The sequence below is a fragment of the Arthrobacter ulcerisalmonis genome, assembly GCF_900609065.1.
GTDB classification, from domain to species: Bacteria; Actinomycetota; Actinomycetes; order Actinomycetales; family Micrococcaceae; genus Arthrobacter; species Arthrobacter ulcerisalmonis.
Map to the genome: position 1 here is coordinate 1 of NZ_UXAU01000009.1, position 225,179 is coordinate 225,179.

Genomic DNA, 225,179 nt, shown 5'->3' on the forward strand with positions numbered 1-225,179 from the left:
GCTGGCTAGACTTCTACAACCACCGCCGAAACCACGCAGCCCTCGGAGGACGACCACCCATCAGCAGATGTAACCAACCTGCTGGCTGAGTACAGCTAGGCGGGCCACTCGAAGAACCCCTTCCCGGTCTTCCGCCCCAGCTCGCCGCGGGCCACTTTGTCCTTGAGGATCTTCGGCGGCGCAAAGCGTTCCCCCAGCGTGGACTGCAGATATTCGGCGATGCCCAGGCGAACGTCCAAACCCACGATGTCGGTGGTTTTCAGCGGCCCGGTGGGGTGCTTGTAGCCCAGGACCATGGCGGCGTCGATGTCCTCGGCGGAGGCCACGCCCTCCTCGACCATGCGCATCGCCTCAAGCGCAATGGCCACCCCCAGCCGGGATGAAGCGAAGCCGGGCGCATCGTGAACCACGACGGCGGTCTTGCCGAGTGCCTCCACCCAGCCAGGTGCCGCTGCAGCAAGTTCTGGTGACGTTTTCCTGCCCACCACAACCTCGATGAGGGTGGATGCGGGGACGGGGTTGAAGAAATGCAGCCCCACAAAGTTCTGCGGGCGGGCGAGCTCATTCGCCAGGCCGTCGATGGACAGGGACGACGTATTGGACGCCAGGAAGGCATCCTCCGCCAGGCAGTTCTCGATGCCTTGCAGGGAGGTCACCTTGAGGTCCCAGTCTTCAGGGACAGCCTCCACCACCAAGTGCGAGTTTTGGAATTCGCTGATGTTGGTGCTGACGGTGAGCCGGGCGGCCAGCTCTTCATGGGTGGCGTCGCCGGCAGCCCCACGCTCGATGCTGCGGGCTACCGCGGCTTCAACGCGCTCGTGGGCGGCCTGGGCAGACTCGGCATCCCGCTCCACTACCAGGACGTTGGCCCCGTTGATCAAGAAGGCGTGCGCAATGCCCGCCCCCATGCGGCCGCCGCCCAAGACACCAACACGGCTGGGAAGGGGAGGGGTCATGGCTGCTTTTCCTCTGTCTGCGTGCTGGCGGGTGATTTTTTGGCGACCCGTTTGTCGAGGAACTGTTGCATCCGATCGAACTTGGCCTGGGACTCGAAGAGGATGCCCTGCGCCAACTGGTCAATGACGGGGTGCGCTTCGACGGGGGTGTGGAAAACGGACTTGGTGATGCGGACCGCCAGGGGGTCCTGGCGGCTGATCCGGTCGGCCAGGGCGTGGGCGGCAGGCATCAGCTCATCGGCCGCGTGCATCTCGGTGATGAGCCGCGCTGCCAGCGCTTCCTCTCCGTTCAGGACCAGCCCGGCCATCAGGATCTGCTTGGCCAGCGGCTCACCTACCAGTTCCTTCAGGCGCCACGTGGCGCCTGCGGCCGCCAGGATGCCGAGGCCTGTTTCCGGGTTGCCAATGCGAACAGCCGGGGTGCCAAGGCGGAAGTCTGCCGCGTAGGCCAACTCGGCCCCGCCACCCAGGCAGAAGCCGTCCAACGCAGCAATCACCGGCATGGGCAGCTTGGCGATCCGGACAAAGATGGTGGAGTTGATGCCCTGCAGCGCATCGTCACGGCGGCGCTCCCGGAGCTGGGCAATATCCGCGCCGGAGGCAAACACGCCATCCACCCCAGCGATGATGAGGATTCGGGGGTGCTGTTCGAGGGCGGCACAGACAATGTGCAGTTCGTCGACCATCTGCTGGTCGATCGCATTACGGACCTCAGGACGGTTAAGTTGGACGATCACGCGGTCGTCCCGCTCTTCGACCAGGAGGGTGCTGAACACCTGACCCGCCAGGGTTGACCCCGCCATCAGACGCGCTCCAACAACATGGCAGTTCCCTGGCCCACACCAATGCACATGGTGGCGAGGCCAAGTTTTGCGTCCTCGCGTTCCATCCTGCCCAGGAGAGTGATGGCAATCCGGGACCCGCTGGAACCCAGCGGATGTCCCAGACTGATGGCGCCGCCGTCGTTATTGACGATTCCTGGATCAATCCCCAGCCGGCGCATGCTGGCCAGTCCCTGCGTTGCGAAGGCTTCGTTCAGTTCCACGGCGCCGAGGTCAGCCACGCTGAACCCTGTCCGCTGCAAGACCTTGGTGGTGGCGGGGACTGGGCCGAGACCCATGACTTCCGGCTCGCATCCGGCCGAGGCGCCATCCACAATGCGGGCCCGCGGGGTGAGGCCCAGCCGCTTGATGGCTGCCTCCGAGGCCACGATGATGGCAGATGCGCCATCGTTCAAGGTTGATGAGTTACCTGCGGTGACCACTGAGCCGCCGTGAACCACGGGTTTGAGTCGGCCGAGCACATCCATGGTGGTGCCAACGCGGGGACCCTCATCGGTGTCCACCACCGTTTCACTCTTGCGCGTCTTGACCGTAACGGGCACAATTTCGGCGGCAAACCGGCCGGCCTCGATCGCTGCGAGGGCCAGTTCGTGGGACCGGACGGCAAACGCGTCTGCATCCTCGCGGGTGATGCCATCCACCCGGGCCACTTCCTCGGCGGTCTCCGGCATGGAGTAGGTCATTTTGCCGCCCCGGGACAGATCGCCCGTGCTGAACCGGGGGTTGGCGAACCGCCACCCAATCGACGTGTCGAAGATCTGGCCGGGCTTGGCGAACGCGGTGCTGGGTTTTTCCTGAACCCACGGCGCCCGGCTCATGGATTCCACGCCGCCAGCGATCACCACATCCGCTGCCCCCGACTTGATCATCTGGCTTGCCTGGATGATGGCGCTCAGTCCGGACGCGCAGAGCCGGTTGACGGTGATGCCAGGGATGTGGAGCGGGAGGCCGGCCAGGAGGGTGGCCATCCTGGCGACGTTTCGGTTCTCCTCACCAGCGCCATTGGCGTTGCCCAGGATGACTTCTTCGATGCTGTCCGGGTCCAGGCCTGCGCGGGAGACTGCCTCGCCTACCACTAGGGCGGCAAGGTCATCGGGGCGGACGCTGGACAGTGCGCCGCCGTACCTGCCCACCGGCGTGCGGACGCCGCCAACAAGAAAAGCCTCAGTCATGAGCAAATCCTTTACCAGTGCAGTTGATCGGCATCATTAGTTACCGACCGTTCGTTCTATAAAGATGACATGCCATGACGAGGAGGTCAACTGCTACGTACGTGCGTGCAACCCGTCAAAAGCAATGGTGATCAGGTCATCGGCCAGCTTCTCTGGCGACAGGGACCCGCCCGGTTTGTACCACTCAACAATCGAGTTGATGGTGCCAAAAAGCAGGCGGGTAGCGGTCCGGGGATCAATGTCCGTGCGCAACGAGCCCTCATCCCTGGCGGCCGCAATCAGCCCGGAAACGGCGTGGTCAAACGAGCGCCGACGCTCCAGGGCGTCCCGCTCGATCTCAGTATTACCGCGCAACCGCAGCAGGAGCGTGACGAAGGGAAGGCGTTCCACCAGGACCGCCACGGTCTGCCTGAGGACAAACTCCAATCGCTGGTCTGCCGGCCCGGAACTGGCCTGGGGCTGGGTGAGGATGGCTTCCAACCCGCCCAAGGCATGATCCAGGGCCAGCTTGAGCAGATCGCCCTTCGATGGGACGTGGTGGTAGATGGCCGATTTGGAGATGCCCAAGTTCTCGGCCAGGGTGCCCATGGATGTGGCGTCGTAGCCGTGCCGGTTGAAAACGTCGACGGCGATGCGCAGCACAGACTGCTGGTCGTATCCTGGGCGGCCACGCTTGGTAGCGGCTGTGCTGGCTGTTTCGGTGCTGCTGGGCATACTCCTTACCTTCTCACGCTGGGGACGTTGGGCTGCGTCTCACTGCTTGGGCCGAAGGTCGTAGATCCGCCGCAGCTTCCCGTTGGAGCGCGCCAGGACGTGCGGCTCCAGAACCTCCACGGAGCACGAAGAACCCACGTGGATCTTGATTTGCTCCTGCAGGGTGCGGGCCGCCGTCGTGCCCTGCTCAGCGGTGGTGAGTTCTCGGCGTTCGATCTTGACCTTCAGCTGATCCATCCGCTGCCCCTCCGGGCGGGTCAGTTCGAGCTGGAAATGCGGGCTCAGCTCCGGGATCCGCAGCGCGATTTCCTCGATTTGGGAGGGGAAGACGTTGACGCCGCGGAGGATGATCATGTCATCGCTGCGGCCGGTGATGCGGCCCATCCGGCGGTGCGCTGGCCGGGCGGTGCCGGGCAGGAGCCGGGTGAGGTCCTTGGTGCGGTACCGGATGATGGGCAGCGCCTCCTTGGTGAGGGAGGTGAAGACCAGTTCACCGGGCTCGCCGTCCTGCAGGACGTTCTGCCGGCCAACGTCCGGGTTGAACGCATCGATGATTTCGGGCCGGAAGTGGTCCTCCCAGATGTGTGAGCCGTCCTGGGTTTCCACGGCCTCGCCGGCAACGCCAGGTCCCATCACCTCTGACAATCCATAGATATCGCATGCCTTGATATCCATGGTGACCTCGAGCTCGTGCCGCATCTCGGCAGTCCAAGGCTCGGCGCCCAGGACCGCGAACTTCAGCGACGTGGAGGCGGGGTCGATCCCCATCTGCGCCATGGTGTCAGCGATGGTCAGCAGGTACGTGGGTGTGGCGAGGATGGCGTCCGGCTTGAAGTCCTGGATCAGTTGGATCTGCCGCTCGGTCTGACCGCCGGAGATGGGAATGACAGTGCAGCCCAATGCTTCGGCACCGGCGTGCGCGCCCAGCCCGCCCGTGAACAGGCCATAGCCATAAGCGTTATGGACCTTCATGCCTGGGCGGATGCCTGCGGCACGGAAGCTGCGGGCTACGAGTTTGGCCCAGTCGGCCAGGTCCTGCCGGGTGTACCCCACAACTGTGGGCCGGCCGGTGGTCCCGGAACTGGCGTGCACGCGGGCTACCTCTGACTGCGGGACCGCGAACATGCCGAACGGGTACTCGGACCGCAGGTCCTCTTTGGTGGTGAAGGGAAAATCGCCCAAGTCTGCCAGTTCGCGGAGGTCGGTGGGGTGGACGCCAGCGGCGTCAAACTTGCGGGTGTAGAGGGGGACGCGCTCGTAAGCGTAGGCCACGGTGTGCTGGAGGCGGCTCAGTTGCAGGGCCTCAAGCTCGTCGCGGGACATGGTCTCTTCGCGGTCCAGGACGGCGTCTGAGGTGGCCGTGGCGGGCGCGGTGATTTTCTGGTCTGTCATGGGGTTCCTATTTCTTTGCGATGGTGCGGCTGCGCCCACGAAACTCTGCAATGAGTTCGCCAAATTCGCTGCCGTCCGGCGGGGTGGCAGGGCTGCCGGCTGACTGTGGGTCAGCTGCGAAGACCTGGATGTCATAGAGTCCGCTGCGTCCCGCGGTCGAACGAAGTCCCGCTACGGCGGTGAGGCGTTGGCCCTGGAACGCGGGCTTGAGGAAGTTGATGTCTGCCCCGGCTGCCACGGTGATGAGCCCGGCCTCCTGAGGGCTGGGCTCGGCCGGGTTGCACGCGAGGGCGAAGGCGGTGTCGGCGAAGGCGAAGATCATTCCGCCGTGTGCCATCCCAAAACCGTTCAGCATTTCCCGCCGCAATGTCATGGAAATAGTGGCCTGACCTGTGCTGACCGTGTGGACTTCGATGCCCAGCCACTCAGAGGCGGGATCGTCCGCCAGGATGGAGTGCTTGACTCCGGAGAGGGTTGATTCAGTCACGGGTCATTGCCTCCAGTTGTATTTACCGAATGTTCATTAGGTAATCCCATGGAGCGGCAGCTGTCAAGGGTTGGCTGTACCGCTGGAGCGCGGTAGTGGTGAGGGCCCAAGGCCTTGAACTTTCCGTAGCCAGCGCGGATCATTCATGTACAGTAGTTTCATTACCGAACGTACGGTCAGTAAAATAGCGACCGAGCACCGTCGCTCCCGTGTTGGAAGGAACCGTCACCGATGACCACCGCAACCGCAGAGGCCGCCGTCAACACCGTCCAGATCGTCCCCAGCTTTGTGCAGGACTCCTGGTGGACGCCCGACGTCGAAGCGGCACCGGACGCGGTCCCCGTCCGGGATGCAAGCACGGGTGAGGTCCTGGTCACCGTCAGTGCCCACGGGCTAGACTTGGCGGCAGCCGTTGGCTACGGTCGCGACACCGGGCAGGCGGAACTGGGGAAACTCACCTTCCACCAGCGCGCCCTCAAGCTCAAAGAACTCGCCCAGTACCTGAACGCCCGGCGCGAGGGGTTCTACGCCTTCTCGGCCCAGACCGGCGCCACAAAGATCGACTCCATGGTGGATATCGATGGCGGCATCGGCGTGCTGTTCACCTTCGCCTCCAAGGGCCGGCGTGAGCTGCCCAACTCACAGGTGGTAGTGGACGGCCCCATGGAGATCCTGTCCAAAGACGGATCGTTTGCCGGCGAGCATATCTTCACCCGGATTCCCGGCGTTGCGGTGCAGATCAACGCATTCAACTTCCCCGTCTGGGGGATGCTGGAGAAGTTTGCGCCGGCCTTCATTGCCGGCGTCCCCACCATCGTTAAGCCCGCAACCCCCACTGGCTATGTGGCAGCTGCCGTAGTGCAGGCCATGATCGAGTCCAATATCCTTCCTGCCGGATCGTTGCAGCTGGTTTCCGGCTCCGCGCGCGGCCTCCTGGACGAACTCGACTACCGCGACCTGGTGGCCTTCACCGGGTCAGCCTCGACGGCGCAGGCGCTGAAGTCGCACCCGAACGTGGTGGCTGGCGGGGTCCGCTTCACCTCCGAGACGGACTCGTTGAACGCGGCAATCCTGGGCCCAGACGCCGTCCCCGGTACGCCTGAATTTGACGCCTTCGTCAAGTCGATGGTGACCGAGATGACGGTCAAGGCTGGCCAGAAGTGCACGTCGATCCGGCGCGCCATCGTCCCTGCATCATTGGTGGGGGCGGTCACCGAGGCCGTGGGCCAGAGGATCCAGCAGCGGGTGGTCATCGGTGACCCGCGCGCAGATGGCGTGACAATGGGCGCCTTGGCGTCCCTGGACCAGCTCAAGGATGTCCGGGAAGCAGTGCAGGCAATGCTTGACGCCGGTGGTGAACTTGCGTACGGAACCCTGGATTCGCCGCGGGTCACCGCCGCTGACGGCAGCATTGGCGAAGTGCCCGACGGCGCGTTCATGGCACCGCTGCTGCTCGGCTGGAACGACGTTGATGCCGAGGCCGTGCACTCGCGGGAGGCGTTCGGCCCGGTGGCATCGGTACTGGGCTACACGGACCTGGCCGATGCTGTCCGCCTCGCCGCCCGTGGCGGCGGTTCACTGGTGGCGACCGTCTGCACCAACGATTCCGCGGTGGCGCGGGAGTTGGTCACGGGAATCGCTGCCCACCATGGGCGGGTCCTGATGCTCAACCGCGAGGACGCGCGCACCTCCACCGGCCACGGCTCGCCCGTGCCGCACCTGGTCCACGGCGGCCCCGGCCGCGCTGGTGGCGGCGAGGAACTCGGTGGCATCCGCTCGGTCATGCACCACATGCAACGCACTGCCCTGCAGGGCTCACCCAACATGCTCACGGCCGTGACCGGCGTCTGGCATCAGGGCGCAGACCGCAACTTTACGGCGGAGACCGAGGGGACACACCCCTTCCGGAAGTCCCTGGCGGACCTGAAAATCGGCGACGCCGTCCGTTCCGACCTGCGCCAGATCACCTTGGCCGACATCACGGCGTTCGCCAACTCCACGGGCGATACGTTCTACGCGCACACCAATGCAGAGGCGGCGGCGGCCAACCCCTTCTTCCCGGGCATTGTGGCCCACGGCTACCTGTTGCTCAGCTGGGCTGCCGGGTTGTTTGTCGAGCCGCTGCCGGGTCCCGTACTGGCCAATTATGGGCTGGAAGGGCTCCGCTTCATCACCCCCGTTGCCGCTGGCGACTCCATCCGGGTCACGCTGACAGCCAAGAAAATCACTCCCCGGGAAACGGATGAGTATGGCGAAGTGGCCTGGGATGCGCTCCTCACCAACCAGAGCGATGAGATCGTCGCCACCTACGACGTCCTCACGCTGGTCGAAAAAAACTAAAGCCCTTGCCCTTTGGGACAGCCACCTCATATACTGAACGAACGGTCGGTATAGAAGAAGGCGCCTCAAGGGCGCCTCGTCAAAGGAGAAACCATGGCAGCGCAGAAACTGCAGCTCGTTCCTGCTGCACCGTCACCCGAAGAACTGGCAGCAGCCGCCGAGCGTGACGCCGAGGGGCAAGCCAACTTCGACCGCGTGATGGCGCAGGATTCCCGGATCGAACCGCGGGACTGGATGCCAGCGGCGTATCGCAAAACCCTGCTGCGCCAGATCTCCCAGCACGCGCACTCCGAAATCATCGGCATGCAGCCGGAGGCCAACTGGATCTCCCGCGCCCCCAGCCTGAAGCGCAAGGGCATTCTGATGGCCAAGGTCCAAGACGAGGCAGGCCACGGCCTCTACCTTTATTCGGCAGCGGAAACCCTGGGTCAATCCCGCGACGACATGATGGATGCCCTCATCGCCGGCAAAGCCCGGTACTCCTCCATCTTCAACTACCCCGCACGGACTTGGGCAGACATGGGCGCGATCGGCTGGCTGGTCGATGGTGCGGCCATCTGCAACCAGGTGCCGCTGTGCCGGGCGTCCTACGGGCCTTACGGCCGGGCCATGGTGCGGGTCTGCAAGGAAGAATCCTTCCACCAGCGCCAAGGCTTCGAGATCCTCCTGGAACTCTCCAACGGAACGGCAGCGCAGAAACAGATGGCACAAGACGCCGTGAACCGCTGGTACGCCCCCGCGCTGATGATGTTTGGCCCCCCGGACGACGATTCGCCCAACTCCCGCCAGTCGATGGCCTGGAACATCAAGCGCTTCAGTAACGACGAACTCCGCAGCCGCTTCGTGGGAATGATGGTTGAACAGGTCCGCGTCCTCGGCCTCACCCTCCCGGACGAGCAGGTCCGCTTCAACGACGAGACCAAAAAATGGGAGCACGGACCCCTGGACTGGAACGAATTCAAGGAAGTCCTGGCAGGCCGCGGCCCCTGCAACGCCCAACGCGTCGAACGGCGCAGGCAAGCGCACGACGACGGCGCCTGGGTCCGCGAAGCAGCTGCAGCGTACGCAGCAAAACAGTCAGCAAAGCAAAAGGAAGTAGTAGCGTGAGCCCCACCGACACCCCCACTTCGCAAGCTCAGCCGGGGACCCCTGTCGGCGTGGGCCCATCCACCGATCCTTCAGTGGTCCCGTCCACCGGCTCCTCTGCCGACGCCGTCACCGCGCCCGAACCCGCCCACGCTCCGTGGGGCTTGTGGGAGGTCTTTGTCAGGTCCAGCCGGGGGCTGTCGCACGTCCACGCCGGATCACTGCACGCTCCCGATGCCGCCATGGCGCTGCGGAACGCCCGCGACCTTTACACCCGCCGCAACGAAGGCGTCTCCATCTGGGTGGTCCCGGCCGATGCCATTGCGGCCAGCGACCCGGACTCCAAGGGCTCCTTCTTCGAGTCGCCGCAGGGTAAGGACTACCGGCACGCGACGTATTACACCAAGAGCGAAGGAGTGAAGCACCTGTGATCCCCACCGACTCCCACAGCTCGGAGACGGGCCACGGGGACATCTCCACCGGCGTAGCTGGCGGCGACGGCAATGCCAGCGCTACCCGCATCACCCCGGGGAACGCACTTCGGCCAGAGGACATCGCCCTGGAGGTCCGCACCGGCACGGCGAAGCCGTCAACGGATGTGGCCGAGTACGCCCTGCGACTGGGCGATGACGCCCTGATCCTGGCCCAACGGCTGGGCCACTGGATCTCCCGCGCCCCGGAGCTGGAAGAAGACGTGGCGTTGGGAAACATCGCGCTGGACCAGCTGGGTCACGCGCGCAGCTTCCTCACCTACGCTGGCGCCGGCCTGGGCCAGGACGGCGTGGCAAAGACCGAGGACGAGCTGGCGTACTTCCGCGGCGAGCACGAGTTTCGCTCCGCCCACCTTTTTGAACAGCCCAACGGCGACTTTGCAGCCACCATCGCCCGCCAGTTTGCGGTGAGCTACTACCAGTTTGAGCTGTACAGCCGCCTGGTGGAGTCAGCCGACCCCACGCTGGCAGCCATCTCGGCCAAAGCCGTCAAGGAAGTGGACTACCACCGGGACCACAGCGCCCAGTGGATCCTGCGACTCGCCGGTGGGACGGATGAGTCCCGGCGCCGGATGATCCACGGGCTCGCGCTCATGTGGCCCTACGTCGGCGAGCTGTTCGAGGATGACGCTTTGGTGACCGGACTCGCCGAGGTTGGTGCCGCCGTCGCGCCTTCCACGCTCCGGGACAACTTTGACCGCCTGACCGGGGAGGTCTTGGCCGCGGCCGAGCTTGAGGTCCCGGACGTCCCTGCTGCGCTGGGCGGCGGTCGGGCCGGCAGGCACTCCGAGCACCTGGGCTACGTCCTGGCCGAGATGCAGGTGCTGGCCCGCGAATTCCCCGGCGCGAGCTGGTGAGCGCGGTGGCTACCCGGCCGTGGAACATCGCCGCCACTGTTTGCGATCCGGAAATTCCCGTCCTCACCATCGAGGACCTCGGGATCCTCAGGGACGTTCGCGAGGAGGACGGCCGCGTGCGGGTAATAATCACGCCCACGTACTCCGGGTGCCCCGCCATGGACGCGATTCGGGACGACCTGGAAATCGCGTTTGCCCGGGAAGGCTACGCCAACGTGGTGGTTGACCTGGTGCTGGCCCCGGCCTGGACCACTGACTGGATGAGCGCGGCGGGGAAAGCCAAGCTCGAGGAGTATGGCATCGCGCCACCGTCTGGGTTGGCCGGGGCCGCCCGCCACGCAGGACCCATCCGGCTCAGCATGGCCGTGAAATGCCCGCAATGTTCGTCGCTGAACACCAAAGAGCTCACCCGCTTCGGTTCCACCTCCTGTAAGGCGCTCTACGCCTGCGGTGACTGCCAGGAACCGTTCGACTACTTCAAGGTCCTCTAAGGAATCCCCATGCCTGTTGTCCGCCAAACCGCCGCCGAATCGGCGCAGGCCACCGGCCGCCGTCGACCGTCCTTCCACACCCTTTCCGTAGCTCAGGTGCGGCGACTCACCGGCGACGCCATCGAAGTTGCCTTCCACGTCCCGGCGGAATTGGCCGGCCACTTCGACTATCTGCCCGGCCAATACGTGGCCCTCCGCACCATGCTGCCCAACGAGTCGGGCGAACAGCAGGAAGTCCGCCGGAGCTACTCGATCTGCGCTGAACCCCGTAGCTTCGAAGACGGCAGCAGCGAGATCCGGGTGGCCGTCAAAAAAGACCTGGGCGGGTTATTCTCCACCTGGGCCAACGCCGAACTGAAAGCCGGAGACACGCTCGACGTCATGAGCCCCATGGGCGCGTTCGTGTCCAAGCACGGTCGGGACGGCACCCCCGTCGACCGCAACGTGGTGAACTCCATGAACCACCCCGAGGACCTGGCGGGACAGGCCGGCAGCTTCGTGGCCGTCGCGGCAGGATCCGGGATCACCCCCATCATCGCCATCGCGCGGACGCTGCTGGCCGCTAACGCAGACACCCGGTTCGACCTGATCTACGCCAACAAGGCAGCCATGGACGTGATGTTCCTGGAAGAGCTGGCCGACCTCAAGGACAAATACCCGCAACGGATGGCCATCCACCACGTCCTGTCCCGCGAACAGCGGATCGCGCCGCTGCTCAGCGGCCGGATCGACGCGGAGAAGCTGCAACAGCTGTTGGGGACAGCCATCCGCGCCGACGACGTCGATGAATGGTTCCTCTGCGGCCCTTTTGAACTGGTGCAATTGTGCCGGGACACGCTGGCCGAACGCGGCGTGCGGCCGGACGCCATCCGCTTCGAACTGTTCTCCTCCGGCAAACCTGATCGGCCCGAGGGCCACAGCGGCAGGCCCGTGGTGGCCGACGAGTCAGCAGAAACCTTCAAAATCACCTTCAAACTCGATGGCCTGCAAGGCGAGGTGGCCAGCCCAACCCACGCCAGGGAATCCCTCCTCAACGCGGCACTCCGGGTCCGCCCGGACGTCCCCTTCGCCTGCGCCGGCGGTGTCTGTGGGACCTGCCGCGCCAAGGTGGTGACCGGCACCGTGACCATGGACGAAAACTACGCGCTGGAACAGGACGAACTGGACAAGGGCTACGTGCTGACCTGCCAGTCGCATCCCACCAGCAAGGAAGTCATGGTCGACTTCGACGTCTAGGCCCGCAGGTGGTTGACCCCGCCAACAGCAGCAAAGGAAGCACCATGATCTCCCTTTCCATCGCCAACAGCGTCGCCGAAGTGGTCCTTGACGCGCCCCACAAGTTGAACTCCCTGGACGAGCAGGCCCTGCAGGAGCTGTCACAGGCGTACGACGACGCTGCTGCCGCCGCCGCCCGTGGCGAGGTCCGGGCCCTGCTGCTGCGCGGGGTGGGCCGCGCCTTCTGCGCTGGCCGGGATATCCAAAACGTCACGCCGGAGAGTGACGACGCCGAAGCTTACTTGGCCGGCCTGGTGCAACCACTGCTGCAAAAGATGAGTGCGTTTCCGGCCCCCACTTTCGCGGCCGCCCAGGGCGCGTGCCTCGGCGTCGGACTGGGCCTGCTGCTGGCCACGGACGTGGTGTACGTGGCGGACAACGCTAAGTTCGGGTCGCCGTTTGCCAAGTTGGGCGCCACCTTGGACTCAGGCGGACACTGGTACTTCACCGAGCGGTTGGGCATGCACCGCACCCTTGACCTGATCTACACAGCCGAGCTGATGTCGGGACGGGACGCGGTGGCCCAAGGCCTCTTCAGTCGCGCGATGCCGGCCGAAGAGCTGCTCGCCAGTACCCGGGACATTGTTGCCACCGTCGCCACCGGCGCCACCGAGGCCTTTGCCGCCAGCAAGGACCTGGTGGCGCACATCCGCGACCAGCGGCTGGGTCTCTGGGAATCCATGGCACAGGAAAACACCGAACAGGCCCGGCTCTGCAAGAGCGACGACTATGCCGAAGGTTTCCACGCATTCCAGGAAAAGAGAACCCCGATGTTCAAAGGAAAGGTAGCGCGATTGCAATGACCGCAACTTCGCACGTTGACTCAGAGGCTGGCCCCAGTACCAAACACGAGGAGCGGAAAGTCCTCGCCGGTACCCTGGTGGGCACCACCATCGAGTGGTACGACTTCTTCATTTTTGCGCAGCTCACGGGCACACTGTTGTCCCCGTTGTTCCTCGCGCCGCTTAACGAATCCAACCCGGGGCTGGCTCAGATCCTGTCCTTCGCCCTGATTGGCATCAGCTTCCTGTTTCGCCCCTTGGGCGCGATTGTTGCTGGCCACCTGGGTGACCGATTGGGCCGCAAAGCCATGCTGGTGTTCACCCTGATCATGATGGGCGCTGCCACGGCCCTGATTGGGGTGCTGCCCACCTACGCGCAGATCGGGTTCTGGGCACCGGTGCTCCTGATCCTGCTCCGCGTCATCCAAGGGTTCTCCGCCGGCGGCGAGTGGGGCGGTGCCGCGCTGATGGCCGTGGAGCATGCGCCCAAGAGCAAGCGTGGCCTCTTTGGCGCGTACCCGCAAATTGGTGTTCCGGTGGGCATGATCCTGGCCACGGGCCTGCTGTTTGTCCTGAACTCGAACATGTCCAAGGACGACTTCGCCGCGTGGGGATGGCGGGTACCGTTCCTGCTGTCCATTGCCCTCATTGTGGTGGGCTACCTGATCCGCCGGGCCGTCGCCGAAAGCCCGGTCTTCAAGGAAATGGCCGCCCGCAAGGAAGCGAGCAAGGCCCCGCTGGGCGAACTGATCCGCAACCACAAACTTCCGGTGCTCTACTCAACCCTGATCTTCATCGGCAACAACGCCGCCGGCTACCTGCTCATTGCGTTCTTCATCTCCTACGCCACCCGAACCTTGAAAATGCCAGTCCCGGAGATCCTGCTTGCCACCACGCTGGCGTCCTTCGGTTGGTTGGTTTTCACCCTGGTGGGTGGCTGGCTCTCGGACCGGATTGGCCGGGTCAAGACTTTCCTGATCGGCTATGCGATCATCTTCGTCTGGATGATTCCCATGTTTGCCCTCATCGATACGGGCAACATCATGCTCTATGGCCTGGCGCTCTTCATCCTGACCATCGGGCTGGGTCTCTCCTATGGCCCCATGTCCGCTATGTACGCAGAAATGTTCCCGGCCAATGTGCGGTACTCCGGCATCTCCATTGGCTACGCCTTTGGTGCCATCTTGGGGGGTGCCTTTGCCGCAACCATTGCGGAGTCCTTGCTGCAGAGCACCAAGTGGACCGGGTCAATCGGGATCTACATCATGGTGCTGTGCGTCATCTCGGCCATCGGGGTCCTGCTCGCCAAGGAAACCAAGGGCCGTCCCCTCGGCGTCAGCGCGCACTGACGCCAGTACGCCCGTCTCACTCGGGACTTGGCGCGCGGTAGGCCACGCTCCGGTTGCGGCCCTGCCGTTTCGCTTCAAACAATGCGATGTCGGCGCAGTCAAGGAGATTGGCTGCGCCGGCGCTCGCGAGGTCGCAGACGCCTGAGGACACTGTCACCACCCAGGACGCGGCGAAGCGCTCGCTGGCCACGGAGAGGCCGGCCCGCTCCGCCGCTGCCTGGGCTTGTTCGGCCGCAACGCCTGGCAGCAGCCAGACGAACTCTTCGCCGCCCAGTCGGGCCAGCATTTCGCCATGCCGGGCGGCACGCCGGAGCCGCCGGGCAATCTCGGCCAAGACCAGATCCCCGGTTGAGTGGCCATGGGTGTCGTTGACCGATTTGAAGTGGTCCACGTCGAACACCACCAGGCTCAAGGGTTGGCCGGTGGCTGCAGCGCTGCTGAGTTCAAGGTCCAGGCGGGCCTGGAACGTACGCCGATTGGGCAGTCCGGTGAGGGTATCCGTCTTTGCTTGCTGCTCAAGCTCGGCACGGGCCTGGGTATTGCCGATGGCGATCTCCACCAGGTTGGCGAATTCGCTGAGCCTGCCCAGCACTTCCTCGCTGACCCTTTCCTTGGTCCGCGATGACAGCACCACAGCACCCCAGAGGTCACCCAGGACGTGGATGGGAGCTGCCGCGGATGCCCGGAACCCATTGCCGAACATCACCCCTGCACCGCCTTCGGACCTGGCGTCATAGTGCGCGATCGCGGCGTTGCCCGTATGCCAGATGATGTCAGTGGCCAGTCCACTACCGGACTGGTGCGACTGGACGTCATCGGCAATGTCACGGTCGTTGGGGGAGACAGCAACAATCTGGACGCTTCCGGATGGCGCGAAGCGAATAACGGAAGCGTTGTCGACGAGGAAGAGACGCCGCAGCACCTCCGACACTTTGGCTGTGACGGACGCAGTGTCTTCACTGCGAGCCACGGCCGTGGAGATCTCGTGCAGCGCTGCCCAACTTTGTTCGCGTTGTCTGGCTTTGGTGATGTCCATGGCCACCACCATGCCGGCGCTCACCACTCCGTCGGTTTCGACGGGGCCGGTCTTGAGGCTGAAGACGCGGTCGCCCACTTCCCTGGTCCAGGTGACTTCTGTTCCCGCCAGCGCTGAACGATACCGTGGTTCCAGTTCCACCGCCCGGTGATGGGGGAGCGATTCGAAGAGGGTTCGGCCCTCAATGTGGTGCTCGCGGAAACCGAAGGCGGTCAGGGCTTGGCCTTCTGCGACGACGTGGCGGAGGTCGGCGTCGTACAACAGGACGAATACGCTGGGGATGCTGCGGGCCAACGCACGGTAGCGCTCCAGGCTGTCCTTTGCCTGGCTCTCGCCGGCCAAGGTTTCGGTCAGATCTGTGAAGAGCGAGATAAAGCCGCGGACCTCGCCGTCGCGCGTGTGCGGGATGAGTGCCACCTGCGCGGTGCGGGTCTCGCCGCTTGAGTTGAGCATCTGCCGGGTCCAGTGCTGCTCCGCGCCCGCCAGCACGCCAGCCACTTGCGGCAAGCTATCCTGGTAGGCGGTTTCGCCAATAACGGCACTCAGGTGGGTGCCCTTGATGGCGTCAACGGTAAAGCCGAACCAGGTGGCAAGGGCGGTGTCCGCTACGGCGTTGTGGAGGTCGCGATCCCAGTACCCCATCATCACCGTAGGCCCCCGACCTCTGGCGGGCAGGACTTTACCGGCTGGTACCGGGCGTCGCGGACCATCCTCCGAATATGCGGTTTCCGCCATCCCCATCAACCTATGGTGGCAGACATCGCTGGCCGCTCCTAGCCTTGAGCTCCCACAGCCCCAAGGATGGCCTGCGCCAATTCATCCGGGCGAGTGAACTGTGGCCAGTGCCCAGTAAGAAGGTCGATATATTCCACATTACGCATACGTGCCAGTTCGGCGACAAACGGGTGCCCGGCCGCGATCCATTCCCGGAGCATTGCCGATGGAAACTCACAGGCAATGACCGTAGCTGGCACGTCGTAGCGACGGTCGTCATGGAGGTGCTGCTGGCCGTAGGCAACACCCTTGGGTTGGGGGATGGCCCTGGCGATGAAGTCCTGGCGGAGCTGATCGTCCAGGTCCACCAGGTCTGCTTCTTCGAAAGCTTCCCACGGCGGCAAGGGCACGTCAGGGCCCTCTGCCGGCAGGTCATCATTGATGACCCCACCCTCGCCGAGTGGTCCGCTGTCCACATAGATGGCGCGCGCAACCCGGTCAGGCCTGGCATCCAAGGCGCCGTGGATGATGGCACCTCCGCCCGAGTGCCCCACCAGCACCACCCGATCCGGCAGGGAATCGATCACCTCAACCACGTCGTCGACGTGGTGGTGCAGCTCGATCCCGTCCCGGTTGGCAGTCACTGATTCGAGGCCGGGCAGGGTCAGCGGCAAGGCCTTGTGCCCGGCTGCCACCAACGCTGGTGTCACCCGCTCCCACGAGGATGCGTCCAACCAGAACCCGGGTACCAAAATGATGTCCATACTGGCACCCTACCCCGCGTACCTGTCGGTAGGTTGCCCCGCGTTGCGGCGGGTTTCCTCGCATGGCGCAGGGTGTCCTTTCGCGTCCTGATTGCGCCCGGCGTCGCCGTATTGAGCGCCCGTGACCCTCGGTTTTCCCCCGTGAACACGGCACTTTTGCTGGTGTTTCTTCTCTGTTCTGATGGTGGGCACAGGCCAGCCGGCCAGGAACCGCCGCAGAGGTTCCGACCCTCAACACAGAAGGTCCCGCCATGAACAACCCGCAGATATCCCGAAGAAGTTTCTCCGTCCTGAGCGTGGCAGCAGCCATGGCCGCGACTCTGACGGTGTCCGGTTGCGGGGGCCCGGCTACGGCGCAGGAAGGCAATGCCGCGGCCGAGGTGACCGAACTCCGGTACGAAGGCTCGGCAAACAGCGTGAGCTTGGCAGAGCTGGCCGAGGATCTTGGCTACCTGGGAAACGTGAAGTTGAACTGGGTGGGAAACACCATCAGCGGCCCGGCCAGTATCCAGTCCGCCGCCACCGGTGCCACGGACTTTGGCGGCGCCTTTGCCGGTGCCGTGGTCAAACTCATCGAGGCCGGCGCGCCCGTCACCGCGGTCATCAACTACTACGGGGAAGACGAGTTGACCTTCAACGGCTTCTACGTCACCGCCGAGAGCTCCATCCGGGCACCACGTGACCTCATCGGGAAGAAAGTAGCCGTCAATACGCTGGGGGCGCACTCGGATGCGGTCCTGAACAGTTACCTGAAGAAGAACGGCCTGAGCCAGGACGACATCAAGCAGGTCCAACTGGTGGTAGTTCCGCCGAATGACACGGAGGAAGCCATCCGTCGCGGCCAGGTGGACGTTGGTGTCCTGGGCGGTGTGTTGCAGGACAACGCCATTGCCAAGGGCGGACTCCGTTCCCTGTTCAACGACTTTGAGCTGTTCGGCGCCTTTGCGGGCGGCCAGTACGTCCTCCGCAAAGACTTCATTCAGCAGAACCCTGAGATCACGAAGATCTTCACCACCGGCGTCGCCAAGGCCATCGAATGGGAGCGAACCACCCCGCGCGAGGGGTCATCGCCCGCTTCACCAGCATCATCGACAAGCGTCAGCGTAATGAAAGCACCGCTGCCTTGAAGTACTGGAAGAGCGTGGGGGTGCCGTCCAAGGGCGAGATCAAAGACCAGGACTTCAGCCGCTGGTCTGCGTGGCTCAAGGACACGGGCATCGTCACGGGAGACATCACGCCGGCAAAGTATTACACCAACGAGTACAACGGACTGCTCAAGGCAGCATCATGACACAGGCGCAGGTACCCAAAATCAGCCTGCAGAACGTGGGCAAGTCCTTCACCGTCAGACCCACCAAGGACGCCCCTCTCGGGTCCAGGCTGACGGCCTTGGAAGGCGTCACCCTCGACGTCGCCGCCGGAGAATTCATTACCCTCGTAGGCCCCAGCGGTTCGGGCAAGACCACGCTCTTGGACCTTTTGGCTGGGCTCACCCGGCCCGACACGGGAAAGGTCCTGGTCGATGGGAGGGAAGTGACCGGGCCAGGCAAGGACCGGGCCGTCGTCTTCCAGCAGTACGCGCTGTTCCCCTGGCGTACGGCCGCGGCCAACGTCTCCTTCGGCCTGGAAGGTCGCAGCCACGACGGCGAACGGCTCAACCGCAGGGAGCGGGCCGAGAAAGCACGCACGTACCTGGACCTGGTGGGTCTGGCCGGCTTTGAGGACCGCTATCCACACGAACTCTCCGGTGGCATGAAGCAGCGCGTGGCGATTGCCAGAAGCCTCGCCTATGAACCGGATGTCCTGCTGATGGACGAGCCGTTCGCGGCCTTGGACGCCCAGACACGCGAACAGTTACAGGAGGAACTGCTGCGGATCTGGCGCGCCACGGGGAAAACAATTGTCTTCATCACCCACGGGATCGACGAAGCGGTGTATCTCGGCCAGCGGGTCGCCGTCCTCAGCTCACGCCCGGGGCGGCTCAAGGAAATTGTCCCCATCGACCTGGGGGACCGCAGCGGAGAAGGAGATGTCCGGTCCAACGCCGCGTTCGTCGAACACCGGCACCGGGTCTGGGCGCTCCTGCACGATGAGGTCCGCAAAGCCCAGTACGCCGGGCACGCAAAGATTCTGCCCACCGGCATTGCCCGCGATGAAGCACCCCAACCCAGCTCCGGAAAGGCTGCCTGATGAGCGCGCCCACCCTGACCCAGACGAGTCATCCCACTGCACAGAATCCCGTCGGCGACACCGCTGGCGGCCCTGTTTCACCACAGCCCCAAGGCGTGCCGTCACCGCTCAGACGCGCGCTGACCGTCTCAGGACGTGGACTGTGGCGGGCAGGTGCGATCCTGCTGTTCCTCCTCGTGTGGGAATTCGGACCCCTCTACCTCGCTCCCGCCTCGACGCGGGTTTTCCTGCCGCCGCTTCATGAGGTCCTGGGCGCTTTGGGAACCCTGATCGCCAAGGGACAGCTGCAGAATCACCTCGCAGCCAGCCTGGGCCGCTCGGCCAGCGGATTCGGCATTGCCGTGCTGTCCGCCGTGCTGCTGGGCCTCCTGGTGGCCTGGTACGGAGCCCTTGACCGGTTCCTCAACCCCTTGCTGGAAGTCTTCCGCAACACCGCCGCACTTGCCCTGCTGCCAGTCTTTACCTTGCTGCTGGGAATCGGCGAAACCTCCAAAATCAGCATCGTGGCCTACGCCGCGTTCTTTCCGGTGCTGCTCAACACCATCGCCGGGGTGCGGACCGTGGACCCGCTGCTGATCCGGGCGGCACGCTCCTTGGGCCTGTCCAACGTCACGTTGTTCCAGAAAGTCATCCTGCCCTCAGCGGTACCCACCATCTTCACCGGTATCCGGATGGCAGGCACCTCATCAATCCTGGTGCTCATCGCGGCTGAGATGGTCGGGGCGAAGGCCGGCCTCGGCTACCTGATCGTCAACTCTCAATCGAGTTTCCTCATCCCTGACATGTACGCCGGCATCTTGACCGTCTCCCTGCTCGGCTTGCTGGTCAACTACCTGCTGGTCGGCGTCGAACGTCACTTCTCCCGCTGGCGGACCGCCGTCGGCACCGGGACCTAAGCCTCTTGCTTGGAAAACCTACGCACCTCACCCGAACTGTAAAGGAATCCACCATGTCCGTCATCACCGAAACAAAGCTGCAATTCACCAAGCTGGGCGCCCGCATCGGGGCAGAAATTCGCGGGTTGGACCTGAGCGCCGACCTTAGTGACGCAACGATCGCCCACATCCGCGAAGCGTTGAACGTCCATAAAGCCTTGGTTTTCCGCGAAGCAAACGTGCTCGACGACGACGCCCAGGTCCGCTTCGCCGGTCGCTTTGGCCTACTCACCAATGCCCACCCCACCGTGGCCTCCGTGGCCGGCAAGCCCTCGGTGCTGCCGGTGGACAGCGAAAACGGTAGCGCCAACAACTGGCATACCGACGTCACCTTCGTGGTGAACCCGCCCCAGGCTTCTACCCTGCGCAGCATCACCCTGCCCAGCTACGGAGGCGAAACACTCATCGCGTCATCAGCGGGCGCCTATCAGGACCTCCCGGCAGAGCTGCGCACCTTCGCAGACTCGCTCTGGGCTATTCATACCAACGACTATGACTACTCCGTGCCCAAAAACCTCGAGCACGCCAACGCGGAGGAGCGCCGCAAGGAATTCACCCGCATTCACTTTGAAACGGCTCACCCGGTGGTGCGCGTGCATCCACTCACGGGTGAGAGGGGACTGTTTATTGGTGGGTTCGCGCAGCGGCTGCGCATTGTGGGGTTGTCCAACACCGAGTCCAAGGACATCCTCCGGCTCCTCCAGGCCTACATCACCCGGCCTGAAAACGTGGTTCGGGTGAGCTGGGAACCGAATCAGCTGGTCTTGTTCGACAACCGCATCACCCAGCACTACGCCCCGGACAACTACGACGGCCAACCCCGCACGCTCAACCGGGTGACCATTGCCGGGGATATTCCTGTGGGGGTAGATGGTCGCAGCAGCTCGGCAATCCAGGGCGATTCGTCGGCCTACTCCGAAACCGTTGTCCTCGACGGGACCCCATTCGCAGGGACTCAGCGATGACTACGCGCCGGCAACTCCATCTCAATGCCTTCCTGATGAGCACCGGCCACCATGAGGCATCCTGGCGGCTTCCGGAGAGCGACAGCCACGCCGGCACCGATGTGGCTCATTTCCAGCGACTGGCACAGACCGCCGAGCGGGGAAAGCTGGATTCGATCTTCTTCGCCGATTCTCCGGTGCTGCACGGAGATGTGACCCAGCGGCCCTACGGGTCCCTGGAGCCCACCGTGTTGCTGGCCGCGATAGCGGCTGTCACGGAGCGGATCGGCTTGATCGCCACGGCGTCAACAACGTACAACGAGCCGTATAACCTGGCGCGGCGCTTCGCCTCGATTGACCAGATCAGCGGCGGACGGGCGGGGTGGAACGTCGTCACCACCGCAGGGGATGCCGCGGCAAAGAACTTCTCTCTCGCGGGTCAGCCTGCTCATGCACACCGTTACGAGCGGGCCGCTGAGTTCCTGGACGTTGCCACGAAGCTCTGGAACAGCTGGGAGGACGACGCCGTGGTGGCGGACAAGACCGCCGGTGTCTGGGGCGATGCTACCCGCGTGCACCAGGCCAATCATGCGGGCACGCACTTCCAGGTCCAAGGTGCCTTGGACATCCCCAGGTCGGCCCAAGGCCACCCGGTGATTGTGCAGGCCGGCTCGTCGGAGAACGGTAAGGACTTTGCGGCCCGGTATGCAGAAGCAGTATTCACTGCCCATCAAACGCTGGCGGACGCGCAGGATTTTTACGCAGATCTGAAGGCGCGCACGGCTGCCGCAGGCAGGGATCCCGAGACCATCAAGATCCTGCCAGGGATCGTTCCGGTGATCGCCGCAACGCCGGAGGAAGCGCGCCGACTCGAGCGCGAGCTGGACGAGCTGATCCTGCCCGAGTACGCCCGGAACCAGCTTGCGGGCGTGTTGCGCGTTCCAGCGGAATCACTGACGCTGGATGCCCCGTTGCCGGTTGATCTTCCTACGGAGGACCAGATCGAGGGCGCCAAGAGCAGGTACACCCTGATCGTGAACCTTGCCCGGCGGGAAAACCTCACCGTGCGGCAATTGATTGGACGGCTCGGTGGCGGGCGCGGGCACCGGACGTTCGCGGGCACCCCCGAGCAGGTGGCGGACAGCCTCCAGGAGTGGTTTGAGGCAGGTGCGGCTGATGGGTTCAACATCATGCCGCCGGTCTTGCCGTCAGGGTTGGATGTTTTTGTGGACCAGGTAGTGCCCATCCTTCAGGCGCGGGGACTCTTCCGGCGCGATTACTCCGGACGAACCCTTCGGGACCATTTCGGCCTGGCCAAACCGGCTAACTCGTTCAGGCCAGAACCGCTGCCGGTCTAGGAAACCAGCCACCCGCCGTCGGACGCCCCAACAGGCGGCCGACGGCGGCTTGCAGCTACGCGCTGGTGGCGTCCTGGACTTCGCCCACCAGTTCCTCGATGATGTCCTCAAGGAACAGTACGCCGGTGGTCCTGCCCTCAGCGTCGAAGACCTTGGCCACGTGGGAACCGGTCCGTCGCATGCCGGCCAGGGCATCCTCCAGCTCAGCGTCCGCAAAGGCCGAGGTCAGCCGCCTGACGCGTTTGGCCGGGACGGGGGCCGTGAAAGTCTCCGGGGCTACCAGGTCCATGACGTCCTTGAGGTGCAGGTAGCCGGTGGGCTCGGCATCGTGGTTGGTCAGGATGTAGCGCGAGAACCCGTGCTCGGAGACGGCGGCTTGGATGTCTGCCGGCGTTGCCGTGGCGGGCAGCACCACCATGCTGGCCAGCGGAACCTGGACGTCCGCCACCTTCTTGGTGGTGAATTCGAACGCTGCCGTGAGGGTGCCCGAGGTGTCCGTAAGCATGCCGTCCCGAGTGGACTGTTCAACGATGTTTGCCACCTCGTCCAGCGTGTAGGCGCTGGTGGCCTCGCCCTTGGGTTCCACCTTGAAGAGCCGCAGGATCCCGTTGGCGATCCCGTTCAGGGTCCAGATCACCGGTTTGAAAACGCGGGCCACGATGACCAGCGGCGGGGCCAGGATCAGGGCTGCGCGGGTGGGCACCGAGAACGAGATGTTTTTCGGCACCATCTCGCCCAACACCACGTGCAGGAACGTCACCAGCAGCAGGGCCGCGATGAAGGCAATGATTCCGATCGCCTCACCGGACAGGGACGTCAGGCCCAGGGGGATTTCCAGCAGGTGGTGGATGGCAGGCTCGGAGACGTTGAGGATGACCAGTGAACAGACGGTGATGCCCAACTGGCTGGTGGCCAACATGAGCGTGGCGTGCTCCATGGCCCACAGGGTGGTTTTGGCGGCTTTGCTGCCAGCCTCGGCCTTGGGTTCGATCTGTGACCGGCGGGCCGAGATGACGGCAAACTCTGCGCCAACAAAAAACCCGTTGACCACCAGCAGCACCACCAACCAGATGATGCCTGGAAGGTATTCACTCATTTGGTTTGCTCCTGCGTGAGGCTGTCGATGATCTGGTCATGGCTGCTTGCGGTGGGGTCCACCGGTTCTGCGGGGGTGAAGCGCAGTCGCTCCACGTGGGTGCCCACCACGCGCTCCACCCGGAGGACACCGCCGTCGAGATCCACCTCGTCGCCGAGTTCGGGGATCCTGTCGAGCTGGTCGGTGACGAAGCCGGCCACAGTGTCATACTCCTCGCCGTCCGGCACCGGGATGCCGGTCCGGTCGAGGAGTTCGTCAGGTCGCAGGGCGGCATCGAAGGTCACTGATCGACCGGTCCGGACTACGCCGGCGCGGGCCCTGTCGTGTTCGTCTTCGAGTTCGCCCACGATTTCTTCCACCAGGTCCTCGAGGGTGACGATCCCGGCGGTTCCACCGTGTTCGTCCGAGACGATGGCCACCTGGAGCCCTTGCCTGCGCAACAGGCCCAACAGGGTGTCCACGCCCATGGATTCGGGGACGCGGACAGGATCGATCATCAGGTCACCGGCAACAACAGTGTGGCGTTCCGGTAAGGCCACGGCGAACGCCTGCTTCACGTGGAGCACGCCCAGGACTTCGTCCCGGTCCCGGCCAATGACGGGGAAACGGGAAAAACCGGTGCTGGTGGCCAACGCCACGATCTCCTCGGCCGTATCGGTGCTGCCGACGGCGGTCATCCGCACCCGCGGGGTCATCACGTCCACCGCACTATGGTCTGAGAAGCGCAAGGTGCGGTGCAGCAAGGTGGCATGATCCAGGTCCAGGACGCCTTCGACGGCGGACCGGCGCACCAGGGAGCTCAGCTCCTCGGCGCTGCGGGCACCGGAGAGTTCTTCCTTGGGCTCGATGCCGAAACTTCGGATGATCTTGTTCGCCGTGTTGTTGAAGAGCAGGATGACGGGTTTGAAAACCGTAGTGAAGAGGGCCTGGAAGGGAACAACCACCTTGGCGGTGGCCAAGGGCAGTGCCAGGGCAAAGTTTTTGGGCACCAGTTCGCCGATCACCATCGAGAAGATGGTGGCCAGGAAGATGCCGGCGATGGAGCCCACCGCGGGCACCACTGCCTCCGGAACCCCTGCTGAGGTCAGCGGACCGCTGAGCATCCGACTGATGGCAGGTTCAAAGGTGTAACCCGTCAACAGTGTGGTCAGGGTAATGCCCAACTGTGCCCCGGACAGGTGGGTGGAGGTGATCTTAAGGGCCTTGATGGTGGGACCAAGGCGCTTCTCGCCGCGGGCTTGCCGGGATTCCAGGTCATGCCTGTCCAGGTTCACCAGGGCAAACTCGGAGGCTACGAAGAATCCGGTGCCCACGGTGAGGACGAGGCCAATGCCGAGCATGATCCACTCATACATTCTGGCGCCCCTCTCCCGTGGTGGCCGGTGATCCGGTCAGGTGGCAGAGGGGCTTGGGCATGTGTGAAGGAGGGTCATCCATACTTCGTTCAACTCCGAACACTCTGCGTGAGTTCCCGCGTCACGAAAAATTCGCGGTGGGAACTTGTCAGAGGCTGCTGACATACTGGGCCAAGAACTTCAGAAAGTGTTTGGGGCGGGGACTGGTGGAGCTGGACGAGACTACCCTCAGGGTGACTTTTGGGACGGTAATTTTGGGATTGGTGGCCCTGTTCTACTTTGCCGCCTATCGTCCTACCCGGTCACCGTATAGCGGTTGGTGGTGCTTGGCGCTGCTGTTCTTTCTGCTGGGCTCGTCGCTGTACCTGCTGGACGGGACACCGCACCAGGTCTGGGCCAATCCGGTGGGCAACGCCTTGCTGGTCCAGGGCGGTGTTGCCGTGTGGGCGGGCGCCCGCTCGCTGCGCACCGAGAAGTTTCCGGCGTGGGCGCTCCTGGGCTTACCGCTGCTGACGCTCATTGCCGCAGCGGTGGATGCCCCTGCCACCAACGCGTGGGCCGGCGGCGAGGCGCTTCTGGCGTCAATGGCGGTGGCCATCGGTATGAGTTCCTGGGAAGTCTGGCGGATAGATCCGGGCTATACCCGGCTCAAGGTGCCCCTGAGCATTTCGTCCGGGGCGCTGGCGATCTTCTACCTGCTGCGGCTGGTTGCCCTGGTTGTCGAAGGCCAGCACGGCCACTTCTTCACCACTGTCTTTGGCTCAGCCTTCACCACCATGATCACCTTGGCCTTGTTGGTGATGGTGTCCTTCACTATGGCCGCGCTTAGCAGTGAACAGCAAAACCGGGCCCTGTCTGCCGAGATCTCTCGCGACGACCTTACGGGCCTGCTGAATCGCAACGCATTCCTGGAGCTCGCTGCGGTTGAGCTGGGGCCACAGGCGTCACGGGCCAGGCATGGCGCCCTCATCATGGCCGACCTGGACCACTTCAAGGCCGTCAACGATACTTTTGGTCACGGTGCGGGGGATCTCGCCCTGAAGAACTTTGCCGATGCCTGCCTGGAGACAGTGCGCACCACCGATCTGGTCAGCCGCTTCGGCGGCGAGGAGTTTGTCCTCCTCATCCCCGGTGCCAGCCCAGAACGGGCAGAGGTGATAGCCCAACACATCAGCACGCGCCTCGCTGCCTCGCCCACGGCTGGTGACATGCCCATGCCCACGGCAAGTTACGGAATCACCACGTACGACGCCGGGACAACAGATATCGAGGCCGTCATCACGGCAGCAGACACAGCCATGTATCTGGCCAAGGCACAGGGGCGGAACCGGGTAGCGCACAGCGATTGACGGCCTGGTGTTCGCGGAGTGCAGCGCTTGTCCACTCGCGTCATGTATACAGGCAACGTGATTTTACTAGATTTTGGTGCAATCTGAGGCTCTCGTGTATACACTGGGGACATGCGAGCAAGTGAACGGGCCTACGCGGCCCTCCGCGCGGACATCCTCGAATGGCGCTTGGCGCCGGGGACCGTCCTCGCGGAAGTGGAGCAGGCAGAGCGGCTGGGGGTGTCCCGGACGCCGTTGCGCGAAGCCTTGGGCCGACTCAGCGCCGAGGGCCTGACCACCCCTGCTGGGCGCGGTGTGATTGTCACCGAGATTTCCCTTGAGGACATCGACGAGCTGTTCGAACTTCGCGAGACCCTGGAGGGACAGGCCGCGGCGCTCGCCGCCAAACGGGGTGACCCCGAAATTTTCCGGCAGCTGCACGCGGAACTCCAGGCGGCGCCGTCGTCGATTACCGGAGCGGAGCCCGCCGTCGCCGAGTACTACGAGCTGGTCGGCAGGCTGGATGCGGCCATCGACGCCGCAATTTCCAACGCCTACCTGGTCCAGGCGATGGCCAGCCTCCGGGTCCACCTGGTCCGGATTCGCCGGCTGGCAGCGGACGACGCCAGCCGGTTGGCTGCGTCCGCGGCCGAACACTCGGCCATCGCCGACGCCATCGCCAGCCGCAACCCCGGCCTGGCCCGTGCGGCCACCACGCTTCATTTGCACCGCAGCCTCACCCACATCAAAGCAACCCCCGCACCGTAGAAGGAGCACCATGGTTCAGGAACATCACGTCCGCGTCTACAAGAGCGAAGAAAACCTCGCCCGAGAAGACCAGTTGGCACATAAGATCGCCGTGGTGGCGGCTGACCCCGTCGCGGTGACCGAGGACGTCACCGAGATGGTGATCAACCGGATCATCGACAACGCCTCCGTAGCCATCGCCTCGCTGAATCGGCCTCCCATCGTCGCGGCCCGTGCGCAGGCCCTCACCCATGCCCCCAGCACGGGCGGCAAGGGCGCAAAAATCTTCGGCCTGGAAGAGCGGGTTTCGCCGGAGTGGGCGGCGTGGGCCAATGGAGTGGCGGTGCGTGAGTTGGACTATCACGACACGTTCCTGGCGGCGGACTACTCCCACCCGGGAGACAACATCCCGCCGATTTTGGCGGTGGCCCAGCACGTGGGCGCCAGCGGGGCGGATTTGATCCGTGGGATCGCTACGGGTTACGAGATCCAGGTGAACCTGGTCAAGGCGATCTGCCTGCACAAGCACAAGATTGACCATGTGGCGCACCTGGGCCCGTCGGCTGCTGCTGGTATTGGCACGTTGTTGGGCTTGGATGTGGAGACCATTTTCCAGTCTGTGGGTCAGGGATTGCATACCACCACCGCCACCCGGCAGTCGCGGAAGGGTGAGATTTCCACCTGGAAGGCGCATGCTCCGGCGTTCGCGGGCAAAATGTCCGTTGAGGCGGTGGACCGTTCCATGCGGGGACAGACCTCACCGGTCCCCATCTATGAGGGTGAGGATGGGGTGATTGCGTGGTTGCTGGATGGGCCGGACGCGTCCTACCAGGTGCCGTTGCCCGCAGCGGGTGAGGCGAAACGCGCCATCCTGGACACGTACACGAAGGAACACTCGGCCGAATACCAGGCCCAGGCGTGGATCGATCTGGCCCGCAAGTTGCACCGTGAGCATCCGGAAGCGACCAGCCCGGAGAACGTCGCGTCGGTGCTGATCAAGACCAGCCACCACACCCACTACGTCATCGGTTCGGGAGCCAATGACCCGCAGAAGTACAGCCCCACCGCCTCCCGCGAGACCCTTGACCATTCGATTCCGTACATCTTCACCGTGGCCCTGCAGGACGGGGCGTGGCACCACGTGGACTCGTACGCACCTGAGCGCGCAGCCCGACCGGACACCGTGGAACTGTGGCACAAGGTCAGCACCGTTGAGGATCCAGAGTGGACCCGCCGGTACCACTCGTTGGACATCGCCGAGAAGGCCTTTGGCGGGTCGGTGGAAATCACCCTGACCGACGGCACGCTCATTACCGACCAGATCGCGGTTGCCGATGCGCACCCGCTGGGTGCCCGGCCGTTCGCCCGCGAGCAGTATGTGCAGAAGTTCCGGACATTGGCCGCTGGCCTGGTCGAGGAAGCTGAGATCGAAAGGTTCCTGACCGCCGTCGAACGCCTCACCGACCTCGGCCCGGGTGAGTTGGATCAGCTGAACATTGCTGCCGCGCCCGGCGTGATTGACCTTGCCGCAGGTCCGAAGGGATTGTTCTGATGCTGTACTCCGGTGTCACCCCGGAGCAGAAACGCCGTCAGCTCCGGGAGATTCTGGGGTCCGGCACGATTCAGCAGTTCCCGGGCGCGTTCAACCCGCTCTCAGCCCGGCTGATCGAAGAAAAGGGGTTCGACGGCGTCTATATTTCCGGTGCCGTACTGGCCAACGACCTGGGGTTGCCGGATATTGGGCTCACCACCCTGACCGAGGTCGCTACCCGGGCAGGGCAGATCGCGCGAATGACGGACCTGCCGTCCATCGTGGACGCCGATACCGGCTTCGGTGAGCCGATGAACGTGGCCAGGACGGTGCAGGAAATCGAGAATGCCGGCTTGGCCGGCCTGCACATTGAGGACCAGTTCAACCCGAAACGGTGTGGGCACCTCGACGGTAAGAACGTGGTGGACCTGGCGACTGCGACCAAACGGATCCGGGCCGCTGCCGACGCCCGTCGGGACCCGAACTTCCTGATCATGGCCCGCACGGACATCCGCGCAGTGGACGGACTCGCGGCAGCGCAAGACCGGGCCCGGGCCCTCGTGGATGCCGGGGCCGACTCGATCTTCCCCGAAGCGATGGCCACGCTCGAGGAGTTCCAAGCCATCCGCGACGCCGTGGACGTCCCCATCCTCGCCAACATGACGGAGTTCGGCAAGAGCGAGCTTTTCACCGTTGATCAACTGGCCGGCGTGGGGGTCAACCTGGTGATTTATCCGGTGACGCTTCTCCGTAGTGCCATGGGTGCTGCCGAGAGTACGCTGGAAGCGATCAAGGCGGACGGAACCCAGCAGGCGCAGGTAGGGAACATGCTGACCCGCGCCCGGCTGTACGAACTCGTTGATTATGAGGGCTACAACCAGTTCGACTCGGGGGTCTTCAACTTCCAGGTCCCCGGCAAGCACTGACCAACCACCCATCGCCGGCCGCGGCCGGCGTTCGACAGGCGACAGGAACAAAGGAGTTTCAGCATGGCTGAACAGGACATCAAAAAGGGACTGGCCGGCGTCGTGGTGGATTACACCTCCGTCTCCAAGGTCAATCCGGAGACCAACTCGCTGCTGTACCGGGGTTATCCGGTGCAGGACCTGGCCGCTAAGTGCAGCTTCGAGGAAGTGGCCTACCTGCTGTGGAACGGCGAACTGCCGTCCGACGGGGAGTTGGCAGACTTCACTGCCCGCGAACGCGCCGGCCGGGCCCTTGATCCGGTGGTCAAACAGGTCATCGACGCGTTGCCCACCACCAGCCACCCCATGGATGTGTGCCGCACGGCCGCCTCCGTGCTGGGCGCCCGGCACCCGTTGGCGGAGGACTCGTCCCGCGAGGCCAACCTGGCCAAATCCATCGACCTGTTTGCTGCCATGCCGGCCGTGGTCGCCTACGATCAGCGCCGCCGTCGTGGCCAGGAAGCCGTGGAACCCCGGGATGACCTGGGCTACTCCGCGAACTTTCTGTGGATGACGTTCGGAGAGGAACCGGTCGCTGACGTTGAGGCGGCGTTCAACGTCTCCATGATCCTGTACGCCGAGCACTCCTTCAACGCCTCCACCTTCACGGCCCGCGTGATCACCTCCACGCTCTCGGACCTGCATTCAGCCGTGACCGGTGCCATCGGCGCCCTCAAAGGCGCACTGCATGGCGGCGCCAACGAGGCCGTCATGCACACCTTCGATGAGATCGGCATTCGGCCAGAGGAGACCCTGGAGGAAGCTGCCAGCCGCGCGAAGGCCTGGATGGAAGACGCGTTGGCGCAGAAGAAAAAGGTCATGGGCTTCGGTCACCGCGTCTACAAGCACGGCGATTCGCGGGTGCCCACCATGAAGGCTGCCTTGGACAAGATGATTGCCCATTACGGGCGGCCGGAACTGCTGGGCCTTTACAACGGGCTGGAGCAGGCCATGGACGAGGCAAAGGCCATCAAGCCCAACCTCGACTACCCCGCTGGGCCCACGTACCACCTGATGGGCTTCGACACACCAACTTTCACGCCGCTGTTCGTGGCCAGCCGCATCACGGGCTGGACGGCGCACATCATGGAACAGCTCGAATCGAACTCCCTGATCCGCCCCCTGAGTGAGTACAACGGACCCGAGGAGCGGTACCTGCCGTAGCGGCTCCGGCAGCAGAAGTCCGACGGCGGCGGGTCACCTTTTGGTGGCCCACCGCCGTCGTCGTATCGTCAGCTGTGGTCAGCCCCCCAGGTGGCTGTAGTCCGGCAGGTCGATCTTGTCTGCGGGAGGGGTGAAGAACCTGTCTCCGAGCCTGCCGATGAACGGCGTCGCGGCGACTTTGAGTGCCACACCGAAGGCGGCGATACCCAGCCGGCTTTGCGGGTTGGCGGCGCGCGGGGTGCCGGGCGGCAGTTGCTGCGCCTGGGCAACGTAAGGGCGCATGATCCGTTCGTAGCCGGCGAAAGCATCCCGGTGGTGGCGGTGGGCTGCAAGTTCACCCGCCAGGACGTAAGCGCCGGTGAGCGCCAGGCTCGTCCCCATCCCACTGACCGGGGAGGCACAGTAAGCGGCGTCGCCCAACAACGCCACCCGTCCGCTGGACCACCGTGGCGCATGCACCTGGCCGATGGATTCGAAGTAGAGGTCATCGGCGTCGTCGATGCCGGCGAGAATGCGTTGGGCCTCCCAGCCGGCATCTCCGAACTGGGCACGGAGCCTGGCCCTCTGCTGCGCCGGCGTGCGGCGGTCGGCGCCGACGTCCTGGCGGTTCTTGTCGGTGATGAGGTTGAGGGCGGCGCGGATGGTGCCCTGGGAGTCCGGGCGCAAGGTGATGGACCGGCCACCGGGGGCGTTGTACCAACGCCACCAATCGTCGTCGGCAGCGGTGCGGGGGATGGTGGCGTAGGTGATTTCGAGGCCAAGGGAACGGATGTCCGCCTCATTCCCGAACACGAGTTGCCGGGTGCTGGAGCCGATTCCATCGGCCGCCACCACCAGGTCGAACCGTTCGTCCGGGGCGTTGTCGAAGCCGACCGTGACGCCGTCGGCTTCCTCACGGATGCTCGCGATGCGATCGCCGAAGCGATACTCGGTGTTGGGCTGGCTGCGGGAGACGAGAATTTCGGCCAGGTCCCCGCGCAGGATCTCAAGTTCCGCCGTCGCGCCCCCCGAATCTGTGGTGCCGGCCGGGAATTCCGCCACTGTCTTGCCGCCGGGGCCCAGGAAACGGGTGCCCACTTCGCCGGTGGTTGCCGCCCGGATGCTGTCCTCGATGCCCATCCGCCGCGAGACCTCCCGGCCTGCCCCGCGAACATCAATGTTTTGCCCGCCCAGCCGCAATTCCGGAGCGCGCTCCACCACGGTTGGCTCGAAGCCGTACCGGTGCAGCCAAAACGCCAAAGCGGGTCCGGCGATGCTTGCTCCGGAAATGAGGACGCGGGGTTTGGGCATGATTCCTCGGGGTTTCGACTGGGGGCGCTGCACGGACTGCACCTGGCTTTTTACTGGTTCCTGCCAGCCTACGGCCGCGCAGCTGGTTACGCTGCGCGGCCGCTGTCGTCGTCTCCTCAGGGAGCGATGGAAAGGCTCAGGACCATTGCCTTCAGGTTGCTGTATTCCGCGGTGGCCATATACGCCTGGGCCTCGGCCATGGACGAGAAAATGGGCGCATTCGGTCCGTTGGAAGACGCATTCGCGAACGACAAGGTTCCTCGGGGGGCCTTGGCAACCACTGAATACATCAGGCAGCTGTCCTGGAGCTGACCGCTGCTCGCATCGACCAGGCCCGCCTGGTACGCGAAGCCGCCCCCACTTGATGTCTGGTCGAGGACGCGGTATGAAAACCGGACGTCGGGCTGGGCCCAGGCGGCGCTGTATTGTGCCGAGTCCAGTTCGGCCTGGGTGTACGGTCCGGGTCCACAGGAACCGCCCAGGCCACCGCCCGTACCGTAGTAGAGGCTGGCGACTTTCTTACCGACTTCATCCGCTACCTCCACACCTGTAGCTGGGAAATCCGGTGTACCGGCCGGTACTTCTGTTGCAGTCCACCCTGTTGGAAGGTCGAAGGACAGCCCGGCGTTGGCACTGTCGAACTTCGCCTGCGTAGGTATTGGCGGCGGCGGGGTGATTGCGGGCGGCATGGTTTCCGGCGCTGCCGTCGCCGTGGAGCTGGGGCTTTCTGAAGGAGCCGCTGCAACCGTATTGGCGGGCGCAGGGGCCGCCGTGAGTGGGCCGAGGTTGATGGAGACCAGCACACCGGCCGTCGCCGCAGCGGTTGCTAGGACTGAAAGACCGAGGACACGGTTACGGCGCTGGCGCCGTTCAGCAAGGGTGGGAATGTCCTTGGGTACCCGGTCCGCAAAGACTTCGGGCCGGGCAAACATGAGCTGCAGGGCCTTCTCACCGTCAGCCTCAGTGGGATTGGGGCTCACGGGATCTGCTCCCGCTACAAGGTTCTTGATGGCATCCATTGCTAGGCACCCACTTTCTGTTCGAACTGGCCGGAGAGTTCTGGCATGAGTTTGCGGAACGCCTCGCGTGCCCGGTGCAGCCTCACTTTGGCTGCAGCCTGGGAGCAGCGCAGAACTTGGGATATTTCCGCCATGCTCAGTTCGTCCCAGTAGGCGAGCTGGAGGATGTCGCGTTCCTTTTCCCGAAGCGCCATGAGGGCCTCATCGACAGGTGAACTGTCGTGCTGGTTCCAGGCATCCTGTGCCGAGGAGGCCACTACTTTGCTGTGCAACGCTGCCTGCCGATCCCGCCCCCGGTACGCGTTACCAATGAGGTTGCGTGCCACTGTGAAGAGCCAAGCGGTCTCTGGGCCGGTTCCGCTGTCCCACTTCTGCCACGCGATGCGGAAAACGTCAGCGGCCAGCTCCTGCGCCAGTTCGGCGTCGTTGACCCGCCGAAGGACAAACTTGTGAATCCTCGGATAGCTGTCCTTGTAGATGGCGATAAACGCCACCTCGCGCTCTGAAAGCACGATTCCCCCTGAGATGATGTTGTTCTGGTGATGCTTGCTTCTGTGTAGTTTCCGGTTAACCCGCAGTGGTTACGCCGGGATCAATTAAGCTTCCCGGCCAGCCGTTCGCGCATGCTGATGCTGGCCGCGTTCAGCCCAATGAGGTCAACGTCCAGGCCGTGCCGCCGGTACTTTTCGGTGACGGCATCAAGCACGGCAATGGTGGACGCATCCCACAGGTGTGAGGCGTGCAGGTCCACCACCACGCGGGTCACCTCCGCTTCCGCGTCCAAGGCGTATTCGAACTGCGTGTAGAGGTCGTTGGAGGACGCAAAAAACAGCTCGCCGTTGACGGTGTAGGTGGCTACGGTGTCACCGTTGAGGTCAAGGATTGTCCGCTCCACCGTGACAAAGTGGGCCACCCGCCGCGCGAACATGGCCATCGCTGCGAGCACGCCGGCACCGACGCCGATGGCGAGGTTGTGCGTGGCTACCACCACCGCCACCGTGATGACCATGACGGCGGTTTCAGACTTGGGCATCCGGCGAAGCGTCCGCGGGGCAACGGAATGCCAGTCAAAGGTGATGGCGGAAACGAACACCATCACGGCCACCAGCGCGGCCATGGGGATCAGCCCCACCACGTCACCCAAGACCACAACCAAGACCAGCAGGAAGACGCCGGCCAGGAACGTTGAGACCCGGCTCCGCGCCCCCGAGCCCTTGACGTTGATCATGGTCTGGCCAATCACCGCGCAGCCGCCCATGCCACCCAGGAAACCGGTGACGATGTTCGCCACTCCTTGGCCCCACGATTCGCGGGTTTTGTTGGAGCGGGTGTCCGTAATGTCATCCACGAGTTTGGCCGTCAGGAGTGATTCGAGCAGTCCCACGAGCGCCATGGAGAGCGCGAACGGCGCCACGATCTGGAAAGTTTCCCAGGTCAGCGGCACGTTGGGTAGGAAGAAGCCGGGCAGGCTCTCGGGCAGTTCCCCCTTGTCCTGTACGGCCGGCACTTGGATGCCCGCGAGCACCACGAAAAGGGTCAGCACCACGATCGCCACCAACGGCGAGGGCACCGCCGTCGTAATTTTCGGCAGGCCCACCACGATCACCAACCCAACCACCACCAGCGGATAGACCAGCCAGGGCACACCAATCAGCTCCGGGAGTTGGGCCATGAAGACCAGGATGGCCAAGGCGTTGACGAACCCCACCATCACGGACCGCGGAATGAAGCGCATCAGCTTAGTCACACCGGCGACGGCCAGCAGGATCTGGAAGACACCGGCCAGGACGACGGCGGCAATCAGGTAATCCAGCCCATGGCTTCGCATCAGTGGCGCAATGACAAGGGCCACCGCCCCGGTGGCTGCCGAAATCATCGCCGGTCGCCCACCCACAAAGGAGATGGTGACGGCCATGGTGAAGGACGCGAAAAGGCCAATGCGGGGGTCGACGCCGGCAATCACCGAGAAAGCGATGGCTTCCGGAATGAGGGCCAGGGCAACCACCAGCCCGGCCAGCGCCTCCGTCTTCAGCCGCCGGGGCGAGCGAAGGGTGGCGCGGACGGACTGCAACTGCAGCGGCGTGGCAGTGGTGGGTGGGGCAGAAGAGGCGGCCATTGCAGGGTCCGTTCTGAATCGGGTAGCTTGCGCTCGTCAGGGGAGGCGCATCGCCGCGCCGGAAGGCGACCGCACGGGCCGGGAATTAAACTCTCTCACGCGGTTGGTCACCGGGGTCGCCTCAGATCACGCTGATTGATCAGCGCCGGTATCTCGAGCCCACCTATCTTGCCTTCCATTTTTAGCGTGATGCCAAACCGTGCCCTCTCTGGCGCCGTCACGCCCGGCAGTCCGGGCACCCCTACTGGTAAAATAACCAGGTTGCAGGGCGTGGCTTTAAGCCTGCGCCCAGCGCCGTAACGAAGTAGGGGACCAACACACATGACGGCAGGCGGGTCACACCTCGGGACTTCGGAGGACACGGCGGGCGCTCCTGCCGGTCCCTCTGTTCCCGTGAAGCGACGTGCCTACATCGCCACCCTTGAAGGCTTCGTGGGCGCGCTCATGATGTTTATCGGCTCGATTGGCACGGGCTGGATCGCCAATGGCTCGCCCATGATCCGCCAACCAGTGGTCATTGCCCTGCGCACCGAGGGTTGGGGTGTAACGGTGTCCACGGTGCTGCTCACCGTGGGGGCCATGCTGCTCATCCGCTCCTGGCTCCGACTTGGCCAGCGGTTGGGAGACTGGGGGAAATCGTCCCTGCGCCCCGTGGTGATCGCCATTTCTGCGTGGTCCCTCCCGCTGCTTTTCTGCGTGCCCGTGTTTTCCCGGGACGTGTACGCCTACACGGGCCAGGGCCGCCTGGTGATGGAAGGCCAGAACCCCTACACCGTGGGCATCTCAACCCTCAGCAACTGGTTCGCCCTGGGGGCAGACCCCGCGTGGGCGGAAAATCGGACCCCCTACGGCCCCTACTTCCTCTGGCTGGCCCGCGGCGTCGTGGGACTGACTGACGCCCAACCAGACATTTCGGTCCTCCTCTTCCGGCTGCTGGCCGGCGTCGGCGTTGTCCTCTGTGTCATCTACGTCCCCAAACTGGCCGAACTGCACGGCATCAACGGTGCCCGGGCGCTCTGGATCACCGTCGCCAACCCGCTGTTCCTGATCAGCTTCATCGCCAGCGCCCACAACGATGCCCTGATGGTTGGCCTGGCCGTAGCCGGCGTCTACTTCGCCGCCACCCGCCGGTACATCCTCGGCATCCTGCTGGTCACGGCCTCAATCGGCATCAAGCCCGTCACCCTTCTCCTGCTGCCCTTCATCGGGGTCATGTGGGCCGGGCCAGCCGCCACCTGGCTCCGCAAATTCCTGATCTGGGGCGCCACCGCAGCCATCAGTTTCGGGACGCTGGCCCTGAGCGGCATCCCGTTCGGCCTGGGCATGGGCTGGACCTGGGCCATCCTCGACACCACCCCCGGCTACACCGGCTACTCACCCTCAGGATTCCTGGGCCAACAGGTGGAGTTCCTGGGTAACGTGCTGGGCCTGCCCGGCGGAACATTCGCGGACCTGCTCCGCACCGGCCTGAAGTACGCGGCGATCGGGCTGGTGATCCTGCTGATGTTCCGCGGCGACTACTCCCGCGCGGTGCGACGCATGGCCTTGGCGTTCACCGCCGTCGTCATGCTTTCCCCCATCATCCAGCCCTGGTACATCCTCTGGTTCCTGCCGTTCCTCGCGGTGACAGGCATCCGGAATGACTGGCAGATCAAATCGCTTTACGTGGCGGTGACCTTCTTTGTGGTCTTCGGCGCCCAAGACCAACTCTCCGTTTGGTCCTTCGTGGAACTTCCCATCGACGCCTCCTCCCTTGCCTTCGTTACAGCGCTCGCCTTCACGCTGTACCTCTTGTTCCTGGATGTGCACACCCGCACCCTGCTGATCGACGTCAAGCCGATCGATCTGGCCAAGCGGTCCTGGGTGTGGCTGCAGGGCCGGCGGGCCCAGCGCGGCTGACGGTCCGCCCGTTTCGCCCCGGCCGGTGAAGTCACTACAGTTTGGCTGAGGGGTATGTCCCTTTTTTGGCAGCAACAGCAGGACGCAGGAAGTTGGAACAATGAAGTTCGGCAAGCAACCAGCACCCGTCGCGGACATCAATGAAGCCGATGTCTCCGTCCACAAACCCAAGACCGAGGCCGCCGGGGTCAAAGCCGTGATGGTGGCCCTGGAACGTGCAGTAGCGCAGGCCGGCGTGGGTCGAACTGCCCAGTCGCTGCTGCGGATCAACCAGCGCGGCGGCTTCGATTGCCCTGGCTGCGCCTGGCCGGAGTCAGCCACCAAGCGCAAGGCCGCAGAATTTTGCGAGAACGGTGCCAAAGCCGTGGCGGAGGAAAACACGCTCCGTACAGTGGGAGCCGAGTTCTGGGCGCAACACTCCATCGCTGACCTCTCGGACAAGACCGAGTATTGGCTGGGTAATCAGGGCCGCCTCAGCGAACCCATGGTGATTCGCGACGGCGACACTCACTACTCGCCCATCTCCTGGGCGGCTGCATTCGACCTCATCGGTGAGCACCTCCGCGCGTCAACGCCGGACCGGTCCGTGTTCTACACCTCGGGCCGAACGGCCAACGAGACCGCGTTCATGTACCAGCTTTTCGCCCGCGCGGTAGGCACCAACAACCTGCCCGACTGTTCCAACATGTGCCATGAGTCCTCCGGTTCGGCACTGAACCCCACCATTGGCATCGGCAAGGGCACGGTGTCGTTGGAGGACATCCATGATGCCGAACTGATTTTCGTGGTGGGTCAGAACCCCGGCACCAACCACCCCCGAATGCTTTCGGCACTCAAAGAGTGCAAGGACAAGGGCGGGAAGATCGTGGCCGTCAATCCGTTGCCGGAAGCCGGGCTGTTCAACTTCAAGGACCCGCAGACGGTCTCCGGGGTTGTGGGTGGCGGCACGCCGCTCGCCGACGAATACCTGCAGATCAAGGTGGGCGGTGACCTCGCCCTGTTCCAGGCCCTCGGCCACCTGCTGCTGGTGGAGGAACAGCGCAACCCGGGGACCGTCGTCGACCGTTCCTTTGTTGACGCCCAGACCGACGGTTTTGACGCCTACCAAACCGCCCGCCGGGACGTGGACTGGGCCGAAACCGAAAAGGCCACCGGGCTGGCCCGGCAGCAGATCGAGGACGTGGCCAGCATGCTGGTGGCGTCCAAGGCGACCATTTTCTGCTGGGCGCTCGGCGTAACCCAGCAACCCCACTCGGTGGACACCATCAAGGAAATGGTCAACGTCCTGCTGCTCCAAGGCAACTTCGGCAAGCCCGGCGCTGGTGCCTGCCCCGTCCGCGGCCATTCGAACGTCCAAGGCGACCGGACCATGGGCATCTGGGAAAAGCCCAAAGAACCACTGCTGACAGCGCTGGACACGGAGTTCGGCATCGAATCCCCGCGGCGCCACGGCTACGACTCGGTAGAAGCCGTGGAAGCCTTCGCCCGCGATGAGGTGGATGTCTTCGTGTCCATGGGCGGCAACTTCTCGCTCGCCTGCTCAGACACGGCGGCCCTGGAAGCTGGCATGCAGCGGATCGGGCTGACCGTGCACATTTCCACGAAACCCAACCGTTCGCATGTGGTTCACGGCCGGACGTCCCTGATCCTGCCCACCCTTGGCCGGACGGACAAGGACGACAAGCACCCCAAAGGCGCCCAGTTCCTGTCTGTGGAAGACTCCATGTCCGTGGTGCACTCGACCCAGGGCCGGCTGCAGCCCGTCTCGGAGCACCTGCTGGCCGAACCGGTGATCGTGGCGCGGATGGCGGAAGCTACTTTTGGGCCTGAGCATCCGGTGGATTGGCGCGGCATGGCCGAGGACTACGACGTCATCCGGGACCACATCGCGCGGGTGCTGCCCGGGTTCGAGGACTTCAACGCCCGGGTCCGGACCAGGAACGGGTTCGTCCTGCCCAACCCGCCACGGGACACCCGATCGTTCGCCACGGACATCGGCCGCGGACGTTTCACCGTCAGCCCGTTGGAGTACCTCAGCCCGCCCGCCGGGCACCTGGTGCTGCAGACCATCCGCAGCCACGACCAGTACAACACCACGTTCTACGGCCTGGACGACAGGTACCGGGGCATCTCCGGTGGCCGCCGGGTCATCATGGTGCACCCGGAAGACCTGGCTGAACTGGGCTTCAAGGACAGGGATCTGGTGGACGTCATCAGCACGTTCCGCGGCCAGGATCGGCACGCAGACAAGTTCCTGCTGGTGGCCTACCCCACGGCGAAGGGCTGCGCCGCCGCATACTTCCCCGAAGCCAACGCCCTGGTCCACAAGGAAAACGTGGCCAGAGAATCCAACACTCCAGGCTTCAAAGCGATGTTTGTCCGCTTCGTCCCGCACGTGGAAGCCTAGCTGTGCACAGCTGGCCTGGTCAGAGCCTGCGGGCTGGTCAGCCGGTTGGCTAAGCGCCCGCTGGCACTTGGCTTGGTTTCCGGCCGAGCTCCGCTGTGCGCCGCACCGACCACCAGAGCAGCACCACCAGGAGCACGTTGCGGGTGGTGAGGATCGCTGCCATCACGGGATGCGCATGGATGAGCGGGGTGTAGAACAACGGGTAAATCACAAACGTGGTGATGGCGATGCCCATCAGCAGCGCTGCGGGCACCTTCCAACGATCCCAGTCGTGGGTAAGGCCGGCAATGATCACCGGAGCCAGCCAGATGATGAACTGCGGTGAACCCACCTTGTTGAACACGATGAAGGCGGTGACCATCATGAGCGCGCCCTCGAGGAAGAGTTCCTCACGCTCGGCGCCACGGTTCAGCGCTCGGACCAGGAGCACGGCGGCGGCCACAGCGGCGAGGATGAGGAGCGGCTGCATCAGGAAAGCGGCCACACTGGCGCCCGGACCATATACTTCGGTGGAGTTGATGGCGGTGTTGTCAGCCATCTTTGACCCAGCGATGTTGAAGACGCTGAGCCAGACCCAAGGCGTGGAAAACGTCGCCTCCAGTTGCATGCCCCGCTCGCCCTGATTGGTGAGAAAGTCCATGATGTGCGGCAGCCCGCCGGATAGCCACGTGCCCACAGCCACCACCGCAGTGACTGCCACGCCGGACAGCAGGACCTGGACGCGCTTGCGGCTGGCGATCACGATCGGCACTAATACAGCGGCCGGCCACACCTTGATCCAGGTGGCAACGCTGAGCAGGACGCCCGCCACAACCGGCCGTTGCGCCGCGTAGAGCAGCGCAATCAGGACGATCGGTGCTGTGATGCCCTCCACCCGCGCGAAGCTGAGGTACCCCATGAACACCGTAAAGAAAAGCCACCACCACGCCGGCGCAATGCCAGTGACGCGCCGCGATCCGCGCGTCAAGAACAGCAGCCCCACCGCATTCAGCGCCGTGATGATCAGCGTCCAGACCAGCAGGTACAGCCCTGGACCGGCAATGTTCGCAAGAAAGATGGGGATCTGCGCCAACACCGGGTACACCCACGGGCTGATCTTCCCGTCCAGATCGGCTGGGTTGTAGCCGTCCATGGCCCACTGCCGGTACTGCTCGGTATCGCTGAAGGTCCCACCGTTGAGGAAGAAGGACGCCATCCAACCCAAGAAGTAAAGATGGACGACGGCGAATCCCCACCACACGCTGGCGGGTGTGGCGAACCAGGCAATCGCCTTGGCCGGCAAGAATTTCGCGCGGGCGCTTACCAGGCGGTCAAAGAAGCGGGTAGGAATGTCAGCTCTCCTTGAACGCAGGAGTACCTGCCGGGGCTTTACGGCCCAGCAGGTACAGCCGCCGCACGCTCCACAGGAACAGGACCACCAGGAGGACGTTGCGGATGCTCAACACCAGGGCCATCCACGGGTTGTTGTGGCTGAGCGCATCGTAAAACAGCGGGTAGATGAAGAAGGTAGCAACGGCAATGGCGATTAGCATGGTGGCCGGCACCCGCCATTCCCGCCAGCTGTGTGCCAGGCCAACGGCCACGGCTGGTGCGAGCCACACCATGAACTGCGGGGATCCCACTTTGTTGAAGACAACAAAGGCGCTGGCAAGGCTGAGGGCACCGGCGAGAAGCAACTCTGTTCGGTCCACGCCGCCACTGATCTTGCCGTTGTGCAGGGCCCAGAACGTCAGGCCGGCCACTACCAGCGCAGCGACGATCAGCAGCGGCTGCATCAGCACAGACATTACTGCTGTCCCGGGACCGTCCACCTGCATGGAGTTGATATCGGTGTTCATGTACATCCGCGAGCCGTCCACGTTGAGGACGGACAGCCAAAGCCACGGCGTGGTGAAGGTGGCCTCAAGCTGCATGCCGCGGTCACCCTGCTGGGTGAGGAAGTTCAGCAACTTGGGGACGCTGCCCACTGAAGCCGCCAGCGCAACCACCACGGCCGACGTCGAAATTCCAGCAAGGACCACCAGGACCCGGTTCTTGACCACGGCAAATAGCGCCAGCATGACGGCGGCGGGCCAAACCTTAACCCAGGTTCCCACGGCGAGCAGGATCGAGGCGATGAACGGCCGGCCGACGCCATAGGAGAGCGCTACCAGGACCAGCGGAGCCGTGAGGCCGTCCACGCGGGCGAAGCCCAGCCAGCCGAGGAGCAGCGTGAAGACCAGCCACCACCACGCCGCAGGAATTGCCTGGGCATCGCGGCCCCGGTTCGTGAGCTTCAGCAACGCCCACCCGTTGAGGAGCGTGGTCATGAGCACCCACAAGAAGAAGAAAGGGCCAGGCCCCGCTACCCCTGCAATTGCCATGGGAATGAGCGCCAAGATGGGGTACACCCAGGGGCTGGGGCCGCCGGTGAGGTTGGCCTCGTCGAACCCGGCCAGCGCCCATTCGCGGTAGATGAAGGTGTCGCTGAACGCTTCACCGCGCGATGACAGGATGGCCGCAAAAATGAGGAAGCCGAGGTGGACCACAATGAAGCCGGTCAAGAGGCCACGCGGGGTGTTCAAGGCTGCGCGTGCGCCGGACGGTATCACCACGTTACGGATCCGGGTCAGAGTGCCGAAGAAGTCGGTAGAAATGGCGGAGTCCTTGTCGTCATGCACCATCGGCTGCGGCACAGGCGAGGAGCACTGGCGGTTGCGGGCGCGTTGAAGCTGCTCGGGAGCAGCATCCGTTCACTCCCAGTCTAATTGACGGGTCCCGGTGGGCCGCTATTTGGCTGGCTTCCGGTATAGCTGATGGTCCATCCCTCGAATTTAAGTTGCTCCCTGTGCGGAGATGGGCGATTATGTTGTGGGCGCCTCACAGGTGCCTACGCGCCGGCTTGGGGGAGCGGATTGGCGCAAACCCCAGTTGCCAAACAAAAGGTTTCCCATGACTGCCTTCCCCATCACGTTGAACGTCTCCGACCGCCAGAGCATGGACACGGAAATCGAGGCCGCGGTCAACGCCGCCAAAGTCCACGCGCTGACCGAGAAGACACACGGAATCCTGGTCACGCGGATTGGCGCCGACACGTTCACCGTTGCGCTGAGCGACACCGTCCCCTTCGGTCTGACCCGGGAACAGCAGGCCTGGTAGGTTCTTCTCGCTCTGTTCCCAATCTGGCCCAGTTTTGGGGCCTCGGCCCGCGTGGGAGCCCCTGATGTGCAGGGCTGCGTCGGTGATAACTGGGCCAGTTTGGCCGGACGGGGCTTCGGGGCGGCGGCTAAGGCAGCCGACTGGGCCTCAGCACGTGCGCTACCCCGGCCTGACGGGGTTCCAACGGCACGGGACTGACCAGAACGGCAGGTCCCCGATGCAGTGTGCCGTCCGAGCGCACGCGGCAGCGGATCCCACCCCTGCCCCGCATAGCAGCGTGTGCTCCGGGCGCCAGCATTCGGTCCATCCATGCGCATGGGTGCGCTGGCCTGCCGCCGTGGAACTCCACCACCGACCCGCCGGATTCCACAGCGAAGTCCTGGCCCAACAGGGGCGCAAGCTCAGCGCCCCGAAGCACCACGTTCCGCCGAGGGAGCAACGGATCGAAGGGAGCCACACCGAGCTCCGACGCCATCGCCTCCAACGCCTCGACCGACATTAGGGTCACAGCCGCATCCATGTGGGCGGCTTTGCCATAGAACCGATCGCCCACAATGCCCTTCCTAGTCACCACCTCTGCCATCGCGGCGTCGATAGTCACAACGTCCGCGGCGCCGTCACGTGCTCGGCCAAAATAGGCGTGCGCTGGGGAGACCAGAAGGTGCAGGATCTCGATGTCATAGCGATATTTGTCGGCCATGCCCCCCAGCGTAAGGCAGTGCGGACCGCGCCCCGGTGGTGAAAAGTATCTCCATGATGGAAAGATCTTTAGCATGAGCTCTCCACAGCGGCCACCCGCCAGCACCACGAACCGCCGCCCCCTCCTCTACTGGGCGTCGCTCATCTGCGTCGCAGCCCTCATCTTGATCCCGGCCTGGATGCTGGCCGGGAACCCTGCGGTGCTGGGCGGGCACCCGCTGTTGCCGGCGCTGTTGGTGGTGGCCGCCGTCGTCGGCCTGCTCTGGGGTGTGTTGTTGTGGCGACGACGACGGCGGCGCGCAGCACCGCAGCGGTCCACGCTTCGGTCTGTTGGGGCCTGGGTGGGCCGGGTGGCCGTCCTGGGGCTGGTGGCCGTGCTGGCGTGGCTCAACCCCTTCGCGTACCAACCGGGGAGCAGGGCCGAAGCCGGACCCAAATCCGACTATGTCGTCACCGAAACGCCCACCGCCATCACCATGGTCCCGGACGGTAAACCGGCCGCCAGGGGGCTCATTTTCTATCCCGGCGCCCGCGTGGATGCCAAGGCCTACCAGGACATCTTGGCGCCCGTGGTGGGAGCTGGTCTCCTGGTGGTAATCCTCAAGGAACCGCTGGGGCTGAGCTTGTTGGACGGAAACCAGGCCGAGTCCGCTATTGCCGACAACCCAGACATCACCACCTGGACGGTGGGCGGCCACTCCCTCGGTGGGGTGAGCGCATCCTCCTTCGCGCAGGATAACGCCGAGGTGAAGGGCCTCCTGCTCTACGGTTCCTACCCCCTCGACTCACTGCGCGGCCGGCCGAACCTGGCGGCACTGTCCGTCTCCGGTAGCGCAGACGGCCTCAGCACACCGGAAAAAATCGATGCCTCCCGTGAACTGCTGCCCGCCGATACCGACTACGTGACCATCGAGGGCGGCGTGCACGCCTTCTTCGGGAACTACGGTCCGCAACCGGGCGACGGCGAACCAGGCATCAGCATGGACGCCGCCCAGGAGCAGATCTCCGCAGCCACGGTGGAGTTCCTGCAAAAGGTCGGGTCGGCCGGCTGAGCGGACGCGGCCGCACGGAACCTAAGCTTGTTTGCAGCTCAGAGCCTTGAAGCTTAGGTTCAGCGGACAAGCTTAGGAGTGGAGCCAGTACGCTCGGTCAGGCGCCGACGTACGTCGCCAGGTGCCGGGCCGTCAGGGTGGACCTGGCTGCCACCAGCTCGGCTGGCGTACCCTCGAAAACCACCGTGCCGCCGTCGTGCCCTGCGCCCGGGCCAATATCGATGATCCAGTCCGCGTGCGCCATGACGGCCTGGTGGTGCTCGATCACGATCACTGACTTCCCCGATGCCACCAGCCGGTCCAGGAGCCCCAGGAGTTGCTGGACGTCTGCCAGGTGCAGGCCGGTGGTGGGCTCGTCGAGGATGTAGACATCGCCCTTGTCTGCCATCTGGGTGGCCAGTTTGAGGCGTTGCCGCTCGCCGCCGGACAGGGTGGTCAGCGGCTGGCCCAGGGTAATGTAGCCAAGCCCCACATCGGCGAGCCGCTCCAGGATCTTGTGTGCCGCAGGAGTTTTCGCCTCACCCTCGGCGAAGAAGGCCAGCGCGCGTTCCACGGACATGGCCAGCACCTCGGCAATGTTGCTGCCGCCGAGCTCGTATTCCAACACGGCTGCCTGGAACCGGCGGCCCTCGCAGTCCTCGCACGTTGACTCGACCGTGGCCATGACGCCGAGCTCGGTGAAGATCACGCCGGCGCCGTTGCAGGTGGGGCAGGCACCCTCGGAGTTGGAACTGAAGAGTGCCGGTTTGACGCCGTTGACCTTGGCAAACGCCTTGCGGATGGGCTCCAGCAGGCCCGTGTAGGTAGCAGGGTTGCTGCGCCGGGAGCCCTTGATGGCGCCCTGATCGATGGTGATCACGCCCTCGCGTTTGGCCAGCGAGCCGTGGATCAGGGAGCTCTTGCCGGACCCCGCCACGCCCGTGACCACGCACAACATACCCAGGGGGACGTCGACGTCGACATTGCGCAGGTTGTGGGTGGCGGCGCCGCGCACCTCCAAGGCCCCGGAACGCTCGCGGAACGAATCCTTCAGTGACGTCCGGTCATCCAGGTGTCGGCCGGTGACGGTGTCACTCTTGCGGAGCCCCTCGACGTCGCCCTCATAGACGATCTGGCCCCCGCCGGAGCCCGCCGCCGGCCCTAGATCCACCACGTGGTCGGCGATCGCGATGGTCTCCGGCTTATGCTCAACCACCAGCACCGTGTTGCCCTTGTCCCGCAATTGCAGCAGAAGATCGTTCATCCGCTCAATGTCGTGGGGGTGGAGGCCAATGGTGGGCTCGTCGAAAACGTAGGTGACGTCGGTAAGGGACGAGCCTAGGTGCCGGATCATCTTGGTCCGCTGGGCCTCACCACCGGACAGGGTGCCGGCGGGGCGGTCCAGGGAGAGGTAGCCCAGGCCAATCTCGGTGAACGAATCCAGCAGGTGCCGCAGTCCCACCAACAGCGGCTTGACCGAGGGTTCCTCCAATTCCCGGAGCCAGGCGCCCAGGTCGCTGATCTGCATGCTGCACAGCTCGGCAATGTTCTTGCCGTTGATCCTGCTGCTCAGGGCCTCGGGTGCCAACCGGGTACCGCCGCAGTCGGGGCAGGACGCGAACGTCACGGCCCGCTCAACGAAGCGCCGGACGTGCGGCTGCATGGCCTCGACGTCCTTGGACAGCATGGTTTTCTGCATCTTGGGGATAATCCCCTCGAAGGTCAGGTTGATCCCCTCGACCTTGATCTTGGTGGGCTCCACATACAGCATGGTGTCGAGCTGCTTCTTGGTGAAGGACGCGATGGGCTTGTCCATGGGCAGGCCCATCCCCTCGAACAAGCGGCCGTACCATCCGTCCATGGAGTAGCCGGGGACTGTCAGCGCGCCCTCGGCGAGGGTCTTGCTGTCGTCATAGAGGGCGGTGAGGTCGATGTCGCTGACGTTGCCCATGCCCTCGCAGCGGGGGCACATGCCGCCGAGGTAGGTGACTTCTCGAACCACGTTTTTCTCGATTCGGCCACCCTTCTCGGTGCTCATGACGCCGCTGGCCTTGCGGGTGGGAACGTTGAAGGAAAACGCCGTGGGCGGGCCGATGAAGGGTTTTCCGAGGCGGCTGAACAGGATCCGCAGCATGGCGTTTGCGTCCGTGGCCGTACCAACTGTGGACCGGGGGTTGGCGCCCATCCGTTCCTGGTCCACGATGATCGCGGTGGTGATGCCTTCGAGCCGGTCCACGTCGGGCCGGGCCAGGCTGGGCATAAAGCCCTGCACAAAGGAGCTGTACGTTTCGTTGATCATCCGTTGGGATTCGGCGGCGATGGTGGCGAAAACCAGGGAGCTTTTGCCGGATCCGGACACTCCGGTGAACACGGTGAGGCGCCGTTTCGGCAGGTCGACGCTGACGTCCTTGAGGTTGTTCTCGCGGGCGCCCTGCACACTGATGAGGTCGTGGCTATCCGCCACGTGCACGCCGTTGGCAGTGGTCGGTTCCGTGCTCATGGCGTCTCCATCTGTGAGGCGGCGAATGCGGTGGGCGGCTGCGCCGCGCAGCCGCCCACCGGCGTCGTTCGTTCCAATAGTGTCAGGTCAGGGTTGCTGGTTGATGCGGATGGTGTTGCCAGCGGGGTCGCGGAAAGCGCAGTCGCGGATTCCATAGGGCTGGTCCAGGGGTTCCTGTACGACGTCGGCCCCGCTCGCCTCGACGGCGGCGAACGCGGCGTCCACGTCGGGCGCGGACAGAACCAGGGCAGCGTAGGTGCCCTTGGCCATCATCTCGGCGATGGTGCGGCGCTCATCATCGGTGATGCCCGGGTCCGCCGCCGGCGGGTGCAGCACGATCGAGACGGACGGCTGGGCCACGGGGCCTACAGTGATCCAGCGCAGTCCTGCGTAGCCAACATCGTTGCGGACCTCGAACCCGAGGCAGTCGCGGTAGAACGCCAGGGAGGCATCCGGATCGGTGTGCGGAAGGAAGCTTGAATTGATGGTGATGTCCATGGTTGTCAGGCTATTTGCGGAACCGGGCTGGGCGCTTCTTGATTCCTGACCGGTCTGGTGACTTGTTTGGCCACGCACGCCGGAATCCCCGCCGTCGAACGCGCCGCCTCCTGCCGAAAGACGCTCGGCGGCACGCCCACCAACTCGCTGAAGCGGGTACTGAAGGTGCCCAGCGAGGAGCAGCCGACGGCGAAGCACACCTCCGTGACGCTGAGGTCACCGCGCCTGAGTAGCGCCATGGCCCGTTCGATCCGGCGGGTCATCAGGTAGCTGTAGGGCGATTCGCCGTAGGCGAGCTTGAATCGGCGGCTGAGGTGGCCGGCCGACATGTGGATTCCACGGGCCAGGGATTCGACGTCCAGCGGCTGGGCGAACTCCCTGTCAATCCTGTCCTTGACGCGGCGGAGGGACACCAGTTCGCGCAGGTGGGGGCTGGGTTCGGGGCTGCGGCTCACCCTTCCGATGGTGCTACGCGTAACGGGAGTTGTCCAGAGGGGACCAGATGCCTACTGGCGGGGTTTCCGGTGCTACTTTTAGGGCCGGAGCCGTCGGTGGATCCGGGACGGGACTGGCGGTGGAAACACGAACTGTGGTGGTGGTCGAAGACGACGCGGACATCCGCGAAGTTCTTGCGACGATCTTCCGGGAAGCCGGGTTCGAGGTGTACTCGTACCGGTCCGGGTTGGAGGGCGTTGCAGCCGTCAAGGAGCTGCACCCGCAGGTGGTCATCCTTGACCTCGGCCTGCCGGATATTGATGGTTTTGAGGTGGCCCGCCGTATCCGGCTGATCAGCAACGCTTACCTGCTGATCGTCACGGCGCGGACCCAGGAAGCGGACACGTTGCTGGGACTCGACGCCGGCGCCGATGACTACATCACCAAGCCTTTCCGGCCCCGAGAGTTACGGCACCGCGTGGAGGCGCTGCTGCGCCGGCCCAGGCTTCGCAGCGACTCCGTCAGCCTCACCGATTCTCCGCTGGCGAACTCGGCCCCGGTTGCGGTCACCGCACTGGAACCACTCGAGCCGCAGGTCTTTGAGCACAACGGACTCCGGTTGAGCCTGCTGACCAGGACGGTAGAGGTGGATGGCGCCGAACGGAACCTCACCGCCACTGAGTTCGCACTCCTGCACGCGCTGCTCAGCGGCGGGAGGGTGGTCCGGGCTAAGGATGAACTGGCCCAGATCCTGCACGGCGGCGTGGCCGTTGCGGAATCATTTGGCCGTGATGCGGATGAGCAGGCCATCCAGGTCCATGTGGCCAACCTGCGCAGGAAGCTGGGGGACTCTGCGGCCAATCCCCGCTGGGTGGAAACAGTTCATGGGTTCGGTTACCGGATGGCAGCGCAGCGAGAAGCGTTGGCCGGCGAAGTCTAGGCTTGGCTGCCCTGGATCAGCACGCTGATCTGGGCCTCGATGTCCTGGCGGATCTTCCCGATGTCCAGGCTGGCATTCGCGGTGGCGGCCATGCTGAGGAACATGATGGCAGAGATGATGTGCGCGGTGGTTGCGGCGTCGTCTGCCCCCATCCGTTGGTCCCGTCCCAGTACTTCGGCGACGGCGGCCTCCGTATGCGCCACGATGGTCAAGGCCTCGCCGTGGCGGGGTTCAGTGGGGTCGCCGAACACCATCTCCCTCAAGTACGTGCGGCCATTGTCCACCTGCTTGCGGTTGCACTCCACGACGGGACCCACAATGGCCATGACCGCGCCGAGGGGGTCGGGCATGGTTTTCGCGTCAGCCTGGCCCTGCTGCAGCGCCGCTGCATAGTGCGTGTTCTGCACCAGCAGTAGGAGCTCGCCTTTGGTCTTGGCATAGAGGAATAGTGTCCCGGTACCGATATCGGCTTTGTCAGCTATCTGCTGCGTGGTGACATCGTCCACCCCATGTTCAGCGAAGAGCTCGCTGGCTGCGGCAGTGATCCGGTCCAGTTTGTCCTGCTTGTTCCGTTCGCGCCGTCCGGGCTGCTGGGATGTGGCTGGCATGGCTTCCTCTGGACTCTAACTGACTGTACTCAATATTGAGTATATCGACGTGGGTCCTGTCTCAGGAACTGACGGACAGAACGGCCTTGCCCCTAAAACCGCCTGCAGCCAGGGATTGCAGCGCTTCAGGTGCTTGGTCAAAGGCGAAAACCTTTCCTACCACCGGGCGCAGCACGCCGGAGTCAACCAGGGCGCTGATCTGACGGAGCTGGTCGCCGCTGGCCTGCATAAACAGGAATTCGTAGCTGACGCCCAGCTTCTTCGCCTGCCGACGAATCCTGCTGCTCAGCCCAGTGATGGCCAGGCGGAGAAGGGGGTTAAAGCCTGATTGGCTGGCGAACTGCGGGTCTGGTGGGCCGGAGATCCCGATGGCTTTCCCTCCGGGTCTGAGGATGCGCAGTGATTTTTCCAGGTTCTCCCCGCCCAGGCTGTCGAGCACCACGTCGTATCCGTTCAAGATTTCCTCAAAGTCCTGGGTGCGGTAGTCCACCACCACGTCGGCACCGAGCCCGCGGACAAAATCGGCGTTGGAAGTGCTGGCGGTGGTTGCGACGGTAGCGCCGAGATGCTTGGCAAGCTGAATGGCGATGGACCCGACCCCGCCGGCACCAGCGTGGATGAGGACTTTCTGCCCTGGCTGGACCTTGCCCCGCTCAACGAGGGCCTGCCAGGCGGTGAGGGCCACCAAGGGCAGCGAGCCGGCCTCAACCATGCTGGCGGTCTTGGGTTTCAGGGCCAGGTCCTGCTCAGCGACTGCGATCCGTTCGGCAAACGTGCCGATCCGGTCCTTGTCGGGGCGGGCGTAGACCTCGTCGCCGGCCTTGAACCTTGTCACCGCGGCGCCAACGCGCAGCACGGTGCCCGCAACATCGTTGCCGAGGGTCAAGGGAAGTTTGTAGGGAAGGATTTGCTTGAACTCTCCCAGCCGGATTTTGTCATCCAACTGGTTCAGCCCGGCGGCCTGGACCTGCACCAGTACGTCGCGCTCGCCGACCGCCGGCTCGGCAACCTGGGCTTCGTGCAGGGGTTCCTTGTATTTGGTAATGACGAATGCGCGCATGGGGCGATGCTCCTTCGGTGGGGCTCTGGTGTGGAGGCGGACTGTGGCGTCAGCGACGCCCTGTTATGGCTGGAACGCGTCGCGGCAACGGTTGGATTTCCGTGCCGCGACGCAATCCTGGATCCTGCGTTGCGCCGGTCCTCAGCCCTTGACGAGCTGCGGGTAGAGAGCTTCGATCGGAGCGCTGAGTCCGGCTTTGAGCTGCACCGACGTTTCATCGGCAAGGACCTCGTAGTCGCCGGCCTCGACGGCATCCAGTACCTTGGCGACCAGGTCCGCTGGGTTCATCTTGGTGGTGGCGGCGTCCTTGGCCATGGCGGTGTCGACGTAGCCAACATGGACGCCTACTACGTGCACGCCTTGGGGATCGAGTTCCAAGCGCAGGGAGTTGGTGGCCGACCACAGGGCCGCCTTGGTGGCGCTGTAAATGCCGCCCACGGCGTACCAGCTCATCGCGGAATGGATATCGATGAGGATCGATTCCTTCTTCGCCGAGAGGATTGGGGCGAACGCTCGGGCGAGGAACAGCGGGCCCAGGAAGTTCGTCTCGACGTTGGTCCTGATTTCCGCGTCAGTATGGGTGAGGATGCCGGGGCTTGCTACCGAGGCGCCCGCGTTGTTGATCAACACCGTGACGTCTCCGGCCGCCTCAACTGCGGCGCGAATCGATACGGGGTCGGTGACATCCAGGGTCAGGGGCACGATCCGCTTGTCGTCCCAGCTGCGTGGCGTGCGGGCTGTGGCGTAGACCTTGCTGGCGCCGCGGGCCAAGGCTTCGTTGACGAAGTGGGTGCCGATGCCGCCGTTCGCGCCGGTGACCAGGACAACTGCTCCGGTAAGTGTCTGCATTTGAAGGGGCCTTTCGTGGGGTGTCTGAGGTTTTCACTAGATGCGGATACTGCTCTGCAATTAGTGAATGTACTCATAACTGATTGCACTCAGACAATATTCCCACGAAGGTTTTCGGGCCACTGTCAGCCGGCACCACCCCGGCTCAAGGGCCCGTTGTGTCGGTCTGGTGGGTGCCGCCGGCTCCGGTCCTAAGCTTGTTCGCGAAACCTGGCCTTGAAGGTTAGGAGCTGCGAACAAGCTTAGGATTCGTGCGAGGGAGCGGCCCCGCGGACCCAACCCGTTCCACCAATGGCCCCAACTGACCGCGGAGCCAACCAGCCCCAACAACGTCCCCTACGAAGCCGCCCGCAGCAGGTCCTGGGCGTGGCGTTGAAGTTCCCGCGGGTGGAACGGCTTGCCGAAGAAGCCGGTCGCGCCTGCGTCCTTGCTGGTTTCGGGGCAGTCTGGGTCCTCGCTGGCGCTGATCACCAATACTGGAGCTTCGCTGAACAACCTGATCTGGCGGATGACTTCCAGGCCGGAGAAGCCTGGCAGGTCCATGTCGGTGGTGATGAGCGCAGCCTGTAGCTCCTGCGCCGCAGCCACCCCGGCTGGTCCAGTGGCGGCGGTGTGGACGGTGAAGCCGCTACGTTGCAGGACGATGCCGATCAGGCGGCAAATGTCCGGATCGTCTTCGATGACCACTGCGGTGGGTGCGTTCATGGCAAGTCCTAGTTGGTGGTCTGGGGAGTTGTCTGCGGGGCCGGTTCAGCGTAGCCGATGGTGAGTGAGTCCATCACCGTTTGTCGGGTGAACACGCCAGTGCCGGCGGCCGTTTCGGTCAGCAGGTCGAAGGTGAAGACCACTCGGGTGCTGGTGGCACCGGGGTTGGCGGGGATCTGCAGTGCCGACCAATAGGCATGGGGCGCGTCGATGGCGAAGTCGCCGGTGTCGTTGGCCAGGACCGTGTTCAGCGAGTCCACCCGGGCGTTGAACCGGGTGATCTTGATGCTGCGGCCGCCGGTGGAGCCCACCACTTTGGCGCTGACCTGGACGATCGGGGTGCTTGCTGCAGTCCACGCGGTGGCCTTTTCGGCGGTCCAGTAGTCAACCACCAGCTGGTTCTCCGCGGCGCCCAGGGTGTGGCTGGCCGAGCCGGTGGCCAGGTCATTTGGGGTGACGGGGGTGGCCACGATGGGTGTCACGGCGGCGGCTTGCTCCGGCACCGCGGCGCTGGTGGTCTCTGCTGCCGGCGCCCCGGTGGGTCCGGGCAGGCCGGGGAGCGAGCAGCCGCTGAGGCCCAGAACCGAGGCCAGCGCCAGTGCCGGGAGCAGGGCGGTGAACGTACGACGGCGGGTGGTGCGGGCAGCAACGACGGTGGAGGCCATGGGGGTGGTTCCTTAGGACGGGAGGGCTGGGCGGATCGGGTGGTGGCTGGCGAAGCTCAGGAGTGGAAACCGCGGTGGCTGCGGAGGGTCTTGCGGAGCATGAAGACCGTCTGGACCATGGTGGTGATGTACAGGATGGGCCAGCCGATGGACAGGATGGCGGAGCGGAGGTCAACGGGCATCTCGAGCCAGGCGAATACCACTCCGGCTGCCACCACGGCCAGGACCACGGCGGGCATCAGGTGGGCAGAGCCGGATCCGCGTTCGGCGCGGGCTTGCGCGGCCCAGTTGTCTGTCTGGGTGCTGGCGAAGAACTTGGACCAGGCCCTGACGAAGTGGCCCATCCGGAGCCAGAGATACGCTTCGGCGGGGAAGGCCAGCAGGGCGAAGGCGATGTCCCGGCCGGACTTTCCCTTGATGGACAGGGCAATGCGGAGGTTCAGCAGGATCGCTACCACCGGCGGGATCAGCCATACGGGGTAGAACACGTAGGCATGGATGCTGAGGGACGCGGCCAGCAGCATCATGAACGAGATCCGGGTGAGGATGTTGATCACCATGGAGATGTTCTCGCTCCAGCGCAGCCGCAGGTTGGGGTGCAGCGGTTGGCCCGGCGTGTTGCTGCGCTGGCCCGGCCACATCAGGTCGATGGCGCCGTAGTTCCACTTGACCTGCTGGCCGTCCAGGGACCGGAGGGTGTTCATGCCGCCCACGGAGGCACGGGCCGAGGCGGAGATCTTGGTGGCGTAGCCAAGGTTCTTGATCTGCAGGGACAAGAGTGAGTCCTCCACCTCTGAATCCTTGACCCAGGGGGTGGATTGCCGGTTGTCCACCATGACGTTCTTCAGCGCGGTCATGGAGAGCAGGGAGCACTGTCCGCCCAGGACTGCCATGTTGCGGCCGCGGAGCAGGTTGTCCATGTTGAAGGCGGCGAACTGGGCGCGCTGGCCGGCGGTGAGGAAACGGGCGGTGAGGCCCTTCTTTGCCGTCTCTTCAACGGTGTAGATGGCAGAGATTCCGCCGATCCGTGGATCGCTGAGGATTTCCTGTTCCAGTGTTTCCACCGCGTACTGGTCCACCACGGTGTCGCCGTCCACGCCCAGGAAGTAGTCGAAGTCCTCGCTGACCTGGGCGAAGCCGTAATTGAGGGCGCCAACCTTCTTGGCCTTGTTCACGCCGATGTCGTGCACGAATACTTCGGTGAACTGGGTGGTGTCGCGGTAGGTCCGCTGGTGCGGGCCGGCGAATTCGCGGGCAATGTAGAAGGTTTCGTCGTCGGTGTTGTTGATGACCACGTGGATGACGTCGGGGAGTCGGGTCTGGGCCAGCAGGGCGGTCAGCACCTCGGCAATGCTTTCCTCCTCGTTATAGGCGGGGATGACGCACGCGATGGAGGCGCGGCGGGTGGCTGGCTGCGCGTCCCTACCTGCCGTGACGGTCAGGTAGGGGGACTCCACTGCGGTTTCTGACGTGATGGTCATTGGATCCTCCAACGCTCGACGAACTGTTGTCCCCAGTGTGTAAAACCTGCATCAAGGAGTGGTGCGAAAAGCTATTAATGAATTCAGAGCACTTGCTCAAGCCCCCTTGCGTGGTCCTTGCAGGAATTCCCACCGTCCTCCCAGCTTTTGTCGGTGGCGCCGCGTCGAGACGGACGACGGCGGCAGGGTGCGGTGAGAATGGGTGCCATGAACAGTTCACGAGGCGCCATGCGCCAGGAGCGGGGAGTGGCCCGGTGACGCTGTCGGCACGGGGCGGGGCGCTGTTGCTGGTAAATCCGGCCGCTGGCCGTGGTCGAGCCTCGAGGCTCTATCCTGCGGTTGCCGAGGCACTCCGGGTTGCCGGCTACGCGCCGAGAATCGTGGTGACAGACAGCCTCGCGGGGGCAACAGCCAGTGCACGGGAAGCGCCATCAGGAACCCTGGTGGCAGCCCTGGGCGGAGACGGATTCCTCGGCGCAGCAGCAACAGGTGCCAGTGCGTCGGGTGCCGTCCTGCTGCCCCTGGCCGGCGGGCGCGGGAACGACACCGTGCGCAGGTTCCGGCTTGGCTCGGACCCGGTCCGCACCGTGCAAAAAATCCCGCGGTTGGTGGTCCGTCCCACCGATCTGGGCCTGCTCAACGGCCACCCGTTCCTCGGCGTTGCCAACGTAGGCCTGGACGGCCTCGCCAACGAATACGGCAACAGCACCGCGCTGAATCTCGGTTCCCTGAGCTATCTCTATGGTGGGCTGAAGGCGTTCCGTGGCTGGCAGGACGTGACCTTCACCGTCACCACCGATGGCAGGCAGACATCGTCGCCGGGGTGGTTTGTGGCAGTGGGAAACGTGGGCCAATACGGCGGCGGACTCCGCATTTGCCCTGCGGCGAGGGCCGACGACGGCCTGCTGGATGTGGTCAGCCTGGGCCGGACGTCAATCCCGCGCGTTGTCACCACTTTCCTGCGTGCATTCACCGGCAGCCATCTGGGGCAGCCGGGCGTCACGTCCAGTCGCGGCACCGTCGTCACCATCAGCGCGGATAGGCCGTTGAACGTGTACGCCGACGGCGAATGGGTGGGCAGCCTGCCCGCAACGGTGGACATTCTGCCAGCGGCAGTCAGGGTCCTCGTGGCGCGGGACTCGCCAGCGTTCGCCAGCGACTAAGAGGCGGGAAAAACGTGGTGCAACGGCGCGGCCAGGGTGTGCCCGTCGAAGGGTCCTGGTGCCGCGAGGCCAACTGCGGCGCTGGTGACGACCACCAGGGGGTCAACGCCGTCAGTCACCAGGACGCTGGTGACCTGAGACATCGGCATCGGAACCGAGCCGAGAATGTCGCCGTCGGCGGAGTAGATATCGAGGCGGGACCCGCCCCACACCGCATTCCAGACGCGCCCTGCGGCGTCAACGTGCATGCCGTCCGGCGACCCGCCCGGCACCTCGGCAAACAGTTCAGTTGAGGCCGGGTCCGCGAGGGTGGTGCGCAGGATCCGGCCGGCAGCTGAGTCGGCCACTAAAACAGAACCGTCGGGGAGGAACGTTGGGCCGTTCGGGATGTCGATACCCGTCAGGACTTGCCGGAGGTCGCCGGAGACCGGATCCCAACGCCAGACCGAGCCCTCCGGCGCTGACTCGTCATGGACCATGGTGCCGAACCAGAACGTTCCATCTGGGGCGAAGCTGCCGTCGTTGACCCGGTGCCGCGCGCTATCGAGCCCGGTTGTTGCCAGCATCTGCGGGGCGTTGGGGTCCGTCAAATCCGCGATCCCGGTACCCAGTGCCCCGATCAGATGACCAGAAGCGTCCTGCTCCACGACGCCTAGGGGCACCGAGTGATGTTGCACCAAGGCTGCCTGAGGTTGGGACTCCGGCGACCACGCGTACAGCTCACCACGAAGCAGATCCACCCAGTGGACCGTGCCCCCAATGATCCGGAGGCCTTCGCCCAGTTGGTGGGCGTGGGAGCTGAGAATCTGCCATTCACTGCTGGCCATGTGCCCTACTTCTTCGTCAGTCGGTAGCGCTCGATCTGTTTCAGCCGCCGCTGGAGGCTGTCGCGCCTGGGGTGTGGGACGGCGTCGGGCGCTTCCGCGGTGAGATCGATATGGTCGGTGCCGTACTGCCAGAGCAGCAGGTCATCAAGGAGCCGGTCGGGGCCGGGGGAGTAGCGGTGGTCGAGGGCCTTGCGGACCTCGGTGATGCGGTTGGCGCTCAGCAGCCCGGCCAGCTGGACGGTCTGGTTGAGTCCGTGCGCGGCCATCAGCTCCGCGGCCCAGCCCCAGTCGTCATCCACCTTCCGGTCCACATGCGGCAGGAGGGTGCGCCAGACGTCCCGGATCCGGTTGGGGGTCAGTGGTGCAGCCCCCTCGCCCTCCATGTCCCAGTAGCTGCGCACCTGTTCGTAGCTTTCGTGCAGGTCCGCGAAGGCAGTCTCCACGGTTTCCAGCATGGCAGCCGTGGCAGTGAACTGACGGTCAAAGTGCGGTGTCCAGGCGCGGGGGTCCTCAGCTTTGAAACGGATGTCATGCTCAATCTCGCTCCACGCGTGCGCGAAAACCGTGCGGATCTGGCACTCGAAGAAGTAGCTGCCGTTGGGCTGGATGTCCGGGTTGAACTCCTGCTGGTACTCCTTGACGGCATCATTCTGGATGGTGCGGAGGATCAGGTGCCGGCTCGAATAACCGTAGGTGCCTGATTCGATGGAGCCAATGTCCTTTTCCCGGTCGCCACGGCAGTCAAAGAGCTGCCGCTGCCGCTTGATCAGGTTGGCCACCGCCGCGTTCTCCGTTGGAAGCTTGGTGATGATTCGGACGCCCACCATGTCGTTCAGGGTGCGGAACGGGTCTGGGAACTTCAACGTTGGAGCTCCGCCTGGTTCCAACGGCGGCTCCAGCCGCGAAATTTTCTCCCGGAACGAGGCCACAGACTTGGTCCGTCCCGTGACGAACAAGGGTGTGACTTCGGTGTCCTTGAGCATGTCCCGCATGATCAGCAGGACGTCCCGGGTTACACGCTTCAGGGCAGGCCGAACGCGGGTATAGATCTCCACATTGTGCGCCACGGATTCGCGGAGCGGGGCGTCCAAGCCCTCCCAGTTAGTCGGCATGGACCCAGCTTACGGCCGGGGTGCGACAAGCTGCCGGAACTGCAACGCTAGATTGCGCCCGCCGACGTGGACCCGCGCACCACCAGCGAACTCTCCAGCGTGACCTCTGCCCGCTCCAGCACCTCGCCTTGCATCAGCCGGCGCAGGAGGGCGCCCGCTTCGAGTCCCAGGGGCGCTGCCGGTAGGTGCACGCTGGTGAGGCCGGGGCTGCTCGTGGCCGAATAGGGCAGGTCATCGAAGCCTGCCACCGCCAGCTCTTCCGGAATGCGGACGCCAGCCACCCGCGCCTCCTGCAGCACGCCGTAGGCGTGCGTATCAGTACTGCAGACGACGGCGGTCACACCCGCGCGCTGCCAATCAGGCCACGCGGCGGCGAAGGCAGCCGCGGCAGCGCCGACGTCGATGGTGGTTTCCACCGTATGCTCGGCAGCCACCTCAATTCCCAAGGTTGCGGCCTCGGCCAGGAAAGCCGCACGCCGGACCGCGAAGGTCTCGGTGCCTGTCACACTGTCCACATAGGCCACCTGGCGGTGCCCCTGGGCGGCCAAGTGTGCGGCGAGTTGGCGGGCGCCGTGCGCCACATCGAGGTTGACGGCCGGCGCGAACTCCGCCAGCCCGGGGGCGTCCAGCAGCACCAGTGGTCCGGAAATGGAGAGGTCCGCCAGAAAGCTGGAGTTGGGCGCATCCACCAGCAATCCCGCGGGGCGCAGCGACATGAGCCGGCGCACGTCTGCGGCCAGTGGAAACTGGCCGGAGTCGGTGACGGACAGCAGCAGTTGGTAGTCGGCGCCAAGCGCTTCGCGGACGCCGCTGATGACCTTGGCAAAGAAGGGGTTGGAAATATCGGGTGCCACCAGGATGACGATGGAACTAACGCCCTTGGCCAGTGAACTGCCGATGCCGTCCACCACGTAGCCAAGCTCGTCGATGGCTGCCCGGACCTTGGCGAGGTTGTCCGCGGAGACCCGGCCCGCCGTCTTGCCATTGGCCACCAGCGAGACGGTGGCAACCGAGACCCCCGCCTGCTCGGCGACCATGGCCGCCGTCGTCCGCCTGGTGGGGCGGGTTCGTGCTGGCTGTTGCCCCTGCTTCGCCGGATCCATACCACGATGGTACGGGCTTGCGCGGAGCCCAGCCAGCGCATGGCGTCAAGCGCTTGACCTCGGCTAACGTCAAGCGCTTGACGTTGTGCTGTGTCCAATGTCATGATCGTCTCCTGAACCTGAATCGACCTGCCCCCCGCAGGCCCCAATGACGTGGAGAAATTGAGATGGCATTGAACCCCCAGTCCGCAGCCAAGAAGATCATCCTTGACTGCGATCCCGGGCACGATGACGCGGTGGCGCTGCTGCTGGCGCACGGCAACCCGGACATCGAACTACTGGCCGTCACCACGGTGGTCGGCAACCAGACGCTCGAAAAAGTCACCCGCAACGCCCTGTCCGTGGGCACCATTGCCGGCATCACCGGCGTCCCCTTCGCTGCCGGCTGCGACCGCCCGCTGGTCCGCGCCATCGAAACGGCGCCGGACATCCACGGCGAGTCCGGCATGGACGGCCCCGCGCAGCCCGAGTCCACCATTGAACTGGACCCCCGCCACGCCGTCGACCTCATCATCGAGACCATCATGGCGCACGAGCCCGGCACCGTGACCCTGGTTCCCACCGCAGGCCTGACCAACATCGCCATGGCCGCCCGCAAGGAACCCCGCATCGTGGAGCGGGTCAAGGAAGTTGTCCTCATGGGCGGCGGCTACCACGTGGGCAACTGGAGCGCCGTGGCCGAGTTCAACATCATCATCGATCCCGAAGCCGCGCACATTGTCTTCAACGAGAAGTGGCCCGTGGTGATGGTGGGCCTGGACCTCACCCACCAGGCGCTCGCCACCCCCGAAGTTGTCGAAAAGATCGCCGCGATCGGCACCGGACCGGCAAGGTTCGTCCGGGAACTGATGGACTTCTTCGCCGCAACCTACAAGGACGCCCAGGGCTTCGACTACCCGCCCGTGCATGACCCCTGCGCCGTGGCCTACGTCATTGATCCCAGTATCGTCACCACCCGCAAAGTCCCCGTTGACATCGAACTCCAGGGCAAGCTCACCCTGGGCATGACCGTTGCGGACTTCCGCGCCCCGGCACCGGCCGATTGCAACACCAGCGTGGCAGTGGACCTCGATCACGCCCGCTTCTGGGATCTCGTCACCGACGCGCTGATCCGCATTGGTGACCCGTTCGACGGCGGCACCTCAGTCAGCGCGTCCGTTTCCACCGGAGAGGCCAAGTAAGTTGTCCACCACCGTTTCCACCCCCACCAGCCGCGGCAACGTTGCCGCACTGATGACAGCCCTGCTGGCCGCCTGTGTGGCGTTCCAGCTCAACGCTTCGATGCTCAGCCCGGCCCTGGTCACCATGGGCAAGGAACTCAACGCCGACCAGGCCGTCATTGGCCTGTCCCAGACGTGGTTCTTTACCGCTGCAGCGCTCTTCTCCCTCTTCCTGCCCCGCCTAAGCGACATCATCGGCCGCAAAAAGGTCCTGCTCGGCATGATGCTGCTCATGGCCGTCGGCTCGGTCATTGCCGCGCTTGCACCGGACGTGACCTGGCTCTTCGTGGGCCGGATCATCCAGGGCATCAGCGGCCCCACCGTGCCGCTCTGCCTCATCATGCTGCGCTCCGCCGTCAGCAACCCCCGCAAGTACGGCACCCTGATGGGCCTCATTACGGCCGTGAACGGTGGCGTTGCTGGCTTGGACTCCTTTGTGGGTGGCTACTTCGCGGAGCACTACGGTTTCCGCAGCATCTTCTGGTTGATGGTTGTCCTGGCCCTGGTGGCCACGGCCCTGATCGCCTTCCTGGCCACCGAGAGCAAGCCTGCTGCCGGTACCACCATGGACTGGCTGGGTGTCTTCTTCATTGTGATCGCCGTTGGCGCCCTGCTGACTGCCCTCAACGAGGGCGCCAAGCTGGTGGGCGCTTTCTCCAGCGGCACCCTGCTGCTGAGCCTCTTCCTGATTGTGGTGGCCGTCGCTGCGTTCTACGCGTTCTGGCGGACCGAACAGCGCACCAAGACGCCCATGGTGGAAACGGTGCACCTCCGCCAGCGCGCTACGTGGGCTCCGCTGCTCACCACCACGCTGACCATGACCGGTATCTTCGCCGTCATCAACGGCATTGTCCCGGCCTTCGTGCAGGCTGCCGATCCCGGCTTCGGCGTTGGTCCCACCGAGATGTCGCTGCTCATCCTGACGCCTTACGCGCTGCTGGGCTGGCTCTTTGGCCCACTCAGTGGCCGGTTGGCTCCGGTGTGGGGTTACACCAAGGTGCTGCGCATTGGCCTGGCCGGCAGCGTGGTGGCGTTGGCGATCATCGCCTTCTTCGGCCTGAACAGCCTGCCCATGATGATTGTTGGCACTGTCTTGCTGGGCATCATGTACGCCGGTACCGTCAACATCATGCTCAACGGACTCGGCGTGGTCCTCTCGCCCGCAGGCAACCCCGGCTTCCTGCCCGGCATGAACGCGGGTGCCTTCAACCTGGGCGCCGGCCTCAGCTTCCTGATCCTTCCCGCGGTGCTCGTTGCCACCGCGTCCCTTGGCGATGCCAGGGCCTCCTACCTCACCGTCATCGTGGTGGGACTGGTCCTCACCGTCGCCGCGTTTGCCGCCTCGATGCTGATCCCCAAGCCGGTTGAGGCTGAGGTGACCGCATGAGCGCCGCAACAAACACCGCTGGCCGGATCGTCGTCGTAGGCTCCCTGAACGCGGACCTGACCATCTACTGTGAGCGGCTGCCGCAACCCGGCGAGACCGTGCACGGCAATGGTTTCGCCGTGAACCCTGGCGGCAAGAGCGCCAACCAGGCCGTGGCCGCCGGCAAGCTGGGGGGCCAGGTCAGCCTGGTGGGCGCGGTGGGCGAGGACTCCAACGGCGCGATGCTTCGCGACTCTGTTGCCAGCGCCGGTGTGGACATCCAGCACGTGCGCAACGCCGCGGAGCCAACTGGTGTGGCGGTCATTGCCGTGGACGCCAGCGGCGAAAACAACATCATCATCTCCGCCGGTGCCAACGGCAGCCTGACCCCCGCCGACGTGGCGGGTGCCTCTGCGGCGATGGCGGGCGCCGCCGTCGTGAGCCTGTGCCTCGAAGTGGGGATGGAGACCGTGACCGCCGCGGCACAGGCAGGGCACGACGCCGGCGCAACAGTCCTGCTGAACCTCTCGCCGTACGCGGAAATCCCCGCAGCCCTGGCCGGCCTTACCGACGTGCTGCTGGTCAACGCGCACGAGGCAGCACTGTTCCTGGATTCGGACGTGCCCGGGCCCGACGGAGCGTTGGCGGACTGGGACGCTGTCCGGCTGCGCTTCGCCGAGCACGGTGTGCAGCGGATCCTGGTGACCCTGGGTTCGGCCGGCTCCATGGTGCTGGACTCCGTTGGCGATGCTGGCGCTGCTCCTGGTGCCGGCCAGGTGACTCGGATTGCTCCGACCACTGTGAATGCCGTGGATACCACCGGAGCCGGCGATGCATTCACCGGTGCGGTGGCTGTCAGGCTCGCTGCCGGGGATTCCCTTGCTGCCGCCGCCACGTTTGCCTCCGTTGCAGCTGCCCTGGCCACCACGGCCAAGGGCACGCAGGCAGCGTACCCGTCGGTGGCGGACGTTCACGCCCGCCTGGCCACAGCATAATCCCCTCCCGATCCCGGGCCGCCAACCCGTCCCGCCGTGACTGCACCCCTCAGCTGCGGCCTAGTTCCCCACTCATCTGCCAGGCACCCCCCTGTAGTCTCAGCAGATGACTGGGTTCAGGCGTCGCGCGTTCCTCGTTTTCGCGACGTCGGCGGCCGGGCTGGCTGCGTGCACCCCCACCAGCCAGCCCGGCTTAGATCCCGCCACCGCAAACCCTGGCCTCCGGGAGGATCCTTTGCCTCAGTTCACCGTGCAGCGGCACCGCTACGAGTACGGGGCGGATCCGAGCCAGTGGGGTGAGCTGTTCCTGCCTGACCTCGCACCACATGAGCAGCACGCCGGCGTAGTGGTGGTCATCCACGGCGGTTACTGGCGCTCGCAATACGGCGCGGAGCTTGGAGTTCCACTGGCCCAAGACCTGGCCGAACAAGGCTTCGCCGCCTGGAACCTTGAGTACCGCCGCATGGGCAATGGCGGCGGCTGGCCGCAGACGTTCCTTGACGTCCTGACCGGCGTGGACAAGCTGCGCGAGCTGTCCACGCTGCACTCCCTTGATCTGGGTAAAGTGGTGGCGCTGGGCCATTCCGCGGGTGGGCAGCTCGCCGTGTGGGCGGCTGGCCGGGGTCGGCTTGCAGGGCTGGGGTTGGCAGGACCTGACGACGCGGAGCTGGCACGACTCGCCAGCTCACCCAATGCAGTTCGACTGACAGGGGTGGTCAGCCAGTCCGGCGTGCTCAACCTTGCCGAGGCGGAAAAACTCAACCTCAGCAACGGTGCGGTGGACAACCTGCTGGGCGGGACGTCGTCGGACTTCCCGGAGCGGCACCGCCTCGCCGACCCCATGGCCGCCTTGCCGCTGGCCGTGCCCGTCTACGCCGTGCATGGCGAGGACGACACCACCGTCCCCACGGTCATGTCCACCAGCTATGTGGACGCCAGCCAGTCAGGTCCGGTTCCTGCCATGTTCGTCAGCGTCCCAGGTGACCACTTCGCCCTGATCGACTCCGCCGCCGAAGCCTATGTGCGCTGCCGCGAGCTTGTGGCGTCGCTCCTGGCGTAACCCTCCCGGAGTTTTTACGACGGTTCGGGCAATCCTCCCGGAGTTCTGGCGACACCCAGTACGTCCAAAGCGGCCAAATCTGGCAGAGTATGGCCATGCTCACAGTTATTGGCGAAGGCCTCGTCGACGTAGTCCAGCGCGCCTCCGGAACCGAAGTCCACGTGGGCGGAAGCCCGCTCAACGTCGCGGTGGGCCTGGCCCGGCTCGATCACCCGGTGCAGTTCATTGGCCGCTACGGCAAGGACGCGTACGGCGAATCGGTGGCCGCGCATTTGCGCGCCAGCTCCGTGATGCTGCCGCAGGCCCCGGACGAGCTGCCCACCAGCGTGGCAACCGCCGTGATTGACGACGACGGCGCCGCCACCTACACGTTCGACCTCGCCTGGGAGCTGCCCGGCCTGGCCGACCGGCTCGCCTTCATGCTGCAGGGCACCACCCTGCTGCATACCGGCTCCATTGCCACGATGCTGGCACCGGGCGCAGCCGACGTGTTGGCCGCCGTCGAGCACGCCCACCCGTCCGCTACCATCAGTTTCGATCCCAACTGCCGCCCCAGCATCATCACGGACGTGGACTTTGCGCGGGAACAGACCGAGAAGTTCGTGGCGCTCGCCGACGTGGTCAAGGCCTCGGACGAGGACCTGCAGTGGCTGTACCCGGGCCAGGACGTGCTGGAATCCGCACGGAAATGGCTGGCCCTGGGCGGCTCAAACGGCGGCTCGGAGGGGCCAGCCCTGGTGGTGGTGACCCGCGGCGCCGCAGGGCCCTGGGGCGTCAACGCTGCGGGTGAAGCGGAGTTCCCGGCACCCAAGGTGGACATTGCCGACACCGTTGGTGCAGGGGATTCGTTCATGGCCGCACTGGTATCCGGCGTGGTGGATCGTGGCTTGGCGGGGGCACAGAACCGGGACGCGCTGCGGGCGCTCCCGGCCGAAGGGCTTGCCGAACTCCTGGCCGAGGCCGCGCGCGCTGCCGCGATCACTGTTTCACGGTCCGGCGCCAACCCGCCGTCGCGCGCGGAACTGGACGCAGCACCGCGCAGCTGAGCCGAAACGCGCCGTACCCGCCCTCACCACTGGTGGAGAGGCGGGTACGGTGCTGACGGAAAAGCAGGTACAGCGGCGGTGTGGTCAGTCCTTGCCCAAGCCCGCCGCGGAGATCTTCTCGCCCGTAACTTCGTTCAGGGGAGCGAGGTTGAAGATCCCGTTGATGTCGGCCTGCTTGGTGGTTCCTGCAGTGACGCCGTCCGCGAGGAGCTTCTGGTAGCTGCCAGCCAGCGGATCCGTGGTAAACACGATGTTCTTCAGCGACCGCTCGATCACGTCCGCCTTGAGTTCGGCGCCGGCGGCTTCCTTCAAGGCGGCGTTGATGACGGTGGCCTTCTCCGTGGCGGAAGCGGTGTTGAGCCAGTCAACGGACTTGGCGTGCCCCTTGAGGAGTGCCTTCACGGTATCGGGGTGCTCGGCCGCGAACTTCTTGTTAACAATCAGGATGGTGGTGGGGAACTCGCCCGGCTTGCCGGTCAGGGAACCGTCCCAGAGGTCCTTTTCATCCACCAGCACCTTGGCTCCGGCGGTCAGTACCAAGCGCGAGGCCCAGGGCTCGGGCAACCATGCGCCGTCGAGCTTTCCGTCCTGGAACAGTTTGAGGGTCTGCGCGTTGTCGGTGGGGTTGATGGCCACATCGCCGCTGCCGTCCACGTTGGTTTTGTAGCCCTGCGCAGCCAACCAGGCGCGTAACGCAACGTCCTGGGTGCCGCCGAGCTGAGGCGTAGCCAAGGTCTTTCCGCGCAGGTCAGCAGCGGAATTGAGCTCAGGTTTGACCACCAGTTGGGCGCCACCGGCGGCGGCCCCTGCGATGATCGAGATCGACTCGCCCTGGCTCTTCACGAACGAGTTGATGGCCGGGTTGGGGCCGATGTACGTGGCGTCGATGGCGCCCGCGTTCAGCGCCTCAATGGCGGCCGGCCCGGCGTTGAACACCTGGGTGCTGAGCTTGGTGCTGCCCAGGTTGTCCGCGAGGTAGCCCTGGCTGACGCCCACCAAAGCGGGCGCGTGGGTCACGTTGCCGAAGTAACCAAGCCGCAGCTCAGCGGCCGGGTTTCCTGCCGGGGCGGCTTCCGCTGCCGGCGCGGTGTTGTTGGCGTTGACCGCTGAGGCCACGGCTACTCCGCCGCCGGCCAGCAACAGGACGGCGGCGGCGATGCCGATCTTCAGACCCAGGGGACGCTTGGGGGCGGCCTGACCGGCCACGATTCGGGTGGAACTTTGCGGACTCTTGTCCGGGGATGCTGACATGAGGATTCCTTCGGTGGGGGATGCTGAATCGAGAGTACGGAGCCCGCCCGGGGCCCACAACGGCGCGGGACGCGCACGGTCACGGGGCGTCGCGCGGGCTCAATCTGGCGTCGCGGGGCGTCACGAAAGGACACGGATCGACATCTGCGGCGGCCAGTCCGTCGGGGCGGTTGGGGTGGCATCATGGGGGCATGAGCAGCGTCACGTGTGATTTGACGATTTCCCTGGACGGCTACGTCGCCGGACCCGAGCAGAGCCTCGAGCAGCCCATGGGTGTTGGTGGTAAACGCCTGCACCGGTGGATGTTCGAAGAGCCGGACCAACACGAGTCCGAGCGGGCGGGGATCCTGGCCGCTGGCGCGTACATCATGGGCCGGAACATGTTTGCGGGCCCGGGGGACCGGGACGCATCGTGGCGGGGCTGGTGGGGTGAAGAGCCGCCGTACCATGCACCCGTTTATGTCCTCACCACCGAACCCCGCGAGCCGTTGGTGCTGTCGGGCGGCACCACCTTCCACTTCGTCGATGAGGGGATCGTGGCAGCCCTGGTGCGTGCCCGGGCTGCGGCCGGCAGCAAGGACGTGGCGATCGCTGGTGGTGCCAGCACCGCACGGCAGTACTTGGCCGCAGGGCTGATTGACGAGCTTCGGCTGCACATGGCGCCCGTGCTCCTCGGCGGTGGCGAACGGCTGCTGGACGGCGTCCCGGACATCACGCTCGAGCCCATGGAGGTCAGCGGCAGTGGCCTGGTCACGCACATCAGGTACCGGGTGGTGCACTGAAGGCCAGCCGTTTCGCCAACCCACGTAGACTGGCAGGATGCGGCTGGTAGCAAGTGACATTGATGGAACGATCCTTGGCCACGACGGCAAGATCAGCGACCGCACTGTCCGCGCCTTCCACGCGTGCCGGGACGCTGGGGTGGAGCTGGTCTTCGTGACCGGCCGGCCGCCGCGCTGGCTCTCGCCCCTGCAGGATCAGTTGGGCCACGCCGGCACCGTCATCTGCTCCAACGGGGCAGTGGTCTGGGACCTCGAAGCGGACAAAGTGGTCTCCTCGCAGGCGCTGGATCTCGCCGACGTCCTGGCAGCCCGCACCATCATCAAGGAACTCCGGCCCACGGCCAGGTTTGCGGTGGAAACTCTGGACGGCTTCCAGCTGGAACCGGGCTTCCTCGAGGACGAATCGAGCGAACTCCTTGGCGGGTTCGATCCCAAACCACTCAGCGAGACGCTCAAGAGCACCGACGCCGTGGTGAAGTTCCTGGCGATTGTTCGGGAGGGCACCCCTGACGAGTTCCTTGCCCAGGTGCGTCCCGCCGTCGGGCATCTGGCCTCGGTGACGCATTCCGCGCCGTCGGTTGCGCTGCTGGAACTCTCGCGGCCGGGCCTGAACAAGGCCGTTACCCTGGCGGGCTACGCCGCGTCATTGGGGATCGACGCCGCGGATGTGGTGGCCTTCGGTGACATGCCCAACGACATCGAGATGCTCCGCTGGGCAGGCCACGGGTACGCGATGGCCAGCGGGCATCCGGACGCCATCCGCGCTGCCGGCCAGCAGGCGCCGCATTTCGACGACGACGGCGTGGCCCAGGTCCTCGAGGCGCGGCTTGCTGAGTTGGGCGTTCCGCTGTCCTGACGGGCCGCCGTCGAACGTTTCCCAGCTGGGGTTCAGCTGGCGCTCATTCCACGTTTACCTTTGCGCCCTAGGTTGGAGAAGAAGATCCCCCTTCGACCTTAGGCGTCACCATGGCAAAGAACGTGGACCACACATTGGCCGAGCGGCCCCTACGCGCCGCCACCCCTGCGCCGCACTGGAAAAACCTGCGGCCGGGCCAGCGCGTGAGCGTGCTGCTGGCGCCCGGGTTCAGCACCGACGGCCTGGTGGATGCTCTAACGGCGGATCACACCACCGTCTGGGTCATTCTGGACGGCGGCCGCGGCCGGACGCTGTTGCACTGCAGCGACGGCGTGGAGATCTTGCCGCACGAGGGCTGACCCTCGGGTACGCTCGGCCTGTGACCCTGCCGTTCTTCCGCACTACCGACACCGCAGCCATACCCATAGCCATGGCGCACCGCGGTTTCTCGCGTGCCGGGCTGGAAAACTCCATGACAGCTTTTCGGGCGGCGGCGGACCTCGGCTACCGGTACCTGGAAACGGACGTCCACACCACGGCGGACGGCGTGCTGCACCTCTTCCACGACGACACCCTGGACCGGGTGAGTGATGGGCGGGGCAAGCTTGCGGAGCTCACGGCGCAGGACGTTGCCGCAGCGCGGATCGGCGGGGTGGAGCGCATTCCGCTGTTCGATGAACTCGTCACTGAGCTACCCCAAGCCCGGCTCAACTTGGACGTCAAGGACTGGCAGTCGGTGCCGAGCCTGGCTGAGGCCATTGAGCGCCACGGCGTCCACGATCGCGTCCTGGTCACGAGTTTTTCCGATCGACGACGGCGGGCGGTACAGAAATTGCTCAGTCGCCCGGTCGCGGGTTCAGCGGGGGTCCTGGGCAACGGGCTCTTCACGCTGCTGGGACCCGTGCTGCCCGGTGCCGCCTTCCGGCCCCTGATGCGGCGGGTGCTGGGCGGGGTTCAGGCGCTGCAGGTACCGGTGCGTTTCCGGGGGCTCACGGTGGTTACGCCCGCGTTCCTCCGCCGGGCCCACAGCCTGGGCCTGGTGGTGCATGTCTGGACCGTCAACGAACCAGACGAGATGCGCCGGCTGTTGAACCTTCGCGTGGACGGCATCGTCACCGACAGGGCGGATCTGCTCAAGGCCGTCCTGGTGGATCGCGGACAGTGGGCGGCGTAGCTGGTCAGCGCAGCTGCTGTGGCTTGGGCGCACCAGCATTGGTCTCGGTCTCAGCCGCGGTGGGTAGGAGCTCGGGCTCGGGGGCTGCCAATGCTTTGCTCCACGTGGCCCAGTCCTGCGGCCGGACCGATGGCCGGCCCAGGAGGTAGCCTTGGCCAGCGCTGATCCCCAGCTCGGTGAGGGCAGCGAGTTCACCTTCAGTTTCGATGCCCTGCGCCACCAGAGTGCTGCCGATCTGCTCGGTGAAGTCCACCAGGCAGGCGGCAAGGGCGTACTGCAGGCGTTCGGTGTCCACGCCACCAATCACGCTGCGGCCCACTTTAACGAAGTCGGGGCGCAGATGGATCATCCGGCTCAGGGCGCCGGCTCCGGAGTGGGTCTCGTCTACGGCGAGCCGCAGTCCTTGCTCGCGCAGCGGCGTGATGGCCGCGACAAACAGTTCATATTCCGAATCAGGAATACTTTCGGTCAACTCCAACACCACGCGGTTGATGGGGAGATCGATGTGCGCGAACAGTTCCGGCAACCGGGGGTCAATGCAGGACGTGGGCGAAATGTTCAGCGAAATGTACAGGTGCGGGGCGAGGTCTCGGGCAGCAGCGGCAGCCGACCCGAGGGCGGAGAATTCGAGGTTGGCGCCCAACCCCACGGCAGCAGCTTCGGCAAACCAGAGTTCGGCAGCGGCGCCGTCGTCGCTGACGAAGCGCGAGAGGGCTTCCACACCCACCACGTCATTCTGGGCCAGGCCGTAGATGGGCTGGAAGGCGGTCATGAGCATCTGGTTTTCCAGCAGCGCGCTGATCCGGGACATGCTCTGGATGGAGTCCATCTGCTCGGCAATCTTCGGCGGCAGCGCCGGTGCGGTCAGGGTGTGTGAGCCCTGAGACTGGGCAGTGGCCCCAGCATCCAGACGCCTCGCTTCGAGGAAGTAGTCGAGCAGTGCGCGCTCGGGGACGCCTGGATTTTCCTCCAGGCTGTTGCTCAGGCGCTGGCGGATGGCGGCTCCGGCAGGATCCGAATCCGACAGGACGGTGGCGATGATGCCCCATGCTTGTACGCGAACTGACACTAGCGACGCCCCCTCTGACGAAGCAATGGACTCGACGGCCACCGTGAACATTCACGGTGGGTTTGTTGTGCTTGCCCCTGCTGATGCGGCGGTGAGAATCACAGGCCGCAGGATGATCGTATCCCGGCGCGGCGGAAACTGCAGCACGGTCAGGACTGCGGGGCACAATCGCGCGGTGGCGCGGCCAGGAGCGCCGGAACGTTCTCTGGTGGGACCGGCCTGCTGAAGTAGTAGCCCTGCGCACTGAGGCACCCTAGATCGCGCAAGATCTTGGCCTGTTCAGCCGTTTCCACGCCCTCCCAGACGGCTTCCAGGCCGCAGGCGCGGACCAGCTGCAGCACTGCCGCCACCAGCGCGGGTTGGCTGGGATCGGTCCCCAGGCCAATAATCAGGGACCGGTCCACCTTGACCCGGTCCACCGGGAGCCGGCGCAGGTAGCTGATGGACGAGTAGCCGGTGCCAAAGTCGTCGATTTCGATCCCTACGCCCAGGCCGCGCAGCCCGCCCAGGGAATATCGGTCCAGCTCGTTGCCCTTGACGATCGCTACTTCGGTCAGTTCCAGCACCACCTGTTCGGGCCGGACGCCCGTCTCTCGCAGGACAGTCCGGACGTCCTCGATGAACTGCAGGCTTTGCAGGTCGGTCGCCGAAATGTTGATCCGCACGGTGAAGGAGCTATCCACCACGCCGGCGTCGAGCCAGCTGCGCAGTTGCGACAACGCAGCGCGGAGTACCCATAGCCCCAGCTCGGAGATGAGCAAGGCCTCCTCGGCCAACGGAATGAACTCGTCCGGCATGATGAACCCGCGGGTAGGATGGTTCCACCGGACGAGGGATTCGACACCTTCGATCTTGCCCGTGACCAGGTCCACCACGGGTTGGTAATGCAAGGTGAGGCCGCTGCTCCTGATGGCTGTGCGCAGGTCATCCACCAGTTGCGTGCGCAGCCGGCGGACCAGCAACAGGCTGGGCTCAAAGCGGTGGAGCCGGTTCAGGCCCTCGGCCTTGGACGCGTACATGGCGACGTCGGCTTCCATCAGCATGTCTTCGGCGTTTTGATCGCCGCCACCCACGCTGAGCCCGATGCTGGCCCCGCAGCGCACGTTCCGACCAGCGAGTTGGATGGGCTCCTTCACGGCCGCCAGGATGCGGTGCCCCACAATGGTGGCCTGCTCCAAGGTTGCGGTGGGCATCAGGATGGCGAATTCGTCACCGCCAAGCCGGGCCACGACGTCGGTAGCCCGGACGGCGCCACGGATGCGTTCGCCAATGGTCACCAAGACCTGGTCGCCCGCCGTGTGGCCCAGGCTGTCGTTGATGGCCTTGAAGGAGTCGAGGTCCATCATCAGGACCGCTGGCCCTTCGCCGGCAGCAGCCGGGGTGGTCAGGGCTGCCCGCAGGGCGTCGAGGAGTGCGGCGCGGTTGGCCAGGTGCGTCAGGGCATCCTGCATGGCCATCTGCTGCATTTCCAGATGGGCTTCGTGGAGCAGTTGGGTGCGGACCTGGACGCGTTGTTCCAGTTCGGCGTAGATGACCTGGAGGTCTTCGGCCAGGAGGTTGACGCCCATGATGATGGCGTCGAGCTCATCGCGGTTTTCGGAGATCTCGATTCGGGAGCTGAGATCGCCGGACGCCAGCTGCACGATTCCTTCCAGGAGCAGTGCGAAGCGGGCGGCGTCGTCGTCGGCAAACATGAGGAGCTCCCTTCGTGTCTAGTTGATCCGAACGTTGTCGGCGTCCAGGGGCAGGCTCACAGTCACGGTGGTTCCGGCGCCCAACGTGGAGGTAACGTCGATGTGTCCGCCGTGCCGGGCAACGATGTCCCGGGTGATCGCCAGGCCCAAGCCGGTGCCCGGGATTTCGCCGGAAATAGCGTTGGAAGCGCGGTAGAAGCGGGTGAACACGTGGTCGATTTCATCGGTGGAAATGCCAATTCCCGTATCTGCGACGCTCACCGTGGCCCACTGGTTGCCGTGGACGTCTGCGTGCGACTCGCTGCCCACGTCGATCCGGCCGCCACTGGGGGTGAATTTTATGGCGTTGGACACCAGGTTGGTGAAGACGCGTTGCAACTGGACCTCGTCGGCCAGGATTTCCGGATCTTCCGGCACCGCGTCCAGGGCAATGGTGACGTTCTGCAGCTCGGCTAGGGGACGGAGCGCGGAGGCTACCAAGTCTAGGGTCTGGCCCAACCGGACCGGGGTTCGGTGCAGCAGGCTGTCGTCGACGCCCAGGTGCGAGACGCTGAGCATGTCCTCAATGAGGGTCCGCAACCGCTCGGTATTGCGCACCACGATGTCCAACATCTGGTGTACGTCGTGGGGCAGCTCATCGGTACCTTCCAGGATCATGTCCAGGTACGCCATGATCGAGGTCAATGGGGTGCGCAGTTCGTGGTTGACGGTGGCCAGGAAGTCGGTCTTGGCCTTGTCCAGTTGACGCAGTTGCTTGAGAACCTGCAGTTGGCTGTTGATGAGGTGGCTCTGGATGAGGCCGTGGGCTGCGTTGCCGGCAACGTGCTGGATCAAGCCACGTTCAGTTCCTGACCACAACCGTTCCCCGTCCAACATGGCGATCCAGATGATGCCAAACGAAGACGTCCCCTCACCCACGGGAACGGCAAGGGTTGAGGCGGCCTCCGGAAGGCTCGACGGCGGCACTTCGCCCAAGGCGGGCACAGCGGACTCGTCGGCCCCCGCCGTCGTCATGTTTTCGGTCCGCGACCAGAGGTGGTCTGCCAATTGGCGGGCCACCACGTCACTGGGCAGGGTGCCTGCGGGCGCCGGTGCCAGGCCGGGGCGATGCCACGAGGCGGTGATTGCTGGGACGCGTTGGTCCTCAAAAGTCCGCAACCACACGCGATCGGCGCCGAAAGTTTCGCCGAAACCCGCCACCACGTACTCGGCAATGAGTTGCGGATCGTTGGTGGCACGGACGGAGGCAGATACCTGGCGGAGCCTGCCGCGAAGCGCTTCCGTTTCCCGGCGCGCGGTATTTCGGCGGCTGACGTAGCTGATGAGGGCGGTGGCGCGGTGCACGAGCTCTGCAGGCGCCGGTGGTTTCGCAATGGAATCGTGGACGCCGGGACGGTCCATCGCAGCGACTTCTGCGGCCTCGGCCAGGTCAACCAGGACAAGGACCGGGGCCTCCGAGCGGGGCACGTCCACGCTGGAGTCGGCAATAATCACTGAGGGCTGCCCGTCAGCCAGCAACGCGGCCAGGCCAGGGGCGTCGGCGGTGGTCCGCACGGCGTAGTGGGCGTCGCGGAGGGCTGCCGCAATAGAGGCCAGCCGGTCGGCGTCGGGATCCGCCACAATGGCAGTGCGGGGCGCGCGGAACTCACGCGGCACGTCAGCCGCCACAATGCCCCCCTTCCCTGGTAGTTGAGTACATTGTAGGGGGATGCGGGGCTGGGGGCTCCATGGGCAATCGGCGAAGGAGCAGCATGACGGATCAGCCAGCGGAACCGGTCGAGGGAGACCTCTCCATGGATGCCCACGGCATCCTCCATCTTGTTTGGCCCAGGGGAGCGTCGATCACGGAGGCGGACGCCGAGGACGCCATGCGTCGCGTCAATGACATGTGCGGCGAGGAACGGCACCCCATGGTGGTGGACATGGCCACAACCGCCCAAGTCAGCAGGGGAGCCCGCGCCGTTTTTGGCAGACCCTGCCAAGCTTCTCGGATCGCTCTGCTGGGCTCCTCGCCGGTGGACAAGGTACTGGCAAACTTCATCCTCGGTATCAGCAAGACTCCGTGCCCCACCCGATTCTTCACCTCACGCCCTGACGCGCTGGACTGGCTGACGTCAGACGCGGACGGCACCTCCTGAACAGACGGGCTGAGCACCAAACAGCACCCACCAGCACGCGTGTCTGGCCATCCGGACATATATTGGAGCGGTGCCTTCCCCCGCAGAACCTGCCAAGCGCCGATCGTCCACTCTCCGCGCAGCCATCGCAGGAGCCAAGACATATCTGCTCCTGCCGCAGCTGATCCGGCTGTCAAAGTCGGCGCCGAAGGACAGGCCGGTGGCCTGGGACCGCTACTGGGCAGGCATCAGGACCACGGGACCGGGCGGCGAAGTGTTGTGGGATTCCGGGTCCGAGCACGAGTTTGAGGGCTACCGCGCGATTTTGGCGCAGTACCTGGACCCCACGCTGCCGGTGGTGGATGTGGGGTGCGGACATGGAAGTTTCACGCGGTCCCTCGCCGGCATCTTCAGCGAGGCGGTCGGCGTGGACATCGCCGCACACGCCATATCCCGGGCGGCCGCAGACTCGGCCGCGCTGCCCAACGTCCGCTTCGAAGTACGTGACATGACGGCTGCGGGGGCGGCAGCCGGGTTGGTGCCCGGCCCGAGCGCCAACATTTTTGTCCGGGGGGTGCTGCATGTCTTGGCACCCGCTGACCAGGCGGCCCTGGCCGCCAATCTCCGCGTCCTCGCCGGCCCGCAGGGCTCGGTATTCCTGGCCGAGACCAACTTCGCCGGCAACCCGGTACAGTACGTTTCCCATCTGGGCGCCACCGGCCGTCGTATTCCAGCGCCACTGGAGCGGGCCATCCGCGAGCTGCCAATGCCCGGGCATTTCGGTCCGGCGCAACGCGAGAAAGCGATGCCTGCCGCAGACTGGGAACTCGTCAGAGACGGCGCCGTGACGATCGAGACCAACCCCGCCACCGGGGTGGCCGAGCAGAGCCGAGTGCCGGGCTACTTTGCCGTGCTCCGGCCCCGCGCCGCGGCCTGACCGGGACCTCCATGTCCGGCCCGGCTGGCATGATGGGCGCATGCGAATTCTCATTGCCCCCGACAAGTTCAAGGGTTCCCTGACGGCAGCGGAAGCGGCGGCGGCCATCGCCGAAGGCGCGCTGCGGGTCTACCCGGATGCCGTGGCCACGCAGTTTCCTATCGCCGACGGCGGCGAAGGGACCCTGGAAGCGGCCGTCGCGGCAGGGTACGCGGAGCGGCTGAACGCCGTGGTGGGCCCCATCCTCGCCCCGGTGGGGGCAGCCTGGGCGTTGGGAACGGACGACGCCGGCACGGTCACCGCAGTCATCGAAACCGCGCAGGCATCCGGCCTGGCCAGCATGGAACCCACGCCCGCCAACGCGCTGCGGGCGCACAGTTACGGCTGCGGGCAGTTGATCGCGGCAGCCCTGGAAGCCGGTGCCACCGAAATTGTGCTGGGCCTTGGCGGCTCCGCCATGACCGACGGCGGCAGCGGAGCCCTCCGGGCGCTCGGCCTGAAACCCCTGGACAGCGCCGGCAACGTGGTGCCGTTGGGTGGCGGATCACTCGCTGACATTGTTGGCCTGGACACCAGTGGACTCGATCCCCGGCTTGCCGCCACCACGTTCCGGATTGCCGTGGACGTGCGGAACCCGCTCTACGGCGCCGACGGTGCCGCCCACGTTTTTGGGGCACAGAAGGGCGCCGACGCCGATGCCGTGGAGGTGCTCGACGCCGGGCTCCGCAACTGGGCGTCCATCCTCCGGCAGGCGACGGGCCGGGACGTCAACGTGCCGGGGGCCGGCGCTGCTGGCGGGTTCCCGGCGTCGTTCCTTGCCTTCACGGGCGCCGAACTGGAAGGTGGGTTTGCGCTGGTAGCCGGCCTGACGGGCCTCGCCGACCAGTTGGCTGGGGCGGACCTGGTGATCACCGGTGAAGGCTCCATGGACTCGCAGTCACTGACCGGCAAGGCGCCCATTGCGCTCGCGGACGCAGCCCGGGACCGTGGCATTCCCGTGATTGTGGTGGCCGGCCGGATCCTGGTGACGCCCGAGGAGCTGGCCCAGCACGGCGTGGTGGCCGCCGCCCAACTGTTGGACGTGGCGCAAAGCCCGGAAGACGCCGTCGCGCACGCCGCGAAGTATCTCGCCTGGGCCACCAGCCAGGTGCTGGAGGGCGCCTAAAGCGGTCCTGCCCGGTGCGCGGTGGTGGCAGTTGCCGCGCGCCGGTTCAGATGGATGGGCACGTAGATCAGCATTGCGGCCATGAAGGCGAGCAGTGCGCCGCCTGCCGTCAGCCCGGCCTGCCGGCCAGCCGCGACGTCGAAAACCAGGCCCGCCGTCCCCGCGCTGAGGAAGCCGATGCCGCAGAGCGCGATCTTGGTGATGCGGTCAGCGCTGGACACCAGCGTTTCCTTGAGTCGTTTCCGGAAGAGCCGGCGATGCACGCTGACCGGGAGCAGGATGAAGGCAGTGGTCATGGCTGCCAGCAGGACGTTGATTAGGTACAGGGTGACCTGATAGCTGTCCAAGGTGGTGAAGCGTTGCTGGAAGGGCAGCGTCAGCAGGAACCCGGCCAGGATCTGGACTCCGGTCTGGAGCATCCGTAGTTCCTGCAGGAGTTCGCCCCAGTTGCGGTCCAGTTGCTCATCGCGCGACTCGTTGCGTCCGCGCCGTGGGGCGGTGTCCTCGATCGACATGCTTACTCCCTCTCGCCGCAACGCTGCTGGTCCCTTTCTACTCTCTGCAGCATCATGTGGTCGAGTTTTCGGGGCGGGTGCGGCGCCCTTGAGGACCGTTTGAAAACAATTTGATAAGTTTACTGACTATTTTCGCCTGGATCGTAGACTTCGGCTCCCTGCCGGGGATAGCGTCGAAGAGGTGGGGGCTGGTCCGAGCTCCCACCCCTAACGAGCGAACAGGCGGACACCATGACTGAAGCACAGAAGCAGACCGACCAGCCGAAAGACCCCCGCAGCGAATACCACATAGGCCCCTTCCCCCGGCAGGAGCAGAAGCAGCCGGGACTCACGGCGGCCATGGATCCCACACCAGATCACGGTGAACTGAGCTACCAGGGCCATGGGCGGCTGGCAGGAAAAGCAGCACTGATCACCGGCGGCGACTCGGGGATTGGCAAGGCCGCGGCTATCGCCTTCGCCCGTGAGGGCGCGGATGTTGCCATCTCCTACCTCCCGGCCGAAGAAGATGACGCGCAGGACACCGCCGAGTGGATCCGGAAGGCCGGCCGCGAGGTCCTCCTGCTGCCCGGCGATGGCCGGGACGAAGACTTCAGCACCCGGATCGCAGACCAGACAGCCGAACAGTTCGGCCGGCTGGATGTGGTGGTCCTGAACGCCGGCTACCAGAAAAACAGGGAGGGCCTGGCAAACCTGGCCACCGAAGACTTCGACAGGGTCTTCAAGACCAACCTGTACTCCCTGCTATGGACGGCGCGGGCAGCTGTCCCGTACCTTAAGCCCGGAGCGTCCATCATCACCACCGCGTCCATCCAGGCCTTTGATCCCTCCCCGGAACTGATCGACTACGCCATGACCAAGGCCGCGCAGGTGGCGTTCACCAAGGCCCTGGCACAGGAGCTCGGTCCACAGGGAATCAGGGTCAACGCCGTGGCACCCGGACCGATCTGGACGCCGCTGATTCCAGCCACCGAATGGCCGGACAAGCTGCCCACCTTTGGCCAGGACACGCCTCTGGCGAGGGCAGGTCAACCAGCGGAACTGGCCGCCGCTTACGTGCTGCTTGCCTCTGATGAAGGCTCGTACATTTCCGGCGCCGTGCTTCCCGTGACGGGTGGCACCGGCCTCTAACCGCGGCGCTTCTTGTACCACCCGAAACTTTTGAACAACCCACCGTTTTCTACCAATCACCAGGAGGAATCATGACCAACGAAAACCAGCACACGGATCCCGAAGACGCTACCGGCGGTTACGGCACGCCCACTGCCGAGCAGGAAGCAGCCGGCGTTGACCAGCAGGCGCAGGAGGGGCAAGACACCATCCGCCCGTCGGCAGAGGCAGAGATCGACGAAGACAACGACGATTCCCAGGGCTCTGCCGCGGGTTCGTCAGAATCGGGCCAGGAAGCTGCCGGCATCCCCGACGGCAGCGGCAACGACCTTCGGCAGGAAGAATCCCCCAAGGACGATGACGGCGACGAATTCGCCGCTGGCTGACCTGTGCCTTGCCGGCAGGTGGGGTGCCAAGTGGCGCCCCACCTGCCGACCTTAATGCCACGCCATTTCTACATGAAGGAGCTGTCATGCCCGACTCAATACCCGGTGCTCCCGCCAGTGAGCCGCCAGCCCTTGAAGAGCCCACCACGCCGCGTGAGCCATTGCCGCCTAAGTCGGACCAGCAGGGTCCGGAGGCCGTCTCGCCGACAGGCACCCCTACTGGTGCGCCGCTGACTTCCCGAGCGCAATCCGGGCAGTTCCTGACCACGGCACAGGGCCTGCGCCTGGCAGACACTGACCAATCGCTGAAGGCCGGCCCACGAGGGCCCGTGTTGCTCCAGGACCATCACCTGCGGGAAAAGATCACCCACTTCGATCACGAGCGGATCCCCGAGCGCGTGGTTCACGCCCGGGGCGCCGGCGCTCACGGCGTCTTCCGTTCCTATGGGACAGCGGCCAACATCACGCGGGCAGGATTTCTGGCCAAGGACGCAGAAACACCCGTGTTTGTCCGCTTCTCCACCGTCCTCGGTTCGCGGGGTTCCGCAGACGCCGTCCGGGACACCCGGGGCTTCTCGACGAAGTTCTACACAGACGAGGGCGTCTACGACCTGGTGGGCAACAACATTCCGGTCTTCTTCATCCAGGACGGCATCAAGTTCCCCGATGTCATCCACGCCGCGAAGCCGCATCCGGACCGGGAAATTCCGCAGGCCCAGAGCGCCCATGACGCGTTCTGGGACTTCGTGTCCCTCCACACCGAGGCACAGGCGCACACCATGTGGAACATGTCTGATCGTGGTATTCCGCGGTCCTACCGGACCATGGAGGGTTTCGGCGTCCACACGTTCCGTCTGGTTGACGCTGCGGGCAAAACCACCCTGGTGAAGTTCCATTGGAAGCCGAAGCAGGGCGTGCACTCGCTGGTCTGGGAGGAAGCCCAGATCATCAACGGCATGGACCCCGACTTCCATCGGCGCGACTTGGCGGACGCCATTGAGTCTGGCGCCTATCCGCAGTGGGAACTGGGTATCCAGACATTCCCGGATACTGCGGATCAGATGTTCGAAGGCATCGACCTCCTGGATCCCACCAAGTTTGTGCCCGAGGAATTGGCGCCGGTCCAGCTCATTGGTTTGATGACGCTGAACGCCAATCCCACGAACTATTTTGCCGAAACTGAGCAGGTGGCGTTCCACCCGGGGCACTTGGTGCCGGGCATCGACGTCACCAACGATCCGCTCCTGCAGGTGCGGCTCTTTTCCTACCTCGATACGCAGATTTCGCGCCTGGGTGGTCCCAACTTCGCCCAGATTCCCATCAACCGGCCGCACGCTCCCATCAACGACATGCTCCGGGATGGGATGCATCAATCCGCCGTCCATGGCGGTGTGGCGCCCTATAAGCCCAACTCGTTGGATGGTGGCTGCCCGTTCCTGGCAGGACAGGATGTGGGTGCGTTCGTCGACGTGCCGGAGGAAGTCGCTGCGAGCATCAAGGAACGGCGCAACCCGGCCTCCTTCGACGATCACTACAGTCAGGCTCGGCTCTTCTTCCGCAGCATGACCCCGGTGGAGCAGGACCACATCATTCAGGCGTACACGTTTGAACTGGGCAAATGCTTCGAAACGGTCATCCGGGAACGGCAGCTCCTCGCGCTGGCAGCCATCGACGCCAGCCTTTGTGCCGCCGTGGCCGCCGGCCTTGGCCTGCCAGCGCCGGCCACCACCGAAGACGTGCCCGACGCCGAACCCAGCCCTGCGCTGTCACAGCTTGGCCAGGTTTGGCCGATCGCCGGCCGCGTCGTCGGCATCATCGCCGACACCGACAGCGACCTCGCCCAAGTGGCTGCCGCCAGCGCAGCGCTGACTGCCGCCGGCGTCGTGCCGTTGGTCATTGCGCCCGTGGGCGGAAAGCTGGGGACCGGAGACCAGGCTGTCACGGTGCAAAGGACGTTCCTGACGGCCCGCTCCACGGAGTTCGATGCGCTGATCGTGGCCGCCCGGGCTGAGCCTGCAGCGGATGCGCAGGTTGGCCTCGACGCCAAGGCGGGCGCGGGCGAACCAGGGGAAGCCGTCGATCCGCGGGTGGCGCTCCTGCTGTCGGAGGCATTCAGGCACGCGAAGGCAATCGGATCGTGGGGTACGGGGACCACCGTCATCGATGCTGCAGGGATCCCGCAGTCCGGCGCCGGCGTCGCGGTGGGCGAAGGGCCAGGCACGGTGGTGCCAGCAGTAGAAACACTGCTGGCGAGCCACCGGGTCTGGGAACGATTCCCCCGCTGAGTGGCTAGCTGCTGGCCAGTCCCGGCTTGATGAGGACCTTGGTCCAGCCGTCGGTGCGGTCGTCGAAGTTCTTGTAGGCGTCGACCGCGCCGTCCAGGGAGATCCGATGCGAAACGATCCAGGACGGATTGGCCTTCCCGGCTGAGATGAGGTCCCGCAGGTGCCGGTTATAACGCTTGACCGGCGCCTGCCCGTTGCCGAGGGTTTGACCCTTGAGCCAATGCATTCCGTAGTCCAGGGCAATCTTCCCTTCGGCCGCATCCTTGTTGGGGGCGCCCGGATCGGCCGGAAGGAAGACTCCCACTGATCCGATGCCACCCGTGAAGCGCACCGACTGGATGAGCCGATTCAGGGTCAACGCAGGGTCCTCCGTGCCTAGGTGGTCGTGGGCCTGATAGCCAACGCACTCGCAGCCACGGTCTGCGCCGAGGCCCTTCGTCTCGGCCAGCACAAACTCAACGGGGTCCACCTTTGAGTCGTCCACCGCGATCGCACCAATTTCCTCGGCCAGGCGCAGCCGGTCAGGGTGTCGGTCCACCACCATGATCTTGGCGGCTCCCTTGATCTTGGCTGAGAGTGCAGCCATCAGGCCCACCGGACCGGCACCATAAATGACCACCGAATCACCGGGAATCACGCCTGCCATCTCGGTGGCGTGGTAGCCGGTGGGGAAAATGTCGGACAACATGACGTAGTCATCTTCCTTGTCCGCAGCATCTTCGCCCAACCGCAGCGCATTGTGGTCACCGTAGGGGACGCGGAGGTATTCCGCCTGGCCACCGCCGAACTCTCCCATACCGGCGAACCCATAAGCCGCGCCCGCCTTGGCAGGATCCGGCTGGTTGGTGAGGCAGTAATTGGTGTAGCCGCGCTCGCAGTTCTGGCAGAAGCCGCACGAGATGTTGAACGGCAGGACCACCCGGTCGCCTTTCTTGACCTTGTCGACGCCGTTGCCCACTTCAATGACTTCACCCATGTTTTCGTGGCCAAAGGTGCGTCCGGGCTCAAAGTCGGTCCGGCCCTCATACATGTGCAGGTCGGAGCCGCAGATGTTGGTGGTGGTGATCTTCACCAGGATGTCGGTGGGCCGCTCAATTTTGGCATCGGGGACGTCTTTCACGCTGATGTCCTTGGGGCCTTCGTAAACTACTGCTTTCATGGCAATACTCCTTCGAAAGGTTTTACTTCTCGGGTGGCTTGGTGCTGAAACCGATGGTGCGCTGCTGGGCGTGGAGATCGTCGAGTGTCCCCAGTTGTTGGCGGGCGAGGTCTTCGAGGTCCTGGAACTTGCTTTGTTCGAGTTCCAGTTGTGGCGACAAATCCCGGAGGGTGCGCCACAGGCCGATCTTGCCCACTACTGCCGATCGCATGAGCTCGATTTCGATGACCGGCGTCAAGGGGGAGGTGCTGAGAATGCGGCCATTGAGCTTCAGCCGGCCAAGTTTCTCACCAAGCCCCGCGAGCACCTGGTGACCCAACCGCCGTCGAAAGCCCAAGGCTTCGATCAGGGCGGCCAGCGTCTGGTGCTCGTCGTTGATCTGTCCGGCCAGCTTCACCAGGGCCGAACCCATGGGGCGGCCCTGGTACCGGTGGGCCATGTTGGCGCTCCGGTCCCTGCCAGCAGTGGCGCCGGCAAGGTGGTCAGTGAGGTAGATCTGCAGCAGTTTCGGGTCTATGGACGTAGCTATTTTGGGGTGCATGACGTCGTTCCTTCGAGGAAATGGTGCTGGGCTGCTGTGACTAGGGAGCCGACAGGGGTGCTCAGTCCGTTGCGCTGGTGCGCGGCAGGTCCATCTGGAATCCGCACGCGCAACGGAGGATCCGGAGTGGGCTGCGTTCGGCCGTGCCAGCGTGTGCTGTGGCCTTCAGGTCCAGCGGCTTGACGGCCATAGGCTCGCCACAATGGATAAATTTTCCCGCCAATTTGAGGACCGCGGGTTCGTCGTGGCTGGTGGTTAGCCGCGGAGCGGTAGCCGGTTGAGGCGTTGAGGTTTCGGGCTGGACGATTGTCACGCGTGCGCCCGGAAGATGCTGGCGTTCATCGGAAATGTTCTCCTGATGCTTGCGGGGAGATGTGCCGCCGTTTGGCTACAGCGGCCGATGCCTCGGGTCCCGCATTCCCCAGACCATCCATTGGATGAAGGGGGAACCGCCGTGCACGGTAGGAAAAACTCTACATTGTAGACGTTACGCGTAGACGGAGTTTAAGGCAAGGGCGGCAGCTCTGACTGGCCGTTCGCAGCAGCCCGCGGAGGAGTTCAGGCTGGTCAGGGCGTCCACTTCGCGGGCAAGGCGGCGTAAAGTCGCACATGCGCCCAGCCGCTCCAGTCAACTGTTAGGACCAGCAATGACCACCAAGGACTCCTCAGCCGCAAAAACCGTTCTCATCACTGGCACCTCAACGGGAATCGGCCTCGCCACAGCGGTTGCGGCTGCTCAGGCCGGCTGGACCACGGTGGCGACCCTGCGTGACCCGGACCGGGCGCAAGGACTCCGCGAAGCTGCCGCGGCGGCCGGGGTCAGCCTGGATATCCGTGCCCTGGACGTTACGGATCCGGCCGCCGTCGAGCGTGAAATCGCCTACTGCATCGATACGTACGGGCAGTTGGACGCGCTGGTGAACAATGCGGGCCGGGCAGTTTTGGGCACCACTGAGCTGCTGCCCATGGCCGATTTCCGGCTGTCCATGGAGGTCAACTTCTTCGGCGTGGTGGCGTTGACCCAGGCCGCGCTGCCGCACTTGCGGGCCAGTGGCGGCCGGGTGATCACCGTCAGTTCGGTGGGCGGGGTGGTGGGCCAACCGTTCAATGAGGCCTACTGCGCTGCGAAATTCGCCGTCGAAGGCTTCATGGAGAGCTTGCAGCCCGTTGCCGCAACGGTAGGAGTGGGCGTGCACATCATCGAACCCGGCGCGGTGTCCAGCGAGTTCGTTGCCAACGCCGGGATCGACGCCGAGGCCCTCATCGCGCAGGCGGGTGCCTACCAGCCCGCCGTCTCCGCCTACCTGGCCCGCACCACCCGCCAGTTCGCCAGCAGCAACGCCCAGATCCCCGTAGACGTCGCAACAACCATCCTCGGCGCCATGACGGACGCTGCGCCGGCCTTCCGGATCCAGACCTCCGCCTGGGCCACCGATTTTGTCGGAGCCAAGATCAGCGATCTCGACGGCGGCGCGGTCACCGGGATGACGGCCGGCTGGGTGGCCTGAGGGACGTTGCGGGCGGCGGCCAAGATGCAGCCGCCCGCCAGGTTTTTGATGCTGGCTGCTATCGCTTCTTTCCGGCGCGCTTGGCTGCAGCATTGACGGCCGCCTTGACTGAGGGTGGGACCACGGCCGGTTCGGTCTCCGGCTCGGCTACGGTGCCCCGCCAGCGGGCCAAGGCCCGCATGCCGTGGTAAATCACCAGGGCGGCGGCGGAGCCCAGCGCGATTCCGGTGAAGGTCAGTTCGCCGATGTTCCACGTGTAGTCGGCAATGCCGATGATCAGCGCGACGGCGGCCGTGGTCAGGTTGATCGGGTTGGCGAAGTTCACCTTGTTCTGGACCCAGATTTTGACGCCCAGGATGCCGATCATCCCGTACAGCATGGTGGCTGCGCCGCCCAGGACGCCCGCCGGAACGGTGGCAATCAGTTCGCCGAACTTGGGTGAGAAGCTCAAAAGGATGGCGAACGCGCCGGCAACCCAATACGCCGCCGTCGAATAGACCTTGGTGGCGGCCATGACGCCGATATTTTCCGCGTACGTGGTGGTGCCGGAACCGCCGCCGAATCCGGCGAGGACTGTTGCGGCGCCGTCGGCCATCAATGCCCGTCCGGAGACGCCATCAAGGTTCTGTCCGGTCATCGCTGCCACCGACTTCACGTGGCCGATGTTTTCGGCCACGAGCACCAAGACCACCGGGACGAACAAGCCCAGGACGCCGATGTGGAACTCGGGCGTCTGGAAATGCGGCAGTCCGATCCAGGCAGCAGCATCCACTTTCTCGAAGGTCACCTCACCGCGCAGCATGGCCACGAGGTAGCCAGCCACCACACCTACCAGGATGCTGAGACGGCCCAGGATGCCGCGGAACAGGACGCTGACCAGGATGATCGTTGCGAGGGTGACGACGGCGGTGATAGGCGCCTTGTCGAAGTTGGCCTTGGCGGCCGGTGCCAGGTTGAGGCCGATCAGCGCGACGATGGCGCCGGTGATGATCGGTGGCATGAGCCGGTTGATCCAGCCTGCACCGAATTTCTGCACCACTGCGCCCACGAGGGCGAGGGTTGCGCCGGCCATGACCACGCCGCCCAGAGCGCCAGGGATGCCGAATTGCGCCTGCGACGCGGTGATCGGCGCGATGAAGGCAAAGCTTGAGCCCAGGTAGCTGGGGACCTTGCCGCGCGTCAGGACCAGGAACAGCAGGGTGCCGATGCCCGAGAACAACAGGGTGGTGGCGGGTGGCATGCCGGTGATGATGGGGACCAGGAAGGTGGCTCCAAACATGGCCACCACGTGCTGCATGCCCACGCCGATGGTCAGCGGCCAGGCCAGTCGCTCACCCGGGGCCACCACCTGGCCAGGCTTGATGGACTTGCCGTTGCCGTGCAACGTCCAGCTGAATCCGAGCATGCTCATGGGCGGAGACCTTTCGAGGGAGGGTGTCGCGGTGCGATGGACCGGTCACCAGAATATCCCGCGGTGTTGATGTGGCGAACGTCACCGTGTCCCTGGGAAGAAATACCAGGAACTTGAAGTTGCAAGTATTAGATCCGACAAGCCCACCCCACCAGCGGGGCGGCACTGCGAAAGGAAAGCCAATGACCATTGCCCACGAAGAAGCCGTCATCGATTCGGCAGCCGTCGACGCGATTTTCGCCGAAGCCCGCACCGCAAACACGTTCGTCGGTGAAGTCACCGAGGACCAGGCCCGTGCCATCTACGAACTGACCAAGTTTGGGCCCACCGCTTTCAACTCCCAGCCGCTCCGCGTGACGTACGTCCGCTCTGCCGAGGCCCGCGCCAAGCTCGTTGGCGCCCTCGCCAATGGCAACAAGGCCAAGACCGCAGCCGCCCCGCTTGTAGCCGTCCTCAGCTACGACACCGACTGGGCCGGCCAATGGGATGAATTCCTCCCCGGCTACAACGCCCCCAAGGCCATGTACGACGCCGATCCCGCCCTGGCCGCAGCCACCGGCAACAACAACGCCCACCTGCAGGCTGGCTACTTCATCCTGGCGGTCCGCTCCCTCGGCTTCTCCGCGGGACCGATGACCGGCGCCAACTTCGACGCCATCGACGCCGAGTTCTTCCCGGCCGGCGAGCAGAAGAGCTTCCTGGTAGTCAACATCGGCCAGGCTGCCGCTGACGCCTGGGGCGAAGCCAAGCCCAAGTTCGCCTACGACGATGTTGTCCGCACCGTCTAACCCTCCCGGAGCTTTTACGGCCAAACCGGCCACCCTCCCGGAGCTGTTACGGCCAAACCGGCCACCCTCCCGGAGCTGTTACGGGCCAACGGGCCACCCTCCCGGAGCTTTTGAATTAAACGGCAAGCCTCCCGCAGAGATCTGCGGGAGGCTTGCCGTTTAAGCCGTCACAAGTCCGGGGGGGGGGTGCTAGCCGATGACGCCGTCCACGAGCGCTTTCGCCTCGGCCTGCACCAACTTCAGGTGGTCCTCGCCCTTGAAGGACTCGGCGTAGATTTTGTAGACATCTTCGGTGCCGGAGGGCCGGGCGGCGAACCAGGCGTTTTCGGTCACCACTTTCAGGCCGCCAATGGCTGCCCCGTTGCCGGGCGCCTCGGTCAGCTTGGCGGTGATGGCCTCGCCAGCAAGTTCGGTGGCAGTGACATCTGCGGAGGACAGCTTGCCCAGCGCGGACTTCTGCTCGCGCGTTGCTGCGGCATCAATCCGGGCGTAGACGGGGGCGCCGAACTGATCCGTCAGGCCTTTGTACAGCTGCGACGGCGACTTGCCGGTGACGGCGGTGATCTCAGAGGCCAGCAAGGCCAACAGGATGCCGTCCTTGTCGGTGGTCCAGACGCTGCCGTCTTTCTTGTTGAAGGACGCGCCGGCAGACTCTTCGCCGCCGAAGGCTCCCTCGCCGGAGAGCAGGCCCGGGACGAACCACTTGAAGCCCACCGGGACCTCCACCAGCTTGCGTCCCAGGCTCTCGGCTACCCGGTCGATGATGGAAGACGAAACCAGCGTCTTGCCCACCACCGACGCCGGATTCCAGCCCTCGCGGTTCCGGTAAAGGTAGTCGATGGCCACGGCCAGGTAGTGGTTGGGGTTCATCAGGCCGGCGTCCGGGGTGACAATGCCATGCCGATCGGCGTCGGCGTCATTACCGGTGGCGATATCGAACGAGGCGCCTCCGGACATCCGATTAATCAGCGAGGCCATAGCGGAGGGAGAGGAGCAGTCCATCCGGATCTTCTCGTCCCAGTCCAGCGTCATGAACGCCCACTGCGGATCCACCGTGGGATTCACCACGGTGAGGTCCAAGTGGTGGCGCTCGCCGATCTCGCCCCAATAATCCACGGCCGCGCCACCCATGGGGTCGGCTCCGATCCGGACGCCAGCGTCACGGATGGCGTCCAGGTTTAGTACTGACGGGAGATCGTCAACGTAGCTGCTGAGGAAATCGAATTTGTCGGTGGTGTCCGCAGCCAGTGCGTCAGCCAACGGGATGCGCTTGATGCCGCGGAGGTCAGCTTCGAGGAGTTGGTTGGCTCGGTTGGCGATCCAGCCTGTGGCATCGGAGTCGGCCGGGCCGCCGTGGGGCGGGTTGTACTTGAAGCCACCGTCACCCGGCGGATTGTGGCTGGGGGTGACCACGATGCCGTCCGCTTCGGGCGAGCCGGGGGCGCGATTGTTGTTGTAGGAGAGGATGGCGTGGCTGAGCGCCGGGGTGGGCGTGTAGCCGTGCCGGGCATCCAAGAGGACGTGGACTCCGTTGGCCGCCAAGACTTCCATGGCCGAGTTCTGCGCTGGTTCGCTCAGCGCGTGGGTGTCCTTGGCCAGGAACAACGGACCGGTAATGCCTTGGCCGGCACGATATTCCACGATCGCCTGCGTGATGGCGACAATGTGTTTTTCGTTGAATGAGGCCTTGAGGCTGGAACCACGGTGCCCGGAGGTGCCGAATGCCACCCGCTGCCCTGGATCTCCCAAGTCCGGTGAAACGTCGTAGTACGCGTCGAGAAGCGCGGTGATGTCAACAAGGTCCTGGGGTAGGGCAACTGTGCCCGCTCGGCTAGCCATGGGACCAGCATGCCAGAACCGCGCCCGAGTCAAAATGGTAGGCCCACATTGCGGTCCCTGTGACGGCGGCACAACTGCTCTCCGGTCAGCTCGCCCGAAGCTTCTTCCGGGCGGTGTCCCGCACCGCTTCGCCCATCCGGTGGAGCCGCGCCGAGTCCAGCGACCAGGATTGCCAGTGCAGCGGCACGTCCTCGTGGGTGTTTCGGCCGAGCCTGACCAGCGTTCCCTCTGCCAGTTCATTCCCGAGCTGCAGTTCGGGAAGCATTCCCCAGCCCAGGCCGGCCTTGATGGCTGCGAGGAAACCTTCCGACGACGGGACAGTGTGGGTGGGCGGGCTCTGCTCCACTCCCTTCGCCGTGAGCAGCGCGCGCTGCAGGGTGTCCTTGACGTTGAATTTCAGGACCGGCATCCTGGCCCAGCCCACTGTGCTGCCCTTGGTGAACCGCCGGTGCAGGCTGGCCGAAGCCACCGGGATGTACCGCATGTGCCCCAGCAGCTCCACCCGGCAACCACTCACGGGGACGGGGTCGGAGGTGATGGCGCCCATGACGTCGCCCTGGCGCAGGAGCTGGCTGCTGAAACCCTGGTCCTCGACGCGAAGGTCCAGGGTGGTGTCCTGCCAGGTGGCGGCCACGGCGAGGACGGGTACGAACCAGGTGGCCAGCGAATCGGCGTTGATTGCCACCGGGAGGACGGCGCGGGAGGCGGCAGTGGTTCCCAGCGCGGTTGACGCCTCAGCCTCGAGCACCTGTACCTGACGGGCCATCCGGAGCAGTACGGTCCCGGCCTCGGTGGGGACGCAGGGGACCCGCCGGCGCACCAGGACCTGCCCTGTCGACGCCTCCAGCGCCTTGATGCGCTGGCTGACGGCGGACGGGGTGACGCGGAGAATGTCTGCAGCGGCCTCGAAAGTGCCCTCGTCAATGACGGCCATCAGCGCACGAAGATGTTCGAGATTCATGAAGAGATTCTAATGGCACCCAAGAATCAATCGTTTGTCTTCACATGCTGCGCTCCGTACCGTCGAGTGCATGCTGATGACAGGAATCACTGGGATGTTGACGGGGCTGGCGCTGATTGTGGCCATTGGCGCCCAGAATGCCTTCGTGCTCCGACAGGGTGTCCGCCGCGAACACATCGGCGCAGTTGTTGCCGTGTGCATGATCGGTGATGCTGCCCTGATTCTGGGCGGGACCGCCGGAATTGGCGCTTTGGTGTACCGCTTTCCCCAAGCCCTCGACGTTCTTCGCTGGGGTGGGGCGGCCTACCTGGTCTGGTTCGCAGTGCGCTCCTTCATGTCGGCGCTGAACCCTTCCGCCCTGGAGCAAAGTGCACCCCGGTCCAAGGGCTCCGTGGTGGCGAGCACGGTGGCGCTGACCTTCCTGAACCCCCACGTCTATCTGGACACGGTGGTGCTCCTGGGCAGTCTGGCAAACCAACAGGGTCCGGATCTCAGGTGGGTTTTCGCCGGCGGGGCCGTTGCCGGCAGCGTGGTGTGGTTTTCGGCGTTGGGGTACGGTGCCCGGGCGTTGTCCGGAGTGTTGGGCAATCCGCGCACCTGGCGATACCTCGATTTTGGGATTGGTCTCGTCATGCTGGGCCTTGCTGCCAAGCTGTTGCTTTCCTGACGGCGTCCGAAAAGTCGCCGCAGGCGCTAGGCTGGGAGCATCATTTTAGGGGGACCCCACGACTGACCAGCCTTCCCAGCGTCCTGATCCGCAGTGGCGCGACTCGTCAAACAGCGAGGGCACTCCGCCCGCGCCGCCGTCGGGGTATGAACCGCCGCAGTTCATGCCGCCGTACACGTCCAGCGCGCCCGGCGGCGTGCCACCGTATGGCTCCAACGTGCCGCCACCGCTATATCAGCAGAACAACTATCCCGCTCAGCCGGGCGCGTTTGGCAACCAATACGGGAACCAATATCCGCAGCAGTACGCCTACGGGCACCGGCCCAACTCCTACGTGCAGGCTGGTTACTACGGCGCGGTGCCGCAAGCCAGGGGCCTGAGCATCACCAGCCTCGTCAGTGGGATTGTCTCGTTCCTGATGGGTTGGCTGCTGGTGCCGCCGCTGGTGGCCATCATCACCGGGCACCTGGCCCTCAGGCGTGAACCCCTGGGCAAGGGCATGGCGATCGCCGGTCTGGTCCTGGGCTACCTTTGCCTGCTGGTTTACGGTGCGTTCTGGATTCTGGTGGCCATTGGATTGGCGTTCCTGGAATCTGCGTCATACGTCAACGCTTAGGGCTGCAGTCCTAAGCTTGTTCGCAGGTCCTGGCCTTGAAGGCTCTATGCTGCGAACAAGCTTAGGATCGGGGCGGCGAGTCCCTGCCTAGCGGCGATTCTTCGCCCGGGCCCGGTGCGCCGACGCACGGAGCTGCAGGATCCGAACCCCACCAGCAGCTGCCACCAGCACGCCACCGGTCACGCTGGCGATGAACAGCGCCATCCCCAGCGGCAGTTCGCCGCGCAGGCCAAAGTACTGGACCAGCACCCGGTCCTGGTTCTGCAGGATGAAGATAATCAAGAGGATCAGCAAGACCAGGGAAGCCACGACGGCGGCCCACACCACGCCGGCGCGGGTCACCTTCGGCTCCTCGGCTGGCCGAGCCTCGGCAGGATGCGACTTCGCGGGCCGGGTCTCGGCCAGCTGATCGTCGGCTGGACGCGCTTCGGTGCTGCCGGGCTCATACGACGGAGGCAGATCCGTGTGGGAATCTTGCTGGCCCGGAACGGCCGGCCCGTGGTCTGGCACCGCAGGCACGTACTCAGCAGGCTCCTGTCCGTTGGGATCGGGCTGGCCGCCTGTGCCGGGCGTGTACTGTCCAGAGCTCATGGTGTTCCCTTTATTCGTTGCCAGTGTGCCTGCTATGAACTCTAGTTTGCTGCGAGGGTGCAGCTTGGCGCCGCGCCGACTTCTCGCCGCCGCTAGAACCCCAGTTGGCGCCCCAGCTGAAGCAGCAGCAGCTCGGAACCCCTTGGCCCTACCAGCTGGATGCCCATGGGAAGACCCGCGCCCGGTGTGGCGCCGGTCCAATGCACGGGCAAGGTGATGGCGGGGAGCCCGCATACGTTCACCATCGAGGACCAGGGGGCGAATTCGCACTGTTTCCGGTAGTCGCCGTCGGCGTCCCCAGGCCAGTGCGCTGAGGGCCAGCGCTCGTCGCCGTGCACGGTCCCGGTGAACCAGCCTACGGGCCGGGGAGTTTGCGCCAGTGCCGGCATCAGCATGAGGTCCCATTGCGCGTACTGGGCGATCGTGTCGTGCTCGAAGGTCCGCAGGAGTGCCATGGCTTCCTGCAGCTTGGCGGGGCTGCGCTGCTGCGCCCGCCGTCGGAAGGTCCGGGTCAGCGGTGCCAGCAGCGCCTCGCGGGCTGGGCTGATCCGGGCCGCGCCAACCCCGGCCGTCCAGGCAGTGGTGAAGGCATCGGGGTAGCGGTTGTCGTAGCGGATCTCGGCGGTATCGAGCACGTGGCCAGCTTGCGCCAGCAGCTTTTCGCCGGCGGCCAGGGCGGCGAGGGCCTCGGGTTCGACGGCGAACGGGAACGTCCCGGACCACGGACTGTCCAGCGTCACCCCAATTCGTAGCGGTCGCGGTGCGCTGTCCACGTCGCGGAGGTACGTGGCGCCCGGGATCATCGCGTCCAACATGAGCGCGGCGTCGGCAGTAGTTCTGGCGAGCGGCCCCGGAACCACCAGTCGGGCCGGATCGCCGGCGCTGGGTTCGGCGCTGACGGCACCTCGGCCGGGTTTGAGCCCCACCAACCCGCACGCTGCCGCGGGAATCCGAACCGACCCGCCGCCGTCGGACCCTGGCGCAAACGGCAGCAACCCTGCCGCCACGGCCGCCGCACTCCCGCCCGAGGACCCGCCGGAGCTGCGGCTGATGCCGAAAGGATTGCGCGACGGCGGCGCGATCAGGTTCTCGCTGTAGGCCGTCAGTCCGAATTCGGGTACTTGAGTCTTTCCGAGGGAGATGGCACCTGCGGTCCGGAACTGGGACACCAAGGGAGCGTCGGTGGGGGCGGGCCGGTGTTCCAGGGCGGCGCTGCCGTGGGTGGTCACTACGCCAGCCACGTCGGTGAGGTCTTTGAACGCCAGTGGCATGCCGTGCAGGAGTGGCAGGTCTTCAGGCTGGGACCGGGCGTGGAGTTCATCTGCCGCCCGCGCCGCGGCCATCGCGTCCTCGGCCGTAACGATGACGAAGGCGCCCAGGAGCTTGTTTTTCGCCTCAATGCGGGCCAGAAAGTGGGACGTGGCCTCAACGGCCGAGACCTGGCCGGTGCGCAGCAGGTCCCGCAGTTCCACAGCTGGTACCTCGTGCAGGTCAGCCATGAGGCAGTTGGCTCGCCGGGATACCAGAGAATGGGGGTGCGGTAATGGCGTCCTCCTGGTCAGTTCCCCAGAAGCCTAACGTGTTGGCTGCCGGGTGGAGCGGGCTCGCAGCGGCTAGGCTTAATGCTGACCTCGATCTGCCACGACAGGATTCCCCATGAGCGACTTTGAAACCGTCTCCGTCAATGACATTCCCGCCGATGCTGCCGTCCTTGACGTCCGCGAGGACTACGAGTGGGTGGCAGGCCATGCGGAGGGGGCGCTGCATATCCCGTTGGACCAGTTGCCCGAGCGGGTAACGGAACTGGACCCTGACCAGGACCTCTATGTGATCTGCCGGACCGGCGGCCGCTCTTTCCGGGCCGCGCAATGGCTGACCGGCCAGGGCTACGCTGCGTTCAACGTTGCGGGCGGCATGGATCAGTGGCTGGAAAACGGCAAGCCGCTGATCTCGGATAACGGCCTGAAGCCGCTGGTGCTTTGAGTTTGGGCGGGTAGCGAGGCACCGCCGGTTCAGCGATACTTCCCCGGCCGGAAAACAGTGCGTATGCTTACTTGATTATTACGGGGACAACCCCCGACGAAGGGAATGGCCATGACTGCCAACAGCACCGATGACGGCCAAGGAATGATCGTCAACCCCAAGCCTGCCGCTGACAACCAGGACTGGGACGGCGACGACGCCGACCGTGCGGACCGCCTGCGCTTCGAAGAGGAGCAGGAAATGATCCGCGAGCAGTCCGAGGCTCGGGCAGCCGCGAAAGCTGCCGCAGCGAAAGAAGCGGACAGCTAAAGAGCCGCCTTGGGCATGGCGCCCTTCACCCTGATCAACAGCGACTGCGGTTTCACCTGCACGGTGAGCCGGGTCGCCAAGCCGGACGTATCGCCGTCGAGCTGTGTGGGCATGGGTTCGGGGCACTTGATGACCACCCGGCCGGAACGGTAGACCGTCATGATGGGCAGCCTGCCGCTGAGCTTGAACAGGATTTTCAGGTACATCAGCAGCCAGCCGATGGCGCTGCGGGGGCTCATGACCACCACGTCGAGCATGCCGTCGTCGATCATGGCTTGCGGGATGAAGTCGATGCCACCTGGGACCAGTCCGCAGTTGACGAACATGACGCTGCGGATCTTCCGTACTTGCTCGGCGCTGCCGTCCAAGGAGATCGAGACCTTCTTGCGACGGCCCGGCAGATGCCGTACCCCCGATTCGGTGTAGGCGAGCCAGCCCACGGCTTTCTTGAGCCCATCGTTGGTGTCGGCGAGCACCTCGGCGTCCAATCCCATGCCCGCGATCACCAGGAACAGGTGCTCCGACGAATGCCCGGTGTGTGAGTTTTCGATGCCCATCCGGGCTGTGTCGATATACCGCTGTGGACCGAAGAGGGCTGTCTGGACGTTGCCATAGAGATCGTTGACGTCCAGGTCCACGTTGCGGGCCAACAGGTTCCCGGTTCCCAACGGGATCAGCCCCATGGCCACTTCACTGTGCGCCAACGACTCGGCGGCTACGCGTACTGTTCCGTCACCGCCGCCCACCAACACCACGTCGGGTTTGTGCGCCAGGGCTGCCTTGACCTGTGAGTAGCCGGGATCCTCTGCCGTGGTTTCGAAAAATACCGGCTCGTCCCAACCCGCTGTGTGGCACGCGCGCTGGATGGTGGCCTTGGCCTCCTCCGCCCGTGACTTGATGGGGTTGAGGATGACCGCCACGCGTTGTTGCCGCAGCCCTGAGTCGTGCGGTTCGCCACCCACTGCGCTGCGCATATGGAGGGCTTTGAGGCGCCGGACACCCCACCAGCTGGAAACGGCAAACGCCAGGGCGGCCGCCGCCACTACATACAGAATCCAGTCACTCATGGTGGTTCAACAGTAGCCCGACGGCGGCCTGGCCAGCGCGTCATCCCCGGCCGCCCGCCGTCGTGCGCGGGATTGGATACCCTTGGGAGGTGATCGACGTAAAAGACCTCAGCGAAAACCCGGATAAATTCCGTGCCAGCCAGCGCGCCCGCGGCGCCGACGAATCAGTGGTGGATGCGATCATCGCCGCTGATTCCGAGCGTAAGGCGGCGCTGATCCGCTTCGAAAACCTGCGCGCCGAGCAGAACGTGTTTGGCAAGAAGGTGGCCCAGGCCAAGGGCGAGGAAAAGCAGGCGCTGCTCGCGGAGGTCCGTGAACTGGCCAACTCCGTCAAGGCAGCATCCGCCGAGGCCGACGCCGCCCAGGCCACGCAGGAGGAACTGCTCCGCACCGTCCCCAACCTGGTGGAAGACGGTGTGCCGGAGGGCGGCGAGGACGACTATGTGGTGGTCAAGACCGTTGGTACGCCTCGCGAATTCCCCGACTTCGAGCCGCGCGACCACCTGGAAATCGGTGAGCTGATCGGCGCGATCGACATGGAGCGCGGCGCCAAAGTCTCCGGCTCGCGCTTCTACTTCCTCCGCGGCGTTGGTGCCCGGCTGGAAATGGCCCTGTTGCAGATGGCCATGGAACAGGCCATCGACGCCGGCTTCGTACCCATGATCACTCCCACTTTGGTGCGCCCGGAAACCATGCAGGGCACCGGATTCGATGTGAAGCACGACGCCGAGATCTACCGTCTTGCCGAAGACGACCTTTACCTGGTGGGCACCTCAGAGGTGGCGCTCGCTGGATACCACGCGGACGAAATCCTGGACCTGACCTCCGGCCCGATCCGCTTCGCCGGGCAGAGCTCCTGCTACCGGCGCGAGGCTGGCTCGCACGGCAAGGACACCCGCGGCATCATTCGCGTCCACCAGTTCAACAAGGTGGAAATGTTCATCTACACCACTGTTGAGGAAGCCGCTGCCGAGCACGCGCGGCTGCTCGCCTGGGAAGAGGAGATGCTGGCCAAATGCGAGCTGCCCTACCGGGTGATCGATACTGCCGCCGGTGACCTGGGCATGTCCGCTGCCCGCAAGTTCGACTGCGAAGCCTGGGTACCCACCCAGGGCGCCTACCGCGAGCTCACGTCCACCTCCAACTGCACCACGTTCCAGGCCCGCCGCCTGAACATCCGGGAACGGACGGTCAACGCCGAGGGCGTCGCGAAGGGCACCCGCGCCGTGGCCACCCTCAACGGCACACTGGCTACCACCCGCTGGATCGTGGCCATCCTGGAGCACCACCAGAACCCAGACGGCTCCGTCACCGTCCCCAAGGCGCTGCAGAAGTACCTTGGCGGGCTTGAGGTGCTGCCAGTTCTGTAGGGCTCTGTTATGGGAGCTACCTTCCGCCGGTCCTAAGCTTGTTCGCTGCTCAGAGCCTTGAAGGCTAGGTTTCGCGAACAAGCTTAGGATTCGAGCCGGCTGCGGGCTTGGCGGGGTCTTGCCGCGGGCTCACTCTTCCTCCACCGCCGGGTTGTCCACATAACGACGGCGGACCTCGGTTGGGTGCCACGGTGACGGGCAGTCTTGGGGAATGAAAGTTCCACCTGGCCTGATCGACTCAGCTGCGCTTGTTCGCGCTGGGCGGGGCACTGACCACATCAGCCGGTCATTCCGGGAGGGTCGGCTGGTCCGGATCCGCCGCGGGTTTTATGTGGGCATCGAGGACTGGAATCGAGCGCTTCCTTTGCGCCGGTTTGCCTGGACCGCTGCGGCCATCTCACGCTCAATTCCCTATGCGGTGCTCTGTGGAGAATCAGCCATCCTGGCGAGTGGGCTCGACGTTCTGGGCGCGCCTGCATGCGTGGAGCTTGCCACGTCTTTTCCGGGGCGTAGCGGCCTGCGGAGGTCCCCTTTCATGGTCCTGGGCGACGGGCCAGCTGTGCAGGAAGCCAGGCGCAATCGCAGCTACCCGCTCCGGTACCGTCTCCAACCACCCCGGGTTGAGGCACCTGTCCAGAGTGGGGAGTTCCAGTGCGAGGGCCTCTTGCCGGCCGTGGTGGATGTCATGGCTACTGAACCGCTCAGCAAGGCGCTGGTGGTGGCTGATGGTGCCGCCCGCATCTTCCGTGCCGATGGGTTCATCCCCATGTGCGGTTCCTTGGCGGATGCGCCGGGCCTGCAGGAGTTGGTCGCAGCGCAACCTTCTGCGTCGGCGCAGGCGCGGGCCCATCGGGTGGCGGCCCTGGCCAGCCCGCTGGTCGAGTCTGTGGGGGAGTCCTTCAGCCGTGCCGTCTTCGAAACCCTTGGCTTTGACCAACCAAACCTCCAGCAGAACTTCCAGGATCGGCAGGGTTTCGTTGGCCGAAGCGACTTCTGGTGGCCAGGCGCCAACCTGGTGGGGAGTTCGACGGCAAGCAGAAGTACATCGAAGCAGCCCGTCTCGCCAGAATCAGCACCGAGGAAGCCGTCTACCGGGAGAAACTCCGCGAGGACCGGATCCGGGCGCTGGGCCACGGCTTTGTCCGCTGGGGCTGGGCGGATCTCGCGGCAGCCGACCGCCCAAGCGGCTTCGGTTAACACTCACACCGTGGACAACCTGTGAGTATTAACCGGACGTTCAACTGTGCTGTGGCGGGCGTCCTAGCAAGGTCCTTGGCACGTCTGGTTCACTTGAAGTATGACAACGCTGACTGAAATCACAGTCGCCGGCAACGATGACCGGCGAGACAATATCCAGAACAACCGGCTGCTGGTGGCCCTGGACGTCGACGGGACATTGGTGGATCACGACGGCCACATGTCCCCGGCCGTCCGCAACGCCGCCCAGAACGTGGTGGGTGTTGGCCATGAGGTCATGATTGCTACGGGCCGTTCCTTGAACGCCACGCTGCCCATCATTGAGAAGATCGGCATCGAGCGCGGCTACGCCGTCTGCTGCAACGGTGGCGTGACCCTGCGCTTGCACCCCGACTTGGACCGCGGCTACGAAATCATCCAGAAGGCCACCTTCGATCCCGCTCCCGCCCTGCGTGCCCTCCGTGAACGGCTGCCCGCAGCCAAGTATGCGCTCGAGGACGAGGACGGCAACTTCCTTTCCACGGAACGGTTCCAGGATGCCAGCTTCGGCGTCGAGGCCGTTGGCGTCGATTTCCAAACCATGCTCAACGCCACCGCCGTCCGCGTGGTGGTGTTCAGCACCGACAACACGCCGGAAGAATTCACCGACGCCATCCGCCAGATTGGCCTGTCCGGCGTGACCTACTCGGTGGGCTGGACGGCGTGGCTGGATATCGCCGCCGCGGGGGTCACCAAGGCCAGCGCGCTGGAGGAACTCCGGGTGCAGTTGGGTATCGACGCTGCTCAGACCGTGGCAATCGGCGACGGCCGCAACGATATCGAGATGCTCACCTGGGCAGGCCGCGGCGTGGCCATGGGGCAGGCGCCCGAAGAGGTTATCGCCGCCGCGGATGAGGTCACCCTCTCCGTGTACGACGACGGCGCAGCCCGGGTCCTGCACAGCCTCCTCTAACAGGGGTCACGGCCGCCCTCGCCAGCCAGGTGCGTGCGTTGCCAATTCGAGGGCAGTGGTCGCCGAACCAACGACTCGGGGCTTAACCCCCTGGTCCACGTGAGTAGGTTCATGTTGCCCCAGCCCACCGGGATTCGGGTGCAGGGTGTTCAGCGGGGCAGAATGGAGAGCATGACCCCCACGACTTTCGCCCTCGTCCGCCACGGCCAAACCGACTGGAATGCCGAGCGTCGGTTGCAGGGTGCCACCGACATTCCGCTCAACGAGGTGGGCCGCGCGCAGGCGAGGGCCGCCGTCGGAATTCTCGAACAGCAGCAGTGGGACGTGATGGTTTCTTCCACGCTGAGCCGCGCAGCGGAGACCGCCGACATCATCGCCGAAGGCCTGGGCATGTCCGTGTCTCGGCGACTTCCTGCATTGATTGAGCGCAGCTTTGGCCCCGCCGAGGGCATGCAGGCTGGGCCCGAGCTTGAGGTGCTGCGTGTTCCGGGCGGCTTCCAGGATGCCGAAACCGAGGGCGAAGCAGCGTCCCGCGGGCTCGCGGCACTCGAAGCGCTGGCGGCCGAGTTTCGTGGCCAACGGATCTTGGTGGTCGCCCACGGGACCTTGCTTCGCGTGAGCCTAGGCCGCGCTGTGGGGAAGACCTTGGCCAGTGTGGAGAACGCGGCACTGAACCTTGCCCACCACCACGAGGCAGACGGCTGGGAGCTGGAGCTCTACAACGGTCAACCCGTACTGGCCGCCACAGCCAGCTGAGCTGAGCCCGCTATCTGACCTCGAGGATCATGGCAAGCAACCGGGCCGCAGCTGGCCGGGCAGCGTGTTCCTCGTTCCACTGCGAACGGGCAACGGCTTTGCTGACGGCCTGGGTGGTGATGCCGAGTTCCTTGGCCACTGCTTTCTGCTGGCCGCGGACGCCGGGGGTGAGGAGATCCAGAACCCGCCATTCGGCGTCGGACCGGTCCCGCACCATGGCGCCGAGCAGACGCAGGACGGCCTCGGCGTCGTGGGCAATGTCGGCCAAGGGCCCTTCCACGGCCACCGGGATGCGGTCTTTGCTGTTGCGGAGCCGGTCCACGGCCCGGCGCGCGTAGATCAGCCCGTGCCCGCTGGCGTCTTTGATCTGGTTGGGCAGGGGTTCATTGACAGGACCTGCCCCGATTCCAACGAACCACGAGCCGCACCTTAAAGCTATGAGTGCGGCCTCGACCGCCTGGTGTGGGCAGTCCACGATGCCTTGGACTTCGTCCTCAACTGACCTGTCGAAGTCCAGGCGCGCCGGAATATGGCGCAGGTCCCGCAACAACTGGGGAACCCGGTCGCCGTCCCGCCGGCTGTCCGTCTGGTTGATGGTCAAGGTGAACATTGCACCAAAGACTACCCGCTGGTAGCTGCGTGCTGGCAAGCAGGACGGACGACGCCGGATCCAGAGTCAGGAGCCTGCGCCAGCCTTCCAGTAGCCCAAGGCGTTGATCCGGTGTTTGTCCACGCCCAGCGTTTTGCGCAGGTGGCGGGTGATGTGTCGGGTGCTGGCGGCTTCGACGGCCAGCCAGTAGTAACCGGTGGCGGCACCGGCGGCCCCAACTTGATCGGTCAGTGCAGCGCAGACCTCGCTTACCAGCCGTGCCCCGCCGTCCTCACGGGGAACCCAGGTGACGGTGTCAATGGCCCTGGCCTGCAAGGGGAGTTCCCGGTCAGATTCGTGGTTGTATTCAAACCAGATGCTGGCTGGCGCGTTGCCAAGCACTGCCAGCAGCGAATTGATGGCCGGGAGGGACGCCGGATCGCCGATGACAACAGCGGTAGTAGGGGCTGGGTCTGGGAGCTCAAACTTGCTGCCCTGGACCGTGGCGTCAATGGTCTCACCAGGCTGGACGGTGCGCGCCCAGTCGGCGGCGCGGCCCTTGTGGAGGGCGAAGTCCAGGCTGAAGGTGCCAGCGGCGGTGTCCGGGTTGACCAAGGTGAAGGCGCGCTGGTGTGGTTTTCCGGCGTCGTCGAACCAGAGCCGGATCCACATGGTGGGATGGACGCCGCAGTCATCCAGAAGTGATCCGCCGTCGATGTGGATCCGCATGAACTGAGGGCCGATCTGCTCGCGGCCCGTGACGGACAAGGAGAAATCCTTGGCTCCGAATACCTTGAGGACGGCGCCTTCCCAGCTGTGCTTCATGCTTCTCCTTTTGCCCGGACGCCATGCTGGCGGGACGGCTCAGTGATGCTTTAATGAGGACAGCCTAACCTAAATGATCATGCGAGCCCTTCCTGTTGCGCTGGCATGACGGCCCCGTTTACGTCACTGTTTCCAAGGAGAACCATGTCCGCTGTCACCGCTGCCCCACCCATCCCTGCTGCGAGGATCGCTGCCTACCAGGAGGACTTCGAGGCGTGGGGACAGCTCCGTTTGCTCCCCGTTGAACCCGCGTCCGACGCCGGCATCATGCATTCCTGGGTCACCGAGGAACGGGCCCGTTTCTGGGGCATGACGGACTACACCCACCACCAAGTCCAGGAGGTCTACGAGTTCCTGGCCAGCCTGGACACCCACCACGCGTACCTGATCGAACTGGCCGGCGAACCGTTCGGCATCTTCCAGACCTACCAGGCCATCCACGACCCGGTGGGGGAGGCCTACCCCGCCCTGCCCGGAGACACCGGTACGCACCTTCTGCTGGGTCCGGCGTCGCGCTCCATCCCGCACTTCACCCCTGTGCTCGCGGCGGCCCTGCTCCGGTTCATGTTCGCGGACCCGGGCACCGACCGCATCATCGCCGAACCCGATGCCCGAAACGGCATGGCCATTCGACGGCTCGTGGCGTCCGCCTTCGAACTGGGTCCGATCGTGCAGCTGGCAGACAAGGAAGCGCAGCTCGCGTTCCTGACCCGGGAAAAGTTCATGGCGGGCTAGGCGCAAAACTCGGGCGCAGCTTAGGCCTGGACGTCCCCGCCGAGCAGCTCATCCAACCCGCAGGAGGGCAGGTGGATCCAGCCCTCGGTGCGCGCGGCGGCCGCGTGCTCGGCATCGGGTCGGAGGGTCAGCCCGCGGGCCACGGCCCGTGCGGCCAGGGCAGCGACGACGGCGTCAAACAGGTCGTCGGACCCCTCCAGCCGGGCCTCGTTTCCGGCCAGGTCCAGCCAAGGCGCCAGTGCCTGCAACTCCGCAAGAAGCTGGCCGCGGCGTTCGCTTTCGGGACCGCCCCGGCCTTTGTAGCCGCGCCCGTTCAGGCCCCAGATCTTCAGCGAGGCGGCAGGATAAACCTCGGCCAGCCGGCCCGATCCATCCTTGGGCTGAGGACCGTGCAGTCCAGCAATCTTCGCCTGCAGGACCGCGCAACGCATGGCAGGATGGGCCAGCCGGTCCGCCGAGACGCTGAGCGGGATCAGCCGGGTCTGGGCGGTGACAAACCGATCCGTGTCGCGGTAGGCAAGCAGCCTGCGCCCGGCGATGCCGTCGTGCGCAAGGACGGGACCGGCGTCGGACGCCAGATGTCCGGTGAGGAAGGGGATCAGGGCGTCGGGCCAGCCTACGGGGCAGTCGATCCCAGTGACATCAGTGGCCCCGAAGAGGTCCACGATGTCCTGGTCAGCCACGTCGAGTGCCAGGTGGGCCAGGGTGGCGCCGTCGTTTCCCCAGTCGAGGACAGCCGCGGCCGTCTTCTTGTCCGCGGCAGCAAGGTCAACGCCGAGGGTCTTCATCCCCAGAGCCTCATGCCACCCGGTATTTCAGGACGCCAGGAATCCCGCCGCTGTCCCCGAGATCACTGCCTGCAGCACCGCCCGCGAACTGGGCCCACAGGGCACGCACCTGCTGGCCCGCGGCGTCCACCTCGTCCCAGGTGGCCCCGGCGATCAGTCCCACTCCGTCCCAGGTGTCCTTAGTGCCGAACAGCAGGGGAAGGTCAATGGTGTGGGCGGAGCCGTAGATGTTTCCGGGTGCGTGCCAGTCCAGGACATAGTGGTGCGCAGTTCCGCCCGCTGCTGAGTGGCGGCGGGCAAACTTCCGCGATGCCCGGCCATAGACCGTCTCGGTCACCACCCAGTTGATGGCCCGGAGTGCCGTCTTTCCCAGCACCGGAACGCGCTCCAGGGCGCTGAGGAACCTGTTGCGCGGCAGGAACAGCCGAGCCTCCTGCGAGGTGTGCCCCATCAGCACCTGGATGCCTGGCGCGGTGTGGTTCCAGGCCGCCTCAATGCCTGCCTCGGCGGGGAGGGGGTGGTGCCCGTACTGCGTGCCGAACGGCATGGCCGCCCGCATGCCGAACTTGCGGGCCACCTGCGTGACGCGTTCTTCGATCTCCACCACGTCCATGGCAGGGGTCTCCTCCGTGACGGACTCGGCGGCGATGCCCATGGCGTGGTTCATGGTGGCCCGGCCCCGGGAGATGCCCAGCGGTGCGCTTTGGATGATGGCCCGCTGGAACAAGGTGGGCGCCTCGGGGACTGCCATGAGGTGGGCGATCGCGTCGCCGCCAGCTGACTGGCCGAACGCTGTGACGCGGTGCGGGTCGCCACCGAACGCCGAGATATTCCGTTGCACCCACCGAAAGGCCTCGAGCTGGTCCAGGAGGCCCAGGTTGCCGGGCCGGCCCGTTCGGGTGGACAGGAAGCCAAACAGTCCCAGCCTGTAGGTCACGGACACCACGACCACCCGGTTTTCGGCGGCCAACGCTGCAGAGTCGAAGATCGCCAGGTCGCCGGAGCCGGTGGTGTACGAGCCGCCGTGGATCCAGACCATCACCGGCAATTTCTCAGCCGGGTCAATGTCGGCAGGCATGGTGATGGAGAGGTTCTGGCAGTCTTCGCTGCCCGGCAACTCGCCGTAGCGGGTGCCCAAAACTTCGTCCAGGAACGGCACGGGAGCCTGCGGGCAGGCAGGCGCGGGGGACGTGGCCAGCAGCGGGGTGGCGCGGTCTGGTGCGGGGCTGGGCGGCTGGAAACGAGCGGCCGTGGCATAAGGGATGCCCGTTGCGCGGATGACTCGGCCGTCGCGCCGGCCGATGATGGGGCCGGAGGGCGGGGTGAAGGTGGGTTCGTAGCTCACGCTCCACCTTAACCACAACGCGGGGCCCCACTGGGACCCCGCGTTGGTAAGGCGAGAGCGGACCTAGTGGCCTGCCGCCGGGACGTAGCGCTTGATGGAAGCTTCCAGCTCGGCTTCGGCCGCGGCACGATCGCCCCAGCCTTCGGCCTTGACCCACTTGCCCGGCTCCAAGTCCTTGTAACGGGTGAAGAAGTGCTCGATCTCCTTGATCAGGAAGTCGCTGACGTCGCTGAGTTCCTGGATGTGGTCGAACCGCTTGTCCGTGGGGACGCAAAGCACCTTGGCGTCCCCGCCGCCGTCGTCCGTCATGTTGAACACGCCGATGGGGCGGGACTCGACGATCACGCCGGGGTGCAGGTCGAAGTCCTGCAGCAGCACCAGCGCGTCCAGCGGATCGCCGTCTTCGCCGAGGGTGTTCTCGAAGAAGCCGTAGTGGGTGGGGTACTGCATGGAGGTGAAGAGGACGCGGTCCAGGCGGACCCGGCCGGTCTCGTGGTCAACTTCGTACTTGACACGCGATCCCTTGGGGATCTCGATGGTCACGTCGTGCTTCATGAATGCTCCTCGGCGTTTTTGTCACTGGGTTCGCGGCACCAGGACTGCCACGCAAAGGGGGTGTCAGTGCCGCCGACTATTATTGAGGATATAGCGAGCGGCCCTGGAATCAGGAACTTGTGGGGATATTTCAGGACTTGAGGACCAGCACCGGCATGACCAGATCGACACCTGCCCAACCGTGGCGGCACCGCGTGCGCCGGCACTGGCCGCTGCTCGCCGTGACCGTCCTGCTGCTGGCGCTTGCTGTTCCTGCCGCGTTCCTGGCGCTGCCCGGCTTCCTCGCCCCGCCACCGGCCGCGCCCGCCCCCACCGTTCCGGCCTGGCAGCAGCCGCCGGCAACGCTCGCGGCACCGGGCGGCCTGGCCCCGCTCACGGACGCGGCTCTGCGTCCGGATCGCGCCGCCGTGACGGCGCAGCTGCAGCCGCTGTTGACGCCCGACGGCGACGGCTCCTTCACGGGGCTGGTCCAGGACGCGATCACGGGCGACGTCCTGTTTGACCAGGGTGCCTCCGCCGCTCGGGTGCCGGCGTCGAACCTGAAGCTGCTGACAGCGGTGGCAGCACTCCGCACACTCGGCCCGGACCACCGCTTCAGCACCACAGTGGTTGCCGGATCCAACCCCAACCAGGTGGTTCTGGTGGGTGGCGGCGACGTACTCCTGGCCGCCGGGGATTCGGCAGCAGACCAGGTTCGTGGGCGCACGGGCCTGGCTACCCTGGCCGCGCAGACCGCCACGGCACTGGCGGCCGCTGGGGCAGCTGGCGAGATCACCGTGGCGCTCGACGATTCGCTCTTCAGCGGACCGGCCCTCAATCCGGCCTGGGACCTGGGCGACGTTGCCGCGGGCGAGGTGGCACCGCTGGCCCCGATCGCCCTCAACGCAGCCCGATTCGCTCCCACCGACACCTCCGGCGCCAGGCCCAGCGACCCCGCCATCACCGCGGCCGAGCAGTTCGCCAGCCAGCTGCGCGTGGCAGGTGCGGCCGCGGGACTAACTGTTGCCGCCGATGTCGGGCGTTCACCTGCCCCCGCGGATGCGGCCACCCTGGCGCGGGCCGAATCAGCCACAGTGGCGCAGCAGCTGGACGTGATGCTGCAGGACTCCGACAACTACCTGGCCGAAGCATTAGGCCGCCTCGCCGCCGTGGCCTCGGGCCGACCGGGAAGCAACGACGGCGCCACGGACGTGGTGCGCGCCGAAGTCGCCGCCGCGGGCGTGGACACCTCGGGGTTGGCCTTGGAGGACGTCTGCGGCCTGGCCATGGGCAACAGGGTGTCAGCGCTGGACCTGGTCAGTGTGGTCCGGACGATCGCAACCGGTGCCGACGATCGACTGCGGGCCGCCCTGGCCGGCTTCCCCGTGGCTGGGCTGACCGGCACCCTCGACGTGCGCTATCAGGACCCGGCCAGCCAACAGGGCGCCGGATTGGTGCGCGCAAAGACCGGAACCCTGAACACCGTCATCGCACTGAGTGGCTACGTGGTGGATGCGGACGGCCGGTTGCTGCTCTTCTCCTTCATCGGCAACGATCTTGCTCCGGGCGCTGCCGGTAACAAGGCTGCAGTGGACCGGGCAGCTGCCGCGTTGGCTGGCTGCGGCTGCCGGTAGCTGGACCGGTTTTCCCGCGATCCGGCGGACTGTGGATCCGCTGGCTGGCGAGATCAGGAGTCGCCTCGGGCCGGTTCGGTGGCGACCAGTGGCGTCGCCGCGATGGTGGTCACGACGGCGGCGGAGGACGCGCTGGAGGTGTCGGCTGCGATGGCCGCGGGCGCCGTCGTCGTGCCCAGCAGTGTCGCCATCACCACGGCGGCGAGGACTGCCTTCCACCCTGCTCGTGGGCCTGAGGTCAGCGGGGCGATGGGGCGATACGTGATCATGGTGTCCTCCTCTGGATATGAACGGCCGTGACCCGCATAAGCGGTGTTGGCCAGCACCGCTTATGCGGGCCAGAGCCGCTCGAGCGGTTCGGTGCGATAGGAATAACTGTGCGGCGCCAGGATTTGCCGGGGCTTGCGCGGACCTGTGCCGCCGCTGTGAGCCGCCGGGAAGTTCAGGCCCGAGCCTGCCCGTTCGCCGGTCAGCGAACTTTAAGGACGATCCCCAGCCTGCTGTGGTCTGATTGGAAACTATGGAGACCACTGCGCGGGAGTCCGCACCAACGTTGTCCAGCACCGCCGATTCTTTGATCAACTGGGACCTTGCCGCGGCCACCGCCGCCCGCTTGGCGCCAGCCGGACCGGTGATGAACGCCGCGGACATTGGCAAGGCCGTGGAATCGTTGCGGAGCCTGGCGGACGCTTCGGTGGAACACGTGCACCAGATCAGCGGGCTGGAAGCGGCGCGAGACCTCCGGGATTCGTCGGTGTTGGTGGTGGACCGGGCCTCCTGGGCGAAAGCCAATACGCAAAGTTTCGCCGTGATGCTCAAACCCGCCATGGAAAAGATGGTGGACAGCAGGAACGGCAACCTGACCCCCCGGGCAGCGGGAGTGAGCGGAGCCATCACCGGCAGCCAACTTGGTGCCGTGCTCGCCTTTCTTTCCAGCAAGGTCCTTGGTCAGTACGATCCCTTTGCCGCGCTCGCGCCGGGGTCCACGGCTCCTGCTGCTGGCCGGCTCCTCCTCGTGGCCCCGAACATTGTCTCGGTGGAACGCGAATTGAACGTCACCCCGGAGGACTTCCGGCTATGGGTTTGCCTGCACGAGCAGACTCACCGCGTGCAGTTCGCCGCTGCGCCGTGGCTCCGGCACCACATGCTGGCGCAGATCGACGATCTCAGCGGGCACCTGCTGGGCAACGTTGATTCACTGATGGACCGGGCCAGCGCCGCAGCCCGCTCGCTGAAGGACCGGTCCGCCACCGGAGACACCCCCGGCCGCGGCGCGATCCTGGACCTACTCCAGGACCCGGCCGAAAAGGCAGCCATCTCCCACCTCACCGCCGTGATGAGCCTGCTTGAGGGCCACGCCAACGTGGTGATGGATGCCGTGGACGCCAGCATCATTCCGTCCGTGAAGACCATCCGGCAGCGCTTCAACTCCCGCGGCAAGGACCGCGGCGTGCTGGAGAAGTTCATCCGCAACCTCTTGGGCCTCGATGCCAAGATGCGACAGTACTCAGATGGCTCCCGCTTTGTCCGCGCCGTGGTGGATGGCGCGGGCATGGCCGGCTTCAACCGCGTGTGGGAGTCGGCGGAAAACCTGCCCACCGAACCGGAAATCCACGACGCCAAACTGTGGCTGGAACGGATGGGCCTGTAGGTGCCAGCTGACGTACCCGCTGGTTCGCCGGAACTCTCACCCATGAGTGACCCAGAAAAGTCACCGGCAGACACCCCGGAGGTCTCGCTCGCAGTCTCACCGGGCGCTGCACCCACCGTCGCCCGCGGACGACGGCGGCCTGGCCGGTTGGCGCCGGTCCTCGGCACTGCGCGGAAGCTGCTGCAGGAATCGTTGGCCCAGGCGGGCTACCCGGCGCACGTCCTGGTGGCGTGCAGCGGCGGCCCCGACTCCCTGGCGCTCGCCGCCGTGGCAGCGTACTTCGCCCGCCGTGGCCACGTGGACGGGCACCCCGTTACGGTAGGTGCCGTGGTGGTGGACCACCAGTTGCAGGCCGGTTCGGCAGAGGTTGCTGCCAACGCGGCAGCAGCGCTCCAGGAGCTGGGTCTGGCTCCCGTTGAGGTCCGGACCGTCGTGGTGGAGCGTGCCGGCGTGGGCCCGGAGGCTGCTGCCCGCGACGCCCGCCACGCGGCCCTGCAGGCAGCCGCCACCAGCCAGGGTGCCGAGGCGATTTTGCTTGGCCACACCCTCGATGACCAGGCCGAACAGGTGCTCCTGGGACTGGCTCGTGGGTCGGGCACCCGGTCCCTGGCTGGGATGCGGCCGTCCCGCGGGCTCCTGTTGCGGCCGTTCCTGGCGCTGCGCCGTGCCGACACAGAAGAGATTTGCGAGGTGGAGGAGCTGACGCCTTGGCACGATCCCACCAACACCGATCCTGCGTTTGCCCGCTCCAGGACCCGGGTGGAAGTCCTGCCGCACCTGGAGGAAAAGCTCGGTCCCGGCGTCGCCGAATCCCTGGCCCGGACTGCCGCGATCCTCCAACTCGACGCCGATTACCTGGATGATGTGGCAAAAACCACCTTCGAGTCGCTGCTGGAACGTTCGGGAACGGAACTGCACCTCCCGGAGGACGCGCTGCGCGCACTCCCGCCTGCCATCAGGTACCGCGTCATCGCCAAGGCGGCTGCCGACGTCGGCGGTCAACAACCCAGCTACAAGCGGCTGCTGGCGGCGGAAGCGCTGCTGCGCCGCAAAGGATCAGCGGGGCCGGTGGAGTTGCCCGGTGGTGTGGCCGTCTCCCGGCTCTCGCTGGCCGAACTGCGGCCGGAACCCGGCGCCACCCCCGCCGCCGCCGTCCCCGAGGTGACCCCAGCCGTGGTCCCGGCTGCCACTACACGCAGCGCTGGTCCCCGCGAAGCCGCGCGCTGTGGGAAGCTAGTATTCCGGTCCCAAAAACCGCCCAAGAATTAGTTGCACCCCCCGCATCGACCCAGGAGCTATTGGTGGATTCAAACGATGTCCATGCAGATCTAAAGCACGTTCTTTATTCCAGGGAGCAGATCCAAACCCGGATCACCGAGCTCGCTGCCCAGATCGACAAGGACTACGAAGGCCGCGAACTGCTCATCGTGGGTGTGCTGAAGGGCGCCGTCATGGTTATGGCTGATCTGGCCCGCGCGCTGCACAGCCACGTCTCCATGGACTGGATGGCCGTTTCCTCCTACGGCTCCGGTACGCAGTCCTCCGGCGTGGTGCGCATCCTCAAGGACCTGGACACGGACCTGATGGGTAAGGATGTGTTGATCGTCGAGGACATCATCGATTCCGGCCTCACTCTTTCCTGGCTCAAGACCAACCTGGAATCCCGTGGCACCGCGTCCGTGGAAATCTGCACCGCGTTCCGCAAGCCAACGGCGGCCAAGGTCCAGATCGACGTCAAGTACGTGGGTTATGACATCCCCAACGAATTCGTGGTGGGCTACGGCCTGGACTACGCCGAGAAGTACCGCAACCTGGACTTTGTGGGCACCCTCGCCCCGCACGTCTACGAGTAACCAGCACTCCTTCCAGGAAGCTACAGGACAGCCGACGACGGCGGCCAACCAGCCGCCGTCGCCGGCTGTCCTTTTGCGTCTCATCCTTTTGGGTACCTTCCGGAGGTGGCTGCTAGGGGCGGTGTTAGCCTGCACGGGTGGGCGTGCTGGGCGGCCACAAAAGCCATTCGGGGGTTCTTGGCCATGAACGAAAATTCGGCAGTGCAACAGGGCGAAGCAAAAGCACGCAGCGGCAAAATCCGGGCAATTCTAGCTGGTGGCCTGGTCCTGGGAGTCGGCGCCACAGTGGTGCTCGCCGCCTGGAATGATTCCGAGTTTGGGGCCGGAACCTTCACCGCCGGGAGCTTCAACCTTGAGGGCAGCGTCGACGGCACCGCGTATACCGACCACGCCACCGCCGGGACAGCGGCTCCACTCTCCTTTACGGTCAACCCGTCCAACCTTGCACCCGGCGATACCGTCTATGCACCGTTTGCGGTGCGGTTGGATGCTGGGACCACCAGCCCGGCAACAGTGACCGTGAGCAGCGCGGCAGACGGCCCCAACTCCGCGAACCTGAGCTACTCAGTGACCACGCCTGGAGCATTCGGCTGCAGTTCAGGGGACGCCAGTACCGTACTGGTCCCGGCAGCCACACCGGTGGGAACCACCCCTGCTGGCATCACGTTCCCGCTCGCCATTGGCACCAGCCCGGCGGCCGGTGCCGCAGTGAACCTCTGCTTCAAGGTGACGGCCGGGGCAAACCTCATTGAGAGTGAAGTTTCGACCGTCACGTGGGAGTTCGCCGCCGCGTCGACCTCGTAGGCAGACCGTGGGCAAGCGCAGCGCGATCAGTGCGCCTGGCTCTGGACCGTCCGACGGCGAGCAGCCGGCGGTGCGATCGAGGCCGCGCCGCCGCAGGCGTGGCACCATCCGCGCTATCTTGGCCGGTGGGCTGGTCCTGATCAGCGGCGGTGCCATGACTTTGGCCGCCTGGACCGATCAGGAAGTGGCGCAGGCAACGTTCAGTTCCAGCACGTTCCGGCTGCAGTCGACCATCGACGGCGGGACGAACTGGGCAGACAGCACTGAGGCCAGCCCCGCCACGTTGGCTTTCAGTGCCGCCGGAATGTCACCCAATACGATCCTCTACGCGTCGATCGGCATTCGGACCACCACCGGGTCGCTTTCTGGCTCGCTGACCTTGGGTGCCGGCCAGCTGCCTTCTGGTCCGCCTGCACTGGCTGGCGTCCTGAAGTACCGGGCGGTGGTAGCCACTGCTGCCACCTGCGACGTGACCAGCTTCGGTGGCACGCCCACGTTCTTGGTGGGCGGGGCAGCCCTCAAGCAGCCCCTCACCACAGCTGGCACCGGCACGGTCCCGATTGGCGCGAACAGCACGGCGCCCCGGTGGGTCTGCTTCGAGGTCAGCATGGACGCCAACGCGGACAACTCGCTGCAGGGCCAGGCCGCCATGGCCGTGAAGTGGACCATCACCGGAACGTCGTCGTCATGAGTAGGCCCGGCCAGCGGCTCCGGGAGTGGGTCCTCAACATTGCCGCGGTGGCAGGTTCGATCTGCATCCTCCTGACCGTGGCCGCTGTCCTCTTAAACATCTCGCTGATCATGTTCAAGACGGGGTCCATGAGTCCCACCATCCCCGCTGGGTCGCTGGCAGTGGTGCGCGAAGTGCCTGCCGCCGACGTCAAGGTGGGGGACGTGGTGACAGTGGCCCGCGGCGAGAAGCTGCCTGTCACGCACCGAGTCACCTCCGTTACACCCGGAATAGCGGGACAGATGGTGATCACCATGAAGGGTGACGCCAACGCCGTCGAGGATCCTGAGCCTTACACCGTCCAAAACGTCCGGCAGGTCCTCTGGTCCGTTCCCGGGCTGGCCAACTGGGTAGTGGTGGTGTCGCATCCGCTGGTGATGGGTGGGATCACGTTGGCGGTGGCGGGATTCGTCACCTGGGTACTTTGGCCCCGCAACCAAGTTGTCCGACCTCGACGGCCCAGGCCAGCGCATGCAGCTGGCAAGTAGCGGGGCTCCTGACGGCGCTGCCGGCAGGCGCGCCTCCACGGTAGTGCGCAGGCGCGGCACCGTGGCCCGATGCGTGCTGGCCGGGGTCGCCGCGGTGCTCCTGGTGGTCCAGCCAGTGCCAGTGGGCAGCACCGAGGCCAGTTGGCAGGACGTTGAAGCTGGGCAAGGATCTATTCAGCCTTTGAAGCTCGAGCCACCGACCATGGTGAGTTGCCAGTCCGCAGTCACGGTGGTTCTCCTTCCAAGCATCAAAGTAACCTGGCGCGTGCCAGTCGCTTATCCGGACAATGTTATCGTCCAAGGCTATTTGAACGGAGTTGCTGTGAATATGGGCAGCACAACTGTGGATGACGGCGTTTACACCCTGACGGTATTCGGGGGGCTGATTTCCCTTGGAGCAGCGTACAAATTTGCGCTTCGGACAGTAACTGTCGGAGGAACACCATGGTTTTCCGCAGCGATAGAGGCCAGTGGTACCTATACGGGTGCGGGAACACGTCCCTGTCCCACGCCGTATTCGACGGTCCCCTGACCCTCTCCCCGCTACGCCCAGAGGGAACTTTTGCCTGTGATCGCGCGTGAATTACTGCGGACGGTGTATAGCTAGAAGCTGACTCAGCACCATCACGTGCGAAACATTCGGCGTGCAGCACTACCGGAAGGGACGGGGCCAGCCCCCGAACAGATGAAAGCAAAGAACCTCTTCAAGGGCCCGGCCATATGGATCATTCTGGTGGTCGTCATGCTCTTCACGGCTTTTGCCTTGATCAGTCCCGGCGGTGCCTCGCGGATTGATACCAACGAGGGCCTGAAGCTCCTCGCCGGTACCAACGTGGAGCAGGCAAAGATCTATGACGCCGAAAACCGGGTGGACCTGACCCTGAAGGATGACCTTCAGCTTGATGGCCAGGACAAGGGCAAGAGCGTCCAGTTCTACTTTGTGGATGCCCGCGCAGCGGACGTGGTCAAAGCCGTCAATGCCGCGGAGCCTGCTGGTGGTTACACCGACCAGCCCGTGGAGAGTAACTGGTTCTCCGGGCTGCTGTCTCTCCTGATCCCGGTTCTCCTGTTCGGTGCGCTTTTCTGGTTCCTGATGACCCGGATGCAGGGTGGCGGGTCCAAGATCATGCAGTTTGGCAAGTCCAAGGCCAAGATGGTCAGCAAGGACATGCCACAGGTGACGTTCGCCGATGTTGCCGGCTCCGACGAAGCGGTGGAAGAGCTGCAGGAAATCAAGGAATTCCTGCAGGAACCCGCCAAATTCCAGGCTGTTGGCGCCAAGATCCCCAAGGGCGTCCTGCTGTATGGCCCGCCAGGCACGGGTAAGACCCTCTTGGCCCGTGCTGTAGCCGGCGAAGCCGGCGTGCCTTTCTTCTCCATCTCCGGCTCCGACTTCGTGGAAATGTTTGTGGGCGTTGGCGCTTCCCGTGTCCGCGACCTCTTTGAGCAGGCCAAGGCCAACTCCCCGGCCATCATCTTTGTTGACGAGATCGACGCCGTGGGCCGGCACCGTGGCGCGGGTATTGGCGGCGGTAACGATGAACGCGAGCAGACCCTCAACCAGCTGCTGGTTGAAATGGACGGCTTCGACGTCAAAACCAACGTCATCCTCATCGCGGCGACCAACCGCCCGGACGTCTTGGACCCAGCGCTGCTCCGCCCAGGACGGTTCGACCGGCAGATCTCCGTCGAGGCGCCGGACCTGATCGGCCGCGAACAGATCCTCAGCGTCCACTCCAAGGGCAAGCCCATGGCACCCGGAGTGGACCTCAAGGGCGTCGCGAAAAAGACGCCCGGTTACACAGGCGCGGATCTGGCTAACGTCCTCAATGAGGCAGCACTGCTGACTGCCCGCTCCAACGCCAACCTGATCGATGATCGGGCCTTGGACGAGGCTATCGACCGAGTCATGGCCGGTCCGCAGAAGCGCAGCCGCGTCATGAAGGAACACGAGCGCAAGATCACCGCTTACCACGAGGGTGGACATGCCCTCGTAGCCGGTGCGCTGCGCAACTCGGCCCCGGTCACCAAGATCACCATCCTGCCCCGCGGCCGTGCCTTGGGCTACACCATGGTGGTGCCGGACAACGACAAGTACTCCGTAACCCGCAATGAACTCCTCGACCAGATGGCGTACGCCATGGGCGGCCGTGTCGCGGAGGAGATTGTCTTCCATGACCCGTCCACCGGGGCGTCGAACGACATCGAAAAAGCCACAGCCACGGCCCGCAAGATGGTCACCGAATATGGCATGAGCGAGCGGATTGGTGCGGTCAAACTCGGCCAAGGCGCCGGCGAGCCCTTCATGGGCCGTGACAGCGGCAGCGATCGAGGCTACTCGGATCAAGTCGCCTTCATCATCGATGAGGAAGTCCGCCGGCTGATCGATCAGGCCCATGATGAGGCTTACGCCATCCTCATCGAAAACCGCGACGTCCTGGACCGTCTCGCTGTCGAGCTCCTCGAACGCGAGACTCTGAACCAGGCTGAAGTGGCGGAGATCTTCACGGATGTCCGGAAGAGCGATTTCCGGCAGATCTGGCTTTCCAAGGATTCCCGGCCGGTCCAGGAAGCTGGACCGGTGGAGTCCCGCCGGGAACGCGCCGAGCGTGAGGCGCAGGAGGAAGCCAAGGAGGCCCGCCTGGACGAGCCGCTGGACACCCAGCCGCCGCATCCGCAGGGCATTGGTGACACCGGCGCCTTCCAGGGTGGGACTGCCGGTAACCCTTCGGACGGCCTGCCCAGCTAAGCTTCTGCTGTGACTTCCTTCGACGATGACGACGCCTATCCCCTGTCCGCCTTCCCGGCGGACGGGGGGCCGGCTGGCCAGCCAGGTAACAAAGTAGACCGCCCACGGATTGAGGCGGCGGTCCGCGAAATCCTCCTCGCCATTGGCGAGGACCCGGACCGGGGCGGCCTGCTCGACACCCCCAAACGGGTGGCCAAAGCGTACGCGGAGGTGTTTGCCGGCCTGCACCAGGATCCCGCAGACGTCCTGTCCACCACCTTCGACCTGGACCACGAAGAACTGGTCCTGGTCAAGGACATCCCCTTCTATTCCACCTGCGAACACCACCTGGTTCCTTTCCACGGCGTGGCGCACGTTGGCTACATCCCTTCCCACGAGGGCAAGGTCACCGGGCTGAGCAAGCTGGCCCGGCTGGTCGACATTTATGCCCGCCGTCCCCAGGTGCAGGAACGCCTCACCACCGAAATCGTCGAAGCGCTGGTCCGCCACCTCAAGCCGCGTGGTGCGATCGTCGTCGTTGAATGCGAGCACATGTGCATGTCCATGCGCGGTGTCCGCAAGCCCGGAGCGAAGACCGTCACCAGTGCGGTCCGCGGGCAGCTTCATGACCCGGCCACCCGCGCCGAAGCCATGAGCCTCATTCTCGGAAGGTAACCCCATGGATTCTCTCGCCGCAGCGCCCGGAACCGGGCCCGCCACCTCGCCCTTGCCCATCCTGCGCAAGCCCCGGAAGGCAGCCGCGTTCGCGGACCTGCCCACCGACCGCACGCTGGTCATGGGCATCTTGAACGTCACCCCCGATTCGTTCAGCGACGGCGGCAAGCACGTGACCGCCGACACCGCCATCGCCGCCGGCTTGCGGATGTTTTACGCTGGCGCGGACATCGTGGACGTCGGCGGCGAATCCACCCGCCCGGGTGCTGAAGACGTGGCCCCGGACGAAGAGCAGCGTAGGGTCCTGCCGGTCATCGAAGCGCTGGTCAAAGCCGGTGCCCTGGTCAGCGTCGACACCACGCATGCCGCCACGGCAGCTGCAGCGTTGAAGGCCGGCGCCGCGATCATCAATGACGTTTCCGGCCTCACCATCGAACCCGAAATGGTGGATCTGGTGGCGTCGTCCAAGGTTCCGTATATCCTCACCCACCGCCGGGGCGACGCCCGCAGCATGGATTCCTTGGCCGAATATGCCGACGTAGCCGGCGAAGTTGTTGCCGAGCTTGCTGGCGTGCGGGACAAGTTGCTGGCCGCTGGCGTCGACCCAGAGCAGATCATCGTTGACCCGGGCCTGGGCTTCGCCAAGAACGACGCCCAGAACTGGGAACTTCTCGCCAACCTCAGCAAGCTCGATTCGTTGGGGCACAAAGTCCTGGTTGCTGCCTCCCGCAAGCGCTTCCTGGGCACGTTGCTCACAGTGGCTGGCAAGGCTGCAGCCCCGGAAGAACGAGACGCCGGCACCGCAGCGATCACCGCCATCAGCGCCGCGCGCGGTGCGTGGGCAGTGCGCGTGCACGACGTCGGGTCCAGCCTTGACGCCGTCAAGGTCGCCGCGCGCCTTGCCGCGCCGCAGCCGCCCAGCGAGTGACGCCCATGGACAGGATTACGCTGGCCGGGGTGACCGCCGTCGGGCATCACGGTGTCTTTGACTTTGAACGTAGGGAAGGCCAACCCTTTGTGGTGGACGCCGTCCTGTACCTGGATTTCAGTGCTGCGGCCGCGTCGGACGATGTCCTGGACACGGCCCATTACGGCGAGGTGGCCCAGCGCATCACGGACTGGATTGTGGGTGAACCGGTGAACCTGATCGAGGCCCTTGCGGTCCGGATCGCGGAGAGCCTGCTGGCCGAATTTCCGCTCGCAGCGGTGGACATCACAGTGCATAAGCCGAAGGCGCCCATCGAAGTTCCCTTCGGTGATGTGGCCGTCTCGGTGCACCGGACCAAGGCGCCAGCATGAACGCCGTTTACGTCAAAGCGGTACTGGCGCTCGGCAGCAACTTGGGGGAGCGGAACGACACCCTGTCCTCGGCAGTAGCTGACCTGGTGGACCCGCCCGAGATCCGCATCCTTGCGGTGTCTCCGCTGGTCCAGACCAAGGCGGTGGGCGGTCCGGCCAACCAGCCTGATTTCCTCAACATGGTCATCACCGTGGAGACGACACTGCTGCCGATGGAACTTCTCAGGCACTGCCAGTGGGTGGAAAACAAGCACCATCGAGTCCGGGAAGTCCGCTGGGGACCGCGCACCCTGGACGTCGATGTCATCACCTACGGCGATCTGACCAGCGACGATCCGGTGCTGACGCTGCCGCACCCGCGAGCCGCGGAACGTGCCTTCGTGTTGTTCCCCTGGTCCCAGATCGAACCGGCAGCCACCCTTGCCGGCGAACGCGTCAGCGAACTCGCCGCACGCGCAGCGGACTTCGGTGACCTGATGCCCTTTGATGGTTTCGGCGATTTTGACGGCCTGCCCATCGGGGGAGCGGCAGAGCGATGAAGCCCATTCAGCCGCTCCGCCTGGCCTTGATCGGGCTCGTCCTGGCCGTTGCCGGGTGGGTAGCCACCATGCTGACCGGCCGTTACAGCCTGGCCACGCCGGTGCTGCCGCTGACGGCGTTGGCCACCATGGGCGTCATCGTGGCCATCACTCTGGTACTGGGCATCAGGGTGCTCCGATGGCGGAACAGCCACCCCAAGAAGACAGTGCTGGACCCGCTGTTGGCCGCCCGGACGGTGATCTTGGCCCAGGCCTGCGCCTACGCCGGTACGGTCCTGCTGGGCTGGCATGTGGGGATTTTCCTTGACCAACTGCGCCTCTGGAGCCTGCGCAGCGATCAAGGCATCACCTGGCTGGCGCTGATCATGGCTGGTGGTGGCCTGGTCATGATTGTTGTGGGCTTGCTGGTGGAGCGGTTCTGCAGGATCCCGCCGGAAGACACCGACACCAAAGGTATTGACGGAAAACCAGGCCGCACAGCACGCGGCGAAGCTCAGGGGGAAGGCGAATATGCGTACCGAGGCGATTGATCCACCAGGCATCACCTGGGAGCGGGTATCCCCCAAATACATCACGGTGCGGCTGGTGCAGTGGGCCTTGGCCAACGTGATCACGGTGGCGGTGCTGAGCCTGCCCTTGATTTTCGTCCTGCTGGGGTGGTGGCGCTGGCCGCCGTTGTGGCTGGCCATCGCCGTCCCCGGGGTCTGGCTGGTGGCCGCGGTGTGGCGGCTGGTGCTGATTCCGCGGCAGGTCCGGGCCATTGGCTACGCTGAGCGCGACGACGACCTCCTCATCCGAACCGGCATCTTTTTCCAGCGCACCATGGCGGTTCCGTACGGCCGGATGCAGTACGTAGACATCGGCGTGGGGCCGGTGGAGCGCGGGCTGGGCCTGTGCACCCTCAAACTCCACACCGCCGCACCCGCCACCCGCGCGCACATCCCCGGACTGCCCACGGCAGAGGGTGCACGGCTCCGCGAACAGCTGTCCGCCCGCGGCGAAGCGCGACTGGCTGGCCTGTGAGCGCCGACGCTCCGGACCCGGCAGTGCAGGCGCCCGACGACGAGTGGCTGCGCGTGCATCCGGCCTCACCGTTCGTCAGGGGCTGGGTGGCGCTGGCGGCGATTGCCTTCTTCTTTGGCCGCGACATTTTCGAACGGTTGCTGCAGGGCCGGCCCGTGTTCGACGACGGCGTGGCAGCCCGGGTGCCGTGGCTCTTGGCCGGCGGCGGCGCCATCCTGGTGATGGTGGTGGTGGGGTTTGTCCTCACCTGGTTCTTCACCAAATACCAGGTCTCCGGCGGCTACGTCCGGGTCAACTCCGGGTGGCTTTTCCGGCAGAACCGGCAGGCCCGGCTGGACCGGGTCCAGGCCATCGACATTGTCCAACCCCTGCTGGCCCGCATCTTCGGCCTGGCGGAGCTCAAATTCGAGGTGGCAGACGCCGGTGAATCCGCCGTTCGGTTGGCGTACCTGAAAGCTGGCGACGCGCGGCAGTTGCGCGCCACGATCCTGGCACGGGCCGCCGGTGTGGAGATCAGTCCGGAGACGCCCGCCGACACTATCCCCGAGGCGCCGGAACATCGCGTCCTGGCCGTCCCGCCGTCTCGCCTTCTGGGGTCCTTGCTGCTCAGCGAGGCAAGCGTGGGCGTGGTCCTGGGTGGCATCGGTGCGGTGGTTTTGTCCGCGGTGACGGACAACCGCGCCTTTTTCTTCTACCTGATCCCGGCCGCGCTGGGCATGGCGGCGAGCTACTGGGGTCTGTTCAATAAGGGCTACAACTTCACGGCCGCCATTTCCCCGGACGGCATCCGGCTCCGCTACGGCCTGCTCGACACCCAGGCGCAGACTGTCCCGCCGGGACGGATCCAAGCCCTTAAGATCAGCCAGCCGCCACTCTGGCGCATTTTTGGCTGGTTCCGGATGCAGGTCAACGTTGCGGGCTATGGCGGCGCCGAAAATGCCGGCGAGACCAATACGCGCACCACGGTCCTTCCAGTGGGGAAGCTCGACGACGTCATGGCAATGCTGGCGCTGGTGCTGCCCGATCCGGGAACCGACGATCCCCACGGCGTGTTTGGTGCCGGCCTGGCAGGGCTGGATGACGACGGCGGTTTTGTCACCACCCCGCGCAGGGCTCGCCTTCTGGCGCCTCTGGGGTGGCGCCGGAACGGGTTCGCTGCCACCGATACCGCCCTGCTGATCCGTGCGGGCCGTTGGTGGCGGGCGTTGGTGCTGGTGCCGCACCAGCGCACCCAGTCCATGGCCCTGCACCAGGGGCCGCTGGCACGCCGGTTTGGCGTGGCGGACCTGGTCCTGCACACCACCCCCGGGCCGGTGGTGCCGCGGCTCTACCAGGCAGACCTGGACCAGGCGCGGACGCTGTTCAACGATCAGGCTGCACGTGCCCGACTGGCCCGCAAGCGGCAGACCACCGAGCAATGGCTGCGGGAAGTAGCGCCGGCAGAGCTGCTCGACGGCGGCGCTGCCGGGATGCAGGCCGCCGCGCCGGATGCCGAGCTTCCGGCCGCTGCGGCGGTTCAGGGACCAGGGGCGCCTGAGTCCCCGCAGGCATCGCACCCGCAACAGAAAGGTCTTCGTCATGAATAAGCCGGGCCGGTTGGGCGTCGGAATCATTGGCGCGGGCAAAGTGGGGGCGGTCCTTGGTGCGGCCTTGCGCGGCGCCGAACACGCCGTCGTCGGGGTTTCTGCGGTCTCCGAGGCCAGCCGCGAACGTGCGGAGACGCTCCTGCCGGGTGTCCCCATCCTTGAGGTGCAGGAGATCGTGGAGCGGGCCGAACTGGTGTTGATCGCGGTCCCGGATGATGCGCTGCCCGAACTCGTGGACGGTCTCGCCAAGCTGGGCGCGTGGCAGCCGGGCCAGCTCGTGGCCCATACGTCCGGCCGGTTTGGCGTGGGCGTGCTCCGGCCGGTCCGGGCTGCCGGCTCCATTCCGCTGGCGCTGCATCCCGCCATGACGTTTACCGGGATGAGCCTGGACCTGACCCGTTTGCTCGATTGCACGTTTGGTGTGACCGCCGATGCGGCCATGTTGCCCATCGCCCAGGCGCTGGTGGTGGAGATGGGCGCCGAGCCGGTGGCCATCGCCGAGGCCGACCGCGCCCTGTATCACGCGGCCTTGGCGCACGGTTCAAACCACCTGGTGACGCTGGTGGCGCAGGCCTCGCAGTTGCTTCGTGACGTGGCGGTTGAGTTTCCCGAGCGCATGCTGGGACCGCTGCTGCGGGCAACGCTGGAGAACGCGCTGGCATCCGGCGAAGGTGCCCTCACCGGTCCGGTGGCGCGCGGCGATGCGGGAACCGTCCGGGCCCACACAGAGGCTTTGCGGGAGTTCGACGGCGGCGCTGGCGGCGATGTGCTTGCCGCTTACCTGGCGATGGCGCGCGCCACCGCCCAACGCGCCGAGGCCCGCGGCCTGCTCAAGCCCGGCCAGGCAGAGAATCTGCAGCAGGCACTGAAGCCCACGGAGGACTGACCCATGGCCATCAAAGTAGTCACCACCCTGGCCGAGCTGCGCGCCAGCAGCGCCGCCTTGCTGGCCGGGAGGAACGGCACCTCCCAGGCCTTGGTGCCCACCATGGGGGCACTCCACGAAGGGCACGCCACGTTGGCGAGGACCGCCGTCGAACATAACGACGTTGTGGTGGCGTCCATCTTCGTCAACCCGCTCCAGTTCGGCGACGCCGTTGACCTGGACCGATATCCGCGAACCCTCGACGCCGACACCGCCCTGCTTGAGGCTGAGGGGGTGGACTTGGTGTTCGCACCGTCGGTGGACGAGGTGTACCCGGGTGGTGCGCCGCTGGTGCGGGTCACATCGGGGCAACTGGGCGAGAAGTGGGAAGGCGCCTCCCGGCCGGGCCACTTCGACGGCGCCCTCACCGTGGTGGCCAAGCTGCTGCACTATGGAATGCCCGCAGCCGGCCTGCCGGTAGATACCGTCCCGGTACTTGGCGAGCCTGCGTATCGGGCATATTTTGGCCAGAAGGATGCCCAACAGCTGGCGTTGGTCCGGCGGATGGTGGCGGACCTGAACTTCCCGGTGGAGATTGTTGGCGTGCCGACGGTCCGGTCTGCTGAGGGCCTCGCGCTGTCGAGCCGTAACCGGTTCCTTTCGGACGAGGAACGCGAGGCCGCCTTGGTGCTGTCGCGGGCTCTTCGCCTCCTGGTGGAGCGGGCCACTGCCCGCCAGCCGTTGGATCTTCAGTCAGCGCGGGACGTGGTGGCGTCCCAACCCCTGGTGGAGCTGGACTATTTCGACGTGGTCAGCCCGGAAACCCTTGAACCACTGGCCGAAAACTGCCACGAGACCCCGTTCCGCGGCGAGGCCTTGGCGCTGATCGCGGCCAGGGTGGGCCCGGTTCGTTTGATCGATAACGCGCCCCTGAGTTCCTAACCGGCGTTACCGCCTTGGCGTGTGGAAGATCAGTCGGTTGCCGAACGGATCGGGCACGTCGAGGTCCTCGCCCCACGGTTCATGGCTCAGGCCATTGTTGGAAAGATGTAGATGTTGCGGAATGCGTTGCCCCCGTAAACTGTTGACATCTGCAGCGGCGATTCCCGCGCACCCATTTTTCATCACTTCCTCAAGGGAACACCCATGTCTACCGAAGTATCACCCAACGCCAGCGGCAAGCCTGCCCCAGCGGAGGGCGGCGTATCCACTGCGCCGGACAAGATGTCCCGCGAGTCGGTGACCATCATTGCAACGTTGCTGGTGGCCACGTTCGTAGTGATCCTCAACGAAACCATCATGAACGTGGCGTTGCAGCGCCTCATGGTGGACCTGCAGGTGGATGCACCCACTGTGCAGTGGCTCTCCACTGGGTTCATGCTGACCATGGCAGTGGTCATTCCCACCACCGGGTTCATTCTGCAGACCCTGTCCACCAGGGCAGTGTTTATGCTGGCCATGGGCCTGTTTTCCGTTGGCACTGCGCTGGCGGCCGTGGCGCCGGGCTTCGAAATCCTGTTGCTGGCCCGCATCATCCAGGCCAGTGGCACCGCCATCATGTTGCCCCTCCTGATGACCACCATCCTGACCCTCGTGCCGCTGTCCCGCCGAGGTGCCGTGATGGGCAACGTGAGCATCGCAATCTCGGTGGCCCCGGCCATGGGCCCCACCGTCTCGGGTCTCATCCTGGAGCACTTCAGCTGGCGTTTCATGTTCGTTTTCGTCCTGCCGGTGGCGCTGCTGGCATTCGCCATTGGAGCCAAGTACCTGACCAATGTGGGCGAATCCGAGAAGACCAAGCTGGACCTGATCTCTGTTCTGCTCACCGTCCCGGCCTTCGGCGGTTTGGTCTACGGCCTCAGCCAGGTCGGCGGCGGCCATGGCGGCGAAGCCGGCCCCAGCGTGGCAGCAATCGTTGCCCTGGTGGTTGGCGTGGCGAGCCTGACGGTGTTTGTGCTCCGCCAGGTGGGGCTGCAGAAGTCCGATGCGCCACTGCTGGACCTACGCGCCTTCAACATCCGCATGTTCACTGTTTCTGTGCTGCTGATGGTGGTGGCCATGATGGCGTTGTTTGGTGCCGTCATCCTGTTGCCGCTGTACTTGCAGGAAGTGCGTGGCCTCGGTTCTTTGGAAACCGGGCTGGCGCTGCTGCCGGGCGGCCTGGCCATGGGGCTGCTGGGCCCGTTCGTTGGCCGCCTGTTCGACAAAGTGGGGCCGTTGCCGTTGACGGTTACCGGCTCGATCCTGATGGTCCTGACGCTGTGGCAGTTCTCCATGCTCGACGGCGGCACGGAAGTCTGGTGGATCGTCACCTTGCACGTGCTGCTGAGCTTCGGCCTGGCACTGTTGTTCACCCCGGCGTTTACCACCGGCCTGAACCCGCTGCCGCCGCACCTGTACTCGCACGGTTCAGCGATCATGAGCACCGCGCAGCAAGTGGCTGGCGCGGCCGGCACGGCGCTGCTGGTGTCGATCTTCTCGGTGGTGTCCGCGACGTCCGGATTGGTGGCGGGGATGAGTGCCGCCTTCATGACGGCAACCGTCATAGCCCTGGCCGCCGTCGTCCTTGCCGCGATGATGCGTAAGACGGAAGGCGCGGGGCCGGGTCACGCTGGCCACTAACCCAACTGAGTAGCGCTAACTGCGGTTTTGACGCCTCAAAACTGCACTTAGCGCTACTCAGTTGGGAGGGGTCCGTGCAGGAGGTTACCCCGCGAAGAACTCGCTCAGCTCAGCAATCAGGCGGTCTGGCGCCTTGATCACGCCGTCGTGCCCCATGCCCGGCAGGATAGTGTAGCTCGAGCCGGACAGCACATCATGGATCTGCCCGCAGGCCACCCCGAAGTACGCCGGGCTCTTCTCGCCCACCACGATCAGGGTCTCAAGTGGCAGGTCGAGGAAAGGCTCAGCGGGCATATCCGCGGCGATGATGGCCTTGATCTCCCGCACACCGGTGCGCATCAGCTCGCGTTGCTGCTTGCCCTCGCTGGTGCCTGCCGTGAGCTTGTTCGCCAGGGTCAACATGGACAGCGGCATCCGCGAGGAGACGCTGCTGCCGGCTTCGAGCCCACGCTGCAGCACGGCCAGGGCGCGGTCGTCATCGCCAGCGGCCGTGGCGCGCTCGTATTCGGCCGTCCAATCGGCCTTCACACTGTGGTTCACGGAGACGGCGGGGTCGTAGACGGCCAGCCGCTCCACCGGCAGCGTCCGCGCCGCGTGCAAGGCCACCGCGCCGCCGAAGCTGTGCCCAAACACGTCCGTGCTGTTGGTGTGCTTCATGACGGTGTCCAGGTCGCGGATATCCACATCCAGCGTGTAGTCGTCCGGCTGCGGCGAGGACGCCCCACGCCCGCGCCGGTTGAAGGTATGCACGGGCCGGCCCAGGGCTGCGCTGAGTTTCTGCGCGAATTTCGTATAGTCCGCAGCGGTCACCATCGAGGGCGCCACCACCACGACGCCGGAGCCGGCGTCAGCCAGTTCGGTGCCGGTGGAGAGGAGCTCCAGTGTGCCGCCGTCGGGGGTGGGGATGTTCTCGCGCGTCATGGTCGAAGCCTAGTCGAGCAACCCTGACGGCGACGATCTGGATCCTGGCAATCAGCCCTTGAAGTACGTGGAAATGTCCACGACGAGCTCTTTCACGGCAGCCGGGATGGAACCGTGGAACCCTTTGGGTGAAATTTGGTAGGTACTGCCCGGTACCGAGCCGTGTAACTTCTCCGCTGTGAGCCGGTAGTAGCTGGGACTCTTGCCGCCGGCCATGAAATGCGTGGTGGCCGGCAAGCGCCGAAAATCCCGTTCATCCTCGGCAGCGTTGTAGGCCGCCCGCAGTTCGCCCACGGCGCTGGGCATTACCTCACGGAGGGCTTTGTTGACCTTGGTTCTGGAGACCAGCGCCATCAGGCCCACCATGATGGGCTCCGGGACGCGGGCCAGCGGTGAGCTGGGGTTGAGGGCGCGCTTCATGTGGGTCAGGGCGAGTCCCACCTTGCCGTCATTGACGGCAGCTTCGAAACCGTCCAGCCAGTGGGTGTCGATGCTGCCCTCAATATTGATCGCGGCGTCGTAGACGGCCAACTTGTCCGGCACGTACGCGGACCCGGCAAACTCGGTGACGGCGTTCAGCGCAACTGAGCCGCCCAGGCTGTGCCCCAGGATGTTCCGGGCACCGGTGGCATCAAGAACCGTCCGCACGTCGGCGATCTCGGTTTCCATGGAATAGCCGGGCGGCTGCTCGGTGGAACTGCCGCGGCCGCGACGGTCGTACACGTCCACTGCCCAGCCGTCACCGAGGCCGTTGGCGAGGGCGATGGAGAAGGGACGGTAGATCAGCGCGGTCAGGAAGGCGCCACCAATGACCACAATGCGTCGCTCGCCCGGGGCGTCTTCGGTGCCGTAGCTGTATAAGGCCAACCGGCCGCCGTCGTGGGTGGCGAGTTCCTGTTCTTTCACCTGACTATCCTAGGCGGAAGCCCCTATCATCACGGGAGAACCTGCGGCGGCCAAGTCCCGGTAAACTTGACTATTGTGACTTCCCAAAACACCCCAGCGCCCAAGAACGCCCCAGAGCCGATCGATGCCAGCGAACAGATGCGGATCCGGATGGAGAAGCGCGCCAAGCTGATCGAGCGCGGCGCAGAGGCGTATCCGGTGGGTGTGGAGCGGACGCATTCGCTGACGGAAATCCGGGAAAAGTACGCACACCTGGAGGCCGACGACGCCACGGGCGACACTGTGGGTGTCACCGGTCGCGTGGTGTTCGTCAGGAACACCGGCAAGCTCTGCTTCGCCACCCTGCAGGAGGGCGGCACGGATGGCAAGGGCGCCAGGCTGCAGGCAATGCTCAGCCTTGCCAATATCGGTGAGGAGGCGCTTGCCGATTGGAAGGCCTTGGTTGACCTGGGCGACCACGTCTTCATTAAGGGTGAGGTGATTTCCTCGCGCCGTGGCGAACTGTCGGTCATGGCCGAGTCGTGGTCCATGGCATCGAAGGCGCTGCGCCCGCTGCCCGTGCTGCACGCCGAACTGAGCGAGGAGACCCGCGTCCGGCAGCGCTACGTGGACCTGATGGTCCGCGACGAAGCGCGCGAGATGGTTTACACCCGCGCCGCGATCACGCGGTCAGTCCGCGAAACGCTGTTCAAGCGCCGCTATGTGGAGGTGGAAACGCCCATCCTGCAGCTGGTTCACGGCGGTGCCCAGGCGCGGCCGTTCGAAACGCACATGAACGCGTTCGACCAGAAAATGACGCTGCGCATTGCCACTGAGCTTTACCTGAAGCGCGCCGTTGTGGGCGGCATCGATCGGGTCTATGACATGGGCCGCGTCTTCCGCAACGAGGGCGTGGACTCCACACACAGCCCCGAATTCACCACGCTGGAATGCTATGAGGCCTGGGCAGACCAGTTCGTGATGGCCGAGCGCATGCGGGAAATCATCCTCGACGCCGCAGATTCCGTGGGCGCCGGCCGCGTCCTGCAGACCGATGCCGGTGAGATTAACCTCGACGGCGATTGGGCCTGGCTCGCCGTTTACCCGGGATTGTCCGACGCCGTTGGGCAGGACATCACGCCGGACACCACGGCGGAGGTGCTGCGCGACGTTGCGGCCAAGCATGAGGTCAAGGTGGACCCCAAATGGGGTGCAGAGAAATTGGTCATCGAACTCTTCGGCGAGATTGTTGAGCCCACCCTACTGAACCCCACCTTCGTATACGACTACCCGCCTTCCGCCCAGCCTTTGGCCCGGCCGCACCGTGAGGACGGCCGGTTGATCGAGGCGTGGGACTTGATCATTGGCGGCATGGAGCGGGGAACCGCGTTCTCGGAACTGATCGACCCGGTTATCCAGCGGGACCGGCTGACCGAGCAGTCCCGGAACGCCGCTGCTGGCGATGACGAGGCAATGGCCCTGGATGAGGACTTCCTCCGGGCGCTCGAATACGGGGCGCCGCCCATGGGTGGAATTGGCCTGGGAATTGACCGGTTGGTGATGCTCTTTACCGGTGCCGGAATCCGGGAAACCATCCTCTTCCCATTGCTGAAACCAGAAGGGAACTAGTCATGGAATATGTAGCAGTATTGCTGCCATCGATCGTGGTGGGGCTGATTTTTTGGTTTGCCATGAAATCCATCTTCAATGCAGACAAGTCTGAGCGGCAGGCAGAAGCGCGCGCACAGGCTGAATCCGAAGCGGGAAGCGCCAGCCACGACGCCTGAATTTCCCCGATATTGCTGAAGATGTGGCGCGGGATATCAGGGCGGAACCTTTAGGCGCTTTGACGCGTTCCCCTAAAGAGAGTAAAACTTTCTAGGAAACATCCGCTTATCTGAAAATCCGAACCCTCGTTAGGAAGTCCTTTAATGGCACAGAAAGTAAACATCATCCTCGTTGATGATCTGGATGGGGGCTCTGCAGACGAGAACGTGAAGTTTGCCCTTGATGGGGCAAGCTACGAGATTGACCTTTCGGCAGCGAATGCTGCCGAACTGCGTGAAGTATTGCAGCGTTATGTCGACGCTGGGCGCAAAGCTTCCGGTGGCCGCACTGTCCGGGCGAAGTCAACGGCAGGCAGTCGGAACAACGATTCTGCACAGATTCGCCAGTGGGCTCGCGACAACGGCTACACCGTGAATAGCCGGGGCCGCATTCAAGCCGAAATTCAGGAAGCCTTCCACAAGGCCAATTCCTGATTCTGCCTTGATAGGTCTGGATGCTCTGTCCCACCGATTGGTGGGGCAGGGCATCGGCGTTTAAGCCAGTACGCTGAACTGAAAGTCCGAGAATGACCCCGCTAAAGTGGCGGGCACGAATGCGTTATTGCAAGGACGGGCATTGACTTCTATTACTGCGGCAAGGGGCCTGCTCACAAGATCCCCAGTGCGGGAAGGCGACGACAAGGAGCGGCGCGGCGATGGTCACGCGCGGGGAAGGCGCTACGGGGTCCGGCCGGACCCGCAGAATCCGCAGAAGAAACCACTGCGGTTTCCCCTGTGGCGAACACGCTCCCCAATGGGTAGCTGGCCACGTAGCATCGAAGAACGTCGTAGCTAGGAGTGTGGCGAAATGTTTGAGCGATTTACGGACCGTGCCCGTCGCGTAGTGGTGCTTGCCCAAGAAGAGGCACGCATGCTGAACCACAATTACATCGGTACCGAACACATCCTCTTGGGTCTGATCCATGAAGGTGAGGGCGTTGCCGCCAAGGCTCTTGAGTCTTTGAGCATTTCGCTCGACGGCGTTCGCGAGCAGGTGCAGGAGATCATCGGCCAGGGCCAGCAGGCTCCGTCCGGTCACATCCCCTTCACGCCGCGCGCCAAGAAGGTGCTGGAGCTGTCGCTCCGCGAGGCACTCCAGCTGGGCCACAACTACATTGGCACGGAGCACATCCTGCTTGGCCTGATCCGGGAAGGTGAAGGTGTAGCTGCCCAGGTGCTGGTCAAGCTTGGCGCCGACCTCAACCGGGTCCGCCAGCAGGTCATCCAGCTCCTCTCCGGCTACCAGGGCAAGGAAACCACCGGCGTCGGCCCGGGCCAGCCCGAAGGAACTCCGGCCGGTTCGGTGGTGCTGGACCAGTTCGGCCGCAACCTGACCCAGGCTGCCCGCGAGAACAAGCTGGACCCGGTCATTGGCCGCGAGCAGGAGATGGAACGCGTCATGCAGATCCTCTCCCGCCGCACCAAGAACAACCCGGTCCTGATCGGTGAGCCGGGCGTCGGCAAGACGGCCGTCGTCGAGGGTCTCGCCCAGGCGATTGTCCGCGGCGACGTTCCGGAGACCATCAAGGACAAGCAGCTCTACACCTTGGACCTCGGTTCCTTGGTGGCCGGCTCACGCTACCGCGGTGACTTCGAAGAGCGGCTGAAGAAGGTCCTCAAGGAAATCCGCACCCGCGGCGACATCATCCTCTTCATCGACGAGATCCACACCCTGGTGGGTGCCGGTGCCGCTGAAGGTGCCATCGATGCTGCCTCGATCCTCAAGCCCATGCTGGCTCGCGGCGAGCTGCAGACCATCGGTGCCACCACGCTGGATGAGTACCGCAAGCACATCGAGAAGGACGCGGCGCTGGAGCGCAGGTTCCAGCCGATCCAAGTCAAGGAACCCTCCGTGGCGCACGCCATTGAGATCCTCAAGGGCCTGCGTGATCGGTACGAGGCGCACCACCGCGTCACGATTACCGACGGCGCCCTGGCCTCCGCTGCCAGCCTCGCCGAGCGTTACATCTCTGACCGCTTCCTGCCGGACAAGGCGATCGACCTGATCGATGAAGCTGGTGCGCGGTTGCGTATCCGCCGGATGACCGCTCCGCCGGAGCTCAAGGCCATGGACGAGCGCATCGCTGAACTCAAGATGGAAAAAGAGTCTGCGATTGACGCCCAGGACTTCGAGGGTGCCGCTTCACTCCGTGACAAGGAGCAGAAGATGATCACCGAGCGTTCCGAAAAGGAACGCCACTGGAAGTCCGGCGGCATGGATGAGATCTCCGAGGTAAACGAAGACCTCATCGCTGAAGTGCTGGCGATCTCCACCGGCATCCCGGTCTTCAAGCTGACCGAGGAAGAATCCTCGCGACTGCTCAAGATGGAAGATGAGCTGCACAAGCGTGTGGTTGGCCAGAACGAGGCCATCAAGGCCTTGTCTCAGGCGATCCGCCGTACCCGTGCCGGACTCAAGGACCCCAAGCGTCCGGGTGGTTCGTTCATCTTTGCCGGGCCCACCGGCGTCGGCAAGACCGAACTGGCCAAGGCGTTGGCGGAATTCCTGTTCGGTGAAGAGGATGCCCTCATCACCCTGGACATGTCCGAGTACTCCGAGAAGCACACCGTTTCGCGGCTCTTCGGTGCCCCTCCGGGCTACGTGGGCTACGAGGAGGGTGGCCAGCTGACCGAGAAGGTCCGGCGTCGTCCGTTCTCCGTGGTCCTGTTCGACGAAGTGGAGAAGGCGCACGCCGACCTCTTCAACTCGCTCCTGCAGATCCTCGAAGACGGTCGCCTGACTGACTCGCAGGGCCGCGTGGTGGACTTCAAGAACACGGTGATCATCATGACTACCAACCTTGGTACCCGCGACATCTCCAAGAGCGTGGCCACCGGCTTCCAGTCCGGCACGGATACGCAGACCGGCTACAACCGGATGCGCGCCCGGGTCACGGAGGAGCTCAAGCAGCACTTCCGCCCCGAGTTCCTGAACCGTGTGGATGACGTGGTGGTGTTCCCGCAGCTGACCCAGGACGAGATCATCGAGATCGTGGACCTGTTCGTCAACCGCCTGGAGAAGCGCCTCAAGGACAAGGACATGGGCATCGAGCTCACGGCTGCGGCCAAGATCCTGCTCGCCACCCGTGGCTACGATCCCGCGATGGGGGCCCGGCCGTTGCGCCGCACCATCCAGCGCGAGATCGAGGACCAGTTGTCCGAGAAGATCCTGTTCGGCGAGATCCATGCTGGCGACATCGTGGTGGTGGATGTGGATGTGGAAGGCGACGGCGACGAAGCCAAGTTCACGTTTGCCGGCAACGCCAAGCCGCGCATCCCGGAGATCGCTCCGAGCGTCTAGTCTCCAACCGGCGGCCCCGGTCCACTCCTGATTCAGGGAGCGGGCCGGGGCTTTCGCGTTGCCGGGAAACGCGTAAGTGGTGATGGTTTGTGATGCGGCGCACAGTCCGGTTGAATCAAACTATGGCTACCCTGAACCCGGAGACCCCGGAAGAGCAACCACAGACCCCGTTCCACCACCTCGACCACTACCTCGCCATCCCCAGGGTGAGTGGTCTGAGCCTCAGCCCAGACGGCACCCGCCTGGTTACCACCGTCAGCACCCTCAACGGCAAGGGCAGCGCCTTCGCCTCGGCCCTATGGGACATCGATCCCGCCGGGCAGCAGCAGGCCCGCCGCATCACCCGCAGCGCCAAGGGTGAAGCCGGAGCCGCATTTGCCGCCAACGGCGATGTCTACTTCACGTCGGCCCGGCCAGACCCCGAAACGCCGGATGCCGACCCGGTACCAGCCCTCTGGCTGCTGCCGGCTGACGGCGGCGAGGCTCGGTTGATTCTCAGCCGCCCCGGCGGCGTGGACTCCGTCAAGACGGCCGCGTCAGCCCCGAAGGCGTTCGTGGCAGCAGAAGTCCTCCCCGGCGCAAACGGCGAAGAAGAGGACGCTGAGCGCCGCAAGACCCGCACGGACAACAAGGTTTCAGCCATCCTGCACAGCGAATATCCTGTTCGTTATTGGGACGCGGACCTGGGCCCTGGCCAGCCTCGCATCTTTGCGGTCGAGGATGCCGCCCAGGAGCCATCCAACAAACCCCACACCGTTGACTCCACCGGTCCCGTCCAATTGCGGAACCTCACCCCAGACGCTGGCCCCAGGCTCCGCGAGGCCGAATTTGAGGTCAGCCCCGATGGCCGCACCGTCTACGCCAGCTACACCAGGCCTCTGGATGGCGCGGACAGCAGGCTCACCCTGGTCGCCGTGGACGTCGCCACCGGAACCACCACGGTGCTCCTGGACCAGCCGGGCATGAGCTACTTCCCCGGCCCTGTCAGCCCGGACGGCACCACCCTTGTGGTGCTCAGCGAGAGCGATTCAACGCCGCAGCAGGCGCCCGAGATCAAGCTGCACTTCCTGGATGTCTCCACCCCGGGCGCGACGCTGCAGCCACTCGTCCCGGACTGGGACCGGTGGGCCAAGCCTGTCGCTTGGCTGCCTGACGGTTCGGGGCTGTTGGCAACAGCGGACGACGACGGCGCGTCGCCGGTCTTCCGGATCAGCGTCCCGGCGGCAGCGGCCGATCTCAGTGTCGCCCGGGTGACGCGGGACGCCGCGGCGTACACCGACGTCGTGGTTTCCCCTGACGGCAACCACGCCTACGCCCTTCGGAGTTCCTACGAATTCCCGCCCGAAGCTGTCCGGATCGACCTGACCAGCGGCGAGACCGTTCGCCTTCTCGCGCCAGCGGAGCGGCCAGCAGCCTCTGGAACGTTGGAGCGGATTGCCGCCACAGCACCGGACGGTTCCCGGGTGCCCGCCTACTTGGCGCTGCCCGAAGGTGCATCGGCGGAGTCGCCGGCGCCCATGTTGTTGTGGATTCATGGTGGTCCGCTAGGGTCCTGGAATGCGTGGACGTGGCGCTGGAATCCCTGGCTGCTGACGGCGAAGGGCTACGCGGTGCTCCTGCCGGATCCGGCCCTTTCCACCGGTTACGGCCAGGCCTTCATCCAGCGTGGCTGGGGTGCGTGGGGAGGGGCGCCGTTCACGGACCTGATGGCTGTCACGGACGTTGCCGCGGCGCGGCCGGACATCGACCAGACCCGGACGGCGGCAATGGGTGGCTCCTTTGGCGGGTACATGGCCAACTGGGTTGCCGGCCAAACCGACCGGTTCAAGGCGATCGTGACCCACGCCAGCCTGTGGGCGCTCGACCAGTTTGGCCCCACCACCGACGCAGCCCAGTACTGGCTCAAGGAGATGACGGAGGAGATGGCGCGGGAGAACTCGCCGCACCTGAACGTGGCAAACATCAGTACACCCATGCTGGTGATCCACGGCGACAAGGACTACCGCGTGCCTATCGGCGAGGGCCTGCGGCTCTGGTACGAACTGCTGTCGAAGTCCCAGTTGCCCGCCGATCAGGACGGGCAGACGCCGCACCGCTTCCTCTATTTCCCGGATGAGAACCACTGGATCCTCAAGCCCAACCACGCCAAGATCTGGTACCAGGTGGTGGAGCACTTCCTCGCCCGGCATGTCCTGGACCAAGAGGTGGAGCTGCCCAAGGAACTGGGGCTGTGACGCGCCTGATGCACCTGCTGCGCGCCAGCGCCTGACGTCCGGCTGCGGGCGGGACAACTAGGATGGGGCTGTGACTGACTCCTTCCATATCCGCCCTGCCCGCACCAGCGACGTCGCCGCAATCAAGGCGCTCGTGGCGCCGCTGGCGGAGCAGCGAATCCTGATGGCCAAGGAAACGGTGGCGTATTACGAGAGCCTGCAGGAGTTCCTGATCGCGGAAGCAGACGACGGCGGCGTGATCGGCTGCGGCGCCCTGCACGTCATGTGGGAGGACCTGGCAGAGGTACGCACCTTGGCTGCCTCGCAGGACTGGCGCGGCCACGGAGTGGGGCACGTCCTGGTGGAAAGCCTCCTGGAGCATGCCCGCAACCTGGGCGTGGACCGCGTCTTTTGCCTGACCTTCGAGGTGGAGTTCTTCAGGCGGCACGGCTTTGAGGTGATGGCTGACCAGTCCGCCGTTGACCCGGTGGTTTACTCCGAACTTTTGCGTTCCCATGATGAAGGCGTGGCCGAATTCCTGGACCTGGCCAGGGTCAAGCCCAACACCTTGGGCAACACTCGCATGATCAGGGTGCTGTAGGCGCCCGTTTGCTTTAGTCGATTTGATGGATAAACTGATGATGGCTTGTGGGGGGCCAGGAAGGGACAGTCTTTGGGGGCTGTCCCTTCTTCCGTACCCGTCACCGTCCGTGAGTCTTTCGGTGCCGGGCCCCCGGTAGTAGGGTCGAGGAGTCACCCTCCAGGAACCGCTGCCAGGAGTATCACCATGAAAAAGCTCATCAATGACCCGCGTGCCGTCGTCGACGAATCGGTTGAAGGATTCGGACTGGCCCACGCAGACCTCGTGACCGTGAACGCCGATCCCGCTTTCATCACGCGCAAGGATGCGCCCGTGGCTGGGAAAGTTGGCCTGGTTTCCGGTGGTGGCAGCGGCCATGAGCCGCTGCACGCCGGTTTTGTGGGCCGGGGGATGCTCGACGCTGCCGTGCCGGGGGCGGTGTTTACCTCGCCCACACCGGACCAGATCTTGCCCGCCACGCTTGCCGTGAACGCGGGCGCCGGCGTTGTCCACATCGTCAAAAACTACACCGGCGACGTCCTCAACTTTGAGATGGCTGGCGAGCTTGCCGAGGCCGAGGGCGTTGAGGTCCGGACCGTGTTGGTGAACGACGACGTTGCGGTTGAAGACTCGCTGTATACGGCGGGTCGCCGCGGGGTGGGTGGCACCGTGCTGGTCGAGAAGATTGCCGGCGCTGCAGCCGAGCGCGGCGACGACCTGGACGCCGTCGCTGGGATCGGGGAGCGGGTGAACGCGAACGTCCGGACCATGGGGGTGGCGCTGTCCGCCTGCACCGTGCCGCACGCCGGAACGCCCAGTTTCGACCTTGCCGAGGACGAAATCGAGATTGGCATCGGCATCCACGGCGAGCCTGGCCGGCACCGGATCCCCATGGAGAACGCTGACGGCATTACGGACAGGCTGCTGGAGCCCATCCTCTCCGACCTTGGCATCACTGCAGGGGACAAGGTCCTACTGTTCGTCAACGGCATGGGCGGTACCCCGCAGAGCGAGCTTTATATTGTGTACCGCAGGGCCCGGCAGGTACTGGCCGAACTGGGTGCAGAGGTGGAACGATCCCTGGTGGGGAACTACATCACGGCACTGGAAATGCAAGGCTGCTCCATCTCCGTGCTCCGCCTCGATGCGGAAATGACCGAACTGTGGGACGCGCCCGTTCACACCGCAGCACTGCGCTGGGGCGTGTAACGGTGTCCCTGAACACCGCCTGGACGGTGAAATGGTTGACGCTCTGCGCGCAGGCAATGGCCGAGCACCGGACGGAATTGATTGAGCTGGATAGGGCCATCGGCGACTCTGATCATGGCGAAAACATGGACAGGGGCTTCCAGGCTGTGCTGGCCAAACTCGCCGAGACGCCACCGGAAACCCCTGGCGCTGCCCTGAAGCTGACGGCCATGACGTTGATGTCCAAGGTGGGTGGCGCCGCTGGCCCGCTCTACGGCACCGCCTTTCTGCGGGCTGCTACTGCGCTTGGAGAGGCACAGGAGGTCGACGCCGGAGCCTGGGCAGGTGCCTTGGCTGCAGCGCGGGACGGCATCGTGGCCCGCGGCAAGGCCGAGCTGGGCGACAAAACCATGGTGGACGCGTGGACCCCCGCGGTGGATGCGGCGCAGGCTGCCGCAACTGCCGACGTCGCGAATTATCGGGCGGTGCTTACCGCAGCCGCCGACGCCGCCGAGGCAGGTGCCGCTGCCACCGAACCACTGGTTGCCAGGAAGGGCCGCGCCAGTTACCTGGGCGAGCGGAGCGCGGGCCACCGCGATCCCGGCGCCACATCCACGGCGTTGATCCTCCGCGCCGCTGTGGAGGCTGCTGCATGACCGTCAGCTTGGTGGTGGTTTCGCACAGTGAAAAGATCGCCGACGGCGCCGCGGAACTTGCAGCGCAGATGGCGCCCGACGTGCGCATTGTGGCAGCCGGTGGAACCACGGATGGCCGAATCGGCACCAGCCTTGAGAAGGTTCTCGCGGCCTTCGACTCGCTGCCGGAGGGGGCGGTGATCCTCACGGATCTGGGCTCTGCCGTCATGACTGCGGAATCAGCCCTCGAATTTGCCGAGAACCCAGAAACCCTGCTGCTTGCCGATGCTCCCTTGGTGGAAGGCTTGGTGGCCGCCGCCGTTGCGGCTCAGGGCGGTGCTGACCTCCAGGGTGTGAAGCAGGCAGCCGAAGCTGTGGGGCGCGCCGCGCACGCCGTTGACCTACCTGCTGAGCAGCTGGTGAACGCCGGCTCGGTCACCGGCAAGGGGCCTGATTTCATCGGCGAGTTTGAGCTCATCAACGAGGCCGGGTTGCATGCCAGGCCGGCCGCCAAGATCGCCGGCGGGGTCTCCGCCCTGGACGCCAAGGTAGAACTCAACGGGGTGGACGCCGCCTCCATGACATCCCTGATGACGCTCGGTGCGGGCAAGGGCCGGGCGCTGCACGTGGAGGCATGGGGCGTGGACGCGGAGCGGGCCGTGAACTACATCGGCGGTCTGGTCCAGGCGGGGTTCGGCGAGACGTAGCGCAAGGGGGATGTTTTCTACCCAGGTGCCGCCGAATCGCGTCCCGCGGTGTGTTCTCAACAACCTTGTCCGTGCCTGGCCATAAGCTCGAATCCATGGAACGGCCCCACATAGAAGCACCCACAACTGAGATCGAAGTCCTCGACGGGCAAACCACAGTCGAGGAACTTCTTGCTGAGCTGGGCTTCGAATGGAAGGCCGGCAACACCAAAGCTCTGCACCTTACCGAGGAAGCCCTCGATGACCCTTTCGGCCAGCCCGCACTTTTCTAGCCAGCGTTCGCCTGGGGGCCTGGTCGGGGACAGCGCACTCACCTCAGTTTTATGAACCGAAGGGCGCGCTGACGTCGTGCAGGCCCTCGTTGTCGAGGCTGACGGCCGCCGTCAGGAACTGACCGCATTGTTCGCCAATCGGGAAAGACGAAACAGGCTCGAACTCCAGGGTGTGGACTGCCAGCGCGGTGCCCGCGGAGTTGGTCCCGGAAACCGTGACGGTCATCCGGCTATCGGTCAGCACGCCGAGGTCCAAGAATCCGACCTTGGAGCCATCCGGGGACGACGTGGCCGAGCACGCGTTTTTCGAGTCGCAGCCGAGATCGATCGAGACGCTCCCGGGCATCAAATCGAGATCGCTTTCGTGGCAGATGCCGTCTTGGCACGCCCGGATGTGCAGCGACTCAACCTGGGTAACATAACTGGCGGCCACCGTCAGCGAGACGCCGCTCGATTGCCCAAGATCCGGGCAAGCCACATCGGCGGGCCCGCACGCGGCGGCGAGTACCGCCGTCGTGCATAACACCACAAGTACCCCGAACCTGCGCATGCCTCAGCCTAGGCTGGCGTCAGGGCAACGGGAAGTAGCTGACCACCAGGAACGAGGCCACCCCGAACACTGCGAAAAAGGCGATCAGGCATCCCATGGCTGAGCGTGGCGCCGCGGAAACCTGAAGCGATTGCTCAGGATCCGCCGGGTTGAAAGCCACCTCCAGCAGCGCCCCGGGCACCGGCGGCGCGGCCAGGGAGATCTCGGAGGTGCCGGCGCGAACGTTGCCGTGCGGGTCGGTGAACTGGTAGGTGGCAAAGTAGCGCCGGCTGCGCGATGAGCCGCCGCCGCCGTTGGTCCAGCCGGCCACACTACCGGTCACCGTGGCTGGAGCCTTGGGCCAGTCCGCCATCTGCTGCGCCTGACGTTTCGTTTTGCGCGCCGAAAATACGAGCGCCAACACTGCCGCCACGATGAAAAGCGCCCACACCGCATACAAGATTGCTCGCATGATTTCCCCCATTCCGGTCCCCGCACAGTATGCCACCTATGCCGCGCGGGCATCTTCGGTGCGGCACGACGTTGGCCGGGCTCCTTAGGCCGGCAGCCGGTAACCGTTATCGGTGAGCTCCGCCAGCCCATCAGCCAACAGCCCCGCCAGTGCCCGGTCCAACTGTTCGGGAGCCGAATTCAGCCGATGCAAGGCGGTCAGTGGCACGCCCACGCCTTCGGCGGCGAACCCGAGGTCTGCCGGCGCCGTCCGGAAATGGTCCGGCGGCACGGGGATTTCGGCCAACCGGAGCACGGCCAACACGGCGCCCCGTACCTGCCGGTCCGTGCCGTGCCAGGCTTGGCCTTTGGGAACGTACGACGGCGGCGGCTCGCCTGCCGCGAGCCACGCACAGGAATCGCGCACGGGACACAGCCCGCATTTGGGTGCGCGGGCGGTGCACACCATGGCGCCGAGTTCCATCACCGCAGCATTCCAACGCACGGACTCTGCCTGGTCAGATGGCAGGATTTCCGCAGCAAGTCGCATTTCTGCTGCCGTCAACGCGGGCGCGGGCAGCGCCTGTCCGGAGAGGAGCCTGGCATGGACGCGGCGGATGTTCGTATCCACCACCGTTTCGCGGCGACCGTAGGCGAAGGCAGCCACTGCCGCTGCGGTGTAGCTGCCCACCCCGGGCAGCCCCAGCAGTTCCGGGTAGGTATCCGGAACTTTGCCGCCATGGTCGGCCACAATCGCAGCCGCTGCCGCGTGCAGTCGTAACACCCTGCGCGGGTAGCCCAGCCGGCCCCAGGCCCGGACTGCTTCGCCAGCCGGTTCCGCCGCAAGGTCGGCAGGCGTTGGCCATCGCTTCAGCCATTCGTTCCAGACCGGCAACACCCGCACCACGGGTGTTTGCTGGAGCATGATTTCGCTGACCAGGACACCCCAGGGGGTGCAGGAAGACTCCCGCCATGGCAGGTCACGGGCAGTCTCTTGGAACCAGTCATTGATGCGGGTGTGCAGGGATGGGAGCAGGGGCCGGGTCTTGGTGTCGATCCCAACACTGTATTAGATGTTTGCAGCCTGGGCTGCAGCGATGTGACCAGCCCAATGACGCTGCGGCGGCGTGGTGGCAGGGCAGAACTGGGCCGAGTTCTCTAGCCTAGAAGGATGGGCAGGCAAGGCAACACATCATCGCGTGGCAAAGCTGCGTCACCAGGAACTCGAGGTGGCGCCAAGCCCAGCGCTGCTGTCTTCCGCCGGCGTCGGCTGTTTGCGGGACTTGTTGTGCTCGTGGCGCTTGTCGTGGTGATAGCAGGACTGGCACTTGGCGGCGTTTTCGGCAACGGCACCCAGCAGGCTGGATCGACTGACCCCGCCGCCACGGACGCAACAGCGCCAGCCACGGCCGACCCGGCCGCAGCCGATCCCGCGGCCACCGCCCCAGCACCAACGCCGTCGGCCACCCCCGTCTGCAACCAGAATCTGGTGACCGTTACCGGCTCCACGGACAAGCAGGCGTACGGGCCGGACGAGAAGCCGTTGCTCACCCTGAAGGTGACCAACGGCAGCACCATGCCCTGTGAGGTCAACATCGGCACCTCCCAGATGGAGTTCCTGGTGACCAGCGGGCCGGACCGGATCTTCTCCTCCCGCGACTGCCAGACCACCAGCGAAGATCTGGTCAAGACCATCGCGCCAGGCGCCAGCGAAACGGCCAACTTCCCCTGGCCGCGGATCAGGAGCGTCGAAGGTTGCACGGCCGTCGAGGCGAAGCCCGGCGCTGGCGGCGCGTCCTACGTTTTCACGGCCAAGCTAGGCTCACGGGCCGGCCCCAAGGCCGTCTTCCAGCTCAACTGATAGCTGGAACGGGCCCCTAGAGGAACCTGTCCAGCAGGCTCGCCTCGGCCATCCGGCTGAGCCCCTCACGGACGGTGCGGGCGCGCTGGTCGCCGATCCCATCAACCGTCATGAGATCGTCAATGGTGGCGGCCATCAGGAACTGCAACCCGCCAAAGTGGTCCACCAACCTGTCGGCAACAGCCTTGGGGACTGCTTTCAGGCCAGACAGCAGCCGGTAGCCGCGCGGTTGGACGATTGCGTCGAGGGTGTCCACGCCGCCGGCAAAGCCGATGATGTTGGCGATCTTGCCCAGGTCAATGAGTTCCGTGGGGCCAAGGGTGACCAGGGCGTTGACCGCCTGGTCAATGTCGTCGGCAGACGCGTCGGGGCCAGCGTAATCGCGGATAATGACGTCGCTGCCAGGGCCGCGGCCAACGGTGAGTTCGTCGTGCTGCAGGGATAGCAGGCGGCCGTCTTCGCCCAGTTCAAGAACATACTGCGCTATTTCCTCGGAGATCCGGCGGACCATTTCCTGGCGTTGCAGGGTGACTGCCACGTCCCGGACCGTCACCATTGCCTCGATTTCGAGGGCGGAGAGGGAACTGGTGACCTGGTCCAGCCGTGACCGGTACCGCTCCAGTGTGGCCAAGGCCTGATTGGCCCGGGCCAGCACCTTCTCGGACCCTTCGAGGACGTGCCGGAGGCCGTTAACATACAGGGCGATGATCTGCATGGACTGGCTGACGGAGATGACCGGCACACCCGTCTGGATGGCGACGCGCTCGGCTGTCCGGTGCCTGGTGCCAGACTCCTGGGTTTCGATGCTGGAGTCCGGCACAAGTTGCACGGCGGCGCGGAGGATGTTGCCCGCATCTTTGTCGCAGATGATGGCCCCATCCATTTTGGCCAGCTCGCGAAGCCGGGTGGGGGAGAAGTCGATGCCGATGTCGAAGCCGCCCGAGCAGATGGATTCGATGGTCCGGTCTGAGCCGAGGACGATCAATGCACCCGTGCGGCCGCGCAGGATTCGCTCCAGGCCATCACGCAACGGCGTGCCGGGCGCCACTCTACCCAGCGTTGCCTTGAGTGATTCTTCAGGGCTCCGCGCCATAGGTTTTCCCTTCAAAGGTGCAGACTACTGCCCACAGAATGCCGGAGTCTGAGCTCTGCCGGCGGAACCAAAAACACACATTTCCCCATCAGCACCATGATAGGGGTACAAGCCATCAACAACCGCACAGGCAAGCCTTAAAGTGCCCCAACAAGCCGTGCGCCAAAGTGGGGTTCCGGCGCGGATGAGGAGAAGTGCGTGGTACCCCTTTTTGTAGGCTTGAGCAGTGCGGTGCCCACAGGGCTCACACGCGTTAGGTAAACTGCAGCAAAGTGAATTCCCACCCAGAGGATCAGCCTATGAACCGCAAGGCAACAGCGCTCGACGTCGCCAAGCTGGCCGGCGTCTCACGCAGCGCGGTGTCGTTGGTGCTCAACGGGCGGGGCAACGGCAACGTTGCCAGCAGCAGCCAGCAACGCATCCGGGACGCTGCGGCAGCACTCAACTATTCGCCCAACAGGATTGCGTTGAGCCTGCGCAACCAGCAGTCGGGCGTCATCGGGATCGTCTCGGACCAGGTTGTCACCAGCCCTTTCGACGGCAACATCATTGCTGGCGCGGACGCGGTGGCCCGCTCGCAGGGCTTTGTCACGCTGGTCATGGACACGGAGTCGGACATCACTCGCGATGAAAGTGCCGTGGAGACGCTGCTGGACCGCCAAGTGGACGCGCTGATGTACGTCACTGTTGGCCTGCGCCCCCTCCACGTCCCGCAAAACATGGCCCGGGTTCCGTCCATCCTTGCGAACTGCTTCGACGACCGCCCCGATGCCGGCGTGCCGGCGGTCATCCCGGATGAGGTCCGGGGCGGGCGGGAGGCGACGGAGCACCTCATGTCGCTAGGTCACCGGGACATTGCTTTCCTGGCCGGAGACTCACTGACCCCCGCTGCGCCGAGACGGATCGACGGCTACCGGACCGCCTTCGCCGCCGCCGGCCTGCCGGTGGACGAGGATCGCGTCCGCCAAGTTGGCTGGGACACCGACACAGGGTTTCACGGTGCCATGAAACTGCTCGACGGCGTCCAGCCCGGCAACCGTCCCACAGCGATCCTCTGCGCCAACGACCGTCTGGCCATCGGCGTCGTGCTTGCCTGCTACCGGCTGGGCCTGGACGTTCCACAGGACGTTTCAGTCATGGGTTACGACGACGAATTCCGTATCGCCAGCACCATGGTCCCCGCCCTCACCACCATGGCGCTGCCGCTCCGGGAGATGGGTGCAGAGGCAATGACCGCGCTGCTCGCCGAGGTGGCGGCGTCACCAAATGAAAGGCACGACGACGGTGCCAGCACCTCGGGTGTGAACGCCGCAGAGGTTGCGAGCAGTGCCGCTACCTCGATGGTCCGGTGCCAACTGGTGGTCAGAAACTCCACCGGCCCTGTTCCCGCCGGGCGCTGAAGCGTTATCTGGGCAAACAAGAGGGGTGCCTGCCAGAAGACAGGCACCCCAATGGTGGTTTGTCAGCCCAGGTCAGCGGGCTGGTTCAACTCCCAGACGTTGGCCGAAGCGCCGTCGGGCAGGCGCAGTTGCCACTGCTCGCCCGGGGTGGGGTAGGCACGGAGGGTGGTTGCCACGGAACCTGACCGGTACACCTCCACCAGGGAGGCGTCCACGAAGATCCGCAGCTCCTCACCGGCCGCGATGGTTCCGCTGAAGACGGTCTGATGGCCGCCGTCGGTACCGTCATCAGCGCCGCCGTCGGCCGCCACCAGCACGAGTTCCACCACACCGCCAGCAACAGCGGCACCTGCAGTTCCGTCTGCACCAGTGGCTGAGCCGCGGACCAGGGCTTCGGCGAAGGCCGGCAGGACAACGGTGCCTCCCGCATTGCTGGCCAGGAGTTCACCACGGTAGGCCTCAACTTCCGGCGCAGGGTTCACGGCGAGGGCGCCATTCAGCACTGAAAGTTCGCGAGGGAAGGTCAAGACTCCAGCCCAGCCAGCGGCGTCGATCTCAGCCTGGTCCCGACCGCGACGGCCGTCGCGTCCCGGCCCCTCATTGGCCCAACCCCACAGCAGGGCACGGTCCTGCAGAGCCACGATCTGGGGTGCGTAGAAATCACGGCCAAGATCTGACTTGCCACCGCTGCGTGGCGTAAAGACCGGCAAGCCGGTTTGAGGATCCTCGGTAAGGGACCCGATGAGGTGGCCTACGCCGTTGGCGTGCTCATGGGCGTCGCCCGAAAGCCACAGCGAAAACATCATCAGCCAGGTACCGGCTGAATCTGAGCCAGCGACGGAATCTGAGCCGGCCGCCGAAGACTCAGGAACCTGCACCAGCTGGGGGCATTCCCAGATTTCGGCGGGCGTGAAGTCAGCAGCCACGGGGTTGGCCGAGGTCAGCCAGATGCCCTGGTACTCCCAGTTGGACATGTCCTCCACCGTGTAGAGGAGCAATGCCGCGTGGCCGTTGGCGAGACCGGCGCCCTGCATGGCGTACCGCTTGCCGTTGAAGTGGAAGAGGAAGGGATCTCGCACGGCAGTGACCTGCTCGTCAGCTGGCATCGACGCCGCCACGTGGCCCGTTTGGTCCCATTGCACCAGGTCCGCTGAACCGCGGGCGATGACCACCTGTGAGTGGCCGCCGTCGCCCCGGACCCCGGAGTACGCGGCGGTGGGGACGCCGCCGTCGTCCGTCACCACACCGGTCCAGCAGCCGTACTCGTCCGGCCCGCCGGCTTGCGGGCGCAAAGCGACCGGATGCTCCTCCCAACGCACCAGGTCTGCTGAGCTCACGTGGCCCCAGGCGATGCTCTGGTGTCGCGCTGACTCGGGGTTGTACTGGAAGAACACGTGGTACCGGCCATTGATGTGACTGATGCCGTTGGGATCGTTGATCCAACCCTGCGCCGGCCGCGGGTGGAACCGCGGGAAGGCCGGATCGGGATGGTTGGCGGCAACGTCGTCGAAACGGACGACGGCGAGGTCCGGGGAGTGCATGGTTGAGCCTTTCGGAGGGGTTGTTATTTTCCGGTGCCAGCCGTGAGGCCGGCCTGGAGGGCGCGCTGGCCGAACATGAAGACCACCAGCGCCGGAATCATGGACAGGACCACTCCCGCGAGGACCACGGAGATGCTGCCGGTGCCGAGATTGCCCTGCAGCGACACGAGCCCCAGCGGGAGGGTGAAGTTCTGTTCTGAGATGGTCAGGATCAGGGGCCGGAAGAATTCGTTCCAGTGGAAGTTGAACGCGAGGATTCCCACGATCGCCAGGCCTGGCACGGCCAGCGGAGCGTAGACCGAGCGGAAGGTCCGCCACGGTGAGGCGCCGTCGATCGAGGCGGCCTCCGCCAGTTCGGCGGGCAGCCCCATGAAGTACTGGCGCATCAGGAACGTGCCGAACGCCGTCGGAATGGCCGGGAGGATCAGCGCCAGCAAGGTGTCGGAGAGGCCCATGCCACGGATCAGCATGAACACGGGAACGATCGTGACCTGCACCGGCACCATCATGGTGGCCAGCACAATCGAGAACAGCGCGCCGCGACCGCGGAATTTCAGGTGCGCGAACGCGTAGCCCGCAAGTGCGGCCGACGTCATCTGGCCTACCGCGATCAGCCCGGTCACCAGGGCGCTGTTAAGGACCAGGAGGAAGATATTCAGTTTCTGGAATACTTCGCCGTAGGACGTGAAGTCAGGGTTCCAGGGAATGAACGACGGCGGCAGGTTGAATGATTCGGACGGTGACCGCAGGGACGTGGAGAGTGTCCACAGCACCGGTCCCAGCGTCAGGGCGGCGGCGATCAGCAGCAGGGCCACGCGGCCGGTGAGGCTCCAGTTGAACCTGCGCCGCCTCGGTGCGGGGGAGGGGATTTCGGCAGCCAGCCGGGAAGGGTGCTCAGTCAGGCCTTGGTCTGTGGTGGTTGTCATGGCTGGCCTCACTGGTAGAAGACGAATCGTTTGCTGAGCCGGAACTGCGCGGCCGTGATGGCCATGATGATCAGGGTGAGCAGCACGCCAATGGCGGAGGCCTGACCGAACTCGAGGCGCTGGAACGCCGATTCAAAAATGACCATGACGGCGGTACGAGTGGAGTCGCCTGGACCGCCCCTGGTCAGCACATAGGGCTGGTCGAAGACCTGCAGTGCGCTGATGATGGCCATCACCGATGCCACCAATGTGGTTGGGCTCAGTAGCGGCAAGGTGACGTGCAGGTGCTTCCGCCAACCCGTTGCACCGTCGATCGACGCCGCCTCATATGTCTCAACGGGAATGGATGCCAGCCCGCCGATGAACAGCAGGAACGAGAAGCCAAAGTTCTGCCAGACATAGACCAGGATCACCACGGCGGCCGATCCGCCGGGCGTGGTAAGCCACGGCACCGCGGGGATACCCACCAGGGACAGGAACCAGTTGACGACGCCGAACTGCTCGTTGAAGAGGTACCGCATGAAGATGGACACTGAGGCTGCGGACAGGATCAAGGGGAAGAAAAATGCTGACCGGAAGAACACGCGCAGCCAGGCTGGCATCTTCTCCTGCACCATGATGGCCAGCCCCAGGGCCAGCCCCAGTTGCAGGGCTACGGCAACCACCACAAACATGATCGTGTTCAGGAACGACACCCGCACGGTGGGGTCCTGGACCACCTCGGCGAAGTTGTCGAAGCCAACGAACGTGGGCGCCGAAATGATGTCCCAGCGGAAGAATGCCAGGACTACTGAGGCCACAATGGGAATCAAGGTGAACAAGCCCATGCCCAGCATGGTGGGAGCCAGGAATGCCCACGCCAGCCAGCGCTGGGTTTGTTTGGGGCTGGCTGCGGTTTTGGCGCGGACAACCTGGGCGGCTTGCTGCCCGGACCGTTCCCGTGGCGGCGTGCTGGTGCTCATGATTGCCTCCTCAAGGCCAGTTCAAGGTCGCGTTGCATGGAAGCGAGGGCGTCCTTGAGTTGACGTTCGTCGCCGCTGACCGCCAGTGAGACGTTCTTCATCAAGGCCGTTTCCACGGCTGCTTGTTGCGGCGGTGCCGGGATGGGGCCGGTGCTGGGGAACCGGTCCAAGGTGTCGTAGAAGACCTTCCAGTTGGCGGGCCCCTTGCCGGCGTAAAGCTGTTCGTTGACCATCGAGCGCCGAGCCGGCGTGGTGATCGGGTTGGGGAAGATCAATTCCATGGCTTCACGGCTGGAGCTGAACTTGATCCATTCCCAGGCGGCGTCCTTGTCCTTGGCGGTCTTCATGATCGCGTAGCCGGCGGTGCCGAACTGGTGGCGCTGCGTTTTCCAGCGTGGGAAGAACTGGACGTCAAAGTCGTTCGCACCCATTCCTGCTTCATGCAAGCCCTGAACCCAGTACCCGCCTGCCGGCGTAGTCCCAATCCGGTTGGATGCGAAGAGCCCCACCAGTGAGCTGCCGCCGCCTTCTTCCGGACGGACGCCTAGGCCGTCCTTGACCAGGCCGCGCAGGTAGTCGAAGGACTCGAAAACCTTGTCGTCATTGGCGTTTGGTTCCAGCCATTCGTAGCCGCCAGAGCGCAGGCCGCGGGAGGGATCGTTGGCGTAGAAGTCGTCCCAGAGCCACTCGCCGCCGGCGGACTTGGTTTCCTTCAAGAAGCTGGTGTCGTTGGCGTAAAGCCAGGGAACCACGCCACCGAAGAGCCGGTTGGTCCAGTAATACGGGGTGAAGTCCGAGCTGCGGGCCTTGCGCATGGCGGCCAGGCTGTTGCGGAAATCGAGGTGGGTCCAGTCGTCCGCTGGACGGTCCAGTCCAGCCTGGGCAAACGCGGTGGTGTTGTAATACATGTTGGCCGCGTTCCAGTCCATAGGGAGCTGGTAGAGGCTCCCCTTGTACATGAACGCCTCCACCAGGCTGGGGTGCACGTCGGCGAAGAACTCGGCCATGTCCGCGGCATCGCGACGCACATACTCATCGAGCGGATGAGCGAGTTTCTCAGCGAACAGCTGGGCACCCTCCGTGGCCACGTACACCACGTCCGGCGGTGTCCCAGCAGCCACCATGGTGAGGATCTTGGTGAAGAAGTCCTTCCAGTCCGCGGCCTGAATAGCCTGGACTTTGACCTTGATCTCCGGGTGCAGCCGGCTGAAAGCGTCGATGGCACGTTGGCGGGCGGCGGCGTCTGCGGCGGTGCCCATGATGGCGATGCTGAGGCTATTGTCCCCACGGCCCGGAATGTCTAGCCCGGAGAGCCGCGGCCACGATGCCACGGTTGCTCCGACGATTCCGGCGCCGAGGGCACCAAGGGCGGAGCGGCGGGTGAATTCCCGCAACTTGCCGCTTGTGTCTCCGGTCATGTCATTTTCCTTCCTAACACGTGTGAGGAACTCTAAATGAGTGACCTAACACGTGTCAAGTGTCACATTGCTGGATACGGGTAGCTGCCGTTGACAGCTCTACCGGCAAAGACGCAAAGACGATAGGGCAGCCGTGAGAGGGCTCCGACGGAGCTCGACCGAACAGCCCTGGAGGTCCACAAATGCGGCTCGCCGAAAGACACGATGGAGCAAGGGCTTCGACTGGTTATTGGTGGATGGGTTTGGCCAGGTTGAGGCTGATGGTTTGGCCGGGGGCAAGTTCTCCGGCTGACGGGTCTGAGAAGTCGTACCAGACGCGGCCGGTGCCGGTCAGCGCGCGGTTAGCCGCTGACAGATCCGCGATCTCAGGCACTCCGAAGCGGAAAGCGACCTGGCGCTCGGTGTCCCCGGGCGCAGTGGTGTAGGTCAAGGGAATCCCGTCGGCGTCAGTGGTAAAAGTCCCCTGGGAACCCTCAATGGTGACGTCGCCGGGCATGAGTCTTACTTGGTCCCTGCCGGGATGGGCTGGTCTGAGGTGAGGGCTGTGTTCCACCGGAGCAACTGATCGGTGGTGCACCGGAATTTGTAGCCGAGGCTGTCGAAAGAGTCACCGTCGACGGTGGTGTAGAAAATGGTTTGGCCGAAGGAATTGTTGACGCTCGTTCCTTGACCGGATCTGCTGTCCACAGGGTTTTTCTGGAGCTGGATATGGTTCCCTGCCCGGATAAAATAGACGTTGCCCTTCTCGTACGTGAACGCGACCTTGTTGGCTTCAGCTAACTGCTCATCGGTCAGGTTGAACCGGTAGGTGATCCCGGCCAAGCTGTCTTCGGGCTCGATGGTGTAGCTCGTTGGGATGCCGTTTGCGTCAACCGTGGCAGCGCCCATGGCACCCGGCATGGGACCGTCCGGGATCAGCCGGAGCCGTGTGCCCGGAGTGAGGAGAGCCCCGGGCTGGAGTCCATTGAACCCAGCGAGCTTCGCCTCGGATAGCTTGTACGCCGCCGCGACGGCCGAGAGGGTGTCTCCCGTGACGGGGGTGTAGAAGTCCGCGTTGCCAAACGAATCCCGCACAGTTTCTCCACTCAGGGCTGGCTTCACGGTGGAAGACGCGACTGTAGAAGGGGTGGTCTTGACGGCGGCTGGTTCCGTCTGGCTTGGAGCGCCGGTGTAAGAGCACCCTGCCAGTCCCAGTGACAGCGCAACAATTAGCGCCGGCCGGACCAGGGTCCGGCCCATCGTCGTCTTTGATGTACTGCCAGGCCCCATCATCAATTTGCCCCCAATAAGTCCGGTGTAGCCGAGTCGCGGCCCGCAAGGGACCAAAATCGAGCCTAGTAGATGAACTGTGAGGGCTGTGCGGGTGACGGAAGGTGCTTCACACGGTGCCCCGCACGTTGGCTGGCCCGGTAGACGGTGAAGCGGGCGACGCCGAAGAGTTCGGCAATCGGCGTCGTGGTGTGCCACTCCACAGTTGATGAGTTGGGATTCCTGCTTCTTGGAGGGTTTGGGCTGCCGGCCTCGGAGTTTGCTTCTGGCTTTCGCTACTACCAGCCCGCGCGTGTCCGGGCGCGGATGAGGTCTTCTTCGAATTCGGCGACCATGCCCAAGACATTGAACAGCAGCTTTCCTACCGGGTCATGCGGGTTGTAGATGCTGCCGCCGATGTTGAGGCTCACGCTCTTGCGTGTGAGTTCGTCGGCGATGTCTCTGGCCTCAGGCAGGGACCTTGCGAGCCGGTCCACTTTGGTCACGACGAAAGTGTCACCGCTGTAGCATGCAGCCAGGGTCTTATTCCGCCCGGGTCGGCCGCGTTTGGTGCCGGTGAATCCGTGGTTGACGTGGACCACCTCCGCCTCAACGCCAAGGGCATGGTGGTGGGCGGTGAGGTCCGGGGTGTTAGTCGAGCAGCGGGCGTAACCGATGAGCAGCCTTCGGGCCTCGCGTGTAGGGCCCCCTCGCCGGGCAATAATTCGGGCAGGATATACGGGAATCTGAGAATGGCTAGAACGCGCGGAAGTTCAGAGAGCCGAGGGAAGTTGCCAGAGTAGCCGGTGATCGACCGGCTAACGGGCGGGTAGGACGTGGTGCTACGTTTGATCCCAGTGACATTCTTACTTTCTCTGTGACCCAGAGTCGATGCAGCGGTTCCCGTTCGTTTCCCTTGGAAGCGGTGATTCCGTGTGCCCTCGAAGGGGACTCCCTCGCGAGTTCCCCTGGCACCCGGCCCCTCACCGAACTCGTCCAGAGAAGATCACATGTCCTTCATTTCGAGCGACTCCGCCACGCCCTCCTCACCTGCCCTTGACCGGGACTCACTGCGCCCTGATTGCGGCAACTGCTTCGCGCTCTGCTGCACCGCACTAGGCTTTTCCCGCACCACGGACTTCGCCATCGACAAGCCAGCAGGAAGTCCCTGCAAGAACCTTGCCTCCGACTTCTCCTGCAGCATCCACGACAGCCTGCGCCCGCGAGGCTTCCGAGGATGCACTGTCTTCGACTGCTTCGGAGCCGGCCAAAACGTCTCCCAGAACCTCTTCCGAGGAATCAGCTGGAAAGCGGATCCGGCAACAGCGAAAGACATGTTCCCGTCCTTCAAAGTCGTCCGGCAACTCCACGAAATGCTCTGGTACTTGGCAGAAGCTACCAGCAGGACCTTCGACCCGGACACCTCGCACCAAGTCAACGAGCTCAGAATGACAATCGAAAATGCGATGGCCGAAACGCAGCAGGTCCTCTCCCTGAACCTCGGCGACATGCACGCCCGGGTTCGGTCCGTACTGATAGACGTCAGCGAAGAAGTGAGGTCCTCATACCTTGCAACTGGTGACTATCATCTAGATGCTGCGCTCGTCCCGGGAGCAGACCTCATGGGCAAGAATATGAAGTCCAGGTCTCTGTGTGGGGCAGACCTTCGAGGCGCCTATCTCATCGCTGCGGACCTGCGAGACTGCGACCTCTCAGGCGCTGACCTCCTCGGCGCTGACCTCAGAGATGCCCGCCTCGAAGGAGCCGATCTTTCCAGAAGCCTCTATCTGACACAGGCCCAACTCAACGCCGCCCAAGGCGACGCCCACACGCGCCTAGACCCCGACCTCAACAGTCCTACTCATTGGCCCAACAACAGCTGAAGACGACACAACGGTGCCCGCTGGCCGGCAACTACACAGCAGTTGCCGGCCAGTCAGCACCAAAACCTCCGGCGGATAGTGTCCGATAGCCGATCCCTCTGCGCGCCGCCTCTTGCTGTCAGTTTCCGCCAGCAATAGCCCACGCGCCTGCCGCTGAGTCCGCGTTCAGTAGGACCGAGAACGCAACAACGCAGGCGCCCTGGCTGCTCATCTAGATGGTGGGACGTGAGGCACGAAGCGAAAGAATGGCCCGGGCGGCAAAGGTAACGCCGGCGAGTAAAAGTATGATCTCCGAGACGATGCTGTACCAAACCCCGTTGGCGTTCAACGCGATGTATACGCCGACGAGAGAGAAAATAACTGCCCCCAGCGACCAAATGAGCGTTGCTCTCATGGTGTTATTCATTACAGCAGCCTAAGGGCTGCCTTGATTGGTAAAATTCTTGGCTGCGTAAGGGGATCGACTTACGTGCGCGTGGCGTGCCCACTAAGTTTGGCTAAGCGTCAGGTGACACGATTGCGAGCTCTCCGTTACTCAGAAGCGGAGCCACGCAGTCTGCAATGCGGACAGCGTCCGTTTCCGAAGCTCCAGCTTTCAACCGAAAACCGAGTCGGGAAGAGGGCATGTCCGCGCTCTGCACAGCTGACTCCACGCTTGGATCATCTTCGCACTCAGCTAGCGACACGAAGACCGGGTCAGTTACGCCTACGCCCCAACGATCGTCCGCAGAAGCGATACTTGGGTAATCCGTTGAATCGGAAGGTGCAGCGCAGGACGCCAGCAACAGAACAAGTATCGGCGTCAAAAATTTCTTTCGCATTGCCGCCCCTTTCGGCTGATGTCTTCGTTGATCATGGCGTTTAGCCGACCTTGTGGGAAGACCCAAGTCTTTCATGACCGTCCGGTAGAGGATCGGTTACGTCGCTACTAGCCCTAGGCCAGATCCTTACGCCTATCAACTCGGGCGGCAACGATGCTCAGCGTGCCGCTAAGTAGAAAGCTGAGAGCAAGTACGCCAAGGCCGCAAGCAACGGCTATCCCGAAGGCATCGGGTTCGGCGACAGAGTCAATGACAGGCTCTTGGTAGTACCAGATCGTGTACCACGCATTCATTCCGAAGACGCCGATGAGTACAGTCACGATCCAAGATACGACTGCCAGATGCCAAACTTTCATACTTCCCCCCAGTACTAGCTTCCGACAAAGCCTAGCCGTAGCTAAAGAGTCGTCCGACCGGCCCCCGGTAAAGGATCGGCTTACGCTACGCCAGGTGCTGGTCTCGGAGTATGGTCGGTGGATGCGGGCAGAACTCATTGATCCAAGGGATCAGACCGCGCAGGTCGATGATCCGACTTACAGGGTGTATTTCTGGACAGACGATGGAGGGGCAAAAGAAGAGTGGGAACTCTCAGGAGCAGACCTTCCTGAGGTACTCAAATGGATACCTACCCAAGCCAAAGGCCGATCGCACAGTCTCTGGGTAACCACTCGATCCCCGAACAAAGTGTGTCTTATCCGCTTGCAAGGAATCGACTTAGACAGCGGCCCCGGTTCTTGGCCCTCCTGGGCTCAACAAACATATAGTTAGGCGCACGCTGACCGATCCTTCAGCGGGCCGTAATGAGGGGTCGGTCTAGCTAGACACCTGTTGCAGTGCAACAGGGATGTAGGTCAGCACGTTGAGCAGGGCCCAGGTGGCAAGTCCGTAGCCGAGCACGAGGGCCGCTATCGCCATGGAGCGACCCCTCTCGTTTTTTCTTTTGATCTGATTCAACGAGACGTGTCCTGTCCCCACCGCGAAAGTCGCAAGAATCCCGAGGCCAAAGAACCAAATACCGGCAAAGGCGATGCCGGCCAGGGCAACGGCCACAATGGCCAGCACGTTAATCCGGCCAGTGGTCGACGGTGCCTTGGTAGATGACATACTCACAGTTTCCCTATTTCGTAAGTGTCAATTGAGTCTAACCGCGTAGCAGAGGCTCCCGCAGGACCGCCCCGTAAAGGATCCTCCAGCGGGACGAATTTCTCGATCGTGGTGCCTGAGGCAGGCTCAATCGCGGTAGAAGCTAGCCATGGCCGCTCTGATCTCCGCCATGTACGTATGACCCGCACGTTGAAATGCACGGTGATGGCGGGACTGCGGCACCACGACCCTGATGATGAGGAAGTAGATCAGTTCTGCCGGGGTCTCAACAAACGACCAAGCCCCTGACGTCCACCGTAAACGCCCTATGCGTCCTGGGTTTAGCGGCGGAACCTTTTCCGGACAGGTCTCGGGGTAGATGCCTAACCCGGCGAGTTCTAAACTTCTGCGCATGTTCCTTTAGGGACCGAAGGATGACCGAACAGGACGAAGTGGGTTCCGTCGTTCTCTTTGACTGCCACGTAACTGGGTCCGAAGAGGAAAACAGCCGATTCGCAGGTCTCAGTCGCAACTTTGGCCTCCTTACTGCCATCGGTGCCTCGAGGGTCAACGATCGTGGTCTCTATGGTGATTCGTCCCGGCTCGGTTTCGACCACTGATTTGATCTGGCCTTCCAGGCTGCACTGGCGTTTGCTGTCGTGAAATCCGAAGTCTTGTCTTGTCCACCCGACGAGGTGGGAATTGATTCGGGCGCGGCGGCTGTCTGGCTGACGGTCGACCCGTCGCTTCCAGCCATGGCTAGGTTCGGGGAAGACGAGCAACCAGCAATCACTAGAGCGGCGGATGATATGGCCAGGGTTCGAATTGTCTTTTTCACAATGGCCCGATGTCCGAAAGGGCGCGCGAAGGCGGCGCGCCCCCAGCACGGTACGACTACTCACCGGTGACTTACCGGCGTTGAGAAAACTACTTGGTCCTAACCTTGGCGAACACAACAGGCGCCGACGTCCTCGGCGTTCCGCCTTTCCGAACCCCATGGTCCGGGCCAGCCAATCAGCCGGCGCGGCGCTCGCGGACCATCCGCTCCAGTTCGCTGCTCACCTGCAGCAGAGAGGTCACGCGGAGGGTCCGGTGTTCGGCGGGCGTCTGGCGATCCCGCCGCCTGAGCTTTGGCGCCAGCAGGGTGTCCAGGTCTGGCATGGGCTGATCCAGGTGCGCGGGAGCCAGCGGATCGAAGAAAGGGTTGCAGGCGAAGGATATGCCGGTCATGGGCCCACGCTAGCCAGCTCCCATTTCAGGGTTTTGACCGTTCCGTTTCGAGGGCGTTAAGCGCCCGCTTCTCCACCTGCGCCCGCGGACAGGCCCGGACGCGGCCACAGCGGGAGATTCCGGTTTGCCGCCCTGCGATAAACTGGAGCTTGGCCTCCGGCAGTGCATGTTCCCGTGCATTCGCCAGTGCATGTCCGGCCTTTTGAGGCCGCAGCGCCAACTGGCCGCCCAGGGCCCATCCGTGCCCGGGCAAGTTCCCGCAGTCCCCCCGCAGCGAAGGTTGTACCGTGTCCCAAGATGTCCTTAGCCCCGCCCGGATCTCCGGGATCCACAAAGAGGCAGGCCGCCGTAGGACCTTTGCTGTCATTTCGCACCCTGACGCCGGCAAGTCAACGCTGACCGAGGCGCTGGCGCTGCACGCCAAGGTGATCGGCACCGCCGGCGCCTCCAGCGGCAAGGCCAACCGGAAGGAAACGGTCTCCGACTGGATGCAGATGGAAAAGGACAGGGGCATTTCCATCAGCTCCGCTGCCCTCCAGTTCTCCTACCGCGACACCGTGATCAACCTGCTGGACACCCCCGGCCACGCCGACTTTTCCGAGGACACCTACCGGGTGCTGGCAGCCGTGGACTGCGCGGTCATGCTGGTGGACGCCGCCAAAGGCCTGGAAACCCAGACCATGAAACTCTTTGAGGTCTGCAAGGCCCGCAACCTCCCCATCATTACGGTGATCAACAAGTGGGACCGGCCCGGCCTGGATGCCCTGGCGCTCATGGACGAGATTACGGAGCGCACCGGCCTGCTGCCCATGCCGCTGACCTGGGCCGTTGGCATTTCCGGTGACTTCCGCGGCGTCTGGGACCTGCGAAACGATCGCTTCGCCAAGTTCCAGCGCAACAACTCTGGCGCCCAGATCGCGCTGACCGAATACTTCACACCGGAGGAAGCCGCGGAAACCCAGGGCGAAAACTGGACTGACGCCGTGGATGAGGCCGGCCTGGTGATCGAGTCCAACCTTGAGTTCGACGTCGAGAGCTTCCACGCAGGCACCGCCACCCCCATCCTGTTCAGCTCAGCGGCCCTCAACTTTGGGGTCAAGGAACTGCTGGACGCCCTGGTGGACTTCGCGCCGCCCGCGGCCCCGCGTCCCGATGTGGACGGCAACAACCGCCCCGTCGAATCCTCCTTCTCTGGCTTCGTCTTCAAGGTCCAGGCCGGCATGAACAAGGCGCACCGGGACCACGTAGCCTTCATCCGTGTGTGTTCGGGCATTTTTGAGCGCGGCATGGTGGTCACGCAGACCCGCACGGGAAAGTCCTTCGCCACCAAGTACGCCCAACAGGTCTTCGGCCGTGAGCGTGAGGTCATTGACGAGGCTTTCCCTGGAGATGTGGTGGGCCTGGTGAACGCCTCGTCCCTGCGCGTGGGCGACAGCCTTTTCCTTGAGGGCCCGGTGGAATATCCGGCCATTCCGTTGTTCGCCCCCGAGCACTTCCAGGTGGCGCGCTCCAAGGACCCCAGCAAGTTCAAGCAGTTCCGCCGCGGCATCGAGCAGCTCGAGCACGAGGGCGTCATCCAGGTGCTGCGCTCCGACGTCCGCGGTGACCAGGCGCCGGTGCTGGCCGCCGTCGGGCCCATGCAGTTCGAGGTGGTGGAGGACCGGATGGCGCACGATTTCAGCGCGCCCATGCGGTTGGAGCGGCTGCCGTATTCTTTGGCCCGGATTTCCACCGTAGAAGCCATGGAGGTGCTGGCGAACGTCACCGGCGCCGAGGTGCTGTTGCGGTCCGACGGCGAATACCTGGCGCTGTTCAACGACGTCTGGGCCCTGCGCCGGATTGAGAAGAACCACCCTGACCTGACCCTGGTGCCCATCGGCACGCATAACCCCGCAAAGTAGGCGTCGTGACTGCAGATCAGCCCCGCGCCGTTGTTACCGGCCTCGGCACCATCAACCCGCTGGGCTCGTCCGTGGCGCAGACCTGGGCTGGCCTGATCGCCGGCCACTCGGGCATTTCCGCGTTGACTGAGGAGTGGGCGGAGCAACTGCCGGTCAAGATCGCGGGTCGGGCGGAAGCCGATCTTTCCGTCCACCTGAGCACGCGTGAGATCAAGCGGATGGACCGTTGCGGGCAGTTGGCGTTGATTGCCGCGCGTGAAGCGTGGGCCCAGGCTGGTGCGCCGGAGGTTGACCCGGAGCGTTTCGCCGTGGTGATCGGTTCCGCGTATGGCGGGCTCGGCTCCACCATCGAGCAGGACCGGACGCTGGCTGTCTCGGGGCCGCGCAAGGTGTCCCCGCACACCCTCACCCGGTTGATGGTCAACGCGCCCGCGGCCTGGGTTTCCATTGACCTGGGCGCCCGCGGTGGCGCGCGCACTCCGGTCAGCGCCTGCGCGTCCGGGGCTGAGGCGATTGTCTAGGGCCTGGAGATGATCCGCTCCGGAGCCGCCGACGTCGTTATCGCCGGTGGCGTGGACGCCTCGGTCAACGATCTGGTCATCACCGGTTTCGCGCAGATCCGGGCACTGTCCACCCACACCGATGAACCGCAGCGCGCGTCCCGGCCGTTCGACGGCGGCCGCGACGGCTTTGTCCTGGCCGAGGGCGCCGGGGTGGTGGTGCTGGAGAGCGAAGCCCACGCACGTGCCCGCGGCGCCGAGATACTGGGCGCCGTTGCCGGCGGCGCGATCACGTCCGACGCCAACGACATTGTGGCAGCAGACCCGGCCATGCAGCGCCGGGTCATGCAGAAAGCCCTGTCTTCGGCCGGCCTGGAAGCTGGCGACATCGGCTTTGTGCACGCCCATGCCACGTCTACGCCCGTTGGCGATCGACTTGAGGGCCAGGCCATCAGTGCCATTTTCGGCACCGACATTCCCGTCACCTCCACCAAGGGTCACACCGGTCACCTGCTGGGCGGTGCCGGTGCGCTGGCCGCCGTCGTGGTTCTCAAAGCGCTCCGGACGGGGCAGTTGCCGGGGACGCTGAACGTGACCACGGTGGACCCCGAGGTGAACCTGAACGTCGTCACCGAGCAGGTGCACCAACTGGCGGACCAAGGTCCGAGGGCGGGGCTGGTCAACGCCTTCGGGTTTGGTGGCCACAGCGTGGCGCTGGTCATTACCGCCAGCTGACGGCGTCAAGAGTCATCATCAGGATTGTTGAACAATCTTGATCTGTAGGGCATGATGGTTGAAGAATCCAACCTGAGACGAGGGTCACATGCCGCAGATCGATTTGAACAGTGACGTCGGAGAGTCCTTCGGCAGCTGGACCATGGGCGATGATGCCGCAGTCTTCCAGCACGTCACCAGCGCCAACGTAGCCTGCGGTTTCCACGCCGGCGATCCCAGCACCATCGCCCAGACTGCCCGGGACGCCGTTGCCGCCGGCGTCCGCATCGGTGCCCACGTGGGCTACCGCGATCTGGCGGGCTTTGGCCGCCGTTTCCTGGACTGCTCCGCAACGGAACTGGCCGACGACGTCCTGTACCAACTGGGTGCCCTGCAGGCGCTGGCACGCGCGGCTGGCGCCGAGGTCAAGTACGTCAAGCCGCACGGCGCACTGTACAACGCGATCGTCCACCATGAGGTCCATGCGCGCGCCGTCGTTGATGCAGTGCACGCCTTCGATCCCACCATTCCGCTGTTGCTCCTGCCGGGCGCTGTGGCCCAACGTACCGCCGAAGCCCGCGGTCTCACTGCGCTCTCCGAGGCGTTCGCGGACCGAGCCTACAACCCCGATGGAACCTTGGTTTCGCGCCGCGAACCTGGCTCCGTTTTGCACGATCCAGCCGCCATCACCGCCAACATGGTCCGTCTGGCCACCGAGGGCATCATCGTGGCCACCGACGGTTCGGAACTGCCGGTGCAGGCAGATAGCATCTGCGTCCACGGCGATACTCCCGGTGCCGTGGCCATGGCCGCCGCCGTCAGGTCCGGCCTGGAAGCAGCCGGTGTCACCGTGCGGAGCTTTGCATGAGCGTCATCGGCGTCCGCTGGTCCGGTCCGCACGCGGTGCTCGCCGAGTTGAGCGACCTGGCTGGAGTCCTGGCCCTGCACCACCGGCTGCAGCAGGAACCGCTGCCCGGCCAGCGCGATACCGTGGCGGGGGCCAGCACGGTCCTGGTCAAGTTCGAATCCAGCTTCCACGCCGCGGCCGCCCACCACCTGCTCCCCGGTCTGGACCTCACCGTCCGCGAGCAGGTGGCCGGCGCTGAGGTGCTGATTGAGGTGGTGTACGACGGCGAGGATCTCGCCGAGGTGGGTCAGCTCACCGGGCTTGGCGCCGACGGCGTCGTGGCCGCGCACACTGGCCAGCTCTGGACCGGCGCATTTGGCGGTTTCGCACCCGGGTTTACCTACCTGGTGGGCGAAAACGACTCGCTGTCCGTGCCGCGGCGCAGCTCCCCACGGACGGTGGTCCCGGCCGGAGCGGTGGCGCTGGGCGGCGCCTTTTCCGCCGTCTACCCCCGACAGTCCCCGGGCGGCTGGCAGCTCCTCGGCCACACCACCGCACGGATGTGGGACCTCGACAGGGAGTCGCCAGCCCTGGTCCGGCCCGGCGACACCGTCCGCTACGTGGCGGTGCGGGAAACGGTGGTTGTTCGGGACGAGGCGCTGGCCCACCGTGCCGCCTCAGCCGATCAACCCTCCCGCAGCAGTTCGGGGCTCGACGTCGTCGCGGCCGGACTGCAGTCCCTTGTGCAGGACCTGGGCCGGCCCGGCTTCGGAGACTTGGGCGTCTCCGTCGCAGGTGCAGCGGACCCCCGTGCGGCCCGGCAGGCGAACCGGCTGGTGGGCAACCAGCCGGGTGCCGCCGTAGTCGAAAACCTCTTGGGTGGACTGTCCATCCGCGCCCACACCGACCAGGTACTGGCAGTCACCGGCGCCGCCACGCCCCTGACCGTGCACGACGCCGATCAGGCAGTGGTGCGCCGGCCCGCGCTCAACGCCCCCTTTGCGCTGCTCGACGGCGAAACCCTCACCCTTGGCGCGCCGGTCACCGGTGTGCGGAGCTACCTTGCTGCGCGCGGCGGACTCGACGTAGCGCCGGTGCTGGGCAGCCGGTCCAGTGATTCGATGTCGGGGATTGGGCCGAAACCACTTGCCCCGGGCGCATGGTTGCCGGTCGCAGCCGCGGTTGGCTCCCACCCGGTCGGTTCCGCAGAGCCGGGGTCGCCAGCTGAAGACGGCAAGAAGCCAGTACTTCTCCGGGTGACACTGGGCCCCCGCGACGACTGGTTTGGTTCAGCGGCACTCAGCGCCTTGACGGACCAAGACTGGCTGGTCACCCCGCAATCCAACCGCATCGGCGTCCGGCTGCAACCAGCTGAAACCGCGCTGGTCCGGAGCCGGGAGGGCGAATTGCCCAGCGAGGGTACCGTGGCCGGCGCCCTGCAGGTTCCGCCCAACGGGCAGCCCGTCCTCTTCCTCGCAGACCACCCGGTGACCGGCGGCTACCCGGTGATCGCCGTCGTCGTCCCCCAAGACCTGCCCCTGGCTGCCCAGCTTCCACCGGGCGCCACAGCCAGGTTCGCCGTCGTGGATCCCACCACCTTGGCGCCCCCACAGCAACATCACACCAAATCCGCCCCGAGCGCTACCGTTTCAGAAGGAAGTCAGCCGTGAAAAAAGTCCTGATCGCCAACCGCGGTGAAATCGCCGTTCGCATCGCCAGGGCCTGCGCTGATGCGGGCCTGCAGTCCGTCGCCGTCTACTCCGAACCGGACGCGGATGCCCTCCACGTGCGGCTCGCCGACGAAGCCTACGCACTGGGGGGAGCCACCGGAGCCGAAACCTATCTGGATATGGCCAAGCTCTTGGCCGTTGCCGACCGGTCCGGCGCCGGCGCTGTGCACCCCGGCTACGGTTTCCTGTCCGAGAACGCCGAGTTTGCCGAAGCGGTGCTCAACGCAGGCCTGACCTGGGTGGGGCCGACGCCCGCAGCCATCCGGCTCCTGGGCAACAAGGTCACGGCCCGTGAAGTTGCAGTGCGTGCCGGCGCCCCTCTGGTCCCCGGCAGCGACGGACCCGTGGACAGTGCTGAGGACGTCTTGGCCTTCGCCCGGGAGCACGGCTTGCCCGTGGCAGTGAAGGCAGCGTTCGGCGGCGGTGGCCGTGGCCTGAAAGTAGCGCGCCAGATGGTAGACGTTGCGGACGCGTTCGAGTCTGCCGTCCGTGAATCAACCGTGGCGTTCGGCCGTGGCGAGTGCTTCGTGGAACGCTTCCTCGACCAGCCGCGGCACGTGGAAGCGCAGATCCTCGCCGACACGCACGGCAACGTGGTGGTGGTGGGCACCCGCGACTGCTCACTGCAGCGCCGCAACCAAAAGCTCGTCGAGGAAGCCCCAGCGCCCTTCCTTACCCCGGAACAGCGCACCCAGATCCACGAGTCCGCCAAGGCCATCTGCCGCGAGGCTGGCTACACCGGGGCCGGCACCGTGGAGTACCTGGTGGGAACGGACGGGATTATCTCGTTCCTCGAGGTGAACACCCGACTGCAGGTGGAGCACCCCATCACTGAGGTGACCTCCGGCGTGGATCTGGTCCGCGAACAGTTCAGGATCGCTGCCGGCCAGCCCATCTCGCTCACCTCAGATCCGGAACCGCACGGGCACGCCTTCGAGTTCCGCCTGAACGCCGAAGATCCTGCCCGCGGCTTCCTGCCCGGGCCCGGAACGGTGACCGCCTTCGAAGCGCCCACCGGTGCTGGCATCCGGGTGGACACGGGCGTGCAGACGGGATCGGTGGTGCCGGGCGAGTACGACTCCCTGCTGGCCAAACTGATCGTCCACGGTGAAGACCGCGCCCAGGCCCTGCGCCGGGCGGCGGCAGCGCTCGCCGAAATCAGGATTGAAGGCCTGCCCACCGTGCTGCCTTTCCACCGCGCGGTGGTCCGGCACCCGGACTTCACCGCCACAGACCGGATGGGCGTGCACACCACATGGATCGAGACGGAGTTCGCCGAGGAACTCGCGGCCTCACCGGAGATTGCCCGCACCAGGCCTGGCGCCACCCGGAAGACCCTGACGGTCGAAATCGACGGGAAAGCCGTGGCGCTTGGCTTGCCGGAGCAGTTCTATGACGCCCTTTTGAACGGCGGGGGAGGGGCCGTCGCTTTGGGCGGTAGTGGCGCCGACCCTGCCACCGATGCCACCGAGCTCCTTTCACCCATGGCCGGTTCGCTGGTGAAATGGGTTGCAACTGATGGTCCGGTGGACGCTGGCCAGGCGGTTGCCGTGCTCGAAGCGATGAAAATGGAGACGGTGGTTCCTGCGCACCGGAGCGGCACCTGGGTTCGGGGGACGCAGGAGCCGGGTGCCGCCGTCGGCCGCGGCGATGTCATGGGCCGGATCGAGTAAGCCAGGGCGCACATCCTTGAGTAGATTGGACGGATGCCCATGAACGCAGCACTCGAGGGGATCGCCGACGGCGACCAGGCCGCCCACGCCCACACCGGAGCCTGGGTGGCCGGGGTGTTGCGCTCGCGCATTTCCGCAGGTCAAATGCCACCCGGCAGCAAACTCTCCGAGGCGGCACTGGCCAAGGCATTGGGGGTCTCCCGGAACACCCTGCGCGAGGCCTTCACCGTCCTTGCCGCCGAGTCCGTGGTGCAACGGATCCCCAACCGCGGCGTATTTGTTGCTGCCCCCGGCGCCGAGCATGTGCGCGAGATCTACCGGGTCCGGCGGATGCTTGAGCCCGCCGCTGTCCTGTGGGGAGACCTGGGCGAGGCGGAGCTGGGCGGCCTTGAAGCCATTGTTGGCAAGGCCACTGCGGCCAAGGCGGCCGGATCTGTGCAGGAGATGGCCGATGCCAATCAGGATCTGCACAAAGCCTTCGTGGCGCTCTCCGGGAGCGCCTTCCTCAACGAACTGATGGCCAAGGTCCTGGCGGAAATGCGCCTGGTCTTCCATGCCATGGCCACCACCCCGGACTTCCACACCCATTACGTTGACAGGAACGTTGCGCTGGTTGGCCAGCTCAGGGACGGTCGGCGGGAAGACGCTGCTGCTGCCTTGCGCGGCTACCTGGACGACGCGGAGATCGAACTGCTGGACCATCTTGGCGCCGGTCTGCCTGGCGCCGCGGGCTGAGCGCACAAAAATGCGCGGCCACCCGTGGGGGTGTGCCGCGCACTTTCGTAACAGGCTGGTGCTGGCCAGAAGTTACTTCTTGAAAACGTCCTTGACGTTCTCGCCGGCCTTCTTTGCCGACGCTGCGGCCTGATCGGCCTTACCCTCGGCTTCGAGCTTGTCGTTGTCAGTTGCCTTGCCGGCAGCTTCCTTGACCTTGCCGACGGCGCTTTCGGCTGCGTTGTGAATCTTGTCTCCGATACCCATGACTGCATTCCTTCCGGTTGCTGCGTTGATACTTTTCCATTTGGCCACCCATTGCTGGGCGGATCCTGGGCAATGACTGAGAGTTGCACAGGAATTCTTTGTGTTGGTGATTAGGGCCGGCTGGTCGGCTTGTTGTGCTTCCGGGCCGAAAAGCGGCCACGGAGCCACCCTGCCACTGCCGTGACAATGACGGTGATGATCTTGTTTCGCATATCAGGTTCACTTTCCTGGGACGGTTGGCGTGCGTTTCGGGTTGCTTCGACGAGCGGTGTTAGAGGACCGCAGCTTTGTCGTTGCCCCGGTGGGTGCTGATGTTGAACAACACGGCGACCTTCCGGAGCGGCGCTTCGAGCGCCGTCTCCAGGTTGGGCGCCACCTCGGCGTTGATGCGTGCAATGACGTCCTGGATGTCCGCGCGGTCTTCGATCTTCACGTCCAGGTTCAGTTCCGGCTGGTTGGCGCTGCCGCGGATCAGGGCTGACGCGGAATTCACGCCCGGCAGGGCCTCGACCTCATTGACGACGGCGGAGGTCACCACTTTCGGTTCACAGCGGGTGTAGCCGTCGCGGCCTTGGTCCGAGTGCAGTCGGAGCGTTGAGGCCTGGTGACGGCGCGGAATCTGGGCGCCCAACCAGGACAGGGCCAGGATGACGATCACGGCGGTGACCAGGAGGATAAGGGCGGCTCCTACCGGGTTCGACACTGCTTCCAGCGGGGAACCTGCAAAAACCTGGCCATCAGGGCCTGCCACCGTAGCACTGAGGTTGGCTGAGCTGAGGAGGTTGTTGGCGAGTCCGCTGCTGAGCAGCACACCGGCGATTCCTGCCACGATCAAGACAACGGCAATGAGAGCCAACCATGTCCGGTTAAGCCTGCCTGCTGTTTCCCTCATGATGAATCCTTCTTCGTTCTATACGGCAGCGTCTGCTCGAGAGCTCCCGCTGCAGGGGCTGGAATGTCGTGGCTGATCCGGGTCTCCGCAGGGGGAGGGGATCAGTTGCTGGTCCGGACCCGGACACTGACCCGCGGAGCCGGCGTCAGGCCGACGTCACGGAATTTGCGGTCCAGGGAGTCCTTGATGTCCCGGGACAGCGAGCCGGGTTCGTGCAGGCTGGTGGAGACCACCACGGCCACCGACTTTCCGGTTGCTGTTGCGGAACTCGACTCGACGCCGTCGGTCTGGTCAGCGTGCGCTGCCGCCAGCCGTGCCAGTCCGCGTCGGGTGATGACCGTCTCGGTCAGTCCCGTGGACGTAGCGCCGGTGATACGGGCAGCAGTGTGCTGGCCGGGAAGTATCGCAGCAAACAGCAGGACCAGGCCTGCGATGAGGACAACGATCGCCGCAGCCCATACGCCCGGGTTGTTCCAGGTGATGCCCGAGACGCCAGCATCGGTCGCCGTCAGGAATGCAGGCCAGCTTCCGCCAGCGAGGTAGGCCACTGCGCCCCAGGCTGCCAGTCCGGCCAGGATCAACAGGACGAGGGAGGTGAAAACTGCCGGGAGGGTCCGGCTGGAGCGCCGGTGTAGCGACTTGGATACGGGCTTGCCGCTCATAGGAGCTCCCTTTGTCCGTTGGAATCGTGGTTGGTGGTCAATGACTCGATGTCGATATCTACCTGCCGTACATCTATGCCGCAGGCGGCGCTGACCTTGTCGCGCACTTCACTACGGAGACGTTCGGTGGTAGCCCGCAGCGGAGCGGGATAGCGGACGCCCGCGCTGATATGCACCGCAGCCACGGTCCCGCTCAGGCGTACTTTGACCTTGGGCCGGGCGTCTTCGTCCCGATGTGAGCCGATGCCGAGGAAGCCGCCGGAGGTCCCATTGATGCCCGGGACACTCGCCGCTATCTGTCCAGCGATCTTCTCGATCGCCTTTTCAGAGATGGTAAGTGTGCCCCGATCAGCGGGGTCAGCCAACGCGGACCGGTGTGCACCGGTGCTGTGCTGTGCCGTGCTCATCTGCGTGAGCTGGCTCGGCCGGTCAGTGCGCTGAGGTCCAGCTTGCCGTCGATGATGCGCGCGACTGCCAGTCCCAGGGCGCCGAAGACGGCGACGATAAGGAATGCGGAGAACCCGCCGAAAGCTGCTGCGAGTCCGAGGGCGAGACCTGTCATCAGGCCAAGTGCTGTGGTGTTCATGCGATGCCTTTTCTGCTGCGGGGTTCCAGCGGCTGACCGGATTTGTTGGCCTGGCCCGCTTGAGGGGGAGGGGGGACGGGAAGGGCACGGGGGTGGTGCCCTTCCCGTCTTTGGCGATCCGGTCAGTTTTGCGGGCTGGCCGGATCAGCTGTACCTGGAACTGCTACTGGAGGTCCAGGTGGTTTGAATCGTCTTTTTCCTGGTCGTCTTCAGGGAGGTGAACGTCGGTGACGTTGATGTTCACTTCGATGACCTCGAGCCCGGTGGCGTCCTCAACTGATGCGATGACGTTCTTCCGGATCATCTGGCTGATCTCGACGATCGAAGCGTCGTGCTCAACCACGATTGTCAGGTCGATGGCGGCCTGGCGCTCGCCCTTCTCCACGCTCACGCCGCCGCTGACGTTGGTCTGCGAGCCGGGGATGCGTTCGGTGAGGGAGCTGAAGGCCCGTCGACCGGCGCTGCCCATTGCGTAGACTCCGGGGACCTCGCGGGTGGCGATGCCTGCGATTTTCTGAACCACGGTCTCGGCGATGGTGGTGTTGCCCTTGTCCGTCTGCAGCGGGCCTACGTTCTTGGCCTTCTCCGCTTCCTTGGAGTGCTGCTCTGCGCGGCGTTCCTGCTCCTCGCCGGTAGCGGGAACGACGGCTGCGCGGCGGGAGTTCTGTTCGTCTGCCATGGGGATCCGATCTCCTTCAAAGTATTTTTGCGTACACAGTTAAGACGCAGCCCGTGGCGAATCCTCACGCACTGTTGTGAAAGTTTTTTGATTTTCTTTCTCGAGCCATTCGGATCTCCTGCCACGATGCAGCCCTTAATAGTTCTGGTGCCGCGGCGGTCCCTGCCCTGGCCAGGGGGCTGGCCGGATTGGCAGGATGCTTACCTTATGCTGGTGGTGGCCGGACGGTCCCGGCCTGGCCAGGGGTGTTGGCTGCGGGGGATCGTTGCGAGGCAAGCGGTCGAGAAAGAGAACCTATGGACGAGACAACGCTGCCGGGCCGGCAGGAGCCACTGCCCCAGGTGTCCCCGGCTGGAGAGCCGAACGAGTGGGACGAGGACGTCTGGACTCCGTTGGACGAACTGGATGCGCTGACGATTGTCTCCCGCGCCCAGGACGGAGATGTAGAGGCGTTCGAGTGGCTTCTCAATGCCTACCAGGGTGGTCTTTTCCGGTTGTGCCTGCGGATGCTTGACGACCGCACCGAGGCGGAGGACCTGGTCCAGGAGACGTTTATCAGTGCGTGGCGTGCGCTGCCGAACCTTTCGGTCCCGCAGGCTTTCATTCCGTGGTTGTACCGGACCGCCACCAATAAGTGCCTGGACATGATCCGGAGCAAAAAACGCCGGGCGCCGGCAGGGTCCAGTGCCGAGCCGCAGTCCCACGAGTGGGGGTCCGGTGGTGCTGCGGAGCCGCAGGCTAGTATCGGAACAGGGGCTACTGCCGATCCTGCAAAGGAGTATGAGAACCAGGCGCAGATGAGGGCGCTGTCAGATCTGTTGCAGACCATCCCGCCCGGGCCCAGAGCCTGTTGGCTGCTGAGGGAAGTCCATGAATTTTCCTACCGGGAAATTGCGGCGATAGTGCAACTTCCGGAAAGCACCGTCCGGGGCCGGATTGCGCGGGCCAAACGTTTCCTTGCAGAAGGGATGGAACCATGGCGATGAACAGTGAACACCTCCGGCTGGGCTGCGGCCGTGACCTGGATGAGTTCTGGGCCGCTATTGATGAACCACCCACCGCCCATGAATGGTCCTGTCCGGACTGCCAGAGCGCGCGCAATGCCCTCTATCACCTGGCCAGCGTCACTGAATCAATGCGCGAACGGGATCGTACAGAGCCTTCCCTGCAACCGGGAAACCGAGTTCGCGAGGCGGTCATGATGGTGGCACGTGCTGAGATCCGCCGCGGCCGCAAGACACCATTGAAGAAGACGCCGTTGGGTCGGATCGATATCAGCGAGCAGGCCTTGACGGCGCTGATCCGCTTTGCGGCGTCCACGCTCCCCGGAGTCCGTGCACGCAGGTGCTCCATCACATCCCCGCCCGAGATGACTGGACCGTCCCAGCCCGCAGCTGACCCGCAGGCCCCAGGGCAGCCTGCGCCGGCGTCCGATCAGTCCAGCGCAGGACTCACCGTTGAACTGCAGGTGGCGCTCGCGTCAACTGTCCGGATCCCGGATACGTTGGCGCAGCTGCGCGAACGTGTGGGCGCGGTGGTAGAGGCGCAGACTTCCCTGGTTATCAGCACGATCAACATCTCCGTGGAGGACCTCTATGATCTCTGACCAGCCATTGGATGCCCGAGTGGTCACCCTGGATGTGCTTGCTGATGCACTGACGGCTGCGCTCCTGAGCGAGCCAGGGCTGCTCCGCCTGGAACCTACGGTGCGCAGTGTCATGCAGAAGTTTAAGATCACGTCTCGGCTGCTACGCCAGGATGCCGGAAGCGGTACGGGGGAGCCCGCGATGGCAACGCGTGATGGGCTGCAACTCACTGCCGCCGGTGGTGCGGTCCACGTCCAGGCCGACATTGCCACGGCATTCGAACATCGGGCACTGGGCCTGGCGGAACGCGCCCAGGAGGTCATCGCGGAGACCATCCGCCGCAGCGGACTGGAGGTGGGCGAAGTGGACATCACCATTTTGGCCATTGAATCGAGCCCTGGGCACCAGGGACACTAAGAGGACGAGGGGCGCAGCGTCACGGCACCAGGTATGAGCTGTCCCGCGCGTCCGTGATCAGCATATGCCCGGGCGCGTGTCCGATGGCCAGGGCTGGCCGCGATTCCATCACGGCTGCCTGCGGAGTGACGCCGCAGGCCCAGAAGACCGGAATGTGGCCGGGCGGTACCGTCACGGCGTCGCCAAAATCGGGGCGGGACAGATCGGCGATCCCGAGTTCCGCAGGGTTGCCCACGTGGATGGGTGCGCCGTGGACGGCGGGGTAGCGGGAGGTGATCCGGACGGCGTCGGCCACCTGCGAGGCGGGGACCGGGCGCATCGACACCACCAGCGGCCCCGCCATGCTGCCCGCGGGCTCGCAGCGGACGGAGGTTCGGTACATCGGCACGTTGACGCCCTGGTCGATGTGCGCCACGCGGATCCCGCCCTCTTGCAGTGCCGCTTCGAAGGTGAAGCTGCAACCCACGATGAAGGTGACCAGATCGTCGCGCCAATGCTCATCAAGCTGGGTAGGCTGATCCACCTGCACGCCGTTTTCGTACACCACGTACCGGGGCACGTCGGTGCGGATGTCGCCGCCGCTGAGCAGCGCGCTGCTGGTCTGGCCGGCGTCGAGAACGCCCAGGATGGGGCACGGTTTGGGATTCCGTTGGGCGAAAAGCAGCACGTCAAACGCCTGGGCTTTCGGCACGATGATCAGGTTGGCCTGCGCGTACCCAGCACTCCAGCCAGATGTGGGCGTCACCAGCCCGGCGCGGAACAGTTCGCGCGCCTCTGCCGGCAGCAGCGTCGACGGGTTTTGGGGAAGTACGACGGCGGGTGGCTGGCCAGGTGCAGCGGTGGGTTCCATGGTTCCGTCCTGCTGGAGGGGTGACCGGGGTCACGGGGGTGCATCCACTGTAGCCAGAGTGAGGCGCCATTCACAAGTGATTGTTGAACAATCCGATTCGGTCGATGGAGTCGATCCCGGCCGTGCTGGCCTTGAACAGGACCAGAACAGCGCGAGCGTCCGCACGCCGTCGGGCGCTTTTCGACCCCACGGCCCGTTCCGCAAATGAGCCATGCAGATGCATCGCGATCCCAACATTTTGAACCCGCAAGACCCAAACCGGATGGGTCCGCGAAGTAAAAATGGCGCGGGTGCAAACCGATGCGGGTACAGGTGGGCCCTGCTTAACATGGTTGAACGTTTCCGGCTAAAGCTTCCACCGGTGAAGGTCCCTTCACTGCTCAGCAGCGTGAAACCGGCATCAGGAACTCTAGGCACCAGTCATCCTTTTCCTTGTGGGGCCCCTGGACCACATGACATAGAGGATCCGGCTTCTCGCAGAGGGCATGGCGTCCAACATTCAGGATCAGCGTCCGGCCGAGCCCGCTAAATCAGCGCTCTCATGCGTCGCATAACTGGGAGGATCCGGCCACTTCCTTCGGCCCGGCGGGGGTCCCTCGCCCCCGCGACCCAAAACGCCTTCGTGGTCCGCGCGGAGCGAGCCCTCTAGCCGAAGGTGGCAAACGGACAGCCCGTCACGTTCACCGCCACCGCGGCAGCGACCGGCATTTCCCGGGCGACCCTCTACCCACACCCGGAGTTGCGGACGTTGATCTAGGAATACCGGCTCCATGATGTTTTAAGGACACGCTCTCTCCGGTCTGAGCATCGAGATCGCGCAGCTACGCGCCAGCCTCGAAGCCGTCGCCGATCGCGCACGGCAACACGAGGAACGACTCCTCCGGCTCGAACGAGTCAACACCGCGACCAAGATCAAAAAATAGGATTTACAAAAAGGACGACAGCGGACAATTCCAGACCCGGATTAGCCAGTTAATGTGCGGACAACGCCGAGATGGAATCGTTCTTTTCCGTGTTGCAGAAGAACGTGCTGGACCGTCAGCTGCGGGTCGCATGGCAGGAACTCCGGCTGGCCAGCACGACCTGGATCGAAAGGATTTATCACCGCCGGCGGCAACGACGGCTGGGACAACTCTCGCCGATCGAATATGAAACAACCAACCGGAGCGCGCTCACGGCGGACTAAGACCCCGAGTCAACAAATGCCGGGGCAATCCCTCCCACAAAAACCCAAGGAGCAGGCCCACCCGGCACGAGGTATCACCTTGGTATGCAGCTGCGTATGAGGACTAACCCCTAGATGCGGGATCCACATGTGATGCTCGTTCCCCATGCTCATGGTGACTCTCTTAGGTAAGCGCGCCGAACTCGGCAGTTAGCTCTTGGACCTGCTATGCCGGGGCGGCGCGGGGGATTGCGCCTGCATTGCCTCGTGGATCTGCAGTGCGAACCACAGTTGGGCCAAAGTCGACGTTTCGGTCATGTCTAGGCCGGTCAGCTCGCTGATCTTTCGCATCCGGTAGATAATCGTCTGTCGGTGGGCAAATAGTGCCGCCGCGGTTTTTTGCCATGATCGCTGTGTGTCCAGGAAGGTTTTCAGAGTGACGATCAGGTCACCGTGCTCGCTCTGTTCGTACTCGAAAATCGGGGCCAATAATCTCTGGACGAGTGCGTTGCCTTCCTCGAAGCTGGTCAGGCCCAGCCACGAGGGGCCGTCGGCGTATCGGACTAGTCTTGTGCCGGTGCCGATTGCTGTGCCAAGGGCCCACAGCGATTCCTGACGGGCACGTTGTATCCCGGCAGCAGTAGACGGTGCACTGATCCCGATTTTGACATTCGATCCTACGGAGTGGATCAACAGATCATCGCTCAGGTCAGCAGAGACGGCCAGATGTAGGGTGTTGGAACGGTGAAAACACGCGGTGGAAAAACCGTGACGCCACAGTTCGACGTGGACGTTTGCCAGTCTCTCCCCGTCGTCGGCGGACAACGAGATAACGAGGAATTCATGAGGTGGAACATCAAAATCGGTGAGGCGGTTTTCGACATCCGCGATCCCGAGACGTCCATCGATGGCTTGCAGGAGGAATTCTGCCCCCAGTCGTCGCTGGTTTTCCAGCGACAGTACCGTGCGGGACAGTTCCAGGCCCAGGATCGTGGCTGTATGAAGTAGTACAACGGTGTCCGGGTGGGCGATGGAGTTCGGCAGCATGACCAACAGGGCGTTGGGGTGGGTCGGAATGTCCATCAACAGGACGTGCTTGTCCCGTAGGTAATGCCATTGAAACTTCTTGCTCTTCGTGGGCGTCTGTCCAGTCAGCCGTGTCAGTTCCTTCTCCAGCGAGTCGGGCAACAGCTGGCCGCCTGGATTCCACGGATGCAGGCATCGGCGGTCCATAACGAAGAGATCCGAATCGAGCTCGGTCGCAAGTCCCTGAAGGAGGCTCTGCCAGTGGTCTTCCGATGTGCCGGCGGTGCGGAGCAAATCATATATACGGGCCGTCTGACGCAGCCGACGGGACTCCTCGAGCAGCGACGCCTCAGCGACAGAGCGGGCAATCTCAATGAACGGCAGCGGATACGGGACATTGATCACGGGCAGCGGTAGCCGGTCGCACGCCAACAGAAACTCCGGTAAGAGCTCCGGTGCGTGCATCTTCTCGCCGATGGCCAGCGCGCTGGCACCGGCCTTAACAAGCTCCTCGGCGAACTCCACCTGGCCCTTGGCGTCGGCGGGGATGGACAGGCCGTTAGTCATCATCAGTTCGCCGCCAGTGACCCATTCCCACAGCCGGGGCAGATCAGAGGTGTGAGCCCAAGTAATGCGGTTGCCCTCACCGCCCGCACCTGCCAAAAGAGTCAGCCCGAGCTGCGGTTCGGCCAGCAATTCGGCTACGGTGATCGCCATGCGTAAAACCCCCTGTTTGTGGTCGGAGGACGCCCCACCGCCTCTCATACATATGTATAAGTTCTATCGTTATTTGTAGTCAATTTGCGGATATACGTGGTGATGCCGCTCACGAAGAATTGAGGCACTGAAACTTCCCCGCTCACTGATGAGCATTCACGAGAGAGGGTTTGCAATGAGCGTACCGAGCAATCTCATTGATGACGCCCCACTGACCAAATTCCACAAGAAGCTGACCTTCTTCGCTTCCGGTGGGCCGTTCATCGACGGCTACGCTCTGTCCATCATCGGGATCGCCCTGATCACCATGGTTCCCGGCCTGCACATGACTCCAGCGGAGATCGGCATGGTGGGTGCGGCCAGCTTGGTGGGCATATTCTTCGGTGGCGCCATCTTTGGGTGGCTCACAGACAAGATCGGCCGGCACAAGATGTACATCGCCGACCTCATCGCGCTGGCACTGTTCTCGGCCCTCAACGGCTTCGCTACCGAGATCTGGCAGGTCGTCCTGTGTCGATTCTTTCTCGGCATGGCCATTGGCGCCGACTACCCCATCGCCACATCACTCCTGGCAGAGTTCTTGCCCAAGAAGCACCGTGGCCGCCTCCTCGGCGCCACCTTCGTGGTCTGGGCGATCGGCGCGGCCGTGGCGTACGCCGTCGGCTTCCTCCTCCGGGACGCCGGCCCGGACGCTTGGCGCATCATGGTTGCCAGCCCGGCCATCTTTGCCATCATCACGCTGCTGTTCCGCCTCGGGACCCCGGAATCCCCACGCTGGCTGCTTTCCCGCGGCCGACGCGACGAGGCGGAGGCCATCATCAAGAAGGTCTACGGCCATCAATACAGCCTTGCCGACATCGCCTCTGACAGTGAAGGCCCGGCCAAGCAAGGCAGATTCCTAGATATTTTCCGGAACGGTTATTGGAAGCGCACCCTGTTCGTCTCCATCTTCTGGACCGCCCAGGTCATCCCGCTGTTCGCCGTCTACACCTTCGCCCCTGACCTATTGGCTTCCATGGGCATGACCGGCGACGCGAACCTCTACGGCGGATCCTTCCTGATTTCCATGCTGTTCGTTGTCGGCGGCATCCCCGGACTATGGCTCGTTGAAAGGATCGGCCGCCGCAAGCTGCTCCTCTGGAGCTTCGGCGTCATCGTCGTGGCCCTAGCCATTCCCGCGTTTATCCCGAACGTCCAGGCCGCACCGCTGTTTATCGCCCTCGCCATCTTCGCTTTTGCGTCTGGTGCTTCCAGTTTCCTCGAGGTGGTCTACCCCAACGAACTTTTCCCCACAGAGGTCCGCGCCACAGCCGTTGGCTTTGGCACTGCCATCAGCCGGGTCGGCTCTGCCGCAAGCACCTACCTAATGCCAGTCGCCATCATCAGTTTCGGCGCCGCAGGCTCACTGCTTATCGGCGCCGTCATTTCTCTAATTGGCCTGGTGGCCACCTTCCTGCTCGCGCCGGAAACCGCCAACAAGTCCCTCTCGGAGCTCACCACAGAAAAGAATTCGGCGACGCCGACAACCAGCAAAGCAACTGAAGGATCTCTCTCATGACCACGCACAAGCCAATCGGCCCCGTCGACGCAACAAAAGTTCCCCGGTTCGCGGGCTTGGGCACCTTCGCCCGACTTCCCCAGATCGACCGTGTCCCGGACTACGACATCGCAATCGTCGGTGTCCCGTTCGATGGAGGCACCTCCTACCGCCCCGGCGCCCGCTTCGGTCCGGCCGCGGTCCGTGAGGCGTCGCGGCTCCTGCGCCCCGGTTACCATCCGGAGCTCGACGTTGAGCCCGTGTACGAGGCCCAGGTTGTGGATGCAGGGGACATCGCTTCTACCCCGTATGACATCTCCCGCGCGGTCCGCGAAATCGAAGAGCAGGCCCTCCCACTCCTCCGGGGACCCGCGGATGGCGATGGCGAAGGTAAGCGCCTCATCTCCATCGGTGGCGACCACACCATCGCCCTGCCGATGCTAAGGGCACTGAACAAGATCCACGGCCCGGTGGCACTGCTCCACTTCGATGCGCACCTGGATACCTGGGACACCTACTTCGACCAGCCTATTACCCACGGAACCATCTTCAGGCGCGCCTTCGAAGAGGGCTTGCTCATCGAAGACTCCTCAATGCACGTCGGCATCCGCGGCCCCGTGTACGACCGTAACGACTTCCTCCGCGACCACGAATTCGGTTTCCAGATCATCCGCTGCTCGGACCTGGACGTCATCGGAGTTCCGGCCGCGATCCAGCGTGTCAAAGAGCGCTTGGGCGACACCCCGGTCTACGTCTCCATCGATATCGATGTCCTGGACCCGGCCTACGCTCCGGGCACCGGCACTCCGGAGATGGGTGGGCTCCACTCCCGCGAGCTGTTGGCGCTACTCCGCGGACTAAATGGCATCAACATCGTGGGCGCCGACGTCGTCGAGGTTGCCCCGGCCTACGACCACGCAGACATCACCACAGTCGCCGCGGCGACCCTCGTCTTCGACCTCCTCGGCCTGATGGTGAACCGCAGCAATGGAGCCACCATCTCCGGTTCTGAAAATCTGCAGTCAGTGGCCACCTGACCTGCCGTGCCTTGCCGTCGGTCGTCAGCTCTCGGGTCAAACCCCCGCCGCTAGCTAACTTCCCCAGCGGAGCCACCGGATGTGACCGTCCTAGTCCTTGAGTTATGCCACGGCAGGGACATAATAGGTTCGGAAGCACCGCCGTCGCAGTGCAGGCTAAGCAGCTAGGCACCCCTTCCTTTGTTGCCTTTCCCATGGAGGTTGTCATAGCTCACGAACACATCACCGCATTTCTGGGCGAATCCGTCTCCGCTGACCCCGGCGCGGAGCAGGGATTAACCCGGGATGAGCTCTACGGCCTCTACACGAGCTGGTGCTTACTGAACCAGCAATCACCAAGCACCGCGCACGCGCTGTGGGCTGCGCTGCGGGAACACCGCATCAACCCCGACCACAACGCGTTATCGATGACCGGACCGGCAGCAACGGACTATATCCTGTCCAGCGCTCCCAGCCTCAGCTAGCTTAGGTAAAATAGAAGGGGGGCGCATGGACGACGTATCTGCGGAGCATGCCTCAGTTTTGTTGAAGCCGTGTGCGGCGGGGACCAGTTTCGCGGTCAGCAGATGCCCCCAAACATTCGCAGTAAAGCGTGTAGTGGCTTGAAATCGCATCAGCGCCGATCCACGACTATCCCTAGACGCAGGCAGTTCCGTCACGGACGCGTTGGTGGGGCGGTGCACTGTAGAAATCCTGCTCCACCAACAGAGATTAACCCCGTAGCAGTTCTGTTTTTCATCCAGGCGGGCCAAGGAAGGACGCCGAGGATGTTGGCATTGTGTCGTTCTGGTCGGCTATCCAGTAGAGGGCTGCTTCTTCGTCGGCGAAGTAGACGGTAGGGGCAGCTGATTGTCGGGCAAAGGCTGAAAGAACCATCCCCATAGGGTGATCTCCGACTATTGCGATCCTGGAAAATCCTCGGTAGGCCTTCATGGCCGCCCTTGCGTCCAGGTCCACCCCCGTGATGCCTGTGATGTTGACCAGGATCGGTAGAGTCTGGTGCCCGCCGATTTTCTCCAGCGTCCTGGCGGCGTGAACAGCAATCTCGTAGGTGACGAAGATCCCGGGAGCCCAGTTGAGCCGCAAAAGCCCGTTTCTGAGGGAAGCAGCGAAAGGATCCATGGTACTACAGTGAGTGGTCGACTCAACTGAGTCAAAACCACCTCACCTGAGAAATCAGAGTGCAGCGCCACTTTTGGGTAACCGCAGCACTCAGTTCGTGCGGATGACGAAGAGACGGTGACCGTCCGGGCTCCGCTGGCGCAGGGAGGCGAGGGCGCCCTCGTATGTCGCGCCGTCGGCTGTGATGTGGTCCTGGGACCCGTCGAGAGCCTCGATGGTTCCTGTCAACTCCACACTTTTACTCTAGCTTCGCGCGGAATTCTCAAGCTGAATGGCAGCAACGGGATTTAGGCGGCTGACTGTTCGGTGATTTCTGGGTTGGTTGATCCAGGCCGGCCCTGGGAGCGCGAGGATTTTGGGATTAGTGCTAGTCGTGAAGCACTCGGGATGTTTCACGCGGGCTGTTGCGAGGGTCGCCGAACGTTCCCTCGCGACGCCGGCGGCGTGGCCCTAGTGCACTTTGCGGGCGTGTGGAAGCCGATGCCGGAGTGCTGATGGTGATGGTGATGGTTGTGCCAGTCCTCGAAACCGCGGATGAATGCGCGGGCATCGTGGACTGAAGCGAAGCGTTCGGGGAATTCCGGATCATATTTCTGGGCCTTGAAAATGGCCTCCGAGTACGGATTATCATTCGACACCCGGGACCCGGAGTGGGACCTTGTGAACTCCAGATCCGAGAGCAGCGCGGCGACGATTTTGGATGTCATGGACGTGCCACTGTCCGCGGGCACGACCGGGGGATGCCGTGGGTTTCAAAGATTCCCTTCATCATCTCCACGGCCAACGCTTCGGATTCGGCGGTGTGCACGTGCGCGCCGCCGATGAACCTGGACTGGATATTGACCATCATGTATCAGTCGAAATACTTCCCCTTGACCGGGCCCGCGAGCTTGGTGATGTTTCAGGTGTAGACCTGACCCGGGGCGGTGGCGGTTTCCTGTTCGCGGTTGTCCTGGAAACACCCGTCAATGATGATCTTCAGTTCCAGCATCGACCGGTACGTTACCATCAGCGTTTCTTGGACAGGGGCCCGTCCGGCATGTCCTCGGAGACGCTCTCTAAGAACGCGTGTAGTTTTCCCCATCAGCTCCATGGTTGCCTCTGGTTGGGTCCCCGCTTAGAAGTCCAGTTTTTGTGTGAGTTTCGTGTCCGAGAATGGACACAGGAGGAAATTCACGAATCATGGCACGCAGACACACCCCCGAGCAGGTCATCGCCAAAGTCCGGCAGGGCCAGAAAATGCTCAACGGCGGCCGCCCGATGGTCGGGGTCATCAAGGAGCTCCAGGTCACCGAGGCGACCTGGTACCGCTGGCTGAACCAGATCGGGTCCGAGAAGAACGCCGAGGCGTCCAAACGGACCAAGGAGCTGGAGAAGGAGAACGCCCGGCTCAAGCGGCTGCTGGCGGAGAAGGAACTGGCCATCGACATCCTCAACGAGGTGGCCAAGGGAAAATTCTGAGCCCCGAACCCCGTGCCGTGGCACCTGCTGGCGCAGCCTGCATGGGCTGGCAGCCTGGTCACTGCCGGCGGATCGCCGTCCACCTCTCGCTCCGCCCTGGTACAGCGCAGCGAGAGGGTCGAGGCGAAGAGCAGTCAGAAGGTTCTCATTGATCAAGGGGCGAGGTTGGTGAGTGGTTATCACGCCGGCGTGCTTGGTGTGAAGAACTCAAGCGCTATTCCATCAGGATCCTTGAAGCTCAACACGGTTCCATAGGAAGCATCTACCAGGCCGCTGTGAAGAACCCCCATGCTCTCAAGATGCGAGGCCCACTGTTCGAGCTGGGAGATCTCTGCGACGGAAAACCCGACGTGGTCGAGTCCGGGGTTCTGTTCATTGAACGGATCCGCACCCTCGGAGGGTTGATGCTCCGTGAGGCCCAGCCCCAGACCACCGGCAAGGGTAAATTTCTTACGCAAGAACGCGCCGTCGTTCATAGTGCTGCTGGGCTGGATGCCCAGCAGCGTTGCGTAGAAAGCTGAGCTCTTTTCCACGTCGACGACGGTTAGGGCGATGTGGTCAACTCCAGGCAATGAAGGCATAGCGTTCCTTTCGTTTACGAGATGTTGATAATTTGCCCTGGGCATTTTCGTGCAGGGAGTGCTCAGGTAGTTTCCAGTTGTGGCCGGTCGGCATTGATCGACGTGCCTTTTCCGCGATGTAGCATTCGCCGGCCGAGGCCGCCGTCTGACCATATCCAGATGACGGACCGATCGGGCATCACAGCGTCTATGGTTCCGCTGCCACTGACGCCCTCGGCAACGAAACTGACATGTTCGCCCACTTTGAGACGCTTAGTCCACCGTGTATGGACGCGATTTGCTGGGCACGGAAAGCCCATGGATACCGCATCATCGTGATCAGCGATGGACACACTTGTTCTTTCCTGGAAGTCTTCGAATTGATGCTCCGCCACTGCAATGTCGGTGCCGTCGAGCTCTTCTTGAGGGTCGTAGTCCATTTTCATTCCTTAACAACCTCCGACGCTGATCACAGGCGCTGTAGTGGGTGGCGCACCGACCGTTGGGTGTGCGGGGTGTGGCTGCAGCGGACTAGTGCTGATCTTCGGTGGGGGATTGAACGGAGACTTCTTTGCCGTCGCAGTCGATGAGTTTGCCGTTTTCGTAGCGGTCGCCGTGGGCTAGGAAGTTTAGGTCTTCTTCCCTGACTACCCGACCGGTTCCTGCCACGAAAACTGATTGGTTTTCTGAGTTCCCTGCTTTGAGGTGGTTGAAGAGGAGGTTCAGGAGGATTGCCATGACGGCGGCGGAGCTGATGCCGGAGTGGAAGATGGTGGCGAACCAGGTTGGGAATTTATCGTAAAAGGTAGGTGCCGCGATCGGGATCATGCCGAAGCCGATCGAGGCTGCCACGATGATGAGGTTCATGTTGTTCTTGTATTCGACCTTGGCCAGGGTTCGGATACCACTGGCTGCGACGGTGCCGAAGAGGACGATGCCGGCGCCTCCGAGAACTGCTGTCGGGACGGCTGCGACCACACGACCCATGACGGGCAGCAGACCGAGAGCGACGAGGATGACGCCGCCGGCGGCTACGACGTAGCGGCTCTTTATTTTCGTCACGGCGACCAGCCCGACATTCTGGGCGAAAGCGCTCTGGGTGAAAGATCCGAAGATGGGGGCGATGAGGCTCGATCCCATGTCCGCCCGGAGTCCGGCTGCGATGCGCTTTGAATCGACTTTCGTTCCGATGATTTCTCCCACGGCGAGGATGTCCGCCATGGTTTCAGTGAGGATCACCAGGACAACGATCAGCATGGAAATGATGGCAGCGATTTCGAAGGTGGGGACGCCGAGCTGGAAAGGTGTAGGGAACGCCACGATGGGACCGTCGCCGACCTTAGCGAAGTTGGCCATGCCGGTGACGACAGCGACCAGCGTGCCGATGACCATGGCTAAAAGGATCGAAAGCCGGGAGATGGTCGCGTTGCCGAGTTTACTCAGGAGGAGAACGAGGGCCAGGGTGATGGCGGCGAGTCCGATGTTTTCCATGCTGCCGTAGTTCGCGGCGGTCTTGTTGCCACCCATGGCCCAGTTGGCGGCAACGGGCATCAGGGTGAGGCCGATGGTGGTGATCACGGTACCGGTGACCACTGGCGGGAAGAACCTGACGATTTTCGAGAAGACAGGTGCGATGAGCAGACCGACGGCGGCTGAAACGATGACAGCACCAAAGACCGACTGGATCCCGCCGCCGGTCGTGACGATGGCGACCATCGTTGCCACGCCCGCGAAAGAGACGCCCTGGACCAGCTGGAGCTGCGAACCGAAGAACGGGATGCCGATGGTTTGCAGGAGTGTGGCAAGGCCGCCCATGAAGAGAGCGGCAGCGATCAAAACGCCGATGTCCCCGGGAGGCATTCCTGCAGCCTGACCAACAATCAGCGGGACGGCGACGATACCCCCGTACATGGTGAGGACGTGTTGGAAACCGTAGGCAAAGCTACTCCCAATGGAGAGCCGTTCGTCCTCCGGCCGAGCCGTGGGGGAGCCTTTATCGGTAAGGGCTGTAGATGATCGCTTTTTGCTGTTCATGGCAGACTTTCTGGGTTCATGGCAGACGGCATTGTCTGGCTAACGGTGTCTGGCTAACAATTGGTGAGAAGAGTGCGCGGACCGGTTGGCCCTTCACGGCAAGCCCTGCAGTCGGGGTGCGCGTGGAGAATGGAGTGCGATGGTACCGGGCTCGGTGCAGAACCCGGCACCTTCACAGTTTTTTATGCGTTGCCGCGGAAGGTTCAGCAGAATCCGGCGATGCCGGACCAGGCGCCCGGCGCCTGGGTGGCGTCGTCGCGGAGGACCGTGGCTTCGATCAGGCCGTAGGGACGGTCTGCGGCGAAGAAAACCTCGTTGGGGTTGTCGAGGCCGAACGGCGACAGGTCCACCAGGAAGTGGTGTTTGTTCGGCATCGAGAACTTGATCTCATCGATCTCGCTATGGGCCTCGAGGACCTTGGTGCCCATGTCGAACAGGGTCTGCTGGAGGGCGTTGGAGTAGTTTTCCGTGAAGCCTTCGAGCAGGAGGGCCTTGACGTCCTCGTAGCCCTTGTTGAAGTCAACGGAGGTGAAGTCCGTGCCGGTCTTGTAGCGCCAGCGGGCGGAAACGTCCGTGGCCAGGATGCGGTCGGTGGTTTCCGGCAGGGTGGTGTAGCGGTCCCGCGGGTAGCCGGTGAATCCGGACTGGGTGGACTTCAGGACTGTCAGGTCCTTGAGGCCGGAGATCAGGTGATTGGTGTTGCCGTCCCGGACCAGGACGGCGGTGCGGACTTCCTGGCCGTTGCGGACGAACGAGTGATCGTGTTCGGCGCCGTGGGCCTGAATGCGGTCCCAGCTGTAGGACTCGGCTTCCCAGCGTCCGCCGGTGACCCAGTCAAAGGAGGAGGTGAAGTGCTCGCCGAGCCGCAGGACGAAGGCTTCGGGTGAGCCCACGCCGTCGCGGGCAAAGGCGTAGATGGTGTTCTTCTGGGTATCCGTGGCCACCACATGGGCGTTGTCGCCTTCGAGGTGAGCCGCAGCGAAATCGCCACGCAGCTGCGAGGTGACGTTGAGGTCTTCGATTTCGTGGCGGTCAGTGTCGCGGGTGATCTTCACGACCCGGACCTCTGCTTTGCCGTACTGGTTGTCGCCGAGGATGATCTTGCTGCTCATAACCAATTCCTTCCATAATCCGGAAAATTAATTCCGTATTGAAGTAGGGCGCAGTTTTCCGCGCTCATAAAAGTTGGCCAGCCCACAAAAAAGAGCCAGCATCGATTGATGCCAGCTCATTACGACCCTGCCTGCTGCTCCCAGGTCACGTGACTTGCATCACGCTGTTCTGGAATGTTACCTCGCCATGGCTTCGTTGTATAGGGCTCCTCATCATCGCGAATTGTGACTGACGGGAGAACTTTCGGCTTTTGGGCTCGTCTCATATTGAAGCTCACCGGCGGGTCCCGAGCCGAAATAGGAGAAGCTGCACGGGTACCTTGGAGCTCTCGTGCAGTCAGCACGAGATTCTTTTGTGCCGTACCGTCCCGCTACCACTGGCATCTCGCCGTCTTCGCTATCCGATGGTCCGCGAACGCCCTACGAGAACAGCCAAGAGACACAGCACAACCATGCATCCGGCACTAAGGAGTAGTGGCAGTTCAAAGCCGCCGGTTGCATCATGGAGCAGACCGAAGGCCAGGGGTCCGACGCTGGCGATGGCATAGCCTCCGGATTGCGCCATTCCGGAAAGCCGCGCAGCTTGCCTAGGGCTGTCGGTTCGGAGGCTGAACAAGGACAGCGCCACAACGATGAGACAGCCACAAGCGAGTGCGGCGGAAATGACCCATAACAGCATGAGGTCCGGCGCCAGCGCCAGGCCCAGGAAAGCCGTCAGCGCCAGGAGGCTGCCGGTGAGTCCAACGATGCGCTGATCTGCCATACGCCCCATGAGGATGCCCGTGCCCAGGCTTGCGCCCATACCCACGAGCAGGAAGAGCGCCATGTGCAGCCCAGCCGTGGTCTCAGAGACGCCATGAGTTCGTTCAATGGTAGGCAACCAAGCGCCGAACACGTAGTAAGTCAGCGACTGAAAGCCCATGAAAAGAGTTACTTGCCAGCCAAGGAGTGTTCTCCAGGGGGAGCGGGCGGACCGGGATCGGGAGTCATTTGCTGATGGTGGGGATTCCCTCCGAAAAGTCTTGGGCAGCAATACGGCTAAAGCTACAAGCGCAAGACCTACCCAGAGGCCTAGGGATAGTCTCCAGCCCAAAGGTGTCACTTGAGCAACCGGGACAACGAATGCGGCACCAAGGGCTGCAGCGGCGCCCTGGATTGAGGTATAGAAACCCGTCACTTGACTCACCCTCGAGGGGAACTGCCGCTTGACCAAGGAAGGCACCAGCACATTCAGGAAAGCGATACCGGCGCCAATCAGCACCGTTCCCACCCAGATCATCCCCGGAAGCTCCAGAGACCGGAGCACAATGCCGACAGCAAGAATGAACATGGATAGCCAAGAGGCCCTGTCCAGGCCCGCTATGCGCGCCATGCCCGGCGCCAGCGGCGAAAAGAGCGCGAAAGCCAACAGGGGCAGACCAGTTAGTAGCCCAGCCTGCGCCCCTGAAAGTCCGACGTCGTTCGAAATGTCTTCAAGAAGAGGTCCCACGGAAACGAAGCTGACCCGAAGGTTCGCCGCGATAATCAGGATTCCCAACAGGCCTACGCCCAAACGCAGACCACGATCTGTGGGAAGGATGCTGACCGACATGTTTCACCTCTCTGGAACCCGTCTTGCGCCCTCACCCGGAAACTCGGGGGACACAAGCGCTGAAACGGCCCACCCTGTCATCCCCGTGGACGGTCAGCAACCAGGCATGCCTCGCCGTCGATTATGACCGCACCGTAGGTTGCAGTCAGGATCGGTTGATCAGGGATATTTTTTGGGGCTCATGAGTCAATTCAGGTGAACTGGCCCTGCATGAGGCTACGACTTTCCCTCTCGCGAATTTCCTAGAGTCGAGTCACTGCAGCCATGCTAATCAGCGGGACCAATCGTCGCCCAGCGCTTTAGATGTCCTCCAACGGGTGGCTTACCAGCCGCGTTCGGCGAGGCGGTGCGGCTGCGGGATCTCGTCCACGTTGATGCCCACCATTGCCTCGCCCAGGCCACGCGAGGCCTTGGCGATCACGTCGGGGTCATCGAAGAACGTGGTGGCCTTGACCACGGCAGCGGCGCGCTGAGCCGGGTTGCCGGACTTGAAAATTCCGGAGCCGACGAACACGCCGTCAGCGCCGAGCTGCATCATCATGGCAGCGTCCGCAGGGGTGGCGATGCCGCCAGCGGTGAACAGGACAACGGGAAGCTTCCCTGCTGCTGCGACTTCCTTGACCAATTCGTACGGGGCCTGAAGTTCCTTGGCCGCAACATACAGCTCGTCCTCGGGCAGAGCGGCCAGCTTGGCGATCTCGGAGCGGATCTGGCGCATGTGGCCCGTGGCGTTGGAAACATCGCCGGTACCGGCCTCGCCCTTGGACCGGATCATGGCAGCACCTTCGTTGATGCGACGCAGTGCCTCACCGAGGTTGGTGGCGCCACAGACAAACGGGACCTTGAAGTTCCATTTGTCGATGTGGTTGACGTAGTCGGCAGGGGTCAGGACCTCTGACTCGTCGATGTAGTCAACGCCGAGGGACTGCAGGACCTAGGCCTCGACGAAGTGGCCGATGCGGGCCTTGGCCATGACGGGGACCGATACGGCGGCAATGATCGCGTCGATCATGTCCGGATCGGACATCCGGGACACGCCGCCCTGCGCGCGGATATCAGCTGGCACGCGCTCGAGCGCCATCACGGCCACTGCACCGGCGTCTTCGGCAATGCGGGCCTGTTCAACGTTGACCACGTCCATGATGACGCCGCCCTTGAGCATCTCGGCCATGCCGCGCTTCACGCGGTTGCTGCCCGTGATCGGCAAGATTGCCTGATTCATTGGTTGTTCTCTCATTTTTGTGGGGAGGCAAACACGCTTGGGACCAAGTTTCACCGAATTTTGGCCGAAACCATTGTTAGCGCAGCACGATGGTTCTGTTGCCTTGACGGATCACGCGGCCTTCGCAGTGCCAGCGCACGGCGTTGCTGAGTGCCTTGCATTCGGTATCGCGGCCGGCAGCCACAAGGTCCTCCGGCCCGAAAGTATGGTCCACTTCCACCGTCTGCTGGGCGATGATTGGTCCTTCATCGAGTTCAGCGTTGACGTAGTGTGCCGTGGCACCCACTGTTTTCACGCCACGGGCGTAGGCCTGGTGGTACGGTTTTGCGCCCTTGAAGCTGGGTAGGAACGAGTGGTGGATGTTAATGGCCTGGCCCTCAAGCTTGCGGGTGAGGGCGTCGCTGAGGACCTGCATGTAGCGGGCCAGGACTACGAGCTCGACGTTGAGTTCGGCCACAAGGTCCAGCAGCCTGGCTTCCGCCTCGGGTTTGGTGGCTGGGGTGACCGGCACGTGGAAGAAAGGGACGCCGTGCCACTCCACCAGCGTCTGGTGGTCGGTGTGGTTTGACACCACCGCCACTACTTCGATGGGCAGTTCGCCGATCCGGGCACGAAACAGCAGGTCGTTGAGGCAGTGCCCGAACTTGGACACCATAATCAGGACCCTGCGCTTGGAACCGTGCCGTTCCAGCCGCCAACCCATGCCGAAGCGGTTCGCTACCGGGACAAATGCCTCCCGTAGCGCGTCCGCGGTGGTGGCATCACCGTCGGACGAGAAGTGCACCCGCATAAAAAAGTGCTTTTCCGAGCGTTCGCCGAACTGTTGGTTGTCGATGATGTCGCAGCCGTGTTCGAGCAGGAACCCGGAAACGGCATGGACAATGCCAGGGGATTCACGGCATTCCAGCGTCAGCACATGCTCCACGGTGTTCAGGGAGCGTCCGGAAGAGGCTTCAGCCTCAATAGCAGTCATGGCTCAGCACTCAATCACGTTGACCGCGAGGCCTCCGCGGGAGGTCTCCTTGTATTTGGTTTTCATGTCCGCTCCTGTCTCACGCATGGTTTTGATGGCTTTATCCAGCGAAACCTTATGGCTGCCGTCGCCGTGCAGTGCCAGCCGTGCAGCGTTGATGGCTTTCACGCTGGCGATCGCGTTCCGTTCGATGCAGGGAATCTGTACCAGGCCGCCTACGGGGTCGCAGGTCAGGCCAAGGTTGTGCTCGATCCCCACTTCGGCGGCGTTTTCCACCTGTTCGGGGGTGCCGCCCAGCACCTCGCAGAGCCCGGCTGCCGCCATAGAGCAGGCCGAGCCCACCTCACCTTGGCAACCGACTTCGGCGCCGGAGATGGAGGCATTGATCTTGAAGAGGATGCCGACGGCGGCCGCCGTCAGCAGGAAACGGACCACCCCGTCGTCGTCGGCTCCCGGAACAAATTTGATGTAGTAGTGGAGGACGGCGGGCACGATTCCCGCCGCGCCGTTGGTGGGCGCGGTGACAATGCGGCCGCCGGCAGCATTTTCCTCATTCACCGCCAGAGCAAACAGGTTCACCCATTCCATGGCCCGGAGCGGATCCGTGACACCGGTGTCCGCGGTCAGCGTGCGGAACAGCGACGGCGCCCGGCGCTTGACTTTGAGTCCGCCAGGAAGGATGCCCTCGGCGGCGCAGCCGTTGTCAACGCATTCGCGCATCACGGCCCACAGCTTCAGTAGGCTCTCGCGGAGCTCCACCTCGCTGCGCCATACCAGCTCGTTGGCGAGCATCACATCAGAGATGGACATTCCCTCGCGCTTACAGATCCCCAGGAGTTCGTCAGCGGTGGTGAAGGGGTACGGCAAGGGCGTTTCATCCGCCACCACCTGGTCGCCGGGGTTGGCATCGCCGTCAACAACGAAGCCGCCCCCAATGGAATAGAAGCTGCGTTCGCTCAGGACAGAACCGGTATGGTCCAGTGCGCGGAAAGTCATGCCGTTGGGGTGGGCTGGCAGGGACTTACGGCGGTGCAGGAGCACGTCTTCCTCCCAGTTGAAGTCCACCCGGTGATTTCCACCGATCCGGAGTTCGGCGTCCAGAGCGGCGGCAGCCACTTGATCGTCTGCGGTGGCGGTGTTCACCGTTTCCGGGTCGAGGCCCTGCAGGCCCAAGACCACTGCCTTGTCGGAGCCATGGCCGCGGCCCGTTGCACCGAGTGATCCGAAGAGTTCGGACTGAACTCGGACCGTGTCGTGTAGATGGCCGTCCGCTTTAAGTCCTTCGGCAAACAGTTTCGCTGCCCGCATCGGACCGACCGTGTGTGATGAGGACGGCCCGATGCCAACAGAGAAAAGATCCAAGGCGCTGAGAGCCATTTAGGGGACCTCTGGCGAGGCGTACTCGCGCATTGCATCGAGGAGCCAGCGGCCCAGGAAGTCCGCGAAGGAGGCGCGGGGGAAGAGGCGGAAGCTCTCTTCCCCGGTCTTCTGCAGGACCACCGGAATGTTGCCTACCTCAGTGTTCAGCGCGGTTTCCGGGGTGAAGCTGCGGGGGTGCAGATCCAGGGAGCAGCCCTTCTCAAGAACAGCGCGAGCATGCGGTCCGGAGAGCTCGAACGTGGTGCGGTTGGCGGAGAGGTCCACCACCTGGCCGGATGCTTCGCCTAGGGCCTCGATGAGGGAACCAATGAGGTTGCCGCCCAGGGAATCGTGGGCAGCTTCCGGTGCCACCACCAAGAATTCCGATGGGCCGAGCCAAAGGACGCTGATGCCGTCGGTGCCGCCCACGTCGCCGCAGCGAGCCGGCAGTCCGCCGGTAGCGGCGGCGATCCTAGCCCCCTCTTCGGAGCTTGGGTCCACGCGAATTCCCGCCATGGTCTGGAAGGGGCCTTCGGCGAGGACAACCTTGCCTTGGACGGAACCCGCTTTCAGTGCTGCGGTCAGGTGGGAGGCTGGGCTGCGGCGGATGTCCCGGAGTCCATTGATGCCTTCGATTGCTGCTGTGTTAGCCATCTTTACGGGTCCCTTCGGGGTCAAAAAGTACGGTTTCTGCGACAACGACATCAACTAGCTGGTCACCTGCGGCAGCTACGAGGGTTTCACCGATGCGGTTGCGGCCGTTGTGGATCAGTGCCAGGGCGAACGAGCGGCCCAGCGCGGCGCTGTGGTAGCTCGAGGTGACGAAACCTTGCATGGGAACAGGGCCGTAGGCGGGGTTAGTGGAGCGTCCTTTCTCCACCAACTGGGTGCCTTCTGGCAGCCGTAGGGATGTGTCGGCGGGAAGGACGCTGACCAGGTGTTTGCGGTCTTCACGCTGGGCATCAGTGCGTGCATAAGAGCGCTTGCCGATGAAGTCCTTGGCTTTGGATACCACCCATTCCATCCCGGCGTCTTGCGGGGTGACGGTACCGTCCGTGTCCTGGCCGACGATCGGGTAGCCCTTTTCGGCGCGGAGTACGTGCATGGTTTCGGTGCCGTAGGGGGTGATGTTGAATTCGGCTCCGGCGGCGGCCACAGTTTCCCACGTGTTCAGCCCGTACCAAGCGGGGATGTTGATTTCGTAGGCCAGTTCACCGGAGAACGAGATCCGGCAGACGCGGGCCTGCACACCGGAGGCGAGGGTGGTTTCGCGGAAGGTCATGAACGGGAAGGCTTCCGCGTCCAGTCCGCCATCCTTGGCCAGTTCCGGGGCTACCTTCGCCAGGACCGCGCGGGACTTAGGCCCTACGACGGCGATGGTGCTCCACTGTTCGGTCACCGAGGTGCAGTGCACGTCCAGTTCCGGCCATTCGGTCTGGAGCCATTCCTCCAGCCAGTCCAGTACCTTGGCGGCGCCACCGGTCGTGGTGGTCATGAAGTACCGGTCCTGGTCCAGGCGCAGGGTCACGCCGTCGTCGAAGATCATGCCGTCCGCCATGCACATCACGCCGTAGCGGGCAGAGCCCGGGGCGAGCTTCTTGAACGCGTTGGTGTAGATCCGGTTGAGGAATTCACCGGCGTCCTTGCCTCGGATTTCGATCTTGCCGAGCGTGGTGGCGTCCATGAATCCCACGGAGTCGCGGACTGCGGCGCATTCGCGCAGCACGGCAGTATCCATGTCTTCCCCGGCTTGCGGGTAGTACCAGGGGCGCTTCCACTGCCCGACGTCCTCGAACAGGGCTTCCTTGGCCACGTGCCAGGGGTGGATCGAGGTGACACGGGCGGGATCGAACAGTTCGCCTCGCTGACGGCCGGCCAATGCGGCGAACGCCACCGGAGTGAACGGCGCCCGGTAGGTGGTGGTGCCAATGTCACCGATCCCTCTGGTTGCTTCGCCGGCCGTGCGCAATGCGGCGGCGATGACGCCGATCGCGTTGACACCGGAGGTCTTGCCTTGGTCGTTGGCAGTGCTGATGGAGGTGTACCGCTTGATGTGCTCCACAGACCGCATGCCAGCGCCCGTGGACCGCAGCACGTCAGCCACTGACTGGTCCCGCTGGAAGTCCACGAAGTGGTGGTGCCAGTCATCTGGGGTGCCGGCCGTGCCGGGGACCAGCCACAGTTGGCGGGTGGGGGCCGAGGCCTTCACGTCCTGTAGCGGAGCGGGTACAACGGCGGATTCGAAGCCGGCGGCGATCGCTGCCGACGCACCGGCGGAGATGCCTTCGGCGATGCAATCGGTCAAGGCGAAGCTGCCGCGGCCGGAACCGACACTCTGCTGGTTGGGGACCACGGTGCTCGGCACAAATGCGGCCAAGTCATCATCCCAGCGAAGTTTGCCCTGCCGCTGGGAGTGGAGGTGCACCAGCGGGCTCCAGCCACCGGAGACAGCCAAGAGATCGCAGGCGATCTCTTCGACGCCGGAGGTCAGTTCCCCGTCGTCGTTGATGCTGCGCACGGTCACACCGTCAAGCCGGGAATTCGGACCGGCCGAGGTATCTGCAACGGCACTGCCGATCAGCACGCGCATGCCTGATTCGACGGCGGTAGCTGCCACTGCACTGAGCACCGCGCGGGCGTCGACGACAGCGGCAACATTGACGCCGGCGGCGCAAAGGTCCGCGGCAAGGGCGTAAGCGCTGTCGTTGGTGGTGCTGATGAGCACCCGCTGCCCGGCAGCAACTGCATAACGGTTGAGGTAGCTGCGGACGGCGGAGGCCAACATGATGCCGGGGCGGTCGTTGTTCTCGAAGACCAGCGGACGTTCGTGGGCGCCGGGGGCCAGGACCACTTGGTTGGCACGCACGTGCCAGATCCGCTGCCGGGATACGCCGGAAGCCGCGGGGCTGGAGAGGTGATCGGTACGGTTCTGGACCGCGATGACGTAGTTGGCGTCGTAGGCTCCGAAAGCGGTGGTGCGGTTCAGGACAGTTGATTCGGTGGCCGAGACGAGCTCGGCTTCGACGTCCGCCACCCATTCCAGGGCGGGCTTGCCCTCAATGGTTTCGGCCTGGCCGGGTGCAGTGGAACAGGACAAGAGCGAGCCGCCCAGTTCGGGCTGGTCGTCCATCAGCATCACGCGGGCACCGGTGCGGACAGCTTCGCGGGCCGCAGCCAGGCCGGCAGGACCGCCACCAATCACCAGGACGTCGGTGTGGACGTACTTCTTGTCGTATTCGGCGTGGTCCTCTTCTGGATCCAGCCGGCCCAGCCCGTTGAGCAGGTCCGCCTGCAGGCCGTCCACCAGAGTGACGGTGGTCGCGGGAAGCATGGATTCGGCCACGTGGCCGGGGAACCGCGGCTCGATCCTGACCAGGGCGTTGGTTTCCTCCACGCCGGAGGACATGATGCCGCGAGGGCGGTCCTCGTAGAGGGAGTTGCCGACGGCGATGCGGCCGTTGGCCAGCATGGCCGAGGCCAGTGTATCGCCAGGATGGCCTACAAATTCCTCGCCGTTTACGGTGAAACGCCAGGTGATGCTGCGGTCGATGCGTCCGCCGGCGGCGAGGCGGGCGTGCTGGGAAGTCACTTGGTTGCTCCTTCCGGGGCGGTGGTGCTGGGGGTTGGATCCGTGGGGGCGATGCTTGTGCCGGAAATATTCGGAGCCGCGGTCCCGGTAGTGGTGCTGTCAGCGGCAAGACTCGCGGTGCCGGCTTCAGATGCCGGGCCCGGCGCGTCCGGGCGGGGCGCTCCCATCGGGTAGATGGCCTGGATGTCGTAGGTGACGGTGTCGCGGAGCATGTTGAACCACTGCCTGCATCCGGTGCTATGCAGCCAGCGCTCGGCGAAAATGCCTTTGGTGTTGGCCCGGTAGAACAGGAAATGAGCCCATTCGCGGTCGTTTAGTTCGTTCGGGTTCTCCGGGTACGGAACGTGGGCCTGGCCGCCGTAGTGGAACTCGGTCTCGTCGCGCGAGCCGCAGTTAGGGCATGAGATGAGCAGCATGTGCGTCTTCTTTCTATGGTCGCTGGCGGCTAGTGGGCCACGGCGGCTGCGCCGTGTTCGTCGATGAGTGCGCCGGTTTCGAAGCGTTCCAGCGCGAAGGGTTTGTTGAGTTTGTGCGGCGTTCCCGTGGCGATGGTGTGGGCGAAGGTGAAACCCGCTGAGGGAGTGCCTTTGAAGCCGCCGGTTCCCCAGCCGCAGTTGACGAACATGTTCTCCACCGGAGTGGTGCCAACAATCGGGGAGGCGTCCAGGGTGGTGTCGACGATGCCGCCCCAGGTCCGGAGCACGTGGGCCCGGGCGAAAATGGGGAACAACTCGACGGCAGCAGCCATCTGGTGTTCGATCACGTGAAAGGACCCGCGTTGGCCGTAGCCGTTGTAGGAGTCCACTCCGGCGCCCATGACCAACTCGCCCTTGTGCGCCTGGGAAACGTAGACGTGGACGTGGTTGGACATGACCACGGTGGGGTGGACGGGTTCGTGTAGCTCGGAAACCAGCGCCTGCAGTGGGTGGGACTGGATGGGCAGTTCAAAGCCGGCCATCTCGGCCAGGACCGAACTGTGCCCGGCGGCGCACAGGCCTACCTTCTCGGTGTTGATGGTGCCGCGGTTGGTCTTGACGCCGGTGACTCTGTTGCCGTTCTTGACGAAGCCGGTGACTTCGCAGTTCTGGATGATGTCCACGCCGAGTTCGTCGCATTTGCGGGCGAAGGCCCACGCGACGTGGTCGTGCTTGGCGATGCCTGCGCGCGGCTGGTAGGTAGCACCCATGACGGGGTAGCGGATGTTGTCGTTGATGTTCAGGATGGGGCAGAGTTCCTTGACCTGCTGCGGATCCAACCATTCGGCGTCCACGCCGTTGAGTTTGTTGGCGCCCACCCGGCGCATGCTCTCGCGGACGTCGCCGAGGGTGTGTGCAAGATTCATCACGCCGCGCTGGCTGAAGAGGAAGTCGTATTCAAGCTCCTCAGGCAGGACTTCCCAGAGCTTGAGTGCGTGCTCGTAGATGGCCGCACTCTCGTCCCACAGGTAGTTGGACCGGATGATGGTGGTGTTCCGCGCCATGTTGCCACCGGCCAGCCAGCCCTTTTCGAGGACGGCGATGTTGGTCATCCCGTGGTTCTTCGCCAGGAAGTAGGCAGTAGCTAGGCCATGCCCGCCGCCGCCCACAATGATGGCGTCGTAGGAGGACTTAGGCTCCGGGTTGCGCCAGAGAAAATCCGGGTGCTCCGGAAGCTGGTGCGTGCTCACTGGGCTGCTCCAATCAAGTCTGGGTCGAGGGCGGCAACGTCCGCGCCGTCTTTGACGCGGGAAAGGTGAGGGTACAGGGGGAACTGGTCGGCCAGTGCGCTAACGCGTGCATGGAGTTGGGCCACGGTCTCGTTATCAATGGCACCAGTGCCTGCCGCGGCGATCAGCGCTGTTGCGATGATGTCGGCGACCTCGGTGAATTCAGTAGCGCCAAAGCCGCGGGTAGCGAGGGCGGGAGTACCGATCCGAAGACCGGAAGAAACCATCGGCGGGCGGGGATCGAACGGGACGGCGTTGCGGTTGACCGTGATGCCGATCCGGTGCAACGTGTCTTCGGCCTGCTGGCCGTCGAGTTCGGAGTTGCGCAGGTCCACTAGGACCAGGTGAACGTCGGTTCCGCCGTTGACCACGGAGATGCCGGCCGCGGCGACGTCGTCGCGGAGTAAGCGGTCAGCCAGAAGCTTTGATCCCTGCAAGACTCGCTCCTGGCGTTCCTTGAATTCGGGGCTGGCGGCCAGCTTGAAGGCCACGGCCTTGGCAGCGATGACGTGCTCTAGAGGTCCACCCTGCTGGCCGGGGAAGACAGCGCTGTTGATCTTCTTGGCGTAGATCTCCTTGGCCAGGATGACGCCGCCGCGCGGGCCGCCGAGGGTCTTATGCGTAGTGGTAGTGACGACATCTGCGTAGGGCACAGGGTTCGGGTGCAGGCCGGCGGCCACCAAGCCCGCGAAGTGCGCCATGTCCACCATCAGGTAAGCACCGACGAGGTCGGCGATTCGACGGAATTCGGCGAAATCAAGCTGCCGGGAATACGCGGACCAACCAGCAACGATCAATTTCGGCCGGTGCTCTAAGGCCAGTGCTTCCACCTCAGCCATGTCCACCCGAAGATCGGATTCACTCACGTGGTACGGGACCACGTTGTAGAGCTTGCCGGAGAAGTTAATCTTCATACCGTGGGTCAGGTGCCCGCCATGGGCCAAGCTCAGGCCCATAATGGTGTCGCCAGGGTTCAGCAGCGCGAACATGGCCGCGGCGTTGGCCTGCGCACCAGAATGCGGCTGGACGTTCGCGAACTCCGCACCGAACAGGTCCTTCACGCGGTCGATAGCGAGCTGCTCAACCACGTCAACGTGCTCGCAGCCGCCATAGTAGCGCTTACCCGGATAGCCCTCGGCGTACTTATTGGTCAGCACCGACCCCTGCGCCTCCATGACCGCGGACGGGGCAAAATTCTCCGACGCGATCATTTCTAGCGTTGACTGCTGGCGGATCAGCTCATCGGTAATGGCCGCCTGGACCTCGGGATCGGTGACCGCAAGCGACTGAGTGAGGTTGTTCATCATAATGACCTCTTTCGAATTCTCTATGCAACGCTGTTGTGTGTGATGCAACACTATCTCTCGTCGACTGTAAGGTCAATCACTTTTCGCTGTGCCGACAAGAGTGTTGACTGACGCAGAAAAGCCCACATAAGGGTTGAAATTGACTCTTGACTGTGGTGCGGGTCACCTCTAATCTGGAGCAACCATGTTGCATTGAAAGCAACGCCCCAACTTCAATTGGTGGATACATGAGTAACGAAATATCGTCACTGCCTCCGAGTGACCAAATACATCCCGTCAACGGAGACGGCATCAGCAAAGAAACACGCCGCAGAGTTATTGCGGCCAGTTTCATCGGCAACTTCGTCGAATGGTTCGACTACGCCGTTTACGGCTATCTGGCTGTCACCATCGCAACAGTCTTTTTCCCTGAATCAGATCCCCAGACTGGTCTCCTCCTGACCTTCGCCCTCTTTGCGATTTCCTTCCTGGTACGACCGCTCGGCGGCTTCGTCTGGGGCCACATCGGGGACAAAGTAGGCCGCCGGACGGCACTCTCTCTTTCCATCCTGATCATGTCCGGAGCGACTTTCTGCATCGCACTCATCCCGGGCTACGACACCATCGGCATCTGGGCGCCCATCCTGCTCCTGATCATCAGAGTTGCACAGGGCTTCTCCGCCTCAGGTGAATACGCCGGGGCCTCGGCCTTCCTGGTGGAGTACGCACCCGCGAACAAGCGCGGTCTATACGCCGCCGTGGTTCCGGCTAGTACCGCCGCCGGCCTGCTCCTCGGCTCCTTGATCGCAGGTCTGCTGACAATCATGATCAGTACAGAGGCGATGCATAGTTGGGGCTGGCGGCTGCCCTTCCTGCTAGCGGCCCCCATGGGCCTGATCGGACGGTACATTCGGACCAAGCTGGAAGACACCCCGGTGTTCCGTGAACTCGCAGCGGAAGACGAAACCATCAAGGCCCCTGTATCCAGCCTGTTCAGGAACCACTGGCGCCAACTCCTCAAGGCTGTAGGTGCTGTCCTGCTCAACGCCGTCGGCTTCTACGTGATTCTCAGCTACATGCCCACGTATTTGTCTTCAGAACTGGGTCTCGGCCAAACGGAATCATTCCTTGCCACGACCATCGCCCTGGTCACCTACATCGGCTTCATCTTCCTCACCGGCATGCTTTCGGACCGATACGGCCGCAAGAAGGTCCTGATGAGCGCATCCGTAGCCTTTATCGTCCTGACGGTTCCGGCCTTCGCGCTCTTGGGAACTGGAAACTTCCTGGTTATCGTGCTTGTCCAAATTCTCCTCGGCGCGATGCTGACCCTCAATGATGGAACGCTCCCCAGCTTCCTTGCGGAAATGTTCCCCACCCGCGTCCGCTACAGCGGCTTCGCGGTCAGCTTTAACCTCTCCAACGCTCTCTTCGGCGGCACCGCCCCGTTCATGGCAACACTTCTCATCGCGGCCACGTCAAACGACCTGGCGCCCGCCTGGTACCTCGTCGCTGCAGCACTCGTTTCCCTTATCGCGGTGTCCATGTCCAAGGAAACCTGCAAAGAACCCCTGCGCAACGAATAGAACCAGCCTTCGAACTTACTCACGGCAAAAACCGCACCACAGAAAGGCACCACCCAATGACCACCACAGCATCCGAGAACGCAACGTCTGTCGCCGAACTCGAGCGCACCAAAGTCCTAAAGAATGGCGAGAAAGTCAGCCTGACGTTCTCCGATGCCGAATTTGAGCGCCGGCTCGCCGGACTGCGCCAGATCATGGTTGAAAAGGACCTTGACGCCGTAATACTGACCAGCTATCACTCGATCAAGTACTACTCTGACTTCTTGTTCACCACCTTCGGCCGCCCCTACGCCATGGTGGTCACCAAGGATGACAGCGTTACCGTGACGGCCAACATCGACGCAGGCATGCCGTGGCGTCGTAGTTTCGGCGACAACATCATCTACACCGACTGGCGCCGCGACAACTACATCTTCGCGATCCAGGAAGTGCTCCGCACCCGCGGCATCAACGCGCGCAGGATCGGGGTCGAGGACGACTCGTTGCCGTTGGACAACCGCAATAAGATCCAGGCAGCCTTCGCCGGTGCATCACTGGTGGACGTGGCCCAGTCCGCGATGCGCCAGCGGATGATTAAGTCGGCAGAGGAGATCGCGGTCATCAAGCACGGTGCCCGGATCGGTGATCTCGGCGGGGAAGCCATCCGTAAAGCCATCACCGCTGGCATCACGGAGTACGAGGTTGCCCTGATCGGCACCGAAGCCATGGTCCACGAAATCGCCCGCACCTTCCCCAACTCGGAGATCCGGGACACCTGGGTCTGGTTCCAGTCCGGCATCAACACCGACGGCGCCCACAACTGGGCCACCACCCGCAAGATCCAAGAACACGACATCCTGTCCCTGAACTGCTTCCCCATGACCTCCGGCTACTACACAGCCCTAGAACGGACACTCTTCTACGGTGAACCGGACGCCCGCTCACTCGAGCTATGGAACATTAACGTGGAGGTCCACGAGCGTGGTTTGGAACTTATCAAACCCGGTGCCGTATGCAAGGACATCGCCGCTGAGCTCAACGAAATCTACGTCGGCCACGGCCTGCTGGCCAACCGCACCTTCGGGTACGGACACTCCTTCGGCGTCCTCAGCCACTATTACGGCCGCGAGGCTGGCCTAGAACTGCGCGAGGACATCGACACCGTCCTGGAACCGGGAATGGTGGTCTCCATGGAGCCCATGATCACCGTCATGGACGGCCAGCCGGGTGCAGGCGGCTACCGCGAGCATGACATCCTCGTGGTGGGTGAAGACGGAGCCGAAAACATCACCAAATTCCCCTTCGGCCCGGAACACAACATTATCGGCGCTTAGACCCCAGCGCTCAACGATCCAAATGGGAAGTGGCGCCACTAATTCGGTGGCGCCGCTTTCGACCACCTTAGGGAATGATGGATAGCACCATGAGCGCAACAGAACCCGAAACCATACGCAACGGCGACAGCAAGGGCGCATCCGTCATCGTCAATGCAATCGCCGTCCTACGCACTTTCACGGCAGACGAGCCACTCCTCGGGGTCACCGAAATCGCCAACCGCGTCGGACTGCACAAAAGCAGCGTTTCCAGGATTCTGGCCACTTTCGAACAGGAAGGCCTAGTGGAACGCGACGCAGAAACCCGCCGCTTTCGCCTCGGTCTCGGGCTGATAGCCGTAGCCGGACCCCTCCTTGCCGAACTCGAAGAGCGGCGCGTCGCCTACCCCGTGCTCCTTGAACTCTCCGAGCAGACCGGCGAAACCAGCGCCCTCATGGTCTGGAACGGTGACGAATCCATCTGCGTGGAACAGATCGCCAGCCACCACCAGATCAAACACACCACCCCGCTCGGCGCCCGGTACAACGACGCACTGAGTTCATCAGTCCAGGTGTTCCTAGCGCAAGAATCGGAAGAACGTGTCCGTGGCCTCCTGCGCAGTGGCGCCATCACTTATCCAGGGCTTGATGAATCGAGCCTGGACGCCTACATGCTCCGACTGAAAGAGGACACCCGGCGAGGATGGACCATTAACTACGGGGACACCTCAATCGACGAAGTGGGCCTGGCCGCACCGGTATATGACCATCGGGGCGCTGTCGTGGCCGCCGTCCTGATCCCGGCTCCCCGCTTCCGAGTCTCTGCCGAAAGGCTGCAGGCACTGGGAGAAGCATGCTCCGCGGCAGCGCGCAGGATCACCGTACGCCTCGGTGGTCGGCCCCTGGACGAGCGCTAGAAGCCCCCGGCCCCTCGCCGCCGAGGCGTTGACGCAGCGGCGTCAATGGTTTTTCGCGGAACCATTAGCGTGCGCCCATCACAGCTGTATGGCCTCTTTACCTTCTGCGGTCCTGCCCGCGCATGAGTGCTATGCCAAAGCCGAAACGACCGAACCACCGTTTTCAACCAGCATTCTAAGCATCCGCATACGCTCACAAACGCTGACCGCTGCGAAAGGTGAGGAGCGAACCCCACAGCCGAATCAATATGTTCGAAAGGAATGAGATGTCAGCGATCTATGGGGATACCCCTGAATTCGCGATCTGGGAGTTGGCAGAGATAGGAGACACCGTCCTCCTTCAAAAGCCCGGCTGCACACCTCACCGTGGTGTCGTCGAAAACAGGACAGCCGATGGCGACATCGTATGGGTCATCTCGGCTGGAGCGCGGCTTCTCTTCCATCTCGGAGACGGATACAGCCTCAGAGTTAGGGCAAGAAACCGCCCGCGCGCAAGGTGAACGAGTGATTCCCAGCCAGATGATTCTGGACCAGAAGATCAAAATCACCCAATCTGACCACTGACAAGACTTCTTCAGAATTGCCCACGGGACAGAAACTCCCGCGGTACTTCTGCTCCCTTGGATTGAACGCCGATTACGGAGGTTATGTCACCGCTTTCTTGGCCGATCTGCATCGCAGCGGGTTTCGACGCTTTAGTGGTCTCCGAGGGGATCTCTCCGGTGGCAGTCGGGTGCCAATCGATCTGATTTATGTTATTCCAAGAACGACTCGACAGGTTCTCAAGCTGCATCTATCCCGTGCCCATGGCCCGGCCTTCCGCAGGGACTCATTCGGCACCGGCAGCGCTGCCAAAATCAGCAGGTTCTTGACCGTCACTTCTCCCGTTCGTCCCCGAAAAACTGCCTCTTACTCTTCCACCGTTTGCCCACGGATCACGGGTCTTCTTCGACCTCGCCGGGATGTTATCTCGTCGGAGGCTGGAGAAATTGGCGCGATGAGTACTCTCCTCATCCGACATTTCAATTCCTCCGACAAGGGCCAATCCAGCGACCCAAAAGGCGGAACAAACCAACCAGCGTGCCGCACTCAGGATCTAGCGAGATCCGCGTGTCCTCACATGTTCCAACAGGGCATGAAGAATAGGCTCCTGGCCTTTGACCAGCTTCAAGCGGGCAGCTTCAACGGGGAACCAGCCGGCATTGTCGATCTCGGGGAACTGCGCCACGGTGCCCGAACCCTTGGGCCACTCCAGCTCAAACGTGTTGCTCCGGACCTCGTCGGGCGCGAAGTCGTGCTCCGCGGCAAAAGCAGTCACGATCTTTCCTGACGATTGCCGGAAGTCGCCCAGCAACTGATAGTCGGCAGCCGGGGCGGGACTGCCCATCTCCTCCTCGAATTCGCGCAGCGCCGCGGCCAGCGGATCTTCGTCTGGTGAGTACTCACCCTTGGGAATTGACCAAGCGTGCGCATCCTTGTGCGCCCAGAACGGGCCGCCCATGTGGCCGATCCACACCTCCAGTCCGGCCGGGCCTGAGCGATAGAGCAGGATTCCTGCGCTGCGTACCGGCATGGTCTCCTCGTTCGGCTGGGGCTGGGGGCTAACGAATCCAGCAGCCGGTGAACTCCCAGAGAGTTGCCAGTGGGCGTTCATCTCATGTTCATGGCACTGACTTAGATTATGTCTTCAGGTACTTTCCGTGAAAGGACGCGTCATGGCCGACATTGCCACCGTACTGGGCCGGCTCACTCCGGCGGAACACGAAGAACTTCGCGGATTGGGCCCCAAGGAACATTTGCCGCGGCATCTCCAGGAAGCCATTGATCGGGCGGCCGGCGGAACGGGTGCCGGTAAGGGCTACTACGTTCCCACCGGCAACGTCAGCTCCACGGGCGGGACCTTGCTCATGCTCCGGAACGACGTCTCCACCTGGCTGGCCGCGACACCCAGCAAACTATCGGACCCTGTGTAGCGCACCAAGACCCAAGAGCCAACCAAGGCCCCGTGCAGCTAGCCAATTAGCAGGCTCAGCGCCTCGGTCAGGTGCTCCACTTCGCGTACGGAGAAACCCGCTGGAACAGGTCCGGGACCGGTGTGGCTTGCGGGCACCACCGCGTGGGTGAACCCCAGCCGGTGGGCCTCCTGGATGCGCTGGTTGATGCCGGGAACGGGGCGGACCTCACCGGCAAGCCCCACCTCGCCAAAGGCCACCAGCCGGATGGGCAGGGGCTTGCGGGCCTTGGCTGAGGCTACGGCCAGTGCAACAGCCAGGTCTGTGGCCGGTTCGCTCAACTTCACCCCGCCCACGGTGGCCACGTACGAATCATCCTTATGTAGCAGGCAGCCCGCGCGTTGCTGCAGCACCGCCAGCAGCATGGAGACGCGGGAGCTGTCCAGGCCGCTGGTTGCCCGGCGGGGCTGGGAAGTGGGGCTTTCCGCCAGCAGCGACTGCACTTCGGCCAGCAGCGGCCGCCTGCCCTCCAGGGTGACGGTAATGCACGTCCCGGACACGGGTTCCTTGGTCCGGCTGACAAACAGTCCACTGGGATCTGCCAGGCCTTCGATGCCGTTCTCGTTCAGGTCGAAGCAGCCAACATCATCGGTGGGCCCGTAACGGTTCTTGACGGCACGCAGCAACCGCAGCCGGGAGTGGCGTTCGCCCTCAAACAGGCAGACCACGTCCACCAGGTGTTCCAGCAAACGCGGGCCCGCGATGGAGCCGTCCTTGGTCACATGCCCCACCAGGAGGGTGGTCATGTTGCGGCGCTTGGCCGCCGCGATAATGGAGGCGGCCACCTCACGGACCTGTGAAACTCCGCCAGCGCTGCCATCCACGTCAGCGCTGCTCAAGGTCTGGACGGAGTCCACGATCAGCAGGCGTGGCTCAATCTTTTCCACCTGTCCCAGGGCCTGTCCCAGGTCCGTTTCGGCGGAGAGGTAGAGGGATTCGGCCACGGCGTCGATCCGCTCGGCTCGGAGTTTCACCTGCGCCGCCGACTCTTCGCCCGTCACGTACAGCACGTCCTGGGCGGTGCGGGCGAACTTCGCGGCCACGTCAAGCAACAGCGTGGACTTGCCGACGCCGGGCTCCCCGGCCAGGAGGATGACCGCACCTGGGACCAGCCCGCCACCCAGCACGCGGTCCAGTTCGTCAACGCCCGTTGGCAGGAACGCAGCCGTGGTGGCGTCCACCTCGGCGATCCTGCGGGCAGGCTCCAGCACCGTGGTGGCGGCGGTGGTTCGGGCAATTGCCCCGCCCGTCTCCTCCACCGTTCCCCACGCCTGGCATTCGCCGCAGCGGCCTACCCATTTAACGGCTGTCCAGCCGCATTCGGAACACTTGTAGGCCGGTGCCTTGGCAGCCCGGGAAGTCTTTGTCGCCATGTATACAAGGCTAGTGGAGGGCACCGACAACGCAGGCCGCGGAGGCCGCGCCGGAGAACCCGATGCAGAGCCCCAGGAGAAGCGCTGTAGTACCAAGAGGTCCGCCCAAAGCAGCCCCGACGAGCGCCCCCACCAGAACCCGCAGAAAAGTTTTCCAGCCAAAACGCTTGCCGCACCTCCGCAGCAGACGTTAGAGTTTGATGTTGAAGGCAATTTCGCCTACAGGATTGTTACTCGGCAACGAGGCAAGACCTGAGAAACACATTACGTGTATCTCGGGTCTTTTTTTGTGCCCAAAAACGCTTGAGCAACATAGACAGAGAGGTCTGACATGGCAACTGTGGACTACCGGTCCCTCGCCGGCGACATCCTTGAGCAGGTGGGCGGAGAGGCAAATATTGCCAGCGCCACGCACTGCGCCACCAGGCTGCGGCTTCGGCTGCGCGATGAGTCCAAGGCCAACACCGATGCCGTGGAGAAGTTGCCCGGCGTCATCACGGTCATGAAGGCCGGCGGCCAGTACCAAGTGGTGATTGGCGACAACGTCCCCACTGTCTACGCAGAGCTCGGCAAGCTCACCAAGCTCGCCGACGCCAGCGTGGAAGACCAGGAGCCGGCACCGCAGGGAAACCTGCTGAACCGCTTCATTGACCTGATCTCCTCGATCTTCTCGCCGATCCTGTGGCCGCTTGCCGGTGCGGGCCTGCTCAAGGCATTCCTCAGCCTCGCCACCCAGCTGGGCTGGCTGGATCCGGTGTCGTCCACCGGTGTTGTCCTGGCGGCCGCCGCGGATTCTGTCTTCTACTTCCTCCCGCTCTTCCTGGCCATCACGGCTGCCAAGCGGTTCAAATCCAACCAGTTCACCTCCATGGCCATCGCCGGCGCACTGGTGTACCCGTCCATCGTGGCGATGACTGCCGCAACGGAGCCGCTGACCTTCGCCGGCATCCCCATGGTGATGATGAACTACACCAGTTCCGTCATCCCCATCATTGTGGCCGTCTGGCTGCAGGGTTACCTGGAACGGTTCCTGCTCCGCGTGCTCCCAGCCGCGATCCGTAACTTCTCGACGCCGCTGCTCACCATCGTGGTCATGGTGCCGCTGATTCTCCTCACCGTAGGCCCCGTCACCACGTTCGCCGCCCAGGGCCTCTCCAACGGCATCACCGCAGCCTTCACCTTCGCACCGTGGCTGGCTGGCGCCGTCATGGGCGGCTTCTGGCAGGTCTTCGTCCTCTTTGGCCTGCACTGGGGCCTGATTCCGGGCATGCTGAACGAGATCAGCACCCAGGGCTACTCCCTCCTGATGGGACCGCTGCTGGCAGCTGTCCTCGGCCAGGCCGCAGCGACGCTGGCCGTGATGATCCGCACCCGGAACAAGGCCCGCCGCGCCGTTGCCGGCCCCGCAGCGCTCTCCGGCTTCCTCGCCGGGGTCACCGAACCTGCCATCTACGGCGTCAACCTGCCGCTGAAGAAGCCGTTCTACTTCGGCATCGCCGGCGGCGTGGTGGGTGGCGCTATCGCAGCGGCCGGCGGCAGCGGCGCCACCAGCTTCGTCTTCCCATCATTGCTGGGCCTGCCCGCCTTCAGCACCGTGGGCAACTTCGGCCTGCAGCTCCTCGGCACCGCCGCTGCGATAATCCTCGCCTTCACCCTGACGTTTTTCTTCGGTCCCCGCGAACTGGAGGCAGCAGAAGCGGCCGACGCCGGAACACCCGGGACGCCGGCAGCTGACGGTGTGCAGGTGGCGGGGGTAGCCCAAGGAACCAGCACTGCCCTAGAAACCAGCGCAGCGACGGAAGCCAGCGCAGCGACGGAAGCCAGCGCGGCACAGGGAGCCAACCCTGCAACCCCCGGCACTGTCAGCGTCGTTGCCCCGGTGGCTGGCCGGGCCGTGGCACTGTCCGAGGTCCAGGACAAGGTGTTTGCTTCCGGCGCCATGGGCAAGGGCCTGGGCATCGTTCCGACGGACGGTCGTATCTACGCCCCCATCTCGGGCACCATCAAGGCCGCTATGAAGACCGGACACGCCTACGGCATCAAGTCGGAGAGCGGCGTTGAAGTCCTGGTCCACATCGGCATCGACACCGTCCAGCTCGAAGGCCGCGGGTTTGAGGCGGCAGTGACCAGGGGACAGCAGGTGCGCGCAGGCGACCTTCTCGCCGTCGTCGACCTTGACCTGGTGAGTGCCGCCGGATACGACACCACCACCCTGGTGATGGTCACCAACACCGCTGCGCTGAACAGCGTTGAGCCTCGGACCGGCGTCGACCTCGCCCAGGGCGATCCCGCCATCACCATCCAGGTCTGACCCCAGCAAAGCTGACCACCAGGCCTGACCAAACAGGCCACCCCGGCACCACCCGATGACCAATCTCCACCAGCACTGAAAAGGACATTGAGACTGTGAGCACCACTTTCCCTGACGGATTCCTGTGGGGCGGCGCAACCGCCGCCAACCAGATCGAAGGCGCATACAACGAGGGCGGCAAGGGCCTGTCCATCCAGGACGTGATGCCCAAGGGGATCACCACCCCGCCCACCGAGGGGCCCACACCGGAGAACCTCAAGCAGGTGGCCATCGACTTCTACCACCAGTACGAGGAGGACATTGCCGCGTTTGCCGACTTGGGCTTCAAGGTGTTCAGGTTCTCCATCGCCTGGAGCCGTATTTTCCCGTTGGGCGATGAAGAAACCCCCAACGCGGAGGGCCTGGCTTACTACTCGCGGATCCTCGACGAGCTGGAGAAGCACGGCATCGAACCGCTGGTGACCATCAGCCACTACGAAACCCCGTTGCACCTGGCCCGGACCTACAACGGTTGGACCAGCCGGGAACTGATCGGTTTCTACGAGAACTACTGCCGGGCGCTCTTCACTACCTTCGGTACGCGGGTGAAGTATTGGCTGACGTTCAACGAGATCAACTCGGTCATCCACGAGCCGTTCCTCTCCGGTGGCATCCCCACGCCCAAGGACCAGCTCACCCCGCAGGACCTCTACCAGGCCATCCACCACGAACTGGTGGCATCCGGCCGGGCCACCAAATTGGCGCGGGAACTCATGCCGCAGGCGCAGGTTGGCTGCATGATCATCGCGCTTCCGGTGTACCCGCTGACCCCGGATCCTGCCGACGTGGTGGCTGCCATGCACACCGCCCAGGACAGCTACGCGTTTGGTGACATCCACTGCCGCGGCGAGTACCCCGGCTACCTGCTGCGGCGGTTCCGCGAGCAGGGGATCGAACTCGACATCACCGACGAGGACCGCGAAGACCTCAGGAACACCGTGGATTTCGTCTCGTTCAGCTACTACATGAGCATCTGCGAAACGGCTGACCCAACCAAGCAGGTCAAGGGCGCCGGCAACATCATGGGCGGCATTCCCAACCCCACCCTCAAGGCGTCGGAATGGGGTTGGCAGATCGATCCGCAGGGTCTGCGCGTGGTATTGAATGACTACTGGGGACGTTGGCAGAAGCCGCTGTTCATCGTGGAGAACGGGATTGGCGCCGTGGACCAGCTCGTGGAGGTGGACGGCGAAAAGACGGTGGTTGATGACTACCGGATCCAGTATTTCAACGACCACCTGGTCCAGGCTGCCGAGGCCATCCAGGACGGCGTGGAACTCATGGGATACACCTCCTGGGGCTGCATCGACCTGGTCAGCGCGTCGACGGCGCAGATGTCCAAGCGCTACGGTTTTATTTACGTGGACAGGAACGACGACGGCTCTGGCACCTTGGCGCGCTACCCCAAGAAGTCCTACGGATGGTACCGGGACGTCATTGCCAGCAACGGCGCCAGCCTCACCAGGTAGGCGCTGCAGTTCAGCCTGGTCTGGGGTCACCAACCCCGGACCAGGCCTGCTGGGCATGAGTTCAACGACGATTTCAATTCAACGACGAAGGGAGGACGGCATGGAAATCCTGCGGGTCTTCAACAACAACGTCGTCCTCGCCAGGGTTGACGGGAAAGGTGAGGTCATCATCACCGGCCGCGGACTGGGTTTCCAGGCCAAACCAGGCCAGCAGGTTGATGAAGCCAAGGTGGTCCAGGTGTTCGTCCCGGACCAAGGCCGCAACGCGGACAACTTCGGCGCCCTGGTTGCCGCCATTCCGCCCGAACACCTGGCGCTCGCGGACCGGGCGTTGGAAATCGCCCGCGCCGGAATGTCCGGGCCACTCAATTCCACCGCCGTGGTGGCGCTCGCGGACCACCTGAGTTTCGCCATCAAGCGGCTCCGGCAAGGCATCACCATGGAGTATCCGCTCCGTGCCGAGGTGTCCCACCTCTACCCGCACGAGCTCCGGCTGGGCCAGCAGATCGTGGAATTCGTGAACCAGGAACTGGCTGATCCGTTGCCTGCCGAAGAGGCGATTGCCATTGCCATGCACCTGGTCAACGCCGGGTTTGCCAGTGGTGACCTGTCCCGGACGTACCAGATGACGGGCGTCTTCACCCAGCTCTTCGAGGTGCTGGAGCAGGCCTACGGCAGGGCTTTTGACAGGGACACCGTCAACGCCGCCCGCTTCATCACGCACCTACGCTACTTCTTTGTCCGTGCCCATACCGGCAAGCAGCTGGCGGAGGGTTCCACCGGACTGGGCATCGCCATCCGGGCCGCTTATCCTGAGGCGTACGGCACCGCGCTGAAGCTGCAGGCCGTCCTTGAACTGCGCCTCGGTGAACCGTTGACCGATGATGAGGTCACCTACCTGACCCTGCACGTGGCCCGGATGGCTGACGATATCCGCCAAGCCGGAGCGGTAACGCCCTGACAGTGGCGACGTAGCCGAAGTGATGCAATCCCTGCTTCGGACGGCTGCGGTGTTTCCCGCTACAGCGCCGGCAGGATGTCCCGGGCTTCGTCGGCGTCCATCCCGGTAGCTTCCAGCAGATCCACCATCAGCGGCCGGTAGAGCATCACCACCGTCTCACCTTCAAGCCGCTGGACCTGCAGGAGCCGCGGATGAAGACGCAGGGCGATCTCGCTGAGGTCCTGCCGGGCTGTCCGCAGGTGCGCGCGGCGGGCGCCATCCTGCGTCTCGGCCAACCCCAGCGAGAGTTCATCGATGGCGGCGGCAGACTCGAACAACACCTCGGCAATGTTTTCGGTTGCCTCGTCCGAGAGGGCTGCGTGGTTGATGGCACTGGTCAGCCGGCGGGCGAACACGCGGCTGTTGCGGAGCGCCAGGTCGATGAAGTCCAGCGATTCCCTGAGCCGGTCCAGTTCGTCCCGGTGCCGGCGGTGGGCTGGGGCCAGCATGGCAACTTCCCCCGATGTCTGGAGTGTCTGCCGCATCCGGTCCACCAGTTGCTGGCAATTCCGGCCCCTGACCAGAGCGTGCCAGGCCTGGGTGGAGTCGCTGTTGTTCAGCGCATTCCCACACTCGCGTAAGACTTCGGCCAGTTCGTATAGCAGTTTTTTGACGTCCTGCCGGGGCTCGCGCCGCGGATCCTTCGGCACGATCACCGTGATGAGCAGGGCGAACAGGCCCCCCACCACGGCGTCGAAACTGCGCGTGAAGGGGCCGCCGTCGGGCGCTGGCAGCAGGACCACCAGCACCGACTGCAACCCCAGCTGGGTGGTAAAAATGCTACCGCTGTCCAGGAACCGGGCCAGCAGGGTGGAGAAGAGGAGCACGATGGCGGCCTGCCAGATGCCGCTGCCCAGCCAGTGCAGGAGCAGGTCACCCACGGCGATGCCGATGGTGCAGCCCATCCCCACTTCCAGCACCCGCCGCAGCCGCGGCTCACGGGAGAAACCCAGGGCGATCAGCGAACTGGTGGCGGCGAAGAGCGGGCCCGAATGCCCCAGTACGTACTCGGCGAAGGCGTAGGCGCCCACCGCGCAGACTGTCATCTGGACCGCGGGCACCAAGGAGTTCCGGCTGCGCACCATGCCGGTCCGGAAGCGGCCGCGCAGGTATCGCCTGCCTGCTGAGAATCCTGCTGCGGTGGCCATGGGCTCAAGTCTATGGGTGGCGCTCCCACTACGACCGTACATGTGATGTGCGCAATGGTGACCCGGCACATGTAAGCCAATATGCCGCCGTCGTTAATTTGCTGTTCACTTTGGGCAGCCCATCCTGTTACCTCAACCCCATAACTTTCTTGGAGGTACAGAACGTACGCATCGCGCAGCAGGGCTCTCCGTTCCCTGTCCGCACTGAATATCCCTGGAAGGGGTACACCCTGTGAAGGCACTTCGCTTCAGCCGCCACGCGGCTATTGCTGTTATCGCAGCAGGCACCATCGCGCTCACCGCCTGCGGTTCAGACAACGCTGCGGGCACCGCCCCGGCAACTGGCGCAGCAACCGGCCCCAAGGTGACCGGCACCCTGACCGGCATCGGCGCTTCCTCGACCGGCGCAGCCATGGATGCCTGGAAGGCCGGCTTCGCCGCTGCCAACCCCGGCGCCACCGTTCAGTACTCACCGGATGGTTCCGGCGCAGGCCGCAAGGCCATCATCGACGGCTCAGCCCAGTTTGCCGGCTCGGATGCCTACCTCAAGGACGAAGAACTGGCAGCCTCCAAGGCCCAGTGCGGTGCCGACGGCGCCATCAACCTCCCGGTGTACATCTCCCCGATCGCCGTGGCCTTCAACATCCCGAACGTCACCGAGCTCAAGCTCGACGCCACCACCGTGGCCAAGATCTTCCGCGGCGAGATCGCCAACTGGAACGATCCGGCCATCGCAGCCCTCAACTCCGGCACCACCTTGCCTGACTTGAAGGTCACCCCCGTGAACCGTTCCGACGATTCCGGCACCACCACCAACTTCACCGACTACCTGGCCGCAGCCGCACCTGAGGTTTGGACCGACAAGTCGGCCGGCATCTGGCCTGCATCCCTGCAGGGCGAGAACGCCAAGGGCACCTCCGGCGTGGTCAAGACCGTCACCGACACCCCCGGCGCCGTGACCTACGCAGATGACTCCGCAGTTGGCGGCAAGCTCGGTACCGCGTCCATCAAGGTCGGCGACGAGTTCGTGAAGATCTCTGCTGACGCCGCAGCCAAGGCCGTGGAAGCTGGCAGCCCCGTTTCGGGCCGCTCCGCCAACGACGTTGCCATCAAGCTGGACCGCAAGACCACCGCTTCGGGCGCCTACCCTGTGGTCCTGGTTTCCTACCACGTGGTGTGCAGCACCTACGCCACCCAGGAAACCGTTGACCTGGTCAAGTCCTTCGAGCACTACGTAGTCTCCGAGGCTGGCCAGCAGGAAGCTGCCGACTCGGCCAAGTCCGCGCCGCTCTCCGCGAGCTTGACGGAGAAGGTCAACAAGGCCATCGACTCCATCAAGGTCAAGTCCTAGTCAACGCATGACACCAGGGTCCCCGCCTCGCCGAAAGGCGGGGCGGGGACCTTGGTTCTGCCCGCTCCGTCCGCCAGTTCCTCTTCATCGAAGGGCCGTCGCATGACCGCCACCACCCTGACCCGTTCGCAAGGCGCAGGCCGCGCCGGGGACAAAGTCTTCTCCGGTGCAGCACTTGCTGCCGGTTGCCTCATTCTTGTCGTCCTCTTCGGCGTCGCACTCTTCCTCGTGGTCCAGGCCATTCCGGCGCTGACCGCACCCGCCGCTGACATCCAGGGCGGCGCAGGCTTCTTCTCCTACATCTGGCCCATCGTGATTGGCACGCTCATCGCAGCGACCATCGCCCTGGTGATCGCCACCCCCATCGCCATTGGCGTGGCACTCTTCATCTCACACTTCGCGCCCCGCGGCCTCGCTGCCGGGCTTGGCTACGTGGTGGACCTCCTCGCCGCCATCCCGTCGGTTGTCTACGGCGCCTGGGGTGCTGCGTTCCTCGCCAAGGAAATCTCGCCGATCTACAACTGGCTGGCAGACAACATGGGCTGGCTGCCCATCTTCCAGGGCCCCGCCTCAGCCACCGGCAAGACCATCCTCACGGCCGGCATTGTGCTGTCCGTGATGGTGCTCCCCATCATCACCTCGCTGTCCCGTGAAATCTTCCTGCAGACCCCCAAGTTGCATGAGGAAGCTGCGCTGGCCTTGGGCGCCACCCGGTGGGAAATGATCCGCATCTCGGTTCTTCCCTTCGCCCGCCCCGGCATCATCAGCGCCATCATGCTCGGCCTTGGGCGCGCTCTCGGCGAGACCATGGCCGTGGCCCTGGTGCTCTCCTCCGGAGCCCTGACCGCCAGCCTGATCCAGTCCGGCAACCAGACCATCGCCGCTGAGATCGCCCTGAACTTCCCCGAGGCAAGCGGACTGAAGGTCAGCACGCTGATCGCCGCCGGCCTGGTCCTGTTCGTCATCACCCTCGCCGTCAACATGCTCGCGCGCTGGATCATCAGCCGGCACAAAGAATTCTCGGGAGCAAACTAAATGACCTCCACGCTCAATCCCGTGCGCAGCAAGCGCTCGGCCCTGACCAAGGGTCAGCTGCCCAAGTTCGCTCCGCTCATCGTTTTGGCACTCGCCTTGATCGTGGGTGCCGCCATCCTCGCCGTCGTGGGTTTCAACGCGTTCGGCTGGGGCGTTGTCTCAGCGCTGCTGTTCGCTGTGGGACTCGTGTCCTGGAGCGCTGCGGTGGAAGGCAGCCGCAGGGCCAAGGACAAGCTCGCCACCTGCCTGGTGGTCGGCTCGTTCCTCATCGCCTTGCTACCGCTGATCTCGGTGATCTGGACCGTTTTGGTCAACGGCATCCCTGGACTGGCTGCTCCCGGCTTCCTGTCCACGTCCATGAACGGCGTCACCGGCGTGCTGGACAACCGTGCAGCTGAAGACGGCGCACCTGTCTTGGGCGGCGTCTACCACGCCCTCCTCGGCACCATCCAGATCACCATTCTGGCCACCATCATTTCCGTGCCGGTGGGCCTGCTCACCGCCATCTACCTGGTGGAATACGGCAACGACGGCCGGTTGGCCCGCGCCATCACGTTCTTCGTGGACGTCATGACCGGCATCCCATCCATCGTTGCAGGCCTCTTCGCCGCCGCTTTCTTCTTCGCGATCGTGGGGCCGGGCACCAAGACCGGTGCCGTGGCCGCCGTCGCGCTTTCCGTCCTCATGGTCCCCGTAGTGGTGCGCTCCAGCGAGGAAATGCTGAAGATCGTCCCCAACGAACTCCGCGAGGCAGCGTACGCGCTGGGTGTGCGCAAGTGGCGGACCATCCTCAAGGTGGTCATCCCGACGGCGATTTCCGGTATCGCTTCCGGTGTCACCCTGGCCATCGCCCGGGTTATCGGCGAAACGGCTCCCATCCTGGTCACCGCGGGGTTTGCCACCAGCATCAACGCGAACGTTTTTGGCGGCTGGATGGCATCTCTCCCCACCTTCATCTACACCCAGATCCTGAACCCCACCTCGCCCGCGAACCCGGATCCGTCCTCGCAGCGTGCCTGGGGCGCAGCGTTGGTGCTGATCATCCTGGTGATGGTCTTGAACCTCGCGGCACGCCTGATCGCCCGGATGTTCGCACCCAAGGCCGGTCGCTGAACCAGCAGCCCCTTCCGGTCCCGAGGGCCGGATGCCAGACTTCAATTCATACCCAGTCAGTGAAGGAACACCATGTCTAAGCGCATCGACGTCAAGGACCTGAACGTGTACTACGGCGATTTCCTTGCCGTAGAGGACGTCACCATCAACATCGAAGCCAAGTCCGTGACCGCGTTCATCGGCCCCTCCGGTTGTGGCAAGTCCACGTTCCTGCGGACCCTGAACCGCATGCACGAGGTTTTGCCCGGAGCCCGGGTTGAAGGCGAAGTCCTGCTGGACGGCGACAACCTTTACGGCCCCGGCGTTGACCCCGTGACGGTCCGCTCGCAGATCGGCATGGTTTTCCAGCGGCCCAACCCGTTCCCCACCATGTCCATCCGGGACAACGTGTTGGCTGGCGTGAAGCTGAACAACAAGAAGATGCCCAAGGGCGAAGCGGACGTCCTGGTGGAGCGTTCCCTGCAGGGCGCCAACCTGTGGAACGAGGTCAAGGACCGCCTGGAGAAGCCGGGTTCAGGCCTTTCCGGTGGGCAGCAGCAGCGACTCTGCATCGCCCGCGCCATCGCCGTGGAACCACAGGTAATCCTGATGGACGAGCCCTGCTCCGCGCTGGACCCCATCTCCACTCTGGCCATTGAGGACCTCATCAACGAGCTCAAGGACCAGTACACCGTGGTGATCGTGACCCACAACATGCAGCAGGCCGCCCGCGTTTCGGACAAGACCGCGTTCTTCAACATCGCCGGCACGGGCAAGCCCGGCAAGCTGATCGAATTCGGCGAGACGCAGGGGATCTTCAGCAACCCCACCGAAAAGGCCACCGAAGACTACGTCTCCGGCCGCTTCGGATAACCCCTGCTCTAACATCTTCTGACTGCATGGCCTCCGGAGCTCGGGGGCCATGCGGCGTTTAAGGCACGTTTCCGGGGTGGCCGCCGCGCATCGCTGGGAGCCGGCCGCCCGCTAGATTTCCAGCGGCGTAGCGGCCAGCGCGAGGATGAACGCGAGGGCCGCCGTCGCGATCGGTGTGAGCAACCAGAGGCCCAGGATGCGGATCACCAGCCTGCGGTTGGTGACGGCGAAGCTTTGGTTGCTGCCCGCTCCGAGCACCGCCGCGGTCACGGTGTGGGTGCTGGAGAGCGGCCATTGCAGGCCGATCGCACCGACAAAGAGCATCAGGGCGCTGTAGATCTGGGCCACGGAACCTCGGAGCGGATCGACGCGCGTCATGCGGTGCCCCACCGTTTGGGAGATGCGCCAACCGCCAAAAAGGGTGCCGATGGTGATCATGATCGCCGTCAGCAGGACGATCCACAGCGGGATGGTGCCGCCGTCGGAATACCCTGCCGCGATCAAGGCGAGCAGCAGGACTGCGGAGATGCGTTGGCCGTCCTGGAGTCCGTGGCCGAATGCCACGCTGCCCGCGGCGATCGCCTGGCTGCGCCGGAAGCGTTGGTTGACCACGCTGGGTTGGGTGTGCCGGGCGGCCCAGGTGAAGGGGTACACCAGGAGGAAGGCGCCAGCATAAGCCACCACGGGGGAGAGTAGCAGGGGCAGGATCACCTGGACCAGCAAGGAATGATCCACGCCGCCCACGCCTTGGCCGCCGAGGATGAGGCTGGCGATTCCAGCGCCGGCAAAGCCGCCCACCAGGGCATGCGTTGAGGAAGCCGGTATCCCGCGTCGCCAGAGGATGATTCCCCAGACGACGGCGCTGCCCAGGCTCGCCACCAGAATTCCGAGTCCCTCGGGTCCGCGGGGAAGGCTGATCCAGGCTTGGCTGGCCGCGACGGCCAGAGAGGCGCTGAGTAGGGCGCCCAGCAGGTTGAAGAAAGCAGCCAGCAACACGGCGACGCTCGGGGTCAGGGCACGGGTCCGGGCGGCCACGGCCACTGCTACTGAGACGTCGCGGAAGCCGTTGAGAAAAGCAAACGTGGCGGTCAAAACAACCACCACGCCGAAAAGGAAGGGCGTCACGTCAGGATTCCTTGACGATGATGCTGCCCACTTGGGTTGCCAGCCGTCGCATGTCCTTGGTGACTTCCAGCAACTGATTGGCCACGTCACGGTTGCGTGAGTACTGGGCCCATTTCATGTCCGCGATCATGTCCGCTACCCAGACGCGGTGGGTGCGTTCGGCGCGTTTGGTCAGCCTGAGGATCTCGATCCAGTAGTCCTCCAGGTCATCCAAGTTGTCCAGCCTGCGCATGGCGTTGACTGTCAGTTCTGCCTGGCGGCTGATGATTTCCAGCTGGTCTGCTGCGCGCTTGGGGAGCCGGTCCAGCTTGTAAAGGGCCACGAGTTCCGCTGCGGCGTCCAGCTTCTCCATGGCTTCGATGAGCCACCGCGACAGGGAGTACATGTCCTCGCGGGGGAGGGGGTTTACAAAGCTGCTTCGCATGTGGGTCAAGAGGGCGAACTGGAGTTCAGCGGCCTTGGCTTCATGGTTGTGCATGTCTTCGACCAGTTTGGCGTGCTCTGCGGCAGGGACACCAAGAATTTCCGCCAAGGTTGCCGTGGCCATGGCAACTTGCTGGGCCAGCTGCGAAAGCAGGTTCAGCCCGGCGGGCTCCTGGGGGAAAAGGCGCAGCTTCACGTAGTACCGGTCTCCGAAGAAGTAGAGGCAAAATGTGCTGTGCCGTGTGACTTGACCTCGGCCGCAACTAACGTTAACTCTACCGGCATCAATTTGCCGCCAAGAACTTATGCCAGCTGTAGAGGGCATAAAAATGGTGCCGAACCGGATACGCCTCTCGGCGGTAGGCCGCTCTAGGCGGCTAAATGTTGAAGCCCGGGGGTTTCGCGGCTCGGCACCGATTTCAGTGTTCTACGTTGGTTGGCTCAAGTCAACCTTGACAGAAAGCGCCCTCACTGGGTTGTCTGCTGCTAGTCGAGTTCGCCCAGCCGCCAGGCATTGGCAGCGTGTTCCAGGTCTTCTGCTGTTTTGACCAATTGGTGCGAGTTGCGGGTTAGTTTGCTGGCATGCGCTTCGTTGGAGTGCTCGGCGCCGTCCGCCAGTGTTGCCTGGCCCAGGGCGACGACGCGGCAAAACGCAGCCGAACGTTCCAGCGCAACGTCAAATTCGCCGTCGAACGCGCCGGAAAGGATGGCGTCCGCCATGGCTGTCATTTCCTCGGCACCCGGCGGCTCAGCGGCGCCAGCAACCACGTGTGCGACCTGTGCGGTGTCCTTGCCGGCGCGGAAATACACCGAAACTCGCTCGGGGTCCTGGACTGTTGCCGCACGGAGGGCATAAAGGCGCCAGAGTGCTCCGGGCAGTGACCTGGCCGGGCTTTCCGCCCACATCTCGGCGATCGCGTCCAGGCCCTGTTCATCCGCTAGTTTGACCAGCTGTTCGGTGATGACTGGGTCGTCGCTGCCGCGACCGTGCCGGACCAGGGCCTGGGCGGCAAGGTGCGCAGCCTCCGACACGCGCGCGGGATCTGCGCCGCCGGCGAAAGGTTCGAAGTCGATGGGGGCGAAAGGCTTCGGCTTGTGATGCCGGTTCGCGCCGCCGTAGGGAGTGGGTGCAGCTTGCTCGCTCATGCCACCACGCTACTCCTGTGCTGCCGGTGAAATCGAGGGCGGCCGTGGGGAGCGTTCGGAACGCCTCCCGCCGCTGTTCGGATGCGCGGTTTCCGGGCGCTGGGCGGCTTCTACTGATGCACGACGGCGGTACGTCCCGCCGGTGCCAAAGCGCCAGCTTTCATGGGTTAGAGTATTAACGTCCAGAAATGGACCGAGCCGGAGCCTTGTGCACAGCACACGAATCCGGCCGGGGCCTTTAGCTCAGTTGGTAGAGCATCGGACTTTTAATCCGTGGGTCGTGGGTTCGAACCCCACAGGGCCCACTCTTCATTCCGAAGAGTGAGAAATCCCCCGGCAACCTTGCGTGAGCAAGGATGCCGGGGGATTTTGCCGTCTCTGGGGACTGGTGTGGTGGGTTTGTCGGTTGGGGGAATTGGGATTTGCGTGCCGGGGTGCGTGTCCGAGATGCGGCCGAGTTCCCGTCCTGACCGAATTGAGCGTCCGGCTGCGCCCCGCGGCTCGCAGCCTCGACCCTCTGGTTTTCCAGCCTCCGTAAGCTTGGTCCCATCCGTCGTTCGCCCTCGGCAACCGGCGTCTGGACGCTCGGCCACGCCAAGCGTTCGTCCCTCTGGGCGTCCAGCGTCCGTACGCTCGGCCCCATCCGGTGTTCGGCTTCTTCGCGCCCGCACGCTTGGGCCCATCCGGCCCTTGCCCGCTCGCCTACTGGCCTACTCGGCCATCCGGCTCACGAACGAGGTGGGTACGGGCACCTCGCCGTAGGTTTACAGTCCGCCTTGGTGCTGCGACTTATGGTCTTTTCGGAGGCTGGATGATTTGGCCTGAGTTATGGTGCGAACAAGGTTCTGATGGGTGAATTTTTTGGGCTGGAAATGGGGTTTGGCCTGAAATTGTCGTACCCCTTTTCTATAATTGAGGTATGGGTAACGGGGTTGTTGTCGGTGCTGGTGGTGGGGCTGATATCCGCTCTGCTGTGGCGTCGATCGCTGCATTGGTCGACCAACTTTCTGGCGTCGTGTCCGGCCCGGCCGGCACGCTCAGCACCACCAACACCCGTTCTACCGCCGACGCTAGTGACGCTAGTGACTCTGGCGCTGATGGCGCTGTTGCCCTTGCTGGTTCTTCTGTCGCCGGCGCTTTCGACGAGGGTGATCCGTTGCGGGATTTTGCTGATTCGTGTTTGTCGGGGTTGGAGGTGTTGGCGCGGGTGGAGGCTGCCACGGCGGCGGCGAAGGTTCGTTTGGTGGCGGCGTATGCGGAGGCCGCTGAGTTGCTGGCCCCACCCTCAGCAAACGGGACCGGGTCTGGGGCTGGGTCGTCGTCGGTGGGGATGTGTGTGGTCTCTGAGGTCGCGTGTGTGTTGACGATCGGCGAGCGGGCCGCGTCCGCGCTGTTGTGTGAGGCGCAGGCGTTGACGAGGTCGTTGCCGGTGGTGCTGGGAGCCTTGCAAGCCGGGACGATTTCCTGGCAGCACGCCCGCGTCGTGGTCGATGAAACCACCGGCCTCACACCCGACGCCGTGACAGCGGTCGTGACGCATTTCTTCGGCACGGACACGGTGAACCCACCAGGCCAGACCACCCAAGAAACCCTGGACGGTTTGGACAGCGTGAACGGTCTCGATGGCCTGGCTGATGTCCCGGGTGCTGGTGTTGGGGGTGTGGTGGTGTCGCGGTTCCGTCGGAAGGTGCGGGGGTGGCGGGAGCGTCATCATCCTGAGTCGTTGGAGGCCCGGCATGTGAAGGGTGTGGCGGATCGTCGGGTGGAGTTCTGCCCTGATCGGGACGGGATGGGCTGGCTGTCGTTGTATTTACCGGGGGAGACGGCGTGTGCGGTGTGGAATAAGACCACGGCACTGGCTAGGGGGTTGCAAGGCCCCAACGAGGACCGGACGTTGACGCAGCTACGGGCTGATGTCGCGGCCGGGCTCCTCCTCAACGGTGCAGGCCACCACCTGGGTACGGATGCGGGGTTCGGTGCGGGGGTGCGGGCTGAGGTGTTGGTGACGGTGCCGGTGTTCTCGTTGTTGGGCCTCACGGAAGAACCGGGTGAGGTGGAGGGGTTTGGCCCGGTGCCAGCATCGGTGGCGCGGCGGTTGGTTGCTGATGGGGCGCAGTCGTTGTACAGGGTGTTGGTCGATCCCCGGGATGGGGCGCCGTTGGAATTGGGGAGGACGAGGTACCGGTTATCGGAAGGACTGAAGCGGTGGATCCGGTTACGTGATGGTGGGTGTACGTTCCCGGGGTGTAGTAATCAGTGTCTGGATAACGAGAATGATCACTTGACCGCGTGGGCTGACGGCGGCGGGACCGGGGTCCGTAATCTGGGACAGGTCTGCCCGAAGCATCACCGGTTGAAGCACCAATCGACATGGACCCCCACCGGAGCGACGAAGGACACCTCACCAGGGTGGACATCCCCGAGTGGGAGGTACTATCCGGCGGAACCACCCGAAAGGGAACCCACCCACCTCCCACCAGATCCCCTCACCCAGACAGGCGGCGGTGGTGGTGTGATCAGTGCTGGGAGCGGTGGTGAGATCAGTGCTGGGTTGGCACCAGAACCACAGCTGGAAGCAGAGCTGCCGCCTGCGCTGGAGTTGGAACCAGCGGGGGTGTTGGAGCCAGAGCTAGAGCCGCAGCTGCCTGCAGCGCTGGAACGGGACGAGGTGCCCGAGTCCGCAGGAGAACAGGAACCGAACGTGCTAGCGGAGTTGGTTTCGGTGGACCCGGTGGACCCGGTATCCGAGGTGGTTCGGGTTTCGGTTCCGGAGCAGGGGCCGGGGACAGTCTCCTGGATCGTGCCCGCAAAGTCCGAGCGACGAGTTGTACTGTCCTCGCTCAAAGACCTGCACCGTCCAGCTGATGCCCTGCCAGGTGAGAGGCTGTCATCAACCTCGGCCCGGAAGAGCCGATCCCGAGACCAGAAACAAACCAGCAAACGAGCGAACACGCGGCCCAAGACGCGGTCCAACAAACGCCCCAGCCCCCTCGAACTCGCCCTCACCGACTACCTCGCAGCAGAACACTGACCCACAAGCCTGAGCGGGAAAACCCAAGCTCCGAAACGGCGTCCACTTCGACCCCCTAGATGTATTGACCTGACAGGTTAGTAACGCGGCTTGCCGGTGGCTGACCTTTCAGTGAAGTGTGGCCTCGGCGATGATTGTAGTGATGGAGCCATTCGCAGAAAGTCACAACAGGGACTTCTCCCGGCTTTATTGACTCCTTGACCTATCCTTCGGGCAGGTCAATGGCTCTGCCCTGGCGCCGGTGGCCGCCGCCGTGAGGGATCTGGCCGAGTTTCTTGATGTCCACGTGCACCAGGTCCCGGGGCCCTCGTGCTCGTAGCGGCGGATCACCCTGCCGGTGGCGCGGTCCAACCAGGACAGCCTGGCCAGCCCGAACTTCGAGAGCACCCGATGCGCCGTGGAAGGGTGGATTCCCAACAGGTAGCCGATCCGCGCCGGACCCCACCGGCGGTTGACTCTGATCGCAATGATCCGCCGTTCCCGCTGTGGGGACGTTTTCCGCGGCGAGGTGCGGGGCCGGCTTTAGGCATCCTGCATGCTGGCCTGGACTCCCGACAAGCCCAACCCCACTCGGAGGTCTTTTTTGTCACCTAACCACGCCGCATGTCCCTAACGTCCGTGGTCAATACACCTAGGTGACCATCTTGCCGGACTCCGCACCGTCCGTTGGGCGGCTGCCACCGGCGAACACTTGGTGGCGCAGGTAGCTGTGGCGAGCATCGACGACCTGAGCCACATCGTGGCAGACCTGCGACGCCAAGACGGCGTTTTCACCGTCCACTCCTCCATCTACGCGGAGATTTTCAAGCGCAGCACCGTCCCTTACCTGGACGGCAACCCCATAGACCCGGCGTCGAGTACCTGAGGGAGTGCGCACTCGCACTCCCACTGCTCCACAACGCATGACGGGCGCCGTCCCAGGTGGGAAGATGTGCCTCATGGAACTGCACATCACTGGCGACCCCGCGGCGGACAAACTACTCAGCGAGGATCCTTTTGCACTGCTGACCGGCATGTTGTTGGACCAGCAGGTGACCATGGAGTCTGCCTTTGCCGGCCCAGAGAAGATCAAGAGCCGGATCGGCACCATGGATCCCGGAACCTTGGCCGCCCAGGACCCTCAGGCGTTCGTCGAGATGTTCAAGGAACGCCCTGCGGTGCACCGGTTCCCCGGTTCCATGGCCGGCCGGGTCCAAGCGCTCGCCGACACTGTGGAGCGTGACTGGGGCGGCGACGCGACAGCGATCTGGACCCAGGACGACCCTGACGGTGCCGAAGTGTTGCGCCGGCTCAAGGCGCTGCCCGGCTTCGGGGAGCAGAAAGCCAAGATCTTCCTTGCGTTGTTGGGCAAACAGCGCGGGTTGCAAGCGGCTGGGTGGCGCGAAGCTGCCGGGCACTACGGCGACGAAGACGCCTACCTGTCGGTTGCCGACATTGTGGATCCCGATTCCCTTCTCAAGGTTCGGGCCAATAAGCAGGCCGCAAAAGCGGCGGCGAAAGCGGCAAAAACCAGCCCATAGTGGAGTTAGAAATCACCATTTTGGCTTCGGTGTAGCTGCTTGTGATATTACAGAAATATCAGCGGTCTAGGGTGGGCTAGGCGCAGCCTAATTTTGCCATCCTGAAAGGACCAATCAATGCACTTATTGCCGCGTGAGCAGGAAAAACTCCTGATCGTGGTGGCCGCTGATCTGGCGCGCAGGCGCCAAGGCCGGGGACTGAAGCTCAACTTCCCCGAAGCGGTGGCGATCATCACCTACGAGCTCGTCGAAGGGGCCCGGGACGGCCGTTCCGTCGCCGATCTGATGAGCTACGGGAGCACGTTGCTCCGCCGCGAGGACGTCATGGAAGGCGTGCCCGAAATGATCTCAGACGTCCAGGTCGAGGCCACCTTCCCTGACGGCACCAAGCTGGTCACCGTCCACAATCCGATTCGCTGAAAGGCTGGCAATGATTCCAGGAGAGTACGTTCTGCTTACAGAACCGATCATCGCCAACGCTGGCCGCGAGGCGATCGAGGTGCACGTGGTGAACACCGGAGACCGTCCCGTCCAGGTGGGCTCGCACTACCATTTCGCCGAAGCCAACGCTGCGCTGAAGTTTGACCGCCAAGCAGCCTACGGTCGCAGGTTGGACATCCCGGCCGGCACGGCATCCCGCTTTGAGCCGGGTGACTCCCGCAGCGTACGGCTGATTGAACTCGCGGGTTCCCGGGAAGTGTATGGCCTGTCCGACGCCGTCAACGGCCCCCTGGCAAACGCCGCGGCCGTCAATGGAAAGGCAGCCAAATGAGTTTTGAAATTCCCCGCCGGCAATACGCGGACCTTTACGGACCCACCACGGGCGACAAAATCCGCCTCGCGGACACCGAATTATTTCTCGAAATCGAAAAAGACCTCACGCTTTACGGCGAAGAAGTGGTTTTTGGCGGCGGCAAAGTCATCCGCGACGGTATGGGCCAAAACGGCCAGGTAACGCGCGACGGCGGCGGGCTGGGTGACGATGTCCCGGACACCGTCATCACCAACGCCATCATTTTGGACTACAGCGGCATCTACAAGGCCGACATCGCCATCCGGGACGGCCATATTCTCCGGATCGGCAAAGCTGGCAACCCGCAGATTACCGACGGTGTGGACATTGTCATCGGCGCAGCCACAGAGGTCATTGCCGGCGAACGCAAGATCGTCACCGCCGGCGGGATCGACACCCACATCCACTTCATTTCCCCTGACCAGGTGCCCACCGCCCTCACCAGCGGCGTGACCACCATGATCGGTGGCGGCACCGGACCCGCCGAAGGTAGCAAGGCCACCACCGTCACCCCCGGCCGGTGGCACATCCACCGGATGCTGCAAGCCATCGAAGGGCTGCCCATCAACGTCGGCCTGTTCGGCAAAGGCCACGCGTCCGCCGTCGAACCCCTCGCCGAACAGATCCGCGCAGGCGCCGTCGGCTTGAAAGTCCATGAGGACTGGGGCGCCACCACGTCCTCGATCGACATGTCGCTCCGGGTTGCCGATGAGTACGACGTTCAGGTTGCCATCCACACTGACACCCTCAACGAGTGTGGGTTCGTGGAAGACACCATCAAGGCCATTGACGGCCGAGTTATCCATACCTTTCACACCGAAGGCGCCGGCGGCGGCCACGCCCCGGACATTATCAAGATCGCGGCCCTGCCCAACGTGCTCCCCGCCTCCACCAACCCCACCCTGCCGTATACGCGCAACACGGTGGAGGAGCACCTGGACATGCTCATGGTCTGCCACCACCTCAACCCGGACATTCCGGAGGATGTGGCGTTCGCCGATTCGCGGATTCGTGCCGAAACCATCGCGGCGGAGGACGTCCTGCATGACCTGGGCGTTTTCTCTATCACCTCCTCCGACTCCCAGGCCATGGGCCGCGTGGGTGAAGTGGTGATCCGGACATGGCAGGTGGCGGACAAGATGAAAAAGCAGCGTGGCGTCCTCCACGATCCGCGCGGTGCAGCAGCCGCGGGGGAGCACGGGTCACCCGACAGCGACAACTTCCGGCTCAAGCGCTACGTGGCGAAATACACCATCAATCCCGCGATCGCCCAAGGTATTGCCGATTCGATCGGTTCCGTGGAAGTTGGAAAGTTTGCCGACCTGGTCATCTGGGATCCGGCGTTCTTCGGCGTCAAACCCGAGACCGTCATCAAGGGTGGACAGGTTGCCTATGCCCTGATGGGCGATTCCAACGGCTCCATCCCCACCCCGCAGCCACGCACCATGCGCCCCATGTTCGCCACTTTGGGCAAGGCGCTGCAGAAGTCCTCCATCACCTTCATGTCCAAGGCTGCCATCGAAGCAGGCGTCCCGGCGGAATTGGGACTGGAACGGGTCATCCGCCCGGTCTCCGGTATCCGGACGCTCACCAAGGCCGACCTCAAATACAACGACGCGACGCCGGACATCCAGGTGGACCCCGAAACGTATGCCGTGACGGTGGACGGCCAGGAGGCCACCTGCGAGCCTTCCGACGTGCTGCCCATGGCGCAGCGCTACTTCCTTTTCTGACCCAGGAGCTTTAGTGATTATCGAAAAAATAGTCGGAAACCTGCACGAGTTGCAGGCCCCCGATCCTTACGCTGGCAGGCATGTGGAGAAAGTGGTGTTGCCCAGCGCCGAACTGGTGAAGCGCATCCAGCGCACCACCACAGACCACGGCCAGGAAATTGGGATCCGCTTGCCCGCCGGTTCACCGGACCTGCGCGACGGCGACATCCTGCACGTGGGAGATGACGGCTTGATCGTTGTTTCGGTGTTGCCCACTGACGTCCTGGTGATCGCGCCACGGACCATCCACGAGATGGGCGTGGTGGCACACTCGCTGGGCAACCGGCACCTGCAAGCCCAGTTCTTCGACGCCACCTCCGAATACGCGGCCGAGGTCATGGTCTGCGCCTACGACCACACCGTGGAGGACTACCTCAACCACGTTGCCGTGCCCTATTCACGGCAGGAGCGCCTCATGCCGGTGCCATTCCGCCATGCCGAGCACAGTCACTAGCTACCAGCTGGCCCTCCAGCAACTCACGGATTCGGCACTCCCAACCGGCGCATTTGCGCATTCGCTCGGCTTCGAGGCCTACATTGATCGCGAAGTGATCACCGATGAGGCCAGCTTTGGGGCGTGGTTGGCGGCCTTCATTGCCCAGCCGCTGTCCTACTCCGACGGGTTGGCCATCCGATTCCTGTACGAAGGCCTGGACGTGGCTGCTATTGACGCGCAACTTTCCGGCGCGCTGCTCCCACGGCAGGTCCGGGAAGCCAGCACCAAGATGGGGAGTCGGCTCCTGGACATCGGGGCGGAGGTCTTTTCCTCGGCTGAGCTGGAACAGTACCGGGGCCTGGTACGCACCGGCAAGGCTGCAGGGCATCAGCCGTTGGCCTTCGCCGTCGTGGCCCAGTCGCTGCAGGTCCCGCTGGCCGAGGCCTTGACCGCCTACCTTTTTGCGACGGTGACGTCCCTGACGCAGAACGCCGGGCGGGCCATCCCGCTGGGCCAGAACGCAGGCCAGCGGATTCTTCGGGAAGCGGCCGACGCCGTTGCTGCCGCCGTCGAACGGATCAGGCACCTCCCGCCGGACGACTTCGGAGCCCTGAGCCCCGGACTGGAGATATTCCAAATGCGGCACGAACGCCAACGTGCGCGCATGTTCATGAGTTAAAACAGGAGAACAGCAATGACAGAACCCATCAAGATCGGTATCGGCGGCCCCGTCGGGGCCGGCAAAACCCAACTGGTAGAGCGCCTCACCCGGCACATGAGCCGTGAAATCTCCATGGCCGCGATCACCAACGACATCTATACCATCGAAGACGCCAAGATACTTGCCGCGAACGGCATACTTCCGCTGGACCGGATCATCGGCGTGGAAACAGGCGGCTGCCCGCACACCGCTATTCGCGAAGACACCTCGATGAACACCGCCGCTATCGAGGAACTCAAGCAGCGCCACCCCGACCTCCAGGTCATTTTCGTCGAGTCCGGCGGGGACAACCTCTCGGCCACCTTCAGCCCGGAGCTGGTGGACTTTTCCATCTACATCATCGACGTGGCCCAGGGCGAGAAGATCCCGCGCAAAGCAGGCCAGGGCATGATCAAGTCGGACCTGTTCATCATCAACAAGACGGACCTGGCACCCCACGTTGGGGCCGACCTGTCCGTCATGGAACGGGACTCCAAGGAGTTCCGCGGCAACAAGCCCTTCTGCTTCACCAACCTCAAGACTGACGAAGGCCTCGACGCCGTCATCAACTGGATCCGGCGAGACGTGCTGATGCTCGACTTGGCACAATGAGCATGGTTGCGGCGGTGCACGGGACGGAGCAGGTGCTGTCGGGTGCGGTGGTCGCAGCAACACCTTTGGGCTCCGTGGCCGAGTCCGCCGCTCCCGCCGACACGCTTCTCACCGCTCCCGCCGCAACGCTAGCCGACAAGCCTCTCGCCGCACCTGCAACCAAGGCTCCGCGCGGGCGGCTCGAACTGGGGATTTCCGCCCGTAACGGACGCTCGTACGCTTCGAGCCAATTCCATGAAGGCGCCCTGCGGATCCTCCGTCCGCACTACCTCGATGACTCTGGCCAGGTCTGCTACGTGCTGATCAACCCGGGCGGAGCCTACCTTGGCGGTGACCTCTTTCTGCTGGACGTTGTGGTGGAGAAGGGCGCTGACCTGCTGCTGACCACACAGTCCGCCACCAAGGTGTACCGGACGCCCGGCTCGTTTGCAGAACAGCAGATGCGGGTCACGTTGAGGGAGGGGGCTCGCCTCGAACTCATGCCCGACCAGCTGATCGCCTACCGCGAGGCGTGCTACCGGCAGGTGAGTTCCTTCACGGTGCAGCCGTCCTCGTCCCTGGTGATGGCCGAGGTTGTCACCCCGGGCTGGTCCCCTGACGGCGCAGCGTTCCGCTACGAGGAGATCAGGCTGCGGAACTCCATCTGGGTTCAGGCGGACGCGGGTCCGCCGGAATTGCTCGCCTTGGATAACCTGCTGATCCAGCCGCCAGCAAGCGATGTGACCGGCCTGGGCTTCATGGAAGGCTGCAGCCACCTCGGTTCGCTGCTAGTGGTCGATGCGCGGGTCAACCAGGCCCTCGCAGACGAACTGCACGTACTGACCGATCGATTCGATGCCCTGACGGGTGTCTCCTTGACCCGGACTGTTGCCGGGACCACGGGGCTGGTGCTCCGTGCCCTAGGCAACAGCACTGACGAACTTAACCGCCTGTTGGCGGCCTGCACCACCTTGCTCCGGGAGCGGTGGACTGGCCAGCAACCCCTCACCCTAAGGAAGCACTGATGACCGCCCTGCGCAGCATGACCACTATGTACCGCGAGCGTGAGGCGCTGCCGCGCAGGACCCGGCTAGCCTTCACCTTCGGCGCCGTGGCCTTCCTCCACGGTGCCGCCGTCGTGATTCTCCTGACGGGACTGACGGGTGACGGCGCGCAGCCACTTGCCTTGGGCCTGGTGTTGACCGCCTACCTGGCCGGCATCAAGCACAGCTACGACTGGGACCACCTGGCCGCGATCGATAACTCCACCCGGCGATTTGTGGCATAGGGCAAGGATCCCGTGAGTGTGGGATTCGCGTTTAGCCTGGGACACAGCACGGTGGTTATCTTGGCGGGCACTCTGCTCATTTCCGGAGCGTCGTTGGTTGGCAAATGGATGCAGGACGGCACCACCGGGAACCTGATCCTCGGCCTGATCGGCAGCGGCGTCTCGGGCATCTTCCTGCTGGCCATGGGGTTGTTCAATGGCGCCGCCTTCATGCAGACCACTCGGCTCTACCGGTCCTCAGCCAAAGGCGCCGAGCTCACCCTCGAGGACCTCGAAGCGAAGGGCCTCATGGCAAGGCTGCTCAATCGTCCGCTCGCCGGGGTCCGGCAGCCGCGGAACATCTACGTCATCGGGTTTCTCTTTGGTCTGGGGTTCGACACCGCCACAACCATCGGCCTGCTGGTGATGACCACTGCCGCCGCCTTGGCTGGCGTACCGCCGCTGACCCTGCTGGCGCTGCCGCTCGCCTTCACCGCCGCCATGACCCTGTTCGACTCCCTCAACGGAGTAGCCGTACTGGCCATGTACCGGTCCGCGGTGGACAACCCACGGCGCAAACTGGGGTTCAACGCGGTCATCACCGGCATTTCAGCGGTGTCGGCGCTCTTCATTTCCTTCATCACGCTAGGCGGGTTCGCCAACGCTGCCTTCAGCCTTGACGACCCGCTCACCACCTGGCTGGGCGAAGTGGACCTCGGCGAGGCAGGGCTGCTCCTGGCAGCCATCCTGCTGCTGGTCTGGGGCGCAGCGGTGCTGCGCTACCGCCTCACCCGCAACGCTGCCTAGCCTAGGCCGCCAGTCGTCCAGGGTCCTGCTGCCCTGGTAATGCCGGACGCTGCGTAGCCTAGGCTGCCAGTCGTCTGGGATCCTGCTGACTCTGCTCCTGTTGCCCTTCACCCTGCAGCCCGATGGTGGCTGGCGGCGCTTCGGCAGCAGGGTCTCCCTGCTGCGTGCCCGGCTGGGTGGCAGCGGGTGCCGCCGACCTGCGCAGGGTGACGGCGCCGCCGTCGGGAATCAACGTGTCATCCGTAATCTGGACGCCGGATCCGATCAGCACGCCGCTGCCAATCCGGGAGTGGCTGCCCACCTTGGACCGGCTACCCACAATTGCCCCGCGGCCCACCCGTACGTTGGCGCCCACCGTGGCGGAACTGCCGATCTCGGCATCGCGGCCAATCCAACTGTTGGCGCCGATGATGGCGCCGGCCCCTACCCGTGCGCCTTGCTCCACGTAGGTCATGGTGCCGATGCTGGCGTTCTCGGCCACGACCGCGCCGGGAGCCACCAGGCCACCACCGTTCGCGTGCCGGACGTAGCGGGTGATCTTCCCGGCGTCGTCTTCAAAAGATTCAAACTTGGCGTTCATGTAGTCCCCTTCCCTCTGGTGCCGTACTCGACAGTAAGTTAACGGTTGAACAGGTGCCAGGATTCCCGATATCCGGCGCCATGCTGTGAATACTAAGCCTGGCTTCCTAGACTGGGACCATGATCACCGTAGCCGGAACCGTAGAGACCGCACTGTCCGCCGAGAAGGCCTTCGCTTTCCTGAGCCAGTTTGAGAACACCAGCGAATGGGACCCGGGCACTCCCGTCATGGAAAAGCTGACGCCGGGTCCCGTAGCCGTGGGCCACAGATATCGTGCTGAAGCCGAGTTCAAGGGCAAACGTCAGGAGCTGATTTACGAAGTCATCGACCTGGGAACGAGCCACATCAAACTCCGCGGCGAAAACAAGACGGTCACCGCACTGGACACCATCTCTGTGGTGCCCGCCGGCACCGGATCGAGCGTCACGTACAAGGCCGAGTTCTCGCTCAATGGCTTGGCTAAGTTGGCGGAACCTTTCGTCAAGCCAGCGTTCAACTCGCTCCGGGAGCCAGCCCTGGCCGGCCTCCGCAACAAGCTCAACTCGATGGCCTAGGGAGTGCTAAGGCGACGCTCCGGTTGGTTACCTGGTTCCGTCATGAACTGGTGCGCCGCCGTCGACCCTGCCAGCATGAATGGATGCTTGAGGCAACAAAGTCACCCAGCCCGTCCAACCAGCCACCCCTGAACCCAGCTTTGGCTGCTGAGGCGAGGATCGCCCGGATAGCCGTCACGGTGTTCCCGCTGCTGGTGGTGGCCGCAGGCGTTGCTGGCTATCTTGCGCCCGGAGCGTTCAAACCGATGGCCCCCAGCGTTCCCTACCTCTTGGGCATCATCATGTTCTGCATGGGCCTGACCTTGACGCCGCCCGACTTCGCCGCCGTGGCCAAGCGGCCCTGGGCGGTTTTGCTGGGCATCGTGGCGCACTATGTGATCATGCCCGGCGCGGGCTGGCTGATTGCGGTGGCCCTGAACCTGAGCCCTGAGCTCGCGGTGGGTTTGATTCTGGTGGGCTGTGCGCCGTCCGGAACTGCCTCGAACGTCATGGCGTTCCTGGCGAAGGGGGACGTTGCCCTCTCCGTGGCGGTCGCTTCGGTGTCCACGCTCATCGCCCCGATCGTGACGCCGTTGCTGGTGCTCTTCCTCGCCGGCTCGTACCTTCAGATCGACGCCGGCGGCATGGTCATGGATATCCTCAAGACGGTCCTGCTGCCGGTCATCGCCGGGCTGCTGGCCCGGCTGTTCCTCCGGCGGGCCGTGGCCAAGGTGCTGCCGGCGCTGCCGTGGGCATCCGCCGTCGTGATTTCCCTGATTGTGGCAATTGTGCTGGCCGGCAGCGCCGACAAAATCGTGGCTGCCGGCGGCGTGGTCTTCCTCGCCGTGGTGCTGCATAACGGGTTCGGCCTGGGCCTGGGCTACCTCGCGGGCAAGCTGGGCCGGCTCGATGCGAGGGCCCGCCGCGCGCTGGCGTTTGAAGTGGGGATGCAGAACTCTGGCCTTGCCGCCACCTTGGCCACCGCGCACTTCAGTCCGCTGGCGGCACTTCCGTCCGCAGTCTTCTCGCTGTGGCACAACGTCTCCGGCGCCATTGTGGCGGCGTGGCTGGCGCGCCGGCCCCTGCCTGACGCGTCCACCACACCGCCCGTCCCGGCGAGTTCGCAAACGCCTTAGGCGGAAGCGGAAACCTGCAGGTACTCCTCGTCCTCGGCAACGTTCGAGTTGCGGCCCAGCGCCAGACCGATCAGGGTGAGGATGCAGGCGACCGTCAGGTAAATGGCAACCGGCAACCAGCTGTTGTAGGCGCCCATCAGAAGCGTGAACATGAACGGTGCAATGGCACCGCCAATGATGCCGGCAAAGGTGTACGCCAGGGAGCTGCCCGTGGAGCGGAGCCGCGGGCTGAACTGCTCCACCACGAACGCGGCCTGTGGGCCGTACATGAAGGAGTGGAAGACCAGGCCCATGACCGTGCCGATAATGAGGACCACACTGGATTTGCCGTCCAGGGCGATGAAGAACACGAAGGCCCAGATGGAGGCGCCCACGGCTGCAACGCCGTAGACCAGGCGACGGTTGATCCGGTCTGACAGGGCGCCGGCCAGGGGCATGGTGAAGAGCTGTACGGCGGAACCAATAAGCACAGCTACCAGGACCTGGCCGCGGTCGAAGCCGAGCTTCTGGATGCCGTAGGTCAGGGTGAAGACGGTGCAGAGTGCGTAAAGGACGTCCGGGCCAATGCGGCTGAGGATGGCAGCAGCGAGAGGGCGGCGCTGCGTCTGCAGGACTTCCCGGATGGGCGCGCTCGCCTTGTCGCCACGGGCTTCGAGTGCCCGGAACACCGGGGTGTCCTCGAGGCGGAGCCGGATCCAGAGTCCAAACGCGACCAGGACGGCGGAGATCAGGAACGCAATGCGCCAGCCGTAGCTGAGGAACGCTTCCTCGGAGAGGACCAGCGTCAGGATTGCCAGGGCACCGTTGGCCATCAGGTTGCCAGCCGGCGGGCCGATCTGGGCTGCGGAAGCCCAGAATCCGCGACGCCGGGGATCACCGAATTCGCTCGACAACAGCACAGCGCTGCCCCATTCGCCGCCCACACCCACGCCTTGGGCGAACCGGAGCAGGACCAGCGCGATCGGCGCCACGATGCCGATGTTGCCGTAGGTGGGAAGCAGGCCGATCAGGAACGTGGCCACGCCGATCAGGAGCAGCGTGATGACCAGGACCTTTTTGCGGCCAATCTCATCACCGAGCCGGCCGAAGATGATGCCGCCGACGGGGCGGGAAATGTAGCCCACTGCGTAGGTGGAGAAGGCCAGCAGGGTGCCGGTGAGGGGGTCTGCCGCCGGGAAGAAGATGAGCGGGAAGACGATTGCTGCTGCTGCCGAGTAGACGGCGAAGTCGTAGAACTCCAGCGCGGTGCCGGTCAGGCTGGCCGCGAAGGCCTTGTACATGTCCTTGCGCTCCACCACGATGGGCTCGGTTTTTGGCGCGGGTTGGCTGGCCATGATTGTCCTCCAAAGGGGGTTCCTGGGAACCGCGGGGGCGGAAAAGGTGCTGGCCGCCGTCGTTCGCATGGGACTGAGGGGACGACGACGGCGGGAGGTTTGGGCGGTCCGTTGACGGCACCGCCCCGACGGGGTTCTTGCACAACAGTTGTTGAACAATCTGAAGTTGTTGAACAATCTATTGTGAAGTGGGCCACTTCGTCAAGACCTTCCGCAATTCCGGCACTCTTTTCTTGCGCGCCAAAGGAACCGAACCCGGTACTGAAGGCGCGGTTCGGTGCGTGACTGGGCGCGTTATGGCGAGTTGCGTGCGGGGCGTCGTTTCTGGCCCCTCGCTGTGGGCGTAAAGCCTAGGATTCGCACTCGCGGCAGTACTTCTTGCCGTCCTTTTCGCGCGCCAGTTGGCTGCGGTGATGCACCAGGAAGCAGGACATGCAGGTGAACTCGTCCTGCTGGACCGGGATGATCTGGAGCTGAAGTTCCTCGGCTGATGGTTCGGCGCCGGGCAGGTCAAAGCCGTCGGCAAGGTCTGTTTCGGCAACGTCCATGAGGGCTTCGCTGCGGTTGGAGGTGTGCTGGGCCAACTCGGTGAGGGCGCTGGCGGACTCGTCTCCGGGGCTCACCCGTGGGGCGTCATAGTCAACTGACACGTTGGCGTTCTCCTGTCGACTTTCCTGTGCGCATGGTGCGGCGCGTTCCGTTCTGGACAGAGCCACAACGGAGTGTAGTGCAAAGATATTCCCGCAACTCTACGCGACGCCGCGATCAAGTAGGTATACTGATCTAACTACTTTAGGTCAGGGGCCAGCCATGCCATCGAACAGCTCACCATCAACGGCCCGGCGCCCAGCGCGAGCCTTGCTGCTGGCAGCTGCTGCACCACTGTTTTACGCGCAGGGGATTACTGCAACAGGCATCGACGCCATCACCACGGGTGCCGGCGTGGCCAAGAAGAGCCTCTACAACAATTTCCGTTCCAAGGCGGAGCTGGTGGCGGCCTACCTGGAGGCCCGGCATGAGGAGTGGCTGGAGCTGTATCGGCAACGGGCTGGTGCTGCTGAATCGCCCCGGGACTTGGTCCTCGCCGTCTTTGATGCCTATACCGACCACGCCAACTTTGGCTACCAGGACGGTTTCCGCGGGTGTGGCCTCTTGAACGCCGCCGCCGAACTTCCGGTGGGACACCCCGGCCGGCAAGCGGTTCGTCGGCACAAGGAAGAGGTGGAAGGCTTGCTGCGCCAACACCTCGCGGCAGCTCCGCAGGGCGGCCTGCTCGCCAGCCACCTGGCGCTTCTCCTGGAAGGTGCCATGGTCCGGGCAGGTTTGGAGGGCGACGACGGCCGCCTCCTGCAGGCGCGTCAGATCGCCGTGGACTTGCTGGACAGCTCGCTGGTGGGCGGGACAATGCAGACCAGGCCGTTGTTGGACGGACCCTCGCGGGCCAGACCGCCGCTGGATGGTCTGTGATGGGCGCTCGCTGGGGCATCTTTGCCGTGGTGGCTGCCTCGGTGCTGTGGGGGACCACGGGGACTGCCGCGACGTTGGCGCCCGGCGTCAGCCCACTGGCCATCGGGGCCGTTGCTATGGGAATCGGCGGGCTCCTGCAGGCTGCTGTTGCCGCCCGCCAGATCCGTGCGAACAGGGCACCTTTGGTAGCCCGCTGGCGCCTGGTGGCTATTGGTGCGCTGGCTGTTGCCGCCTATCCACTTGCCTTCTATTCCGCCATGCATCTCGCCGGGGTGGCCGTGGGAACGGTGGTGACCATCGGCTCTGCCCCCATCGCAGCGGCCCTGATCGAGTGGGGCAGCGACCGCAGGCCACTAAGTCGCCGGTGGGTTGCTGGCGCACTGTTGGGCGTCGCGGGAGCTGCGCTGCTGTCCGTGTTCGGGCATGGCGGGGAGGCTGGGGCGCCCGGTTCGACGTGGTCTTCGACGGCGGGAATCCTCCTGGGCCTGGTGGCCGGGGTTACTTACGCGCTGTACTCCTGGGCCGCGCACCGGTTGATCAGCGCGGGGAACCCGGCCAGGGCGGCGATGGGTGCCATGTTTGGGGTGGGCGGCGTTCTCTTGATGCCGGTGTTGGCGCTGACCGGGGCATCCCTGCTGGCATCGGCGTCCAACGCTGCGGTGGGCCTCTACATGGCATTGATGCCGATGTTTGTGGGCTACCTGCTCTTCGGCTGGGGACTGTCACACCTCCGGGCAAGCACCGCCACCAGCATTTCTCTGCTGGAGACAGTAGTGGCGGCCGCCCTTGCGGTGCTGATTGTGGGTGAACGGTTGGCGGCGCCGGCCTGGGTCGGCGCCGCGATGGTTGTGGGCAGCCTGTTCGTGCTCGGTGACGGAGCACCCAAAGCCAGCGCAGCCAAGGAAAGAGATCTGGCGGCGGCTACAAATGACCCGTCGACTTAGAGGCGGCGCAACTCCGCAAACTCGAGCGACGGAACGATCGCCCCGGCGTCGCGCTCCACAAAGTTGGTGCCGGGCGCGACCACCTCGTCGATCGCGTCCAGCACCTCCTCGCTGAGCCGGACGTCGGCCGCTGCCAGGTAGGAGGCCAGGTGCTCTTCGGTCCGGGGGCCGATGATGACGCTGCTGATGGCGGGATGCGTCAGCGCAAAGGCCACGGAGAGGTCCACCAAGGATACTTCCAGCTTGTCAGCCAGCCGGGTGAGCGCGTCGGTGGCATGGAGTTTGCGCTCGCTGGCTGGCCCGGACATGTCGTACCGCCCCGGCAGCGAGTGTGCCCTCGCGGCGGCGGGCCGGGAATCGAGGGTGAAGCTGCCGGACAGCCAACCCCCAGCCAGGGGCCCGTACGCCAGCACGCCCAGCCCATATTGGGCGGCGATGGGCAGGACATCGCGCTCGATGCCGCGCACCAGCATCGAATACGGGACCTGGTTGCCCAGCGGCGGGATCAGGTGGTTGGTGTTGGCCAACCACTGCGCCTCCACCAACTGCGCGGGGGTGAAGACGGAGGTGCCGTAGTAGAGGATTTTGCCCTGTCGGATGAGATCGTTCAGGGTGGTGATGGTCTCCAGGACGTCAGTGTTGTAGTCGGGCCGGTGCGCCTGGTAGAGGTCGATTCGGTCCGTCTGCAGCCGGCGCAGACTGCCCTCCACTGCCTGCGTGATCCAGCGGCGGGAATTCCCGGAGTGGGCAGGGTTGGCGCTCATCTGGCCGTGGAACTTGGTGGCCAGGAAGACATCGTCCCGGCGGCCGCGAAGTGCCCGGCCCACCACCTGCTCCGACTGGCCCTGCGAGTACACATCCGCCGTATCCACCGCCGTAATCCCTGCGTCCAGGGCTGCGTTGATGATCCGGATGCTCTCTTGCGCACCGGTCGGCGCGCCGGTCGCGGAAGGGCCAACGCCGCTCGCTGCACCGCCCGTGGAAGGGCCAACGCCGCCCGCCTCGCTGCCGAACCCCTCGGTGAAGTTCATGGTTCCCAACGTGAGTGGACTGATGGGGGTGCCAGAGCGCCCGAAAATTCGAAGCTCGCTAAGGCCCATCCTTCAGTTCCTCCCACTGGTGCAGATCATGACGTTGATCGAACAGACGCTACACAGATTCGACGCCGGGACCCGGGGTTTCGCCACGGGGCTTCTCTTTTCGTCGCACGAGGTAACGCTGGGGCTTCGGCGTGACGATTTGTGGCGGCCACGTCACGCTTTCGTGCGCGCGGCTGGTTGCCATAATCTGGTGGGGACGGTTGCGTGGGGGGAGCAAATCCTCTGCGTGACGAGGCAGCTCGGTAGGTTTGGTCCCATCACACACGCGAGGCGGACACGCATGACGGCAACAGGTCAGCAGCAGGATCAACCGGAGCAGGCGGGCATAGCGCCGGCCGGTCCAGTTCCCGCCCAAACGCGTGCAGGTGAGGCTGCGATTGCTGGTCACACAGCGACCAATGGTGACGCTGCAAACAATGGTGGCCCTGCGAACACCGGCGATGCCGTGGACCCGGGCCTGCTCCAGCAGCTTGCCGACGCGCACGGTGTGGGGACCACGTTCCAGGGCTGGGACGGTCTGCCGCATA

The 225,179-nt window shown here is 64.3% G+C and carries 219 protein-coding genes, 1 tRNA gene and 7 pseudogenes (1 of these 227 running past the window's edge); 125 read left to right on the top strand and 102 right to left on the bottom strand.

All coding sequences use genetic code 11. From position 1 onward, the window contains the following. Nucleotides 1–95: 95 nt before the first annotated feature. From PSET11_RS00345 to PSET11_RS00370, 6 genes are all read right to left on the bottom strand, one after another. Nucleotides 96–956: a 3-hydroxyacyl-CoA dehydrogenase family protein gene (locus PSET11_RS00345; RefSeq protein WP_124089624.1), complete on the bottom strand. Its 861-nt coding sequence runs from the start codon at nt 954–956 to the stop codon at nt 96–98. Beyond that, nucleotides 953–1,759 (bottom strand): enoyl-CoA hydratase/isomerase family protein, encoded by an 807-nt coding sequence (locus tag PSET11_RS00350; RefSeq protein WP_124089627.1) that lies wholly within the window; start codon nt 1,757–1,759, stop codon nt 953–955. Before PSET11_RS00350 ends, PSET11_RS00345 begins: the two co-directional genes overlap by 4 nt. Next, complete coding sequence (locus PSET11_RS00355; RefSeq protein WP_124089629.1) at nt 1,759–2,970, bottom strand: thiolase family protein; 1,212 nt, start codon at nt 2,968–2,970, stop codon at nt 1,759–1,761. Before PSET11_RS00355 ends, PSET11_RS00350 begins: the two co-directional genes overlap by 1 nt. 93 nt (nt 2,971–3,063) lie before the next feature. Next, nucleotides 3,064–3,684: a TetR/AcrR family transcriptional regulator gene (locus tag PSET11_RS00360; RefSeq protein WP_124089631.1), complete on the bottom strand. Its 621-nt coding sequence runs from the start codon at nt 3,682–3,684 to the stop codon at nt 3,064–3,066. A 39-nt stretch (nt 3,685–3,723) separates the two neighbouring features. Further along, nucleotides 3,724–5,076, bottom strand: coding sequence for an AMP-binding protein (locus tag PSET11_RS00365; protein ID WP_124089633.1), 1,353 nt, complete (start codon nt 5,074–5,076; stop codon nt 3,724–3,726). A 7-nt stretch (nt 5,077–5,083) separates the two neighbouring features. Next, a complete protein-coding gene (locus tag PSET11_RS00370) occupies nt 5,084–5,563 on the bottom strand; it encodes a hotdog fold thioesterase (protein WP_124089634.1) in 480 nt (159 codons plus the stop codon). A gap of 231 nt (nt 5,564–5,794) precedes the next feature. On the opposite strand from PSET11_RS00370, the gene paaZ reads away from it, so the two are divergent. The 8 genes from paaZ to PSET11_RS00410 all read left to right on the top strand — a co-directional run bounded on the left by paaZ (nt 5,795) and on the right by PSET11_RS00410 (nt 14,234). Continuing rightward, nucleotides 5,795–7,903, top strand: coding sequence for a phenylacetic acid degradation bifunctional protein PaaZ (paaZ, locus tag PSET11_RS00375; RefSeq protein ID WP_124089636.1), 2,109 nt, complete (start codon nt 5,795–5,797; stop codon nt 7,901–7,903). A 93-nt stretch (nt 7,904–7,996) separates the two neighbouring features. Next, nucleotides 7,997–9,010, top strand: coding sequence for a 1,2-phenylacetyl-CoA epoxidase subunit PaaA (gene paaA / locus PSET11_RS00380; protein ID WP_124089638.1), 1,014 nt, complete (start codon nt 7,997–7,999; stop codon nt 9,008–9,010). A 74-nt stretch (nt 9,011–9,084) separates the two neighbouring features. After that, complete coding sequence (gene paaB, locus PSET11_RS00385) at nt 9,085–9,420, top strand: 1,2-phenylacetyl-CoA epoxidase subunit PaaB (RefSeq protein ID WP_238988985.1); 336 nt, start codon at nt 9,085–9,087, stop codon at nt 9,418–9,420. Beyond that, a complete protein-coding gene (gene paaC, locus PSET11_RS00390) occupies nt 9,417–10,337 on the top strand; it encodes a 1,2-phenylacetyl-CoA epoxidase subunit PaaC (RefSeq protein WP_124089642.1) in 921 nt (306 codons plus the stop codon). The genes paaB and paaC overlap by 4 nt, the downstream gene beginning before the upstream one ends. Then, nucleotides 10,334–10,828 carry a 1,2-phenylacetyl-CoA epoxidase subunit PaaD gene (gene paaD, locus PSET11_RS00395; RefSeq protein WP_238988967.1) on the top strand — a complete coding sequence of 165 codons (495 nt, stop codon included), beginning with the start codon at nt 10,334–10,336 and terminating at the stop codon, nt 10,826–10,828. The genes paaC and paaD overlap by 4 nt, the downstream gene beginning before the upstream one ends. A gap of 9 nt (nt 10,829–10,837) precedes the next feature. Next, a complete protein-coding gene (gene paaE, locus PSET11_RS00400) occupies nt 10,838–12,064 on the top strand; it encodes a 1,2-phenylacetyl-CoA epoxidase subunit PaaE (protein WP_124089646.1) in 1,227 nt (408 codons plus the stop codon). Between the two features lie 44 nt (nt 12,065–12,108). Further along, nucleotides 12,109–12,906, top strand: coding sequence for an enoyl-CoA hydratase/isomerase family protein (locus tag PSET11_RS00405; RefSeq protein ID WP_124089648.1), 798 nt, complete (start codon nt 12,109–12,111; stop codon nt 12,904–12,906). Further along, nucleotides 12,903–14,234: an MFS transporter gene (locus PSET11_RS00410; protein WP_124089650.1), complete on the top strand. Its 1,332-nt coding sequence runs from the start codon at nt 12,903–12,905 to the stop codon at nt 14,232–14,234. Before PSET11_RS00405 ends, PSET11_RS00410 begins: the two co-directional genes overlap by 4 nt. Nucleotides 14,235–14,250: 16 nt before the next feature. Here PSET11_RS00410 and PSET11_RS00415 read toward each other — a convergent pair whose 3' ends face one another. Further along, on the bottom strand, nt 14,251–16,005 hold the full coding sequence (locus PSET11_RS00415) for a sensor domain-containing diguanylate cyclase (protein ID WP_160118934.1): 1,755 nt from the start codon (nt 16,003–16,005) through the stop codon (nt 14,251–14,253). Nucleotides 16,006–16,043: 38 nt separating this feature from the next. Next, entirely contained in the window at nt 16,044–16,748 is a 705-nt protein-coding gene (locus tag PSET11_RS00420; RefSeq protein WP_124089654.1) for an alpha/beta fold hydrolase, read from the bottom strand. 251 nt (nt 16,749–16,999) lie between these two features. On the opposite strand from PSET11_RS00420, the gene PSET11_RS00425 reads away from it, so the two are divergent. Genes PSET11_RS00425 through PSET11_RS00445 form a run of 6 tightly spaced genes read left to right on the top strand, consistent with a single transcriptional unit; the run spans nt 17,000 to nt 22,175 of the window. Further along, nucleotides 17,000–17,875 (top strand): ABC transporter substrate-binding protein, encoded by an 876-nt coding sequence (locus PSET11_RS00425; protein ID WP_238988968.1) that lies wholly within the window; start codon nt 17,000–17,002, stop codon nt 17,873–17,875. Continuing rightward, on the top strand, nt 17,872–18,039 hold the full coding sequence (locus PSET11_RS16780) for a hypothetical protein (RefSeq protein ID WP_238988969.1): 168 nt from the start codon (nt 17,872–17,874) through the stop codon (nt 18,037–18,039). The genes PSET11_RS00425 and PSET11_RS16780 overlap by 4 nt, the downstream gene beginning before the upstream one ends. Further along, the gene (locus PSET11_RS00430; protein ID WP_124089656.1) at nt 18,036–18,938 is read left to right on the top strand and encodes an ABC transporter ATP-binding protein; all 903 of its coding nucleotides are present in this window, start codon (nt 18,036–18,038) and stop codon (nt 18,936–18,938) included. Before PSET11_RS16780 ends, PSET11_RS00430 begins: the two co-directional genes overlap by 4 nt. Continuing rightward, a complete protein-coding gene (locus tag PSET11_RS00435; protein WP_124089658.1) occupies nt 18,938–19,834 on the top strand; it encodes an ABC transporter permease in 897 nt (298 codons plus the stop codon). Before PSET11_RS00430 ends, PSET11_RS00435 begins: the two co-directional genes overlap by 1 nt. Nucleotides 19,835–19,887: 53 nt before the next feature. Beyond that, nucleotides 19,888–20,838 carry a TauD/TfdA dioxygenase family protein gene (locus PSET11_RS00440; protein ID WP_124089661.1) on the top strand — a complete coding sequence of 317 codons (951 nt, stop codon included), beginning with the start codon at nt 19,888–19,890 and terminating at the stop codon, nt 20,836–20,838. Beyond that, on the top strand, nt 20,835–22,175 hold the full coding sequence (locus PSET11_RS00445; RefSeq protein WP_124089663.1) for an LLM class flavin-dependent oxidoreductase: 1,341 nt from the start codon (nt 20,835–20,837) through the stop codon (nt 22,173–22,175). Before PSET11_RS00440 ends, PSET11_RS00445 begins: the two co-directional genes overlap by 4 nt. Nucleotides 22,176–22,230: 55 nt before the next feature. Here PSET11_RS00445 and PSET11_RS00450 read toward each other — a convergent pair whose 3' ends face one another. Continuing rightward, a complete protein-coding gene (locus PSET11_RS00450; RefSeq protein WP_124089665.1) occupies nt 22,231–23,271 on the bottom strand; it encodes a hemolysin family protein in 1,041 nt (346 codons plus the stop codon). Further along, complete coding sequence (locus PSET11_RS00455) at nt 23,268–24,626, bottom strand: hemolysin family protein (RefSeq protein WP_124089667.1); 1,359 nt, start codon at nt 24,624–24,626, stop codon at nt 23,268–23,270. The genes PSET11_RS00450 and PSET11_RS00455 overlap by 4 nt, the downstream gene beginning before the upstream one ends. Nucleotides 24,627–24,859: 233 nt before the next feature. Here PSET11_RS00455 and PSET11_RS00460 point away from each other — a divergent pair, with 233 nt between their 5' ends. The 5 genes from PSET11_RS00460 (at nt 24,860) to PSET11_RS00480 (ending at nt 30,361) form a co-directional block, all read left to right on the top strand. Further along, the gene (locus PSET11_RS00460; RefSeq protein WP_345788798.1) at nt 24,860–25,975 is read left to right on the top strand and encodes a GGDEF domain-containing protein; all 1,116 of its coding nucleotides are present in this window, start codon (nt 24,860–24,862) and stop codon (nt 25,973–25,975) included. A 111-nt stretch (nt 25,976–26,086) separates the two neighbouring features. Beyond that, nucleotides 26,087–26,722 carry a GntR family transcriptional regulator gene (locus tag PSET11_RS00465; protein WP_124089671.1) on the top strand — a complete coding sequence of 212 codons (636 nt, stop codon included), beginning with the start codon at nt 26,087–26,089 and terminating at the stop codon, nt 26,720–26,722. A gap of 10 nt (nt 26,723–26,732) precedes the next feature. Beyond that, nucleotides 26,733–28,253 (top strand): MmgE/PrpD family protein, encoded by a 1,521-nt coding sequence (locus tag PSET11_RS00470; protein WP_124089673.1) that lies wholly within the window; start codon nt 26,733–26,735, stop codon nt 28,251–28,253. Beyond that, nucleotides 28,253–29,158, top strand: coding sequence for a methylisocitrate lyase (gene prpB / locus PSET11_RS00475; RefSeq protein WP_124089675.1), 906 nt, complete (start codon nt 28,253–28,255; stop codon nt 29,156–29,158). The genes PSET11_RS00470 and prpB overlap by 1 nt, the downstream gene beginning before the upstream one ends. Nucleotides 29,159–29,221: 63 nt before the next feature. Then, nucleotides 29,222–30,361, top strand: coding sequence for a bifunctional 2-methylcitrate synthase/citrate synthase (locus PSET11_RS00480; RefSeq protein ID WP_124089677.1), 1,140 nt, complete (start codon nt 29,222–29,224; stop codon nt 30,359–30,361). A 78-nt stretch (nt 30,362–30,439) separates the two neighbouring features. Here PSET11_RS00480 and PSET11_RS00485 read toward each other — a convergent pair whose 3' ends face one another. The 4 genes from PSET11_RS00485 to PSET11_RS00500 form a co-directional block, all read right to left on the bottom strand. Further along, entirely contained in the window at nt 30,440–31,651 is a 1,212-nt protein-coding gene (locus PSET11_RS00485) for an FAD-dependent monooxygenase (RefSeq protein ID WP_124089679.1), read from the bottom strand. Between the two features lie 116 nt (nt 31,652–31,767). After that, the gene (locus PSET11_RS00490) at nt 31,768–32,631 is read right to left on the bottom strand and encodes a hypothetical protein (RefSeq protein ID WP_124089681.1); all 864 of its coding nucleotides are present in this window, start codon (nt 32,629–32,631) and stop codon (nt 31,768–31,770) included. A gap of 41 nt (nt 32,632–32,672) precedes the next feature. Continuing rightward, nucleotides 32,673–33,182: an RNA polymerase sigma factor gene (locus tag PSET11_RS00495; protein ID WP_124089683.1), complete on the bottom strand. Its 510-nt coding sequence runs from the start codon at nt 33,180–33,182 to the stop codon at nt 32,673–32,675. Between the two features lie 80 nt (nt 33,183–33,262). After that, the gene (locus PSET11_RS00500) at nt 33,263–34,786 is read right to left on the bottom strand and encodes a SulP family inorganic anion transporter (RefSeq protein ID WP_124089685.1); all 1,524 of its coding nucleotides are present in this window, start codon (nt 34,784–34,786) and stop codon (nt 33,263–33,265) included. A 321-nt stretch (nt 34,787–35,107) separates the two neighbouring features. Between PSET11_RS00500 and mptB the strand changes: the two genes are divergently transcribed. Together mptB and PSET11_RS00510 are read left to right on the top strand one after the other, a co-directional pair. Then, nucleotides 35,108–36,685: a polyprenol phosphomannose-dependent alpha 1,6 mannosyltransferase MptB gene (mptB, locus tag PSET11_RS00505; RefSeq protein ID WP_124089687.1), complete on the top strand. Its 1,578-nt coding sequence runs from the start codon at nt 35,108–35,110 to the stop codon at nt 36,683–36,685. 100 nt (nt 36,686–36,785) lie between these two features. Then, nucleotides 36,786–39,092: an FdhF/YdeP family oxidoreductase gene (locus PSET11_RS00510; RefSeq protein WP_124089689.1), complete on the top strand. Its 2,307-nt coding sequence runs from the start codon at nt 36,786–36,788 to the stop codon at nt 39,090–39,092. A 49-nt stretch (nt 39,093–39,141) separates the two neighbouring features. Here the strand turns inward: PSET11_RS00510 and PSET11_RS00515 are convergent, their stop codons facing one another. Next, nucleotides 39,142–40,374 carry a glycosyltransferase 87 family protein gene (locus PSET11_RS00515; protein ID WP_238988970.1) on the bottom strand — a complete coding sequence of 411 codons (1,233 nt, stop codon included), beginning with the start codon at nt 40,372–40,374 and terminating at the stop codon, nt 39,142–39,144. A gap of 49 nt (nt 40,375–40,423) precedes the next feature. After that, nucleotides 40,424–41,755, bottom strand: a complete 1,332-nt coding sequence (locus PSET11_RS00520) for a glycosyltransferase family 87 protein (protein ID WP_124089693.1) — start codon at nt 41,753–41,755, stop codon at nt 40,424–40,426. Nucleotides 41,756–42,023: 268 nt separating this feature from the next. Here PSET11_RS00520 and PSET11_RS00525 point away from each other — a divergent pair, with 268 nt between their 5' ends. Further along, nucleotides 42,024–42,230 carry a hypothetical protein gene (locus PSET11_RS00525; RefSeq protein ID WP_124089695.1) on the top strand — a complete coding sequence of 69 codons (207 nt, stop codon included), beginning with the start codon at nt 42,024–42,026 and terminating at the stop codon, nt 42,228–42,230. Between the two features lie 127 nt (nt 42,231–42,357). On the opposite strand, the gene PSET11_RS00530 is transcribed toward PSET11_RS00525, so the two are convergent. Continuing rightward, on the bottom strand, nt 42,358–42,930 hold the full coding sequence (locus tag PSET11_RS00530) for an MOSC domain-containing protein (protein WP_124089697.1): 573 nt from the start codon (nt 42,928–42,930) through the stop codon (nt 42,358–42,360). 73 nt (nt 42,931–43,003) lie between these two features. Here PSET11_RS00530 and PSET11_RS00535 point away from each other — a divergent pair, with 73 nt between their 5' ends. Continuing rightward, complete coding sequence (locus tag PSET11_RS00535) at nt 43,004–43,981, top strand: alpha/beta hydrolase (RefSeq protein WP_124089699.1); 978 nt, start codon at nt 43,004–43,006, stop codon at nt 43,979–43,981. 97 nt (nt 43,982–44,078) lie between these two features. Here PSET11_RS00535 and PSET11_RS00540 read toward each other — a convergent pair whose 3' ends face one another. From PSET11_RS00540 to PSET11_RS00550, 3 genes are all read right to left on the bottom strand, one after another. Continuing rightward, the gene (locus PSET11_RS00540) at nt 44,079–46,460 is read right to left on the bottom strand and encodes an ATP-binding cassette domain-containing protein (protein WP_124089701.1); all 2,382 of its coding nucleotides are present in this window, start codon (nt 46,458–46,460) and stop codon (nt 44,079–44,081) included. An 87-nt stretch (nt 46,461–46,547) separates the two neighbouring features. Then, the gene (locus PSET11_RS00545; protein WP_124090383.1) at nt 46,548–46,967 is read right to left on the bottom strand and encodes a VOC family protein; all 420 of its coding nucleotides are present in this window, start codon (nt 46,965–46,967) and stop codon (nt 46,548–46,550) included. After that, nucleotides 46,964–47,413 carry a helix-turn-helix transcriptional regulator gene (locus tag PSET11_RS00550; protein WP_124089703.1) on the bottom strand — a complete coding sequence of 150 codons (450 nt, stop codon included), beginning with the start codon at nt 47,411–47,413 and terminating at the stop codon, nt 46,964–46,966. Before PSET11_RS00550 ends, PSET11_RS00545 begins: the two co-directional genes overlap by 4 nt. Before the next feature lie 119 nt (nt 47,414–47,532). Here PSET11_RS00550 and PSET11_RS00555 point away from each other — a divergent pair, with 119 nt between their 5' ends. Further along, nucleotides 47,533–48,333: a response regulator transcription factor gene (locus PSET11_RS00555; protein WP_238988971.1), complete on the top strand. Its 801-nt coding sequence runs from the start codon at nt 47,533–47,535 to the stop codon at nt 48,331–48,333. Here the strand turns inward: PSET11_RS00555 and PSET11_RS00560 are convergent. The 6 genes from PSET11_RS00560 to PSET11_RS00585 all read right to left on the bottom strand — a co-directional run bounded on the left by PSET11_RS00560 (nt 48,330) and on the right by PSET11_RS00585 (nt 53,701). Then, nucleotides 48,330–48,941, bottom strand: coding sequence for a TetR/AcrR family transcriptional regulator (locus PSET11_RS00560; RefSeq protein ID WP_124089707.1), 612 nt, complete (start codon nt 48,939–48,941; stop codon nt 48,330–48,332). The genes PSET11_RS00555 and PSET11_RS00560 overlap by 4 nt on opposite strands. Nucleotides 48,942–49,002: 61 nt before the next feature. After that, complete coding sequence (locus tag PSET11_RS00565; protein WP_124089709.1) at nt 49,003–50,001, bottom strand: NADP-dependent oxidoreductase; 999 nt, start codon at nt 49,999–50,001, stop codon at nt 49,003–49,005. Nucleotides 50,002–50,142: 141 nt separating this feature from the next. Next, complete coding sequence (locus tag PSET11_RS00570; protein WP_124089712.1) at nt 50,143–50,850, bottom strand: SDR family oxidoreductase; 708 nt, start codon at nt 50,848–50,850, stop codon at nt 50,143–50,145. 336 nt (nt 50,851–51,186) lie between these two features. After that, nucleotides 51,187–51,555, bottom strand: a complete 369-nt coding sequence (locus tag PSET11_RS00575) for a response regulator transcription factor (protein ID WP_124089714.1) — start codon at nt 51,553–51,555, stop codon at nt 51,187–51,189. Between the two features lie 8 nt (nt 51,556–51,563). Then, nucleotides 51,564–52,220, bottom strand: a complete 657-nt coding sequence (locus PSET11_RS00580; protein WP_124089716.1) for a hypothetical protein — start codon at nt 52,218–52,220, stop codon at nt 51,564–51,566. Nucleotides 52,221–52,276: 56 nt separating this feature from the next. Then, nucleotides 52,277–53,701, bottom strand: a complete 1,425-nt coding sequence (locus PSET11_RS00585) for a glycosyltransferase family 2 protein (RefSeq protein ID WP_124089718.1) — start codon at nt 53,699–53,701, stop codon at nt 52,277–52,279. A gap of 254 nt (nt 53,702–53,955) precedes the next feature. On the opposite strand from PSET11_RS00585, the gene PSET11_RS00590 reads away from it, so the two are divergent. Beyond that, nucleotides 53,956–54,864, top strand: a complete 909-nt coding sequence (locus PSET11_RS00590) for a diacylglycerol/lipid kinase family protein (protein ID WP_160118935.1) — start codon at nt 53,956–53,958, stop codon at nt 54,862–54,864. Here the strand turns inward: PSET11_RS00590 and PSET11_RS00595 are convergent. The 3 genes from PSET11_RS00595 to PSET11_RS00605 are packed head-to-tail and all read right to left on the bottom strand — an operon-like array spanning nt 54,861 to nt 57,840. Then, the gene (locus tag PSET11_RS00595; protein ID WP_124089722.1) at nt 54,861–55,691 is read right to left on the bottom strand and encodes an SMP-30/gluconolactonase/LRE family protein; all 831 of its coding nucleotides are present in this window, start codon (nt 55,689–55,691) and stop codon (nt 54,861–54,863) included. The genes PSET11_RS00590 and PSET11_RS00595 overlap by 4 nt on opposite strands. 5 nt (nt 55,692–55,696) lie before the next feature. Then, nucleotides 55,697–56,803: a GTP pyrophosphokinase gene (locus PSET11_RS00600; RefSeq protein WP_124089724.1), complete on the bottom strand. Its 1,107-nt coding sequence runs from the start codon at nt 56,801–56,803 to the stop codon at nt 55,697–55,699. A 47-nt stretch (nt 56,804–56,850) separates the two neighbouring features. Then, nucleotides 56,851–57,840 (bottom strand): LacI family DNA-binding transcriptional regulator, encoded by a 990-nt coding sequence (locus PSET11_RS00605; protein WP_124090385.1) that lies wholly within the window; start codon nt 57,838–57,840, stop codon nt 56,851–56,853. A gap of 233 nt (nt 57,841–58,073) precedes the next feature. Between PSET11_RS00605 and uriH the strand changes: the two genes are divergently transcribed. The 5 genes from uriH to PSET11_RS00630 all read left to right on the top strand — a co-directional run bounded on the left by uriH (nt 58,074) and on the right by PSET11_RS00630 (nt 63,593). Continuing rightward, on the top strand, nt 58,074–59,087 hold the full coding sequence (gene uriH, locus PSET11_RS00610; protein ID WP_124089726.1) for a uridine-preferring nucleoside hydrolase UriH: 1,014 nt from the start codon (nt 58,074–58,076) through the stop codon (nt 59,085–59,087). Between the two features lies 1 nt (nt 59,088). Continuing rightward, nucleotides 59,089–60,513, top strand: coding sequence for a uridine transporter UriT (gene uriT, locus PSET11_RS00615; protein WP_238988972.1), 1,425 nt, complete (start codon nt 59,089–59,091; stop codon nt 60,511–60,513). Beyond that, nucleotides 60,510–61,487: a ribokinase gene (locus tag PSET11_RS00620; protein WP_124089728.1), complete on the top strand. Its 978-nt coding sequence runs from the start codon at nt 60,510–60,512 to the stop codon at nt 61,485–61,487. Before uriT ends, PSET11_RS00620 begins: the two co-directional genes overlap by 4 nt. A gap of 106 nt (nt 61,488–61,593) precedes the next feature. After that, complete coding sequence (locus PSET11_RS00625; protein WP_203415859.1) at nt 61,594–62,547, top strand: alpha/beta hydrolase family protein; 954 nt, start codon at nt 61,594–61,596, stop codon at nt 62,545–62,547. A 95-nt stretch (nt 62,548–62,642) separates the two neighbouring features. After that, entirely contained in the window at nt 62,643–63,593 is a 951-nt protein-coding gene (locus tag PSET11_RS00630; RefSeq protein WP_124089730.1) for a carbohydrate kinase family protein, read from the top strand. Between the two features lie 84 nt (nt 63,594–63,677). Here PSET11_RS00630 and PSET11_RS00635 read toward each other — a convergent pair whose 3' ends face one another. Next, a complete protein-coding gene (locus PSET11_RS00635) occupies nt 63,678–64,844 on the bottom strand; it encodes an ABC transporter substrate-binding protein (RefSeq protein ID WP_124089732.1) in 1,167 nt (388 codons plus the stop codon). Nucleotides 64,845–65,035: 191 nt separating this feature from the next. On the opposite strand from PSET11_RS00635, the gene PSET11_RS00640 reads away from it, so the two are divergent. The 4 genes from PSET11_RS00640 to PSET11_RS00655 all read left to right on the top strand — a co-directional run bounded on the left by PSET11_RS00640 (nt 65,036) and on the right by PSET11_RS00655 (nt 67,656). Beyond that, on the top strand, nt 65,036–65,626 hold the full coding sequence (locus PSET11_RS00640) for a dihydrofolate reductase family protein (protein ID WP_124089734.1): 591 nt from the start codon (nt 65,036–65,038) through the stop codon (nt 65,624–65,626). A gap of 37 nt (nt 65,627–65,663) precedes the next feature. Next, nucleotides 65,664–66,482: an HAD family hydrolase gene (locus PSET11_RS00645; RefSeq protein ID WP_124089736.1), complete on the top strand. Its 819-nt coding sequence runs from the start codon at nt 65,664–65,666 to the stop codon at nt 66,480–66,482. 110 nt (nt 66,483–66,592) lie between these two features. Further along, nucleotides 66,593–66,841, top strand: a complete 249-nt coding sequence (locus PSET11_RS00650; RefSeq protein WP_124089739.1) for a hypothetical protein — start codon at nt 66,593–66,595, stop codon at nt 66,839–66,841. Between the two features lie 20 nt (nt 66,842–66,861). After that, nucleotides 66,862–67,656: a glycerophosphodiester phosphodiesterase family protein gene (locus tag PSET11_RS00655; protein ID WP_238988973.1), complete on the top strand. Its 795-nt coding sequence runs from the start codon at nt 66,862–66,864 to the stop codon at nt 67,654–67,656. A 4-nt stretch (nt 67,657–67,660) separates the two neighbouring features. On the opposite strand, the gene PSET11_RS00660 is transcribed toward PSET11_RS00655, so the two are convergent. From PSET11_RS00660 to PSET11_RS00670, 3 genes are all read right to left on the bottom strand, one after another. Next, complete coding sequence (locus tag PSET11_RS00660; RefSeq protein WP_238988974.1) at nt 67,661–68,725, bottom strand: EAL domain-containing protein; 1,065 nt, start codon at nt 68,723–68,725, stop codon at nt 67,661–67,663. A 149-nt stretch (nt 68,726–68,874) separates the two neighbouring features. Then, nucleotides 68,875–70,419, bottom strand: a complete 1,545-nt coding sequence (locus PSET11_RS00665; RefSeq protein ID WP_124089743.1) for a putative bifunctional diguanylate cyclase/phosphodiesterase — start codon at nt 70,417–70,419, stop codon at nt 68,875–68,877. Nucleotides 70,420–70,437: 18 nt separating this feature from the next. Next, complete coding sequence (locus PSET11_RS00670) at nt 70,438–72,087, bottom strand: sensor histidine kinase (RefSeq protein ID WP_124089744.1); 1,650 nt, start codon at nt 72,085–72,087, stop codon at nt 70,438–70,440. Between the two features lie 83 nt (nt 72,088–72,170). Here PSET11_RS00670 and PSET11_RS00675 point away from each other — a divergent pair, with 83 nt between their 5' ends. The 3 genes from PSET11_RS00675 to PSET11_RS00685 all read left to right on the top strand — a co-directional run bounded on the left by PSET11_RS00675 (nt 72,171) and on the right by PSET11_RS00685 (nt 74,638). After that, on the top strand, nt 72,171–72,557 hold the full coding sequence (locus PSET11_RS00675; protein ID WP_124089745.1) for a DUF7793 family protein: 387 nt from the start codon (nt 72,171–72,173) through the stop codon (nt 72,555–72,557). A gap of 70 nt (nt 72,558–72,627) precedes the next feature. After that, nucleotides 72,628–73,473 carry a class I SAM-dependent methyltransferase gene (locus tag PSET11_RS00680; protein WP_377946652.1) on the top strand — a complete coding sequence of 282 codons (846 nt, stop codon included), beginning with the start codon at nt 72,628–72,630 and terminating at the stop codon, nt 73,471–73,473. 40 nt (nt 73,474–73,513) lie between these two features. After that, a complete protein-coding gene (locus PSET11_RS00685; protein ID WP_124089747.1) occupies nt 73,514–74,638 on the top strand; it encodes a glycerate kinase in 1,125 nt (374 codons plus the stop codon). On the opposite strand, the gene PSET11_RS00690 is transcribed toward PSET11_RS00685, so the two are convergent. Further along, nucleotides 74,635–75,153: a DUF6328 family protein gene (locus tag PSET11_RS00690; protein ID WP_124089749.1), complete on the bottom strand. Its 519-nt coding sequence runs from the start codon at nt 75,151–75,153 to the stop codon at nt 74,635–74,637. The genes PSET11_RS00685 and PSET11_RS00690 overlap by 4 nt on opposite strands. A 231-nt stretch (nt 75,154–75,384) precedes the next feature. Between PSET11_RS00690 and PSET11_RS00695 the strand changes: the two genes are divergently transcribed. From PSET11_RS00695 to PSET11_RS00705, 3 genes are all read left to right on the top strand, one after another. Then, nucleotides 75,385–76,284 carry an SDR family oxidoreductase gene (locus tag PSET11_RS00695; RefSeq protein WP_124089751.1) on the top strand — a complete coding sequence of 300 codons (900 nt, stop codon included), beginning with the start codon at nt 75,385–75,387 and terminating at the stop codon, nt 76,282–76,284. A 71-nt stretch (nt 76,285–76,355) separates the two neighbouring features. Next, a complete protein-coding gene (locus PSET11_RS00700; RefSeq protein WP_124089753.1) occupies nt 76,356–76,649 on the top strand; it encodes a hypothetical protein in 294 nt (97 codons plus the stop codon). An 86-nt stretch (nt 76,650–76,735) separates the two neighbouring features. Next, complete coding sequence (locus tag PSET11_RS00705; protein ID WP_124089755.1) at nt 76,736–78,934, top strand: catalase; 2,199 nt, start codon at nt 76,736–76,738, stop codon at nt 78,932–78,934. Nucleotides 78,935–78,938: 4 nt separating this feature from the next. On the opposite strand, the gene PSET11_RS00710 is transcribed toward PSET11_RS00705, so the two are convergent. The 3 genes from PSET11_RS00710 to PSET11_RS00720 all read right to left on the bottom strand — a co-directional run bounded on the left by PSET11_RS00710 (nt 78,939) and on the right by PSET11_RS00720 (nt 80,947). Beyond that, complete coding sequence (locus PSET11_RS00710; protein WP_124089757.1) at nt 78,939–80,093, bottom strand: glutathione-independent formaldehyde dehydrogenase; 1,155 nt, start codon at nt 80,091–80,093, stop codon at nt 78,939–78,941. A 22-nt stretch (nt 80,094–80,115) separates the two neighbouring features. Continuing rightward, a complete protein-coding gene (locus tag PSET11_RS00715; RefSeq protein WP_124089759.1) occupies nt 80,116–80,634 on the bottom strand; it encodes a hypothetical protein in 519 nt (172 codons plus the stop codon). Nucleotides 80,635–80,695: 61 nt separating this feature from the next. Then, on the bottom strand, nt 80,696–80,947 hold the full coding sequence (locus tag PSET11_RS00720; RefSeq protein WP_124089761.1) for a hypothetical protein: 252 nt from the start codon (nt 80,945–80,947) through the stop codon (nt 80,696–80,698). Nucleotides 80,948–81,281: 334 nt separating this feature from the next. Between PSET11_RS00720 and PSET11_RS00725 the strand changes: the two genes are divergently transcribed. Continuing rightward, nucleotides 81,282–82,142, top strand: a complete 861-nt coding sequence (locus PSET11_RS00725; protein WP_124089763.1) for an SDR family NAD(P)-dependent oxidoreductase — start codon at nt 81,282–81,284, stop codon at nt 82,140–82,142. Nucleotides 82,143–82,200: 58 nt separating this feature from the next. On the opposite strand, the gene PSET11_RS00730 is transcribed toward PSET11_RS00725, so the two are convergent. Beyond that, nucleotides 82,201–83,553, bottom strand: coding sequence for a uracil-xanthine permease family protein (locus PSET11_RS00730; RefSeq protein WP_124089765.1), 1,353 nt, complete (start codon nt 83,551–83,553; stop codon nt 82,201–82,203). Nucleotides 83,554–83,735: 182 nt separating this feature from the next. Here PSET11_RS00730 and PSET11_RS00735 point away from each other — a divergent pair, with 182 nt between their 5' ends. Beyond that, nucleotides 83,736–84,341: a malonic semialdehyde reductase gene (locus tag PSET11_RS00735; protein ID WP_124089767.1), complete on the top strand. Its 606-nt coding sequence runs from the start codon at nt 83,736–83,738 to the stop codon at nt 84,339–84,341. A 189-nt stretch (nt 84,342–84,530) separates the two neighbouring features. Here the strand turns inward: PSET11_RS00735 and pgm are convergent, their stop codons facing one another. Further along, nucleotides 84,531–86,180 carry a phosphoglucomutase (alpha-D-glucose-1,6-bisphosphate-dependent) gene (pgm, locus tag PSET11_RS00740; RefSeq protein WP_124089770.1) on the bottom strand — a complete coding sequence of 550 codons (1,650 nt, stop codon included), beginning with the start codon at nt 86,178–86,180 and terminating at the stop codon, nt 84,531–84,533. Between the two features lie 85 nt (nt 86,181–86,265). Beyond that, nucleotides 86,266–87,141 carry a LysR family transcriptional regulator ArgP gene (locus tag PSET11_RS00745; RefSeq protein WP_124089772.1) on the bottom strand — a complete coding sequence of 292 codons (876 nt, stop codon included), beginning with the start codon at nt 87,139–87,141 and terminating at the stop codon, nt 86,266–86,268. 76 nt (nt 87,142–87,217) lie between these two features. On the opposite strand from PSET11_RS00745, the gene PSET11_RS00750 reads away from it, so the two are divergent. Together PSET11_RS00750 and PSET11_RS00755 are read left to right on the top strand one after the other, a co-directional pair. Continuing rightward, a complete protein-coding gene (locus PSET11_RS00750) occupies nt 87,218–87,808 on the top strand; it encodes a LysE/ArgO family amino acid transporter (RefSeq protein ID WP_238988975.1) in 591 nt (196 codons plus the stop codon). A gap of 163 nt (nt 87,809–87,971) precedes the next feature. Next, nucleotides 87,972–88,424 carry a DUF4190 domain-containing protein gene (locus tag PSET11_RS00755; RefSeq protein WP_124089774.1) on the top strand — a complete coding sequence of 151 codons (453 nt, stop codon included), beginning with the start codon at nt 87,972–87,974 and terminating at the stop codon, nt 88,422–88,424. A gap of 87 nt (nt 88,425–88,511) precedes the next feature. Here PSET11_RS00755 and PSET11_RS16785 read toward each other — a convergent pair whose 3' ends face one another. Beyond that, entirely contained in the window at nt 88,512–89,015 is a 504-nt protein-coding gene (locus PSET11_RS16785) for a LapA family protein (RefSeq protein WP_238988976.1), read from the bottom strand. A gap of 92 nt (nt 89,016–89,107) precedes the next feature. Beyond that, nucleotides 89,108–90,514, bottom strand: a complete 1,407-nt coding sequence (locus tag PSET11_RS00765; RefSeq protein WP_124089777.1) for an amidase — start codon at nt 90,512–90,514, stop codon at nt 89,108–89,110. Between the two features lie 157 nt (nt 90,515–90,671). On the opposite strand from PSET11_RS00765, the gene PSET11_RS00770 reads away from it, so the two are divergent. Continuing rightward, the gene (locus PSET11_RS00770; protein ID WP_124089779.1) at nt 90,672–90,998 is read left to right on the top strand and encodes a rhodanese-like domain-containing protein; all 327 of its coding nucleotides are present in this window, start codon (nt 90,672–90,674) and stop codon (nt 90,996–90,998) included. Between the two features lie 111 nt (nt 90,999–91,109). After that, entirely contained in the window at nt 91,110–91,307 is a 198-nt protein-coding gene (locus tag PSET11_RS00775) for a hypothetical protein (RefSeq protein WP_124089781.1), read from the top strand. Here the strand turns inward: PSET11_RS00775 and PSET11_RS00780 are convergent. Further along, nucleotides 91,304–92,374 carry a diacylglycerol/lipid kinase family protein gene (locus tag PSET11_RS00780; protein ID WP_124089783.1) on the bottom strand — a complete coding sequence of 357 codons (1,071 nt, stop codon included), beginning with the start codon at nt 92,372–92,374 and terminating at the stop codon, nt 91,304–91,306. The genes PSET11_RS00775 and PSET11_RS00780 overlap by 4 nt on opposite strands. Nucleotides 92,375–92,463: 89 nt before the next feature. Between PSET11_RS00780 and serS the strand changes: the two genes are divergently transcribed. The 4 genes from serS to PSET11_RS00800 all read left to right on the top strand — a co-directional run bounded on the left by serS (nt 92,464) and on the right by PSET11_RS00800 (nt 96,649). Further along, nucleotides 92,464–93,744 (top strand): serine--tRNA ligase, encoded by a 1,281-nt coding sequence (serS, locus tag PSET11_RS00785; protein WP_124089785.1) that lies wholly within the window; start codon nt 92,464–92,466, stop codon nt 93,742–93,744. A 211-nt stretch (nt 93,745–93,955) separates the two neighbouring features. Continuing rightward, nucleotides 93,956–94,966: a hypothetical protein gene (locus PSET11_RS00790; RefSeq protein WP_238988977.1), complete on the top strand. Its 1,011-nt coding sequence runs from the start codon at nt 93,956–93,958 to the stop codon at nt 94,964–94,966. Between the two features lie 75 nt (nt 94,967–95,041). Further along, the gene (locus PSET11_RS00795) at nt 95,042–95,893 is read left to right on the top strand and encodes an HAD family hydrolase (RefSeq protein ID WP_124089787.1); all 852 of its coding nucleotides are present in this window, start codon (nt 95,042–95,044) and stop codon (nt 95,891–95,893) included. Between the two features lie 171 nt (nt 95,894–96,064). Further along, a complete protein-coding gene (locus PSET11_RS00800; protein WP_124089789.1) occupies nt 96,065–96,649 on the top strand; it encodes a histidine phosphatase family protein in 585 nt (194 codons plus the stop codon). A gap of 10 nt (nt 96,650–96,659) precedes the next feature. On the opposite strand, the gene PSET11_RS00805 is transcribed toward PSET11_RS00800, so the two are convergent. Both PSET11_RS00805 and PSET11_RS00810 read right to left on the bottom strand, forming a co-directional pair. Continuing rightward, nucleotides 96,660–97,259 (bottom strand): hypothetical protein, encoded by a 600-nt coding sequence (locus tag PSET11_RS00805; RefSeq protein ID WP_124089791.1) that lies wholly within the window; start codon nt 97,257–97,259, stop codon nt 96,660–96,662. Nucleotides 97,260–97,325: 66 nt separating this feature from the next. Then, nucleotides 97,326–98,063, bottom strand: coding sequence for a siderophore-interacting protein (locus PSET11_RS00810; protein ID WP_124089793.1), 738 nt, complete (start codon nt 98,061–98,063; stop codon nt 97,326–97,328). 144 nt (nt 98,064–98,207) lie between these two features. Between PSET11_RS00810 and PSET11_RS00815 the strand changes: the two genes are divergently transcribed. Continuing rightward, on the top strand, nt 98,208–98,798 hold the full coding sequence (locus tag PSET11_RS00815) for a GNAT family N-acetyltransferase (RefSeq protein ID WP_124089796.1): 591 nt from the start codon (nt 98,208–98,210) through the stop codon (nt 98,796–98,798). Between the two features lie 20 nt (nt 98,799–98,818). Here PSET11_RS00815 and PSET11_RS00820 read toward each other — a convergent pair whose 3' ends face one another. From PSET11_RS00820 to PSET11_RS00830, 3 genes are all read right to left on the bottom strand, one after another. Continuing rightward, entirely contained in the window at nt 98,819–99,586 is a 768-nt protein-coding gene (locus PSET11_RS00820) for a DUF429 domain-containing protein (RefSeq protein ID WP_124089798.1), read from the bottom strand. 10 nt (nt 99,587–99,596) lie between these two features. Next, nucleotides 99,597–100,931 (bottom strand): carboxylesterase family protein, encoded by a 1,335-nt coding sequence (locus PSET11_RS00825; RefSeq protein WP_238988978.1) that lies wholly within the window; start codon nt 100,929–100,931, stop codon nt 99,597–99,599. A gap of 63 nt (nt 100,932–100,994) precedes the next feature. After that, complete coding sequence (locus tag PSET11_RS00830; protein WP_124089800.1) at nt 100,995–101,486, bottom strand: inorganic diphosphatase; 492 nt, start codon at nt 101,484–101,486, stop codon at nt 100,995–100,997. Between the two features lie 155 nt (nt 101,487–101,641). Here PSET11_RS00830 and dacB point away from each other — a divergent pair, with 155 nt between their 5' ends. Next, nucleotides 101,642–103,099, top strand: a complete 1,458-nt coding sequence (dacB, locus tag PSET11_RS00835) for a D-alanyl-D-alanine carboxypeptidase/D-alanyl-D-alanine endopeptidase (protein WP_124089802.1) — start codon at nt 101,642–101,644, stop codon at nt 103,097–103,099. Between the two features lie 53 nt (nt 103,100–103,152). Here the strand turns inward: dacB and PSET11_RS00840 are convergent, their stop codons facing one another. Beyond that, on the bottom strand, nt 103,153–103,368 hold the full coding sequence (locus PSET11_RS00840; protein ID WP_124089804.1) for a hypothetical protein: 216 nt from the start codon (nt 103,366–103,368) through the stop codon (nt 103,153–103,155). 251 nt (nt 103,369–103,619) lie between these two features. Between PSET11_RS00840 and PSET11_RS00845 the strand changes: the two genes are divergently transcribed. The 17 genes from PSET11_RS00845 to PSET11_RS00925 all read left to right on the top strand — a co-directional run bounded on the left by PSET11_RS00845 (nt 103,620) and on the right by PSET11_RS00925 (nt 119,962). Next, complete coding sequence (locus tag PSET11_RS00845; protein ID WP_124089806.1) at nt 103,620–104,750, top strand: zinc-dependent metalloprotease; 1,131 nt, start codon at nt 103,620–103,622, stop codon at nt 104,748–104,750. 177 nt (nt 104,751–104,927) lie between these two features. Continuing rightward, on the top strand, nt 104,928–106,019 hold the full coding sequence (gene tilS / locus PSET11_RS00850) for a tRNA lysidine(34) synthetase TilS (protein WP_238988987.1): 1,092 nt from the start codon (nt 104,928–104,930) through the stop codon (nt 106,017–106,019). A gap of 32 nt (nt 106,020–106,051) precedes the next feature. Then, on the top strand, nt 106,052–106,603 hold the full coding sequence (gene hpt, locus PSET11_RS00855) for a hypoxanthine phosphoribosyltransferase (RefSeq protein ID WP_124089808.1): 552 nt from the start codon (nt 106,052–106,054) through the stop codon (nt 106,601–106,603). 183 nt (nt 106,604–106,786) lie between these two features. Beyond that, nucleotides 106,787–107,407 (top strand): SipW-dependent-type signal peptide-containing protein, encoded by a 621-nt coding sequence (locus tag PSET11_RS00860; RefSeq protein WP_124089810.1) that lies wholly within the window; start codon nt 106,787–106,789, stop codon nt 107,405–107,407. Nucleotides 107,408–107,414: 7 nt separating this feature from the next. Next, on the top strand, nt 107,415–108,098 hold the full coding sequence (locus PSET11_RS00865) for a SipW-dependent-type signal peptide-containing protein (RefSeq protein ID WP_160118936.1): 684 nt from the start codon (nt 107,415–107,417) through the stop codon (nt 108,096–108,098). Then, nucleotides 108,095–108,625: a signal peptidase I gene (locus PSET11_RS00870; RefSeq protein ID WP_124089814.1), complete on the top strand. Its 531-nt coding sequence runs from the start codon at nt 108,095–108,097 to the stop codon at nt 108,623–108,625. The genes PSET11_RS00865 and PSET11_RS00870 overlap by 4 nt, the downstream gene beginning before the upstream one ends. Before the next feature lie 685 nt (nt 108,626–109,310). After that, nucleotides 109,311–111,374, top strand: coding sequence for an ATP-dependent zinc metalloprotease FtsH (ftsH, locus tag PSET11_RS00875; protein WP_124089826.1), 2,064 nt, complete (start codon nt 109,311–109,313; stop codon nt 111,372–111,374). 9 nt (nt 111,375–111,383) lie between these two features. Further along, nucleotides 111,384–112,028 (top strand): GTP cyclohydrolase I FolE, encoded by a 645-nt coding sequence (gene folE / locus PSET11_RS00880; RefSeq protein WP_124089828.1) that lies wholly within the window; start codon nt 111,384–111,386, stop codon nt 112,026–112,028. A gap of 4 nt (nt 112,029–112,032) precedes the next feature. Next, nucleotides 112,033–112,956: a dihydropteroate synthase gene (folP, locus tag PSET11_RS00885; RefSeq protein WP_124089830.1), complete on the top strand. Its 924-nt coding sequence runs from the start codon at nt 112,033–112,035 to the stop codon at nt 112,954–112,956. A gap of 5 nt (nt 112,957–112,961) precedes the next feature. Continuing rightward, entirely contained in the window at nt 112,962–113,327 is a 366-nt protein-coding gene (folB, locus tag PSET11_RS00890; RefSeq protein WP_124089832.1) for a dihydroneopterin aldolase, read from the top strand. After that, complete coding sequence (folK, locus tag PSET11_RS00895) at nt 113,324–113,866, top strand: 2-amino-4-hydroxy-6-hydroxymethyldihydropteridine diphosphokinase (RefSeq protein WP_124089834.1); 543 nt, start codon at nt 113,324–113,326, stop codon at nt 113,864–113,866. The genes folB and folK overlap by 4 nt, the downstream gene beginning before the upstream one ends. Continuing rightward, nucleotides 113,863–114,396 carry a DUF3180 domain-containing protein gene (locus tag PSET11_RS00900; protein ID WP_124089837.1) on the top strand — a complete coding sequence of 178 codons (534 nt, stop codon included), beginning with the start codon at nt 113,863–113,865 and terminating at the stop codon, nt 114,394–114,396. Before folK ends, PSET11_RS00900 begins: the two co-directional genes overlap by 4 nt. Then, complete coding sequence (locus tag PSET11_RS00905; protein WP_124089839.1) at nt 114,377–114,889, top strand: PH domain-containing protein; 513 nt, start codon at nt 114,377–114,379, stop codon at nt 114,887–114,889. Before PSET11_RS00900 ends, PSET11_RS00905 begins: the two co-directional genes overlap by 20 nt. Beyond that, nucleotides 114,886–116,475, top strand: a complete 1,590-nt coding sequence (locus PSET11_RS00910) for a PH domain-containing protein (RefSeq protein WP_124089841.1) — start codon at nt 114,886–114,888, stop codon at nt 116,473–116,475. Before PSET11_RS00905 ends, PSET11_RS00910 begins: the two co-directional genes overlap by 4 nt. Next, nucleotides 116,468–117,361: a Rossmann-like and DUF2520 domain-containing protein gene (locus tag PSET11_RS00915; protein ID WP_124089843.1), complete on the top strand. Its 894-nt coding sequence runs from the start codon at nt 116,468–116,470 to the stop codon at nt 117,359–117,361. The genes PSET11_RS00910 and PSET11_RS00915 overlap by 8 nt, the downstream gene beginning before the upstream one ends. 3 nt (nt 117,362–117,364) lie before the next feature. After that, nucleotides 117,365–118,282, top strand: coding sequence for a pantoate--beta-alanine ligase (gene panC / locus PSET11_RS00920; protein ID WP_124089845.1), 918 nt, complete (start codon nt 117,365–117,367; stop codon nt 118,280–118,282). Nucleotides 118,283–118,486: 204 nt separating this feature from the next. After that, nucleotides 118,487–119,962 carry an MDR family MFS transporter gene (locus PSET11_RS00925; RefSeq protein ID WP_124089847.1) on the top strand — a complete coding sequence of 492 codons (1,476 nt, stop codon included), beginning with the start codon at nt 118,487–118,489 and terminating at the stop codon, nt 119,960–119,962. An 84-nt stretch (nt 119,963–120,046) separates the two neighbouring features. On the opposite strand, the gene PSET11_RS00930 is transcribed toward PSET11_RS00925, so the two are convergent. Both PSET11_RS00930 and PSET11_RS00935 read right to left on the bottom strand, forming a co-directional pair. After that, nucleotides 120,047–120,883, bottom strand: a complete 837-nt coding sequence (locus PSET11_RS00930; RefSeq protein WP_124089850.1) for an alpha/beta fold hydrolase — start codon at nt 120,881–120,883, stop codon at nt 120,047–120,049. 51 nt (nt 120,884–120,934) lie between these two features. Then, nucleotides 120,935–121,789, bottom strand: coding sequence for an alpha/beta fold hydrolase (locus tag PSET11_RS00935; protein ID WP_124089852.1), 855 nt, complete (start codon nt 121,787–121,789; stop codon nt 120,935–120,937). A 75-nt stretch (nt 121,790–121,864) separates the two neighbouring features. Between PSET11_RS00935 and lysS the strand changes: the two genes are divergently transcribed. From lysS to PSET11_RS16575, 10 genes are all read left to right on the top strand, one after another. After that, nucleotides 121,865–123,397 (top strand): lysine--tRNA ligase, encoded by a 1,533-nt coding sequence (gene lysS, locus PSET11_RS00940; protein WP_124089854.1) that lies wholly within the window; start codon nt 121,865–121,867, stop codon nt 123,395–123,397. A 2-nt stretch (nt 123,398–123,399) separates the two neighbouring features. Then, nucleotides 123,400–123,555, top strand: a complete 156-nt coding sequence (locus tag PSET11_RS16710; protein WP_203415861.1) for a hypothetical protein — start codon at nt 123,400–123,402, stop codon at nt 123,553–123,555. Nucleotides 123,556–123,699: 144 nt separating this feature from the next. Further along, entirely contained in the window at nt 123,700–124,029 is a 330-nt protein-coding gene (locus PSET11_RS00945) for a histone-like nucleoid-structuring protein Lsr2 (protein WP_124089856.1), read from the top strand. A gap of 373 nt (nt 124,030–124,402) precedes the next feature. Continuing rightward, nucleotides 124,403–126,895, top strand: coding sequence for an ATP-dependent Clp protease ATP-binding subunit (locus PSET11_RS00950; RefSeq protein WP_124089858.1), 2,493 nt, complete (start codon nt 124,403–124,405; stop codon nt 126,893–126,895). A gap of 122 nt (nt 126,896–127,017) precedes the next feature. After that, the gene (locus PSET11_RS00955; protein WP_124089860.1) at nt 127,018–129,129 is read left to right on the top strand and encodes a S9 family peptidase; all 2,112 of its coding nucleotides are present in this window, start codon (nt 127,018–127,020) and stop codon (nt 129,127–129,129) included. Between the two features lie 70 nt (nt 129,130–129,199). Further along, nucleotides 129,200–129,709 (top strand): amino-acid N-acetyltransferase, encoded by a 510-nt coding sequence (locus PSET11_RS00960; protein ID WP_124089862.1) that lies wholly within the window; start codon nt 129,200–129,202, stop codon nt 129,707–129,709. A 186-nt stretch (nt 129,710–129,895) separates the two neighbouring features. Next, a complete protein-coding gene (gene dhaK, locus PSET11_RS00965; protein WP_124089864.1) occupies nt 129,896–130,897 on the top strand; it encodes a dihydroxyacetone kinase subunit DhaK in 1,002 nt (333 codons plus the stop codon). A gap of 2 nt (nt 130,898–130,899) precedes the next feature. Beyond that, the gene (gene dhaL / locus PSET11_RS00970) at nt 130,900–131,532 is read left to right on the top strand and encodes a dihydroxyacetone kinase subunit DhaL (protein WP_124089866.1); all 633 of its coding nucleotides are present in this window, start codon (nt 130,900–130,902) and stop codon (nt 131,530–131,532) included. Next, on the top strand, nt 131,529–132,218 hold the full coding sequence (gene dhaM, locus PSET11_RS00975) for a dihydroxyacetone kinase phosphoryl donor subunit DhaM (protein WP_124089868.1): 690 nt from the start codon (nt 131,529–131,531) through the stop codon (nt 132,216–132,218). Before dhaL ends, dhaM begins: the two co-directional genes overlap by 4 nt. Nucleotides 132,219–132,313: 95 nt before the next feature. Then, a complete protein-coding gene (locus PSET11_RS16575; RefSeq protein WP_160118937.1) occupies nt 132,314–132,490 on the top strand; it encodes a hypothetical protein in 177 nt (58 codons plus the stop codon). A gap of 49 nt (nt 132,491–132,539) precedes the next feature. Here PSET11_RS16575 and PSET11_RS00980 read toward each other — a convergent pair whose 3' ends face one another. From PSET11_RS00980 to PSET11_RS00990, 3 genes are all read right to left on the bottom strand, one after another. Continuing rightward, a complete protein-coding gene (locus PSET11_RS00980) occupies nt 132,540–133,040 on the bottom strand; it encodes a hypothetical protein (RefSeq protein ID WP_124089870.1) in 501 nt (166 codons plus the stop codon). 19 nt (nt 133,041–133,059) lie between these two features. Next, complete coding sequence (locus tag PSET11_RS00985; RefSeq protein ID WP_124089872.1) at nt 133,060–133,491, bottom strand: DUF3592 domain-containing protein; 432 nt, start codon at nt 133,489–133,491, stop codon at nt 133,060–133,062. Between the two features lie 84 nt (nt 133,492–133,575). Beyond that, nucleotides 133,576–134,394, bottom strand: a complete 819-nt coding sequence (locus PSET11_RS00990) for an HhH-GPD family protein (protein WP_203415862.1) — start codon at nt 134,392–134,394, stop codon at nt 133,576–133,578. Between the two features lie 246 nt (nt 134,395–134,640). Between PSET11_RS00990 and PSET11_RS00995 the strand changes: the two genes are divergently transcribed. Then, the gene (locus PSET11_RS00995) at nt 134,641–135,330 is read left to right on the top strand and encodes a hypothetical protein (RefSeq protein WP_124089876.1); all 690 of its coding nucleotides are present in this window, start codon (nt 134,641–134,643) and stop codon (nt 135,328–135,330) included. Between the two features lie 16 nt (nt 135,331–135,346). On the opposite strand, the gene disA is transcribed toward PSET11_RS00995, so the two are convergent. Then, on the bottom strand, nt 135,347–136,423 hold the full coding sequence (disA, locus tag PSET11_RS01000) for a DNA integrity scanning diadenylate cyclase DisA (protein ID WP_124089878.1): 1,077 nt from the start codon (nt 136,421–136,423) through the stop codon (nt 135,347–135,349). A gap of 299 nt (nt 136,424–136,722) precedes the next feature. On the opposite strand from disA, the gene PSET11_RS01005 reads away from it, so the two are divergent. Further along, nucleotides 136,723–137,823: a LacI family DNA-binding transcriptional regulator gene (locus PSET11_RS01005; protein ID WP_124089880.1), complete on the top strand. Its 1,101-nt coding sequence runs from the start codon at nt 136,723–136,725 to the stop codon at nt 137,821–137,823. Between the two features lie 62 nt (nt 137,824–137,885). Here PSET11_RS01005 and PSET11_RS01010 read toward each other — a convergent pair whose 3' ends face one another. From PSET11_RS01010 to PSET11_RS17035, 8 genes are all read right to left on the bottom strand, one after another. Beyond that, nucleotides 137,886–139,364: a glycoside hydrolase family 32 protein gene (locus PSET11_RS01010; RefSeq protein WP_124089882.1), complete on the bottom strand. Its 1,479-nt coding sequence runs from the start codon at nt 139,362–139,364 to the stop codon at nt 137,886–137,888. A 23-nt stretch (nt 139,365–139,387) separates the two neighbouring features. After that, a complete protein-coding gene (locus tag PSET11_RS01015) occupies nt 139,388–140,290 on the bottom strand; it encodes a carbohydrate ABC transporter permease (RefSeq protein ID WP_238988979.1) in 903 nt (300 codons plus the stop codon). Nucleotides 140,291–140,298: 8 nt separating this feature from the next. After that, nucleotides 140,299–141,126 carry a carbohydrate ABC transporter permease gene (locus PSET11_RS01020; protein WP_238988988.1) on the bottom strand — a complete coding sequence of 276 codons (828 nt, stop codon included), beginning with the start codon at nt 141,124–141,126 and terminating at the stop codon, nt 140,299–140,301. A 122-nt stretch (nt 141,127–141,248) separates the two neighbouring features. Then, nucleotides 141,249–142,670 (bottom strand): extracellular solute-binding protein, encoded by a 1,422-nt coding sequence (locus PSET11_RS01025; RefSeq protein ID WP_124089886.1) that lies wholly within the window; start codon nt 142,668–142,670, stop codon nt 141,249–141,251. Nucleotides 142,671–142,896: 226 nt separating this feature from the next. Next, complete coding sequence (locus tag PSET11_RS01030) at nt 142,897–143,166, bottom strand: hypothetical protein (RefSeq protein WP_124089887.1); 270 nt, start codon at nt 143,164–143,166, stop codon at nt 142,897–142,899. A gap of 5 nt (nt 143,167–143,171) precedes the next feature. Further along, entirely contained in the window at nt 143,172–143,744 is a 573-nt protein-coding gene (locus PSET11_RS01035) for a LysM peptidoglycan-binding domain-containing protein (protein WP_160118938.1), read from the bottom strand. Nucleotides 143,745–144,004: 260 nt separating this feature from the next. Continuing rightward, complete coding sequence (locus PSET11_RS17030; protein WP_345788799.1) at nt 144,005–144,142, bottom strand: hypothetical protein; 138 nt, start codon at nt 144,140–144,142, stop codon at nt 144,005–144,007. 75 nt (nt 144,143–144,217) lie between these two features. Further along, nucleotides 144,218–144,664: a recombinase family protein gene (locus PSET11_RS17035; RefSeq protein WP_345788802.1), complete on the bottom strand. Its 447-nt coding sequence runs from the start codon at nt 144,662–144,664 to the stop codon at nt 144,218–144,220. A gap of 264 nt (nt 144,665–144,928) precedes the next feature. Between PSET11_RS17035 and PSET11_RS01045 the strand changes: the two genes are divergently transcribed. Beyond that, the gene (locus tag PSET11_RS01045) at nt 144,929–145,801 is read left to right on the top strand and encodes a pentapeptide repeat-containing protein (RefSeq protein ID WP_124089891.1); all 873 of its coding nucleotides are present in this window, start codon (nt 144,929–144,931) and stop codon (nt 145,799–145,801) included. Between the two features lie 211 nt (nt 145,802–146,012). On the opposite strand, the gene PSET11_RS01050 is transcribed toward PSET11_RS01045, so the two are convergent. The 3 genes from PSET11_RS01050 to PSET11_RS01060 form a co-directional block, all read right to left on the bottom strand. Next, nucleotides 146,013–146,207: a hypothetical protein gene (locus PSET11_RS01050; protein WP_124089893.1), complete on the bottom strand. Its 195-nt coding sequence runs from the start codon at nt 146,205–146,207 to the stop codon at nt 146,013–146,015. 528 nt (nt 146,208–146,735) lie between these two features. Continuing rightward, a complete protein-coding gene (locus PSET11_RS01055; protein WP_238988980.1) occupies nt 146,736–146,942 on the bottom strand; it encodes a hypothetical protein in 207 nt (68 codons plus the stop codon). Between the two features lie 493 nt (nt 146,943–147,435). Continuing rightward, complete coding sequence (locus PSET11_RS01060; RefSeq protein WP_124089897.1) at nt 147,436–147,726, bottom strand: DUF4190 domain-containing protein; 291 nt, start codon at nt 147,724–147,726, stop codon at nt 147,436–147,438. A gap of 413 nt (nt 147,727–148,139) precedes the next feature. On the opposite strand from PSET11_RS01060, the gene PSET11_RS01065 reads away from it, so the two are divergent. Further along, entirely contained in the window at nt 148,140–148,325 is a 186-nt protein-coding gene (locus PSET11_RS01065; protein WP_124089899.1) for a hypothetical protein, read from the top strand. A 394-nt stretch (nt 148,326–148,719) separates the two neighbouring features. Here the strand turns inward: PSET11_RS01065 and PSET11_RS01070 are convergent, their stop codons facing one another. Continuing rightward, complete coding sequence (locus PSET11_RS01070) at nt 148,720–148,935, bottom strand: hypothetical protein (protein ID WP_124089901.1); 216 nt, start codon at nt 148,933–148,935, stop codon at nt 148,720–148,722. A 287-nt stretch (nt 148,936–149,222) separates the two neighbouring features. Between PSET11_RS01070 and PSET11_RS01075 the strand changes: the two genes are divergently transcribed. The 6 genes and pseudogenes from PSET11_RS01075 (at nt 149,223) to PSET11_RS01100 (ending at nt 157,035) form a co-directional block, all read left to right on the top strand. After that, nucleotides 149,223–150,836 carry a peptide chain release factor 3 gene (locus PSET11_RS01075; protein WP_124089903.1) on the top strand — a complete coding sequence of 538 codons (1,614 nt, stop codon included), beginning with the start codon at nt 149,223–149,225 and terminating at the stop codon, nt 150,834–150,836. Between the two features lie 5 nt (nt 150,837–150,841). Beyond that, nucleotides 150,842–152,071, top strand: a pseudogene (locus PSET11_RS01080) (beta-ketoacyl-[acyl-carrier-protein] synthase family protein). Nucleotides 152,072–152,159: 88 nt separating this feature from the next. After that, nucleotides 152,160–152,918, top strand: a complete 759-nt coding sequence (locus PSET11_RS01085) for a LamB/YcsF family protein (RefSeq protein ID WP_124089905.1) — start codon at nt 152,160–152,162, stop codon at nt 152,916–152,918. Next, on the top strand, nt 152,915–154,567 hold the full coding sequence (locus PSET11_RS01090) for a 5-oxoprolinase subunit B/C family protein (RefSeq protein WP_124089907.1): 1,653 nt from the start codon (nt 152,915–152,917) through the stop codon (nt 154,565–154,567). Before PSET11_RS01085 ends, PSET11_RS01090 begins: the two co-directional genes overlap by 4 nt. Then, nucleotides 154,564–156,300 (top strand): acetyl/propionyl/methylcrotonyl-CoA carboxylase subunit alpha, encoded by a 1,737-nt coding sequence (locus tag PSET11_RS01095; RefSeq protein ID WP_124089909.1) that lies wholly within the window; start codon nt 154,564–154,566, stop codon nt 156,298–156,300. Before PSET11_RS01090 ends, PSET11_RS01095 begins: the two co-directional genes overlap by 4 nt. A 33-nt stretch (nt 156,301–156,333) precedes the next feature. Beyond that, nucleotides 156,334–157,035, top strand: a complete 702-nt coding sequence (locus PSET11_RS01100; protein WP_238988981.1) for a GntR family transcriptional regulator — start codon at nt 156,334–156,336, stop codon at nt 157,033–157,035. A 72-nt stretch (nt 157,036–157,107) separates the two neighbouring features. Here the strand turns inward: PSET11_RS01100 and PSET11_RS01105 are convergent, their stop codons facing one another. The 6 genes from PSET11_RS01105 to PSET11_RS01130 form a co-directional block, all read right to left on the bottom strand. Continuing rightward, nucleotides 157,108–157,281: a CsbD family protein gene (locus tag PSET11_RS01105; protein WP_124089911.1), complete on the bottom strand. Its 174-nt coding sequence runs from the start codon at nt 157,279–157,281 to the stop codon at nt 157,108–157,110. 271 nt (nt 157,282–157,552) lie between these two features. Further along, nucleotides 157,553–158,173, bottom strand: a complete 621-nt coding sequence (locus PSET11_RS01110; protein ID WP_124089913.1) for an Asp23/Gls24 family envelope stress response protein — start codon at nt 158,171–158,173, stop codon at nt 157,553–157,555. Between the two features lie 101 nt (nt 158,174–158,274). After that, the gene (locus tag PSET11_RS01115; protein ID WP_124089915.1) at nt 158,275–158,835 is read right to left on the bottom strand and encodes a DUF6286 domain-containing protein; all 561 of its coding nucleotides are present in this window, start codon (nt 158,833–158,835) and stop codon (nt 158,275–158,277) included. After that, the gene (locus PSET11_RS01120) at nt 158,832–159,242 is read right to left on the bottom strand and encodes an Asp23/Gls24 family envelope stress response protein (protein WP_124089918.1); all 411 of its coding nucleotides are present in this window, start codon (nt 159,240–159,242) and stop codon (nt 158,832–158,834) included. The genes PSET11_RS01115 and PSET11_RS01120 overlap by 4 nt, the downstream gene beginning before the upstream one ends. Beyond that, entirely contained in the window at nt 159,239–159,421 is a 183-nt protein-coding gene (locus PSET11_RS01125) for a hypothetical protein (RefSeq protein ID WP_124089920.1), read from the bottom strand. Before PSET11_RS01125 ends, PSET11_RS01120 begins: the two co-directional genes overlap by 4 nt. Before the next feature lie 163 nt (nt 159,422–159,584). Then, nucleotides 159,585–160,100 (bottom strand): Asp23/Gls24 family envelope stress response protein, encoded by a 516-nt coding sequence (locus tag PSET11_RS01130; protein ID WP_124089922.1) that lies wholly within the window; start codon nt 160,098–160,100, stop codon nt 159,585–159,587. A gap of 296 nt (nt 160,101–160,396) precedes the next feature. Between PSET11_RS01130 and PSET11_RS01135 the strand changes: the two genes are divergently transcribed. From PSET11_RS01135 to PSET11_RS01145, 3 genes are read left to right on the top strand one after another with little or no spacing between them, the layout of a single operon-like run. After that, the gene (locus PSET11_RS01135) at nt 160,397–161,086 is read left to right on the top strand and encodes an RNA polymerase sigma factor (protein WP_124089924.1); all 690 of its coding nucleotides are present in this window, start codon (nt 160,397–160,399) and stop codon (nt 161,084–161,086) included. Next, entirely contained in the window at nt 161,077–161,706 is a 630-nt protein-coding gene (locus PSET11_RS01140) for an Asp23/Gls24 family envelope stress response protein (protein ID WP_124089925.1), read from the top strand. Before PSET11_RS01135 ends, PSET11_RS01140 begins: the two co-directional genes overlap by 10 nt. Further along, the gene (locus PSET11_RS01145; RefSeq protein ID WP_124089927.1) at nt 161,696–162,103 is read left to right on the top strand and encodes a hypothetical protein; all 408 of its coding nucleotides are present in this window, start codon (nt 161,696–161,698) and stop codon (nt 162,101–162,103) included. The genes PSET11_RS01140 and PSET11_RS01145 overlap by 11 nt, the downstream gene beginning before the upstream one ends. Nucleotides 162,104–162,122: 19 nt before the next feature. On the opposite strand, the gene PSET11_RS01150 is transcribed toward PSET11_RS01145, so the two are convergent. Further along, nucleotides 162,123–162,953 carry a putative hydro-lyase gene (locus PSET11_RS01150; RefSeq protein ID WP_124089929.1) on the bottom strand — a complete coding sequence of 277 codons (831 nt, stop codon included), beginning with the start codon at nt 162,951–162,953 and terminating at the stop codon, nt 162,123–162,125. A gap of 976 nt (nt 162,954–163,929) precedes the next feature. Between PSET11_RS01150 and PSET11_RS01160 the strand changes: the two are divergent. Next, nucleotides 163,930–164,139 (top strand): annotated as a pseudogene (locus PSET11_RS01160) (IS3 family transposase); the annotation flags it as partial. A gap of 189 nt (nt 164,140–164,328) precedes the next feature. Here the strand turns inward: PSET11_RS01160 and PSET11_RS01165 are convergent. Then, entirely contained in the window at nt 164,329–165,861 is a 1,533-nt protein-coding gene (locus tag PSET11_RS01165) for a PucR family transcriptional regulator (RefSeq protein ID WP_124089932.1), read from the bottom strand. Nucleotides 165,862–166,036: 175 nt separating this feature from the next. On the opposite strand from PSET11_RS01165, the gene PSET11_RS01170 reads away from it, so the two are divergent. From PSET11_RS01170 to PSET11_RS01180, 3 genes are all read left to right on the top strand, one after another. Beyond that, on the top strand, nt 166,037–167,419 hold the full coding sequence (locus tag PSET11_RS01170) for an MFS transporter (RefSeq protein WP_124089934.1): 1,383 nt from the start codon (nt 166,037–166,039) through the stop codon (nt 167,417–167,419). Beyond that, nucleotides 167,416–168,435, top strand: coding sequence for an agmatinase (speB, locus tag PSET11_RS01175; protein ID WP_124089936.1), 1,020 nt, complete (start codon nt 167,416–167,418; stop codon nt 168,433–168,435). The genes PSET11_RS01170 and speB overlap by 4 nt, the downstream gene beginning before the upstream one ends. Before the next feature lie 194 nt (nt 168,436–168,629). Then, nucleotides 168,630–168,899 (top strand): hypothetical protein, encoded by a 270-nt coding sequence (locus tag PSET11_RS01180; RefSeq protein ID WP_124089938.1) that lies wholly within the window; start codon nt 168,630–168,632, stop codon nt 168,897–168,899. A 271-nt stretch (nt 168,900–169,170) separates the two neighbouring features. Here PSET11_RS01180 and PSET11_RS01185 read toward each other — a convergent pair whose 3' ends face one another. The 3 genes and pseudogenes from PSET11_RS01185 to PSET11_RS16790 form a co-directional block, all read right to left on the bottom strand. Next, nucleotides 169,171–169,557: a SpoIIAA family protein gene (locus tag PSET11_RS01185; protein ID WP_124089940.1), complete on the bottom strand. Its 387-nt coding sequence runs from the start codon at nt 169,555–169,557 to the stop codon at nt 169,171–169,173. A 90-nt stretch (nt 169,558–169,647) separates the two neighbouring features. Then, nucleotides 169,648–169,791 (bottom strand): hypothetical protein, encoded by a 144-nt coding sequence (locus PSET11_RS16715; protein WP_203415863.1) that lies wholly within the window; start codon nt 169,789–169,791, stop codon nt 169,648–169,650. Between the two features lie 9 nt (nt 169,792–169,800). Next, nucleotides 169,801–170,488, bottom strand: a pseudogene (locus PSET11_RS16790) (IS3 family transposase); the annotation flags it as partial. A 251-nt stretch (nt 170,489–170,739) separates the two neighbouring features. Between PSET11_RS16790 and PSET11_RS01190 the strand changes: the two are divergent. Further along, a pseudogene (locus PSET11_RS01190) lies at nt 170,740–171,032 on the top strand (transposase); the annotation flags it as partial. Nucleotides 171,033–171,197: 165 nt separating this feature from the next. Here PSET11_RS01190 and PSET11_RS01195 read toward each other — a convergent pair. From PSET11_RS01195 to glyA, 13 genes and pseudogenes are all read right to left on the bottom strand, one after another. After that, a complete protein-coding gene (locus PSET11_RS01195) occupies nt 171,198–171,599 on the bottom strand; it encodes a VOC family protein (protein ID WP_160118940.1) in 402 nt (133 codons plus the stop codon). 62 nt (nt 171,600–171,661) lie between these two features. Then, the gene (locus PSET11_RS16585; RefSeq protein WP_160118941.1) at nt 171,662–172,018 is read right to left on the bottom strand and encodes a hypothetical protein; all 357 of its coding nucleotides are present in this window, start codon (nt 172,016–172,018) and stop codon (nt 171,662–171,664) included. A gap of 91 nt (nt 172,019–172,109) precedes the next feature. After that, the gene (locus PSET11_RS01200; protein WP_124089944.1) at nt 172,110–173,612 is read right to left on the bottom strand and encodes a nucleobase:cation symporter-2 family protein; all 1,503 of its coding nucleotides are present in this window, start codon (nt 173,610–173,612) and stop codon (nt 172,110–172,112) included. A 203-nt stretch (nt 173,613–173,815) separates the two neighbouring features. Beyond that, nucleotides 173,816–174,724, bottom strand: coding sequence for a factor-independent urate hydroxylase (gene pucL / locus PSET11_RS01205; protein ID WP_124089946.1), 909 nt, complete (start codon nt 174,722–174,724; stop codon nt 173,816–173,818). Between the two features lie 397 nt (nt 174,725–175,121). Then, nucleotides 175,122–176,315 carry an MFS transporter gene (locus PSET11_RS01210; protein ID WP_124089948.1) on the bottom strand — a complete coding sequence of 398 codons (1,194 nt, stop codon included), beginning with the start codon at nt 176,313–176,315 and terminating at the stop codon, nt 175,122–175,124. A gap of 322 nt (nt 176,316–176,637) precedes the next feature. Next, nucleotides 176,638–177,537: pseudogene (pdxS, locus tag PSET11_RS01215) on the bottom strand (pyridoxal 5'-phosphate synthase lyase subunit PdxS). 76 nt (nt 177,538–177,613) lie between these two features. Then, a complete protein-coding gene (purU, locus tag PSET11_RS01220; protein ID WP_124089950.1) occupies nt 177,614–178,510 on the bottom strand; it encodes a formyltetrahydrofolate deformylase in 897 nt (298 codons plus the stop codon). 3 nt (nt 178,511–178,513) lie between these two features. Continuing rightward, nucleotides 178,514–179,887 (bottom strand): L-serine ammonia-lyase, encoded by a 1,374-nt coding sequence (locus tag PSET11_RS01225; RefSeq protein WP_124089952.1) that lies wholly within the window; start codon nt 179,885–179,887, stop codon nt 178,514–178,516. After that, nucleotides 179,888–180,523, bottom strand: a complete 636-nt coding sequence (locus PSET11_RS01230) for a sarcosine oxidase subunit gamma (protein ID WP_124089954.1) — start codon at nt 180,521–180,523, stop codon at nt 179,888–179,890. Further along, nucleotides 180,516–183,458 (bottom strand): sarcosine oxidase subunit alpha family protein, encoded by a 2,943-nt coding sequence (locus tag PSET11_RS01235; RefSeq protein ID WP_124089957.1) that lies wholly within the window; start codon nt 183,456–183,458, stop codon nt 180,516–180,518. Before PSET11_RS01235 ends, PSET11_RS01230 begins: the two co-directional genes overlap by 8 nt. After that, nucleotides 183,455–183,874: a sarcosine oxidase subunit delta gene (locus PSET11_RS01240; RefSeq protein ID WP_124089959.1), complete on the bottom strand. Its 420-nt coding sequence runs from the start codon at nt 183,872–183,874 to the stop codon at nt 183,455–183,457. Before PSET11_RS01240 ends, PSET11_RS01235 begins: the two co-directional genes overlap by 4 nt. A 29-nt stretch (nt 183,875–183,903) precedes the next feature. Further along, nucleotides 183,904–185,124: a sarcosine oxidase subunit beta family protein gene (locus tag PSET11_RS01245; RefSeq protein ID WP_124089961.1), complete on the bottom strand. Its 1,221-nt coding sequence runs from the start codon at nt 185,122–185,124 to the stop codon at nt 183,904–183,906. Further along, nucleotides 185,121–186,470 carry a serine hydroxymethyltransferase gene (glyA, locus tag PSET11_RS01250; protein ID WP_124089963.1) on the bottom strand — a complete coding sequence of 450 codons (1,350 nt, stop codon included), beginning with the start codon at nt 186,468–186,470 and terminating at the stop codon, nt 185,121–185,123. The genes PSET11_RS01245 and glyA overlap by 4 nt, the downstream gene beginning before the upstream one ends. 227 nt (nt 186,471–186,697) lie before the next feature. Here glyA and PSET11_RS01255 point away from each other — a divergent pair, with 227 nt between their 5' ends. The 3 genes from PSET11_RS01255 (at nt 186,698) to PSET11_RS01265 (ending at nt 190,244) form a co-directional block, all read left to right on the top strand. Next, nucleotides 186,698–188,035: an MFS transporter gene (locus PSET11_RS01255; protein WP_124089966.1), complete on the top strand. Its 1,338-nt coding sequence runs from the start codon at nt 186,698–186,700 to the stop codon at nt 188,033–188,035. A 56-nt stretch (nt 188,036–188,091) separates the two neighbouring features. Beyond that, on the top strand, nt 188,092–189,348 hold the full coding sequence (locus tag PSET11_RS01260) for an aminopeptidase P family protein (protein WP_124089968.1): 1,257 nt from the start codon (nt 188,092–188,094) through the stop codon (nt 189,346–189,348). An 89-nt stretch (nt 189,349–189,437) separates the two neighbouring features. Further along, on the top strand, nt 189,438–190,244 hold the full coding sequence (locus PSET11_RS01265) for an IclR family transcriptional regulator (protein ID WP_124089970.1): 807 nt from the start codon (nt 189,438–189,440) through the stop codon (nt 190,242–190,244). Between the two features lie 1,096 nt (nt 190,245–191,340). Here PSET11_RS01265 and PSET11_RS01275 read toward each other — a convergent pair. After that, nucleotides 191,341–191,817 (bottom strand): NUDIX hydrolase, encoded by a 477-nt coding sequence (locus tag PSET11_RS01275; protein WP_124089974.1) that lies wholly within the window; start codon nt 191,815–191,817, stop codon nt 191,341–191,343. A gap of 142 nt (nt 191,818–191,959) precedes the next feature. Between PSET11_RS01275 and PSET11_RS01280 the strand changes: the two genes are divergently transcribed. Then, nucleotides 191,960–192,217: a hypothetical protein gene (locus PSET11_RS01280; RefSeq protein ID WP_124089976.1), complete on the top strand. Its 258-nt coding sequence runs from the start codon at nt 191,960–191,962 to the stop codon at nt 192,215–192,217. A 38-nt stretch (nt 192,218–192,255) separates the two neighbouring features. Here PSET11_RS01280 and radA read toward each other — a convergent pair whose 3' ends face one another. Beyond that, on the bottom strand, nt 192,256–193,629 hold the full coding sequence (gene radA, locus PSET11_RS01285) for a DNA repair protein RadA (RefSeq protein ID WP_124089977.1): 1,374 nt from the start codon (nt 193,627–193,629) through the stop codon (nt 192,256–192,258). A gap of 331 nt (nt 193,630–193,960) precedes the next feature. Here radA and PSET11_RS01290 point away from each other — a divergent pair, with 331 nt between their 5' ends. The 3 genes from PSET11_RS01290 (at nt 193,961) to PSET11_RS01300 (ending at nt 198,409) form a co-directional block, all read left to right on the top strand. After that, nucleotides 193,961–195,940, top strand: coding sequence for a beta-glucoside-specific PTS transporter subunit IIABC (locus PSET11_RS01290; protein WP_124089979.1), 1,980 nt, complete (start codon nt 193,961–193,963; stop codon nt 195,938–195,940). 95 nt (nt 195,941–196,035) lie between these two features. Further along, on the top strand, nt 196,036–197,448 hold the full coding sequence (locus PSET11_RS01295) for a glycoside hydrolase family 1 protein (RefSeq protein WP_377946678.1): 1,413 nt from the start codon (nt 196,036–196,038) through the stop codon (nt 197,446–197,448). A gap of 100 nt (nt 197,449–197,548) precedes the next feature. Next, nucleotides 197,549–198,409: a PRD domain-containing protein gene (locus PSET11_RS01300; RefSeq protein ID WP_124089983.1), complete on the top strand. Its 861-nt coding sequence runs from the start codon at nt 197,549–197,551 to the stop codon at nt 198,407–198,409. A 59-nt stretch (nt 198,410–198,468) separates the two neighbouring features. On the opposite strand, the gene PSET11_RS01305 is transcribed toward PSET11_RS01300, so the two are convergent. Then, nucleotides 198,469–199,596 carry an FUSC family protein gene (locus PSET11_RS01305; protein ID WP_124089985.1) on the bottom strand — a complete coding sequence of 376 codons (1,128 nt, stop codon included), beginning with the start codon at nt 199,594–199,596 and terminating at the stop codon, nt 198,469–198,471. A 232-nt stretch (nt 199,597–199,828) separates the two neighbouring features. Between PSET11_RS01305 and pstS the strand changes: the two genes are divergently transcribed. The 4 genes from pstS to pstB all read left to right on the top strand — a co-directional run bounded on the left by pstS (nt 199,829) and on the right by pstB (nt 203,947). Continuing rightward, nucleotides 199,829–200,947 (top strand): phosphate ABC transporter substrate-binding protein PstS, encoded by a 1,119-nt coding sequence (gene pstS / locus PSET11_RS01310; RefSeq protein ID WP_124089987.1) that lies wholly within the window; start codon nt 199,829–199,831, stop codon nt 200,945–200,947. Nucleotides 200,948–201,049: 102 nt separating this feature from the next. Next, nucleotides 201,050–201,982 carry a phosphate ABC transporter permease subunit PstC gene (pstC, locus tag PSET11_RS01315; protein WP_124089989.1) on the top strand — a complete coding sequence of 311 codons (933 nt, stop codon included), beginning with the start codon at nt 201,050–201,052 and terminating at the stop codon, nt 201,980–201,982. Further along, nucleotides 201,983–203,095, top strand: coding sequence for a phosphate ABC transporter permease PstA (gene pstA, locus PSET11_RS01320; protein WP_124089991.1), 1,113 nt, complete (start codon nt 201,983–201,985; stop codon nt 203,093–203,095). A gap of 72 nt (nt 203,096–203,167) precedes the next feature. After that, nucleotides 203,168–203,947, top strand: a complete 780-nt coding sequence (gene pstB, locus PSET11_RS01325; RefSeq protein WP_124089993.1) for a phosphate ABC transporter ATP-binding protein PstB — start codon at nt 203,168–203,170, stop codon at nt 203,945–203,947. A gap of 111 nt (nt 203,948–204,058) precedes the next feature. Here pstB and PSET11_RS01330 read toward each other — a convergent pair whose 3' ends face one another. From PSET11_RS01330 to PSET11_RS01340, 3 genes are all read right to left on the bottom strand, one after another. After that, nucleotides 204,059–205,072, bottom strand: coding sequence for an inorganic phosphate transporter (locus PSET11_RS01330; RefSeq protein ID WP_124089995.1), 1,014 nt, complete (start codon nt 205,070–205,072; stop codon nt 204,059–204,061). 1 nt (nt 205,073) lies between these two features. Further along, nucleotides 205,074–205,691, bottom strand: coding sequence for a DUF47 domain-containing protein (locus PSET11_RS01335; RefSeq protein ID WP_124089997.1), 618 nt, complete (start codon nt 205,689–205,691; stop codon nt 205,074–205,076). Nucleotides 205,692–205,981: 290 nt separating this feature from the next. Further along, entirely contained in the window at nt 205,982–206,641 is a 660-nt protein-coding gene (locus tag PSET11_RS01340) for a hypothetical protein (protein WP_124089999.1), read from the bottom strand. A 232-nt stretch (nt 206,642–206,873) separates the two neighbouring features. Here PSET11_RS01340 and PSET11_RS01345 point away from each other — a divergent pair. Both PSET11_RS01345 and PSET11_RS01350 read left to right on the top strand, forming a co-directional pair. Continuing rightward, a tRNA-Lys gene (locus PSET11_RS01345) sits at nt 206,874–206,946 on the top strand. Between the two features lie 614 nt (nt 206,947–207,560). Beyond that, nucleotides 207,561–209,672 carry an HNH endonuclease signature motif containing protein gene (locus PSET11_RS01350; RefSeq protein ID WP_203415864.1) on the top strand — a complete coding sequence of 704 codons (2,112 nt, stop codon included), beginning with the start codon at nt 207,561–207,563 and terminating at the stop codon, nt 209,670–209,672. Between the two features lie 223 nt (nt 209,673–209,895). Here PSET11_RS01350 and PSET11_RS17105 read toward each other — a convergent pair. Next, nucleotides 209,896–210,194 (bottom strand): annotated as a pseudogene (locus PSET11_RS17105) (IS481 family transposase); the annotation flags it as partial. Between the two features lie 172 nt (nt 210,195–210,366). Between PSET11_RS17105 and PSET11_RS16590 the strand changes: the two are divergent. From PSET11_RS16590 to PSET11_RS01395, 10 genes and pseudogenes are all read left to right on the top strand, one after another. Continuing rightward, the gene (locus PSET11_RS16590) at nt 210,367–210,537 is read left to right on the top strand and encodes a hypothetical protein (RefSeq protein WP_160118942.1); all 171 of its coding nucleotides are present in this window, start codon (nt 210,367–210,369) and stop codon (nt 210,535–210,537) included. 73 nt (nt 210,538–210,610) lie between these two features. Further along, nucleotides 210,611–211,192, top strand: a complete 582-nt coding sequence (locus tag PSET11_RS01355) for an HhH-GPD-type base excision DNA repair protein (RefSeq protein WP_377946682.1) — start codon at nt 210,611–210,613, stop codon at nt 211,190–211,192. Between the two features lie 117 nt (nt 211,193–211,309). After that, complete coding sequence (locus tag PSET11_RS01360) at nt 211,310–211,612, top strand: urease subunit gamma (protein WP_124090003.1); 303 nt, start codon at nt 211,310–211,312, stop codon at nt 211,610–211,612. A 10-nt stretch (nt 211,613–211,622) separates the two neighbouring features. After that, entirely contained in the window at nt 211,623–211,964 is a 342-nt protein-coding gene (locus tag PSET11_RS01365) for an urease subunit beta (RefSeq protein WP_124090005.1), read from the top strand. Further along, the gene (gene ureC / locus PSET11_RS01370; RefSeq protein ID WP_124090007.1) at nt 211,961–213,718 is read left to right on the top strand and encodes an urease subunit alpha; all 1,758 of its coding nucleotides are present in this window, start codon (nt 211,961–211,963) and stop codon (nt 213,716–213,718) included. The genes PSET11_RS01365 and ureC overlap by 4 nt, the downstream gene beginning before the upstream one ends. 13 nt (nt 213,719–213,731) lie before the next feature. After that, nucleotides 213,732–214,211 (top strand): urease accessory protein UreE, encoded by a 480-nt coding sequence (gene ureE, locus PSET11_RS01375; RefSeq protein ID WP_124090009.1) that lies wholly within the window; start codon nt 213,732–213,734, stop codon nt 214,209–214,211. Further along, complete coding sequence (locus PSET11_RS01380) at nt 214,192–214,872, top strand: urease accessory protein UreF (protein WP_124090011.1); 681 nt, start codon at nt 214,192–214,194, stop codon at nt 214,870–214,872. The genes ureE and PSET11_RS01380 overlap by 20 nt, the downstream gene beginning before the upstream one ends. A gap of 15 nt (nt 214,873–214,887) precedes the next feature. Beyond that, the gene (gene ureG / locus PSET11_RS01385) at nt 214,888–215,505 is read left to right on the top strand and encodes an urease accessory protein UreG (protein ID WP_124090014.1); all 618 of its coding nucleotides are present in this window, start codon (nt 214,888–214,890) and stop codon (nt 215,503–215,505) included. A 65-nt stretch (nt 215,506–215,570) separates the two neighbouring features. After that, complete coding sequence (locus PSET11_RS01390; RefSeq protein ID WP_377946713.1) at nt 215,571–216,509, top strand: urease accessory protein UreD; 939 nt, start codon at nt 215,571–215,573, stop codon at nt 216,507–216,509. Then, nucleotides 216,509–217,558: pseudogene (locus PSET11_RS01395) on the top strand (HoxN/HupN/NixA family nickel/cobalt transporter). Before PSET11_RS01390 ends, PSET11_RS01395 begins: the two are co-directional and overlap by 1 nt. Nucleotides 217,559–217,616: 58 nt before the next feature. Here the strand turns inward: PSET11_RS01395 and PSET11_RS01400 are convergent. Continuing rightward, nucleotides 217,617–218,138: a transferase gene (locus PSET11_RS01400; RefSeq protein WP_124090016.1), complete on the bottom strand. Its 522-nt coding sequence runs from the start codon at nt 218,136–218,138 to the stop codon at nt 217,617–217,619. Nucleotides 218,139–218,257: 119 nt separating this feature from the next. On the opposite strand from PSET11_RS01400, the gene PSET11_RS01405 reads away from it, so the two are divergent. Together PSET11_RS01405 and PSET11_RS01410 are read left to right on the top strand one after the other, a co-directional pair. Further along, the gene (locus PSET11_RS01405) at nt 218,258–218,692 is read left to right on the top strand and encodes an SRPBCC family protein (RefSeq protein ID WP_124090018.1); all 435 of its coding nucleotides are present in this window, start codon (nt 218,258–218,260) and stop codon (nt 218,690–218,692) included. An 83-nt stretch (nt 218,693–218,775) separates the two neighbouring features. Further along, entirely contained in the window at nt 218,776–219,807 is a 1,032-nt protein-coding gene (locus PSET11_RS01410) for a bile acid:sodium symporter family protein (protein ID WP_124090020.1), read from the top strand. Here PSET11_RS01410 and PSET11_RS01415 read toward each other — a convergent pair. Together PSET11_RS01415 and PSET11_RS01420 are read right to left on the bottom strand one after the other, a co-directional pair. Next, nucleotides 219,804–221,141, bottom strand: coding sequence for an MFS transporter (locus PSET11_RS01415; protein ID WP_124090022.1), 1,338 nt, complete (start codon nt 221,139–221,141; stop codon nt 219,804–219,806). The genes PSET11_RS01410 and PSET11_RS01415 overlap by 4 nt on opposite strands. A gap of 350 nt (nt 221,142–221,491) precedes the next feature. Beyond that, the gene (locus PSET11_RS01420) at nt 221,492–221,791 is read right to left on the bottom strand and encodes a DUF4193 domain-containing protein (protein ID WP_124090025.1); all 300 of its coding nucleotides are present in this window, start codon (nt 221,789–221,791) and stop codon (nt 221,492–221,494) included. A gap of 160 nt (nt 221,792–221,951) precedes the next feature. Here PSET11_RS01420 and PSET11_RS01425 point away from each other — a divergent pair, with 160 nt between their 5' ends. After that, entirely contained in the window at nt 221,952–222,608 is a 657-nt protein-coding gene (locus PSET11_RS01425) for a TetR/AcrR family transcriptional regulator (RefSeq protein ID WP_124090027.1), read from the top strand. Next, on the top strand, nt 222,608–223,552 hold the full coding sequence (locus PSET11_RS01430; RefSeq protein WP_203415865.1) for a DMT family transporter: 945 nt from the start codon (nt 222,608–222,610) through the stop codon (nt 223,550–223,552). Before PSET11_RS01425 ends, PSET11_RS01430 begins: the two co-directional genes overlap by 1 nt. On the opposite strand, the gene PSET11_RS01435 is transcribed toward PSET11_RS01430, so the two are convergent. Continuing rightward, nucleotides 223,549–224,652: an aldo/keto reductase gene (locus PSET11_RS01435; RefSeq protein WP_124090029.1), complete on the bottom strand. Its 1,104-nt coding sequence runs from the start codon at nt 224,650–224,652 to the stop codon at nt 223,549–223,551. The genes PSET11_RS01430 and PSET11_RS01435 overlap by 4 nt on opposite strands. 280 nt (nt 224,653–224,932) lie before the next feature. Here PSET11_RS01435 and malQ point away from each other — a divergent pair, with 280 nt between their 5' ends. Further along, nucleotides 224,933–225,179 carry the 5' end (the start) of a 4-alpha-glucanotransferase gene (gene malQ / locus PSET11_RS01440; RefSeq protein WP_124090031.1) on the top strand. 2,057 nt of this gene lie beyond the right edge of the window, so the window shows 247 of its 2,304 coding nt (coding positions 1–247); the start codon lies at nt 224,933–224,935; its stop codon lies beyond the right edge, outside the window.

Coding starts and splice junctions, on each gene's coding strand:
- PSET11_RS00345 (WP_124089624.1), bottom strand. CDS start 956: ATGACCCCTCCCCTTCCCAGCCGTGTTGGTGTCTTGGGCGGCGGCCGC.
- PSET11_RS00350 (WP_124089627.1), bottom strand. CDS start 1,759: ATGGCGGGGTCAACCCTGGCGGGTCAGGTGTTCAGCACCCTCCTGGTC.
- PSET11_RS00355 (WP_124089629.1), bottom strand. CDS start 2,970: ATGACTGAGGCTTTTCTTGTTGGCGGCGTCCGCACGCCGGTGGGCAGG.
- PSET11_RS00360 (WP_124089631.1), bottom strand. CDS start 3,684: ATGCCCAGCAGCACCGAAACAGCCAGCACAGCCGCTACCAAGCGTGGC.
- PSET11_RS00365 (WP_124089633.1), bottom strand. CDS start 5,076: ATGACAGACCAGAAAATCACCGCGCCCGCCACGGCCACCTCAGACGCC.
- paaZ (WP_124089636.1), top strand. CDS start 5,795: ATGACCACCGCAACCGCAGAGGCCGCCGTCAACACCGTCCAGATCGTC.
- paaA (WP_124089638.1), top strand. CDS start 7,997: ATGGCAGCGCAGAAACTGCAGCTCGTTCCTGCTGCACCGTCACCCGAA.
- paaE (WP_124089646.1), top strand. CDS start 10,838: ATGCCTGTTGTCCGCCAAACCGCCGCCGAATCGGCGCAGGCCACCGGC.
- PSET11_RS00405 (WP_124089648.1), top strand. CDS start 12,109: ATGATCTCCCTTTCCATCGCCAACAGCGTCGCCGAAGTGGTCCTTGAC.
- PSET11_RS00410 (WP_124089650.1), top strand. CDS start 12,903: ATGACCGCAACTTCGCACGTTGACTCAGAGGCTGGCCCCAGTACCAAA.
- PSET11_RS00415 (WP_160118934.1), bottom strand. CDS start 16,005: ATGGCGGAAACCGCATATTCGGAGGATGGTCCGCGACGCCCGGTACCA.
- PSET11_RS00420 (WP_124089654.1), bottom strand. CDS start 16,748: ATGGACATCATTTTGGTACCCGGGTTCTGGTTGGACGCATCCTCGTGG.
- PSET11_RS00425 (WP_238988968.1), top strand. CDS start 17,000: ATGAACAACCCGCAGATATCCCGAAGAAGTTTCTCCGTCCTGAGCGTG.
- PSET11_RS00430 (WP_124089656.1), top strand. CDS start 18,036: ATGACACAGGCGCAGGTACCCAAAATCAGCCTGCAGAACGTGGGCAAG.
- PSET11_RS00435 (WP_124089658.1), top strand. CDS start 18,938: ATGAGCGCGCCCACCCTGACCCAGACGAGTCATCCCACTGCACAGAAT.
- PSET11_RS00440 (WP_124089661.1), top strand. CDS start 19,888: ATGTCCGTCATCACCGAAACAAAGCTGCAATTCACCAAGCTGGGCGCC.
- PSET11_RS00445 (WP_124089663.1), top strand. CDS start 20,835: ATGACTACGCGCCGGCAACTCCATCTCAATGCCTTCCTGATGAGCACC.
- PSET11_RS00450 (WP_124089665.1), bottom strand. CDS start 23,271: ATGAGTGAATACCTTCCAGGCATCATCTGGTTGGTGGTGCTGCTGGTG.
- PSET11_RS00455 (WP_124089667.1), bottom strand. CDS start 24,626: ATGTATGAGTGGATCATGCTCGGCATTGGCCTCGTCCTCACCGTGGGC.
- PSET11_RS00465 (WP_124089671.1), top strand. CDS start 26,087: ATGCGAGCAAGTGAACGGGCCTACGCGGCCCTCCGCGCGGACATCCTC.
- PSET11_RS00470 (WP_124089673.1), top strand. CDS start 26,733: ATGGTTCAGGAACATCACGTCCGCGTCTACAAGAGCGAAGAAAACCTC.
- prpB (WP_124089675.1), top strand. CDS start 28,253: ATGCTGTACTCCGGTGTCACCCCGGAGCAGAAACGCCGTCAGCTCCGG.
- PSET11_RS00480 (WP_124089677.1), top strand. CDS start 29,222: ATGGCTGAACAGGACATCAAAAAGGGACTGGCCGGCGTCGTGGTGGAT.
- PSET11_RS00485 (WP_124089679.1), bottom strand. CDS start 31,651: ATGCCCAAACCCCGCGTCCTCATTTCCGGAGCAAGCATCGCCGGACCC.
- PSET11_RS00500 (WP_124089685.1), bottom strand. CDS start 34,786: ATGGCCGCCTCTTCTGCCCCACCCACCACTGCCACGCCGCTGCAGTTG.
- mptB (WP_124089687.1), top strand. CDS start 35,108: ATGACGGCAGGCGGGTCACACCTCGGGACTTCGGAGGACACGGCGGGC.
- PSET11_RS00510 (WP_124089689.1), top strand. CDS start 36,786: ATGAAGTTCGGCAAGCAACCAGCACCCGTCGCGGACATCAATGAAGCC.
- PSET11_RS00520 (WP_124089693.1), bottom strand. CDS start 41,755: ATGGTGCATGACGACAAGGACTCCGCCATTTCTACCGACTTCTTCGGC.
- PSET11_RS00525 (WP_124089695.1), top strand. CDS start 42,024: ATGACTGCCTTCCCCATCACGTTGAACGTCTCCGACCGCCAGAGCATG.
- PSET11_RS00530 (WP_124089697.1), bottom strand. CDS start 42,930: ATGGCCGACAAATATCGCTATGACATCGAGATCCTGCACCTTCTGGTC.
- PSET11_RS00535 (WP_124089699.1), top strand. CDS start 43,004: ATGAGCTCTCCACAGCGGCCACCCGCCAGCACCACGAACCGCCGCCCC.
- PSET11_RS00540 (WP_124089701.1), bottom strand. CDS start 46,460: ATGAGCACGGAACCGACCACTGCCAACGGCGTGCACGTGGCGGATAGC.
- PSET11_RS00560 (WP_124089707.1), bottom strand. CDS start 48,941: ATGCCAGCCACATCCCAGCAGCCCGGACGGCGCGAACGGAACAAGCAG.
- PSET11_RS00565 (WP_124089709.1), bottom strand. CDS start 50,001: ATGCGCGCATTCGTCATTACCAAATACAAGGAACCCCTGCACGAAGCC.
- PSET11_RS00570 (WP_124089712.1), bottom strand. CDS start 50,850: ATGCAGACACTTACCGGAGCAGTTGTCCTGGTCACCGGCGCGAACGGC.
- PSET11_RS00575 (WP_124089714.1), bottom strand. CDS start 51,555: ATGAACGCACCCACCGCAGTGGTCATCGAAGACGATCCGGACATTTGC.
- PSET11_RS00580 (WP_124089716.1), bottom strand. CDS start 52,220: ATGGCCTCCACCGTCGTTGCTGCCCGCACCACCCGCCGTCGTACGTTC.
- PSET11_RS00585 (WP_124089718.1), bottom strand. CDS start 53,701: ATGACCATCACGTCAGAAACCGCAGTGGAGTCCCCCTACCTGACCGTC.
- PSET11_RS00595 (WP_124089722.1), bottom strand. CDS start 55,691: ATGGCCAGCAGTGAATGGCAGATTCTCAGCTCCCACGCCCACCAACTG.
- PSET11_RS00600 (WP_124089724.1), bottom strand. CDS start 56,803: ATGCCGACTAACTGGGAGGGCTTGGACGCCCCGCTCCGCGAATCCGTG.
- PSET11_RS00605 (WP_124090385.1), bottom strand. CDS start 57,840: ATGGTCGCCGAGCAGGCGGGGGTCTCGGTTGCCACCGTCTCGCTGGTG.
- uriH (WP_124089726.1), top strand. CDS start 58,074: ATGGCATTGAACCCCCAGTCCGCAGCCAAGAAGATCATCCTTGACTGC.
- PSET11_RS00620 (WP_124089728.1), top strand. CDS start 60,510: ATGAGCGCCGCAACAAACACCGCTGGCCGGATCGTCGTCGTAGGCTCC.
- PSET11_RS00625 (WP_203415859.1), top strand. CDS start 61,594: ATGACTGGGTTCAGGCGTCGCGCGTTCCTCGTTTTCGCGACGTCGGCG.
- PSET11_RS00630 (WP_124089730.1), top strand. CDS start 62,643: ATGCTCACAGTTATTGGCGAAGGCCTCGTCGACGTAGTCCAGCGCGCC.
- PSET11_RS00635 (WP_124089732.1), bottom strand. CDS start 64,844: ATGTCAGCATCCCCGGACAAGAGTCCGCAAAGTTCCACCCGAATCGTG.
- PSET11_RS00640 (WP_124089734.1), top strand. CDS start 65,036: ATGAGCAGCGTCACGTGTGATTTGACGATTTCCCTGGACGGCTACGTC.
- PSET11_RS00645 (WP_124089736.1), top strand. CDS start 65,664: ATGCGGCTGGTAGCAAGTGACATTGATGGAACGATCCTTGGCCACGAC.
- PSET11_RS00650 (WP_124089739.1), top strand. CDS start 66,593: ATGGCAAAGAACGTGGACCACACATTGGCCGAGCGGCCCCTACGCGCC.
- PSET11_RS00665 (WP_124089743.1), bottom strand. CDS start 70,419: ATGTTTGCCGACGACGACGCCGCCCGCTTCGCACTGCTCCTGGAAGGA.
- PSET11_RS00675 (WP_124089745.1), top strand. CDS start 72,171: ATGACGGATCAGCCAGCGGAACCGGTCGAGGGAGACCTCTCCATGGAT.
- PSET11_RS00685 (WP_124089747.1), top strand. CDS start 73,514: ATGCGAATTCTCATTGCCCCCGACAAGTTCAAGGGTTCCCTGACGGCA.
- PSET11_RS00690 (WP_124089749.1), bottom strand. CDS start 75,153: ATGTCGATCGAGGACACCGCCCCACGGCGCGGACGCAACGAGTCGCGC.
- PSET11_RS00695 (WP_124089751.1), top strand. CDS start 75,385: ATGACTGAAGCACAGAAGCAGACCGACCAGCCGAAAGACCCCCGCAGC.
- PSET11_RS00700 (WP_124089753.1), top strand. CDS start 76,356: ATGACCAACGAAAACCAGCACACGGATCCCGAAGACGCTACCGGCGGT.
- PSET11_RS00705 (WP_124089755.1), top strand. CDS start 76,736: ATGCCCGACTCAATACCCGGTGCTCCCGCCAGTGAGCCGCCAGCCCTT.
- PSET11_RS00710 (WP_124089757.1), bottom strand. CDS start 80,093: ATGAAAGCAGTAGTTTACGAAGGCCCCAAGGACATCAGCGTGAAAGAC.
- PSET11_RS00715 (WP_124089759.1), bottom strand. CDS start 80,634: ATGCACCCCAAAATAGCTACGTCCATAGACCCGAAACTGCTGCAGATC.
- PSET11_RS00725 (WP_124089763.1), top strand. CDS start 81,282: ATGACCACCAAGGACTCCTCAGCCGCAAAAACCGTTCTCATCACTGGC.
- PSET11_RS00730 (WP_124089765.1), bottom strand. CDS start 83,553: ATGAGCATGCTCGGATTCAGCTGGACGTTGCACGGCAACGGCAAGTCC.
- PSET11_RS00735 (WP_124089767.1), top strand. CDS start 83,736: ATGACCATTGCCCACGAAGAAGCCGTCATCGATTCGGCAGCCGTCGAC.
- pgm (WP_124089770.1), bottom strand. CDS start 86,180: ATGGCTAGCCGAGCGGGCACAGTTGCCCTACCCCAGGACCTTGTTGAC.
- PSET11_RS00745 (WP_124089772.1), bottom strand. CDS start 87,141: ATGAATCTCGAACATCTTCGTGCGCTGATGGCCGTCATTGACGAGGGC.
- PSET11_RS00750 (WP_238988975.1), top strand. CDS start 87,218: ATGACAGGAATCACTGGGATGTTGACGGGGCTGGCGCTGATTGTGGCC.
- PSET11_RS00755 (WP_124089774.1), top strand. CDS start 87,972: ATGCCGCCGTACACGTCCAGCGCGCCCGGCGGCGTGCCACCGTATGGC.
- PSET11_RS16785 (WP_238988976.1), bottom strand. CDS start 89,015: ATGAGCTCTGGACAGTACACGCCCGGCACAGGCGGCCAGCCCGATCCC.
- PSET11_RS00765 (WP_124089777.1), bottom strand. CDS start 90,514: ATGGCTGACCTGCACGAGGTACCAGCTGTGGAACTGCGGGACCTGCTG.
- PSET11_RS00770 (WP_124089779.1), top strand. CDS start 90,672: ATGAGCGACTTTGAAACCGTCTCCGTCAATGACATTCCCGCCGATGCT.
- PSET11_RS00775 (WP_124089781.1), top strand. CDS start 91,110: ATGACTGCCAACAGCACCGATGACGGCCAAGGAATGATCGTCAACCCC.
- PSET11_RS00780 (WP_124089783.1), bottom strand. CDS start 92,374: ATGAGTGACTGGATTCTGTATGTAGTGGCGGCGGCCGCCCTGGCGTTT.
- PSET11_RS00790 (WP_238988977.1), top strand. CDS start 93,956: ATGAAAGTTCCACCTGGCCTGATCGACTCAGCTGCGCTTGTTCGCGCT.
- PSET11_RS00795 (WP_124089787.1), top strand. CDS start 95,042: ATGACAACGCTGACTGAAATCACAGTCGCCGGCAACGATGACCGGCGA.
- PSET11_RS00800 (WP_124089789.1), top strand. CDS start 96,065: ATGACCCCCACGACTTTCGCCCTCGTCCGCCACGGCCAAACCGACTGG.
- PSET11_RS00805 (WP_124089791.1), bottom strand. CDS start 97,259: ATGTTCACCTTGACCATCAACCAGACGGACAGCCGGCGGGACGGCGAC.
- PSET11_RS00810 (WP_124089793.1), bottom strand. CDS start 98,063: ATGAAGCACAGCTGGGAAGGCGCCGTCCTCAAGGTATTCGGAGCCAAG.
- PSET11_RS00815 (WP_124089796.1), top strand. CDS start 98,208: ATGTCCGCTGTCACCGCTGCCCCACCCATCCCTGCTGCGAGGATCGCT.
- PSET11_RS00820 (WP_124089798.1), bottom strand. CDS start 99,586: ATGAAGACCCTCGGCGTTGACCTTGCTGCCGCGGACAAGAAGACGGCC.
- PSET11_RS00830 (WP_124089800.1), bottom strand. CDS start 101,486: ATGAAGCACGACGTGACCATCGAGATCCCCAAGGGATCGCGTGTCAAG.
- dacB (WP_124089802.1), top strand. CDS start 101,642: ATGACCAGATCGACACCTGCCCAACCGTGGCGGCACCGCGTGCGCCGG.
- PSET11_RS00840 (WP_124089804.1), bottom strand. CDS start 103,368: ATGATCACGTATCGCCCCATCGCCCCGCTGACCTCAGGCCCACGAGCA.
- PSET11_RS00845 (WP_124089806.1), top strand. CDS start 103,620: ATGGAGACCACTGCGCGGGAGTCCGCACCAACGTTGTCCAGCACCGCC.
- PSET11_RS00860 (WP_124089810.1), top strand. CDS start 106,787: ATGAACGAAAATTCGGCAGTGCAACAGGGCGAAGCAAAAGCACGCAGC.
- PSET11_RS00870 (WP_124089814.1), top strand. CDS start 108,095: ATGAGTAGGCCCGGCCAGCGGCTCCGGGAGTGGGTCCTCAACATTGCC.
- ftsH (WP_124089826.1), top strand. CDS start 109,311: ATGAAAGCAAAGAACCTCTTCAAGGGCCCGGCCATATGGATCATTCTG.
- folP (WP_124089830.1), top strand. CDS start 112,033: ATGGATTCTCTCGCCGCAGCGCCCGGAACCGGGCCCGCCACCTCGCCC.
- folB (WP_124089832.1), top strand. CDS start 112,962: ATGGACAGGATTACGCTGGCCGGGGTGACCGCCGTCGGGCATCACGGT.
- folK (WP_124089834.1), top strand. CDS start 113,324: ATGAACGCCGTTTACGTCAAAGCGGTACTGGCGCTCGGCAGCAACTTG.
- PSET11_RS00900 (WP_124089837.1), top strand. CDS start 113,863: ATGAAGCCCATTCAGCCGCTCCGCCTGGCCTTGATCGGGCTCGTCCTG.
- PSET11_RS00905 (WP_124089839.1), top strand. CDS start 114,377: ATGCGTACCGAGGCGATTGATCCACCAGGCATCACCTGGGAGCGGGTA.
- PSET11_RS00915 (WP_124089843.1), top strand. CDS start 116,468: ATGAATAAGCCGGGCCGGTTGGGCGTCGGAATCATTGGCGCGGGCAAA.
- panC (WP_124089845.1), top strand. CDS start 117,365: ATGGCCATCAAAGTAGTCACCACCCTGGCCGAGCTGCGCGCCAGCAGC.
- PSET11_RS00925 (WP_124089847.1), top strand. CDS start 118,487: ATGTCTACCGAAGTATCACCCAACGCCAGCGGCAAGCCTGCCCCAGCG.
- PSET11_RS00930 (WP_124089850.1), bottom strand. CDS start 120,883: ATGACGCGCGAGAACATCCCCACCCCCGACGGCGGCACACTGGAGCTC.
- PSET11_RS16710 (WP_203415861.1), top strand. CDS start 123,400: ATGGAATATGTAGCAGTATTGCTGCCATCGATCGTGGTGGGGCTGATT.
- PSET11_RS00945 (WP_124089856.1), top strand. CDS start 123,700: ATGGCACAGAAAGTAAACATCATCCTCGTTGATGATCTGGATGGGGGC.
- PSET11_RS00950 (WP_124089858.1), top strand. CDS start 124,403: ATGTTTGAGCGATTTACGGACCGTGCCCGTCGCGTAGTGGTGCTTGCC.
- PSET11_RS00955 (WP_124089860.1), top strand. CDS start 127,018: ATGGCTACCCTGAACCCGGAGACCCCGGAAGAGCAACCACAGACCCCG.
- dhaK (WP_124089864.1), top strand. CDS start 129,896: ATGAAAAAGCTCATCAATGACCCGCGTGCCGTCGTCGACGAATCGGTT.
- dhaM (WP_124089868.1), top strand. CDS start 131,529: ATGACCGTCAGCTTGGTGGTGGTTTCGCACAGTGAAAAGATCGCCGAC.
- PSET11_RS16575 (WP_160118937.1), top strand. CDS start 132,314: ATGGAACGGCCCCACATAGAAGCACCCACAACTGAGATCGAAGTCCTC.
- PSET11_RS00980 (WP_124089870.1), bottom strand. CDS start 133,040: ATGCGCAGGTTCGGGGTACTTGTGGTGTTATGCACGACGGCGGTACTC.
- PSET11_RS00985 (WP_124089872.1), bottom strand. CDS start 133,491: ATGCGAGCAATCTTGTATGCGGTGTGGGCGCTTTTCATCGTGGCGGCA.
- PSET11_RS00990 (WP_203415862.1), bottom strand. CDS start 134,394: ATGCTCCAGCAAACACCCGTGGTGCGGGTGTTGCCGGTCTGGAACGAA.
- PSET11_RS00995 (WP_124089876.1), top strand. CDS start 134,641: ATGGGCAGGCAAGGCAACACATCATCGCGTGGCAAAGCTGCGTCACCA.
- disA (WP_124089878.1), bottom strand. CDS start 136,423: ATGGCGCGGAGCCCTGAAGAATCACTCAAGGCAACGCTGGGTAGAGTG.
- PSET11_RS01005 (WP_124089880.1), top strand. CDS start 136,723: ATGAACCGCAAGGCAACAGCGCTCGACGTCGCCAAGCTGGCCGGCGTC.
- PSET11_RS01010 (WP_124089882.1), bottom strand. CDS start 139,364: ATGCACTCCCCGGACCTCGCCGTCGTCCGTTTCGACGACGTTGCCGCC.
- PSET11_RS01015 (WP_238988979.1), bottom strand. CDS start 140,290: ATGACAACCACCACAGACCAAGGCCTGACTGAGCACCCTTCCCGGCTG.
- PSET11_RS01020 (WP_238988988.1), bottom strand. CDS start 141,126: ATGCTGGGCATGGGCTTGTTCACCTTGATTCCCATTGTGGCCTCAGTA.
- PSET11_RS01025 (WP_124089886.1), bottom strand. CDS start 142,670: ATGACCGGAGACACAAGCGGCAAGTTGCGGGAATTCACCCGCCGCTCC.
- PSET11_RS01030 (WP_124089887.1), bottom strand. CDS start 143,166: ATGCCCGGCGACGTCACCATTGAGGGTTCCCAGGGGACTTTTACCACT.
- PSET11_RS01045 (WP_124089891.1), top strand. CDS start 144,929: ATGTCCTTCATTTCGAGCGACTCCGCCACGCCCTCCTCACCTGCCCTT.
- PSET11_RS01050 (WP_124089893.1), bottom strand. CDS start 146,207: ATGAATAACACCATGAGAGCAACGCTCATTTGGTCGCTGGGGGCAGTT.
- PSET11_RS01060 (WP_124089897.1), bottom strand. CDS start 147,726: ATGTCATCTACCAAGGCACCGTCGACCACTGGCCGGATTAACGTGCTG.
- PSET11_RS01065 (WP_124089899.1), top strand. CDS start 148,140: ATGACCGAACAGGACGAAGTGGGTTCCGTCGTTCTCTTTGACTGCCAC.
- PSET11_RS01070 (WP_124089901.1), bottom strand. CDS start 148,935: ATGACCGGCATATCCTTCGCCTGCAACCCTTTCTTCGATCCGCTGGCT.
- PSET11_RS01085 (WP_124089905.1), top strand. CDS start 152,160: ATGCCGCAGATCGATTTGAACAGTGACGTCGGAGAGTCCTTCGGCAGC.
- PSET11_RS01090 (WP_124089907.1), top strand. CDS start 152,915: ATGAGCGTCATCGGCGTCCGCTGGTCCGGTCCGCACGCGGTGCTCGCC.
- PSET11_RS01100 (WP_238988981.1), top strand. CDS start 156,334: ATGCCCATGAACGCAGCACTCGAGGGGATCGCCGACGGCGACCAGGCC.
- PSET11_RS01105 (WP_124089911.1), bottom strand. CDS start 157,281: ATGGGTATCGGAGACAAGATTCACAACGCAGCCGAAAGCGCCGTCGGC.
- PSET11_RS01110 (WP_124089913.1), bottom strand. CDS start 158,173: ATGAGGGAAACAGCAGGCAGGCTTAACCGGACATGGTTGGCTCTCATT.
- PSET11_RS01115 (WP_124089915.1), bottom strand. CDS start 158,835: ATGAGCGGCAAGCCCGTATCCAAGTCGCTACACCGGCGCTCCAGCCGG.
- PSET11_RS01120 (WP_124089918.1), bottom strand. CDS start 159,242: ATGAGCACGGCACAGCACAGCACCGGTGCACACCGGTCCGCGTTGGCT.
- PSET11_RS01125 (WP_124089920.1), bottom strand. CDS start 159,421: ATGAACACCACAGCACTTGGCCTGATGACAGGTCTCGCCCTCGGACTC.
- PSET11_RS01130 (WP_124089922.1), bottom strand. CDS start 160,100: ATGGCAGACGAACAGAACTCCCGCCGCGCAGCCGTCGTTCCCGCTACC.
- PSET11_RS01135 (WP_124089924.1), top strand. CDS start 160,397: ATGGACGAGACAACGCTGCCGGGCCGGCAGGAGCCACTGCCCCAGGTG.
- PSET11_RS01140 (WP_124089925.1), top strand. CDS start 161,077: ATGGCGATGAACAGTGAACACCTCCGGCTGGGCTGCGGCCGTGACCTG.
- PSET11_RS01145 (WP_124089927.1), top strand. CDS start 161,696: ATGATCTCTGACCAGCCATTGGATGCCCGAGTGGTCACCCTGGATGTG.
- PSET11_RS01150 (WP_124089929.1), bottom strand. CDS start 162,953: ATGGAACCCACCGCTGCACCTGGCCAGCCACCCGCCGTCGTACTTCCC.
- PSET11_RS01165 (WP_124089932.1), bottom strand. CDS start 165,861: ATGGCGATCACCGTAGCCGAATTGCTGGCCGAACCGCAGCTCGGGCTG.
- PSET11_RS01170 (WP_124089934.1), top strand. CDS start 166,037: ATGAGCGTACCGAGCAATCTCATTGATGACGCCCCACTGACCAAATTC.
- speB (WP_124089936.1), top strand. CDS start 167,416: ATGACCACGCACAAGCCAATCGGCCCCGTCGACGCAACAAAAGTTCCC.
- PSET11_RS01180 (WP_124089938.1), top strand. CDS start 168,630: ATGGAGGTTGTCATAGCTCACGAACACATCACCGCATTTCTGGGCGAA.
- PSET11_RS01185 (WP_124089940.1), bottom strand. CDS start 169,557: ATGGATCCTTTCGCTGCTTCCCTCAGAAACGGGCTTTTGCGGCTCAAC.
- PSET11_RS01195 (WP_160118940.1), bottom strand. CDS start 171,599: ATGCCTTCATTGCCTGGAGTTGACCACATCGCCCTAACCGTCGTCGAC.
- PSET11_RS16585 (WP_160118941.1), bottom strand. CDS start 172,018: ATGGACTACGACCCTCAAGAAGAGCTCGACGGCACCGACATTGCAGTG.
- PSET11_RS01200 (WP_124089944.1), bottom strand. CDS start 173,612: ATGAACAGCAAAAAGCGATCATCTACAGCCCTTACCGATAAAGGCTCC.
- pucL (WP_124089946.1), bottom strand. CDS start 174,724: ATGAGCAGCAAGATCATCCTCGGCGACAACCAGTACGGCAAAGCAGAG.
- PSET11_RS01210 (WP_124089948.1), bottom strand. CDS start 176,315: ATGTCGGTCAGCATCCTTCCCACAGATCGTGGTCTGCGTTTGGGCGTA.
- purU (WP_124089950.1), bottom strand. CDS start 178,510: ATGACTGCTATTGAGGCTGAAGCCTCTTCCGGACGCTCCCTGAACACC.
- PSET11_RS01225 (WP_124089952.1), bottom strand. CDS start 179,887: ATGGCTCTCAGCGCCTTGGATCTTTTCTCTGTTGGCATCGGGCCGTCC.
- PSET11_RS01230 (WP_124089954.1), bottom strand. CDS start 180,523: ATGGCTAACACAGCAGCAATCGAAGGCATCAATGGACTCCGGGACATC.
- PSET11_RS01240 (WP_124089959.1), bottom strand. CDS start 183,874: ATGCTGCTCATCTCATGCCCTAACTGCGGCTCGCGCGACGAGACCGAG.
- glyA (WP_124089963.1), bottom strand. CDS start 186,470: ATGATGAACAACCTCACTCAGTCGCTTGCGGTCACCGATCCCGAGGTC.
- PSET11_RS01255 (WP_124089966.1), top strand. CDS start 186,698: ATGAGTAACGAAATATCGTCACTGCCTCCGAGTGACCAAATACATCCC.
- PSET11_RS01260 (WP_124089968.1), top strand. CDS start 188,092: ATGACCACCACAGCATCCGAGAACGCAACGTCTGTCGCCGAACTCGAG.
- PSET11_RS01265 (WP_124089970.1), top strand. CDS start 189,438: ATGAGCGCAACAGAACCCGAAACCATACGCAACGGCGACAGCAAGGGC.
- PSET11_RS01275 (WP_124089974.1), bottom strand. CDS start 191,817: ATGCCGGTACGCAGCGCAGGAATCCTGCTCTATCGCTCAGGCCCGGCC.
- PSET11_RS01280 (WP_124089976.1), top strand. CDS start 191,960: ATGGCCGACATTGCCACCGTACTGGGCCGGCTCACTCCGGCGGAACAC.
- radA (WP_124089977.1), bottom strand. CDS start 193,629: ATGGCGACAAAGACTTCCCGGGCTGCCAAGGCACCGGCCTACAAGTGT.
- PSET11_RS01290 (WP_124089979.1), top strand. CDS start 193,961: ATGGCAACTGTGGACTACCGGTCCCTCGCCGGCGACATCCTTGAGCAG.
- PSET11_RS01300 (WP_124089983.1), top strand. CDS start 197,549: ATGGAAATCCTGCGGGTCTTCAACAACAACGTCGTCCTCGCCAGGGTT.
- PSET11_RS01305 (WP_124089985.1), bottom strand. CDS start 199,596: ATGGCCACCGCAGCAGGATTCTCAGCAGGCAGGCGATACCTGCGCGGC.
- pstC (WP_124089989.1), top strand. CDS start 201,050: ATGACCGCCACCACCCTGACCCGTTCGCAAGGCGCAGGCCGCGCCGGG.
- pstA (WP_124089991.1), top strand. CDS start 201,983: ATGACCTCCACGCTCAATCCCGTGCGCAGCAAGCGCTCGGCCCTGACC.
- pstB (WP_124089993.1), top strand. CDS start 203,168: ATGTCTAAGCGCATCGACGTCAAGGACCTGAACGTGTACTACGGCGAT.
- PSET11_RS01340 (WP_124089999.1), bottom strand. CDS start 206,641: ATGAGCGAGCAAGCTGCACCCACTCCCTACGGCGGCGCGAACCGGCAT.
- PSET11_RS01350 (WP_203415864.1), top strand. CDS start 207,561: ATGGGTAACGGGGTTGTTGTCGGTGCTGGTGGTGGGGCTGATATCCGC.
- PSET11_RS01355 (WP_377946682.1), top strand. CDS start 210,611: ATGGAACTGCACATCACTGGCGACCCCGCGGCGGACAAACTACTCAGC.
- PSET11_RS01360 (WP_124090003.1), top strand. CDS start 211,310: ATGCACTTATTGCCGCGTGAGCAGGAAAAACTCCTGATCGTGGTGGCC.
- PSET11_RS01365 (WP_124090005.1), top strand. CDS start 211,623: ATGATTCCAGGAGAGTACGTTCTGCTTACAGAACCGATCATCGCCAAC.
- ureC (WP_124090007.1), top strand. CDS start 211,961: ATGAGTTTTGAAATTCCCCGCCGGCAATACGCGGACCTTTACGGACCC.
- PSET11_RS01380 (WP_124090011.1), top strand. CDS start 214,192: ATGCCGAGCACAGTCACTAGCTACCAGCTGGCCCTCCAGCAACTCACG.
- ureG (WP_124090014.1), top strand. CDS start 214,888: ATGACAGAACCCATCAAGATCGGTATCGGCGGCCCCGTCGGGGCCGGC.
- PSET11_RS01400 (WP_124090016.1), bottom strand. CDS start 218,138: ATGAACGCCAAGTTTGAATCTTTTGAAGACGACGCCGGGAAGATCACC.
- PSET11_RS01405 (WP_124090018.1), top strand. CDS start 218,258: ATGATCACCGTAGCCGGAACCGTAGAGACCGCACTGTCCGCCGAGAAG.
- PSET11_RS01410 (WP_124090020.1), top strand. CDS start 218,776: ATGCTTGAGGCAACAAAGTCACCCAGCCCGTCCAACCAGCCACCCCTG.
- PSET11_RS01415 (WP_124090022.1), bottom strand. CDS start 221,141: ATGGCCAGCCAACCCGCGCCAAAAACCGAGCCCATCGTGGTGGAGCGC.
- PSET11_RS01425 (WP_124090027.1), top strand. CDS start 221,952: ATGCCATCGAACAGCTCACCATCAACGGCCCGGCGCCCAGCGCGAGCC.
- PSET11_RS01430 (WP_203415865.1), top strand. CDS start 222,608: ATGGGCGCTCGCTGGGGCATCTTTGCCGTGGTGGCTGCCTCGGTGCTG.
- PSET11_RS01435 (WP_124090029.1), bottom strand. CDS start 224,652: ATGGGCCTTAGCGAGCTTCGAATTTTCGGGCGCTCTGGCACCCCCATC.